Raw genomic sequence first — 224,144 nt, forward strand, 5'->3', positions numbered from 1 at the left:
GCCGAGCGCGACGACACCGCGGCCGATCCGTTCTGCGGCTTCAACGTGGGCTCCACGGTCTACCGTGCCACCGTGAAGAAGGATGCGCCGGCGCAGAAGTTCGTCTTCGAATCGCCCGTGGTGCGCCTCCTGGCCGACTTCCAGTACCAGAGCGTCTACCAGAACGGCCTCGACATCCTCGACAACGACTGGAAGCCTTCGCCCGACGAAACCGGCAAGGACGTGGACGGCATTCCGGCCGCATCGATCGTCATCTACCGCTACTACGACGGCGGCTCGGAGCTGCTGGGCGACGGCAAGTCGCGCGACGTGAAAATCTACGCGCAGGGCTTGAGCAAGCTGATCCTCCGCGTGCGCGACCTGGTGGCACTGCGCGAAGGAGCCGCTTTCTCGCCGGCCGACTTCCGCTGCTACCTGGTGGCGCACTCGATGGGCGGGCTGGTGGTGCGGGCCTTCCTGCAGAACCCGGCGCTCGGCGATGCGGCGGCGCGCGCCTGCGTCGACAAGGTGTTCACCTACGCCACGCCGCACAACGGCATCGACATGGGCGGCATCAACGTGCCGGCCTGGCTCACGGCCAACGAGATGAACACCTTCAACCGCGAGCGGATGTCGGAGTTCATGGACACGGCGCCGGTCGATGGCCGCATGGACTACCTGCCGGCCGCCGCGTTTCCGCCCGAACGCTTCTTCTGCATGGTGGGCTCCAACCGCGGCGACTACGAGGCCGCCAAGGGCCTCTCGCGCATGTTCGCGGGCCACGGCAGCGACGGGCTGGTGCGCATCGAGAACGCCTCGCTCTGGTCCATCGACGAGGCCAGGCGCAGCAAGCCGGTGGCCACCGCCTACGCCTTTCGTTCGCACTCGGGCTACTTCGGCATCGTCAATTCCGAGGAGGCCTACCAGAACCTCGTGCGCTTCCTGTTCGGCGACGTGCGCGTCGATCTCTGGTTCGAGGTCGATGGCGTAACCCTGCCGCCGGACCTGCCCAAGGACGCCGACGTCGACGCGCTCTACCAGGTCGAACTGCTGGCCGCGCCGCGCGGCAAGCGCTGGTACCTGAGCCGGCGCGTGGCCGAGGAAGACTCGCCCGCCTGCCGCACGCACAAGGAACTGACCGACCCCGAAAAGCCCGAGCGCCGCTCGATCTATCTCTCGACCGTGTTCCTTGCCAACAAGGCGCGCGTGAAGCAGGACCGGCCGACGCTGGCCTATGCCATGACGCTCGGCGTGCGCGTGCCCGACTACCAGGTGAACAAGAAGTTCTGGCTCGACGGCCACTACGAAGGCAGCTCGCTGTTCCGCGACACGCTGGTGATCGAGATCGCGCCGCCGCAGCCCGACGACCCGGCGCAGAACTGGAACGTGAAGTACGGCTGGCAGACCGACACCGCAGGGCAGGCCTCGCTGCCGATGAGCCCCAAGCAGCTGGCCGACGGCAAGCTGCAGTTCATCGTGCCGCTTTCGAGCCTGGGCGCGGCGCCGGCGGCACCCGGCATCAGCGGCAAGGTGCGGCTGGAGGTGAGCGCCTGGAGTTGAGGAGCGCGTCGTCCGGCGGGCGCCGGCGTCATACTCGGGGCGGTCCAGGGTCCTGCCTTCTCCTCCTCCCCCATGAAAACTGCCGTTCTCGTCATCGACATGCAGCGTGGCCTCTATGACGACTTGCCGCGGCCACACGAGGCCGCCGAGGTCGCGCAGCGCATCAACGATCTCACCGCGCGTGCCCGTGCCGCGGGCGTGCCGGTGGCCTTCATCCAGCACGAGAACGCCGTCGACCTCGAATTCGATTCCGAGCGCTGGCAGCTTTCGAGCGCGCTGGAAGTCGATCCGGACGACACGAAGATCCGCAAGGCCACGCCCGATTCGTTCCTGCGCACGCCGCTGCAGGCATGGCTCGCGGGGCATGCGGTGCAGTGCGTGGTGGTCTGCGGTTACTCGTCGGAGTTCTGCGTGGACACCACCGCGCGCCGCGCCGCAGCGCTCGGCTACGAGGTCGTGCTTGCGGCCGACGCGCACACCTCGCACGACAAGCCGCACGCCACCGGCGACTTCATCCGCGCCCACCATAACGCCACGCTGTCGGACATCACGAGCTTCGGCGTGCCGATCCGCGCGGTGCCCAGCGCGAAGATCGTGTTCTGACCGTTCAGTCCGCTCCGCGCCGCCACACGCGCGCGAGCGCGGCCAGCTTGCCCTTGAAGCTCAGCCGGTCGTTCGACAGCGCGTCGATGAAGTCCGACAGCCGCTGCGACTTCACCATCGTGTAGATCGTGAGCCAGGTCGTGAAGACGAACACCACGCCGAACCAGAGCGCCTTGCGCCACAGCGGCGCGTCGGCCTCGGCCAGCAGGTTCATGCCGAGGAAGCCCGTGGTCACCGTGCCGATCAGGCCGAACAGCGTGACCACCGTGAGCCGCACCACGGTGCTGGCCTGCCGGCGCAGGCTGTCGGCGTCCAGGTAGGTGTTCATGTCGGCGATGCGCGCCTTGACCTCGTCGTAGAGCGGGTCGAGCCCGAGGTGCGCGGTGCACATATGGGAGAGCGCCCGCACCTGCGCCTGCTCCGAGATCTCGTGGAACCAGTAGCGGTGCGTGAAGCGCAGGAAGCGCTCGAAGCTCGAGCGGATCGCGCGCTTGAACTGCTTCACGCTCGGCGTGCTGTGGATGTCGAGCCGCTTGAGCGCCTCGACCAGCTGGTCCGAGAACATCAGCAGCGCCGCCTTCTGGAAATGCGCGATCAGGAACAGCAGGAAGTGCTGGTGGCGGAACTGCGCGAGCACGCCGCGGTCGCGGCAGCAGAAGAATTCAGAACGTGCATCGCCCACCACGATCAGCGCATGGCCGTTGCACAGGTAGCGCGTGTTGGGCGCCGCGCCGGCATCGACCCAGAAGCGGTCGTAGCAGTAGCGGTGCTCGAAGTCGGCCAGGTGCTGCTCCGCGTAGGGCAGGTGGGCATGCTGCGCCGCGTCGGCCTCGGCCGCGCCGGTGACGAGGCCGAGCCGGATGAAGTCGTTGCGCGAGAGGCGCTTGGGATCGTCGAGCGAAAGGTAGGCCATCAGCGGCATGCGGTAGTACTCGATCTGCCGGTAGCGCAGCGCGCCGGGCTCGTCGGAATGGTCGCTCACCAGCGGCTGCATCAGGTAGGCCCAGTGGGCCGAGATGCGCGGCGCGCGGTGCTGGGCCACGTGCGAGAGAAAGGCTTCGCGCTGCTGCGCATCCGAGCGCGCGAGCACGCGGCCGTCGGCGGCCAGCCATTCGACGCTGGCCATGCAATGCAGCGCGCCGCCCTCGGCGTTCCAGCCCGCGGGATAGGCGCGGCCGAAGCGGTAGAGCAGGTCCTGCGCCTGTGCAAGGCTCAGGTGGTTGGCGCCGACCTCGAGGTTGAGCAGCACCACGTCGATGTCGAAGAAGAAGTACAGGTCGCAATGCACCACGTCGAGCGTGATCGGCGCGTCGCCGGCTTGTGCCACCACGCGCACGGCCGCAATGTCGTGGCGGCGGAAGATGCGCATCGGCGAATCGCCGTCGCTGCCGGTGTCCGCGCCGTCCTTGTTCTTCGAGCGGCCCTCGCCGTAGAGAAAGCGCTGCACATACGGCAGGAAGCTCACGAACTCGTTGTAGTGCCTCTCGTGGAAGCGGCTGCTGTCGCCGGTGTATTCGTCGATCTCCTCGCGCCAGGGCGAGGCCTCGCCCATCTCGCGCAGCACATGCCAGGGGCCGTGGTGCGTGGGCTTGGCGTCGGGCGCCGGCACCAGCCGCAGCGGCCAGAGCAGGGCTTGCCTGAAATGCTGCACGGCAGGAGGTGCAAGTACCTCTGCGGACGCGGTGGCCTCGGATGTATTCAGCATCGCGCGAGTGTAGGCAGAAGGGCTGTCAAAACACTGACCTAGGGAAATCCCTGGCTTGGCCTGAAACCGGTTTCATATAAGCTGCAAGCATTGCTTTCGAGGCATGCGCACGGCCACGCCGTGCTCGCCCCACCCATGAACTACCAGTTTCAATTCGACGCCGTCTTCGCTGCCTGGCCGCTGCTGCTCAAGGGCACCTGGATCACGATCCAGCTCTCGCTCGTGGCCACGCTGCTGGGCCTGGTGGTCGCGATTTTTTGCGCCTGGGGCAAGACCTCGGGGCCCGGTTGGCTGCGCTTTGTCGTCAACGCCTACATCGAGGTGATCCGCAACACGCCGTTCCTGGTGCAGCTGTTCTTCTTTTTCTTTGCGCTGCCGGCCATCGGGCTGCGCTGGTCGCCACAGACGGCCGCGCTGGTGGCCATGGTGGTGAACCTGGGCGCCTACGCCACGGAAATCATCCGCGCGGGCATCGAGTCGATTCCCAAGGGGCAGATCGAGGCGGGCAGGGCGCTCAACCTCAAGCCCTGGGAGATCTTCCGCTTCGTGATCATCAAGCCCGCGCTCAAGGCCATCTACCCGGCGCTCACGAGCCAGTTCATTTTGCTGATGCTGAGTTCGGCCGTGGTGTCGGTCATCTCGGCCGACGACCTGACCTCGGTGGCCGCCAACCTGCAGTCGCAGACCTTCCGCAGCTTCGAGATCTACATCGTGGTGGCCGCCATCTACCTTGCGCTGGCGCTGGCCTTCTCGGCGATGTTCAAGCTGATCTACAAGCGCACGCTCAACTACCCGGACCGCCGGTAGCAGGCCCCAGAGCGGAGCAGGAAAAAACCATGCGTACCTTCGGCTTTCCCGAATTCCTTTTCATCCTCGAAGCGGCCAAGTGGACGCTCGCGCTGTCGGCCATTGCCTTCGTGGGCGGCGCGATCTTGGGGCTCGCCATTGCGCTGATGCGAACGTCGGAGTCGCCGTGGGCACGCGGCGTGTCGACCACCTTCATCCAGATCTTCCAGGGCACGCCGCTGCTGCTGCAGCTGTTCCTGGTGTTCTTCGGCGCGCCGGTGCTGGGGCTGGACATCAACCCCTGGGTGGCGGCCGGCGTTGCGCTCATCCTGAACAGCGCCGCCTTCCTCGGCGAGATCTGGCGCGGCTGCATCGAGGCCATTCCGCGCGGCCAGTGGGAGGCGGCGCAGGCGCTCAACCTCAAGTACGCGGCGCGCATGCGCGACGTGGTGCTGCCGCAGGCGCTGAAGATCGCGCTCGCGCCCACGGTGGGCTACGTGGTGCAGATCATCAAGGGCACGTCGCTCGCCGCGATCATCGGCTTCGTCGAGGTCACGCGCGCCGGGCAGGTCGTCAACAACGCCACCTTCCAGCCGCTGGTCGTGTTCTCGGTGGTGGCCGCCATCTACTTCGCGATCTGCTGGCCGTTGTCGCTGCTCGCAGCCCGCATGGAGCGCAGGCGCGCGCGGGCGCTGGCCCGCTGATTCCTTTTCCCTTTCACATTGCTTCCTTCTTTATCCAGGAGACACTTTCCATGACCCGTACCACCACCCGCCGCGCAGCGCTGGCAGCACTTGCATCCCTGGGATTGGGCGCCGCGCTCACCGTGTTCGCACCCTTCGCCTCGGCACAGTCCGTGGCCGACATCAAGAAGAAGGGCGAGATCACCATCGGCATGCTGGTCGACTTTCCGCCCTACGGCACCACCAACGCGCAGAACCAGCCCGACGGCTACGACGCCGACGTCGCCAGGCTGCTGGCCAAGGACTGGGGCGTCAAGGCCAACATCGTGCCGGTGACCGGCCCGAACCGCATTCCCTTCCTGCTGACCAACAAGGTCGACCTGCTGGTCGCGTCGCTGGCCATCACGCCCGAGCGCGCCAAGCAGGTGCAGTTCTCGCAGCCCTACGCGGCCGCGACCATCGTGCTGTACGGCGCGACCAAGGCGCCCATCAAGGCGGCCGGCGACCTGAAGGGCCTGCGCGTTGGCGTGGCCCGTGCGTCCACGCAAGACGTGGCCGTGACCAAGGCCGCGCCCGAAGGCACCGAGATCCGCCGCTTCGACGACGACGCCTCGGCCATGCAGGCGCTGATCTCGGGCCAGGTCGATGCGATCGGCTGCTCGGTGACGGTGGCGGCGCAGATCGCCAAGCGCGTGCCCGCCGGCAGCTACGAGAACAAGTTCACGCTGGTGCAGCAGTCGATGGGCATCGCGATGCGTCCGGGCCAGGAAGAGCTGACCAAGGCGGTGAACGAATTCGTCGCCAAGAACACCGCCAACGGCGAGCTCAACAAGCTCTACCAGAAGTGGCTGCAGGCCGACCTGCCCAAGATGCAATAAGCGAAAGCGCTTGAAGGGAATCCTGGCATGACGACGGAATCGATCATCCGCATGGAAGCGGTCAACAAGTGGTACGGTGAATTCCAGGTGTTGACCGGCATCGACCTGTCGGTGCGCCAGGGCGAGCGCATCGTGATCTGCGGGCCCTCGGGCTCGGGCAAGTCCACGCTCATCCGCTGCATCAACCGGCTCGAGACGGTGCAGAAGGGCCGCATCGTGGTCGATGGCATCGACCTCACCGCCGGAGGCAAGAACGTGGACGCGGTGCGTGCCGAAGTGGGCATGGTGTTCCAGCAGTTCAACCTGTTTCCGCACCTCACCATCCTGGAGAACTGCACGCTCGCGCCGATGCGCTCGCGCGGCATGACAAAGGCGCAGGCCGAAGAGGTGGCCATGAAGTACCTCACGCGCGTGCGCATTCCCGAGCAGGCAAGCAAGTACCCCAGCCAGCTCTCGGGCGGCCAGCAGCAGCGCGTGGCGATTGCGCGGGCGCTGTGCATGTCGCCCAAGATCATGCTGTTCGACGAGCCCACCTCGGCGCTCGACCCCGAGATGGTCAAGGAAGTGCTCGACACCATGATCGGCCTGGCCGAAGACGGCATGACCATGCTGTGCGTGACGCACGAGATGGGCTTTGCCCGCAGCGTGGCCGACCGCGTGATCTTCATGGCCGACGGAAAGATCGTCGAGCAGGCGCCGCCGCAGGAGTTCTTCGGCAACCCGAAGGACGAGCGCACGCGCCAGTTCCTCGGCCAGATCCTGAGTTCGCACCAGGCCCACTGATGTCCTTCCAGGTACTTGTTTCTCTGTCGTCCTTCGGTGCGGCCGAGGTGGGCAGGCATGGCCAGCTCTGGTGCGCGCAGATGGCGTTGGAGGCCGGTGCCGATTCGGTCGAGGTGCGCGGCGAGATGCTGCGCAACGCCGACGCGGAGCTGCCTTCGCTGGCCGGCCTGGCCGCGGTGTATTCGAGCCCCGAGGGGCTCTGGGCCGAAGGCGGCTGGCTCGACAGCGCCGCGCTGGCACGCGGCATCGCGGCCGCAACCAGGCTCGGCGCCCGGCGGCTCAAGATGTCGATCGGCGACTTTCGCGCGTCTTCGCACGGCTCGCTCTGGGGCCTGAAGGTGCAGCTTGCGGAAACCCGTGTCGAACTGCTGATCGAGAACGACCAGACCGTGCGCGCCGGCACGCTGCCCGCGCTGCAGGCCTTCTTCGATGCGGCCGACCACGCCGGCGTCGAGCTCGGCATGACCTTCGACATGGGCAACTGGCACTGGCTCGGCGAGTGCCCGCTGCAGGCCGCGCAGGCGCTGGGCCGCCGCGTGCGCTACGTGCACTGCAAGGGCGCGCAGCGGCTGCCGCACAAGTGGGTGGCGGTGCCGCTGGCCGACTCCGCCGCGCCGTGGCGCGCGGTGCTGCGCGCGCTGCCTGCCGATGTGCCGCACGCCATCGAATATCCTCTGGCCGGCGACGACCTGCCGGCCGTCGTGCGCGCGCAGGTCGACTTCATCCGCGCCGCGCGAGGCTAGGGAGACACACATGACAGAACCCACCGCTTTCGACGTTGCCCTGTTCGGCGAAGCCATGCTGCTGCTCGTGGCCGACCGGCCGGGCCCGCTGGAGGACGCGCAGGCGTTCCACAAGCGCACCGCTGGCGCCGAGACCAACGTGGCCATCGGCCTCTCGCGCCTGGGGCTCAAGGTGGGCTGGGCCAGCCGCCTGGGCACCGATTCGATGGGGCGCTACCTGATCGCGGCGATGAAGGCCGAGGGCATCGACTGCTCGCACGTCATCTGCGATCCGGCGCAGCGCACCGGCTTCCAGTTCAAGGGCCGCGTCACCGACGGCAGCGATCCGCCGGTCGAATACCACCGCAAGGGCTCGGCCGCGAGCCAGATGGGCCCGGCCGACATCGATGAGGCCTGGCTGCGCTCGGCGCGCCACCTGCATGCCACGGGCGTGTTCGCGGCCATCTCCGACACGAGCCTGCAGGCTGCGCTCAAGTCCATGGACGTGATGCGCGCGGCCGGCCGCACGATCTCGTTCGACACCAACCTGCGGCCCACGCTGTGGCCGTCGACCGAGACCATGCGCCACTGGATCAACGAACTCGCCTCGCGCGCCGACTGGGTGCTGCCGGGCATCGAGGAAGGCCTGCTGCTGACCGGCCATGACAAGCCCGAAGACGTGGCGAAGTTCTACCGCCAGCGCGGCGCGAAGCTCGTGGTCGTCAAGCTCGGTGCAGCGGGCGCCTACTACGACAGCGACGTGGCGGGCACCGGGCATGTCGACGGCTTTCCGGTGAAGGAAGTGATCGACACCGTGGGCGCGGGCGACGGCTTCGCAGCCGGCGTGGTGAGCGCATTGCTCGAAGGCAGGAGCGTGCCCGAGGCCGTGCGCCGCGGCGCCTGGATCGGCGCGCGCGCGGTGCAGGTGCTGGGCGACACCGAAGGCCTGCCGACGCGCGCGCAACTCGAAGAAGCAGGACTCTGACCATGACGACGACAAAAAAGAACGTGCTGGTCTTCCGGCCCCTGCCTGAAGACCAGCTGGCACGCCTGCAGGCTGCGCACCATGTGACCGTGGCCGATCCGCGCAAGGAGCCCGAGGCCTTTGCCGCCGCGCTGCCCGGCGCACATGGACTGATCGGCGCGAGCCACACGGTCGATGCGGCGCTGCTCGACGCGGCGCCGCAGCTCCAGGTGATTTCGAGCATATCGGTCGGCGTCGACAACTACCCGTTGGCGGAACTGCACAAGCGCGGCATCGTGCTGTGCCACACGCCCGACGTGCTGACCGAGACCGTGGCCGACACGGTGTTCGCGATTTTGATGGCCACGCAGCGCCGCGTCGTCGAGCTCTCGAACCTCGTGCGCGAAGGCCGCTGGACCAAGAACATCGGCGAAGAACTTTTCGGCACCGACGTGCACGGCAAGACGCTCGGCATCCTCGGCTTTGGCCGCATCGGCCAGGCCGTGGCTCGGCGCGCCGCGCTGGGCTTTGGCATGCCGGTGCTCTACCACGCGCGCCGCCCGGTCGACCTGGCCGCGCAGGCGCCCGAGCTGCAGGGCCGCGCCACGCACACGCCGCTCGACGATCTGCTCGCGCGTTCGGACATCGTGCTGGCGATGCTGCCGCTGACCGACGCCACGCGCGGCATGATCGACGCCGCCTTCTTCGCGCGCATGAAGCCCGGTGCGGCCTTCATCAACGGCGGCCGCGGCGCCACGGTCAACGAAGAAGCGCTGCTGCACGCGCTCGACCACGGCACGCTGCGCGCGGCCGGGCTCGACGTGTTCGCGAAGGAGCCGCTGCCCGCCGATTCGCCATTGCGCACCCATCCGCGCGTGACGCCGCTGCCGCACATCGGATCGGCCACGCACGAAACGCGGCACGCCATGGCGGAGCTTGCGACGACCAACCTGCTGCAGGTGCTGGCGGGCGAGAAGCCGACGGCGCCATACGACACGGCGGCGGCGTGATCTCCCCGAGGATTTTCTCCCTCCCCTTCCGGGGGAGGGCCGGGGTGGGGGCCCGCGGCGCATCCATCGAGCGCCCTGCCTGCCCCCATCCCAACCTTCCCCCGGAAGGGGAAGGAGCCAATCCATGAACCCCAGCGGCCGCGCCACCATCGCCGACGTCGCCGAGGCGGCCGGTGTTTCCAAGGCCACGGTCTCGCGCTTTCTCAACCACCGCGAGCGCCTGCTGAGCCGCGACATCGCGGCGCGCGTGGAAGCGGCCATCGCCAAGCTGGCCTACACGCCGAGCCCGATGGCGCAGGCGCTGAGCCATGGGCGCTCGCGCCTCATCGGCCTGATCGTGGCCGACATCACCAACCCCTATTCGGTGGCCGTGCTGCGCGGTGCCGAGAAGGCCTGCCAGGATGCCGGCTACCTGGTGATGCTGTTCAACCTGGGCAACGAGAGCGAACGCGAGCGCGAGGCCATCGATGCGCTCGCGGGCTACCAGGTCGACGGCTTCATCCTCAACACCCTGGGCCGCGGCAGCAACGTGGTCGACGCGGTCACGCTGCACGGCAAGCCCGCGGTGCTGGTGGACCGCCGCCACACCGGCATGCACACCGACTTCGTCGCGCTCGACAACCATTCGGCCATGCGCGACACCTGCGGCCACCTGGTCGAGGGCGGCTACCGCGAACTGCTCTACGTGACGGAGCCGCAGAAGGGCGTGAGCTCGCGGCGCGAGCGCACGGCCGCCTTCGGTGCCTGCGTGGCCGCGCACGAGCCGCGCGTGGCGGGCGAGGTGTTCGAAAGCGTGGAGGGCGACGGCGCTGCGCTCGACGAGGCATTGCGCGCGCTGCGCCAGCGCGCCAAACGGGGGCGCCGCGCGGCCGTGGTCGCGGGCAATGCGGTGGTCACGCTGCGCATCGCGCAGTCGATGGCGCGGCTGGGCTGGCAGTTCGGGCAGGACCTGGGCTTCGTCGGCTTCGACGATCCCGAATGGGCCTCGCTGATCGGCCCCGGCCTGAGCACCGTGGCGCAGCCGACCGACGCCATCGGCCGCACGGCCGCCACCTGCCTGATCGAGCGGCTGCGCGGGCTCGATGCCGCACCGCGCCAGCTGCTGCTGCCGGGGCAGCTGGTGGTGCGGGGCTCGTCGCAGGCACAGCCGTAGCGCCGCGAGGCGGCATGGCATCATCGTGCGCTGTTTCCCACCGCCCACACATGTCCGCCGATTCCTTCGTCCGCCGCGTTCGCAGCCAGCTCGACCAGTTGCCCGCAACCGAACGCCAGCTTGCCGATTTCGTCCTGGAGTTTCCCGGCGAACTGGCCAGCTATGCGGGCAATGAACTCGCGGAACTCGCGGGCGTGTCGCCTTCCACGGTGAGCCGCTTCATCCGGCGCATCGGCTACGAGAACTATGAAGAGGCGCGGCGCCACGTGCGGGAAGAAAAGCAGACCGGCTCCCCGCTGTTCCAGAACGCCACCGAAGCCTCCAAGCGCGGCCATCTCGTGGCCACGCACTTCCAGCAGTCGCAGGCCAACCTCGCGAACACCTTCGAGCGCCTGGACGACCGGCAGATGGCCGAGATCGTGAAGGCGATCATCGGCGCGGGGCAGGTGCTGATCTTCGGCACGCGCAGCAGCCATGCGTTCGCGCTGTACCTGCGCTGGCAGATCATCCAGGTGGTGCCGCGCGTCACGGCCATCCCGGGACCGGGCGAAACGCTGGCCGAGCACCTGGCGGGGCTGGGCGAGCGCGACTGCGTGATCGTGTTCGGCCTGCGCCGGCAGACCCGCCAGCTCGACACCCTGCTGGCGGCCGCGCACCGCGCCGGCGCAAAGATCGTCTACATCAGCGACCGCGCCTCGCCTGATTTCGCGGATGCCACCTGGTCGCTGCAATGCGACTGCCGCGGCCCGGGGCTGCTGGACAACCACGCGGCCGTGATGGGCGTGTGCGACCTGATCGCCACGATGGTGGTCGAGGCCGCCGGTTCGGCCGGCCGCAAGCGGCTGGCGGCGATCGAGCTGGGGCACGAGGAAAACGGCGAGCTCTGAGGGGCTGAGCTGGCACCCGGCTGTCGAAGCCGAAAAAAACGGGCACGAAGCTTGCGCAGGCTTGTGACTGGATGAAATTTGGATTTCAATTGCACCAAGTAGGTGAAATCCATATGCCATTCAGGTGCGTTGCCGCCTACCATGCGTTCCGCGACACCGGGCTGCGACGCGCAAACGAGCACTTCAATCCTTTCTCAAGGGGTTTTCCATGGCTGGACCTGCACTCTCCTCCGGGCCCGACTCGCCCCGAGTCGCCGAGCTCGATCGCGCGCTCGACACCATCGGCGTCACGCGTTCGCACCACACGATCATCTTCCTGATCCTCATCGGCTGCCTGTTCGATGCCTTCGAGCAGAACGCGGTGGGCATCGTCGGCCCCATGCTGCGCGAGCAGTGGGGGCTGAGTGCATCAGACATCGGTTTCCTGAACACCGTCACCTTCGCCTGCGCAGCCACCGGGCGCATCGTCTCGGGCTTCATTGCCGACCGCTACGGGCGCCGCGTGATGCTGTCGATCGACCTGCTGCTGTTCACGCTCGGTGCGGGCATCTGCGCGATGGCACCGAACTTCACGGTGATGGCGCTGGGCCGCGCGGTGGTGGGCTTCGGGCTGGGCGGCGAGATCGCCATTGCCGTGACCATGCTGGCCGAGTTCTGCTCGACCAAGTTCCGCGGCACGGCCGTGGGGCTGGTGAACGTGGGCGCCGGCGGGCTCGGCAACTTTCTTGCGCCGGCTTTTGGCCTGCTGGTGTTCTGGATGTTCCCGGGCGACAACGCCTGGCGCTGGCTGTTCGCCTGCCTCATGGTGCCGGCTCTGCTTGGCGCGTTCTATCGCCGCTTCATCCCCGAGACGCCGCGCTTCCTGCTGTCGCAGGGCCGCGTCAGGGAGACGAACGCGGTGCTCTCGCGGCTGGCCTCGGGGCGGCTGTCGGGCAAGCTGGCGGCCGAGCGTGAATACATCACCGACGACCGCACGGGCGCGCAGGCCGCACGGCCGAAGGTGCGCGTGACCGAAATATTCCGCGGCGCGCTGGCGCGGCGCACCGCTGCGCTGTGCATCACGATATGGATGACCTACGGCGCGCAGATATCGGTGCTCACGCTGATGCCGACCATCCTCGTGACGCTGGGCTACAGCATGTCCAAGAGCCTGATGTTCACGATGGTGATGCAGGGCGGCAGCCTGCTGGGCGCCATTGCGGCCTCGCTGCTGGGCTTTCACTTTCCGCGCAAGCGGGTGCTGACGGCCGGCGCCGTGTGCGCCTGCCTCGCGGCGCTGGCCATCGGCTTCGTGGCGAAGAGCATCGCCGTGATCCTGGTCGCGGGCGCGGTGTTCCAGTTCTTCGTGCTGCTGCTCAACACCACCATCTGGATCTTCGCCCCCGAGCTGTATCCGACGCGCGTGCGCGCCTTCGGCACCGCTTTCATCCTGGCCACGGGCACCGCCGCGGGCGCGCTGATGCCGCTGGTGGCGGGCCGGCTGTTCGACGCCTTCGGGCTGGTGGGCGTGTTCGGCCTGGCCGCCGCGATGTACGCGGTGTTCGTTGCCAGCGTGCAGTGCGTGCCCGAGACCTATGGCCAGTCGCCCGATGCGCTGCCGCTGGCCGGCGAGGCCGAGCCTGGCGACGGGACGCCGGCAGCGTCGCTGGCGCGTTCGAACTGAGCCGCGCAACAACCGATCTCCCAAAGAAGAAAGCGTCCTTCCGCATGCCAGACATCCTGCTCATCAACCCCAACGCGTCCGTCGCGACCACCGACATGATGGTCGGGATCGCATCGGCCGAAGCCCCCGCAGGCTGCCGCGTGACGGGCCGCACGGCGACCCAGGGCCCGCCGATGATCGTCAACGAACGCGAGCTGGACGCAGCCGCGGCCGAGGTGCTCAAGGTGTGGCGCACGGCGGCGGGCGAGCGCTGGGACGGCGTGATCGTCAGCGCCTTCGGCGATCCTGGCGTGGAACTGGTGCGGCGCGACGCGTGCGTGCCCGTGGTCGGCATCGCCGAGGCGTCGATGCTCGCGGCGGGCGAGGGCGGCCGGCGCTTCGGCATCGCCACCATCACGCCCGATCTCGCGGCGCCCATCGAGGCGCGCGCCGCCGCGCTCGGGCTGCGCGCGCAGTTCAGCGGCATCCGCCTCACGCAGGGCGATCCGCGCGCGCTCGTGGCCGATGCGCGCGCGCTAGAAGAGGCGTTGGCGCAGGCCGTTCAGCGCTGCATTGCCGACGATGGTGCCGAGGCCGTGATCATCGGCGGCGGCCCGCTCGGGCAGGCGGCGCTCGCGCTGACGCCGCGGTTCAAGGTGCCGGTGATCGCGCCGATCGGCGCCGCGATGCGGCTGCTTTGTTCGAAGCTCGCGGTCACGCCCTGAGGCGGTGCGAGGCAACGAAAGAAGATCAGCCGACTTCTGCGATCAGCTCGATCTCGACGCAGGCGCCCATCGGCACCTGCGCCACGCCGAACGCGCTGCGCGCATGCGCGCCCTTCTCGGGGCCGAACACTTCGGCGAAGAATTCGCTCGCGCCATTGGTCACGAGGTGCTGTTCGGTGAACGTGCCCACGGAGTTGACCAGGCTCATGACCTTGACGATGCGCGTGACCTTGTTCAGGTCGCCCACGGCCGCATGCAGCGTGCCGAGCAGGTCGATGGCAATGGCGCGCGCGGCCTGCTTGCCTTCTTCGGTGCCGATGTTCGCGCCGAGCTGGCCGGCCCAGACCTTGCCGTCTTTTTTGGCGATGTGGCCCGAGAGAAAAACGAGGTTGCCGGTGCGCACGAAGGGCACGTAGGCCGCGGCGGGGGCAGCGACGGGGGGCAGGGTGATGCCGAGGCTGGAAAGCTTGTCGTAAACGCTCATTGAAGATCCTTTTCAGTGGGTTGCGATGGAGTCTGTGATTGTGACTGCGCTGCCTCTTCGGCCTGCGCGCGCAGCTCCTCGATGGGACGCACCGTCACGCCCACCTTGAGCGTGTGGCGCGCGCCGCCGTGCAGCACGCCGCGCATCGGCGAGACGTCGGAGTAGTCGCGGCCGATGGCGAGCGCGACGTAGTCTTCGCCGGGTTGGCGCCCGTTGGTGGGGTCGAAATCGGCCCAGCCGCCGGTGCTTTCAGGACCGTCGCCTTCGCCCGGCAGGTAGACCGACACCCACGCGTGCGAGGCATCGGCGCCCACCAGCCGCGGCTGGCCCGGCGGCGGCTGCGTGAGCAGGTAGCCGCTCACGTAGCGCGCCGGCAGGCCCATGACGCGAAAGCACGCGATCATGATGTGGGCGAAGTCCTGGCACACGCCCTTGCGCTGCGCCAGCGCCTCGGCGGCGGGCGTGTTGATCTCGGTGCTGTCGGCGTCGTAGGCGAAGTCGCGGTACATGCGCTCGGTGAGGTCCATGGCCACGTCGAAGGTGGGCCGCTCGGGTGCGAAGCTCGCGCGCGCATAGGCCGCGAAGTCGTCGTGGCGCGGCACGTAGGGCGATGGAAACACGAACTCCGAGGCCGGGTCGAAGGTGGCGTCCTTGCGGTAGCGGAAGCGTTCGCGCACGGCCTCCCAGGGCAGCTCGCGCGCAATACCGGGCGCGAGCTGCGGCGCCCCGGTCTCGACCACGCTTTCGGCCGTGACGACGAGGCTGTCGTGCGTGGCCTCGAGCGCGAAGAAGGCGCGCGTGTTGCCGTAGACGTCGGGCACTTCGCTGCGCTGCGCGGGCGGCGGCTCGATCGCGAGCTTGTGGCTCACGAGCCGCTGCGAGGCGGTGGCCAGCGGCTTCAGGTGGGCCAGGTGCTGCGCCGTTTCGACCGCGGGCGAATACTCGTAGCGGGTTTCGTGCGTGACGTGAAGGAGCATGGGGGTCCTGTGGGGTTGCAGTGCGAAGCGGCGCGGGCCGTCCCGCCTCAGGCGCCGACCGAGCGCAGCGATTCCGAGGTGAGCGTGAAATAGCGCGTGCCGATGGCGTCGGACACATGGTAGGCCGCCGTCTCGCAACTGGCCAGAAGCTGCACCAGCGCCGGGTAGTCGGCCTCGGCGCCGGCCGCGCAGAGATGCTCGAGCGTCCAGGCGGCGGGGTCGGGCAGCTCGTACGACAGCGCGGTGAGCTTGCCGGGCGCGCTGCCGGCCAGGCGCGCGATGCGTCCGCGCAGCGTCTGCGTGACCCACGCCAGCGAGCGCGGGTTCTCGGCATCGAGCACCAGCAGGTCGACCAGCGTGGCCACGTCGCGCCGCTGCTGGTAGCGGGCGTGGAAGGTGATGGTGCTGTCGAACAGCGCCACCATGGCTTCGAAGCCGCTCACTTCGTGCACGGCGCCGTTCTCGAAACCGGCCTCCAGCGCGCTCGCAAGAAAGCCCAGCCGCTCGATGTGGCGGCCGATCGACAGCAGGCGCCAGGCGTCGTCGCGCGTCATGCGGTCGGTCTGCGCGCCGGTCATGGCGGCGAGCGCGGTGCTGGCGGATTCGAGCGCGCGCAGCGCGGCGCCGGTGGCAAAGCTGCCTTCGCCGGCCTGCTCGGCCGCGCGCCGCAGGAAGTCGGCCTCGGCGCGCACGATCTGGTTCCAGGTGTCCTGCGAGAGCCGTTCGCGCACGGCGGCGGCGGCCTGCCGGATGCAGCGCAGGCTGAAGCCCACGCTGCCGCCGCGCGCCACGTCGCCGAGCTCGGCAATCAGCGCGCGTTCGAACACGCGGCGCGACTGCGGCGCGCTCGGCGCCTCGGCCGGCACCAGCGCATTGCGCAGCGCCATGCGGTGCAGCCAGTCGAGCAGCGGACGCGACGACTGGTCTTCGCTGCCCAGCAGGTTGAGCGTGAGGCGCGCGAGGCGCACGGCGTTTTCGGCGCGCTCGGTGTAGCGGCCGAGCCAGAACATGTTCTCGGCCGCGCGGCTGGTCACGGGTGCGCGGTGCCGCGCGAGCGAGGCCGGCGTGGCATGCGGCTGCAGCAGCGTGGTGCGGTCGACCTCGCCGTGCGTCTGCACCCACACGTCGGCGCTGCTGCCGCCGCGCTGCATGGAGGCGATCTGCGCATCGCGGCCCGCCAGCCGCGCCAGCCCGCCCGGCAGCACGCGCCAGGACTGCGGCCCATCGCTCACCGCGAAGACGCGCAGCAGCATGGCGCGCGGCGCGATGTGGCCGGGGCCCATGTCGTTGGCCCAGGTGGGCATCTGCGACAGCGGCAGGTAGCTCTGGACCGTGTGGGCCTCGCCCTCGCGCACGATGCGGCCGGCCCATTCGTCGAGCTCGCGCCGGCTGAGCTTGCTGCCGAGCACCGCGTCGAAGCTGGTCTGCCCGTCCGACCCGGGATAGGTGGGCTTGATGGCGCAATCGCCCAGCTGCGGCAGCACCGCCTCGAGCGCAGCGCGCTCGCCGCACCACCAGGTCGGCAGCGCCGGCAGCTTGAGCTTTTCGCCGATGAGGCGGCGCGCGAGCCCGGGCAGGAAGCCCAGCAGCGCGGGCGACTCGAGGAAGGCCGAGCCCGGCATGTTGGCCACCAGCACGTTGCCGGCGCGAATCGCCTGCAGCAGGCCCGGCACGCCCAGCGTGGAATCGGGGCGCAGCTCGAGCGGGTCGAGGAACTGGTCGTCCAGCCGCTTGATGAGGCCGTGCACCGGCCGCAGCCCCTGCAGGGTCTTGAGGTAGAGGCGCTGGTCGCGCACCGTGAGGTCGCTGCCCTCGACCAGCGTCAGGCCCAGGTAGCGCGCGAGGTACGCATGCTCGAAGTAGGTCTCGTTGTAGGGGCCGGGCGTCAGCAGCGCGATGTGCGGCGGCACGCCGGCCGGGCACATGCGCTGCAGGCCGTCCATCATGGCGCTGTAGGTGGCGGCCAGGCGCTGCACCTGCAGGGCCTCGAACGCCTGCGGAAACTGGCGCGTGATGGCCAGCCGGTTCTCGAGCAGGTAGCCCAGGCCCGAGGGCGCCTGGGTGCGCTGCGACACCACCCACCAGTTGCCGTCGGGCCCGCGGGCGAGGTCGAAGGCCGCGATGTGCAGCCATGTGTCGCCCGGCGGCTTCACGCCATGCATCGCGCGCAGGTAGCCGGGATGGCCGTGCACCAGCGCCGCCGGCAGCAGGCCTTCGGCCAGCAGCTGCTGCGGGCCGTAGACATCGGCCATGACGCGGTCGAGCACGCGCGTGCGCTGCAGCACGCCGGTCTCGATCTGGGCCCAGCTCTCGGGCGAGACGATCAGCGGGAACAGGTCGAGCGACCAGGGCCGCTGCGGACCGTCGGCGTCGGCATAGACGTTGTAGGTGACGCCGTTGTCCCGGATCTGCCGCTCGAGGCTGACCGCGCGCCGTGGCAGGTCGTTGAATCCGCCCGGGCCGAGCTGCTCGAAGAAGGCGTTCCAGGCGGGCGTGAGGGGCGGGGTGTCGCCGGGGGCGGGCTGAAGGACCTGGGTTTGAGTTTGTGTCTGTGATTGAGCCTGCGACGGACCCGGCGGCTGCGCCGCAGCGTCGTAGAGCATGGGCGGCATCGGCGCCAATGGCGCTGCCCCCGCGGCCGGCCGCGCGGGCACCGCGGGCGTGGCCTGCCCGCGCAGTTCGTCGAAGTGGCCGGGCAGGGCGGCCGGCGCGAGCGCCGACGCCAGGGCGGCTGGAAATTCCAGCGCCTGGGCATCGAACAGGGATTCGTTCAGGGGTTCCACAGGAGGTGGATTGTCACATTGCCGTCACCGGCCGGATGACGGGCGATGTGCTGAATGTCCTCTTGCGGGCTTTTCAAACCCCTGTCAGCGCCGCAAATCGAGCGTGAACGGGAATTCGCGGCTGCCCGCGAGCTCGATGGTGGCCGGCGGCGTGCGCATCAGCCCCGGCGTGTGGCCCATCTGCGTGAAGCGCGACATGCGCCGGCTTTCCGCCTCGTAGGCATTGACCGGGAAGGTGTCGTAGTTGCGCCCGCCCGGGTGGGCCACGAAGTACTGGCAGCCGCCCAGCGAGCGCTTCATCCAGGTGTCGACGATGTCGAAGGTCAGCGGCGCATGCGCGCCGATGCTCGGATGCAGCGCCGAAGGCGGGTTCCAGGCCTTGTAGCGCACGCCCGCCACGAATTCGCCGACCGTGCCCGTGGGCTGCAGCGGCAGCATCTTGCCGTTGACGGTGATGACGTGGCGGCTTTCGTTCAGGCCGGTCACGCGCACCTCGATGCGCTCGAGCGACGAATCGACGTAGCGCACCGTGCCGCCGGCCGAGCCTTCCTCGCCCATCACGTGCCACGGCTCCAGCGCATTGCGCAGCGACAGCTCCACGCCCATCGCCTGCACCTGGCCCACCAGCGGAAAGCGGAACTCCAGGTGCGGCGCGAACCAGTCGGCATCGAAGGCGAAGCCGGCCTGGCGCATCTCGCTGATCACGTCGTCGAAATCCATCTTGACGAAGGTCGGCAGCAGGAAGCGGTCGTGCAGCTCGGTGCCCCAGCGGGTGACGGGCGCCTTGTACGGCTCGTCCCAGAAGCGCGCCACCAGCGCGCGGATGAGCAGCTGCTGCGCAATGCTCATGCGCGCATGGGGCGGCATCTCGAAGGCGCGCAGCTCCAGCAGGCCGAGGCGGCCGGTGCTCGAATCGGGCGAGTAGAGCTTGTCGATGCAGAACTCGCTGCGGTGGGTGTTGCCCGACACGTCGATCAGGATGTTGCGCAGCGTGCGGTCCACCAGCCAGGCCGGCATGTTCTGGCCGTGGATCTCGCGGCTTTTCGCGATTTCCTTCAGCGCAATTTCGAGCTCGTAGACCTGGTCGTTGCGCGCCTCGTCCACGCGCGGCGCCTGGCTGGTCGGGCCGATGAACATGCCCGAGAACAGGTAGCTCAGCGAAGGGTGGTTGTGCCAGTAGAGCAAGAGGCTCGCGAGCAGCTCGGGCCGGCGCAGGAACGGGCTGTCGGCCGGCGTGGCGCCGCCCATCACGAAGTGGTTGCCGCCGCCGGTGCCGGTGTGGCGCCCGTCGGTCATGAACTTCTCGGCCGAGAGGCGGGTCTCGAACGCGGCGTTGTAGAGAAACTCGGTGTGGGCGACCAGTTCCTTCCAGTTGTGGGCCGGATGGATGTTGACTTCGATCACGCCCGGGTCGGGTGTGACGGCCAGCATCTTCAGACGCGGATCGCGCGGCGGCGGATAGCCTTCCATCACGATGCGCATGCCGAGCTGCTGCGCGGTGGCTTCGACGGCCGCGACCAGGTCCAGGTAGTCCTCCAGGCGCGCGAGCGGCGGCATGAAGACGTAAAGCACGCCCGAGGCGCTGCCCTTTTTCTCGGCCGCGGGGCCATTGGCGCGGCGCGGATCGCGCACTTCGACGCACAGCGCGGTGCGCGTGACCCAGTGGGCCGATTCGCCGCGCACCGGCTGGCGCGTGGACGGCGTGGCGGAAGAGCGGGTGGCTGCTGCTGCGTCGTCGGCTGCGGTGGCATCGCCGCTCGCGGCCGTGCCTGCGGCGGCCGTCTCGCCCGGCGCCTGCATGCGCAGGGCCGCAGGCACCACCGGCGGCGCACCGAAGGCATAGGGCACGGCGCCCAGGTCGGCGCCCGCTGCGCCGCCGGCCGGCACGGCATAGCGCGCGCGGTAGTCGGCCGAACTCGGCAGCGCGGCGCGCGGCGCGGTGGGGTCGCGCTCGACCAGGTAGGGGTAGTCGCCCTTGCTGGCCCAGGGCTGCGAATCGAGCGGCAGGCGGTAGCCCATCGGCGAATCGCCCGGGATCAGGTAGAGCCGGTCGTCGCGCAGGAACCAGGGGCCGGTCTTCCAGCCCGGGCCTTCGAGCGCGGGCGCGTCGGCATTGGCGTTGGCGGGTTCCAGCGGCAGCATGTAGCCGATGACCGCGTCGAGCTTCTGCGTGAACACGCGGCGCAGGCGGACGCGCTCGAGCTCGTCGTCGAGCTTCGATTCGAAGGGGTCGACGTTGACCGGCAGGCGGCGTTCGCGCCAGAGGTAGTAGTAGACGTCTTCGTAGCCGGGCTGGACGTAGCGCTCGGTGATGCCGAGCTTGTGCGCCAGCACGGTGGTGAAGCGGCGCGCGTCTTCGCTCGTGTAGTGCGTGGGCACGCGCTCGTCGGCGAAGAGTTCGGGGTCGTGCCAGAGCGTCTGGCCGTCGGCGCGCCAGAAGATCGACAGCGCCCAGCGCGGCAATTGCTCGCCCGGGTACCACTTGCCCTGGCCGAAGTGCAGGAAGCCGCCCTGGCCGTACTCGGCGCGCAGCTTGTGCACGAGCTCGGTGGCATAGCCGCGCTTGGTGGGGCCGAGCGCATCGGTGTTCCACTCGGGCGCGTCGCGGTCGCTGGTGGCCACGTAGGTGGGCTCGCCGCCCATCGTGAGGCGCACGTCGCCGGCTTTCAGCCGCGCATCGACTGCGTCGCCGAGCGCGAGCACCTCGGCCCATTGCTCCTCGGTGTAGGGCTTGGTCACGCGCGGCGATTCGTAGATGCGCGTGACCTTCATCTCATGGCCGAAGTCGACCTCGGCTTCGTCCACCCCCCCTTCGATGGGCGCGGCGCTCGAAGGCGTGGGCGTGCAGGCGAGCGGGATGTGGCCTTCGCCGGCCAGGAGGCCCGAGGTGGCATCCAGGCCGATCCAGCCCGCGCCGGGCAGGAAGACCTCGCACCAGGCGTGCAGGTCGGTGAAGTCGACCGTGGTGCCGCTCGGGCCGTCGAGCGCCTTGACGTCGGGCGTGAGCTGGATCAGGTAGCCCGAGACGAAGCGCGCCGCCAGGCCGCAATGGCGCAGCAGCTGCACCAGCAGCCAGCCCGAGTCGCGGCAGGAGCCGCTGCCGCTGGTGAGCGTTTCTTCCGGCGTCTGCACGCCGGGCTCCATGCGGATCAGGTAGTTGACGTCCTGCTGCACCTGCTGGTTGAGGCCGACCAGGAAGTCGATGGTGCGCTGTTCCTTGCGCTCGATCTTGTCGAGGTAGGCCGACAAGAGCGGCGTGGGTTCCTCGGTGACGAGATAGGGCGCGAGTTCCTCGGCCTGCGAGGCGGTGTACTTGAACGGGAAGTTCTCGGCCTGCGGCTCGAGGAAGAAGTCGAAAGGGTTGTAGACCGCCATCTCGACGACCAGGTCGACCGTGACCTTGAACTCGCGCGTCTTCTCGGGAAACACGAGCCGCGCCTGGTAGTTGGCGAACGGGTCCTGCATCCAGTTGACGAAGTGCTCGGCCGGCTCGACCTGCAGCGAATACGAGATGACGTTGCTGCGGCAGTGCGGCGCGGGGCGCAAGCGCACGACCTGCGGGCCCAACTGCACCAGGCGGTCGTATTTGTAGTGGGTGACGTGGTGGAGTGCGGCGTGAATGGACATGCGTTTTGTGTGCAGTACTGCGAGATTGCATCGAAAAGATGTCTCTTGTGAGACGCATACTAGCCCAGAAGCAAAGCAATTAACGCGCCACTGAGCGCGAGCATGGGGAGGGTTTGCATCATGTGTTCTGGAGTTGGCCGGTGAGGCCGGCACGTGCCGCGGCGGCGTCGTGGGCCTTTGCTGCGCTGGGCGGATCGCTGCTCGGCGCGGCCTTGCAACTGCAGCAGCCGCGGCTGTGGAGCGCGGGTGCCTATGCGGCGCTGCTCTTCGCGGGCCTTGCGGGGCTGGCGGCACTGTCGCGCCGATGGCGATGGCCGCTTCGTGCGTGGCGCATGCCGGCAGGGCTTGCGATGGCCCTTGCGCTGGCCTGCGGAGCGCTTGCCGCCGGCGGGCTCGCGGGCTGGCGCGCGGCGGCTTATGCGCAGGGCGCACTCGACCCGGCCCTCGAAGGCCGCGACCTGCAGGTGGTGGGCGTGGTCGCGCAGATGCCCCAGCGCAACGAGGGCGGCACGCGCTTCAGGCTCGATGTCGAATCGGCCCGCTGGGCCGATGAACGCCTTGGCTCCGCGCCACGCGTTCCGGCGCGCATCGCGCTCGGCTGGTACCGCGAGGACAGCTCTCTCTGGGGACGTGCGACCGAAGGCCGTGCCGCGCCCGGCGATGCGGCCGCGCTGCATGCGGGCGAGCGCTGGCGCCTCACGGTGCGGCTCAAGGCGCCGCACGGCAATCTCAATCCGCACGGCTTCGACAGCGAACTGTGGCTCTGGGAGCAGGGCGTGCATGCCAGCGGCTATGTGCGAACCGGCGCCCGCGATGCCGCGCCGGCACACCTGCAATCCACATGGCTGCATCCGATCGAGCGTGCGCGGGAGGCGGTGCGCGACGCGGTGTTCGAGCGCGTGGCCGACGCGCGGCAGGCCGGCGTCATCGCCGCACTCGTGACCGGCGACCAGGGCGCCATCGACCGCAGCGACTGGGATGTGTTCCGCGCCACCGGCGTGGCCCACCTGATGTCGATCTCGGGGCTGCACATCACCATGTTCGCCTGGCTTGCCGCGCATGCGGTGGGTGCGCTGTGGCGGCGCAGCGGCCGGCTGATGCTGCGCGTTCCCGCGCCGCAGGCCGCGCTGGCCGGCGGCGTGCTGCTGGCCGGGCTCTATGCGCTTTTCAGCGGCTGGGGCGTGCCTTCGCAGCGCACGGTGTGGATGCTCGCGACCGCGGCGCTGCTGCGGCTCACGGGGCGGCGCTGGCCATGGCCCCATGTCTGGCTGCTGATCGCGGCGGTGGTGGTGGCGGTCGACCCGTGGGCGCTGATGCAGGCCGGTTTCTGGCTCAGCTTCGTGGCGGTGGGCATCCTGTTCGCGACCGGCTTCATGCGGCCGGCCGAGGAGGCGGCGGGCCGGTCGGCCCGGCTGCTGGCCTTCTTCCGCGAGCAGTGGGTGATCACGCTGGCGCTGACGCCGCTCAGCCTGCTGCTTTTCCAGCAGGTGTCGGTGGTGGGCCTGCTGGCCAACGCGGTGGCGATCCCCTGGGTCACGCTGGTGGTCACGCCGCTGGCGATGCTGGGGGCGGTGGCGCCGCCGCGATGGGAGCTTGCCGCCTGGGCCGTGCAGGTGCTGGCCCTGCTGCTGCGGTGGCTGGCCGCACTGCCGTATGCCACGCTCTCGATGGCGGCGCCGCCCGTGTGGATGGCGGCCTGCGGCGTGGCGGGCGGCGTCCTGCTTGCGATGCGGCTGCCGTGGTCGCTGCGCACGCTGGGCCTGCCGCTCCTCTTGCCGGTGCTGCTCTGGCACGCGCCCCGGCCGGCCGCGGGGCAGTTCGAGCTGCTGGCTGCGGACATCGGGCAGGGCAACGCGATCCTCGTGCGCACCGCGACGCACAGCCTGCTGTACGACGCCGGTCCGCGCTACAGCCTCGAGAGCGACGCCGGCCACCGCGTGCTCGTGCCGCTGCTGCGCGCCTTCGACGAGCGGCTGGACATGCTGGTGCTGAGCCACCGCGACAGCGACCACACCGGCGGCGCGCCCGCGGTGCTCGCGATGCAGCCGCAGGCGGCGCTGTCGAGCTCGATCGAAGCCGCGCACCCGCTGCAGTCGGTGCGGCCGGCCCGGCGCTGCGAGGCGGGGCAGCGCTGGAGCTGGGACGGCGTGGATTTCGAGATCCTGCACCCGGCGGGGGGCGACTACCTGTCGTTCACCAAGCCCAATGCCATTTCTTGCGTGCTGCGCATCGCCAACGGCGGCGCCACGGTGCTGCTGGCCGGCGACATCGAGCGCCTGCAGGAGGCGGCGCTGGTGTCGCGCACGGCCGACCTGCGCGCCGACGTGCTGCTCGCGCCGCACCACGGCAGCAAGAGCTCGTCGAGCGCCGCGTTCCTCGAAGCGGTGCGCCCGCGCATCGCGCTGGTCCAGGCGGGCTACCGCAACCGTTTCGGCCATCCGGCCCCGGAAGTGGTCGAGCGCTATGCCGCGCAGGGCGTGAAGCTGGTCGAGAGCGTGCGTTGCGGCGCCGTGCTGTGGCGCAGCCGGGAACCGGGCGAAGTCGGCTGCGAACGGGAGCGCAATGCCCGGTATTGGCACCACCGCCTGCCGTGAAAGCGGGCGGCGGCGCGGTGTTTCGCCTCAACATAGGGCTTTCACTGGCCTCGAACTTGCTAAGCTATGGCTCAAGGAGATTGGTCGTTCCATGCACAAATTCGACGAGATGTATGAGCAGTTGCCCTATGCGGGGGCTGCAATCCGACAGCACTACAAGCGCTACGACCAATGGCTTGCGAAGCAACCCGGCGAGGTGATGCGATCGCGGCGCGAAGAGGCGGAAATGATCTTCCGCCGGGTCGGCATCACCTTTGCGGTGTACGGCGCCAAGGACGAGGACGGTTCCGGCACCGAGCGGCTCATACCGTTCGACCTGCTGCCGCGCATCATTCCGGCCCACGAGTGGGAGAGCATGGAAAAGGGGCTGGTGCAGCGCGTGACGGCGCTCAACCGCTTCCTGCATGACGTCTACCACGACCAGGAAATCATCAAGGCCGGCATCATTCCGGCCGAGCAGATCCTGAACAACGCGCAGTTCCGCCCCGAGATGATGGGCGTCAACGTGCCGCACAACGTGTACTCCAACATCTCGGGCATCGACATCGTGCGCGCCCCCGATGCCCAGGGCAACGGCGAGTACTACGTGCTCGAGGACAACCTGCGCGTGCCCAGCGGCGTGAGCTACATGCTGGAGAACCGCAAGATGATGATGCGGCTCTTCCCCGAGCTGTTCAACCAGAACCGCATCGCGCCCGTGGCGCACTACCCCGACCTGCTGCTCGAAACGCTGCGCGCCAGCGCGCCGCCCGCCACGGCCGAGCCCACGGTGGTGGTGCTCACGCCCGGCATGTACAACAGCGCCTACTTCGAGCACGCCTTCCTCGCCCAGCAGATGGGCGTGGAACTGGTCGAGGGGCAGGACCTGTTCGTGAAGGACAACTTCGTCTACATGCGCACCACGCGCGGGCCGCGGCGCGTGGACGTGATCTACCGCCGCGTCGACGACGACTTCCTCGACCCGGAGGTCTTCCGCCCCACCTCCACGCTCGGCTGCGCGGGCCTGATGCGCGCCTACCGCGAAGGCAACGTCGTCATCTGCAATGCCGTGGGCACCGGCGTGGCCGACGACAAGTCGATCTACCCCTACGTGCCCAAGATGGTCGAGTTCTACCTCGGCGAAAAGCCGATCCTGAAGAACGTGCCCACCTACATGTGCCGCAACAAGGACGAGCTGCAGTACACGCTCGACAACATGAAGGACCTCGTCGTGAAGGAGGTGCACGGCGCCGGCGGCTACGGCATGCTGATCGGCCCGGCCGCCACGCAGGCCGAGATCGAGGACTTCAAGAAGGCCGTGATCGCCAAGCCCGACGGCTACATCGCGCAGCCCACGCTGAGCCTGTCGACATCGCCGACCTTCGTCGATGCCGGCATTGCGCCGCGCCACATCGACCTGCGCCCCTTCGTGCTTTCGGGCAGCGAGGTGCAGATGGTGCCCGGCGGCCTCACGCGCGTGGCGCTCAAGGAGGGCTCGCTGGTGGTCAATTCATCGCAGGGCGGCGGCACCAAGGACACCTGGATCCTGGAAGCCGACCGCGCGCCCAGGCCCAACAAGGCGGCACAGTCGCAAAGCCAATCGTAGGAGCACAAAAGATGCTGTCACGCACCGCCGATCACCTCTACTGGATGTCCCGCTACACCGAGCGCGCGGAAAACACCGCCCGCATGCTCGACGTCAACTACCAGACCTCGCTGCTGCCCCAGTCGGCCGAAGTGGCCAAGTACGGCTGGCAGGGCGTGCTGTCCATCAGCGAGCTGCTGCCCTCGTACAACAAGAAGTACGAGCAGATCACGCCGCACGACGTGATGGAGTTCATGGTCAAGGACGAGAGCAATCCGTCTTCCATCCTTTCGTGCCTCAAGGCCGCGCGCGAGAACGCGCGGGCGGTCCGCGGCGCACTCACCACCGAAGCCTGGGAAACCCAGAACACCACCTGGCTCGAGGTCAACCGCATGCTGCGCGCCGGCGATTTCGAGCGCGACCCGGCCCAGTTCTTCGAATGGGTCAAGTTCCGCTCGCACCTGTCGCGTGGCGTCACGCTCGGCACCATGCTGCAGGACGAGGCGTTCTACTTCTCGCGCCTTGGCACCTTTCTGGAGCGCGCCGACAACACCGCGCGGCTGGTGGACGTGAAGTTCCACGCACTCAACAGCGAGTTCTTCGGCACCGCCACGGAAGAAGACCAGGAGTACGACTTCTATCACTGGAGCGCGATCCTGCGCAGCGTCTCGGCCTTCGAGGTGTACCGCAAGGTGTACCGCGACGTGATCAAGCCCGAGCGCGTGGCCGAGCTGCTCATTCTTCGCGCCGACATGCCGCGCTCGCTGCATGCGAGCCTGGTCGAAGTGGTGAACAACCTCGCCAAGGTGCAGAACGAGCAGAGCGCCGAAACCCAGCGCCGCGCCGGCAAGCTGCTGGCCGACCTGCAGTACGCGCGCGTCGATGAAATCCTTGCGACCGGCCTGCATGCCTACCTCACGCAGTTCCTCGACCGGGTGAACGAGCTCGGCGGGCGCATCAGCCAGGACTTCCTGGTTCCAGCGCACTGAGCGGGCAGCCCCGGCGGCCTTTTCGTCAGCGCGAGAACGACTCGACGGCCACCGGGATCTTCGGGGCCTGCCAGCGGTAGGCCGGGTCCAGCACGTTGCGCTCGGGCACTTGGCCGCGCCACTGGATCTTGAGCAGGTCCATCAGCGTCCAGGCCGCCCAGTCGGCGCGAAAGGGCTGCTGCTGCGCGGCGCCGTCCGGCAGCGGCTGCCGGTTGCGCCAGATCACCGCCGGAATGCGGTAGCCCGAAGCGGTCGAAGGGCTGTGGCCCGCACGGTCGCTGCCATGCCCCACTTCCTGGCCGTGGTCCGACAGGTAGATCCAGGCGCGGTAGTCATGCGGCTTGCCCGCGCTGCGCGTCTGCTGCAAAAGCTCGGACACCACGAAGTCGTGGTACAGCAGCGCGGCGTCGTACTCCTGGCGGAAGCGGCGCACCCAGGCCGACCGGCCGTTCTTCACCAGGCCGGTCTCGACCGCATCCACGTCGTCGTCGAAGGGATTGGCGTTCTCGGGAAAGCGCAGGCTGTAGTGCGGGTGCGCGCCCATCAGGTGCACCACGATGAGCTTGCGGTCGGTGCCCGCATCCTGCAGCGCCTCCTGCACGCAGTCGAGGATCTCGCCGTCCAGCGAGGCGCTGGCGCGGCCGGGCGTGCGGTTCACCATGTCCACCACATCGGCGAAGCGCGCATGCTGCTGCTCGATGGCCAGGTCGTCATGGTTGCTGATCCACCAGACCTTGTAGCCCGCGGCGCGTGCCAGCGCCAGCAGGTGCGGCGGGTTCTCGCCGTTCTCCGTGTGGGGCAAGCCGAAGTGGAACAGGTTGCGCAGCGCGGGCAGGGTGCTCGCGTCCGCCGACCACGCGTTGCGCAGCACGGCCATCTGGTCGCCGGCCTGCGCCTTGTGCGCCAGCAGGCGCGGCGTGGTGGGGCGTCCGTAGCCGTAGAGCGCCATGTTGTCGCGGTTGATGCTGTCGGTGATGACCAGCACCACCGTCGACGGGCCGGCTTCCAGCGGCACGGGCGCGATCGCCTTGGCCTGCGCCATCATGCGGTCGCGCACCTGCTGCTGGTCGGCCCATGCGGCGCGCAGCGCGTGGACCGAATGCGACCACTGGGACCAGAACAGCGCGGGATGCAGCCGGCGCCACGGCTTGCTCGCATAGGCCAGGCAGGCGAGCAGCAGCAGCGCGAGCACCAGCGATCTCAGCCAGAACGGAAGGCGCGGGCGCATGCCCGGCGCCAACGAAGCTGAAACCGCCGCCGCACCGCGCCGAACGAACATGCCCGCGAGCACCGCGGCCCCCGCCAGCGCCGCCGACCAGACGACGGCGGACCGCCAGTGCATCCTCAGGTATTCGGTGCTTTCGCGCACGCTGGTGTTGGCCGCGGCGCCCAGCACCATCGCGCCGTCGGGCGCGGCCTGGTAGGTGTCGAGCAGGTAGGCGCGCGCCACGCCGTCGAGCGCGAAGCCCATCACCCAGAGCCAGACGAGCGCCGCGCGCAGGCGCCGCAGCCGTGCGCCGCGCAGCGGCCACGCGAGCCACAGCACCATCGGCGCGGCGAGCAGCGCGAGCTGCGCGATCCGCCGGCCGTCATGGCCCAGCACGATGAATGCCAGCAGCGTGGCACCGACCGCGCCGCAGGCGAGCAGGGGGTGCGAGGCGTTCCGGACAGCGGACGCTTCGGAGTGGAGGGTGGTCAATCGTGCAAAGCGGGAGGACGAGAGGGCGGGCGCATTTTGCCCCCGCGGCGTGTGCGCTGCCTGCCAGTGTCCGGGCTGCAACGGGGTCTTTGCTGCGGCACCGCGGGATATCCCCCACGGAACTTATTGCGCCTCGCAGGCCCAGACGGGCTCGCCCGGCATCGCCGGAGATCTTCGTGAAGCCCGATAGAAAGGAACCCTCCCTCCATGTTCAGATCCAGCCGACTGCCCGCGCTGCTCCTCGCATTCGTTCTCTCGTGGGTGGCACTGCCGTCTGCATCCGCCGCCGAGCGGCAGATGGTCAGTTCCGCGGCCAACACCCTGAACATGCGCACCGGTCCCGGCCAGCACTACGAAGCGCACTGGACCGTGGGCAAGGGCTACCCATTCCGCGTCATCGGCCGCAAGGGCGATTGGCTGCGGGTCAGCGACTTCGAGAACGACAAGGCATGGGTCTACCGCCCGATGACCAGCCAGACGCCGCACCACGTGGTGAAGGCCAAGGTGGCCGTGCTGCGCAGGTCGCCGAGCACGCGCAGCCCGGTGGTGAAGCGGGCAGCCTATGGGGACGTGCTGCGCACGCTCGAGCGCCGGGGCGACTGGGTCAAGGTCCGCCACGAAGGCGGCGGCACCGGCTGGGTGGCGCGGCGCCTGGTGTGGGGCTGGTAGGCCTCAGGTCGCCGTGGCCTGCCGCACCGCGCGCTCCCAGCGCGCCATCGATTCCTCGGCCTGCGCGCGGCCCATGGTCGGCATGAAGCGCCGCTCCACCTTCCACAGCTTCGAGAGCTGCCGCGCGTCGCTGTAGACGCCGGTCGACAGGCCCGCCAGGTACGCCGCGCCGAGCGCGGTGGTCTCGATCACTTCGGGCCGCACCACGGGAATGCCCAGCAGGTCGGCCTGGAACTGCATCAGCAGGTCGTTCACGCTCGCGCCGCCGTCCACGCGCAGTTCAGCGACGGGCGTGCCGCCGGCCGCCACCGCATCGCGGCTCATGGCCTGCAGCAGCGCGGCGCTCTGGTAGGCGATGCTCTCGAGCGCGGCGCGCGCGATGTGCGCCACCGTGGTCCCGCGCGTGAGGCCGGTGATGGTGCCGCGCGCGTCGGCATCCCAGTAGGGCGCGCCCAGACCGGTGAAGGCCGGCACCATCATCACGCCGCCCGCATCGGGCACGCTTTCGGCGAGCGACTGCACTTCCGCGCTGCCCTTGATGGCCTTCAGGCCGTCGCGCAGCCACTGCACCACGGCACCGCCGACGAACACGCTGCCTTCCATCGCGTACTGCGGCGTGGCGCTGGTCTGTGCGGCGCTGGTCACGAGCAGGCCGTTGTGCGAAGGCTGGAATTCGCCGCCCGTGTGCATCAGGAGGAAGCAGCCGGTGCCGTAGGTGTTCTTGGCCATGCCGGCCGCAAAGCAGGCCTGGCCGAAGAGGGCGCTCTGCTGGTCGCCGGCCACGCCGCCGATGGGCAGCGCGCGGCCGAGCAGGGCGGCGTCGGTGTCGGCAAAGTGCGAGCTCGACGGCTGCACGCTGGGCATGAGCGCGGCGGGAATGTCGAGCGCCTTGAGCAGGTCGGCATCCCATTCATTGCGGTGCACGTTGAAGAGCATGGTGCGCGAGGCGTTGCTCACGTCGGTCACGTGCACCTTGCCGCCGGTGAGCTGCCACATGAGCCAGCTGTCGACGGTGCCGAAGGCGAGTTCGCCGCGCTCGGCCTGCGCGCGCGCGCCGGGCACGTTGTCGAGCAGCCAGCGCAGCTTGGTGCCGGAAAAATAGGCGTCGATGACGAGCCCGGTCTTCTCCTGGATGGTGGCGGCCATGCCCTGGTCGCGCAGCTGCGCGCACATCGGCTCGGCGCGCCGGTCCTGCCAGACGATGGCGTGGTGCACGGGCTGGCCGGTCTTGCGGTTCCACAGCAGGGTGGTCTCGCGCTGGTTGGTGATGCCGATGGCGTGGATGTCCGCGGGCTGGAGCTTGGCCTTGGCGAGCACGTCGCGCGCGGTGGCAAGCTGGCTGTGCCAGATCTCCATCGGGTCGTGTTCGACCCAGCCGGGCCGCGGATAGATTTGCGTGAGCTCCTTCTGCGCGATGGCGACGATGCGGCCTTCGCGGTCGAACACGATGCTGCGGGAGCTGGAGGTGCCTTGGTCGAGGGCGAGCAGGTAGGTCATGGCTTGAATGGTCCTCGTCGGGTCATGTCATTTGTTCTTGTCGCTGTTGTTCAGGGCGTGTGCACAGATCACCGGGTACTCCCCTCCGCGAATGTCCCCCGGCCTGCGGCCTCCTCCTTGATTTCGCTGCGGGGAGCACCCGATGCTCTGTGCACATGGGCGCGCTGCTGGTGTATCGCTGATCAACGACCGCTCCGCATAACGATCCCGTCGATGGGGTGCCTTGCGCAGCGAAATCAAGGGGGAGGCCGAAGGCCGGAGGACATTCGCGGAGCAAGGTACCCCGTCGGCGGGAGCACGCCCTGAAGACAGCACCCAACGCCCAAAGGGAAGGACAGAAAAGCACGCTTGCATTTTCAATCGCGTGCAATCTCGAGCCGAACCTGCGCCGCATGCAGCAGATCGGCAAAAGGCGCCGGCGGCTCCGCGTCGGTGAAGAGGCGGTCGATCTGCGACAGCGTGCCCAGCTGGATCATCGCGGGCCGGTTGAACTTGCTCGCATCCGCGGCCAGCCACACCTCGCGTGCCTGCGCGATGATGGTCTGCGCCACCTTCACCTCGCGCAGGTCGAAGTCGCGCAATGATCCATCGGGCTCGATGCTCGACACGCCGATCAGCGCGATGTCCACCTTGAACTGGCGGATGAAATCGATCGTCGCCTCGCCCACGATCGCGCGGTCGCGCGGGCGCACCGAACCGCCCGCCACGATCACCTCGCACGAGGTGTTGCCGCTCAGGATCGTCGCCACGTTCAGGTTGTTGGTGATCACGCGCAAGCCCGTGTGGCGCAGCAGCGCCTTGGCGATGGCCTCGGTTGTGGTGCCGATGTTGAGGATCAGCGAACAGTCGTTGGGCACCAGCTCGGCCACGCGCCGCGCAATGCGCGCCTTGCCTTCTGCATGCAGCGTTTCGCGCTGCTGGTAGCCGATGTTCTCGGTGGTGGAGCTCGGCACGCGCACGCCGCCGTGAAAGCGCGTGAGCAACCCCTGGTCGGCCAGCCGCTGCACGTCGCGCCGCACCGTCTGCAGCGTGACGCCCAGCATGTCGGCCAGCTGTTCGACGGTGACCGAGCCGCGCGTGCGCACGGTATCGAGAAGATTGATCTGGCGCGGATTGGAGTTCACAGAGACGTCGTGGAAAGCGTGAAGACTCTCCAGAGAGTACAGGCCGCGCCACTTTAAAACGAAAGAAAACGAATCCAACTAAGGGAAAACTCGGAGGAAAATCGCGCCAAAAGGAATCCAAATGAAAAGACGCGAAAATACAATGGCGCCCTTCCGTGACCAAAGTCATGAACCAACGGGCCCATCTTCTGTGAGCGATTTCTCCTCCAATCCGCCTTCGCCGGCAACCGATTGCGACGTGCTGATCGTCGGCGGCGGCATCAACGGCTGCGGCATTGCGCGCGACTTGGCCGGCCGGGGCTGGCGCGTGGTGCTGTGCGAGAAGGACGATCTCGCCTCACACACCTCGTCGTCCTCCACCAAGCTGATCCACGGCGGCCTGCGCTACCTCGAGTACTACGAGTTCTCGCTCGTGCGCAAGGCGCTGCAGGAGCGCGAAGTGCTGCTCAAGAGCGCGCCGCACATCATGTGGCCGCTGCGCTTCGTGATGCCGCACGACCCGTCGATGCGGCCGGCCTGGATGATCCGCATCGGCCTCTTCCTGTATGACCATCTCGCCAAACGCGAAGTGCTGCCGGGCTCGCGCAGCATCGACCTGCGCAGCCATGCGGCCGGCGCGCCGCTCAAGCCGCAGTTCAAGCGCGGCTTCGTCTATTCCGACGGCTGGGTCGACGATGCGCGGCTCGTGGTGCTCAACGCCGTCGATGCCAGGGCGCGCGGCGCCGAGGTGCTCACGCGCACCCGCTGCGTGCATGCGCAGCGCGACGCCGACGGCTGGACCGCCACGCTCGAGGCCGCGGACGGCGGCATCCGCGCGGTGCGCGCACGCGCCGTGGTCAATGCCGCGGGACCGTGGGCGGAATCGTTCCTGCGCGGCGTGGCGCAGTCGGCCAAGGGCGAGCCGCTGGCCACGCGCCACCTGCGGCTGGTCAAGGGCAGCCACATCGTGGTGCCGCGCCTGTTCGAACACGACCACGCCTACATCTTCCAGAACCCTGACAAGCGGATCATCTTCGCGATTCCCTACCAGGACGAGTTCACGCTGATCGGCACCACCGACATCGAGCTGAACGGCGACGATCCCGGCGCCGCGCGCATCGCCGAGGAAGAGATCGCCTACCTCTGCATGCAGGCGAGCCGCTATTTCGACAAGCCCGTGAAGCCGGCCGACGTGGTCTGGACCTATTCGGGCGTGCGCCCGCTGCTCGACGATGCGTCGGGCGACCCCTCGGCCGTCACGCGCGACTACATGCTCGAGTCGAACACCACCGCGGCACCGCTGCTGTCGGTCTGGGGCGGCAAGATCACCACCTTCCGCAAGCTGGCCGAGGACGCGGCCGACGAGGTCGGCAAGATGCTCGGCCAGTCGAGCGCGCAGCGTCCGCCCTGGACCGATGGCGCCTTCCTGGCCGGCGGCGATCTTTCCGCATGGATCGGCGCCGCCACTCGGCCCGACGACGATTTCGAACGCTTCGTGGCCGCGGTGCAGGCGCGCCATGCATGGCTGGACGCCAAGCTCGCGCGGAGGCTGGCACGTGCCTACGGCACGCGCGTGGCCGAGCTGCTCGGCGACGCCAAGTCCATGGAAGACATGGGCGAAGCCGTGGCACCCGGCCTCCACGAGCGCGAGCTGCGCTTCCTGCAAGAGAACGAGTGGGCCGTGAGCGCCGACGACGTGCTCTGGCGCCGCTCGAAGCTCGGCCTGCGCTACACGGCCGAGGAGCGCCGTCAGGTGGCCGCCTGGCTGCAGGCGCGCACCACCAACAACAGCTACATGATCAACGGGGAGCGCTGATGCAATTGACTCTGGAGCGCGTCACCAAGAAGGTCGGCGCGCAGACCTGGCTCTACGAACAGAGCATTGCGCCCCAAAGCGGCGCGGTCACCGTGCTGCTGGGCGCCACGCAGGCCGGCAAGACCAGCCTGATGCGCCTGATGGCGGGGCTCGACACGCCCAGCACCGGCCGCGTGCTGGTCGACGGCAAGGACGTGACCGGCATGCCGGTGCGCGAGCGCAACGTGGCCATGGTGTACCAGCAGTTCATCAACTATCCGTCGCTCACGGTGGCCGACAACATCGCCTCGCCGCTCAGGCTGCGCGGCGAGAAGAACATCGATGCGCGCGTGAAGGCGCTGGCCGACAAGCTGCACATCGGCATGTTCCTCGACCGCCTGCCGGCCGAGCTGTCGGGCGGGCAGCAGCAGCGCGTGGCGCTGGCGCGCGCGCTGGCCAAGAACGCGCCGCTGATGCTGCTCGACGAACCGCTGGTGAACCTCGACTACAAGCTGCGCGAAGGCCTGCGCGAAGAGCTCACGCAACTCTTCGCCACCGGCGATTCGACGGTGATCTACGCCACCACCGAACCCGGCGAGGCGCTGCTGCTGGGCGGCTACACGGCCGTGATGGACGAGGGCGAGCTGCTGCAATACGGCCCGACCGCCGAGGTGTTCCATGCGCCGCAATCGCTGCGCGTGGCGCGCGCCTTCAGCGATCCGCCAATGAACCTGCTGGCCGGCACCGCAACGGCCGGCCGCGTGCAGCTCGCAGGCGGACCGGCGCTGGCGCTGGCGGTGCCTGAAAGCGTTTCGGGCGCGGTCACGGTCGGCCTGCGCGCGAGTGCATTGAACGTGGGCGCGGGGGAGGGCGACATCGCCTTGCCCGGCAAGGTGGAGCTGGCCGAAATCTCGGGCTCCGACACCTTCGTGCACGTGGAGACGGCGGTTGGCGAACTGGTGGCGCAGCTCACCGGCGTGCACCGCTTCGAGCTGGGCACACCGATCACGCTGTACTTCAGCGCTTCGCAAGCCTATGTGTTCGATGCCGGCGAAAAGCTGGCGCTCGCGCCAGCCTGGCGCAAAGGAAACTAGCTATGGCACGCATCGATCTCGACCTGGCCCACGCCTACCGTCCCAACCCGAAGCAGGACAGCGACTATGCGCTGCTGCCGCTCAAGATGAGCTTCCGCGATGGCGGCGCGTACGCCTTGCTCGGCCCCTCGGGCTGCGGCAAGACGACCATGCTCAACATCATCTCGGGCCTGCTGGTGCCGTCTCAGGGCACGGTGACCTTCGATGGCCGCGACATGACGCGCGCCACGCCGCAGGAACGCAACATCGCGCAGGTGTTCCAGTTTCCGGTGATCTACGACACCATGACCGTGGCCGAGAACCTTGCGTTTCCGCTGCGCAACCGCAAGGTGCCCGAAGACCAGATCAGGAAGCGCGTGGGCGAGATTGCCGAAATGCTCGACATGAGCGGGCAGCTGAACCAGCGTGCCTCGGGCCTCGCGGCCGATGCCAAGCAGAAGATCTCGCTCGGCCGCGGCCTGGTGCGCAGCGACGTCTCGGCCGTGCTGTTCGACGAGCCGCTGACGGTGATCGATCCGCACCTCAAGTGGCAGCTGCGCCGCAAGCTCAAGCAGATCCACCGCGAGCTCAAGCTCACGCTGATCTACGTCACGCACGACCAGGTCGAGGCGCTCACCTTCGCCGAAGAGGTGGTGGTGATGACGCGCGGCAAGGCCGTGCAGGTGGGCAGCGCCGAGGCGCTGTTCGAGCGGCCCGCGCATACCTTCGTGGGCCACTTCATCGGCTCGCCGGGCATGAACTTTCTTTCGGCGAAGAGCGCGAACGGCGCGCTCGAGGTGGCGGGCACGCCGCTCGTGCCGACGCGCGAACTGCCGCAGGGCGCGCTCAAGATCGGCATCCGGCCCGAGTACCTGCGCCTGTCGAACGCGGGCGCCGCCGGCGCCGTGCCGGCCGTGGTGAAGCAGGTGCAGGACGTCGGCACGCACGCCATGCTGAGCGCCGAGGTCGACGGCGGCGTGGTCAAGGTGCGCCTGCACTCGGACGACCAGCCGCCCGCAGTGGGCGACACCGTGTGGCTGCGGGTGCTCGACACCCACACCTGCTACTACAAGGACGAGGAGCTGGTGGCATGAACACCCCGATCACAAACAGCCTGGTGCCTTTGTCTTTCTCCCTCCCCTCCCGGGGGAGGGCCGGGGTGGGGGCAAGCGGCGCCTCCATCGGGCGCTCCGTCTGCCCCCATCCCAACCTTCCCCCGCAAGGGGAAGGAGCCAAGCCATGAACGCTACCAACAAGCCCATCAACCAAAAGGCCTGGTGGCTCGTGCTGCCGGTGCTGATCTGCGTGGCCTTCTCGGCCATCGTGCCGCTGATGACGGTGGTCAACTATTCGGTGCAGGACATCATCTCGCCCGACCGGCGCGTGTTCGTCGGCACCGAGTGGTTCGCCTCGGTGATGCGCGACGACGAGCTGCACCAGGCGCTGTGGCGCCAGCTGGGCTTTTCGCTGTCGGTGCTGCTGGTGGAGATTCCGCTGGGTATCTGCCTGGCGCTGTCGATGCCGGCCAAGGGCTGGAAGTCTTCGGCAGTGCTGGTGGTGGTGGCGCTGTCGTTGCTGATCCCCTGGAACGTGGTCGGCACCATTTGGCAGATCTACGGCCGCGCCGACATCGGCCTGCTGGGCCATGCGCTGCAGAAGCTGGGCATCGACTACAACTACACGGGCAGCGCGGCGGACGCGTGGCTCACGGTGCTGGTGATGGACGTGTGGCACTGGACGCCGCTGGTGGCGCTGCTGTGCTTTGCGGGCCTGCGCTCGATTCCCGACGCCTACTACCAGGCCGCGCGCATCGACGGCGCAAGCAAGTTCGCGGTGTTCCGCTACATCCAGCTGCCGAAGATGCGCGGCGTGCTGATGATCGCGGTGCTGCTGCGCTTCATGGACAGTTTCATGATCTACACCGAGCCCTTCGTCCTGACGGGCGGCGGGCCGGGCAATGCCACCACCTTCCTGAGCCAGTACCTCACGCAGAAAGCCGTGGGGCAGTTCGACCTGGGGCCGGCGGCTGCTTTCTCGCTGATCTATTTCCTGATCATCCTGTTGTTCTGCTTCGTGCTCTACAACTGGATGCAGCGGGTCGGGACGCAGGAAGTGGAGGTCGAGAAATGACTTGTTGCTGGTCTTCCTATTCAGGGCGCGCTCCCGCCGACGGGGTACCTTGCTCCGCGAATGTCCCCCGCCTTCGGCTCCTCCTTTATTTCGCTGCGCAAGGCACCCCATCGACGGGAGCGTTGGACAGAGCAGTCGTTGATCAGCGATACATCAGCGGCGTGCCCTGGTGCACAGGACATCGGGTGCTCCCCGCAGCGAAATCAAGGAGGAGGCCGCAGGCCGGGGGACATTCGCGGAGGGGAGTACCCGGTGGCCTGTGCACGCGCCCCGAACGGCAGCGCCAAGAACAACAGCAACAAGAACAAAAACAAATGGAGCAACCGACATGAACGATAAGAGATTCCGCAAACGCAGCATCTTCCTGGTGCTGTACATCCTATTCGCGCTGCTGCCCATCTACTGGATGGTCAACATGAGCTTCAAGACGAACGAGGAAATCGTCTCGAGCTTCTCGTTCTTTCCGCACGAGCTCACCTGGGCCAACTACGCGCGCATCTTCACCGACGAGTCGTGGTACTCGGGCTACATCAACAGCCTGATCTACGTGGCCATCAACACCGTGATCTCGCTCACCGTGGCGCTGCCGGCGGCGTATGCGTTTTCGCGCTATTCGTTCCTGGGCGACAAGCACGTCTTCTTCTGGCTGCTGACCAACCGCATGACCCCGCCCGCGGTGTTCCTGCTGCCGTTCTTCCAGCTCTACAGCACCGTCGGCCTGATGGACACCCACCTGGGCGTGGCGCTCGCGCACCTGCTGTTCAACGTGCCGCTGGCGGTGTGGATTCTCGAAGGCTTCATGAGCGGCATTCCGCGCGAGATCGACGAGACGGCCTACATCGACGGCTACTCGTTCCCGCGCTTCTTCGTGAAGATTTTCCTGCCGCTCATCAAGGCCGGCGTGGGCGTGGCGGCGTTCTTCTGCTTCATGTTCAGCTGGGTCGAGCTGCTGCTCGCGCGCACGCTCACCAGCGTGAACGCCAAGCCCATCGTCGCGACCATGACCCGCACCGTGAGCGCCTCCGGCATGGACTGGGCCACGCTGGCCGCCGCGGGCGTGCTCACCATCGTGCCGGGTGCGATCGTGATCTGGTTCGTGCGCCACTACATCGCAAAAGGCTTTGCGATGGGTCGGGTCTAGGAGGAGGGCGGAAACATGTTCGATTGGATGGTCTGGACCACCCCGGTGGCCGTTTTCTTCATCTGCATCGCGCTCATGCTGGTCGGCATGACGGTGTGGGAGTTCAAGTCGCCCACCACCATGCGGCGCGGCTGGCTGCCGATTGCCACCACGCGCGGCGACCGGCTCTTCATCGGGCTGCTGGCCGCGGCCTATGTGAACCTGATCTTCATCGGCCTGGCCGGCAAGTTCCAGGAATGGATGAGCCTGGAAGCCGAGCCCTCGATCTGGATCAGCTTCGTGCTGTCGATGGGGCTGCTCGCGCTGGTGATGCGCAAAGGCTGAGCGGCCGAAGATAGCCTGCTTCGTTTTTTTCCACACAGCGTTCCGGCTCTCCGCCTCCCCGGAGCCGTGATCGGACACAACACCGGGGAAGCACCAACCGAGGAGACAATTTTCATGAAGATGCGCTACACGGCATTGGCACTGGCAGCGGCGATGTTCGCCGCGCACGGTGCGGCATCGGCGGGCGAGGCCGAAGCCAAGAAATGGATCGACAGCGAATTCCAGCCATCGACCTTGTCCAAGGACAAGCAGATGGAAGAAATGAAATGGTTCATCGAAGCCGCCAAGAAGCTTCAGGCCAAGGGCGTGAAAGAGGTGTCCGTCGTCTCCGAAACGCTGACCACCCACGAGTACGAATCGAAGACGCTGGCCAAGGCCTTCGAGGAAATTACCGGCATCAAGGTCAAGCACGACCTGATCCAGGAAGGCGACGTGGTCGAGAAGCTGCAGACCTCCATGCAGTCGGGCAAGTCGATCTACGACGGCTGGGTGTCCGACTCCGACCTGATCGGCACGCACTACCGCTACGGCAAGATCATGTCGCTGACCGAGTACATGGGCGGTGCGGGCAAGGAGTACACCAACCCCGGCCTCGACCTGAAGGACTTCATCGGCACCAGCTTCACCACCGCGCCCGACGGCCAGCTCTACCAGCTGCCCGACCAGCAGTTTGCCAACCTCTACTGGTTCCGCGCCGACCTGTTCGCGCGCAAGGACCTGCAGGACAAGTTCAAGGCCAAGTACGGCTACGACCTGGGCGTGCCGCTCAACTGGAGCGCCTACGAGGACATCGCCGAGTTCTTCAGCGTCGACGTGAAGAACATCGACGGCAAGCCGATCTACGGCCACATGGACTACGGCAAGAAGGACCCGTCGCTCGGCTGGCGCTTCACCGATGCGTGGCTCTCGATGGCGGGCGCCGCCGACAAGGGCATTCCCAACGGCATGCCGATCGACGAATGGGGCATCCGCGTGGCCGCGGACAAGTGCACGCCCACGGGCGCGGCCGTCTCGCGCGGCGGCGCCACCAACTCGCCGGCCGCCGTGTACGCGCTTACCAAGTACATCGACTGGATGAAGAAGTACGCGCCCAAGGAAGCCATGGGCATGACCTTCGGCGAATCGGGCCCGGTGCCGGCGCAGGGCCAGATCGCCCAGCAGATCTTCTGGTACACGGCCTTCACGGCCGACATGACCAAGAAGGGCCTGCCGGTCGTGAACGAAGACGGCTCGCCCAAGTGGCGCATGGCCCCCGGCCCGAACGGCCCGTACTGGAAGCAGGGCATGCAGAACGGCTACCAGGACGTGGGCTCGTGGACCTTCTTCAAGGGCCATGACGCCAACAAGACGGCGGCGGCCTGGCTCTACGCGCAGTTCATCACCGCCAAGACCACGTCGCTGAAGAAGTCGATCACCGGCCTGACCTTCATCCGCGACAGCGACATCCGTTCGGACTTCTTCACCCAGAACGCCAACAAGTACGGCGGCCTGATCGAGTTCTACCGCAGCCCGGCGCGCGTGGCCTGGACGCCCACCGGCACCAACGTGCCCGACTACCCGAAGCTCGCGCAGCTCTGGTGGAAGAACGTGGCCGAGGCCGTCACGGGCGAGAAGACCCCGCAGAAGGCCATGGACAACCTGGCCGACGAGATGGACAACGTGATGGCCCGCCTCGAGCGCGCCGGCATGGCCAAGTGCGCGCCCAAGCTCAACCCCAAGGGCGATCCGGCCAAGTACCTGAGCGACGACCATGCGCCCTGGAAGAAGCTGGCCAACGAGAAGCCCAAGGGCGAGACCATCGACTACAACAAGCTGCTGACGGCCTGGAAGGAAGGCAAGGTGCGCTGAGCGGCTGCTTTCCCGGAGACAACAGCGTTCCACGAAGGGCCGCGCCGAAGGGCGCGGCCTTTTTTTGCTCATTCGTGGGGCCGACGCGACGGCATGACCAATGGCAGATGCGCCAGTGCTACGGTTGGCTTACATTCGACGGCCCCCGCCTTGCCCCAGCACGTGAACTCAAGCATTTCCAGCCCCGCCGCGCGCATCAAGCGTGTCCTGGTGATCCACTATTCGCAGACCGGCCAGCTCGGCAGCGTCGCCGAGCAGATCGTCGCGCCGCTCAGGGCCGATCCGGGGATTTCGGTGCATGTCGAAACCCTGCGTCCGCTGGCGGATTTCCCGTTCCCCTGGCCCTTCCTGGCCTTCTTCGACGCGTTCCCGGAGTCGGCCCACATGAAGCCGCCGCCGCTGGCGCCGCTCTCGCTCACGGGTGACGAGCAGTTCGACCTGGTCATCCTGCCCTACCAGGTGTGGTTCCTGGCGCCGTCGCAGCCGGTCGTCGCCTTTCTCAAGCATCCGCTGGCCCGGCGCCTGCTCGCGGGCAAGCCGGTGGTCACGGTCATCGCCTGCCGCAACATGTGGCTGCTGGCCCACGAGAAGCTCAAGGGCCTGCTCGACGCGGTGGGCGCGCGCCTGATCGACAACGTGGTGCTCACCGATCCCGGCCCGACGCTCGCTACCTTCTTCACCACGCCGGCCTGGCTGATCTGGGGACGCAAGCGCGGTTTCTGGGGCATGCCCGACGCGGGCCTGAGCGATGCGCAGATCCGGGGCGCGGGCCGTTTCGGCCGGGCGCTGCGCGAGGCGCTGCACGGCGACCGGGAGCGCGGATCGCAGCCGCTGCTCGCGGGCCTGGGTGCGGTGCAGGCCGATGCGCGGCTTCTCGTGAGCGAAAAGGCCGGCACGCGCAGCTTTTTCCTCTGGGGCAAGCTGATCATGGCGGCGGGCCGGCCCGGCGCCTGGCAGCGCAAGCCGCTGCTGCTGCTCTACGTGGTGTTCCTGCTCGTGCTCATTGTCACGGTCGTGCCGGTGAGCTTGAGCCTGCAGGCGCTGCTGCGGCCGTTGTTCAAGGGGTGGCTGACTAAAATGACGGCGCGCTTCGAACGCCCTTCGGGCTCGGCCACGGACCGTTCTCCCCTTTATGACGACTGAAGTCTTCCTGACCCGCACCGCCGCCTTCCTGCCCTTTTCCCCGGTCAGCAACGAAGACATCGAAGACGTGCTCGGCCGGATCGGCGGCAAGGCCTCGCGCGCGCGGCGGCTGATCCTTCGCAGCAACGGCATCCAGTCGCGCCACTACGCGATCGACCGGGCCACCGGCCGGCTCGCCATGAGCAATGCGCAGCTCACGGCCGAGGCCATCCGGGCGCTCGGCGACATCGGCCCGGTGGATTGCCTCGCCACCGGCACCTCGCTGCCCGACCAGCTCATGCCCAACCACGCGGTGATGGTGCACGGCGAGCTCGGCTGGCCGCGGCTCGAAGTGGTGGCTTGCGCGGGCATCTGCCTGGCGGGCACCACGGCGCTCAAGCACGCCTGGCTCTCGGTGCGCTCGGGCGATGCGCGGCGCGCGGTGGCCACCGGCTCGGAACTGGCCTCGGCCGTGATGCGCGGCTCCAGGTTCGAAGCCGAACTCGAACACAAGCTCCAGGCGCTCGAGGAGCGGCCCGAACTCGCCTTCGAAAAGGACTTCCTGCGCTGGATGCTTTCCGACGGCGCCGGCGCGGTGCTGCTCGAGCGCGAGCCGCGCGGCCCGCTGTCGCTGCGCGTGGAATGGATCGACCTGTCTTCCGCCGCGCACGAGCTGCCGGTGTGCATGTACGCAGGCGCCGACAAGAACGCCGAAGGCGGGCTCGACGGCTGGGCCCGCACCGATCCCGAAGACTGGCGGCGCGAGTCGACCTTTGCCGTCAAGCAGGACGTGCGCCTGCTCAACGAGAACATCGTGCGCGCCACGCTGGGCGAGCCGCTGGCGGCCATCGTCGAGAAGCGCGGCCTGAAGGCGGCGGATGTCGACTGGTTCCTGCCGCACCTGTCGTCCGGCTATTTCGTCGAACCCGTGAGCCGCTGCCTTGAGGCGATGGGCTTTGCCATTCCGCGCGAGCGTTGGTTCAGCAATCTTGCGACCAAGGGCAACACCGGATCGGCTTCGCCCTACATCATGCTCGACGAGCTGTTCCGCTCGGGCCGCATCAAGCCCGGCCACAAGCTGCTGATGTTCGTGCCCGAAAGCGGCCGCTTCTCGAGCGGCTTCATCTACATGGAAGCGGTGTGACATGGATATCGACGCTGTTCCGCAAGAAGGAAACGCCACCCTCGACGGCCACGCCAAGCTCATGTACGCGCGCGACGCGCAGGGCCGCGTGGTCACCACCCGCTCGCGCGGCTGGGAGGCGGAGGAAATCGTCACCAGCCATGCGGTCGACGTGCTGGTCGAGCAGGCCCGCGAAGCGAAGGAGCGCGTGGCCCGCGGGCTTGCGTCGCCGCTCGAATACTGGATGTACGAGCGCCGCATGGACGTGGCGCTGCTCTCGCAGACCAGCGGCTTCTGGCAATGGCGCGTGCGGCGCCACCTGAAGCCAAAGCACTTCGCGGCGCTGCCCCAGAAACACCTGGCGCGCTATTCGGAGGCGCTGGGGCTTCCCGTTTCCACCTTGCAGGGCCTGCCGTGAAATTCGAACACCAGCAAGCGGCGCATTGCGAAAGCGGCGTCATCTCGAACCTCATGCGCCACCACGGCGTGCCCATGACGGAGAGCATGGCACTCGGCCTGTCGTCGGCGCTGTCCTTCGCCTACCTGCCGTTCATCAAGCTCTCGGGCCTGCCGCTCATCTCGTACCGCATGCCGCCCAAGGCCATCATCAAGGGCCTGCTGGCGCCGATGGCCGCGCGCTTTCGCTTCGAGACCTTCCGCAGCGCCGAGGCCGGCGAGCAGCGCCTCGATGCGCTGCTCGCGGGCGGGCAGATCGTGGGGCTGCAGACCTCGGTCTACTGGCTGCCGTACTTTCCGCCCAACATGCGCTTCCACTTCAACGCGCACAACCTGCTGGTGTACGGCAAGGAGGGCGACGACTACCTGATCAGCGACCCGGTGTTCGAGGAGCCGGTGCGCTGCGCCAGCGCCGATCTTTCGCGAGCGCGCTTCGCCAAGGGCGTGCTCGCGCCCAAGGGCCTCATGTACTACCCGCAGGCGATCGAGCGCAAGACGGTCGATGCGGCGTCGGTGACCAAGGCGATCCGCAAGACGGTGCGCACCATGCTCGCGCCGGTTCCGATCGTCGGCGTGCGCGGCATGCGCACGCTGGCCAGGCGCATGCAGAAGCTGTCGCCGGGCGATCCGCGCAGCGTCGACTTCATCGGCCACGTGGTGCGCATGCAGGAAGAAATCGGCACGGGCGGGGCGGGCTTCCGCTTCATCTACGCGGGCTTCCTGCAGGAGGCGGCGCAGCTGCTCGACAAGCCGCAGCTGCAGCAGATGTCCGAGCGGCTGATCGCCATCGGCGACGATTGGCGTGCGTTCGCACTCAAGGCCGCGCGCATGGTGAAGGGCCGCGAGCCGGTCGATCCCGCGGCGCTGGCCGGCAAGCTGCGCGAGCAAGCGCAGCAGGAAGAAACCTTCTTTCGCGACCTCAGGGCTGTTGTTGCTTGAGATGAAGCATTGCCTTTCTGCTTGCCGCGCTGTGGGGCATTCGGGGCGCGCTCCCGCCGACGGGGTACCTTGCTCCGCGAATGTCCCCCGCCTTCGGCTCCTCCTTGATTTCGCTGCGCAAGGCACCCCATCGACGGGAGCGTTGGACAGAGCAGTCGCTGATCAGCGATGCACCAGCAGCGTGTCCTGGTGCACAGGGCATCGGGTGCTCCCCGCAGCGAAATCAAGGAGGAGGCCGCAGGCCGGGGGACATTCGCGGAGGGGAGTACCCGGTGGCCTGTGCACGCGCCCCGAACAGGAACAGCAGCGCCCCGAACAAGAGCGGCAAGCAGCCCAATGCTGGAACTGAAGAACCTCGGCCACCGCTATCCGCACGCCGACGCGGCCGCGCTGACCGACGTCTCGCTTGCGGTGCCCCGGGGCTGTGTCATGGGCCTGCTCGGCCCCAACGGCGCGGGCAAGACCACGTTGATTTCGCATCTGTCGGGCGCGCTCGCCGTGCAGTCGGGCGAGATCCTCATCGACGGCCAGCCGCTGCAGCAGGTGCGTGCCAAGGCACCCACGCGCGTTGCGGTGGCGCCGCAGGACCAGGCCTTCTATCCGATGCTCACCGTGGCCGAGAACCTCGCATGCTTTGCCGCGGCGGGCGGCCTGGCCGGCGCGCGCAAGAAGGCACGCATCGAGGCCTGCACGCACTTTGCGCAGCTCGAACAGTTTGCCGGCGTGCGCGCCGAGCGGCTCTCGGGCGGCCTCAAGCGCCGCCTCAACCTGGCCATCGCGCTGCTGCCCGAGCCCGAGCTGATGCTGTTCGACGAGCCCACGGTGGGCGTCGATCCACAGTCGCGCGCCTTCATTCTCGATGCCATCAAGAGCCTGGCGCAGCAGGGCGCGGCGGTGATCTATGCCTCGCACTACATGGAAGAGATCGAGGCCATTGCCGATCGCGTGGCCATCCTCGACCATGGCCGCGTGCTGCGCGAAGGCTCGCTCGAGCAACTGCTGTCCAAGAGCGCCATGCTGCTCACGCTGGCCGCCGACGGGCTCGACGCGCAGAAGCTCTCGCGCTTCGGCACGGTGGAGCAGGGCGGCGTGCACTGGCGCATTCACCTGCGCGAGGGCACCGGGCCCGGCCCCGTGCTGCAGGCGCTGGAGGCCGAAGGCATCGAAGTGCGCCACGCCGAGTTCGGCCGCCACGATCTCGAACAGCTCTTCATGGCGCTCACCCATCGCTCGCTGCGCGACTGAAGAAGCACCATGCTCCTCGCGCTCATCAAGAAGGAACTGCTCGCACTCGTGCGCGACATGCACGGGCTGGCGGCGCTGTTCCTGATGCCGATGGTCTTCATCGTGCTGATGTCGCTCACGCTGAAGGACATCTACCGGCCGCCTCTGGCGGAACTGAGCTATGCGGTCGACCGGCGCGATACCGAGACGCCCGCGCAATGGCTGCAGCAGATCTGGCAGCGCAGCCACGGCGCGCCCAGGGCGCTCGATGCCGACTGGCAGGCGCAGCTGCGAAGCGGCGCGCTCAAGTACGTGATCGTGCTGGAGCCCGGCCTGTCGGCGGAACTCGAATCGGCCGCGCTGTCGACCCAGGCCCACATCCGGCTTCTGACGGAGCCGGGCATCGACGCCAACCTGTTCAACGCACTGCGGGCCGAGCTCGTCGGCGCGTCCGGCGAACTGAAGGCGCGCCTGGCGCTCGCGGTGCCCGGCACCTCGGGCCCGCCGCCGGGTGCCTCGATCCAGGCGCTGGTGAACGCCGAGCGCTTTGCCACCGCCGGCCCGCGGCCCACTTCGGTGCAGCAGAACGTGCCCGCGTGGCTGGTGTTCGGCATGTTCTTCGTGGTCGCTTCGCTCTCCAGCCTGTTCGTGCAGGAACGCAGCTCGGGTGCGCTGGGCCGGCTGCGCAGCCTGGGCGTGTCGCGCGTCATGCTGCTGATGTCGAAGGCGCTGCCGTACCTGGGCGTCAACGCGCTGCAGGCCGTGCTGATGCTGGCCGCCGGCATCTGGCTGATGCCGCTGATCGGCGGCGACGCGCTTTCGCTCGCGGGCATCCATTGGGGCGCGCTGGTGCTGGCGCTGGCGGCCGTGAGCCTGGCCGCGGTGAGCCTCTCGCTGGCACTGGCCTGCGCGGTGCGCAGCCATGCGCAGGCCGCCACCATCGGGCCGATGGTCAACGTGCTGATGGCGGCGGCGGGCGGCATCATGGTGCCCAAGTTCGTGATGCCGGGCTTCATGCAGCGGCTGGTCGAGATCTCGCCGATGAACTGGGGGCTGGAGGCGCTGCTCACCGTGCTGCTGCGCGGCGGCGGCGTGGCCGAGACGCTGCCGCAGGTCGGCCGGCTCGTGGTGTTTGCGGCGGCCATGTTCCTTCTCGCCGTCTTTCTGTTTCGCAGGCGCGCATCGTGACCACCCATTTCCATTCCGCCGAATTCATCGCCAGCCTGAAGGCCATGGTGCTCGAGGCCGTCGAAAAGGACGCGCCGCCGGGCGGCCTAGGCGACGACGAGCCGCTGTTCGGGCCCGAGGCCCGGCTCGACCTCGATTCGCTCGACGCGCTGCAGGTGTCCATGACGATCCAGCAGCGCTTCGGCGTGCGCATGCCCGACAGCAAGGAAACGCGCCGCGCGCTCACGTCCGTCGTCCACCTGGCCGACCACCTGGTGCAAGCAGGCAAGGCATGAGCGGTAAGAGCGTGTACCTTGCCGGCATGGGCCTGGCCTGCACGCTGGGCAATGATCTTCCGACCGCCGTGGCCGCCCTGGCGCGCGGCGGCGTTCGGCCTGTACCGGTCGCGGTTTCGGAAGGCGTACAGTGGCCGGTCCACATGCTGCCGCCGCAGGAAGGCGACTGGCGGCAGCGGCTCGCGCGCGTCGTGCGCGGCGTGGCCGCACAGGCGTACGAAGGAACAGAGGCAGCGCGGTCCGGGCCGCTCTTCGTCGCATCGTCCTCGCTGGACATCGGTGGCATGGAGCACACGGTGCAGGACCTGCGCCTCGGCGGCGACCTGCAGGACTTTGCGGGCCTCGTGGCCGCTGCGCTCGACTGGCAGGGGCCGGTCTTCACCATTTCCACGGCCTGCACGTCGGCGCTCAATGCGGTGCTTGCGGCCTGCGACCTGATCCGGGGCGGGCAGGCCGACGAGGCGCTGGTGATCGGCGCGGAGCTCGGCAACCGCTTCACGGTGGCCGGCTTCGGCGCGATGCAGCTGCTCTCGCCCGATGGCGCGCGGCCCTTCGGCGCCGGGCGCAACGGGCTGGTGCTCGGCGAGGCGGTGGCCGCATTGCGGCTCGGTTCGCGCGCGGCGCGCTGGCGCATTGCGGGCGGGGCCAACGTGGTCGAGGGGCGCAACCCGTCGGGCACCGAGGCCAGCGCGGTGCTTGCGATGTGCCATCAGGCGCTGGCGCAGAGCGGGCTGCGGCCGCAGGACATCGGCCTGGTCAAGGTGCAGGCCGCGGGCAGCCCGGTCAACGATGCGATCGAGGCGCTGGCCTTGAAAGAGGTCTTCGATCCGCTGCCGCCGCTGGTGTCGTTCAAGTCGGCGATCGGCCACACGCTGGGCGCCTCGGGTGCCGCCGAGCTGGCCTTGCTCGTTGCCTGCATCGAGAGTGGCGTGTGGCCGTCCGCTGGCTATGCCATCGACGATGAACTCGGCATCGCCCTGAGCACGCAGGCGCCGGCCGGGCTGCGCAACATCCTCTTCAACGTGGTTGGGTTCGGCGGCGGGCATGCCTCGCTGGTGCTGGAGGATGGCCGATGAACGCCGGTTCTGCCCCCGCATGGCGCACCGTGGCGCACTTCTCGGCCGATCCGCTGCCTGCGGACTGGCGCGACCAGCTCGCGCACCGGCTCGGCCGGCGGCCGCGGCGCGTCGGCCTCTGGACCGAGCTCGCGATGTTCGGGGCCCGGCAGTGCCTCGATGCCGCGGGCGAGGCGGCCTTGCCCGCGGGGGCCCGCCTGCGTGTATCGAGCCTGCGCGGCGCCTGGGGCGCGACGCATGCAGGCCTGGCGCAGCTCGACGCCGGCATGCTGATGCCGTTCACCTTCATGCAGGGCCAGCCCGCGCTGATGCTGGCAGAGGTCGGCCGCTGCCTCGAATGGCAGGGCGACGCGAGCTTTGCGCTGTGCCGCGATCCGCAGCAGCTGCTGCAGCTCTCGAAGCTGGGTGCCGGACGCGCCGGCTTGCTGGTCGGCGTGGTGGAAGAGGAGCGCAACGGCGAGAAGCCGCGCTCCGAATGGTGGCGGCTGGTGCCGGCCTGAAGCACCGCAAAGCCGCTCCGGAACCGGGCGATCAGGCCAGCGCCGCGATCGACCGTGCCAGGTTGGCGCGGGCCCTTGCCTCCAGCAGCGCGTGCATTCGCGGCGTGGCGTAGATCGCCTCGCGCGCAAGAAAGCGCTGCAGGATCGCGCGGCGGCGCGGCCGGCGTACCTCGTCGGGCACGAAGGCATATTCGGCATGCACCTGCCGTTCGTATTCGTCGAAGCGCGCAGGATCCGCGCCAAGGATCGACAGGTCGATGTCGACCAGCAGTTCGGCGTCGCGGCCTTCGGGCACGGCATCGTGGCGCGTGGCCATCACGAGGGCATGCACGCGTTCGGCGGCGTCGGACGGAGCACCGGCCGAGACGATGGCGCTGCGCGCCCAATCGGCGCTGCGTGCCTCGTTGTCGTGCGCATGCACGTCGTAGACCGCGTCGTGGAACCACAGCGCGAGCGCCACTTCACCGGGGTGCTCGGCCGCTTCCTTCTCGCGCTCGAACCAGGCCAGGCATTCGCCGAGGTGCTGCAGCGTGTGGTAGTGGCGCTGCGGCTCTCCGTAGCGGCGCTGCAGCTCGATGCCGAGCGCCTCGTCGGCAGCGGCCACGCCCAGCGCGCGCCAGGCAGCGTTCCAGTGGTTCCGCAGTGCCTCGGGCGCCATCGGGCTATGGCTCCATGGCGGCCTTGACCTCCTGGCCGAGGTCGAGCACCGACATCGCGTAGTAGCTGCTCCAGTTGTAGCGCGTGATCACGTAGAAGTTGCGCGTGCCGGCCACATAGGTCGGCGGCGCGTCGGCGCCGTTCTGCAGTTCGATCAGTGCGAGCAGGCCCTTGTGGCGCAGGCCCTCGCCTTCGGGCACCGCACCGGCCGCCACGAAGCTGTCGGTGCTGAAGCTCGGCAGGATGTCGGGCGCCAGCAGCAGCGCCTTCTTGAGGCGGGCCTCCTCGAAATGCACCGGGTAGGTCGCGGGCATGCCGGGCGTCCAGCCGAAGGCCTTGAAGTAGTTGGCCACCGAGCCGATCACGTCGGCGGGGTTGTCGACCAGGTCGATGCGGCCGTCGCCGTCGAAGTCGACCGCGTACTTGGCGATGCTGCTGGGCATGAACTGCGGCATGCCCATGGCGCCCGCATAGCTGCCCACGGGCAGCAGGGGGTTGTCGGCAGTGCGGCTTTCGGTGCTCAGGAAGCTCTCGAGCTCGCCGCGGAAGAAGGCTTCGCGCTCGGCCGCGCGCGGATGGGCCTGCGGAAAGTCGAACGACAGCGTGGCCAGTGCATCGATCACGCGGAAGCTGCCCATGTTGCGGCCGTAGATGGTCTCCACGCCGACGATGCCCACGATGATCTCGGCCGGCACGCCGTACATCGCCTCTGCGCGCGCGAGCGTGCCGGCGTTGTTGCGCCAGAAGCGCACGCCAGCGGCAATGCGCGTCGCATCGATGAAGCGGCTGCGGTAGGCCTGCCAGTTCTTCACCGTGCCGGCCGGGCCCGGCAGCATCAGGCGCGGCACGTTCGGCAAAAAGCGCGCGCTGCCGATGGTGGCGCGCACCCATTCGCGGTCGAGGCCGCGGCGCTCGGCCACCTCGTCGGCAAAGCGCATGGCGTCGTCGCGCGTGGCGTAGGGCGTGCTGCCGGCCACGGTTTTCACGCTGCGGGCACTGGGGGCTTTCTGGGCCTGTGCGGCCATGGACGCTGCGCAGCAGGCGGCGAGGAGGGCGACGGCGGCGGCGCGGCGCGGCGCGGGAAGAAAAAATCGCATGGCGCCGATTGTGCCGTCCGCGCGAACCCGCCTCGGCGGGACGCGTGCGGCCTCAGCGCCGCGCGGTGGGCACGGCCGGCCAGTCCAGGCGCCGGAACTCGGCCCGCAGCGCCGCGAGCGAAGCCGGCGAGGCCGGGGCGTAGCGCTGGGCTTCCAGCTTCAGCAGCCATTCGCGCACGGCCTGTGCCGCCGGGCCGAAGCGCGCCTCGGCCTGGGCGGCCATCTGGCGCGGCGGCGCGGTGTCGGGCAGCTGGAGCCCGGCCTTGGCGAGGCGCGCGCGTGCCTGGCCGAGCAGGCGCAGCCACGGGTCGTGCTGGCTGCGCTCCCACAGGGTCCATGCCGCGCCGGCAAGGCTTGCGCCCACCAGCAGGTAGAGCAGCACGTAGGCCAGGTCCTCGAGGCTCGGCGCGTTGAAGCCGATGCTCTTGAGCAGGTTGAGCTGGCGGCTTTGCGTGTAGTTGAGCACCCACTGGTTCCAGCCGTTGTTCACCGCTTCCCAGGCGGCGCGCAGGTTCTGCGCCAGCGTGGGGCTCATCGCGCCGATGGCGCCGGCGAACAGGCCCGGCTGCGGCACCAGCCGCTGCAGCTGGCCGACCCGCCCCGGCGACACCGCGCCCGTGGGATCGACGCGCACCCAGCCGGTGCCGTCTTCCCAGACCTCGGCCCAGGCATGCGCATCGCTCTGGCGCAGGACCCAGTAGTTGTCGACGCTGTTGAGTTCGCCGCCCTGGTAGCCGGTCACGATGCGCGCCGGAATGCCCGCCGCGCGCATCAGCACCACGAAGGCCGAGGCGATGTGTTCGCAAAAGCCCTCCTTGCGGTCGAACCAGAACTCGTCGGCCGTGTCGTTGCCGTAGACGCCGGGCTCCAGCGTGTAGCTGTAGCCGCCGGTGCGCAGCCGCTGCAGTGCGGCACGGATGAAGGCCTGCGTGCCGGCGTTGGCCAGCGCGGGCTGGGCGCGCATTTCGGCGGCGAGGGCGGCGGTGCGCGGGTTCGATCCGGGCGGCAGCGCGAGATAGGCCCGCAGCGCGGCCGTCTGCCGCAGCGGGCCGCTGTGGAATTGCGTGTAGCTCTCCGCGCGGTAGCGCACGAGGTCGGAGATCGGGCGGTTCACGATCCATTGCAGGTCGGGCGTGCCCGTGACCTCGAAGCCGGGCGCCTGCGGTGCGGTGGGCGCCGCATCGAGCGTGAGCAGCCAGGGGCGGTGGTTGGGCTCGAGCGTGACCTCGTAGCGCACCGGCGGGCCGCTGGTGCGCAGGTTGCCCGATGGCGGCGCGCCGCGCGCCCAGGACGGCAGCGCGCTCCACTCTCGCCCGTCGAACTGCGCGAGCACCGGACCGCGGAAATACAGCTGGCTCTGGGGCGGCGCGCGGTTGTCGTCGAACTTGATGCGCGCCGCAATGCTGTCGTCGAGCGCCAGTTCGGCAATGGTGCCCACGCGCATGGTGTTCGACAGGCCCGTGCGCCCGGCCATCGCATCGGCGGGCGTGCCCCACAGCGGCGCGAAGCGCGGGAACAGCAGGAACAGCGCGAGCATGATCGGCGCGCCCGCCACGGCCATCCAGCTGGCGGTGCGCGCAGCCTGCATCAATGGCGGCTTGCCCACCGGCATGTGCGCATTGACCAGCGCGGTGAGCAGGCCCAGCAGCGCCAGCAGCATGGCGACCGCGGTCATCAGCGACTGCGAGTAGAAGAAGTTCGTGAGCATCGCGAAGAAGCCCAGGAAGAAGATGACGAAGGCGTCGCGGCGCGCGCGCAGCTCCAGCGTCTTGAGCGCGAGCAGGATCACGATCAGCGTGACCCCGGCGTCGCGCCCCAGCAGGGTGCGGTGGGTGGCGAAGGTGGCGGCCAGCGCCAGCACCAGCAGGCCCACGCGCGCCCACTTGCCCGGCAGCGGACGGGCCTCCACGGCGAGCGTGCTGCGCCACACCAGCACCATCGCCGTGATGGCGGTGCACCACCAGGGCAGGTTCGCGGCCTGCGGCAGCACGATGAGCGCGATCACCGCAAGCAGGAACAGCGTGTCCCGGGCGTCCCGTGGCAGCGCCGAGATCTCGCGCATGAACTTGTTCATGTGCGCGGCTCCCGGCCTGGAGAAGAACGAGCGGCGTTCGGATGATTCAACATAGCGCCAGCGCCTCCAGGCAGGCTCTTCGGTGGGCTTCGCCCTGCGAGGGCTGCACCACGCGCGCGGCCACGCGGATGCCGTAGTCCACGCCCAGCCGGTCCGCCATCAGCACCCAGGCGCACAGCCGCGACACGCGGGCCTCGGTGTCGGCCAGTTGGGTGGCCTGGGCGTCGAGCCACAGTTCTTCGCGCTGCGTCTGCTGCGTGTCGCGGCTCACCAGGTCTTCCGAGCCGGTGGCTTGCGCGCGGGCCGCCTTCTTCCAGACCACGAGCTTGAGCGGATCGCCACGCCGGTAGGCACGGAGGCCGTCGTATTCGCCGGCGGCCTGCGCGCGCAGGGCGGCCGACGTGGCAGCCGGGCCCGACAGCGGCTCGCCCGGCGGCAGCGGCGGCGGATGCGCCTCGGGCGCGGGATAGACCAGCATCTTCGCGGCCGGGCGCCACACCGTCCAGACGCGGAAGGTGCCGAGCGGAAAGCGCGTTTCGGCGGTGAGCGTGGGCACTGGATGGAGCCCACGCCGCTCGGGCTTGAAGGCGATCTCGACGGTGGCGCTGCCCTCGGCCGGAACGTCGGTCCAGGCCCACTGGCCGCTGCCGCGCACGGCCATGCCGATGCCGTAGCGCACGCTGCGCCGCGTGTTGTGCAGCACCACGCGAAAGACCGCGGCGGCGCCCGCATAGTGCGCCTCCGGCGCCATCATGTGCATGGCCAGGCCGCGCAGCGTGGCGTGGCTCACGTGCATGCCCACGGCCACGCTGCCCGCAAGCAGGAAGGTCAGCAGGTAGCCGAGGTTGAGCTGGTAGTTGATCGACGCGATCAGCAGCACCAGCAGCGTGGCGCCCAGCGTCCAGCCGGCGCGCGTGGGCACGATGTAGACGTTGCGCTGCGTGAGCTCGAGCGTGTCCGAAGGCGGCCGGCGCGACAGGAACCAGCCCTCGATGCGCGAGCGTAGCGACGCGATCATCGGCGGCCGGCGGGCGTGGTCGTTTTTTTCACGGCAGCGGCACGTCCGCGATCATCGCGCGCACCTGCTCCACCGCGCCCCGGCCCGCGTCGCCCACCGGCGTGAGGCGGTGCGCAATGGTCTGCGGCAGGATCGACTGCACGTCGTCGGGCGCAACATAGTTGCGGTTGGCCAGCAGCGCCTGCGCCTTGGCGGCGCGCAGCACGGCAATGCCGGCGCGCGGCGAGAGGCCCTGCAGGAACCAGCGGCCGGAGCGCGTGGCCGCGATCAGGTCCTGCACGTAGTTCAGCAGCGGCTCGGCCGCATGCACCTGCTGCACGCGCTGCTGCAGCGCCGTGAGCTCGCCGGCTGTCAGGAGCGCGGGCAGGGTGGCCAGCATTTCGCGGCGGTCGGCGCCCGAGAGCAGCTCGCGTTCGGCGGCGCGGTCGGGGTAGCCCAGCGAGATGCGCATGAGGAAGCGGTCGAGCTGCGATTCGGGCAAGGCGAAGGTGCCGAGCTGGTCCTGCGGGTTCTGCGTGGCAATCACGAAGAAGGGCGTGGGCAGCGGCCGCGTCTCGCCCTCGATGGTGACCTGCTTTTCTTCCATGGCCTCGAGCAGCGCGCTCTGCGTCTTGGGGCTGGCGCGGTTGATCTCGTCCGCCAGCAGCACCTGCGCGAAGATCGGCCCGGGGTGGAAGACGAAGGCCTGCTGGCCCCGGTCGTAGATGGCTACGCCCGAAAGGTCGCCCGGCATCAGGTCGGCGGTGAACTGCACGCGGGAAAACTGCAGCCCGAAGGTGTGCGAAAGCGCATGGGCGAGGGTGGTCTTGCCGACCCCCGGCACATCCTCGATCAGCAGGTGCCCGCCCGCGAGCAGGCAGGCCACGCAGTCGCGCACCTGGGGCTCCTTGCCCACGATCACCGTGTTAAGCTGACTCAGCAAAGTGGCAAGCTTCGCAGCAACGTCCATATTTGTATCCATATGCAAACGATACCGTAAGACTGCGCGGCCCCATGCCGTGTGAGGTCTAGATACGACAGAGACACGGCAAACACATGGGCAAGACCGGCTACTTCACACATCGCGATTGCTGGAAGCACGACATGGGCCGGGGCCACCCCGAATGTCCCGAACGGCTCGACGCCATCGAGGACAGGCTGCTGCTCACCGGCGTGGGCGATGCCCTCGAACACCGTGACGTGCCGCTGGCCACCCTGGCCCAGATCACCCGCGCGCACAGCGAGGCGCACCTCGAACACCTCGAATCGCTGCACCAGCGCCTGGTGGCCGACGAGCCGGCCGGCGGCCCCCGCCATGCGCAGCTCGACCCCGACACCATTCTGAACCGCTTCACCCTGCTGGCTGCGCGCCGCGCCGCGGGCGCCGCCATTGCCGCCACCGATGCGGTGATGGCGGGCGAGGTCGACAACGCGTTCTGCTCGGTGCGCCCGCCCGGGCACCACGCCTGCTACGAACAGGCCATGGGCTTCTGCTTCCTCAACAACGTGGCCATTGCGGCGCGGCATGCGCTCGAGGTGCACGGGCTGGAGCGCGTGGCCATCGTCGATTTCGACGTGCACCATGGCAACGGCACCGAGAACATCCTGTCGAACGATCCGCGCGTGCTGATGGTGGGCTTCTTCCAGCATCCGTTCTATCCGTATAGCGGCACCGAGCACCCGGCCTCCAACATGCTCAACCTGCCGATCCCGGCCTACACCAGGGGCATGGACGTGCGCGAGCTGATCGAGGCCGCCTGGATGCCCCGGCTCGAGGAATTCGCGCCCGAGATGATCTTCGTGAGCGCGGGCTTCGACGCCCACCGCGAGGACGACCTGGGCCAGCTCGGCCTCACCGAGAACGACTTCGCCTGGATCACCGGCCGCGTGCGGGACGTCGCGCGGCGCCATGCGCAGGGCCGCATCGTCTCGATGCTCGAAGGGGGCTACAACCTGGACGCCCTCGCGCGCAGCGTCGAAGCCCATATCCGCGTCCTTGCCGATCTGTAGAGCCGCCGGCGCACACACCGCGCCTTGTTTTTCCAAGAGATGAATTTCAACGATTTCACACAACGCCTGGGCCAGGTCGACGCACGCGGCCTGGGCATCGAGCTGGCGGCACTGGTCGCCTGCGTGGTCCTGGCCTGGGGGGCCACCCGCTGGTTCGGGCGCGACCAGCCGAAGGATTCCATCTGGTTCGGCGAGCGCACCTTCGACGGGCTCTTGTTCCCGCTGCTGGCGCTGGTCTTCGCCGAGCTGGCCCGGCGCCTGGTGAGCGGCTACCAGCCCGTACTGGTGCTGCGCATCGGGGTGTCGGTGTTCCTGTCGCTGGCGGTCATCCGGCTGTTCGCGCGCGTGATGCGGGCGGTCTTTCCCGCCTCCAACCTGGTGCGGCTGCTGGAGCGCACGATCTCGTGGCTCGCCTGGATGGCCGCCATCCTCTGGATCGTCGGGCTGCTGCCGCCGGTGCTGGCCGAGCTCGACGGCATCACGCTGGCCTTCGGCAAGACAAGCGTCAGCCTGCAGACCATCATCCAGGGCGTGCTGTCGGCCGGGCTGGTGCTGGTGATCGCGCTGTGGATTGCCGCCACCATCGAGAAGCGCATCCTGCGCGAGGCCGTGACCGACCTGTCGATGCGCAAGGTGGCCTCGAACGCGGTGCGCGCCATCCTGCTGCTGGTGGGCCTGCTGTTCGCGCTGTCGGCGGTGGGGGTCGACCTCACGGCGCTCTCGGTGCTGGGCGGCGCGCTGGGCGTAGGCCTGGGCTTCGGGCTGCAGAAGCTGGCGGCCAACTACGTGAGCGGCTTCGTGATCTTGCTGGAGCGCTCCATCCGCATCGGCGACAACGTCAAGGTCGACACCTTCGAGGGCCGCATCACCGACATCAAGACCCGCTACACGCTCATCCGCGCGGGCAACGGGCGCGAGGCCATCGTGCCGAACGAGTCGCTCATCACCAGCCGCGTCGAGAACCTCTCGATGGCGGACCGCAAGTTCAACATCACGACCAGCATCGTGGTGGGCTACGACAGCGACGTGGCGCAGGTGCAGGCCATCCTGTGCGCGGCGGCCAAGGCCCAGGCCCGGGTGATGACCGACCCCGAGCCCGTGACCTATCTCGCCAGCTTCGCGCCCGACGGGCTGGAGTTCACGCTGAACTTCTGGGTGGCCGACCCTGACAAGGGCAAGGACAACGTGCGCTCGGCCATCAACATCGCCATTCTCGAGGGCCTGCGCAGCGCGGGCGTGGACATTCCCTATCCGCAGCGCGTGCTGCGGGTGGAGTCGCTGCCGCCGGGCGTTTCCGCCACGCGCGAGGCTGCCGTATAATCACGAAAAAGCACGGTCGTTCTTTTTTGTTGCACGGCGGTGCCAAGTCGCCATGGGCGCAGGTGCGGCAAAGGCCGGACCCTAAAATGACCGGCTGCCCTCGAAGCCCCCTTTTTGCAATCCCAATGGAGTCAAGTCAATGAAGGTTCTAGTGCCTGTCAAACGGGTCGTCGATTACAACGTCAAGGTGCGCGTGAAGAGCGACGGCACCGGAGTGGACATTGCCAACGTCAAGATGAGCATGAACCCCTTCGACGAGATCGCCGTGGAAGAAGCCGTGCGCCTGAAGGAAAAGGGCGTGGTCACCGAAGTCATCGCCGTCTCCTGCGGCGACGCCAAGTGCCAGGAAACCCTGCGCACCGCCATGGCCATCGGTGCCGACCGCGGCATCCTGGTCGAGACCACCGAAGAGCTGCAACCCCTGGCCGTCGCCAAGCTGCTCAAGGCCCTGGTCGACAAGGAACAGCCCCAGCTGATCATCCTGGGCAAGCAGGCCATCGACGACGACGCCAACCAGACCGGCCAGATGCTCGCCGCGCTGGCCGACCTGCCGCAAGCCACCTTTGCCTCCAAGGTCGAAGTGGCCGACGGCAAGGCCACCGTCACGCGCGAAGTCGACGGCGGCCTGGAAACCATCACGCTCAGCCTGCCGGCCGTCATCACGACCGACCTGCGCCTGAACGAGCCGCGCTACGTCACCTTGCCCAACATCATGAAGGCCAAGAAGAAGCAGCTCGACACCTTCAAGCCCGAAGACCTGGGCGTGGACGTGAAGCCCCGCCTGAAGACCCTCAAGGTCAGCGAGCCGCCCAAGCGCGGCGCCGGCATCAAGGTGCCTGATGTTGCAACGCTGGTGGACAAACTGAAGAACGAAGCGAAGGTAATTTGAAGGCATTGCGGGACAGACCGCAGTGGCGAAGCCGCAAGCTCTGTCCCCAACTGATCAAGATTTTTTGGAACAAAAAATGACCGCACTTGTTATTGCCGAACACGACCACGCGACCGTCAAGCCCGCGACCCTCAACACCGTGACCGCGGCGCTCGCGTGCGGCGGTGACGTCCACGTGCTCGTGGCCGGTGCCAATGCCGCCGAAGCCGGCAAGGCTGCCGCGCAGATCGTGGGCGTCAGCAAAGTCATCGTGGCCGACAGCCCGTCGCTCGCAGAAAACCTTGCGGAGAACGTCGCCGCCCAGGTGCTGGCGATCGCTTCCAACTACAGCCACATCCTGTTCCCCTCGACTGCCAACGGCAAGAACGTCGCGCCGCGCGTGGCCGCCAAGCTCGACGTGGCGCAGATCAGCGACATCACCAAAGTCGAGAGCCCCGACACCTTCGAGCGCCCGATCTACGCCGGCAACGCCATTGCCACCGTGCAGAGCGCAGACCCGATCAAGGTGATCACCGTGCGCACCACCGGCTTCGACGCCGCAGCCGCCACCGGTGGCAGCGCGAGCGTTGAAACGGCCGAAGGCGTGGCCGATTCGGGCAAGTCCAGCTTCGTGGGCCGCGAAGTCACCAAGAGCGACCGCCCTGAACTGACAGCCGCCAAGATCATCGTCTCGGGCGGCCGGGCCTTGGGCAGCGCCGAGAAGTTCACCGAAGTGATGACGCCCTTGGCCGACAAGCTCAACGCGGGCCTGGGCGCGAGCCGCGCCGCGGTCGATGCGGGCTACGCCCCCAACGACTGGCAGGTGGGCCAGACCGGCAAGATCGTCGCGCCGCAGCTGTACATCGCGGCCGGCATCTCGGGCGCGATCCAGCATCTGGCCGGCATGAAGGACTCCAAGGTGATCGTGGCGATCAACAAGGACGAAGAGGCGCCGATCTTCTCGGTGGCCGACTACGGGCTGGTGGCTGACCTGTTCACGGCGGTGCCGGAACTGGTGAAGGCGCTCTGACGCGATTGCCGCACTGAGCCGGAGGGCATCGTTCGCGATGCCCTTTTCGTATCCGCTGTATCTGGAGACAAGAGATGAGCTACACCGCCCCCCTCAAGGACATGCTGTTCGACATCGAGCACCTGGCCAACATCGGCGAGATCGCCAGGCTGCCGGGCTTCGAGGACGCCGGCCTCGAAACCGCGCAGGCCGTGCTCGAAGAATGCGCGCGCTTCAACCAGGACGTGGTTGCGCCGCTGAACATCGAGGGCGACCGCAACCCCTCGTCCTTCAAGGACGGCCAGGTCACGACCACGCCGGGCTTCAAGGAAGCCTTTGCGCAGTACGTGTCGGGTGGCTGGCAGGGCCTGCAGCATCCGGCGGATTTCGGCGGGCAAGGCCTGCCCAAGACCATCGGCGCGGCCTGCGGCGAGATGCTCAACTCGGCCAACATGAGCTTCGCGCTGTGTCCGCTCCTGAGCGACGGCGCCATCGAGGCGCTGCTCACGGCCGGCTCCGACGAGCTCAAGGCGGTGTACCTCGAGAAGCTGGTGAGCGGCCAGTGGACCGGCACCATGAACCTGACCGAGCCGCAGGCCGGCAGCGACCTTGCGCTGGTGCGCAGCCGCGCCGAACCGCAACCTGACGGCACCTACAAGGTCTTCGGCACCAAGATCTTCATCACCTACGGCGAGCACGACATGGCCGAGAACATCGTGCACCTGGTGCTCGCACGCGTGACCGGCGCGCCCGAGGGCGTGAAGGGCATCAGCCTGTTCGTGGTGCCCAAGTTCCTCGTCGGCAAGGACGGCTCGCTCGGTGCGCGCAACGACGTGCACTGCGTGAGCATCGAGCACAAGATGGGCATCAAGGCCTCGCCCACCGCCGTGCTGCAGTACGGCGACCATGGCGGTGCCGTCGGTTATCTGGTGGGCCAGGAGAACCGCGGCCTCGAGTACATGTTCATCATGATGAACTCGGCCCGCTACGCCGTGGGCATGCAGGGCATCGCGATTGCCGAGCGTGCCTACCAGCACGCCGTGACCTATGCGAAGGACCGCGTGCAGAGCCGCCCGGTCGACGGTTCGATGAACGCGAGCGCGCCCATCATCCACCACCCCGACGTCAAGCGCATGCTGATGACGATGCGCGCCTACACCGAAGGCTGCCGCGCCATGGCCTCGGTGGCTGCCGCCGCCTACGACGCCGCGCACCACCACCCCGATGCCGAGGCGCGCAAGCAGAACCAGGCCTTCTACGAATTCATGGTGCCGCTCGTGAAGGGCTACAGCACCGAGATGAGCCTGGAAGTGACCTCGCTGGGCGTGCAGGTGCATGGTGGCATGGGCTTCATCGAGGAGACCGGCGCGGCGCAGTACTACCGCGACGCCAAGATCCTCACGATCTACGAAGGCACCACTGCGATCCAGGCCAACGACCTCGTGGGCCGCAAGACCGCGCGCGACGGCGGCCAGACCGCCAAGGCCATTGCCGCGCAGATCGAGAAGACCGAGGCCGAACTGGCCAGGAGCAGCAGCCCCGCCGCGGCCGCCGTCCTCAAGCGCCTGAAGCCCGCGCGCGAGGCCTTCATCGAGGTGGTCGACTTCGTCGCGGGCCAGACCAAGGCGTCGCCCAACGCGGTGTTCGCGGGCAGCGTGCCCTACCTGATGCTCGCGGGCAACCTCGTGGCGGGCTGGCAGCTGGCACGCTCGCTGATCATTGCAGCGGACCTGGCGTCGCACAACGTCGACGTGGACTTCATGCAGGCCAAGACCGCGACCGCGCGCTTCTATGCCGAGCACATCCTGAACAAGGTACCCGGGCTGCGCGACAGCATCGTCGAGGGCGCCGAGAGCGTCACGGCATTGGCGCTCGACGCCTTCTGACCCACGGCCCCGTGTCGCCCATCTGACGGGCGATGCAGGCCTTCCTCTTATATAAAACCGAACCCCATCCCCGGAGAAGACATGTCCAAGCTGCCCCCCGTGCTCGCGAACCTGCCGCTGCCGATCATCGGCTCGCCGCTGTTCATCATCAGCAACCCCAAGCTCGTGATCGCGCAGTGCAAGGCCGGCGTGGTCGGCTCGATGCCGGCGCTCAACGCCCGCCCCGCGGCGCAGCTCGAAGACTGGCTGGCCGAGATCACCGAGGAGCTCGCGGCCTACAACAAGGCCAACCCGGACAAGCCCGCCGCGCCCTTTGCCATCAACCAGATCGTGCACAAGAGCAACGACCGGCTCGAGCACGACATGGAAATGGTCGTGAAGTACAAGGTGCCGATCGTCATCACCTCGCTGGGCGCGCGCACCGACGTGAACGATGCGGTGCACAGCTACGGCGGCGTCACGCTGCACGACATCATCAACAACAAGTTCGCGCAGAAGGCGATCGAGAAGGGCGCCGACGGCATCATTGCCGTGGCAGCCGGCGCCGGCGGCCATGCGGGCGTGAAGAGCCCGTTCGCGCTGGTGCAGGAAATCCGCCAGTGGTTCGACGGTCCCATCGCACTGTCGGGCTCCATCGCCACCGGCGGCGCGGTGCTCGCGGCGCAGGCCATGGGTGCCGACTTCGCCTACATCGGCACCGCCTTCATCGCCACCGAGGAGGCGCGCGCGAGCGAGGAATACAAGCAGGCCATCGTGGACGGCACCTCGGACGACATCGTCTATTCGAGCCTCTTCACCGGCGTGCACGGCAACTACCTGGCGCCCAGCATCGTCAAGGCCGGCATGGACCCGGCCAACCTGCCCGAAGGCGACGTCAAGACCATGAACTTCGGCGGCGGCGAGGGCAGCAAGGCCAAGGCCTGGAAGGACATCTGGGGCTCGGGCCAGGGCATCGGCGCCGTGACCGAAGTGGCCAGCGCCGCGGCCTTCATCGAGAAGCTCAAGCGCGAATACCAGCAAGCCAGGCAGCGGCTCGCACTTTGAGCGGCGCGTGCGACCCGGCGCCTGCCGGGCTGACCGCGCAGCGCGGGCGGATGCCCCTGCTCGACATCGCCAAGGGCCTGGCCTGTGCGGTGATCGTCGGGCACCACCTGTCGCGCTACGGCGCGATGCCGGTGGGTGCCTTCCTGCTGGTGCCCGGATTGCTGGGCTGGCTGGCCAGCGACGGCCGGCTCGCGGTGCAGGTCTTCCTGGTGATTGCCGGCTTTCTTGCGGCTTCCAGCCTCGCGCCCGACGGCTTGCTGCGCGTGGACCGGCCGATGGCGCGCATCCTGCAGCGGTACGGCCGGCTGGTCATGCCCTACCTGGCGGCGCTCACGGTGTCGGTGCTGGTGGCGGCCCTGGTGCGCCCCTGGATGGTGGGCGACGACGTGCCCGCTGCGCCGAGCATCGGCCAGCTGCTCGCGCACGGGTTGCTGATGCAGGACCTGCTGGGCTACGAGGCGCTGTCCACGGGCGTCTGGTACGTGGCCATCGACTTCCAGCTGTTCGTGCTGGCGCTGGCGCTCATGGGGCTTCCCGCGATGCTGCGGCGCGCGCCGGCGGGGGCTGCAGCGGCTTCGTACGAGCGCTGGATTCCCGTGGCGCTGGTGCTGGCGGTGGCCACCGCTTCGCTGCTGCTCTTCAACCGCAATGCCGATCTCGACGGCACGGCGTTCTATTTCTTCGGTGCCTACGGGCTCGGCATGCTGGCCTTCTGGATCGGACGCGCCACGCGCGCGAGCACCTGGCGCAGTGCCATCGTGCTGCTCGCGCTGACCGGCGCGGGCGCGCTCGCGGTCGACTGGCGCAGCCGCATCGCCACCGCGCTGGTGAGCGCGCTGCTGATTGCCGTTGCGCAGCGGCGGGGCTGGCTCTCGCTCGGGCGCCGGCCGGATGCGGCCATGCCCTTGCAGCGCCTGGGCCGCATGTCGTATTCGCTGTTCCTGATCCACTTTCCGGTGCTGCTGGCCACCAATGCGGCGGCGGCGCAGTTGGGGCCTCACCCCGCCTGGATCGATGCGCTGGGCCTGGCCGCCACCTTCGGGCTTTCGGTGGCCGCCGCGCAATTGCTGCACCGCAGGGTCGAGCTGCGGCCCGCGTCGTGGCGCGTGGTCGCGGCATTGTTCGCGGGCCTGCTGGTCAGCGGGATGCTCGTCTCGTTCTGACCTGAGCCGCCCGCGCCGGCAGCGCGACGCGCCGGCCGTTTTCACTGAAATGGTTGCAAGAGGGCGCCGGAGCGGTCACGCTCCCGGCTGCTTCAGGGTTTCTCCGCCTTTGATAAGATTGCGAATATTCAGTAAATACTGAAAATACAAAATATCAAGGAATGATCAAGCATCCTCCGCCACGGCGCCCGCTGCAGCTTTCTGCGCGGCCGGATGCCGCAAGCCTCGTGCAAGGCGTGGCGGCGCTCACGTGGATTCCGCAGGCGGCGCTGCTGGCCATGGCCGTGCAGGGGCTGGCGTCGGGGCAGGGGATTGCGGCGGTGCAGTGGCCGGCCTGCGGCATCCTGCTGCTGGGCGTGCTGCGGGCCGTTTGCGAGGCATGGGGCGCGCGGCGCATCTTCGGACACGCGCGGGCGCAGCTCTCGGCGCTGCGCGCCCAGACGGCCTTGGCGCTGGCGGCCGGTTCGCCGCTGGACCGCGAGCGTGCCGCATCCGGCCGCGCGGCCAGCGTGCTGGCCGAGCAGGCCGAAGCGCTGGTGCCGTATCTCGTGCGCTACCGGCCCGCGCGCTGGCGCGCGATGGTGGTTCCCATCGTCATCCTGGTGGCAGTGGCCAGCCTTTCGTGGGTGGCGGCGCTCGTGCTGCTGGTGGCCGCTCCGCTGATCCCGCTTTTCATGGCCATCGTCGGCTGGCGCGCCAAGGCCGCGAGCGAGGCGCAGATGGTCGAGATGGGCGGCATGAACGCCTTCCTGCTCGACCGCCTGCGCGGGCTGGCCACGCTGCGCGCGCTCGATGCGGTGGATGCCGCCGCCGGGCGGCTCGCGCAGGCGGCAGAGGCGCTGCGGGCGCGGACCATGGCGGTGCTGCGCATCGCTTTTCTTTCGTCGGCGGTGCTGGAGCTTTTCTCGGCGCTGGGCGTGGCGATGGTGGCAGCCTACGTCGGCTTCCACCTGCTGGGCAGCTTGGGCTTCGGTGCCTGGGGAAGCCAGCTGAGCCTGGGGGAAGGGCTGTTCATCCTGCTGCTTGCGCCGGCGTTCTTCGAGCCGCTGCGCGAACTGTCGGCGGTGTGGCACGACCGCGCGGCCGGCGAGGCGGCACTGCAGGCGCTCGATGCGCTGCAGAAGCGCGCATTGCCGCTGCCTGGTGCGCAGGCCCCGGTCGCACGTGCCGCAACAGGCGCGGCCCGCACGGGCTCCGCGCCCGCCATCGCGGTCCGCGACCTGCATTTCGCATGGCCGGGCAATGAGCGCAAGGTCTTCGATGGCCTGGACCTGCGCATCGGGGCTGGCGAGCACGTGGCGCTCACGGGTGCAAGCGGCGCGGGCAAGACGGCACTGCTGTCATTGCTGGCAGGGCTGCTGCCGGCTACGCATGGCGAAATCTCGATCGGCGGCGTGCCGCTGTCCGACCGCACCGTGGGTGCGCTGCGCCAGCCCATCGCCTGGATGGGGCAGAGGCCGCATGTGTTCGCGGGCTCGGTCGAGTCGAACGTCGCGCTCGGACGCGCAGGCGTCGGCACCCCGCAGGTTGCGGCGGCGATGCGCTTCGCGTCGCTCGAGACGGTGGCGCAGGCGCATCCGGGCGTGGCGCTGGGCGAGGGCGGCATCGGCCTGTCGGGCGGCGAGGCGGTGCGCCTCGCGCTGGCGCGCATCGCGGTCCACCCCCATGCCGACCTGCTGCTGGTGGACGAGCCCACCGCCCACCTCGACACCGAAACCGCCACCCAGGTGGCCGACGCGCTGCTGGCCCTGGCGCGCGGCAAGACCCTGGTCGTCGCCACGCACGACCCGGTGCTGGCGGCGCGCATGAACCGCTCGATCTGTCTCGATGCCGAGCCGGCCGAAGCCGCCTTGGAGCGCGCCGCATGAGCAGTTCCCAGGGCGGCTGGCGCGATCTCCGGCTGGTGCTGCGGCCGTTCCTGGCGACGCAGCCCCGCGCGCTGCTGTGGGGCGGCGTGCTGGCGGCAGCCACGGTGCTCGCGGGCATGGCCTTGCTCGGCCTGTCGGGCTGGTTCATCACCGCGACGGCACTCGCGGGCCTGCATGCGGCCACGGCCTTCACCTTCGACGTGTTCATGCCCTCGGCCGGCATCCGATTGCTGGCGCTCGGACGCACCGCGTCGCGCTACGGCGAGCGCCTGGTCACGCACGACGCAAGCTTCGGCGTGCTCGCGGCCTTGCGCGTGCGCCTGTTCCGCGGCTGGGCGCGCCCCGGCGCGGCGCACCAACTGGCGATGCGGCCGTCGCGGCTGCTGTTCCGCCTGACCTCCGACATCGATGCGCTGGAGTCGCTCTACCTGCGGCTGCTCGTGCCCGCGGCCGCGGCGCTGGGCGCGGCGCTGCTCGCGGGTGTGGTGCTCGGATTCATGCACATCGGCGTGGGGCTCGTGCTGCTGCTGTGGCTGGTGGCCGTCGGCTGGGGCCTGGTGCTGTTCATCGCGCGGCGCGCCCAGCGTCCGGCGGTGCGCCGCGCGCATGGCATCGAGGCGCTGCGGGCGCGCACCGTCGACCTCGTCGCGGGCCAGACCGACCTGGTGATGGCGGGGCGTGCCGATGCGCAGCGCGAAGCACTGATGAATGCCGATGCGCGCCTGGCCAAGGCCGACCTCGCGCTGAACAGGCTCGAGACGTCGGCCGGCGCGGCCTACGGCGTGGCCGGCACGCTGACGCTGGTGGGCGTGTTGCTGGCGGTGGGTGTGCTCGTGGGCGAGGGCGCCATCGGCGCGCCTGCCGCGGCGCTCGGGCTGCTCGTGGCGCTGACGGCCACGGAGCCGTTCGCGGCCCTGCGGCGCGGAGCGCTCGATGCCGGCCGCACCTGGCTCGCGGTCCGGCGCCTCGCGCCGCGCCTGGCGCCTGACGAAGCGCGACCGGGTGTCGCCGTCGTTGAACCCGGCGCGGCTTGGGCGGTGAGTCTGGCCCACCTGAGTGCGGCGCACTTCGGCAGCGGCATTCCCGCGCTGAACGATGTCTCGCTGGCCATCGCGCCGGGCGAACGCGTGGCGCTCGTCGGCGCGAGCGGTGCGGGCAAGTCGACATTGCTCGCGGTGATCGCCGGAGAAATCGCGCCGCTGGCCGGCAGCGTCAGCGCTGAGCCGGCCTGCCTCCTGACCCAGCGCACCGAACTTTTCCAGGACAGCCTGCGCGACAACCTCCGGCTCGCCGATCCCGCCGCGGACGACTCTCGCCTGTGGAGCGCATTGCAATCGGCCGGCCTCGCCGGCGATGTGCGCGCGTTCCCCGCCGGACTCGATACCGCGCTGGGCGAAGGGGGCCTCGGCCTTTCGGGCGGGCAGTCGCGCCGGCTCGCGCTCGCGCGGCTGCTGCTGCGCCCGGTGCCGCTCTGGCTGCTCGACGAGCCCACCGAGGCGCTGGATGCCGCCATCGCACATGACGTGCTGCAGCGCCTGGCCAAGGAAGCCGGGCCGCGCACGCTGCTGATCGCCACGCACCTGCGCCGCGAGGCCGCGCTGGCCGACCGCCTGGTGTGCATGCGCCAGGGACGCATCGTTGCCGAACTGCGGCGCGGCAGTCCCGCCTTCGAGGCCGCGCTGAACGCGCTGCGGCCCGACTGAAAAGACAGAAGCCAAAGACCAAAAACAGGGAACACAAAAAGGAAGCCACCCCATGGACCTCGACATCGTCGCGCTATCGCGCCTTCAGTTCGCCGTCACGGCGCTCTACCACTTTTTGTTCGTGCCGCTGACGCTCGGGCTGTCGATCATCCTCGCGGTCATGGAAACCGTCTACGTGATGACGGGCCGCGTGATCTGGCGCGACATGACCAAGTTCTGGGGCGTGCTGTTCGGCATCAACTTTGCGATGGGTGTGGCCACCGGCGTGGTGATGGAGTTCCAGTTCGGCATGAACTGGAGCTACTACAGCCACTACGTCGGCGACATCTTCGGCGCGCCGCTGGCCATCGAGGGGCTGATGGCCTTCTTCATGGAAGCCACCTTCGTGGGGCTGTTCTTCTTCGGCTGGGACAAGCTCTCCAAGGTGGGCCACCTGGTCGCGACCTGGGCCGTGGCCATCGGCTCCAACTTCTCGGCGCTGTGGATCCTCATTGCCAACGGCTGGATGCAGAACCCCGTGGGCGCGGCCTTCAACCCGCAGACCATGCGCATGGAGGTGACCGACTTCTTCGCGGTGCTGACCAATCCGGTGGCGCAGGCCAAGTTCGTGCACACCGTGTCGGCGGGCTATGTGTGCGCGGCGGTGTTCGTGCTTGGCGTGTCGGCCTGGTATGTGCTCAAGGGCCGCCACCTTGAATTGGCCAAGCGCTCGATGACGGTCGCGGCCTCGTTCGGCTTGGCGGCGTCGCTGTCGGTGGTGGTGCTGGGCGACGAGAGCGGCTACCTGTCGACCGAGCACCAGAAGATGAAGCTGGCCGCCATCGAGGCCATGTGGGAAACGCACCCCGCGCCGGCGGCCTTCACCGCCTTCGGCTTCCCCGACCAGGAAGCGCGCGAGACGCACTACGCCATCCACATTCCGGCGGTGATGGGGCTGATCGGCACGCGCTCGCTCGACACCGTGATCCCGGGCATCGACGAGCTCGTGAAGCGCGCCGAGGTGCGCATCCGCGAAGGCATCAAGGCCTACGACGCGCTGCAGCAGATCCGCGCCGCCGGCAGCACGCAGGCCGTGCCGCAGGGTGTGCGCGACGCCTTCGAGAACGGCGGCACCGACATGGGCTATGCGCTGCTGCTCAAGCGCTACGTCGACGACCCGCGCAACGCCACGCCCGAGCAGATCGCCAAGGCCGCATGGGACACCGTGCCGCAGGTGGCGCCGCTGTTCTGGCTGTTCCGGATCATGGTGGGCATCGGCATGCTGCTGATCGTGCTGACGGCCACCTTCTTCGTGCTTTCGGCGCGGCGCCGGCTCGACCGCCACCGCTGGCTGCTCAGGGCCGCGGTGCTGGCCATCCCGCTGCCGTGGATCGCCATCGAGTCCGGCTGGCTGGTGGCCGAGTTCGGCCGCCAGCCCTGGGTGATCGAAGGCGTGCTGCCAACGGCGGTGGCCGTGTCGAATCTGGGCGTGAAGACGCTGCTCATCACGCTTGGCGGCTTCATCGCGATCTACACCACGCTCTTCATCATCGAGATGAAGCTGCTGCTCAAGGTGATACGCAAGGGGCCGGAGGCCGAGCATGCGCCCGATGTCGGCGAAGCCCGGTCCCATGTTCCGCCAGTTCGCGCCATGGCGGCGCCAGGGAGTTCCTCATGATCCTGCATCAACTCATCGACTACGACACGCTTCGAATCATCTGGTGGGCGCTGATCGGCGTGCTGCTGGTCGGCTTTGCCGTGACTGACGGCTTCGACCTGGGAAGCGGCATCCTGCTGCCGTTTGCCGCGCGCACCGACCTCGAGCGCCGCCTGGTCATCAACAGCGTGGGCCCGGTATGGGAGGGCAACCAGGTGTGGCTGATCGTTGGCGGCGGCTCGATCTTCGCGGCCTGGCCGCAGCTGTATGCGGTGTCGTTCTCGGGCTTCTACCTGGCGATGTTCGTGATTCTCACGGCGCTCATCCTGCGGCCCGTGGCCTTCAAGTTCCGCAGCAAGCGCGGGGAGCCGGCCTGGCGCGCGCGCTGGGACGCGGTGCTGTTCTTCAGCGGCCTGGTGCCCGCGCTGATCTTCGGTGTGGCCGTGGGCAACGTGCTGCAGGGCGTGCCGTTTCGCTTTGCGACCGACATGCACATTCACTACGACGGCAGCTTCTTCGCGCAGCTCAATCCGTTCGCGCTGCTGTGCGGGCTGGTGTCGGTGGCGATGATGGTCACGCACGGCGCGGCATGGCTGCAGCTCAAGACCGCGGGCCCGGTGGCCGAGCGCGCGCGCCTCTATGGCAGCGTTGCCGCGGTGGCGGGCATCGTGCTGTATGCGCTGGCGGGCGTGTGGATGGCATCGGCCATCGGCGGCTACCGCATCACCAGCGCCGCCCAGATGACGGGGCCGTCCAATCCGCTCCTGAAGACCGTCGAGCTGCATGCGGGCGCATGGCTTGCCAACTATGCGGCCCATCCCTGGACCATGGCCGCGCCGGCGGCGGGCTTTGCCGGGCTGCTGGGTGCGCTCGCGGGCCTGCTGCTGCGCCGGCCCGTGCTGGCGCTGCTGGCGGCTGCGCTCGGCATTGCCGGCATCATCCTGAGCGTGGGCGCCTCGATGTTCCCGTTCATCCTGCCGTCGTCGATCGACCCGCGCGCGAGCCTCACGGTGTGGGACGCATCGTCGAGCCACCTCACGCTGTTCATCATGCTGGTGGTCACGGGTTTCTTCATTCCCATCATCGTGGCCTACACCACCTGGGTCTACCACGTGCTGTGGGGCAAGGTCGACGAAGAAGCCATCCGCGAAGAGAGCGGACACGCGTACTGAACGGAGCAAAAAATATGTGGTACTTCGCCTGGATCCTCGGCCTGCCGCTGGCGGCCGCCTTCGCCGTGCTCAACGCCATGTGGTACGAACTGATGGACGACGATGCCATCCGCAAGGAGAAGCTCGCATTGCCCGAAGCGCCGCAGGGGCAGGAGCGGCTCTGACGAAGCCGCTCAGCCGGCGGCCGGCTTTTTCTTCTTCTTGGGCGCGCTGCCGGTGATGCGGTCCTTGAGGCTCAGCACCTTGGTCACGGTGGCGCCCATGCCCATCAGCTGCATTGCGGTTTCGGGCGCGAGCCGCTGGACGTCGTCGAACCACTTCATGAGCCGGTCGATCAGGTCGTGCATCTCGCGCATGCGCTCCTGCGCGTGGCGCTCGGCATCGCTCGCGGGGGATTCGAGCAGCGCGCTGCGCAGCATCGAAAGCGTCGGCTCGATCTCGCGGCGGCGGCGCTCCTCGGCCAGCACGCGAAAGATCTCCCACACATCCGCCGGCGCCTCGAAATACTCGCGCCGGTCGCCGGGGTGGTGGCGCAGATGCACCAGCCGCCACGCCTGCAGTTCCTTCAGGCCCATGCTCACGTTGGAGCGCGAGAACTCCAGCAGCTCGGCAATCTCGTCGGCATTGAGCGCATGCTCGGAAATGAAGATCAGCGCATAGATCTGGCCGACGGTGCGGTTGATGCCCCACTTGCTGCCCATCTCGCCGAAGTGAGCGACGAACTGGCGGCTGAGCGGGGGAAGGGTGGCGGTGGGCATCCGCAGATTTTCGTTGCGAATTGCTGTAGCTTCAAGAAAGACTGAATCTTTCGGGGATGGGAGGCCGATCGCGTTCAGGCGGCCTGTGCCTGCGCCTGTGCTTGGGCATCGGCGAAGCGCCGCAGGTGCGCGATGAAGGTCGCGGCCGTCTCCGACAGCGGCTCGCCGATGCGCGTCAGCACGCCAAAGCCCTTCAGGTCCTTGCCGATGGGCACGGGCAGCACGCGCAGCAGCTTCGCGCGCACGTGGTCGCGCACGACGGATTCCGGCAGGGCACCCACCGCGTCGCTGGCCTGCAGCAATTGCAAGGTGGCGAAGACCGACGCGCATTCCACGAGGTTGGCCGGCGTGCTCCGTCCCACCGAGGTGAATTCCTCCTCCATCAGTTGCCGCGCCGGGCTGGTCAGCGGCTGAAGAATCCAGGGCCAGGCCGTGAGCGCCTCGAGCGTCAGGCCGCGCTGGCGTGCGCAAGGGTGCCCGCGCCGCACCACCACCTGCATGGTCTCGTTGGCCAGCGGTGCGAAGGCAAAGGTGTTGTGCTGCTTGAGCGAGGAGAAGCGCCCGACGGCGAATTCGATCTCGTGCCGCTCCAGCAGGGCGCCGACCTGATCGCTGGTCTCGCCGAGGATGCGGACGTTCAGGAGCGGGCGCTCGCGCTTGATCTCGGCCATCGCACGTGCAACGAGGTCGGGAGCCGCGCCCATGATCGCGCCGATGACCAGCTGTCCGTGGCCGCCGCGGCGCTTGATCTCCAGGCCTTCGAGGAAGCGGGACAGGCCGGCCTGTGACTGGCGCGCATAGGCGACGACTTCTTCTCCGAGCGGCGTGGGGCGCAGCCCTCGCGAGTGGCGCTCGAACAATGGAAACCGGAAGGCCGATTCGATGTCCGCCAGCATCTTGGTGGCCGAAGGCTGCGTCACGCTGATCGCGGACGCGGCCTGGGCGAGCACCGGGCTCTCGGCCAGCGCGGCGAGAAGCGCCCAGTGCTTCAGGCGCAGGCGATTGATGAGCCGGGGCGCGCTGTTCGGGCTGTCGATTCGATATTCCATTTTGGAAATGCTCATGACAAATTTTCGATTGGATCGTAATGGCGGCGGCTTCTAGAGTCCAGGCCATCGAACACCAAGGAGACAACATGAGACTGCTGCGATATGGCCCCGCGGGCCAGGAGCGACCGGGCCTGCTCGACGCCGACGGGATCCTTCGGGACCTGTCGTCCTTTGCGCCCGACATCACCGGCGAAGTGCTTTCGCCCGCGAGCCTGGCAAAGCTCGCGGCGCTCGACCCGCAAGGCTTTCCGGCCGTGCCTGGCCAGCCGCGGCTGGGTGCGCCGGTTGCGAACATCGGCAAGTTCATCGCGATCGGCCTGAACTACGCGGACCATGCGGCCGAATCGAACCTGCCGCTGCCGACCGAGCCGACCGTGTTCACCAAGGCGACGTCCTGCATCGTCGGCCCCAACGACGAAGTCACCATTCCCCGCGGATCGGCCAAGACGGACTGGGAGGTGGAGCTGGGCTTCGTGGTCGGCACGCGCGCAAGCTATGTGCCCAGGAAGCGCGCGCTGGAGCACATTGCGGGCTACGTGCTCGTCAACGACGTGTCCGAGCGCGCCTTCCAGATCGAGCGCGGCGGCACCTGGGACAAGGGCAAGGGCTGCGACACCTTCGGGCCGATCGGCCCCTGGCTCGTGACGCGCGACGAAGTGGGGGATGCGCAGCAGCTGGGCATGTGGCTCGACGTGAACGGCCAGCGCCGCCAGACCGGCAGCACCGGCACGATGGTGTTCGACTGCGCAACCATCCTGAGCTACCTGAGCGAGTTCATGACGCTGATGCCGGGCGACGTCGTCACCACCGGCACGCCGCCCGGCGTTGGCATGGGCATGAAGCCCGAGCCGGTGTACCTGAAGGCCGGCGACGTGATGACCCTGGGCATCGACAGGCTCGGCACGCAGAGGCAGACCGTGGTCGCATGGAAGGAGGCCGCATGACTGCCGCTTCCTACGCCAACCGCTTCGCCGGCCGCCGCGCCGTCGTCACCGGCGGCGCCGCCGGCATCGGCCTGACCTTTGCCACGCGCTTCGTCGCCGAAGGCGGCTCCGTGAGCCTGTGGGACATGAACCAGCAAGCGCTGGACCAGGCGTGCGCCGCGCTTGGTGCCAGGGCTTCCGCAGTCCCGGTGAACGTGGCCGACTGGGCGGAGGTCGAGGCAGCGGCCGCCGCCTCGGCCGCGCAGCTCGGCGGCGGCATCGACGTGCTCGTGGCCTGCGCGGGCATCACCGGGCCCAACGTGCCGCTGGCGGAGTACCCGGTGGACCAGTGGCGGCGGGTGGTCGACGTCAACCTGAACGGGCTCTTCTATTGCAACCGCGCGGTGCTGCCGTACATGCAGGCGGGCAACTACGGCCGCATCGTCAACGTGGCCTCGGTGGCGGGCAAGGAAGGCAATCCCAACGCCTCGGCCTACAGCGCATCGAAGGCGGCAGTGATCGGGCTGACCAAGTCGCTCGGCAAGGAGCTCGCCAAGGCCAACATCACGGTCAATGCCGTGACGCCGGCGGCAGTGAAGACCGCGATCTTCGACCAGATGTCGCCCCAGCACATCGAGTTCATGTTGTCGAAGATCCCGATGGGGCGCTTCGGCACGGTCGACGAGATCGCGGCGGTGATCGGCTGGCTCGCGAGCGAGGAGTGCTCGTTCACCACGGGCAGCGTGTTCGACGCCTCGGGAGGCCGCGCCACCTATTGAAGCCGTGCGGCCGGCATGCCGCGAACCAACAAACACAAATAACGGAGACCTCAATCATGAATTCCATCGCTACGAGCACCGCGCTCGACAAGGTGATCGCCAAGGCAATCCGCCGCCTGGTGCCCTTCTTGCTGCTGATGTACGTGCTGGCCTTTCTCGACCGTGCCAACGTCGGCTTTGCCAAGAAAGCCTTCCAGCTCGACACCGGCCTTTCGGACGCCGTGTTCGCCTTCGGCGCCGGCGTCTTCTTCATCGGCTATGCGCTGTTCGAAGTGCCGAGCAACCTGATCATGCATCGCGTCGGCGCGCGCGTCTGGATGTGCCGGATCATGGTGACCTGGGGCCTCGTCTCGGCCGCACTCATGTTCGCGCACAACGAGACCAGCTTCTATGTCCTGCGCTTTCTGCTCGGCGTTGCCGAGGCGGGCTTCTTCCCAGGCGTCATCTACTTTCTCACGCGGTGGTTCCCGGCCAAGGCGCGCACACGCGTGATCGGCATGTTCTATTTCGGCGCGCCGCTCGCGTTCATCTTCGGCAGCCCGCTCTCCGGCCTGCTGCTCGAACTGAACGGCGTGTGGGACCTGAAGGGCTGGCAGTGGCTGTTCCTGGTCGAAGGCGTGATGGCGTCGCTGGTCGGCGTGTGGGCCTACTGGTACCTGGACAACAAGCCGCTCGACGCGCGCTGGCTGTCCGCCGAAGAGCGCCAGACGCTGGAGCGCGCCATCGACGCCGAAGAAGAACAGAAGACCGCGCACGGCCCCGCCACGGTGCTGAAGGCGCTGACCAATGGCCGCGTGCTGTTTCTTTCGCTGATCTACTTCCTGATCCAGGTCAGCGTCTATGGCGTGGTGTTCTACCTGCCGACCCAGGTGGCGGCGCTGCTCGGCAAGAACGTGGGGCTGCTGGTGGGCTTCGTCACCGCCATTCCCTGGGTCTGCGCATTGGCGGCCGCGTACTTCGTGCCGCGCCTGGCCGAGCGCAGCGGCCAGCATGCGTTGATCGCGCTGGTGGTGCTGGCGGTTTCGGCGGCCGGCATCGCGGTGTCGGTCAATGCCGCCTCGCCGCTGGTGGCACTGGTCGCGCTGTGCTTTGCGGCCGCCGGCTTCATTGCGGTGCAGCCCGTGTTCTGGAGCTTCCCCACCGCCTACCTCGGCGGCGCGGCGGCGGCGGGCGGGATTGCGCTGATCAATTCGCTCGGCGCGATGGGCGGCTTTGTCGCTCCGAACGTCAAGACCTGGGCCGAGCATGCCTTCGCATCGCCCAGTGCCGGGCTCAACCTGCTGGCCGCGACCACGGTGATCGGCGCCACGCTGTTCCTGGCACTGCGCCAGACGCGCAGCGCCGCAGCAGAGGCTGCCGCGTAGCGCCGCCCTTCATCACTCTCTGCTCGACGAAAGGATTCCCCATGAGCATGCCCACGATCAAGCACGTGCGTGCCTTCACCCTCCGCGGTGGCGGCGCCGACTACCACGACCAGGCCGATGGCCACTGGATCGACGACCACATCTCCACGCCGATGAGCAAGTACCCCGAGTACCGGCAGAGCCGCCGCAGCTTCGGCCTCAACGTGCTGGGCACGCTGGTGGTGGAGATCGAGGCCAGCGACGGCACCGTCGGCTTCTCGGTGACGACCGGCGGCGATCTCGGCTGCTGGATCGTCGAGAAGCACCTGGCCCGCTTCATCGAGGGCGCCCGGGTGACCGACATCGAGAAGATCTGGGACCAGATGTACAACGCCACGCTGTTCTATGGGCGCAAGGGCATCGTGCTTAACACCATCTCGGGGGTCGACCTGGCGCTGTGGGACCTGCTGGCCAAGGTCCGCAAGGAACCGGTCCATGCGCTGCTGGGCGGCCCGGTGCGCGACGAACTGACTTTCTACGCCACCGGCGCCCGGCCGGACCTGGCGAAGGAGATGGGGTTCATCGGCGGCAAGATGCCGCTGCACCATGGGCCCGCCGAGCGCGAGGAGGGCCTCAAGAAGAACCTCGAGATGCTGGCCGACATGCGTGCCAAGGTGGGCTCCGACTTCTGGCTCATGCTGGACTGCTGGATGAGCCTGGACGTGGAATACGCCACGCGCCTGGCGACAGCCGCGCGCAACGAGTTCGGCCTCAAGTGGATCGAGGAAGCGCTGTCGCCCGACGACTACTGGGGCTACGCCGAGCTGCGCCGCAACGTACCGCGCGGCCTGCTGGTGAGCACCGGGGAGCACGAAGCCACGCGCTGGGGCTTCCGGCTGCTGCTCGAGATGGAGTGCTGCGACATCCTGCAGCCTGACGTAGGCTGGTGCGGCGGCATCACCGAGCTGATCAAGATCTCGAACCTGGCCGATGCGCACGGCAAGCTGGTGGTGCCGCACGGCTCGTCGGTCTACAGCTACCACTTCGTCATCACGCGCCACAACAGCCCGTTCGCCGAGTTCCTGATGATGGCGCCGAAGGCCGACGAGGTGGTGCCGATGTTCAACCCCCAACTGCTGGACGAGCCGGTGCCGGTCAATGGCCGCATGAAGGCCTCCGCGCTCGATGCGCCGGGATTCGGCGTGCGCTTGAACCCCGACTGCGCGCTGTACCGCCCCTTTCCCAGATGAGCGCCCCTAGACCCACGGCGTGGGCGGCGGAATCTCGCACACCGGGTCGACGTCGATGCTCTTGAAGTCGGCCGGCGAGACGATCTCCAGGTATTCCATGTCGGGCGAGTAGTCGAACAGGAAGTGCCGGATGCCCGGCCGCTGGTGCACCACGTCGCCGGCCTCGACCCGCGTTTCCTTGTCCTCGTACATGAAGCGGGCCCAGCCCTTGAGCATGATCACGATCTGGAAGTCGGCCTCGTGGCGGTGCCAGCCGGTGCCCGTTTCCGGTGCCATGTTGGCCTTGACGAGGTGCGCGATGACCTTGCCGTTGGTGGCCTCGGCAATGCCGAGGTCGCGGTAGAGAAAGAAATCGCGCAGGCCGCCCGAGACGTACGCGGTGTCGCCGGGCTTGACGTGGGAGAACTGGGTGGCGGTTCGGTCCAGCATGGGGCGCTCCTTCGCGGCAGTGGTGGTGATGGTGCGGCACGCATAAAGCGTTCCCAAAGACACCGGCCGCGAAGGGCTGATGCGGGCATCGCTTGACGCCCCCGCGGTGCGCCAGGATACTCAACCACATGGTTCACTCAGACAATGCCACGCTCGACGCCGTCTTTGCCGCGCTCTCCGACCCCACGCGCCGCACGGTGCTGGAAACCCTGGGCGAGCGCAGCCTCAGCGTGACCGAACTGGCCGAGCCGCATGGCATGTCGCTGACCGGCTTCATGAAGCACCTGCGGGTGCTGGAGGACGCCGGGCTCATCTCGCGCACGAAAGAGGGCCGCATCGTGCGCTGCGAGCTCTCGCCGCACCCCATGCAGGAGGCTGCCGTGTGGTTGTCGCGCTATGAGAAATTCTGGACCGGGCGCCTCGATGCACTGGCGCGCTTTCTCTACCACCAAGAGGAGACCGAATGGCAAAAGCTGCCGCCCCCGCCACCGAGCGACCCTCGCTCACCCTCCGCAGGCACTACCCCGTCGCCCCCGAAAAAGTCTGGCGCGCGTGGACCGACCCGCAAGCGCTGAAGGCCTGGTTCGGCCCTGAAGAAATCGTTTCCGTGCCGCTGGCCGAAGTCGACCTGCGCGTGGGCGGGCGCTTTCGGGTGGCCATGCGCGCGGCCGACGGCGAGACGCACGACGTGAGCGGCACCTACCTGGAGCTTGTGCCCAACCGCAAGCTGGTCTTCAGCTGGGCCTGGCGCAGCACGCCGGAGCGCGAGTCGCGCGTCACGGTGCGCATCGAGCCCGACGGCAATGGCTGCGAACTGGTCCTGCTGCACGAGCAGTTCTTCGACGAGGCCGCGCGCGACGGGCACAGCCATGGCTGGACCGGCGCCATGGGCAAGCTCGGGAAGTGGTTGGCAGGGCAGCATCAGGGCGCCTGAGCGGCTTTCACGCATTGCCGGCGCGCTGGCGAAGACCCATACTGGGGCCTCCACGACGAGACGATGAACGGAGCCTCCCATGAGCAACGAACTTCGCAAGAAGCTGCACGACCTGGCAGAACTGGCCGACAACACCTCGGACCCGCAGACCAAGGCCATCGTCGAGGCCATACGGCTGCAGACTGCCGTGCTGAACGAACGGCTCTTTGCCATCGAACTGCAGCTGGGCACGCTCACCAGGCGCACGGAAAACACGACGGACTGAGTGGCCGCCGCTTTGTAGGGATAATCCCCACCATGAGCGGCAACACCTTCGGAACTCTCTTCGCGGTCACCAATTTCGGCGAGTCGCATGGCCCGGCCATCGGCTGCGTCATCGACGGCTGCCCGCCGGGCATGGAACTGAGCGAGGCCGACATCCAGGGCGACCTCGACCGCCGCCGCCCCGGCACCAGCCGCCACGTCACCCAGCGCAACGAGCCCGACGCGGTGCAGATCCTTTCCGGCGTCTACGAAGGCAAGACCACCGGCACCCCGATTGCGCTGCTGATCCAGAACACCGACCAGCGCAGCAAGGACTACGGCCAGATCGCCCAGCAGTTCCGCCCCGGCCACGCCGACTTCACCTACTGGAAGAAATACGGCATCCGCGACCCGCGCGGCGGCGGGCGCTCTTCGGCGCGGCTCACGGCGCCCATGGTGGCGGCGGGCGCGGTCGCCAAGAAGTGGCTGGCCGAAAAATACGGCATGGTGTTTCGCGGCTGCATGACACAGATCGGCGAGATCGCCATTCCGTTCGAGAGCTGGGACCATGTGCCCGCCAATCCCTTCTTCGCGCCGATGGCCGACGTGAGCGAGCTCGAGGCCTACATGGACCGCTTGCGCAAGGCCGGCGACTCCTGCGGCGCGCGCATCCGCGTGACGGCCGGCAACGTGCCCATCGGTTTGGGCGAACCGCTGTTCGACAAGCTCGACGCCGAGATCGCCTACGCGATGATGGGCATCAACGCCGTGAAGGCGGTGGAGATCGGCGCCGGCTTCGAGAGCATCACGCAGCGCGGCACCACGCACGGCGATTCGATCACGCCCACCGGCTTCGTCACCAACAACGCGGGTGGCATCCTGGGCGGCATCAGCTCGGGGCAAGACCTCGAAGTGAGCATCGCGATCAAGCCCACCAGCTCGATCATCAGCCCGCGCCAGTCCATCGACATCCACAACAACCCCGTCGAGGTGGTCACCAAGGGCCGCCACGATCCGTGCGTCGGCATTCGCGCGACGCCCATCGCCGAGGCCATGCTTGCGCTCGTGGTCATGGAGCACGTGCTGCGCAACCGCGCGCAGTGCGGTGATGTGCAAACGCAAGCCGAGAAGCCGGAATCCGCCTCGCCGCAGGCGTCCTTTCTCTAGTGTCTACCGCGCCGCCTGTGGCCGCCGGGCGCGGCCACCTGCTGGCGTTCGCTGGTCTGTCGGCCAGCTATTTCGCGCACATCGGTTTCTTCAACCCGTACCTGCCGCTGTGGCTCAAGGACCTGGGGCTGCCGATCTTCACGATCAGCCTGCTGGCCTCGGTGCAGTCGATCACGCGCGTGTTCGCGCCCTATGCCTGGGGCGCGCTCAGCGACCACACGGGGCAGCGCGTGAAGCTGCTGCGCTTCAGCGCCGCGGTGGCGCTCGCCAGCTCCTTCGGGCTCTGGTGGCATGGCGGCGCCTGGTGGCTGGCGCTGGTGCTGCTGGTGATGTTCACCCACACCAGCTCGATGATGTCGCTCACCGAGGCTGCCATGGCGCAGCTGGTGGCGGGCGACTGGGGGCGCTACGGGCGCATCCGGCTCTGCGGCTCGGCCGGCTTCCTGGTGACCGTGTTCTTTGCGGGCGAGTGGTTCGAGCGCTTCGGCATGAAGCACTTTCCGGCCTGGGCCGCGGGCACGCTGGCCGTCGTGCTGATCGCGACCATGAAGCTGCCCGACATCCGCGAGCCGGTGGCGGCGCACGACGCGGCCAGGGAGCCGATCGGCCCGGTGCTGCGCATTCCTGCGGTGCGGTGGTTCTTCGCATCGCTGTTCTTCCAGGTGATGTCGCACTTCTCGGTCTATGCCTTCTTCTCGCTGTACCTCGATTCGCTGGGCTACGGCAAGAGCATCATCGGCCTGCTGTGGGCGCTGTCGGTGGTGGCCGAGATCGTCTGGTTCTTCCTGCAGGGGCGGCTCATCGGCCTCTTGCCGATGCCGCGCTGGATGCTGGTGTGCGGCATTGCCGCCGTGGCGCGGCTGGGCCTCACGGCCGGGCTGGGCGGCTCGATCGCGGCGCTCGTCGTCGCGCAATGGCTGCATGCGCTGAGCTTTGCGGCGCACCACACGACCTGTATCGCCGTGGTGTCGCGGCGCTTTCCCGGCCGGCTGCGCGGACGCGGGCAGGCGCTCTTCACCGTGATCGGCTACGGGTTCGGTGGTGTGCTGGGCGTGCTGCTCGGTGGTGCGGTGGCGCAGGAGCTGGGGTACAGGACCATGTTCGCGCTGGCGGCTGTGCTGGCGGCGGTGGGGAGCCTGTGTGCCTGGCGGGTGGTGAGGCTGGAGGGGGCGGCAACGCGCGCCGCCTAGCACTCACGCAAAAAGAAAGCCGCGTTGCACCGCAATTGCGGCACGACGCGGCGTGCGTGATGTGAACGGCACCGGCCTATGCCGGCGCCGTGCAATCAGGGCACCAGGCCGATCTGGAGGTAGCCGGTGACCGGGTTGGTGCGCGCACCCACGACGACCGACAGCGTGCCGTCCTGCATCGCGAAATAGCGGTCGGTGCCTCCACTATTGATGAGTTTCATCGCTGGGATGGATGCGCTCGCCGCACTGAGGCCATAGCTGACGTTGGAGACGGTGCCATCAGGCTTGGTCAGCGCTGCGGTATACGTCGTCGCATCGAAGCCGAGAGTGCCCCAGGTGCCATTGTTGTCTCCACCGCGCGCCGTGGTGTTGAGCCACGTCGACGAATCGACAAGGCCGATGCGGAAGATGGAGTCGTTCGGCGCAACGGAGTTGATGCCCGCCGCGACGTAGACCTTCTTTCCGTCCACCATGATGACCGCCAGAGCACCCTTGTCGCTCGCATTGGCCACGTTCACGGTGCTCCACGACCCGGCGGACGAACCCGCCGAAATGGCGTAGGTTGCGATCGAGGCAGGTGGGCAGGCTGCAATGGAGGTGATGCCAACCTCATTGCACATGAGCAGCGATGTACCGCCTCCCGTCACTTGAACCTGGCGGATCTGCGAGTCGATCACGCCCGGCCGCATATTGATGCCGAAGCGGATGTAGATCCCGTCGAGCGCACTCTGGGTCGTCACGATGGCGCGGGACCCGATGAACGGCTGGACAGCGTAGCTGCCCGGGACCTGTGCAACCTGGAACGGGAACGAGCCCACCACGGCGTCGGTGATCAGCCGGAAACGGCTGTTGTTCGTCGCCGCGGTATTGCGCGAACTCTTGAAGACATAGGTTCCGGTCTGCGCAGCATCGGCGCTGAACGAGTCCGACACGGCAAGGCCGGTCTCGTCGGTCATCACGTACGACATCGTGTCGAAATTGAGCGCGAGCGTCTGCTGGCTGCCGTTCGTCGCGTACACCTTGTAAGACAGGTTCCGGGCATCGCCTGCGGCAACATTGAAGACCGTGTCCTTGGTCAGGGCTGCATTGGCCGTCGCCTTCGCGCTGACAGTAAACATGCTGGCCGCATTGGTGTTGTTCGCGATCTGCGCAGACCACTTGGTGCTGGAAATATCCGCATTGCGCAGGCTCACGGAACCGGCAGGGTCGGAACTGCTGGTCCAGTCCGAGCCAAGGTTCGGGGTCACCGTGATCACGTCACCCGGCTTGATGGAGTACTTGCCGTCCCCATTGGCCGTCGCGGAACTGCCATTGACCTGAACCGTCACGCCCAAGGTGGCCGCGGGCAGGATCGGAAACGGCAATCCGCCGCCCCCGCCGCCACCACCACCTCCTCCACATCCCCCCAACACCCCGACCAAAGCGGCCGCGGCGGAAAAATAAAACCATTTCATTACATTTATTCCATTTTTTGATTGATGTCGCCACCCATCGGAAGACAGGCCCCTCGACTGTCAGATCGTAAATGAATACAGAGAAATGTAAGAATTTATAGGCATTCGGGATATCCCGAACGATGTCTCATCCGCGTCTCCGAGGTGCGCAGGCGGTGTCGACTTTGCCGGCAATTGGATGGGTCTTCGTATTGCCGCTTGCCATAAATCGATACTTAAAATAATTGCACACAAGGAGGCGGGCATGAAGCTCAAATTGAAAACAAAAATCTTATTTCCTGATTTGCTGGCTGTTGAAGCGCGAGGCGCCAAGCCGTCGGCGCGCGTTTGCGCAAATTGCGGGATCGCCGCTCAATACAAGAATCCGGGCAAATAAAAAACCATGACCGCCCAACAAATCATCCTCGACCACGACAAATGGCGCAAAGGCCTCGGCGGCGCGCCCGCTGGGCTGGCCGGCCAGAGCGATGCCAATGCCTACGCCGGGCTCGACCTGGAGACGGCGCAATTCGCCTCGTCGTCCTTCGCGGGCAGCAGCTTCACGGACACGGTCTTCCGGCACGCCGGCTGGACCGCCTGCCAGTTCGACGGCTGCAGCTTCACGCGCTGCAATTTCGAGCACATTGCCATGGTGGATTGCGTGTTCACGCGCTGCGCCTTCGACCAGGCGCAATTCAGCCAGAGCTCGCTTCGCGGCTGCCGCTTTGTCCAGTGCACCTGGAACGGCATGAACTTCGACGGCAGCGACTGGCGGAACGTGCAGGTGCTGGAATGCAAGGGAACGGACGTGCACGCCAGGAACCTGCGCGGCGAGCAGGTCGACTTCACGAACAGCTATTTCGAGCAGCTCGAATTCGAGGGCGCCTTGCTCAACAACAGCCGGTGAAGGGCAGGAAACGGGAGACGCGGCCGAGCCCCGCAACCCCGGGTTTTCGATAACTAAAACCACTTGATTTAGTCGCTCCCCTCATCGATAGTCTCCCTGCGTCCGGCCGCCGCTCCCTTGCACAGAGGGCACGCGGCCGGTTATCCAGCCCTGCGGGCGCGTGCCGCCCGCCAACGAACGTACGGAGACAAACCATGTTCAGCTCCCGCTCCATCCTGGCCATGGCGGCCATGTCCCTGGCTGCATCGTCCGCCGCCTTCGCCGCCGACCAGCCCGTCATCGGCCTGGTCACCAAGACCGAGACCAACCCCTTCTTCGTCAAGATGAAGGAGGGCGCGCAGGAAGAGGCCAAGAAGCTCGGCGCCAAGCTGCTCTCTGGCTCGGGCAAGGCCGACGGCGACAACGCGGGCCAGATCACCGCCATGGAAAACATGATTGCCGCGGGCGCCAAGACCATCCTGATCACACCGAGCGATGCCAAGGCCATCGTGCCGGCGATCAAGAAGGCGCGCGACAAGGGCGTGATGGTGATCGCGCTCGACAGCCCGGCCGATCCGCCGGATGCGACCGATGCACTCTTTGCCACCAACAACTACACGGCCGGCGTGCTGATCGGCGAATACGCCAAGGCCGCGATGGCCGGCAAGCCCGCCAAGATCGTCGCGCTCGACCTGCTGCCGGGCCACCCGGTGGGCGCGCAGCGGCACAACGGCTTCATGAAGGGCTTCGGCCTGCCGGCCAACGACGCCAAGTCGAACGAGCTGTCGAAGGCGCCCGAGATCGTCTGCATGGCCGACAGCTTCGGCGACCAGGCCAAGGCGCAGACCGCAATGGAAAACTGCCTGCAGAAGGCGCCCGAGGTGAACCTGGTCTACACCATCAACGAGCCCGCCGCGGCCGGTGCCTACAACGCGCTCAAGCGCGCGGGCAAGGAGAAGGGCGTGCTGATCGTCTCGGTGGACGGCGGCTGCCAGGGCATCAAGGACACCAGCGCCGGCATCATTGCCGCCACCTCGCAGCAATACCCGCTCAAGATGGCCGCCATGGGCGTGGCGGCGGGCGTGGAGTTTGCCAAGACGGGCAAGAAGGCCTCGGGCTACGTCGACACGGGCGTGACCCTGATCGCCGGCAAGAGCGTCGCGGGCGTCGACAGCAAGGACACCAAGACCGGTGCCGAGCTGTGCTGGGGCAAGAAGTAAGCATCGGAGCGTTTTGATGGCGAAATCTCCGAAGCACCACATCCCGTGGGGCGCCCTGGGGCCGTGGCTGGCTCTGCTTGGCGCATGCATCTTCTTTGCGACGCAGTCCGACCGTTTCCTGACGGGGGACAACCTCTCGCTGATCCTGCAGCAGGTGATGGTGGTCGGCGTGATCGCCATCGGCCAGACGCTGATCATTCTCACGGCGGGCATCGACCTGTCGTGCGGCATGGTGATGGCGCTGGGCGGCATCATCATGAGCAAGTTCGCGACCGAGCTCGGGCTGCCGGTGCCGGTGGCCATTCTGTGCGGCATCGGCGTGACCACGCTGTTCGGCCTGGTCAACGGCCTCTTGGTCACGCGCATCAAGCTGCCGCCCTTCATCGTGACTTTGGGCACGCTGAACATCGCCTTCGCGATCACGCAGCTGTATTCGTCCTCGCAGACCGTCACCGATCTGCCCGCCGGCCTCACGGGCCTGGGCACCACCTTCGCCGTCGGCGGCGCCGCGGTGGCCTGGGGCGCGGTGCTGATGCTGGTGCTCTATGCGCTCGCGTGGTTCGTGCTGCGCGAGACGGCCGCGGGGCGGCATATCTACGCGGTGGGCAACAACGCAGAAGCCACGCGCCTGGTCGGCATTCCCACGCAGCGCGTGCTGCTGGGCGTGTACGTGGCGGCGGGGGCGCTCTACGGCATTGCCTCGCTGCTGTCGGTGGCGCGCACCGGCGTGGGCGACCCCAACGCGGGGCAGACCGAGAACCTCGACGCCATCACGGCGGTGGTGCTCGGCGGCACCAGCCTGTTCGGCGGCCGCGGCGTGGTGCTGGGCTCGCTGATCGGCGTGCTGATCGTGGGCGTGTTCCGCAACGGGCTCACGCTGATGGGCGTGTCCTCGATCTACCAGGTGCTGGTGACGGGCGTGCTCGTGATTTTGGCGGTGGCGGCAGACCAGCTGTCGCGCCGGGGAGCCCGCTGATGAACGCCGTCGCAAACCCCAAGATCGTGATGCAGGCCCGGGGCCTGGTGAAGCGCTATGGCCAGGTCACGGCGCTCGACGGTGTCGACTTCGAGCTGCGCGAAGGAGAAATCCTCGCGGTGATCGGCGACAACGGCGCGGGCAAGTCGTCGCTGATCAAGGCGCTGTCGGGCGCCATCGTGCCGGACGAGGGCGAGATCCTGCTCGACGGCTCGCCGGTGCACTTCCGCAACCCGCTCGATGCGCGGCGCGCGGGCATCGAGACGGTCTACCAGGACCTGGCCGTGGCGCCCGCCATGACCATCTACGAGAACCTCTTTCTCGGCCGCGAGCTGCGCCGCCCGGGCTTCCTGGGCAACATGCTGCGCATGCTCGACAAGAAGAAGATGCTGCACGAAAGCGCGGCCCGCATGGCGGACCTGAAGGTCGGCATCCAGTCGATGACGCAGGCGGTGGAAACGCTCTCGGGCGGCCAGCGTCAGTGCGTGGCGGTGGCGCGCAGCGCAGCCTTCGCGCGGCACGTGGTCATCATGGACGAGCCCACCGCCGCGCTTGGCGTGAAGGAGGGCAACATGGTGCTCGAGCTGATCCGCCGCGTGCGCGACCGCGGCCTGCCGGTGGTGCTCATCAGCCACAACATGCCGCATGTGTTCGAGGTGGCCGACCGCATCCACGTGGCGCGCCTGGGCAGGCGCGCGGCGGTGCTCAACCCCAAGAACATCAGCATGAGCGACACGGTGGCCGTGATGACCGGCGCCATGACCGCCGACCAGCTGCCCGCGGAGGCGCATGCCTGATGCAGAAGCCCCTGCGCGCTCGCCCGACCTGCTGCGGCCCCGCGGGTCCAACCAGGTCGGCATGCGCCAGTTCAACGAGCGCACGGTGCTGCAGGCGCTGCGCGTCCACACCAGCCTGCCCAAGGCCGACCTCGCGCGGCTCACCGGGCTGAGCGCGCAGACCATCGGACTCATCACCGCGCGGCTCGAGGAAGACGGGCTCATCGTCAAGCAGGGGCGCGTGCGCGGCCGCATCGGGCAGCCTTCGGTGCCGCTCGCGCTCAACCCCGACGGGGCCTTTGCCATCGGCATCAAGGTGGGCCGGCGCGGCGCCGAATGGCTGCTGATCGACTTCACCGCGAAGGTGCGCGAGCGGCATGCGATCAGCTACGACTTTCCCGATGCGGACGAGCTGCTGCCCGCCATCGCGCAGCACATCCACCGGCTGCGCGAGGGCCTCGGGCCGCTGGCCGTGCGCAACGTGGGCGCGGGGCTGGCCGCGCCGTTCCAGCTGGGCGGCTGGCACCGCACGCTGGGGCTGTCGAAGGCGCAGGCCGACCTCTGGAACCAGATGGACCTGGCGGCCGAGGTGCGCGCGCGCACCGAGGTGCCCGTGAGCTTTGCGCGCGACACCGTGGCGGCCTGCGTGGCCGAGCTGGTAGGCGGGCGCGGCCATGACCTGAAGAGCTTTCTCTACATCTTCGTCGACACCTTCGTGGGCGGCGGGCTGGTCATCAACTCGCACCTGCACACCGGCGCGCACAGCAACGCGGGCGCGTTGGCTTCGTTGCCGATGCAGTCGGTGCGAGCCGATGGCGCGCTGCCGCCGCAGGTGATGGCCGAGGCCTCGCTGTGGGAGCTGGAGCAGCGCCTGCAAGGCGAAGGGCTCGATCCCGCCGCGGCCTACGACGACCGCGCGTTGCAGCCCCCGTTTGCCGCTGCAACGCAGTCATGGCTCGGCTCCGCATCGCTGGCATTGGCGCACGCCATCGTCAGCGGCACCGCAGTGCTCGATCTGGCCGACGTGGTGATGGACGGTTCCATGTCGCGCGCATTGCTCCAGGCCCTTCTGGAACAGACGCGCGCCGCGCTCGCGCAATGCAACTGGGAGGGCCTGTGGCCGCCGCAGTTGCACGGGGGCAGGGTGGGGGCGCAGGCCTGTGCGCTCGGCGGGGCGATGCTGCCGCTGCACGCCAACTTCGCGCCCGACCATGACGTGTTCCTCAAGGCTGGTTGAGAAGCCGTTGCTGCCGTCGCAACGTACCTCATGCACGCCTTGGCGGGCCGCCCCCTTCTTTGGGCGAAAGTTCAGCCTTTTACCGCCCCCGCGGTCATCCCCGTGATGATCTGCCGCGCTGCTACGAAGGTGAAGATCAGAGGCGGGATGGCGATCAGGCTGCCCATTGCCATCACCTTGCCCCAATCCACGCCCATGTCGGTGATGAACAGCGACGCAGCCACTGGCAGCGTGCGTGTCTGCCGGTCAGTCAGCACCAGCGCGAGGATGAATTCGTTCCACGCGATGCGGAAGGTGAAGATGGACGCCGCCGCGAGACCCGGCCCCATCAGCGGCAGCAGCACTTTGGTGAACACCCGCACCGGCCCACAGCCGTCGATCGCCGCGGCCTCCTCCAGTTCGACCGGCACCTGCAGTACGAAGCCATAGAGCAGCCAGATGGTGAACGGTAGATTCACCGCGACGTACAGCAGGATCAGTCCCCACAGGCTGTTCACCAGTTGCCATTGGCTCCAGATCATGAACACCGGAATCGCGAGCACGGCCAGAGGCACCGTACGCAGCAGCAAAGTGGTGTAGCCCACCGCCGAACGGCCCGGAAAGCGAAAGCGCGCCAGCCCATAGGCGGCCATGCAGCCCAGCACCAGGGTAATGGTTGTGGCGATCACGCCGACGAACAGACTGTTGCCCAGATAGCGCCCCAGGTTGTCTTCAGTGAGCACCGCGCGGTAGTTCTCCAGCGTGGGCATGAAGATGAAATTCAGCGGCTCCGCGAAGATATGCACCTGTTGGCGCAGGCTGGTCGTGAAGATCAGCGCAATGGGCGCCACGCACAGCAGGCCCAGCGCAACAAGCATCGCGTAGTGCGCCACCACCAGGAGCAAAGGCCGCTTCATGCCGACTCCTTCAGCGGGTTGGACAACCGTAGTGCGGCCCACGACAGTGCCGCCACCACGACCAGCAGCAGAACGGACACCGCAGCCGCCACGCCGAGCTGCTGTCCCACAAACGCGGTCTTGTAGATGTGCAGCGACAGTATCTCGGTGCTGTCGCCCGGCCCGCCGAAGGTCAACACGTAGATCACCTCCAGCACGCGGAAGGCGTCGATGAGCCGCATCACCAGCGTGATGGCAATGACGTTCATCACCATCGGCAGCTTGACCTTGAAGGTCATCTGCCACCAGCGCGCGCCGTCGATGCGCGAGGCCTCGATGACCGCGCCGTCGACGTTCGCCAGTGCCGCCACCATCATGATGAAGACGAAGGGCGTCCACTGCCAGACGTCGGCAATGACGATGGCAATGAAGGCCAGCGTCGGGTCGGCCAGCCAGCCCATCGGCGCCACGCCGAATATGCCCAGCAACGCGTTGAGCAGGCCGAACTGCGCATCGAAGATGTAGCGCCACGCGAGCCCCACGGCAATGGGCGCGATCATCATCGGCAGGATGAACAGCGTGCGAAACAAGGCTGTCCCGCGCACCGGGTGCTCCAGCGCCAGGGCCAGCGCAATGCCCAGCACCATCTCGGCGCTCACGCACACGGCCGCGAACATCAGCGTGGTCCACAGCGACGACCACACGCGTGGGTTGGAGAAGGCCGAGACGAAGTTGTCCAGGCCGGCCCAGCGCGCGCCAGACCAGGGCGTGCCCAGGCCCCAGTCGAAGAAGCCGAGCTGGATGGCCGAGACGACCGGATAGAGGCAAGCGGCCGCCATGACGAGCACGGCGGGGCCGACGTAGAAGACAGGAAGCCAGGCGGGTCTGCGCATCGGGGATCGTGCCGTGGCGTCAGACCGTGTAGCCGGATTCGCGCATGATCTTCTTCACCGTCGGCACCAGCTCGTTGAGCGCGGCCTCGGCTGTCTTCTTGCCGATCAGTGCTTCGGAAATGCCCACGCCAAGCGCCTGCACGTTGATCTTGTCCCAGGCCGCGATGATCGGGCGCCAGTCGGGATTGGAATACTTCAGCGCTTCGCGAAAGACGATGTACTCGGGGTACTGGCGCACCAGGTCGGCATCGGCCATCGTCGAATTGCGGATCGGCACGCCGCCCGCGCGCGCGACCGCCTTGTCCTGCGCCTTCGAAGTCAGCCACTGCATCAGCAGGAAACCGGCATCGGCGTTCTTCGCGTTCTTCGGAATCGCAAGGCCCAGCCCGCCCGATTGCGACGAACGCCGCGTCCCCGCAGGATGCAGCGCCCAGCTCACTTTGCCTGCGACGCGGCTCTTGGCGGGGTCGTTGACCAAGCCGGCCAGCAGTGTCGAGTCGAGGTACATCGAGGCCTGCCCCTGCAGGAAGGCCGTGTTGCTCTCGCCCTGCCCATAGCCCGCAATGCCCGCCGGGCCGGTGGCGACCACTTCCTGCAGGAACTTCAGCGCGGCCACGCCTACCGAATCGTTGAAGCGCGGCTCCCATCTGGCGTCGAAGATCGCACCGCCCATCGGGTTCAGGTGCAGCAGCCAGGCATGCACGCACTGGTGGCCGGCCTGTCCGCGCGAGGCCAGCGCGCCCATGCCTTCCTTGTCCTTGATCAGGCGCAGCAGCTTGCCGAACTGCTCGTAGTTCTCGGGCGGCTGCAGGTTGTGCTTGGCGAAGATGTCGCGGCGGTAGGCCAGCACCGAGGTCTCGGCGCCGTACGGCAGGCCATAGAGCTTGGCGCCTGCGCCGGGCAGATAGCCCTTGGGACCGCCGACGAGGCCGAGGTTCTCCAGGTAGATCGGAATGATGTCCTTGATGTCATAGGCCGGATCGGCGAGCGCCGCGTCCGACAGGTAAGGCTCCAGCGGGCGTACCAGGTTCTTGGCTGCGTACTCGCCCTTCCACATGACGACGTAGCTCACCAGGTCGTAGTCGCCCTGGGGCTTGGCCATTTCGAGCAGTTGCTTGTCCTTGAGGCGTGCCATCGCGAGCTTGTCGATCTCGACCTTGATGCCGGTCTCTCGCGTGAACTCGGGCAGTATCTTCGCCATTGCGTCGTAGTGCGGATGCGAAGGCACGTTGAGGGTGACTGTCTGGCCCGCGTACTTGGCGTAGCGGTTCTGCGCGAGCGCGCCACTGAATGGAAGGCCGGCGCCGAACACGGTGATTGCGGTGCGCTTGATGATGTCTCTGCGTTGCATGGAACCTCTCCTTGGGAAAAAAGCGAAAACCGTCAGGGCCGCAGCGATTGGCCGCTGGCCGTGTCGAACAGGTGCATGTCTTCAACGTGGGCGTTCAGCCCCAGCGGACCGTGCAGCAGTCCATGCGCATCGCCCTGCACCGTGGCTGTAATGCGCGCGCCACCCGGCGACGCCAGGTGACCGACGACCTGGCTCTCGGTACCGAGGTACTCGACGATGTCGACCTTGACGTTCAGCGGTGCGTAGCCGTTGGCCACGTGCAGGGCCTGCGGTCGGATGCCGAGCGTGAGTGCCTGGTCCGCCGAGCTCACTTTTTCACGCAGCCAGGCGGGCGCGGGCAGCTCGAAGCCTTCGCCGCACAACGTGCCGTGGCCCGCTGGCCGGTCGGCGAAGCGCACCGGCAGCAGGTTCATGCCCGGCATGCCGATGAATGCCGCGACGAACAGCGTCGCCGGCCGGTTGAAAACCTCCGCCGGCGTGCCGACCTGCTGGATGCGCCCCTTGTCGAAGATGACGATCCGGTCGGCCAGCGTCATCGCCTCCACCTGGTCGTGCGTGACATACACGGTGGTCTTTGCCAGGCGCTCGTGCAGCAGTGCCAACTCGGCGCGCATGTGGCCGCGCAGCTTGGCATCGAGGTTCGACAGCGGCTCGTCGAACAGGAACACCTTGGGCTCGCGCACGATGGCGCGGCCGATGGCCACGCGCTGGCGCTGCCCGCCCGACAGCTCCTTCGGCCGGCGGTTGAGCAGGTGCTCGATGTTCAACACCTTGGCCGCGACCGCCACCTTGGCGCGGATCTCCGCTGCGGGCCGGCCTGCGAGGCTGAGCGCAAAGCTCATGTTCTGCGCCACGTCCATGTGCGGGTACAGCGCATAGTTCTGGAACACCATCGCGATGTCGCGCGACATCGGAGGCAGTGCGGTCACGTCTCGCCCACCGATACGAATCTGCCCTTCGCTCACGCTCTCCAGGCCCGCCACCATGCGCAGCGTGGTGCTCTTGCCGCAGCCCGACTCGCCCAGCAGCACGACGAACTCGCCTTCATGCACCGCAAGGTCGAGCTGCTGCACGACGGTGACATCGCCGAACCGCTTGGCGACGTTGCTCAATTCCAGACCTGCCATGAACACACTCCCTTTTTTATTTCGATTCAATGAAAGGGCCGACGCACGCCCCAGCCGACCGGTGGTATTCGATTGCCAGGGTGCATGGGGTCGGGGCCCCAGATCGCCTGGTAGGTGTCGATGCAGCGCCCCCGCCGTTGCAGTGCCGAGAATGCAACCCCCAGGGCTATCCACCAGAAGCCCAGTACCAGGAGCATCCAGCGCGGCGCATCGGCCACCACCAGCCCGAGCGCGATGACGCCGACGGCCACGGCCACCGCGAGCCAGCCGACTGTTTTGTGGATGCGCTCGAAGGCCAGCCGCCACGGCGTCATGTCGTAGTGGTCGCCGCGAAGCCGGTGATCGGTCGGGCCGCCCTTGCTGCCGCGCAGAAAACCACCGGCCACCTGCGCCCACCCGGCCAGGCACAGCGCCCAACCCGCCGCCGCATGGAGGCGCACGAGCCCGCTACCCCCAGCCCCCTGGGCACCGCGCCACGCGAGCAGCGCGCCTACCGTCATCGCCAACACGCCGCTCCATTGCAGCACGCGGTGCGCACGCCACCAGAAGGGGTTGTCGAGCCGGTGCGGCCATCCCTGCGACGGCATGACCTTGCAGAAGCGGGCCACCAGTGCCCCCAGAGGCAGCAACAGGCCCCATCCCAGCACCATGAGACGTGCGTGCCAAGCGGTCCAGGATGCGATCTCGTGGGTTGTCGCACCACTCAACGGTGCCATGAGCCAGTCGAGCGGCGGCACGGCCTACTTGCCCCACACAGCCTTGTACTGCGTCCGATAGCCGTTGTCCGGATCGAACACATTCTTCGGCCCGCCGTCCTTGCCCACGTTGCCCGCCGTCACCAGGTGCACCTTGGGCACGTAGCCCGACCACTTCTCCTTGGCGAAGGCGCGGTTGAGCTCGTCGACGATCTGCCAGCCCTGCATGTTGAGCGGTTCGGGCACCGTGCCGGCCTGGTAGCGCTGCGTGCGGATGCGCTGGTAGGCGGCCTCGGAGCCGTCGCCGGCCGACACCGCCTTGGGCGATCCGTCGCCCTTCTTGCCCGCCGCGGTGAGCGAGGGGCCCATGAAGTCGAAGTACAGGTCGTTGATGGCGAGCGAGTGCGTCCACTTGTCGCCAAAGCGCTGCAGCAGCGAGGTGGTGAGCTGCGGCATGCGGGTCGAGCTTTCGGAGATCGGGCTGTCCTCGAAGCTCAGCACGGTGCAGCCGCCGCACTTCTTGATGACCGCCTCCATCGCGCGCGCCTTGTAGAGCGCAATCGCGTACTGCGAATCGGTGAAGATCACCACGCCCGCCTTGCCGCCCGAATCGGCCACCACCCACGAGGCGGCGACGTCGGCCACGTCGTCGGTCACGGTGGTCACGTTGGCGAAGAGGCCGGCCTTGTCGTTCGGGCCCGGCTGCTCGCCCGAATGCCAGCCGACCAGCGGAATGCCCGACTTGGCCGCGCCCGAGAACGCCGCCTTCTGCTCGGTGGTGTCGAAGCCGCCGACCACGATGCCCGCGGGCTTCACGGCCAGCGCCTGGTTGAGTGCCGCGGTGCGCCCGCTGACCGTGCCCTGGCCGTCGATGACGCGCACCGTCCAGCCGATGGCGCGCGCCGCTTCCTCCACGCCCTTGCTCACGCCCACGATGCCGCCGTTCTTCATGTCGCCCGCGACGAAGACGATGGTCTTGCCCGCGGCGGCCTTGGGGCCGGTGGTGGGGCCGTCCCACTTCTCCTTGGTCATGGTGGCGATCTCGACCTTCTTCTTCGCGGCATCCAGGAAGTCGTCGGCCATCGCCTTGGGCGCCAGCGCGGCGGCGCACAGCGCCAGCACGGCGGCGGCGACGGTGCGCGCGGGAACCACACTCTTCTTCTTCATGCTTGTCTCCAGTCGTTGCGGTGAACCGTCACTTCGACGGCGTTGAGGGAACCGGTTGTTGCGCATGGTCGAGCTGGCGCTCGGCGATGCGCCGCTTGATCGAGCGGTTGCGCCGCTGCTGCGCCCAGCCCGCGATGCCGATGGACACCAGCAGCGTGAGTCCGTTGAAGAGCGGCTCGACATAGAAGGCACCGCCGAACTGCTGGATGCCCGAGATGCCGATCGCCAGGATCGCCACGCCCACCAGCGTGCCCCACACGTTCACCCGTCCGGGCCGGATGGTGGTGGAGCCCAGGAAGGCGCCGACCAGCGCAGGCAGCAAAAACTCCAGCCCCACGCTGGCCTGGCCGATCTGCAGGCGCGAGGCGAGCAGCACGCCCGCAAAGCCCGAGAGCAGGCCCGATGCGACGAAGGCACCCATCACATGCTTGCGCACCGCGATGCCGTTGAGCTGCGCCGCCTTCGGGTTGGCGCCGATCACGTACAGCGCGCGCCCCAGCGGCGTGAACTCGGTAACGACCCAGAGCGTGACGCTCACCGCGAGCACGTAGAACGCGCCGACGGGCAGGCCCAGCAGGCTGCCGCCCGCGATGCCGACGAAGCCCTCGGGCAGGTCGCCCACCACCTGGCGTCCGCCGCTGTGCCACATCGCGACCGCATAGATCACGGTGCCGGTGCCCAGCGTGGCAATGAAGGAGTCGATCTGCGCAAGCTCGACCAGGAGGCCGTTGAGCACGCCGAACAAGGCCGCGCACAGCAACACGATGAGCACCGCGGCCGGCCACGGCAAGCCGAACTGCGTCTGCAGGCTGATCGCGAGGATGTGCCACAGCACGATGCCGTAGCCCACCGTGAGGTCGATCTTGCCGGTGATCATCGGGATGGTCGCGGCGAGCGCCAGCAGCGCGATCACCGACTTGTCAGCCAGGATCGCGCGCAGGTTGAACAGCGTTGGAAAGGTGTCGGGCAGCAGCAGCGAGAACAGCAGGGCGAGGCCCGCCATCAGCGCCACGAGGCCATAGACCGGCATTGCGCGGCCGATGCGCTGCGCGAAGGAAACGGCCTCGCCGTCGAGCGACTTGTCGGGCTCCAGGGCGGTGGATTTGATCGAACTGCTCATGCGGAAATTTCCTCGTGCGCCACGGCGGCGCCTGCTGCCAATGCCAAAAGTTTTTCCACCGTGATTGCATCGCCCGTCAATTTGGCGGCGATCAGCCCGTCGCGGAAGACGAGCACGCGGGTGCACACGGTCGCGATTTCCTCGAAGTCGGTGGAGACCACCACCAGCGCGGTGCCGGCCTCCGCGCGCTCGCGCAGCACGCCATAGATCTGCCGCTTGGCGCCGACATCGACGCCGGCCGTGGGCTCCTCGAGCACCACGAGCGGCTTGTCCAGGTGGAACCAGCGCGCCAGCACCACCTTCTGCTGGTTGCCGCCCGAGAGCTGCTGCACCTCGGCCGACGGCGCGGGCGGATTGATGTCGAAGCGGCGGATCAATGCGAGCGCGCTGTCGTTCTCGCGACGGGGACGGTCGAAGGCCAGGCCGCGATCGCCATGCAGCGCGGCGTTGGGGAACAGGTTCTCCAGCACCGTCATCGAGCCGGCGAGGTTTTCTTCAAGGCGTTCGCCGGCGACATAGGCCACCCCCGCGCGAATGGCATCGGCGGGGCAGGTGAAATCGCATTCCTTGCCGAGCAGCCGCATGCGGCCGGCCGACAAGGGCTCGCGCCCGAAGATCGCGCGGCTGATGGCCTCGTGCCCCGCGCCGCGCAGGCCGACGAGGCCCAGCACTTCGCCGCGGTGCACAGAGAGGCTCAGCGGGCCGGCATTGCCGCTGGCCGCGCCGTCCAGCTGCAGCACCGGCACGCTTGCTGCCGGAACGCTCGCCTTGGGCACCGAGGCCGAGAGTGCCTTGCCGACGATCAGGCCGACCAGCTCGCCTTCGTTGGTGTGCGCCGTGGTCTTCACCGCCACCAGCTTGCCGTCGCGCATCACGGCTGCGCGGTCGGAGATGGCCATCACTTCGTCGAGCCGGTGCGACACGTAGAGCATCGCCATGCCCTGCCGGCGCAGTTCGCGCAGCACGCCGAACATGCGCTCGACGTCGCTCATCGGCAGGCTGGCCGAGGGCTCGTCGAGCACCAGCAGGCGCGCCTTGACTTCGAGCGCACGGCCGATGGCGAGCAACGATTTCTCGGCCCGCGTGAGCGAGAACACGCGGCGGCCGGGATCGATGTCGCAGCCCACGCGCGCCATCACGCGGCGTGCGGTGTCGTTCGCGGCGGACCAGTCGATGAGCCCGAAGCGGCGCGGGTAGCCGGTGCCGAGGCACACGTTCTCCGCCACGGTCATCCATTCGACAAGGCCCAGGTCCTGGTGAATGAAGGCGACGGGTTGCTCGCGGCGGTCGGCGCGACGCCAGGCGGCTTGCGGCTGGCCGTCGAAAAGAATCTCGCCCTGGTCCGCGGGATAGATGCCTGCGAGCAGCTTGATGAGCGTGGATTTGCCCGCGCCGTTCTCGCCGAGCAGCGCGAGGATTTCGCCGGCGCGCACATCGAGCGTCACGTGGTCCACGGCCTGCGTGCCGCCGAAGCGTTTGCAGAGGGACTGGAATTGCAGGAGGGGCGCGTTCATGGGCAGGTCGCTCCGCGTGTGTGGAGGCGGATGCGATAGAGCGAAGTGGAGGCGCACACGTAGAGCGCGTTGCCGTCGCTGCCGCCGAACGTGAGGTTGCCCACCTTTTCCGGCACGGCGATGCGCGCCATGCGCGTGCCGTCGGGGTGGTAGACCTGCACGCTGTCGGCGCTGCTCGTGTAGAGGAACCCGTTCACGTCGATGCGAAAGCCATCGGAGAGCCCCGGGTTCACCACGGCGAACACGCGTGGGTTGGCGAGGTCCTGTCCGCCGATCACGTCGAAGGCGACGATGTGGTGGTGGCCCGAGCCGTCGGTGCGCAATGCGGCCGAGGTGTCGCTCACATAAAGGATGCTTTCGTCGGGCGAGAAGGCCAGGCCGTTCGGCTCTTCGATGAAGTCGCTCACCGCACGCAGCGCACCGGTGGCGGGGTCGAAGCGAAAGACATGGTTGCAGCCCAGTTCGCTCTCGGCCTTGTGGCCTTCATGGTCCGAGACGATGCCGTAGGGCGGATCGGTGAACCAGATGCTGCCGTCGCGCTTCACGACCACGTCGTTCGGAGAGTTGAGGCGCCGGCCCTGGTAGCGGTCGACCACGACCTCGTCGGCCAGCGGCACGAAGCCCGGGCCGAAGCGGGTGCGCACGATGGCACGCCGGCCGTGCGAGCAATGGAGCAGGGCGCCATCGGCCTCGCGCGTGTGGCCGTTGGTGAACTCCACGCCTTCGCGCCACACGCTCATGCCGGTGTCGGCGTGCCAGCGCAGCATGCGGTTGTTGGGAATGTCGCTCCAGAGCACCGCGCCGTCTTCGCGCATCCACACCGGGCCTTCGCTCCATGCCGCCCCGGTGCACAGGCGTTCGAGCGGCGGGGCGCCATGGACCACGGATGCGAAACGGGCGTCGAAGACTTCGATGGTCATGGCCGAAGTCTGGCATCGAGTGTGATACCGGTAACCTAGGCTTTTCCCGAACAGGAGTGCGGTCTGGCGTCACTCTAGAATTTCCACCATGCCGGACATCGGAAGATCCGGTCCGGATGCGAAATTTTCGTTATCGGTATCCATCGAATCCCTCGCATATCCTCAAGCCCATTCCAGAGAGAGCACTTGCCCCCGACCAAAGCCCCCGCCCCCCCGTCCCGCCCGGCAACAATGGCCGACGTGGCCGCGCGCGTCGGCGTCTCGAAGATGACGGTGTCGCGCGCGCTCAACCGCAGCGCGGGCAGCGACCGCGCGACCTCCGAGGCGCTGCGCCAGCGCATCCTGCAGGCCTGCGAGGAGATGGGCTATGTGATCGACCAGACCGCGCGCACCTTCTCGAGCAAGCGCTCGGGCTTCATTGCGGTGTTGATCCCGTCGCTCAACAACTCCAATTTTTCCGAAACCGCGCAGGGCATCACCGCGGCCGTCGAAGCGCGCGGCCTGCAGGTGCTGCTCGGCTATACCGACTACCGCGTGGAGAACGAGGAGCGCCTGCTGCGCGCCATGCTCGCGCGCCGGCCCGAAGGCGTGATCCTCACCGGCGGCTCGCACACTCCCGCCGCGCGCGCCATGCTGCAAGCGGCGGGCGTGCCGGTGGTCGAGACCTGGGACCTGCCCGCCACGCCCATCGAGCACACGGTCGGCTTCTCCAATGCGGAGGCGGCCGGCGCGATGGTGCGGCACCTGCACGGCCAGGGCTACCGGCGCATCGCCTTCATCGGCGGCACCTCGAACCGCGACACGCGCGGGGCCGACCGGCAGCGCGGCTACGCGCAGGCGATCCGCGAACTCGGCCTGCCCGACGGCCGCGTGATCAGCTTCGGCCAGCCGCCGATCTCGATGGCGCAGGGCGGCGAAGCGGTGGCGCAATTGATCCGCCAGTGGCCCGACGTGGACGCGGTGCTCTGCGTGTCCGACCTGTCGGCGTTCGGCGCCTTGATGGAATGCCAGCGCCGCGGCTGGGAGGTGCCGGGCCGCATCGCGATCGCGGGCTTCGGCGACTTCGAGGTCGCGCGCGCCTCGCACCCGCGCATCACGACCGTGGCGGTGGATTGCGTGGGCCTGGGCAAGGCGGCCGGCGAGCTGCTGCTGCGCGTGATGGACGGTGCCGTCGACGGCCATCGCCCACCGCCGGAGACGGTGCTGATCCCGTTCCAGATCACCCAGCGCGAGAGTTCCTGAGCCCGCTCCCGCGCGGGCTCAGGCGGTTGCGGCTTCCCCGGCGTCCGCAAAATCGATCAGCACCTTCATCGCCTGCTTCCGGTCGCTCGCCAGCTCGAAAGCCTCGCGCGCCTGCAGCATCGGAAAGGTGTGCGACACCACCGGCGACAGGTCGACCCGCCCTTCGTTGATGAGCCGCACCGCCAGCGCGAATTCCGCATGGAAGCGGAACGAGCCGCAAATGCTGAGCTCCTTGGCCACCACCATGTTCTGCGGAATGCTCACGTCGCCGCCCAGGCCCAGCTGCACCACCACGCCGCGCGGGCGCATCACCTCGAGCCCGTCGCGCAGCGCGCGTTCGTTGCCCGAGCATTCGAGCATCACGTCGAACGTGCCCTTGTCGGCCGAATAGCGCGACACCCAGGCCTTGTCCTGCGCGACGTTGATGGCGTGGTCGGCGCCGATGGCGCGTGCAATCGCGAGCGGTTCGTCGACCACGTCGGTCGCCACGATCTCGGCCGCGCCGTGCACGCGCGCCGCCGCAATGGCCAGCACGCCGATGGGCCCGCAGCCCGACACCAGCACGCGCTTGCCCAGCAGCGGCCCTGCGCGCGAGACGCCATGCAGCCCGACCGAGAACGGCTCGGCCAGCGCCGCCAGCCGCAGCGGCACGTGGTCCGCCACCTTCACGCATTGCGTGGCCTCGCACAGCAGCATGTTGCGGAATGCGCCCTGCACGTGCGGCATGCGCATGGCGCTGCCGTAGAAGCGCATCTCCAGGCACTGGTTGGGCAGGCCTTCGAGACAGAACTTGCAGGCGCCGCAGGGGCGGCTCGGATTGATGGCCACCTTGTCGCCGATGCGCACGCTGTCGACGCCGGGCGCCGTGGCCACCACGGTGCCGGCCACCTCGTGGCCCAGCACCATCGGCTCCTTGATGCGCACGGTGCCGAAGCCGCCGTTGTGGAAGTAGTGCAGGTCGGAGCCGCAGATGCCGCCCATGCCGACCTTCACCAGCACCTGGCCCGGGCCGATCTCGCCCGCGTCCTGTTCCTCCAGCCGCAGGTCGTCGGGGGCATGGATCACGAGGCACATACAACGCATACGCATGGAATTTCTCCTTCAGGCCACGGGGGTGATGAGAGGCAGGCCGCCGAAGTGCGCCTGCAGGTTGCGGCGCACCAGCTCGCCCATGGCGCGGCGGGTCTGCTCGGTGCCGCTGCCATGGTGCGGATGCAGCACCACATTGTCGAGCGCCGCGAAGCGCGGGTCGATGCGCGGCTCGTTCTGGAACACGTCGAGCGCCGCGCCTGCGATGCTGCGCTGCTCGAGCGCCTGCAGCAGCGCGCCCTCGTCGACCGTGGTGCCGCGCGACACGTTCACGAACCAGCCATTGGGCCCCAGCGCCTGCAGCACTTCCGCGTTGACGATGCCGCGCGTGGCCTCGCCGCCGGGCAGGATGACGATCAGCACGTCGCACCATTCGGCCATGGCCGCGAGGCTGCCGAAGTGGCGATGCGGGCTGTCCTCGCGCGCCGTGCGGCTGAAGTAGCCCAGCTCCATCTCGAAGCCCGAAAGCCGCCGCGCGATGGTGCTGCCGATGCGGCCGAAACCGGCGATGCCGATGCGCTGGCCGAAGACGCGCGTGGTCAGCGGCATGCCGCCGTTGGCCCAGGCGCCGCTGCGCACGAAGGCATCGCCCGCGGGAATGCGCCGCTGCAGCGCCAGCGTGAGCCCGACAGCGAGGTCGGCCACGTCGCCGTTGAGCACGTCGGGCGTGTTGGTCACGCGGATGCCGCGGGCGCGGCAGGCCGCAAGGTCGATGCCGTCGGTGCCCACGCCGTAGCAGGCGATCAGTTCGAGAGCGGGCAGGGCGGCGATGAGTTCGGCGTTCGCGCCCAGTTCGCCGCGCGTGGCGACCGCGCGGATGTTCGGCGCATGTTCGGCGATGAAGGCCTGCCGGTCGGGTGCCTCCCACAGGCGGTGCAGCGTGTACTGCGACCGCAGGGGTGCCATGTCCCATTCGGGGTAGGTGCCGGGCATCAGCACGTGCGGGGATGGGGTGGCAGCGGTCAAACGGTTCTCCTGCGGTAAATCGCAAACATGATATCGGTAACTCTAGAGGCCGCAAGGGAGAGATGGAATACAGGTTTCACCCATTGACGACAATTCAAGATACCGGTAACTTGAAAGGGCTGTCACACACCCATCCCGCATCCGCTTTCCTCCCCAAGGAGCTTTTCTTGAAATTGTTCGACCTGTCCGGGCGCATCGCCCTCATCACCGGCTCCAGCAAGGGCATCGGCTTCGCGCTGGCGGCGGCGCTCGGTGCGGCCGGCGCTCGCGTCGTGCTCAATGCGCGCGATGCCGCTTCGCTCACCGCGGCCCGCGATGCGCTGCGCACCCAGGGCGTGGCAGCCGAGGCCGTGTCCTTCGACGTCACCGACGCCGCGGCCGTGGAGGCCGGCGTGGCCCGCATCGAAGCGGAGATCGGCCCGATCGAGATCCTCGTCAACAACGCCGGCATGCAGCATCGCGGCCCCTTCGCAGAGTTTCCGATCGATGCCTGGCACAAGATCACCACCACCAACATCGACAGCGTGTTCCTCGTCGGCCGCTTCGTGGCGCAGCGCATGATCGAGCGCAAGCGCGGCAAGATCATCAACGTGTGCTCGGTGCAGAGCGAACTGGGGCGGCCCAACATCGCGCCCTACGCCGCCACCAAGGGCGCGGTGAAGATGCTCACCAAGGGCATGGCGATCGATCTCGGCAAGCACGGCATCCAGGTCAACGGCCTCGGCCCCGGCTACTTCAAGACCGAACTCACCGAGGCGCTGGTGAACGACGCAGCCTTCACCGCATGGCTCTCGGGCCGCACGCCGGCCGGACGATGGGGCGATGTGCAGGAGCTGGGCGGCGCGGCCATCTTCCTGGCCTCGGATGCCTCGAGCTTCGTCAACGGCCACATCCTCTACGTCGACGGCGGCATCACCGCCAGCCTCTGACCATGACATTCCACCGCCAGCGCATCGCCGTGGTCGGCGTGGGCATCATGGGCTCGGCCATTGCGCGCCGATTGCTCGAATGCGGGCACGCAGTGAGCGTGTTCGATCCCGACAAGGCCAAGGTCCAGGCGCTGCAGGCGCAGGGCGCCCACGCCGCTCCCACCGCGGCCGACGCGGCGGCCGCGAGCGACTTCGTGATCACGAGCCTCAACGCGGCCGCCGTGGTCGAGCGCGCACTGTTCGGCGAAAACGGCGTGGCCGATGCGCCGGCGGACGCGCAGCGGCTGGTGATCGACATGTCCTCCATCGATCCGCCGTCCACGCGCCGGCTCGCGCAGACATTGCGCGAACGCACGGGCATGGGCTTCGTGGATGCGCCGCTCTCGGGCGGCGCGCCCAAGGCGCTGCTCGGGCAACTGACGGTGATGGCGGGCGGCAGCGTGGAGGACGTGACGCGCGCCCGCGCCGTCATGGACAGCCTCTGCGCCAACTACACCCACATGGGCGAGAGCGGCGCCGGGCAGACCACCAAGCTGGTCAACCAGCTGCTGTGTGCCATCGGCTTCCAGGCCGTGGCCGAGGCGGTGCGAATCGCCGAAGCCGGCGGCGTCGATGCCTCGAAGCTGCCCGCGGCCCTCGCCGGCGGCCGCGCCGACAGCCAGATCCTGCGCGAGTTCGGGCCCAAGATGGCCGCGCGCGACTACACGCCGACAGGCCGCCTCGACAACATGCTCAAGGATCTCGAGGCGGTCCAGGGTTTTGCGCAAGGCCAACGGCTGCCGTTGCCGCTTGCGGGCATCGTCTCGGAGCTGCATCGCACCTTCGTGGCGGCCGGCCTCGGGCCCGAGGACACCGCGGCCATGATGCGGCAGTTCGACGGCTATGCCCGCGGCTGAACACGCGCCGATTCCCATCCTGTCGAACTCAATCAAGGAAACGAAAAATCATGTTCATCCGCTGCGCGTTTTTCAAGGGGCGGGTCAAGCCCGGCATGGAGCAGGCTTTCGACCGCCATGTGCACGAGACGCTTGTGCCGCTGTGGACCCGCTTTCCCGGCGCGCTCGAAGTGCGCGTGCTGCGCCAGCTGGAAAGCGATGTGGGCGATCCCGAGCTCGCGATGGTGCTGTCCATCCGCTACGCGACCCGCGAAGACATCGCGCGCGCTCTCGATTCACCCGTTCGCTACGAAAGCCGCGAAGCGTCCAAGGCGCTCTTCGACATGTTCGACGGGACCGTTTTCCATACGGTCTTCAGCGCCGAGGAATTCGTGCTCCCCACCGCCTGACTGCGCTCACTGGCTCGCCGACGCGTGCAGGTCGCGCGGCAGCCGCAGCGTGGTCGCGCTGGCTCCCTCGGGGCAGGGGCCGTCGGAATAGATCGCGTTGCCCTCGGGCATGACGCATTTGCTCACCACGGTGACGGCGGGTGCCGCCCTGGCGGGCTCGACGGGAGCTTCGAAGTTCGCATTCGCCGGCGATGCGCGATGGAACAACGGCATGGCCGGCTCCACCGATGAACGTTTCACCGAATCCGGCAGCCCGAGGCGGCCGGCCGATTGGATGGCCTCGACATAGGCCGGCATGACCGCAGGTGGCGTAGCCGGCGTGCGCGCCGCGTTCTCGTGCACCAGGTCTTTCAACGTCACGTAGAAGAGGGACACCGCCACCAGCGCCACCGCCAGGCACGGGGCCCAGTACCGTTCGGAGCCGCCGCGGGACGGCGAGGCCTCGCGCGGCTTGAAGGTGTCGATCCTGTGTTGCAGGCTCATGGCGCAGGCTCCGTGCTCGTGTCCAGCCGTTGTAAACGGCAGGGACCGTGCGCATCTGTAGGCCTGCGCCATGCGCCTTGACGGAATCCGTCCCGAAACCGCTACGGAGAAGATCACTGCCCCGCCCATTGGCGTGAGCGCGCCCAGGGGCCGGCCGCTGACGGGATGCGGCATCGGCCGGTGCTGCTTCGCGTGCTCAGGGCTTCCAGCGGCGCAGTCCGAGTTCGTCCGCGAGCGCCTGGTAGGTCTTGATGCGCGCCTGCACGTAGTCGTCGAGCGCGGCGCCTGTGAGCGCGAAAGGATATAGGCCGTGTCGTTCGCGCAGCGCCGCATAGCCGGGCGCGGCCGTGGCTTCGGCGAAGGCCGCGGTCCAGGCGCGCATGGCGGCATCGGGCACGTTCGCGCTCAGGTACAGGCCGCGCACGGTCGGCCAGACGATGTCCACGCCTTGCTCGCGCGCGGTCGGCACGCCGGCGAGCGCACCGCCCAACCGCGCCTGCGAGAGCACGGCCAGCAGGCGCACCGCCGCGCCGCCCGCAATGGCCTGCAGCGCTTCGGCTGCATCGCCCGGGAACACATCGACGTGCCTTCCCTGCAGCGCGCCCAGCGCATCGCCGCCGCCTTCGAAGGACACGAAGCGCATGGCCCGGTGGTCGCGGCCCGCGGCGCGCACCAGCAGTGCGGCCTTCACCCAGTCCTGGCTGCCGACCGTGCCGCCCGCGCCGAAGGCCACGCGCGAGGGCTCCTGCCGCAGGGCGGCGATCAGGTCCGGCAGGCGCTTGTAGGGGGAGTCGCGGTGAACGGCGATCACGCCGTAGTCGGTGCCGAGCGTGGCGATCCAGCGCACCGCCGTAGGCGGGTGCGGCCCGAAGCGGCCTTGCGCAAGATTGAGCAGCGAGCCGCTCGAGAACGCCACCAGCGTGCCCGGCCCGCCGAGCCGGCCGGTGGCAATGCGGTCGAAGGCCACCGCACCGATGCCGCCCGGCAGGTAGCGCTGGCCCAATGGCGGACGCCTCGGGCGCACTGCCTGCAGCGCGTCGCGCGCGAGGGCGCAGGTGAGGTCGAAGCCGCCGCCGGCCTTGGCGGGAATGATGCAGTCCGCCGCGGCCTCGGACGGATCGTTGGCCGAGGCCGCAGTGGCGCGAAGACTTCCGGGCAGCAGCAATGCCGACAGTGCGCGAAGCGCATGGCGGCGGGTAGCAGAGGAGATCGGCATGGGCTGTGTGCGCCCGGCTAGCTGGCGGCCGGCCGAGGCCACCAGATGATCGCATGCAGGCCCGTGCCTGCCTCGCGTGCCTCGAGCCGCAGCTCTCCCCGGTGCCGCTGCGCGATGGAACGTGCAATGGCCAGGCCGAGGCCGAAGCCGCCCTTGCCCGCGCGGGCGCCGCGGCGAAAGCGCTGGCCCAGCGCGGCGCGCTCTTCGCCGCTCAGGCCCGGACCGTCGTCTTCGACGTTGAGGCTCCAGCCCGCCGCATCGCCCGCCGCGAAGAGCGTGATCGTGCCTTCGGCCGGCGTGTAGGCGACGGCGTTTGCCACAAGGTTGCTCAACGCCTCGCGCAGCAGCCCGCGGTCCGCCACCGCGAAGAACTCCGGCGCGGGCGCATGGATGCCCAGGTCGATGCGCTTGGCGCGCGCGAGCGGCAGCAGGTCGACGGCCACTTCGCGCAGCAGCGCCGCAAGGTCGAATTCGGCGGGTTCCACCGCCACCGTGTCGCTGCGGCCCAGCGCAAGCAGCTGCTGCGCGCTGCGCGTCGCTCGGCCGATCTCGGTGCCGAGCGCATCGAGCGTGGCCTGCACCTGCGCCGGGTCCTGCTCGCGCTTCGCGTAGTCGGCCTGCATCTGCAGCGTGGTGAGGTGGGTGCGCAGCTGGTGGGACGCATCGTCGAGAAACCGGCGCTGCTGCGCCACCAGTTCCTGCGTGCGCGACATCTGCTGGTTGACCGCTGCGACGAGCGGGCGTACCTCGGCCGGCAGGTCGGCCTCCGCGATGCGCGTCAGGTCGTCCGGCGTGCGGGCCTGCACCTCGCGCGCCAGCCTCGACAGCGGCCGCAGCGCCGCCGCAAGCGCAAGCGCGGTGCCGCACAGCAGCATCGCCAGCACCAGCCCGTCGCGCAGCGCGGCGCTGCGGACAAAACGTGCGGTGAACTCCTGCCGGGAGCGCGTGCTTTCGCCCACCTGGATCAGCACGCTGCGTCCGGTGCTGCCGGCCGGCGCGCGGTCGAGGTCGCGCCGGTAGGCCGCCAGCCGCACGGACTCGCCGAAGTAGGTTGCGTCGTAGAAGGCCGGCACGCCCATGGCCAGCGTGGCGGGCGGCGCGGGCAGGTCGGCGCTGCCGAGTTCGACCAGCCCGTCGGAGGTCGCCACGCGAAAGAACACCTGGCCGCTGGCCGTGAGCTCGAAGAACTCGAACATCGTGTAGGGCAGCTCGACCGAGAGGCCGCCCGAGGCCGTGGAGATGTTGGCGTCGATCGACTTGAGCGCGCCGAGCAGCGAACGGTCGTAGGCCGCATTGGCGGCGGCCAGCGCGTCGTGCCGCGTCATCCACAGCTCGATGCCGGTCACCAGCAGCAGGGCAGGGAACAGCAGCAGCGCGAGCCGCTGCCACAGGCTTGCGCGCCGCAGGCGAGCCGCAATGCTCACTCGGTCTCCAGCACGTAGCCCAGGCCGCGCAGCGTCACGATGCGCACGCCGCTGCCGTCGAGCCGCTTGCGCAGCCGGTAGACCAGCACCTCGACGGCTTCCAGATGCACCTCGTCGTCGTCGGAGAACACGCGGTCGAGGATCTGCTGCTTGGACAGCGGCTCGCCGCTGCGCTGCACCAGCGCGCGCAGCACCGCCTGTTCGCGCGGCGACAGCGCCAGCGCCTCGCCGCCCAGCACGAACTGGCGGCGCGCGCCGTCGTACGCGAGCGGGCCGCAGGCCAGGCGCGGATGCTCCACGCCGCGCGCGCGGCGCACCAGCGCATGCAGCCGCGCCTCGAGCTCGGCCAGCGCAAAGGGCTTGGCGAGGAAGTCGTCGGCGCCCGCGTTGAGCGAGGCCACGCGCTCGTTCAGCGAATCGCGCGCGGTGAGGATCAGCGCGGGCAGCCGCTGGTCGCGCTCGCGCAGCCGCTGCAGCACCGTGTGGCCGTCCATGCCCGGCAGGCCGAGGTCGAGCACCAGCGCGTCGTGGTCGCGCTGCTGCAAGGCGCGGTCCGCCAGCCGGCCGTCGTCCACCCATTCGACCTGGATGCCCGCATGCTCCAGCGCCTTGCAGAGCCAGGTGCCCAGGGTGTGTTCGTCTTCGGCCAGCAGGATGCGCATGGCGCGATGCTAGGGGCTGCGCCGTCAGTCGGGCTTGATGTTTGCCCTTGCAATGACCTTCTTCCAGCGCGCCTGCTCGGCCGCGATGAACTGCGCGAACTGCTCGGGCGTGCCGCCGACGGCTTCGGCCGCATCGGCCGTGAGCCGCTGCATCGAATCGGGCGACTTCACGGCCTTCATCGTCTCGGCCGAGAGCCGGGCCAGGTTCGCGGGCTCCATGTTGGCCGGCGCGAGCATGCCGTACCACTGCGTCATCTCGAAGCCCGGAAAGCCCTGCTCGGCCACCGTGGCCACGTCGGGCAGCTGCGCCAGGCGCTTGGCCGAGCCTGTGGCGATGCAGCGCACCTTGCCGGCCTTGATGAACGGAATGATGGCCGCGGCGCCGATGGCCGAGGCGTCGAGCCGGCCCGAGAGCAGGTCGGTCACCATCGGCCCGGTGCCGCGGTAGGGCACGTGCAGCATGAACACGTCCGCGGTCATCTTCAGGTATTCGAAGGCCAGGTGGCCCGCGCTGCCGTTGCCCGCGGAGCCGTAGCTCAGCTTGCCCGGCTTCGACTTGGCGTAGGCGATGAATTCCTTGAGGTTCTTCGCGGGCACGTCGGGGTGCACCACGTAGAGGCTGGGCACCTTGGCCAGCAGGCTCACGGGCTTGAAGTCCTTGTTGGGGTCGTAGGGCAGCTTGGCGAAGATGAAGGGATTGACCGCCAGCGTGCCGATGTGGCCGAGGATGATCGTGTGCTGGTCGGTGCTGCGCGCCACCTCGCTCATTGCGATGTTGCCGGCCGCGCCCGGCTTGTTGTCGACGAACACGCTCTGGCCCAGCGTGCGCGAGAGCTCGGCGGCGGTGGAGCGCGCCACGATCTCCGAGCTGCCGCCCGGCGCAAAGGGCACGACGAAGCGCACCGACTTGCTCGGCCAGCCGGCCTGGGCCGAGGCCAGCGAAGGCAGCAGGCCGCCCAGGGCCAGGGCGCTGCCGCCTTGCAGCCATTGGCGGCGCGTGGGCTGCGGATCGTTCAGGAAGAAGTCGTCGAACATGGTGCTTGTCTCCATCGCTTGTGTGAAAGAAAGCCCGCATCCTGCCCCACGGATGCTGTCGGAAAGCTGTCGGTCAGATCAGGTTGCGCATGGCCTGCGCGGTTTCACGCAGGACCGGCAGCACGCGCGCCACCGCGTCCTCGGAGCTTTCGTGGCCCATCGGCATGGTGATGTTGAGCGCGCCCACCAGCGTGCCGTGGCGGTCGCGCAGCGGCACCGCGATGCCGCGCGAATTGAGGTCCAGCTGCTGCTCCGACAGCGCCCAGCCCTGTGCCCGGATGCGCGCGAGCTCCAGCTTCATGCGCTCCATGCTCGCGATGGTGTGCGAGGTGAACACCTGCAGCTGCCGCGTGGCGAGCCAGCCGGCCAGCTCGGCGTCGCTGCGCAGCGCGAGCATCAGCATGCCCGCGGCCGTGACCTGCGCCGGCACCCGCGCGCCCAGCACGTAGCCGGTGCTCATGCTGCGGTTGGGTCCGTTGCGCGCGATGTAGACCACCTCGTCGCCGTCCATCACGCTGAGGTAGGCGATCTCGCTGGTGCCGGCGGCCACGCGCTGCAGGAAGGGCTGGACGATGCGCGGCAGCCGGGCCGAGTCGAGGTACGACTGCCCGAGCCGCAGCACGCGCGGCGTGAGCCAGAACAATTTGCCGTCGCTCGCCACGTAGCCCATGTGCTGCAGGGTCAGCAGGTAGCGCCGCGCGGCCGTGCGCGTCATGCCGGTGCGTTCGCCGGCCTGGCTGGCGGTGAGGCGCGGATGGGCGTCGTCGAAGGCTTCGATGATGCTCACGCCGCGTTCCAGCCCGGCGATCCAGTCGCGCTTGTCGAGGCCGGCCGGGGCGGGGGAAAGATCGGTGGCATCGGTGCTCATGGCCCGAAGTGTGCCGTGCGGCAGGCGACGCGGCGGCTCGGCCGGATCAGGACAAACCCTGTTTATGTACGATCATCGAACGAACAAGGATGATTGTCGATCGATTGGGGCTTGATTCCTGAGCGAAATCCACGGAGAGGTGGCTAAAGTTCGCCTTGGCAATGGTCCTGGAGCGATTGCCGTACAAAAAAGAGGCAAGACATGACCACCTCCATCAGCGGCAGCACCCTGGCTTACCTGATTCCCGGCGACCCCGTGCGCAACGTGCGCCTGCCGCGGATGTTCAACGCCGCCTTCGAGCGCTTCGGCATCGACGCGGTGCTGGTGCCCGTGCAGGTGCCGCTGCGCGATTTCGCGGTGTTCTTCAAGTCGGCTTTTCTCGCGCGCAACGTGCGCGGCATGGTGATTGCGCCGCCGCACAAGCCGCTGGCGGTCGACCTGCTCGACGGCTGCGGCCTGTTCGGCCGCGTGGCGGGCTCGGTCAACGTGGTGCGCCGCATCGAGAACAGCGAGCTGGAGGGCGACCTGTTCGACGGCGAAGGCCTCTTGGGCGCGCTGGACCACTTCAACATTCCGTTCCGCGGCAAGCGGGTGCTGATCCTGGGCGCCGGCGTGAGCGCCGCGGCCATCGGCGTGGCGCTGGCCGAAGGCGGCACGGTCGACGGCGCCGAGCACATCGCCTTCTACGACACCTCGGCCGGCAGGGCGGCCGGCGTGGCGGCCAAGCTCGACGCCTTCTTCGACGCCAACGTGGTGGCGGTCGACAGCAATGCGCCCGAAGGCTACGACCTCGTCATCAACGCCACGCCGCTGGGCCTGGACGAGGCCGACGCGCTGCCCGTGGACGTCGCGCGCATGGACGGCCATGCCGCGCTGTTCGACATCCTGCTGCGCAACCAGCCGACGCCGCTGGTGCGCGCGGCACGCGCGCGCGGCCTCAATGCGCAGGCCGGCTTCGAGATGCTGATCCAGCAGATGCCGCACTACTTCGGGTACTTCGGCCACAAGGATGCGGCCGAAGCGCTGCGCAAGGATGCGGATTTCCTGCGCGAACTGATCTATCCACCGGCCATGGCCGCGGAGATCGCGCAGCCCCTGCGCTACCAGTCCCCGAGCGTGGCCTGACAGAGGAAACCAATTTACAAGGAGGAGACGCAATGACAAGGATTTTCGACGGCTACTGCAAGCTGCTCGACATGCTGATCGCGCTGGCGCTTGCCATCATGGTGGTGCTGGTGTTCGGCAACGTGGTGCTTCGCTATGCCTTCAACTCGGGCATCACCGTGTCGGAGGAAGTGTCGCGCTGGCTGTTCGTGTGGGTCACGTTCCTGGGGGCGGCGGTCGCGGTCAAGGAGCGCGGGCACCTGGGCACCGACTTCCTGGTGGCCCGCCTGCCGGTGCTGGGCAAGAAGGTCTGCCTGGTGGTGGGCCATCTGCTCATGCTGTATGCGACCTGGCTGCTGTTCAGCGGCAGCCTGGCGCAGGCAAAGATCAATTGGGACGTGGAGGCGCCGGTGACCGGCGCATCGGTGGCGATCTTCTACGCCTCGGGCATCGTGTTCGCGGTGTCGGCGGCGGTGTTCCTGCTGAGCGACCTGGTGCGCGCGCTCACCGGCCGGCTGGGCGAAGAGGAGCTCGTGATGGTGCAGGAGTCGGAGGACCTTGCGCAACTCGGGCGCGACGACGGCAACCCCCATGGCAAGCGCTGAGAGCCGGAGCCCCCAATGACCGTATTCATCTTCCTCGGCTCGCTGCTCGCCGCCATGGCGCTGGGCATTCCAATTGCCTATTCGCTGCTGCTTTCGGGCGTGGCACTGATGGTCCACCTCGACCTGTTCGATGCGCAGATCCTCGCGCAGAACGTGGTGAACGGCGCCGACAGCTTTCCGCTGCTTGCCGTGCCGTTCTTCATGCTGGCCGGCGAGATCATGAACGTCGGCGGCCTTTCCAAGCGCATCGTCCACCTGGCGCTGACGCTCGTCGGCCATCGCCGCGGCGGGCTCGGCTTCGTCGCCATCCTGGCGGCCTGCCTGCTGGCCGCGCTGTCGGGTTCGGCGGTGGCGGACACGGCCGCGCTCGCGGCGCTGCTGCTGCCGATGATGGTGCGTGCGGGCCATGACAAGGCGCGCGCCGGGGGGCTCATCGCTTCGGCCGGCATCATCGCGCCGGTCATCCCGCCCTCGATCGGCTTCGTGATCTTCGGCGTGGCCGCCAACGTGTCGATCAGCAAGCTGTTCCTGGCCGGCATCGTGCCCGGCATCATGCTGGGGGCGGGCATCGCCATTGCGTGGTGGTGGGTTGCCAAGCGCGAGAACGTCCAGCCTGCGCCCAAGGCCACCGGCGCCGAGCGCGCGAAGGCCTTCAAGGAGTCGCTCTGGGCGCTGTTCCTGCCGGTGATCGTGCTGGTCGGCCTCAAGATGGGCGTGTTCACGCCCACCGAGGCGGCCGTGGTCGCGGCGGTCTACGCGCTGTTCGTTGCGATGGTGGTCTACCGCGAGATGAACTTCGCGCAGCTCTACCGGGTCTTCGTGAGCGCGGCCAAGACCACGGCCGTGATCATGTTCCTGGTGGCGGCGGCCATGGTTTCGGCCTGGCTCATCACGGTGGCCGACCTGCCGAGCAAGCTCATCAGCCTGCTGGAGCCCTTCATGGGCAACCAGACCCTGTTGCTGATCGCGATCATGGTGCTCGTGATGGCGGTCGGCACGGCCATGGACATGACGCCGACCATCCTGATCCTCACGCCTGTCCTGATGCCGGTGGTCAAGGCCGCGGGCATCGACCCGGTGTACTTCGGCGTGCTGTTCATCATCAACAACGCCATCGGGCTGATCACGCCGCCGGTGGGCACGGTGCTCAACGTGGTGGCGGGCGTCGGCAAGATGAAGATGGACGAGGTGACGCGCGGCGTGCTGCCGTTCATGACGGCGCAGTTCATCGTGATGTTCCTGCTCGTATTTTTCCCTTCGCTGGTGATGGTGCCCATGCGCTGGTTCGCCGGCTGACCCCACGTTTCACGTTTCTTTTTTTGACTCAATCCCCAAGGAGACCATCCATGAAGAAGACCCTCACCCGGGCCCTTTGCCTCGGCATCGCACTGCTGCTGCCCGTGGCCGCCGCCGTTGCGCAGGACATCAAGGAGCGTTCGATCAAGTTCGCGTTCCAGAACCAGGGCGACCATCCGCAGGCCCTGGGCGCGAAGAAGTTCGGCGAACTCGTCGCGCAGAAGTCGGGCAACAAGATGCAGGTCAAGCTGTTCCCGGGCGGCACGCTCGGCGGCGACGTGCAGACCGTGTCGGCCCTCCAGGGCGGCACCATCGAGATGACCGTGCTCAACGCCGGCATCCTCTCCAACCAGGTCAAGGCCTTCGCGGTCTTCGACTTCCCGTTCCTGTTCGCCAATCCGCAGGAAGCCGATGCGGTGACCGACGGGCCTTTCGGCAAGAAGCTGTTCTCGGAACTCGCGGCCAAGAACCTCATCGGCCTGGGCTACTGGGACCTGGGTTTCCGCAACGTGACCAACAGCAAGCGCCCGATCAACAAGGTGGAAGACCTGGCGGGCCTGAAGATCCGCGTGATCCAGTCGCCGATCTACATCGATCTTTTCAATGCGCTGGGCGCCAACGCCACGCCGATGCCCTTTCCTGAGCTCTATCCGGCGCTCGAGCAGAAGGCGGTCGACGGCCAGGAGAACCCGAACACAGTCATCCGCACGTCGAAGTTCGCCGAAGTGCAGAAGCACCTCGCGCTCACGCAGCACGTCTACAACCCGCAGGCGCTGATCGTCGGCAAGAAGCTCTGGGATTCGCTCAGCGATACCGAGAAGAAAATCATGACCGAGGCGGCCGCAGAAGCCACCAGGTTCGAGCGCGAAACGTCGCGCGGGCAGGCGCAAGCCGCGCTGGAGGACCTGAAGAAAGCCGGCATGCAGGTGACCGAATTCAGCCCCGCCGAAATGCAGCGCCTGCGCGACAAGGTCAAGCCGGTGGTGGACAAGCACAGCGCCCTGGTGGGCGAGGCCGTGGTCAAGGAGCTGTACGCCGAGATCGCCAAGGTCCGCAAATAAGGGCGGGCCGATCTCCATGATTTCCGGCAAGACCACCCTCGTCGCGCACCTGGGCTTTCCCACCGAAAGCTTCAAGGCGCCGATGATCTACAACCCCTGGTTCGAGAAGCAGGGCATCGACGCCGTCGTGGTGCCGATGGGCGTGAAGCCCGAGGACTATCCGGCAACCTTCGCCGCGCTGTTCCGGCTCACCAACATCCGCGGTGCGCTGGTGACCATGCCGCACAAGATCACGACCATGGGCCTGGTCGACGAAGTCACGCCAACGGCAAAGATCGCCGGCGCCTGCAACGCGGTGCTCAAGCGCGCCGACGGCACGCTGGTGGGCGACCAGTTCGATGGCGCCGGCTTCGTGCGCGGCGTGCTGCGCAAGGGCTGCGTGCTCGAGGGCGCGCGCGTGCTGGTCTCCGGCAGCGGCGGCGTGGGCTCGGCAATTGCCGCTTCGCTGGCCGCGGCCGGCGTGGCGGAAATCGCGCTCTTCGATGCCTACGCGGCTTCGGCCGAAGCGCTGGCCGGGCGGCTGCGCACGCACTATCCGGCGTTGGCCGTGTCCACCGGCTCGAACGATCCGGCCGGCTTCGACCTCGTCGTCAATGCCACGCCGCTGGGCATGAAGGAGGGCGATCCGCTGCCCTTCGACGTGGACCGCATCGCGGCCTCGACCTTTGTCGGCGAAGTGGTCATGAAGTCCGAATACACGCCGCTGCTGCGTGCCGTCCGCGACAAGGGCTGCGCCGTGCAGGTGGGCACCGACATGCTGTTCGAGATGATTCCCGCGTACCTCGAGTTCTTCGGCTTCGGCACCGCCACGGCCGATGCGCTGCGGGCCGAGGCGAAGATCAGCTACTGAGCGAGTGCAACGCCTGCCCGCTGCCGTGCGGCGCGAGGGAAGACGCGGTGTAATGCGGTTGCGCTCGCTCGATTTTTTTGACGCAAGAACACATTCACCATGAGCATTTTCGAAGGCTTCCTTTCCACGTCCGAGACGCTTTCCGCCTTCAGCGACCACAACTTCGTCGGCGCGATGCTGCGCTTCGAGGCCGCATTGACCCGCGCGCAGGCCGCGCTCGGGCTGGTGCCGGAGGCGGCCGCGCATTCGATCGTCGGCAGCTGCAAGGTCGAGCTGTTCGACGTGGCCAAGATCGTGCGCGACAGCGGCCGCGCCGGCAGCGTCGCGATTCCGCTGGTCAAGGCCTTGAAGGAGGCCGTGGGCCTGTTCAATCCCGCCGCCGTGCCCTTCGTGCATTTCGGCAGCACCAGCCAGGACGTGATCGACACCGCAATGGCGCTGGTCACGCGCGAAGGCATCGCGCTGATCGAAGCCGATGTCGACCGCGCGATCGAGGCGCTGCTGCAGCACGCCACGCAGCATGCGGCCACGCCGATCCTTGCGCGCACGCTGATGCAGCCTGCGTCGGTCACGAGCTTCGGCCTCAAGTGCGCCGGCTGGGCCGCGCCGCTGGTGCGCAGCCGGGCCCGCCTGCGGGGCGCCGCGCGCCATGCGCTGAGCGTGCAGCTCGGCGGCGCCGTCGGCACGCTCTCGCAGATGAAGGGGCAGGGCGCGGCCGTCGTGCAGCGCGTGGCGGACGAGCTCGGCCTCGGCAACGCCGGCGCCACCTGGCACACGCAGCGCGACGAATGGGTTGCGCTCGGCTGCGAGCTGGGGCTGCTCACGGGCGGCCTCGGCAAGATCGCGCGCGACATCGCGCTCATGGGCCAGTACGAGGTCGGCGAGGTGGCAGAGCCCACCGAGCCGGGCCGCGGCGGCTCCTCCGCGATGCCGCACAAGCGCAACCCGGTGGCGGCGATGGTGGCACTGGCCGCGGCCCAGCGCGCGCCGCAGCGGGTGGCCGCACTGTTGGCCGCGATGCCGCAGGAACACGAGCGCGCACTCGGCGGCTGGCAGGCCGAACTGGCCGAATGGCCGCAGCTGCTGATGTCGGCGCACGGCAGCGCGCGTGCGCTGGCCAGTGCGCTGCCCGGCCTGCAGATCGACGCGGCGCGCATGCGCGCCAACATCGACACCCTGCGCGCGGAGCTGCCGCGCGAGGCGGCGGACGAATGGTTCGACCCCGCGCTGGCCGGCCCGGCCGGCGAAACCGCGCTGCGGCAAGTCGCGGCACTGCGCGCCCAACTGATTGCGAAAGACACCCCCTGATGACCGACGAAGCAAGCACCACGCCCCCCGACGACTACGAAGCCGGCCTGGTCAACCGCCGCCGCGTGCTCGGCGACGCCTGGGTCGACAAGTCGCTGGCCAACCGCAACGCGTTCAATGCCGAATTCCAGGAGCTCATCACCCGCCATGCCTGGAACGACATCTGGGGCCGGCCCGCGCTTGGCGACAAGACGCGCCGCTACATGGTGCTGTCGATGATGCTGGGCATCCATGCCTATGAAGAATTCGCGATGCACGTGCGCGCCGCGCTCGACGGCCCGCCCGAGTCGCGCCTCACGCCCGAGGACATCAAGGAAGTCATCATGATGGCGGCCATCTACTGCGGCGTGCCGGTGGCGAACCACGCCTTCGGCATCGCGACCGGCATCCTGCGCGAGAAGGGCTTGCTGGCCGCGGCTTCCCAGTGACCGGGCCGCGCATCCGCAAGGACCGGTTCGAACTCGGCTTCGGTTTGCTGCTGCCGCTGCTGCTGGCGGCGCAGCCCGTGGCCACCGACAGCTACCTGCCCGCGCTGCCCGCCATCGCGAAGGAACTGGGCTCGGCCAGCACCAGCCTCACGCTGTTCGTGCTGGCCTTCGGCTTTGCGCAATTGCTGTGCGGCCCGCTGGCCGACCGCTTCGGCCGCCGGCCGGTGCTGCTGGCGGGGCTCGGCTGCTACGCGGTCGCGGCCCTGGGCGGCGCGTTTGCCGGCAGCGTGGCGGTGCTCGCGGGCTGGCGCACGCTGCAGGGCTTTTCGATGGCGGCCATCCTGGTGTGCGCGCGCGCCGCGGTGCGCGACCTCTATCCCGCGCACGAAGGCCCGCACGTCATGGCGCGCGGGCTCACGGGCCTGGGCGTGGTGGGGCTGCTGGCGCCGCTCCTGGGCGCATGGCTGGTGCAGGGCGCCGGCTGGCGCTGGGTGATGGCGTCGATGGCGCTCTACGCGCTGGTGCTGCTTGCGCTCTGCTGGCGCTCGTTCGCGGAGACGCGGCGGCCGCTGGCCGGGGAACTTTCGGCGCCGCGCGGCAGCACCCGCGCCGTGTTCGCGAGCCGCAGCTTCCGGGCCTGGGCCTCGGTGGCCGCAACCACCTACGGCGGCCTCTTCTGCTTCCTGCTGCTGTCGCCGATGGTCTACATCGGCTACCTGGGCTGGTCGCCCGCGATGTACGGCTGGATCCCGGCCGGCGGCTCGCTGGTCTACATCTTCAGCACCACGATGTGCCGGCGGCTGCTGCGCCGATACGGGCCGGTGGGCACGGTGCAGTTGGGCGCCACGCTGAGCATCACGGGCGCGGCGATCCAGGCGCTGGGCTGCTGGCTCGCGCCGCTGAGCGCGCTGCCGCTGCTCGCGGGCCACGCGGTCTATTGCCTGGGCCACGGCATCCACCAGCCCTGCGGCCAGGCCGGCGCCGTGGGCGACCTGCCGCACCTCGCGGGGCGGGCCGTGTCGTGGTCGGGTTTCGGCATGATGATGGTGGCGTTCAGCGTCGGGCAGGTGGCCGCGCAGTTCGTCGACACCGATTTTTCGAACGGCGCCTGGCCGATGGTCGTTCCGATGCTGCTCGCGGGCTGCGGGTTGCTGGCCATCGCGTTCCTCTGGCTGCCGCGTCTTCAACATCCGATCAAAGAAAAGGAATCAACATGACCCGTTTGAACGTCGTCCGCGAAGGCAGCGGTCCTTTTGTCGTGCTGAGCCATGCGCTGGGCTGCGACCTGCACATGTGGGACGGCGTGGCCGAGCAGCTTGCGCGCGCCCACACCGTGATCCGCTACGACCACCGCAACCATGGCGGCTCGCAGGTGGTGCCGGGTGCGCTGCGCGTGGAGGCGCTGGCGCAGGACGCGGCCGAGCTCATCCAGCGCGAGGCCGGCGGGGAGCCGGTGCACTTCGTCGGCCTGTCGATGGGTGGCATGACCGCGCAGGCGCTGGCGGTGCGCCATCCCGAGCTGCTGCGCAGCGTGGTGATCGCGAATTCGTCGGCCCACTACCCCGACCAGTCGCCCTGGCGCGCGCGCGCCGAGACGGTCGCCGCCAAGGGCGTGGCCGCCATTGCGCCGGGCGCGGTGGCGCGCTGGCTCACGCACGGCTACGTCACCACGCAGGAGGGCAAGGCCGCGGCCGAGGCGCTGCACGACGTGCTGGTGCGCACCGATGCACAGGGCTACATCGAAAGCTGCAACGCGGTGGCCGCCATCGATTTCCGCGAGGGCAACCGCCGCATCGCCGTGCCCACGCTAGTGATCGCGGGCCTGCAGGACGAGGCCACGCCGCTGGCGATGTCCGAAGCCATCGTGGCCGCCATTCCCGGCGCGTGCCTGGCCACCATCGACGCGGCGCACCTGAGCGCGGTGGAGCGGCCGGTCGAGTTCACGCAGCTGCTGATCGATTACTGGCGCAGCCTTTGAGAAATGCGGGCTCCGAGCCCTGGGGACGGCCCTAGGTCTAACCCCTAATCCGTGCGAACAATGCACGCACGCGTTCGATGATCGAACACTGGGCACATGTGGAGCGTTGTGGGCGGCGGCGGCTGTTCCTACAGTCACCCCCATGCATCGCTCCATTGCCACCGTCTCCCTCAGCGGCACGCTTCGCCAGAAGCTCGAAGCCGTTTCGGCCGCAGGCTTCGACGGCATCGAGCTGTTCGAGGCCGACTTCGTCAACTTCAAGGGCAGCGCCGCCGAGTTGCGCCGCATCGCCTCGGACCTCGGCCTGTCGATCGACCTGTACCAGCCGTTCCGCGATTTCGAGGGCATGCCCGAGGCGCAGTTCCGCCGCAGCCTGGAGCGCGCCGAGCGCAAGTTCGACCTGATGGAGGCCATGGGCGCGCCGCTGATGCTGTGCTGCTCCAACACCTCGCCGCTCTCGGTGAACGACCCGGCGCTGGCCGCCGCGCAGCTGCACGAGCTCGCGGAGCGGGCCGCACGCCGCAATCTGCGCGTGGGCTTCGAGGCGCTGGCCTGGGGCCGCCACACCTCGCTGTACGGCCAGGCCTGGAACATCGTGAAGCAGGCCGGCCACCCGCACCTTGGCCTGATCCTCGACAGCTTCCACACGCTGTCGCTGAAGGACGATGCCACCGGCATCGCCGCCATCCCGGGCGACAAGATTTTCTTCCTGCAGATGGCCGACGCGCCGCTGCTGTCGATGGACGTGCTGCAGTGGGCGCGCCACCACCGCTCGTTCCCGGGGCAGGGCGACTTCGACGTGATCGGCTTCTTCGAGCAGGTGCTGCGCGCGGGCTACACCGGCCCGCTGTCGCTGGAAATCTTCAACGACCTGTTCCGCGAAACGCCCAACCGCCGCACCGCGGTGGACGCGATGCGCTCGCTGCTGTACCTCGAAAGCGAGGCGCGGCAGCGGCTGGCTTCCTCCGCCGATGTGCCGGCGCTGAAACCGCAGGTCGAGCTGTTCAGCCCGCCGCCGGTGCCGGCGCTGTCGGGCCTGTCGTTCATCGAGTTTGCGGCCGACGAGGCCTCGGCCAGCACGCTCGGCGCGCTGCTGGAGCAGCTCGGCTTCCGCCGCGTCGGCCGGCACCGCTCCAAGGCCGTGGCGCTGTACCGCCAGGGCGGCATCAACCTGATCGTCAACGCGCAGCCGGATTCGTTCGCGCGCAGCCGCTTCGAGGCGCACGGCACCTCGGTGTGCGCGCTGGGCGTGCGCTGCGCCGATCCGCAGGCCGCGGTCGAGCGCGCCACGGCCATGCGCTCGCAGCGCCACGACAGCCCGGTCGGCCCGAACGAATTGCGCGTGCCCGCCATCGTGGCGCCGGGCGGCAACCTGATCCACTTCGTGCCCGAGGCCCTGGGCACCAACGGCCCGTACGAGGCCGACTTCATCCTCGAGCAAGACGCCGCGGCCGATGTCCGCGGCGCCGGCCTCGCGCAGGTCGACCACGTGGCGTTCGGCCTCGCGCTCGACCAGCTCGACACCTGGGTGCTGTTCACGCGCGCCGTGCTGGGGCTGGAGCCGGGCGAAAGCCTGGAGCTGGCCGACCCCTTCGGCCTGATCCGCAGCCGCGGCGTGGCCAACGCCGATCGCAGCGTGCGGCTGGTGCTCAACGTGTCGCTGAGCCAGCGCACCCGCACCGCGCGCACGCTGAGCCTGACCGGCGGCGGTGCGGTGCACCACATCGCGCTGCGCTGCGACGACATCTTCGAGAGCGTGGCGCGGCTGCGCGCCGCGGGCACGCGCTTCGTGCCCATTTCGGACAACTACTACGACGACCTGGCCACGCGCATCGACCTGGACCCGGCGCTGCTCGCGAAGCTGCGCGCGGCGGGCGTGCTGTTCGACCGTTCGCCCGCGGGCGACTACCTGCACATCTACACCGAGAACATCGAAGGCGGACTCTTCTTCGAACTGGCACAGCGCACCGCGGGCTACGACGCCTACGGCGCGCTCAACGCACCCGCGCGCATGGCATCGCAGGCGCAGCAATAAAGATTCTTTTCGTCAACCCGGAGACAAACCATGGCAACCATCACGGCCCACGAGCCGAAAGGCAAGCACCAGTCGAAGAAAGCCACCGCGAGCGGCTGGATCGGCTCGGCACTGGAGTACTACGACTTCTTCATCTACGCCACCGCGGCGGCGCTGATCTTTCCGCAGATCTTCTTTCCCAAGGGCGACCCGCAGATCGCGATCATCGCGTCGCTCGCCACCTACGGCGTGGGCTACGTCGCACGGCCGATCGGCGCGCTGCTGCTGGGCCACTGGGGCGACACGCACGGCCGCAAGACGGTGCTGATCCTGTGCATGTTCCTGATGGGCTTTTCCACCGTCGCCGTCGGCCTGCTGCCGACCTATGACCAGGTCGGCCTGTGGGCGCCCGCGCTGCTGGTGCTGCTGCGCCTGATCCAGGGCTTTGCGGTGGCCGGCGAGATCTCGGGCGCGAGCTCGATGATCCTGGAGCATGCGCCGTTCGGACGCCGCGGCTTCTTCGCGAGCTTCACGCTGCAGGGCGTGCAGGCCGGCCAGATCATGGCGGCCGCGGTGTTCCTGCCGCTCGCGCACTACATGGACAAGGACGCCTTCAACGCCTGGGGCTGGCGCATTCCGTTCCTGCTGAGCTTCATCGTCATCGTGGCCGGCTACATCATCCGCAGGGAAGTGGAGGAGACCCCCGCCTTTGCCGAAGTCGAGAAAAGCGCGCAGGTGCCGAAGGCGCCGGTGATCCAGGCCGTGACCGAGAGCTGGGGCGACATGCTGCGCGTGCTGCTGTGCTCGCTGATGAACGTGATCCCGGTGGTCGCGACCATCTTCGGCGCCGCCTATGCAGTGCAGCCGGGCTACGGCATCAACTTCGAGAAGGACATCTATCTCTGGATTCCGGTGATGGGCAACATCCTGGCCGTGATCGTGATCCCGTACGTGGGCAACCTGTCGGACAAGGTCGGCCGCCGCCTGCCGATCGCCGTGGGTGCCATCGGTTCGGGCCTGCTGTCGTTCGGCTACCTGTACGCCATCAGCATCCACAACGTGCCGCTGGCCATCGTGATGTCGCTGCTGATGTGGGGCGTGGTCTACCAGGGCTACAACGCCGTGTTCCCAAGCTTCTACCCGGAGATGTTCCCCACGCGCACCCGCGTCTCGGGCATGGCGATCTCGCAGAACATCGGCACCGCGATCACCGCGCTGCTGCCCGCGCTGTTCGTGGCGGTCGCGCCTCCCGGCGCCGCCAACATCCCGCTGACCGTCGGCGCCATCACGCTGGCGATCTGCGCCATTGCCGCGGTCTCGGCCCTGAGCGCACGCGAAACCTACCGCGTGCACATGAACGACCTGGGCAAGCCCGATGCGGTGCCGGTCGACAAGCTCGAGTACGACCGGCTGCGCGAAGAAACGCTCGCCACCGCACGCATCGCCAAGGCCGCGGCCTGAAGACCTTGCGCGCACCAAGGGCGTCGGGGCGATGAAGAATGGCGGGCATGACCTCCCATCTCAAGATCGATTTCGTTTCCGATGTTTCCTGCCCCTGGTGCGCCGTCGGCCTGGGCTCGCTCGAGGCGGCGCTGCGGCGCGTCGCGCCCGGCATCACGGCGGAGCTGCACTTCCAGCCTTTCGAGCTGAACCCGCAGATGCCGCCCGAAGGCCAGGACACCTTCGAGCACCTGAACCAGAAATACGGCTCCACGCGCGAGCAGCAGGCAGAGTCGCGCGAGATGATCCGCCAGCGCGGGGCCGAGGTGGGCTTCGAGTTCAGCCCCGAGGGCCGGCCGCGCATCTACAACACCTTCGATGCCCACCGTCTGCTGCACTGGGCCGAGCTCGAAAGCCCGGCCAGGCAGGCAGCGCTCAAGAAGCTGCTTTTGAAGGCCTACTTCACCGACCGCCAGAACCCCTCCGACCACGAGGTGCTGGTGCGCCTGGCCGCCGAAGCCGGGCTCGATGCGGCGCGCGCCCGCGAGATTCTTGCCAGCGACGAATTCGCGCGCGAAACCCGCGAGCGCGAACGCATGTACACCGATGCCGGCATCCATTCGGTGCCTGCCATCATCATCAACGACCAGCACCTGATCTCGGGCGGCCAGCCGGTCGAGGTGTTCGAGCGCGCCTTGCGCCAGATTGCCGGCGCTGCACCCGCCAGCGTGGCGGTTGCCTGACTTAGCCGGGGCTTAGCCGCCGCCTTGCGCGGCGCTGCGAAGGTAAAGTGCGTCAACGCGGAGCGGGGCACGGCGGTTGAGGAAGCGTCCTTGAACCGCCGTCACTCCCAGGAGCTCCGAAGATGAAGAAGAAAAGCCTCATCGCCGCACTCGTTCTCATGGCCGCGGCCTCGCTGCCCGCATTGGCCGACGAATACGGCAGGCACCCGTTCTACCTGCACGCCCTGTCCGACCTGCGCACGGCCGCATGGAAAGTGGAGCACCGCCGCCCCGAAGACGGGAACGTCTCGCGCGACGAGCAGGTGGTGCTCGACGAGATCCATGCCGCCATCGGCGACCTGCAGCACGCGGCATGGCTCGACGGCAAGCCCCTCGAATGGCGCGAGCCTACCGACGCGTGGCTGCCGCGCCAGGGCCGCCTGCATGCGGCGGTCGACCTGCTGCGGAAGGTGCGCTCCGATGTGGCGCGCGAAGAAGACGATCCGCGCTCGCGGCCGTACCAGCAGCGCGGCCTGGCGCATGTCGACGTGGCGCTGGGCACCGCGCAGCACGCCATCGGCGACGTGCGCCGCCACGACCTGCGCACGGAGTGAATGCGGTGGCAGCCGCCGCTTCGCAGTGGTTGTTCCCCATGCGTCGCACGGCGATGGCGCTGGCTGCATGCGCACTGGCGCTGCTCGCGGCCTGCGCGAGCGCGCCGGGGGAGCATCGGCCGCTGGTGTCGGTTTCCCTGCCTTCTGCACCCATGAACGAAGCCGCGCGGCTGCGCTGGCTCGACCGCGTGGGCGGGGGTGCCAATGCGAGCAGCGAGGCGCAGCTGGCGCGGCGCGGCCTGCCGCTGTGGATGCGCGACCAGCTCAATCCGCGGCCCGCGCCGCTGCCGCCGGCCGCGCAGGCGCAGATCGATGCCATGGCCATTTCGCGCACGCCGCTCGACCAGCTCGTTACCGGACTCGATGCGCAGCGCAAGGCCGCCGACGCGCTGCCCGACGAAGACCAGAAGAAGGCCGCGCGCCAGGCCTACCAGCGGCAGCTCAACGAACTGGCGCGCGAGGCCCAGCAGCGCTTCGTGCTGCGCGCGCTCTATTCGCCCAACCAACTGCAGGAGCAGATGACGTGGTTCTGGATGAACCACTTCAACGTCAACCTGCGCAAGGACAACATCCGCGCGATGGTGGGCGACTACGAAGAGAACGCGATCCGCCCGCATGCGCTCGGCAGCTTCCGCGACCTGCTCGGCGCCACGCTGCACCACCCCGCGATGCTGCGCTACTTGGACAACGCGCAGAACGCCGCCAACCGCATCAACGAGAACTACGCGCGCGAGCTGATGGAGCTGCACACCATGGGCGTGGGCGGCGGCTATTCGCAAGCCGACGTGCAGGAGCTGGCGCGCGTGCTCACCGGCGTGGGCGTGAGCTACCAGCCGCTGGACGCGCCGCCGCCCAATGTGCGGCCGGCCCTGCGCGCCGACTACGTGCGCCGGGGCCTGTTCGAGTTCAACCCCAACCGGCACGACTACGGGCCGAAGACGCTGCTGGGCCAGCCGATCCAGAGCCGCGGGTTGGCCGAGGCCGACGAGGCGCTCGACCGCCTGGCGCGTGCGCCGGCCACCGCGCGCTTCATCTCGCGCAAGCTCGCCGTGTACTTCGTCTCCGACGATCCGCCGCAGGCCTTGGTCGAACGCATGGCGGCGGCCTTCACGCGCAGCGACGGCGACATCGCCCTCACGCTCAAGGCGATGTTCGAGTCGCCCGAATTCGCCGCCTCGCTCGGGCGCAAGTTCCGCGACCCGGTGCACTACGTGATCGCCGGCGTGCGGCTCGCGTACGACGACCGCGTGGTGACGAACGTGGGCCCGATGCTCGGCTGGATCAACCGCATGGGCGAGCCGCTGTACGGCCACGAGACGCCCGACGGCTATCCGCTCAACGAAGCCGCCTGGGCCAGCGCGGGGCAGATGAACACGCGCTTCGAGATCGCGCGCGCCATCGGTGCGAATGGCGCCGTGCTGTTCCGCACGGACGACAAGGCGCCGCTGGAGAAACCCGCATTCCCGCCGCTGGCCGATTCGCACGCGGTGCGCGCCATGCAGGCGGGCCTGGGCGCGGACACGCGCGAGGCGCTGGCGCAGGCGAGGAACCCGCAGGAGTGGAACACCTTCCTGCTGGCGTCGCCGGAACTGATGCGCCGCTGATGATGAAAAAAGGACACACCGCCATGCAACGCCGAGAACTGCTCAAGCTCATGGCCGCCGTTCCGTTCGCGGGCGCCTCCGGCCGGTTGATGGCCGCGCCCGCGGCCGAAGGCGCCAAGCTGCTGGTCGTGTTCCTGCGCGGCGCGTACGACTGCGCCAGCCTGCTCGTGCCCACGGGCAGCGACTTCTACTACGCCTCGCGCCCCAACATCGCCATCGCCCGGCCTGGCATGCCCGGCGGCGCGCTGCCGCTGGACGGCAGCTGGGGCCTGCACCCCGCGCTGGCACAAAGCCTGATGCCGATGTTCGAGCAGAAGCAGGCCTCCTTCATCGCCTTCGCCGGCACCGACGACCTCACGCGCAGCCACTTCGAGACGCAGGACTCGATCGAGCTGGGCCAGGCGCTCGACAAGCGCCGCGACTACGGCTCGGGCTTTCTCAACCGCCTGGCCTCCGTGCTCGGTGCCGGGCCGCTGGCCGGCGTGTCGCCCATGGCGTTCACCAACCAGCTGCCGATCGCGATGCGCGGCAGCGCCAAGGCCGCCAACATGGCGCTCGCGGGCAGCGCGCGTCCCTCGATCGATGCGCGCCAGAGCGAGGTGATTTCGGCGATGTACCGCAACACGGCGCTGGCACAGCCGGTGGCCGAGGGCTTTCAGGTGCGTGACGAAGTGGTGCGCGCCATGCAGGCCGAGATGGACGCAGCCAGCCGCAACGCCATGACGGCCAAGGGCTTCGAACTCGTCGCGCGCCGCATGGCGCGGCTCATGCGCGAGCGCTTCGACCTCGGCTTTGTCGACGTCGGCGGCTGGGACACGCATGTGGGGCAGGGTGGCGCCACCGGCTACCTTGCCAACCGCTTCGAGGAGCTGGGCCGTGGCGTGGCCGGGTTCGCAGAGGAGATGGGCGACGACGCCTGGCGCCAGACCGTGGTCGTGGTCATCAGCGAGTTCGGCCGCACCTTCCGCGAGAACGGCAACCGCGGCACCGACCACGGGCACGGCAGCGTGTACTGGGTGCTCGGCGGCGGACTCTCGGCGCAGGCCGGCGGGCGCGTCGTGGGCGAGCAGCAGGAAGTGGCGCAGGCCACGCTGTTCCAGAACCGCGACTACCCGGTGCTCAACGAATACCGCGCGGTGTTCGGCGGGCTGTTCAGGCGCATGTACGGCCTTTCGCCGGCACAGCTTGCGCGGGTGTTCGACGGGGTGGCGCCGAAGGATCTGCAACTGGTCTAGCTGTCCCGCGCACCGGCGTTCAAGAGCCGCCGAGAATCGGTGCATGCCCCATGCCGTCTCCCTCCTTCGCGCCGCGCGCCTGGCGCGCAGCGCCAAACCCTTTCTCGCCCGTGGCGGCTTCAAGCGCGAGCGCTGCGCGGGCTGCCGCCTGGTGCCCAGCCATTGCATGTGCGCCGTGCGTCCTTCGGTGGCAACGCGCGCGGGGGTGTGCCTGCTCATGGCCGACATCGAGCCGCTCAAGCCCACCAACACCGGATGGCTGGTCGCCGACGTGGTGGCCGATACTTTCGCCTTCGGCTGGGCCCGCACCGAAACCGATCCCGCGCTGCTGGCGCTGCTGGACGATCCGCAATGGCAGCCCTACGTGGTGTTCCCGGGGCAATATGCGGCGCCCGAGCGCGTGGTCCTGGCCGTTCCGGCGCCTGGAACGGACGGCAGTGGCAGCGCGAAACGCCCGCTCTTCATCCTGTTCGACGCGACATGGGCCGAGGCACGCAAGATGTTCCGCAGAAGCCCTTATCTCGACCGGCTGCCGGTGCTGAGCCTGCAGCCGGAGCGGATCACGCAATACAGGCTGCGCAACTCCGGCCGCGACGACCACTTCTGCACCAGCGAGGTGGCCGCGATGTGCATGAGCCTGGCGGGCGAGCCTGTTGCCGAAGAGACGCTGGATGCCTACCTTGCGGTGTTCACGCACCACTATCTGCATGCGAAGAACCAGCAGCCCATTGCCTGGGACGATGCGGCGCATCGGCGGCTGCGCGAGGTGGCCGGCCCGCGGCCGTCATGACTTCGTGGCGACTTCGTAGGCTGTTGTCACGGCAGAGTCGTCTTGCGCACCAAGTCCCCGCGCCGCGGTGCCGAGGAAGGCAAGGTATGCAGCATGTGCGAGCGCGGCAGGAAATCGCGATTCGCGCGTCGCGTCGAGCACCAGGGACATGTCCTTGACGAAGATATCGACGGCCGACGTAATGTCGTCGAACTTGCCCGCGATCATCCTGGGGCCCCGGTCCGCGAGCATCCAGGACCCGGCCGCTCCGCTGCAGAGAATCTCCAGCGTGAGATCCAGCGGCAGCCCCTGGCGCCTTGCGAGTGCGAGCGCTTCTCCCGCCGCAGCCAGATGGACGCCGCAGAGCAGTTGGTTGAGAATTTTCATCTGCGCACCGCAGCCAGCCGCGCCCAGGTAGTGCACGCGGGTGCCGAAGGTCTCGAGCACAGGACGCGCAAGCTCGAAGGCCTCGCGCTTTCCGGAACCCATGATTGTCAGTTGTCCGTGTTCCGCGCCGACGGCGCCCCCCGTGACCGGCGCATCGACCAGCCAGATCGAGTGCTGCGCCAGCCGCCTGTCAAGGGCACGAACATAGCCTGGATCCATGGTGCTGCAAGTGATGAACACGGTTCCGGCCGCCAGCTTCCCGACCAGGCCGTTGTCGCCAAAGAGCACGGTTTCCGTCTGCTGCGAATTGACGACTAAGCACACCACGACGCTGACCTGGCCGGCCATTTCGGCAAGCGAGCTGGCTGGAACGCCGCCTTGCGCTTGCAGCCACTCGAGTGCTTCGGGACGCACGTCGCAACCCACCACGTCGAAGCCCTTTGCAATCAGGTTGCCGACGGCGCCGCGGCCCATCGCGCCCAGCCCGATGAACCCCACCTTCTTCCTGGCAGTCATGCCTATGCAGGGGGGCTGTTCGGCCGCCGGGCTCATACCCACCCCTTGATCTGCCGGCTCATCATCTGCGCCGAGATGCCATAGCGGTCATGCAGTGTCGGCAGGGCGCCCGCGTCGAGGAACGCATCGGGCAAGCCGATCTGGCGATAGGCCGTCGAGATTCCCGAGCGCATCAGGAGGCCCGCCACCGCCTCGCCAAGGCCGCCGATCACCGAATGGTTCTCCGCCACCACGACCAGCCGGCCCAGCCGCCGGACCTCGGCAAGGATCGTCGCCTCATCCAGCGGCTTGATCGTGGGCACGTGCAGCACGGCAATATCGACGCCGTCATTCCTGAGTTGCTCGGCGACCTCGAGCGAGCGCATCGTCATGAAGCCGCTGGCGATCACCAGTACGCTTTTTCCGTCACGAATCAGCTTGGCCTTGCCGAGTTCGAACTTGTAGTCGTACTCGTCCAATACGCGCGGCACATTGCCGCGCGGCAACCGCATATAGACGGGGCCCTGATGGTCGGCCATCTGAGGTACGGCCTGCTCGATATCGAGCGCGTCGCAAGGGTCGATGATCGTCAGGCCCGGGATGCCGCGCATCAATGCCAGGTCTTCGGTGGCCTGGTGGCTCGGTCCATAGCCGGTGGTTAGCCCCGGCAGCGCGCAGCACATCTTGACGTTGAGGTTCTCTTCCGCAATCACCTGATGCACGAAGTCGTAGGCCCGGCGGGTGCCGAAGACGGCGTACGTCGTCGCAAAGGGAATGAATCCTTCCTTGGCCATGCCTCCCGCGGCCGCCATCAGCAACTGCTCGGCCATGCCCATCTGGAAGAACCGCTCGGGATACTCCTTCGCGAACAGGTGCAGGTCGGTGTACTTGGCAAGGTCGGCCGTCATCCCGACGATCTCCGGACGGCTGCGGCCCAACTCGACCAGGGCTTTGCCGAACGGCGCCGCTGTCACGCGCTGGCCTTCGCTGGCGATGGAGGCGATCATCGCGGAGGTCGTGAGCCTCGGCTTCTTTTCGGTGGTGGTACTCATCACAGGGCTCCTTCGGATTGCGCGCTGTCGACATGGGCGATGGCTTGCTGCCATTCCGGCGGGTCGACGCGGATGAAATGGTTCTTGTCCCGCGTCTCGAGGAAGGGGACGCCCCGTCCCATCAATGTGTCGAACAAGATGACGCGCGGCTTTTCTTCCTTCAGTGCGCGCGCGGCATCGAAGGCAGCCATGACGGCCGGCAGGTCGTTGCCATCGACGCGCTGCACGTGCCAGCCGAACGCTTCCCATTTGGCGGCGAGCGGCTCGAAGCCCATGATCTTTCCGGACGGGCCATCGGCCTGCTGGTTGTTGATATCGACCAGGCAGATCAGATTCGGCAGGCGGTGGTGCGCGGCGCCCATCGCAGCCTCCCAGGTCGATCCCTCGTCCAGTTCTCCGTCCGACATCGAGTTGTAGACGAAGGCCGGGTTGTTCTTCAGACGCAGCCCCAGCGCCATGCCGACGGCAATCGGGAGGCCTTGCCCGAGCGAGCCGCCGGACATTTCCATGCCCGGCGTGTAGGTGGCCATGCCGGACATCGGCAGCCGGCTGTCGTCGCTGCCATAGGTTTCGAGCTCTTCCTCGGGAATGATCCCGGCCTCGATCAGTGCGGCGTAGAAGGCAATCGCATAGTGGCCGTGGGACAGGAGGAAGCGGTCGCGGCCTTCCCACTTCGGCTCCTCGGGCCTGAACGCCAGTGCGTGCTTGTAGGCCACTGCGAGGACGTCGGCCCACCCGAGCGCCTGGCCGATATAGCCCTGTCCTTGCACTTCGCCCATGCGCAGTGCGTAGGCGCGAATGCGGCGGGCGCTTTGTCGAAGCGTCGATAAGTCAGACATGGAAATCTCCTGGAAAAAGTGTGTAGAAAAGGTGGGGCGCGGCGATCGCCAGAGGCGGCCCGGGCGGCCTGGCATGTCAGAGGAATCCGATCGAGATCCAGGGAATCGCAGCCACGGCCACCGTTCCGATGAACAAGGCGACCATGTAGCCGACGATGGGCTTCATGCCCTCGTTCGGATGGATCCGGCTGATGGCGCAGGCCGCGTAGTACCCGACGCCGAACGGCGGTGCGAAGAGGCCGATGCCCATCGCGAGGGTCACGACCATCGCGTAGTGCACTTCGTGGATACCGACCTGGCGCGCAATGGGAAACAGCAGAGGACCCAACAGCACGATGGCCGGGATGCCCTCCAGCACCGATCCGAGAATGATGAAGGCAACAACCGATACCGCCATGAAGGTGATGGCGCCGCCTGGCAGCGCCTTCATCGTGTCCGCCAGCGCGCTCGAGAATCCCGATTGGGTCAGGGCCCAGGCCATGCCGGTGGCAGCACCGATGATGAACAGGATCGAGCCGGAAAGCGACGCGGTGCTGACCAGCATCGGGTAGATGCGCTTCCAGTCGAACTGGCGGTACACAAGAAGTCCGGCGATCACCGCGTAGACGATGCCGATGGTCGACACTTCCGTCGCCGTTGCGACGCCCTCGACCACCGCTGCGCGGATGACGACGGGCAGCGCAAGGGCAGGGATCGAGATCAGGAACGACCTGGCGATCTCGCGGCCGCTCGCCTTGCGCACGCCCGACAGGTCCTCGCCCCGATAGCGCCACCACACGAGTGCGGCCAAGGTCGCGCCGACCACCACTCCGGGCAGCAGGCCGCCCGTGAAGAGGGCCGCAATCGAGACACCCGTCGCGGAACCGATCGTGATCAGCACCAGCGAGGGCGGGATCGTTTCGGTTTGCGCGCCGGTTGCGGAGAGCAATGCGACCAGATCGCCGGGCTTCGCGCCCCGCTTGCGCATCTCGGGGAAGAGTGCCGGTGCCACGGCCGCCATGTCGGCAGCCTTGGATCCCGAGATGCCGGAGACTAGATACATCGCGCCGATCAGCACATAAGAGAGCCCGCCGCGCACGTGCCCCAGCAGGCTGCCCAGGAAGCTGACCATGGCGCGCGCGATCCCGGTCATCTCGATGAGCAGGCCGAGCAGCACGAACAGCGGAACCGCGAGCAGGATGAGATGGCTCATGCCTTCGTCCATCCGGCCCACGACCACCACCGTTGGCGTGCTGGTCGTCAGCGCGATGTAGCCAAAGGTCGCCAGTCCGAACGAGAACGCGATCGGCAGGCCCAGCAGCACCATGGCACCCACGCCGAACACGAAGAAGAGGAGGAGATTCCAGTTGCCCAGCGGCACCAGCAGGGGTCCGGCCAGTGCCATTCCTCCAATGACCACGGCGACCAGGCCCAGCGCCAGGCCCGCATCCTTCCATCGGCCGATGCGCAGGATCTGGATGACGCCGACCAGCAACATCAGTCCGAGGCCGACCGGCAGCGCCGATGCCCGCCAGGAGTTGGGGATGCCCATGGCCGGCGTCGTGACGAAGACCTCGTCCTGCGCGAATTCGTAGGCGGGGTGAACCACAAATGCGAGGAAGGCAATGGCCGCAGCGATGGCGATCAGGTCCAGGAAGGCCCGCTTGCTCGAATCGAGCTTGCCCACGATCGCCGTCATGCGCATGTGCTCGCCGCGCTGGAACGCAACGATCGATCCGAGCATCGCCAGCCAGAGGAAGAGGATCGAAGCCAGTTCGTCAGACCACACCAGAGGTTCGTGGAACACGTAGCGGCTGGTCACGCCGGCAAGAAGCACGACGACCTCGGCCAGCACCAGCAGCGCGGCCGGAATTTCGACCAGCATGGCCAGAGCCTTGTTCAAGGTCTCGAGCCATGCGAGCGGCCCGCGCCGGCATGGCGCAGCCATGGTCCCGGCGGCGCCGGGCTCGTCACTAGAGATGTTCATGGTTTTCTTTCACGCGGCGGACGGCGGACGGCGGTCGATCAGCCGAGCTTGCCGGAGACTTTCTCCAGGAGATCCCATGGTGCAGCGCCGTACTTCGACTTCCATTCGCCGTAGAAGCCCGTGCTCGCCAGCTTGTTGCGGAAGTCTTCCTGCTGCACGTCGATGAAGCCGACGCCCTTGGCCTTGAGGTCGGACACCAGGCTGCTGCTGAGCTTGGCAACGTCGGCCCGCTGATCGATGGCGGACTTGTCGATCTCTCGCGTGATGACCTGCTGGACGTCGGGCGGCAGCTTCTGGAATGCGCGCTTGTTGCCAAGCACCCAGTAGCCGTCCCAGACATGGCCGGTCAGGCTGCAGGTCTTCTGGACTTCGTAGAGCCGCGCGGTCGAGATGATGGCGAGCGGATTCTCCTGGCCTTCCACCACCTTGGTCTGCAAGGCGGTGTAGACCTCGTTGAAGTTGATCGGCGATGGAGCGGCGTCCAGCGCCTTGAACAGGGAGGTCAGCGGAGGTGCGGGAGGCACCCGCACCTTGAAGCCCTTCAGGTCGGCTGCGGACTTGATCTCGCGCCCGGACGATGTGACGTGGCGGAATCCGTTGTCCCAGATCCGCGAGACGGTGAAGATGGGTGTCTTCGCGATCTCGGCTCGAATGTGGTTGCCCAGGTCGCCGTCCATCGCCTTCCAGACGTCGTCGTAGCCCTTGAAGGCAAAGCCTACGCTCGTGATGCCCGAGACAGGCACGAAGGTCGACAGGATCAGCGACGAGAGATTGAAGAACTCGACCGAGCCGTTTCGTACTTGCGCCAGCAGGTCCGTGTCGCTGCCCAATTGGTTGGCCGGGAAGAGCTTGATGTTGACCCGGCCCGAGGTGGCTTCCCGGATGCGGTCATGCGCTTCCTTGGCGCGCAAGTTGACCGGGTGGGTCGGATCCTGTCCGGTGGCGTACTTGAGTTCGAACTCGGCAGCATCCGCGCGGCGCGTGACGATCGAAAACAGGGGCAGCGCTGCGCCTGCGGCCAGCAGTTGCCGGCGTTTGAGTTTCGCAGGGGTGGGCTTGGGCTCGGTCATGGTTTTTGTCTCCTGGTTGTAGAAATGAGAAGGGGTCGCCGGCTCAGGGGCTCAATGGATCAACATGCCGCCATTCACGTCGAGCGTGATCCCCGTGCAGTACAGCGACAGATCGCTGGCAAGGAAGACGCAGGCGCCGGCGATGTCGTTGGCGCGGCCCAGCCGGCCGAGCGGAATGGTCTCGGCGATCTCGGCCTTTTTCTCTTCGGTGAGCTTGCCCTTGATGATGTCGGTGCCGATCAGGCCGGGCGTGATGCTGTTGATGCGGATGCCTTCGGGGCCGAACTCCCGCGCCATGGCGCGCGCCAGGCCAAGCACGCCGGCCTTTGCCGCCGAGTAATGCGGGCCACCCAGGATGCCCCCGCCGCGCTGCGCGGAGACCGACGAGATGCAGACGATCGATCCGCCGCCCTGTTGCTGCATGGAAGGCAGAACCGCCTGCGACATGTACAGCGTGCCCCGCAGGCTGACATCGAGGATGCGGTCATAGTCCGCACCGCTGATCTCGAGCGTCTTGGCCGGCTGCGTGATGCCTGCGTTGTTGACCAGCGTGTCGATGCGGCCGAATGCCTTCAGCACAGCCGCGGCGGCGGCATCGCACGAGGCCTTGTCGGTCACGTCGGCAACGATTCCAAGATGCTCGGGGCCGAGTTGCGCGGCCGCCGCCGCAGGAGCGGCGCGCTCCAGGTCGAGCACCGCGACACGGGCGCCATGGGCCGCCATCAGGCGCGCCGTGGCGAACCCGAGGCCGTTGATGCCGGCGCCGCCGGTAATGACGACGATCTTGTCCTTGAGCAGCATCGATTTGTCTCCAGAGTGGTGCGGTTGGCGATGGTCGTCGGACCAAGGCATGACGACAAGCGATGTGTTTTCAGCCTAAGATGACGATCTGTCATCTAACGACCGGGTTGACCCTATGTCCACACTGCCCGCCGTGACCAACCTGCAGGCCTTCGAAGCGGTGGCACGAAGAAGAAGCTTTGCCCTTGCAGCGTCGGAACTCCACCTCACTGCCTCGGCGATCAGCCATCAGGTGTCGCGCCTTGAAGCGCATCTCGGTGTGCGGTTGTTCGAGCGCAGCGCCCACGGCGTGCGGCTCAGCGCCGCGGGCGACATGTACTTGTCGAAAGTTGGCGGCGCGTTGCTGGCCATCGCATCGGCAACCGACGATCTGCGCCAAGGCGTGAGCAACAGCCTGTATGTGCACTCGGCGCCCAGCATTGCGAGCCTTTGGCTGATGTCGCGGCTGCGTGGCTTTGCGCAGGCTTACCCGGACATTTCGCTGAACCTGTCGGCCGCGCACACAACCAGCGATTTCGCCCTGGGCCAGGCCGACATCGACATCCGCTATGGAATACCGAACTGGCCCGACTTGGTGGTAGAACCCCTGTTCGAGGAGCGCATCGTGCCGCTCGCGAGTCCTGCATTCATCCGGCAGCACGGCTTGAAGCGCATCGAGCAGCTCAGCGGCGTGAAGCTGATCCAGAGCAACGTCAGCGTGGTGCAGTGGTCGGACTGGTTCGGACAGTTCAGCGACAAGCGGGCGCCCGACAGGTTTGCCATTCGTTTCGATCGGGCGCAGATGTCGCTCGATGCAGCCACCCAAGGCCTGGGCGTTGCGCTTGAAAGTGCGACGATTGCCGCAAGGCACATTGCCGAGCGCAAGCTCAGGCCCGTGTTCGGCCTTGATCAGGCTATCAAGGTCAAGGCGCACTTTGCGGTGTATCCACCACGGCACGCCAAGCGGTCATCGGTCGCGGCCTTCCTGCAATGGATCCATGCCGAAGCGGCAAGAAATTGAAAGCATTCACTTCGGCATACTCTCGATGCGCCAAGCTTTGGAGGTTCACATGCCGCCACAACCGGATATCGCCAAGACCGCACCGCAAGCCGCCTGGGGCCCCATTGCGCTCGCGCGCTTTCTGCACGGCGTGGTCGCGCTGGCCGCGGCCGGGGGAATCGGCCTCGAGTTGAGCGCGGCGATCAGTGGCGGCCCCGGCATCGCGCCCACGCATCTGGAGCGCTTCGTTCGGCTGTTCAGCTACTTCACCATCGACTCGAACCTGCTCGTCGGCGGCGTCTGCGCGCTGCTCGCCTTTCGTCCCGCGCACGACGGGCGGCTGTTCCGGGTGCTGCGGCTCACGGCGGTGCTCTGCATCGCGGTCACGGGCATCGTGTTCCACACGGTGCTCACGGGGCTGCGCGAGCTCACGCCCTCGGGGCAGCTTGCCAACTTCCTGCTGCACACGGTGACGCCGGTGTTCACGGTGCTCGGCTGGGCCCTGGTCGGACCGCGGCCGCGCACCGACCGCGGCACCATCGGGCGGGCCGTGCTGCTGCCGCTCGCATGGATCGTCTACACCTTCGTGCGCGGCGCGTTCGTGAGCTGGTACCCGTATCCGTTCATGGACGTGGGCCAACTCGGGTTTGCACGCGCAGCGCTCAATTCGGCGGCCGTCGCGGCTGTCTTCATCGCGATGGCCATCGGCCTGCGCCTGCTGGAGAAGCGGCTTCCCGCAGCGCCTGCCGGCTGAACGCAGGGCTTTGGGCTTCGCCGCAAAATAGGCGCTGGCGCGCACGGCGCATCCAGAAGGAACATCCGACATGACCACTCCCTTGCAGCAACTCCTCGGCACCGATCTGCCGCTGATCCAGGCACCCATGGCGGGCGTGCAGGGCAGCGCCATGGCCATTGCGGTCAGCAACGCCGGCGGTCTCGGCTCGCTGCCCTGCGCCATGCTGGGCCCCGACACCATGCGCAGCGAGCTCGCCGCGATCCGGGCCGGCACCGGCAAGCCCTTCAACGTCAATTTCTTCTGCCACACGCCGCCGGAGCCGAGCGCCGAGCGCGAGGCGGCATGGCGCAGCGCGCTGGCACCGTACTACGCCGAGTTCGGCATCGATGCCGCGAGCATCCCCACCGGCCCCGGGCGCAACCCGTTCAGTGCCGACGTGGCCACTGTGCTGGCGGAGTTCCGCCCGGCGGTGGTGAGCTTTCATTTCGGGCTGCCTTCGGAGGCGCTGATGGCGCAGGTGCATGGCTGGGGCGCGAAGGTGCTGGCCTCGGCCACCACGGTCGAGGAGGCGCGGTGGCTCGAAGCGCGTGGCGTGGATGCGGTCATCGCGCAAGGGCTGGAGGCCGGCGGGCATCGCGGCCATTTCCTGTCGCACGACCTGACGCGGCAGCTCGGCACCTTTGCGCTGCTGCCGCAGCTGGTGCATGCCGTGAAGGTGCCGGTGATCGCGGCCGGCGGCATTGCCGATGCAGCCGGCGTGGCCGCGGCCATGGCGCTGGGCGCTGCGGGCGTGCAGGTCGGCACCGCCTATCTGCTGGCGCCGGAGGCGACCACCAGCGCCGTGCACCGCGCGGCGCTCAAGAGCCAGGCCGCGCGCCACACGGCGCTCACCAATCTCTTCACGGGCCGCCCCGCGCGCGGCATCGTGAACCGCGTGATGCGCGAGCTGGGGCCGATCGGTGCGGCGGCGCCCGAGTTTCCGCTGGCCACCTCGGGCATTGCGCCCTTGCGCGCCAAGGCCGAGGCGCAGGGCAGCGGCGATTTTTCTCCGCTGTGGTCGGGGCAGAATGCCACCGGCTGCCGCGAGCTGCCGGCCGCCGAGATCACGCGCGCCTTGGCGCAAGGTTTTCAATCTCTTACGGCCTGACTTCATGACGCAACTCCACCTGCCTTTCAAGTTTCTCGAGCAGGCCGCAGGGCCGAACGTGCGCGAGCCCTGGCTGCTGGTGCTGATGCACGGCGTCGGCAGCAACGAGCAGGACCTGTTCGGCCTGGCGCGGCTCATGCCGCCGCAGTTCCACGTGCTGAGCCTGCGCGCGCCTTATGTGCTGTCGCCCGATGCGTACGCGTGGTTCGAGTTCGAGGTGCTGCCTGATGGCGAGCGGCGCATCAACGAGGAGCAGGAGCGCGAAAGCCGCTTCCTGGTGGGCGAGATGGTGGCCTCGGCGTCGCAGCAGCTCGGCGTGCCGCCCGAGCGCGTGGTGGTCGGCGGCTTCAGCCAGGGCGGCATCATGGCGCTGTCGCTGCTGCTGACACAGCCCGCGAAGGTTCGCGCCGCAATGGTGTGGCACGGCCGGCTGCTGCAACAGACGGCGGCGCACATCGCGGCGCCCGAGGCTTTCGAGGGCAAGGCGCTGTGGGTGAGCCACGGCAGCGCCGACAACGTGATTCCGCCAAGCGCCGCAGAGGCGTCGCGCGAACTCGCGCGCGGCCTGCCGCTGGCCTTGTCGGGGGCCGATTTTCCGGGCGGCCACGAGATCCGCCCGGCCGAGCTGCAGGGCGCACTGGCGTGGCTGCAGTCGCTCGGCTCGGCGGCGGGCGCCTCCTAGCGGGCGAACTTTCGCGCCGGGAGCGCGTCACAGGGCGTTACGGGATGACGCCGCGGCGGGGTGCCGATCTGGTGCACCATAGCCGCTCGTCTCCCATTGCAATCCTCCAAAAAAGGAAACCGCAGACATGTCCGACCGAGACATCCCCGAAATTCCCGACGTGCGCGATCCGCACGATGCGCCCGCGTACAGGCCGCGGCGCGAGACCTCGACCGGAACCATCGTCGTCATCGTGCTGCTGGCGATCGCCGCCGGATTCCTGGGCTGGCGCTGGTACCAGCAGCAGCAGCAACCGCCGCTGCCGGTCGAACCGCCGGTGGCCGCCGCCCCCAACGACGGGCTTGCGCCCGCACCGCCGCCGCCCTCGCTGCCCGAATCCCCGGAGCCGCAGAACCCGATCGACGCGATCGCGCTGCCCGCTTCGGGGCTGCCCAAGCTCGCCGATTCCGATACGCGCGTGATGAAGGCGCTGGTCGACCTGATGGGCAGCAAGAACGTGGCGGACTTCCTGCAGTTCGAAGGCATCGTGCGCCGCTTCGTGGCCACGGTCGACAACCTCGCGCGCGAGCAGTCGCCCGCGAGCACCTGGCCGGTGCAGCCGACGAAGCAGCGCTTCACCACCCAGGGCAAGGGCGAGGCGCAGACCATCGCACCCGGCAATGCCGCTCGCTACACCCCCATCGTGCAGCTTGCCGAATCGATCAATCCGGCCAAGGCGGCCAAGACCTACGCCCAGCTCTATCCGCTGTTTCAGAAAGCCTATGAGGAGCTCGGCTATCCGGGGCGCTACTTCAATGACCGGCTCATCGCCGTGATCGACCATCTGCTGCAGGCGCCCGAACCCGCCGGCCCGGTGCCGGTTCGCCTTGTCGAGGTGAAAGGCAACGTGTCTTCGCAGCGGCCATGGGTGCGCTACGAATACGCCGATCCGCAGCTCGAGTCGCTCTCGTCAGGCCAGAAGATCATGGTGCGCATGGGGCTGGAGAACGAGCGCAGGATGAAGGCCAGCCTGCGAGGCTTCCGCGAGCAGATTGCCACCGGCGAGATGCTGAAGAAGAAGCAGCAGCGCTGACCCGGTGGCGCGCCGCCGTGTAGGCGCGGGCCGATTGCATGCGGCGCGGATGCCGGGGATGATTCGCGGGATCCCCAGATTTCGAGGACACCCGTATGAACCTGATGAGCGTCGACCTCTACCAGAGTGCCACCGATCCCGAGAAATTCCTGGCGCTTCCCGCGGGCACCGACCCCGCCGAACTCATGGGACCGATGACCTTCGACCGCGATTTCGCGCATGTCAGGTGCTACAAGGAAGGCTTCGAATTCGATCCGTCCCAAAGCTACGCGGGCGTCAACGCCGCGAAGATCGCGGCGGACATCCTCACCGTGAAATGGGCGATGTACCGCCGCGAAGCCTGAGCGGCCTTTTTCAGGCCTCTTCGGTTTCCTTGTAGTCGCCCACGGGCACGCAGCTGCAGAACAGGTTGCGGTCGCCATACACGTTGTCGACGCGGCCGATCGGCGGCCAGTACTTGGCCTGCTTGAGTTCCGCCAGCGGAAACGCGCCGAGTTCGCGCGAATAGGGGTGCGGCCATTCCGCCGCCATCAGGCTGGCCGCGGTGTGCGGCGCATGCTTGAGCGGGTTGTCGTCCTTCGGCCAGACGCCTTCCTCGACGCGGCGGATCTCGCCGCGGATCGCGATCATCGCGTCGATGAAGCGGTCGAGTTCGGCCAGCGGCTCGCTTTCGGTGGGTTCCACCATCAGCGTGCCGGGCACCGGAAAGCTCAGCGTGGGCGCATGGAAGCCGTAGTCGATCAGGCGCTTGGCCACGTCCTCGGCGGTGACACCGCTGCTGTCCTTGAGCGGGCGCAGGTCGAGGATGCACTCATGCGCGACGTGGCCGTTGGGGCTCGCGTACAGCGTGGGGTAGTGGTCCTTGAGGCGCGCGCTGATGTAGTTGGCGCTCAGGATCGCGGTTTCGGTGGCCGCCTGCAGGCCCTTGGCGCCCATCATGCGGCAGTACATCCAGCTGATCGGCAGCACGGCCGCATTGCCCAGCGGCGCAGCGGAAACAGCGCCGACGCCGTTGGATGCCACGCCGGCCGTCGCATGGCCCGGCAGGTAGGGCACGAGGTCTTCGACCACGCACACCGGACCCACGCCCGGCCCGCCGCCGCCATGCGGAATGCAGAAGGTCTTGTGCAGGTTCAGGTGGCTCACGTCGCCGCCGAACTCGCCCGGCGCAGCCACGCCGACCAGCGCATTCATGTTGGCGCCATCGACGTACACGCGGCCGCCGTGCTCGTGCACCAGTTCGCAGAGTTCCTTCACGCGGGTTTCGAACACGCCATGCGTGCTCGGGTAGGTGATCATCACGGCCGCGAGCTTGTCGCTGTGCTTCTCGCAGGCGCGCTTCAGGTCGTCCATGTCGACGTTGCCCTGCGCGTCGCAGGCCGTCACCACCACCTGCAGGCCCACCATCTGTGCGCTCGCGGGGTTGGTGCCGTGCGCCGACGAAGGAATGAGGCAGATGTTGCGGTGCCCCTGGCCGTTGGCCTCATGGAAGGAGCGGATGGCCAGCAGGCCGGCGTATTCGCCCTGCGAGCCCGCGTTGGGCTGCAGGCTGATGCCCGCGTAGCCGGTGGCTTCGCAGAGCCAGGCGCGCAGCTGCGCGTCGAGCTGGGCGTAGCCCACCAGCTGCTCGGCCGGCGCAAAGGGATGGATGTTCGCGAACTCGGGCCAGGTGATCGGGATCATCTCGCTGGTCGCGTTGAGCTTCATGGTGCAGCTGCCGAGCGGGATCATGCTGCGGTCGAGCGCCAGGTCCTTGTCCGACAGCCTGCGGATGTAGCGCAGCATCGCGGTTTCGCTCTTGTGGGTGTTGAACACCGGGTGCGTGAGAAAGGCGCTGGTGCGGCGCAGGTCCTCGGGCAGGCGCGGCGCCGTGTTGGCCAGGTCGTCGAAGCGCGGCATCGGCGTGCCGGCGGGCACGAACAGCGCCCAGAGCGTTTCGATGTCGGCGCGCGTGGTGGTCTCGTCGAGCGAGATGCCCAGGTGCTGCTGCAGCCGCTGGCGCAGGTTGACGCCCGCGGCCTGGGCGCGCTCGATGATCTTGGGCGTGTCGTCGCCGGTGCGGATGGTCAGCGAATCGAAGGCAGTGCCGTTGACCGGCTCGCGGCCCATCTGCGCGAGGCCCTGCGCGAGGATGGCCGTGAGCGCAGCCACGCGCTGCGCAATGCGCGTGAGGCCGTCGGGGCCGTGGTACACGGCGTACATGCTGGCCACCACGGCCGGCAGCACCTGCGCGGTGCAGATGTTGGAGGTGGCCTTCTCGCGGCGGATGTGCTGCTCGCGCGTCTGCAGCGCGAGGCGGTAGGCCGGCTGGCCGTGGGTGTCGACGCTCACGCCCACCAGGCGGCCCGGCAGCGAGCGCTTGAACTCGTCGCGGCAGGCCAGGTAGGCCGCGTGCGGGCCGCCGTTGCACATCGGCATGCCGAAGCGCTGCGTGGTGCCGCAGACGATGTCGGCGTCCCATTCGCCGGGCGGCGCGAGCAGCGTCAGCGCGAGCAGGTCGGCGGCCACGCAGAAGGCGGCGTCGCACTGGTGCGCATGGCCCGCGAGCGGACGCAGGTCGTGCACGTGGCCGGTGGTGGCGGGGTACTGCGCGAGCACGCCGAAGAATTCGCCGCTCACCATCAGGTGCGGCAGCGTCTCGGAGACGGTGCTCACCTTCACCTCGATGCCCAGCGGCGCGGCGCGCGTCCTGATGACCTCGATGGTCTGCGGATGGCAGTCGCCCGACACCAGGAACACGTTGCTCTTGCTCTTGACGCTGCGCTTGGCGAGCGTCATGGCCTCGGCCGCGGCGGTGGCTTCGTCGAGCATCGAGGCATTGGCGATGGCCATGCCCGTGAGGTCGCACACCATGGTCTGGAAGTTGAGCAGCGCTTCCATGCGGCCTTGCGAAATCTCGGCCTGGTAGGGCGTGTAGGCCGTGTACCAGGCGGGGTTCTCGAGCACGTTGCGCAGGATGACGCCCGGCGTGTGCGTGCCGTAGTAGCCCTGGCCGATGAAGCTCTTGAAGACCTTGTTCTTTGCCGCGATCGCCTTCAGCTCGGCCAGCGCGTCGGCCTCCGTGGCCGGCGCCGGCAGCCGCATCGGCTTGGCGCGGCGGATGGCCGCGGGCACGATGCCGTCGATGAGCTCGGCGCGCGTTTCCGAACCGATCACCGGCAGCATGCGCGCCTCGTCCGCCGCATCGATGCCGATGTGGCGGGCGAGAAACTCTTCGGCGTTCTCCAGTTGTTGCAAAGAGGGAAGGGCGGGAATCGGCATGGCGGTGAAGGCTCGGGATGAGGAAAAGGCGGCTTGCGAACTCGGCGGATCAGGACTCGGCAGCGAACTTGTCGTAGCTGGCGGCGTCGAGCAGCGCGTCGAGCTGCGCGGGTTCGCTGAGCTTGACCTTGAAGAACCAGCCGGCGGCCAGCGGGTCGGTGTTGGCGAGCGAGGGATCGGCGCGCAGGGCTTCGTTCACTTCGGTGATCTCGCCCGACACGGGCATGAACACATCGGCCGCGGCCTTGACCGATTCGACGACACCGGCCACCTCGCCCTGGGCAAAGGTCTTGCCGACTTCGGGCAGGTCGACAAAGACCACGTCGCCGAGCGCGTCCTGCGCATGCACGGTGATGCCGACGGTGGCTGCGCTGCCTTCGGCCGAGACCCATTCGTGGTCCTTGGTGTACTTGATGCTCATGGTGGAAAACTCCTCGTGGAAAAAAAGATGATCGGGGGCGCAGCGCCTAGCCGCGGTAGTAGCGCGTCGGCACGAAAGGCAGCGTCGAGACTTCCATCGGCACCGGCTTGCCGCGCACGATGGCCTGCACGCGCGTGCCGGGCTCGGAATACGCGGTGGCCACGTAGCCCATGGCGATCGGTCGGTCGGCCGTCGGGCCGAGCAGGCCGCTCGTGATAAAGCCGATGTCCTTGCCTTCGAAGGACTGCAGCACGGTGCCGTCGCGCACCGGAACGCGTTCCAGCGCCACGAGGCCGACGCGCTTGCGCTTGAGCGTGTCGTGGTCGGTGTGGCCCGCGGCGCCGGCCGTGGCGGCGGCGAGCTGGGCCAGCACCCGGGCCGCGCCCGGAAAGCCGCCTTCGCGCGCGCCGCCGGTGCGGCGCACCTTCTGGATCGCCCAGTTGAGCGAGGCCTCGACCGGCGTGGTGGTGGCGTCGATGTCGTTGCCGTAGAGGCACAGCCCCGCTTCCAGCCGCAGCGAATTGCGCGCGCCCAGGCCAATGGGCTCGACCTCGGGCTGGGCCAGCAGCAGGCGGGCCAGCGCCTCGGCGTTCTGGCCAGCCACCGAGATCTCGAAGCCGTCTTCGCCGGTGTAGCCGCTGCGCGTGGCAAAGGCCGGAATGCCGCCGATCTGCACCGCGCCGCCGGTCATGAACACGAAGCGCTCGATGCCGGGCGACAGCCGCGCCAGCACCGCGGCCGCCTGCGGCCCCTGCAGCGCGAGCAGCGCGTGGTCGGGCATGGGCTGCACATCGCAGCGTGCGCCGATCTTCTGCTGGATGTGGGCGATGTCGGCCACCTTGCAGGCGCCGTTGACGATCACGAAGATCGAGCCGTGGCCTTCGTTGAAGAACATCAGGTCGTCGAGGATGCCGCCCTCGTCGTTCAGCAGCAGGCCGTAGCGCTGCTTGCCGGGCGCAAGGTCGATCACGTCGACCGGCATCAGCGTTTCGAAGGCGGCCGCGGCGTCCGGGCCGACCAGGCGCAGCTGGCCCATGTGCGAGATGTCGAACAGGCCGGCGGCTGCGCGCGTGTGCCTGTGCTCGGCCATGAGGCCGGCGGGGTACTGCACCGGCATCGAATAGCCCGCAAAGGGCACCATGCGGGCGCCAAGCTCCACGTGCAGGCCGTACAGCGGGGTCTTCAGGAGTTGTTCGGCGGAAGAGGAATCGGAGGAAGCGGCCACGGGGCACTCCAAAGGGGCAGACGAATTCCATGGCGCGAGCCATGGGCCACCCCTGCTGTCCGCTTTACCTGAGAGATTCGCCCCACGATCGGGGTTTGCTCCTTCGGTGGGCCGGCGCATCGCGTCGATGCAAGCAACAGCCTCTCTCCAGCAAGGAAGCGCCGGCATGCGCCAACGCTGTGTCAGTCCTTTTGCCTGAGCGTTCGGGAAACCCCTGCGCCTTCGGCGGCCCCGGCTGGCGGGGCTCTCTCCTGACCATGGGAGTGTAGTGGATCGCGGGCGGCCGGTCTGCGGCTCAGTGCACGGTCTCGGCCGGCGGCAGCAGCCGGTCGATGCGCTCGCGCAGCGATTCGGCCCGCTCGGCGCCGGCGGTTTTCTCGACCTCGGTGAGCATCAGCGCGGCGATGGTCAGCATCGCGCCGCGGTCGCGCGCCTCGCGCAGGGCATCGCGCATCTGCAGCGCGAACTTGGGGTCGCGCCGCACGAACATGCGCTCGCAGATGTCGAACAGGAACATGCGCGTGGTGGCCAGCGAGCGCTTGCCGTCGAAGTTGTCGGCCGAGGCGGCGAGTTGGATCGGGTCGGCCGCGGGTACCGGGGCGGGCGGCTGGGCCGCGGCCTGCGCCGCCGCGGCAGCCACCGGCTGCGCGTCCTGCAGGTAGCCCTGGCGCATCAGCGCCTGGATCGCCTGCTCGGCTTCGGTGCGGCTGGCGAACAGCGGGCTGAAATCGGTCAGCGAACGCCGGCCGTCGGCCATCAGCAGCAGGGCGCGCTCGCGCTGGCTCAACGTGCGCTGGCGGCCCTGGAGTTCGTCGCGTGCCTTGTCGGTCTTGGTGGGAAACATGGCGCCACAGCTTTTGGGGATCGAGGGCTGAAGCATCGTTGCAAGCGGTGACATCTTCATGAAACGTTTGCCTTACAGAGCCCGGCAGCGCAAAAAAAAAGCAGCCTGCGAACAGGCTGCCGTTTCTTCCTTGTTTTTCGCGCCGTTTCAGCTACTTGGCATACACCAGGTCGCGCAGCGCCAGCGATATCCACGGCACGTAGGTGATCACCAGCAGGCAGGCCAGGATCACGAGCACGAAGGGCACCAGGTACTTCACGATCCGGTCCAGCGAGATGCGCGCCACGGTGCAGGCCGCGAACAGGTTCACGCCGAAGGGCGGGGTGATCATGCCCAGGGCGAGGTTCACCACCATGATGAGCCCGAAGTGCACCGGGTCGATGCCGAAGTGCACCGCCACCGGCGCAAGAATCGGCGCGAGCACGATGATGGCCGCGCTGGTCTCGATGAACATGCCGATGATGAACAGCGCCGCGTTCACGCCCAGAAGGAACATCGCGGGCGACTTCAGCACTTCCTGCAGCCAGTGGCCGATGGCGTCGGGCACCCCCGCGCGCGTGATCAGGAACGCGAACAGGCCCGCGTTGGCGATGATGAACATGATCACCGCCGACGACAGCACCGACTTGCGCAGGATCACGTACAGGTCCTTGGGCTTGATCTCGCGGTAGATCACCACGCCCACCACCAGCGCATAGAACACCGCCACGGCCGAGGCTTCGGTCGGCGTGAAGATGCCGCCGTAGATGCCGCCCAGGATGATGACGGGCATCAGCAGCGCCCAGCCGGCCTGCCACAGCGCCTTGCCGAAAGGCATGCGGCCGTCGCCGTCGTTCTTGCCCCAGCCCTTCCACTTGCAGAAGGCCCAGACGAACAGCATGAGCGCCAGGCTGATGAGAATGCCGGGGCCGAAGCCCGCGATGAACAACTCGCCGATCGACACCTCGGCGCTCACGCCGTAGAGGATCATCGGGATCGAGGGCGGGATGATCACGCCGAGTTCGGCGCTGGTGGCCTGCAACGCGGCCGCGTAGGCCGTGGGATAGCCGTGCTTGATGAGCGCCGGAATCAGGATCGCGCCAATGGCGAAGGTGGTGGCCACCGACGAGCCCGACACCGCCGCAAAGATCATGCAGGTGAGCACGCAGGTCATCGGCAGGCCGCCCTGCACGCCGCCCACGATGCTCTTGGCAAACTCGACCAGCCGCCGCGAGATGCCGCCGGTTTCCATCAGGTTGCCGGCCAGGATGAAGAACGGAATGGCCGCCAGCGGAAACTTGTTGATCGAATTGAACATCTCCTTGACGGAGATCAGCATGTTGGCATTGGCCACCTGGATGCCCAGGATCGAGGCGAGCCCGATGGACACCGCAACAGAAACCGACAGTGCAAAACACAGCACCATCGTTGCAACCATCACGGGCGTCATTGCGCCGTCTCCAGCTCAAGCCGCTTGGGATCGAGAAAATTCCCGACGATGCCGAACAGGCAGAAAACGGAGCCGACCGGCAGCGCCAGGTACGACCACATCATCGACAGGCTTTCGAGGCCGGCCATCGACTGCACGCGGCCGCGCATCGCGTAGTCCCAGCCCCACCAGAGAATGACCAGCATCAGGATGAGCGCGGCAATGCTCACCACGGCGTCGAGCACGCGCTTGACGCGCGGCGGGCTCCAGCGGTAGAGCACGTCCACGCTCACCATGGCACCCTGGCGAAACGCCATCGGAATGCCCAGGAACACCATCCAGATCAGGCTCACGCGGATCAGGATCTCGCTCCACTCCGCGGGCTGCTCGAGCACGAAGCGCGTCACGATCTGGAACACGCCCAGGGCCGATGCAATGACCAGCATCAGGCAGGCGGCAAGCATCGAGGCGCCGGTGGTCCAGCGCTCGATGCCAAGGAATTTTTCTTTCACTTGTAGTCGCGGATCTTGTCGAGGTTGGCCTTGCCGAAGTCCTTCTCGAACTGCGCATTCACCGGTGCGAGCGCGGCCACGAACTTGGCCTTGTCGACGTTCTCGATCACGGTCATGCCCTTGGCGCGCAGGTCGGCCACGCCCTTGGCGTCGTCCTCGTCCACGCGGGCGCGGTTGGCCTTGGTGCCTTCCTTGGCGGCGTCCAGGAAGGCCTGCTTGTCGGCCGCGCTGAGCTTGTCGAACGCGGCCTTGTTCATCAGGAAGATGCAGGGCGAATAGACGTGGCCCGTGAGCGAAAGATGCTTTTGCACCTGGTCGAACTTGGCGGAGATGATCACCGGCAGCGGGTTCTCCTGGCCGTCGACCGTGCCCTGCTGCAGCGCGGTGAACACTTCGGGGAAGGCCATGGGCGTGGTGATGATGCCGAAGCCCTTGTAGGCGGCGATGTGCACCGGGTTCTCCATGGTGCGCATCTTCAGGCCCTTGAGGTCCTCGGGCGCCTTCACGTCGCGCTTGCTGTTGGTCATGTGGCGGAAGCCGTTCTCGGCCCAGGCCAGCGCCTTGAAGCCCTTGGCGTCGAACTTGGTGAGCAGGTCCTGGCCGATCGGGCCGTCGAGCACGGCGCGCGCATGGGCCTTGTCGCGGAACAGGAAGGGCACGTCGAGGATCTTGGTCTCGGGCACGAAGTTGGGCACCGGGCCGGTCGAGGAGAAAGCCAGCTCCTGCGTGCCCAGCTGCACCGCCTCGATCGATTCGCGCTCGCCGCCGAGCGAGCCGTTGTAGAAGGTCTGGACCTTGTAGCGGCCGCCCGTGCGCTTTTCGACTTCCTTGGCGAAGGTGTCGATGGCCACGCCCTGGTGCGAGTTCTGCGCGGTCGAGATGCTGATCTTCATGGTCGTCTGCGCAAAGGCCGCGCAGGCCATGCCCATGCCCAGAACCAGGCCGGCGGCCAGTCGGGTCAATTTCATTCTTCTGTCTCCTGAGATGGAAAGGGGGTGTCGCAAAGCGTCGGCTCTGCGCGCAACCGATGACTATGCCGCAATAACCAGTTTGACCGCGTCGGGATTTTCACGGACGTAGTCGCGGATCACCGCCTCGAAGCTGGCGTCGGCCGTGAGCCCGAGCTTGCCGGCGCGAACGGTCTCGATGCGCCCGGGCCAGGTCTTCACGATGCGCTGGATGGCCGGATCGGGCGTGCGGTCGAGCAGGGCGGTGGCGGCCTTGCCGGCCACGCGCTCGAGGGCTGCGGCCATGTCGCCCACAGTGGTGGAAAGCGAGGGCAGGTTGAGCGCGGTGCGCGGGCCCCATTCGCCGTCGCTGGCCTCGGCGGCGCGAAGGATGCCTTCGACCGTGCGCGCCGGCGACGCAATCGCCACCGGCGTCCCGTCGGGCACCGGGCAGGCCGCGCGGATGCCCGCGAGCGGCTCGCGGATCATGCCGCTGAAAAAGCCCGAGGCCGCACCGTTGGGCTTGCCGGGGCGCACGCTCACCGTCATGAGCCGCACGCTGCGCCCGCGGATGAAGCCCTTGCGCGTGTAGTCGGCCACCAGCTGCTCGCCGATGAATTTCTGGATGCCGTAGCTGGTCTGCGGCGTCGGCAGCGTGTGGTCCTCGATCACCGGCGGCAGCGGCTGCTCGGGCGAATCGCCGAACACCGCGAGCGAGCTGGCAAACACCAAGAGCGGCCGGGTGCCCACGGCGCGCGCCTTTTCGAGCAGCGCATGGGTGGCGGCGAAGTTGCTGCGCATGCCCAGGTCGAAATCGGCCTCGCATTCGCCGCTGACCGCGGCGGCCAGGTGAAAGATGGCGTCGGCCCCGGTCCAGAGCGAGGCGTCGGGCGAGGCCAGCTGCTCGTTCAGGTCGCCGAGTGCGGTGCCGATGCGCGGGTCGGCCGCGAGGTCGGCCGGCGGCGCGGCGCGGTCGACCAGCGTGATGCGGGAAATGGCGCGTGCCGGCGCACCGGCCAGCGAAAGCTCGCCCTGCCTGAGCAGGGTGCGGGCAAGGCGTGCGCCCAGGAAGCCGGCGCCGCCCGTGATGACGATCTGCATGGTGGTGTTGTCTCCTTCGCCAACGAGCATAGCGCAGCGGAATGCGCGGCTCAGGCGACACTCGCGCCATGAACTTGCGATTCGTCGAAGCCTTCCACTGGGCCGTGGCGCTCAAGAGCGTCACCCGTGCGGCCGAGAAGCTGCACCTCACGCAGTCGGCGCTGTCCAGCCGCATTGCCGCGCTCGAACGCGAACTGGGCGTGCTGCTGCTCGACCGGCGCGACAAGCAGTTCCGCCTCACGGTGGCAGGGCAGCGCTTCCATGCCTTCGCGCAGAAGCTGCTCGAGATGCAGATGCACATCAAGGCCGAGATGGGCTCGGGCGCGGTGCGCGAGGCGGTGCTGCGCGTGGGCGCCATCGAGTCGGTGGTGCACAGCTGGCTCACCGGCTGGCTCAAGCACATGCAGGCCACGCATCCGGACTTCGAACTGGAGCTCACCGTCGAAACCACGCCGGTGCTGGTCGACCAACTGCAGCGCGGCAAGCAGGACCTGGTGTTTGCCGCGCTGCCGGCCACCGGCGACGGCGTACGCACCCGCGCCGTGCCGCCGATGCCGATGTGCTTCGTCGGCCACCGCGAGCTGCACCTGAAGCGGCGCTACCGCCTGCCGGACCTGCTCTCGCTCGACCTCCTGACCTTCCAGCGCGGCTCGCAGCCGCACGTGGCGCTGCTCGAGCTGTTCCGCGAGGCCGGTAGCCCGCCGCCGCGCGTGCATGCGATCTCGTCGATCTCGGCGATGGCGCAGCTGGTGGAGGCGGGCTTCGGCGTGGCCGGGCTGCCGCGCGCGGTGGTCGAGCCGCTGGCGCGGCGCCTGCCGCTGCGCGTGCTGCCTTGCGACGTGACGCTGGAGCCGCTGCCCATCTATGCGAGCTACCGCGACGACCCCTCGTCGCCGCTGCCCGAGGCCGCGCTCGGCTCCGCCGTGGTGCACGCTTCGCACCGCATGGGTTCATCGAAAAAATCGATGGGTTGAGAAAGAAAATTTGCGTTGGCGTTCGTGAGCGCGGATTCCCACAATCCGGCGCATCACACCACAGCGATGCCTCGGGCATCGGAAACGCCAAATGTCGAACCGTCCATCCTTCGCAGAACAGCCCGGCGCCGGCAGCAGCGCGCTGGCCGTGCGCCAGGCCTGCCGCAGCGGCGCGCTGAACGCCCACACCAGCGGGCTCGCAAGCGCCCATGTGCAGGGCAACCTCGTGATCCTGCCGCGGGCGCACGCGGCCGACTTCCTGCGCTTCTGCCAAGCCAACCCCAAGCCCTGCCCCTTGCTCGGCGTCTCGGAAGCCGGCGACCCGGCGCTGCCGGCGCTCGGCGAGGACATCGACATCCGCACCGACCTGCCACGCTACCGCGTGTGGCGTGACGGCGTGCTGGCGGACGAACCCACCGACGTGCGCGCGCTCTGGAGCGACGACCTGGTGAGCTTCGTCATCGGCTGCTCCTTCACCTTCGAGCATGCGCTGATGGCCGAGGGCATTGCGCTGCGCCACGTGGCGCAGGGCCGCAACGTGGCGATGTACCGCACCTCGATGGCCACCGTGCCGGCCGGCGCCTTCCATGGGCCGATGGTGGTTTCGATGCGCCCGCTGCGCGCGGCCGATGCCATCCGCGCCGTGCAGATCACTTCGCGCTTTCCGGCCGTGCACGGCGCGCCGGTGCACATCGGCGACCCGGCGCTGATCGGCATCCGCTCGATCGCCGATCCCGACTACGGCGACGCGGTCGAGGTCATGCCCGGCGAGCTGCCCGTGTTCTGGGCCTGCGGCGTCACGCCCCAGGCCGCGCTGGCCGCCGCCCGGCTGCCGTTCGCCATCACGCACGCGCCGGGCTCGATGCTCGTGACCGACCTGCTGCACCGCCAGCTGGCCGCGTTCTAGACGCGGCGCTTTCGACCCATTCAAAACCCAAGGAGACAAGCACATGAAGACCACCCTCGACGCCACCCAGGCGGGCGACGCCACGCCAGCCGGAGGCAGCTGGCTGCGCACGCTCAACCCGAACGAGAAGCGCACGCTCGCCGCATCCTTCAGCGGCTATGCGGTCGACGCCTTTGACTACTACACGCTGCCGCTGGTCACGCCCATCCTGCTGTCGCTGTGGGGCATGAGCAAGACCGAGGTGGGGCTGATCGGCACCGCCACGCTGGTGGCCTCGGCCATCGGCGGCTGGGTGGCCGGCATCCTGGCCGACATGTACGGGCGGGTGCGCATCCTGCAGCTCACGATCCTGGTCTTTGCCATCTTCACCTTTGCCTGCGGCCTTTCGCGCACGCCGGAAGAGCTGCTGATCGCACGCACGCTGCAGGGCCTGGGCTTCGGCGGCGAATGGGCGGTGGGCTCGGTGCTCATTGCCGAGATGATCCGGCCTGCCTACCGGGGCAAGGCGGTGGGCCTGGTGCAGAGCAGCTGGGCCATCGGATGGGGCGCGGCGGTGCTGGTGTCGATGGCGCTGTTCTCCTTCCTGCCGCCGGAGTATTCATGGCGCGCGATGTTCCTGCTGGGGCTGCTGCCGGCGATCCTGATCGTGTTCATCCGCCGCTCGATCCGCGACCCGGAGATCTACGTGCAGAGCCGCGCCGCCGTGGCGCGCGGCGAGCGCAGCGGCAATTTCCTCGCGATCTTCAAGCCCGGCATGCTGGGCACCACGGTGCTCGCGAGCCTGCTGTTCACCGGCATGCAGGGCGGCTACTACGCGATCGGCGTCTGGCTGCCCACCTTCCTGAAGAACGAACGCCATCTCACGGTGCTGGGCTCGGGCGGCTACCAGTTCATGTTCATCATCGGCGCTTTCATCGGCTACCTGTGCGGTGCCTACCTGTCGGACCGGCTCGGACGGCGCCGCGCCTTCATCCTGTTTGCGGTGGGGGCCGGATCGCTGGTCTATGCCTACACGCTCTTGCCCATCACCGACGGCCTGATGCTGCTGCTGGGCTTTCCGCTCGGCTTCTTCATGTCGGGCATCTTCAGCGGCGCGGGCGCCTTCCTGGCCGAGCTTTTTCCCAATGAGCTGCGCGGCTCCGGGCAGGGCTTTTGCTACAACTTCGGGCGCGGCATCGGCGCCACCTTTCCGGCGCTGGTCGGCGTGCTGAGCGACCGCATGCACCTTTCGCTGGGCACGGCCATCGGCGTGTGCGCCGCGGTGGCCTACGCCATGGTGGTGATCGTGGCGCTCTGCCTGCCCGAGACGCGCGGGCGCGACCTGCGGCAGAACTGATCCGGACCTCTTTCTCCTTTTTCGCGAAGACTTCATGACCACGCATTCCCTTCTCCCGTCCCGCTGGCAGTTCTGGATCGACCGCGGCGGCACCTTCACCGACCTGGTCGGCCGCGATCCCGAGGGCGGCCTGCACACGCTCAAGCTGCTGTCGGAGAACCCCGAGCAGTACAAGGACGCCGCCGTCGAAGGCATCCGCCGCCTGCTGAAGCTCGCGCCCGGCGAGGCCGTGACCCCCGAGCGCGTCGAGTGCGTGAAGATGGGCACCACGGTGGCCACCAACGCGCTGCTGGAGCGCAAGGGCGAGCCGACGGTGCTGGTCGCCACGGCCGGCTTTCGCGATGCGCTGCGCATCGCCACGCAGGCGCGGCCGCGGCTCTTCGACCGCCGCATCGTGCTGCCCGAGCTGCTCTACCAGCGCGTGATCGAGGCCGGCGAGCGCATGGATGCGCAGGGCGGCGTCGTGCAGCCCCTCGATGAAGACGCCTTGCGCGCCGCGCTGCAGGAAGCCTTCGATGCCGGCCTGCGCGCCTGCGCCATCGTCTTCATGCACGGCTGGCGCTACGCCGCGCACGAACTCGCGGCCGAGCGCATCGCGCGCGCCATCGGCTTCACGCAGGTGTCGGTGTCGCACAAGACCAGCCCGCTCATGAAGCTGGTGCCGCGCGGCGACACCACGGTGGTCGACGCCTACCTGAGCCCGATCCTGCGGCGCTACGTGGAGCAGGTGTCGCGCCAGATGCCGGGCGTGCCGCTGTTCTTCATGCAGAGCTCGGGCGGGCTCACGCAGGCCGACCGCTTCCAGGGCAAGGACGCGATCCTTTCGGGCCCGGCCGGCGGCATCGTCGGCATGGTGCGCACCGCGCTCGATGCTGGCCACGCGCGCGTGATCGGCTTCGACATGGGCGGCACTTCCACCGACGTGTCGCACTACGCCGGCGAGTTCGAGCGCTCCTTCGAAACCCAGGTGGCGGGCGTGCGCATGCGCGCGCCGATGATGAGCATCCACACCGTGGCTGCGGGCGGCGGCTCGGTCATCGCCTTCGACGGCGCGCGGCTGCGCGTGGGACCGGAGTCGGCCGGCGCCAATCCGGGGCCGGCCAGCTACCGGCGCGGCGGTCCGCTCACCACCACCGATGCGAACGTCCTGCTCGGCAAGATCCAGCCCTCGCATTTTCCGCATGTCTTCGGACCGAACGCCGATGAAGCGCTCGACCTCACGGCCGCGCGGCGCGGCTTCGAAGCCATGGCGCGCCGCATGGCGGAAGCCACGGGCCGCACCCTGGGCGCCGAAGAAGTGGCGAGCGGTGCGCTGCGCATCGCGGTGGCCAGCATGGCCAACGCCATCAAGCGCATCTCGGTGGCGCGCGGCTACGACGTCACGCAGTACACGCTGCAGTGCTTCGGCGGCGCGGGCGGCCAGCACGCTTGCCTGGTGGCCGATGCGCTGGGCATGCGCAGCGTCTACCTGCATCCGCTGGCGGGCGTGCTCTCGGCCTTCGGCATGGGGCTGGCCGACCAGCTCGCGATGCGCGAGCTGGCGCTGGAGCGTCGGCTCGATGGGCAGGGGCTGGCCGCGGCGCGCGATGCCGCAGGCTCGCTTGCGGCGCAGGCCAAAGGAGAACTGCGCGAGCAGGGCGTGGCCGATGCGGCCATTGCCACGGTGCACCGCGTGCAGCTGCGCTACGAAGGCACCGACACTGCGCTGGCCTGCGCGCTGCCGATGGCGGGTTCGGCCGACGACGCGATCGCCGCGATGCGGGGCGAGTTCGAAGCCGGCTACCGCCGCCGCTTCGCCTTCCTGATGGCCGAGCGGGCGCTCGTGATCGAGGCCGTGACGGTCGAAGCGGTGGGCACTGGCGAGCGCGCAGCGCCCGCAGCCGCACAGGCCGATGCGGCCAGTCATGCACCCGAACCGCTCGCGGCCGTGCGCATGTACTGCGAGGCTGACGAAAAAGCCGCAGGCTGGCGCGATGCCGCGCTGTTCGACGAAGCGGCGCTCAAGCCCGGCGCTTCCATCGACGGCCCCGCCATCCTCGCGGGCCGCAACGCCACCACGGTGATCGAGCCCGGCTGGCAGGCGCGCGCCACCACGGCCGGCATCCAGCTGCACCGCGTGCGCCCGCGCGTCGCCACGCAGGCCCTGGGCACCAGCGCCGATCCGGTGATGCTCGAGGTGTTCAACAACCTCTTCATGAACATCGCCGAGCAGATGGGCCTGCGGCTGCAGAACACCGCCTATTCGGTCAACATCAAGGAGCGGCTCGACTTCTCCTGCGCGCTGTTCGACGTCGAGGGCAACCTGATCGCCAACGCGCCGCACATGCCGGTGCACCTGGGCTCGATGAGCGAGTCGATCAAGACCGTGATCGACGGCAACCCCGGCATGAAGCCCGGCGACGTCTTCGTGCTGAACGACCCCTACCACGGCGGCACGCACCTGCCCGACATCACGGTGGTCACGCCGGTGTACCTGGAGTCGGGCGACGCACGGCCGTCGTTCTACGTGGCTTCGCGCGGCCACCATGCCGACGTGGGCGGCATCACGCCGGGCTCGATGCCGCCGTTCTCGGCCACCATCGGCGACGAGGGCGTGCTGATCGACAACTTCAAGCTGGTGGAGGGCGGGCGCCTCTGCGAAGCCGAGCTGCGCGCGCTGCTCGGAAGCGGCGCCCATCCGTCGCGCAACATCGAGCAGAACCTGGCCGACCTGCGCGCGCAGATCGCCGCCAACGAGAAGGGCGTGCAGGAGCTGCAGGCCATGGTCGCGCAGTTCGGCCGCGAGACCGTGGCGGCCTACATGGGCCACGTGCAGGACAACGCCGAGGAGTCGGTGCGCCGCGTCATCACGGCGCTCCAGAACGGCGAGTTCACGCTGCCGCTGGACAACGGCGCGCAGATCCGCGTGCGGGTCACGGTCGATGCCGTCGCGCGCTCGGCCACGGTCGACTTCACGGGCACCAGCGCGCAGCTGGCCAACAACTTCAATGCACCGCGCGCGATCACCATGGCGGCCGTGCTGTACGTGTTCCGCACGCTGGTGGACGACGACATTCCGCTCAACGCGGGCTGCCTCAAGCCCATCGAGGTGATCGTGCCGGGCGGCTGCATGCTCAACCCGCTCCCGCCGGCCGCGGTGGTGGCGGGCAACGTCGAAACCTCGAGCTGCGTGACCAACGCGCTCTATGGCGCACTCGGCGTGATGGCCGCGAGCCAGTGCACGATGAACAACTTCACCTTCGGCGACGGCGAGCACCAGTACTACGAAACCATCTCGGGCGGTTCGGGCGCGGGCCCGGGCTTCGACGGCACGAGCGTGGTGCAGACCCACATGACCAACTCGCGCCTCACGGACCCCGAGGTGCTGGAGTTCCGCTACCCGGTGCGCCTTGAGAGCTACCGCCTGCGCACCGGTTCAGGGGGAGCCGGGCGCTGGCGCGGCGGCGACGGCGGCGTGCGGCGCGTGCGCTTCCTGGCGCCGATGACGGCCTCGATCCTCAGCAATGGCCGGCTCCACGGCGCGTTCGGCGGTGCCGGTGGCGAGGCCGGTGCGGTGGGCATCAACCGTGTCGAGCGGGCCGATGGGACGGTCGAGACGTTGGAACACATCGGGCAGGTGCAGATGGCGCCGGGGGACGTGTTCGTGATCGAGACGCCTGGTGGGGGCGGGTGGGGCGAAAGCGGCTCTTGAACTGTGCTGTGCATTCTGTCGGCGGGGGTGCGCTCCCGCCGGCGGGGTACCTTGCTCCGCGAATGTCCTCCGCCCTGCGGGCTCCCCCTTGATTTCGCTGCGCAAGGCACCCCATCGACGGGAGCGTGATCAGAGCAGTCGTTGATCAGCGGTACACCAGCAGCGTGCCCAAGTGCACAGGGCATCGGGTGCTCCCCGCAGCGAAATAAAGGAGGAGGCCGAAGGCCGGGGGACATTCGCGGAGGGGAGTACCCGGTGGCCTGTGCATGCGCCCTGAACAACAGCGCCCCGAACAACAGCGCCAAAAACGAGAGAGAGCTACATCCCCACGTAGTTAGGCCCGCCGCCCCCTTCAGGCGTGACCCACACGATGTTCTGCGTCGGGTCCTTGATGTCGCAGGTCTTGCAGTGCACGCAGTTCTGCGCGTTGATCTGCAGGCGCTCCTTGCCGGCGTTGGCCTCGTCGGGCACGAACTCGTACACGCCGGCCGGGCAGTAGCGGCTTTCGGGGCCCGCGAACTTCGACAGATTGATGTTCACCGGCACCGACGCATCCTTGAGCGTCAGGTGTGCAGGCTGCTGCTCCTCGTGGTTGGTGTTGCTGATGAACACGCTCGAGAGGCGGTCGAAGGTCAGCTTGCCGTCCGGCTTCGGATAGGCGATGGGCTTGCACTCCGCCGCCGGCTTGAGGTACAGGTGGTCCGGCTTGTTGCGGCGCAGGGTCCATGGAATGTGGCCCTTGAGCAGCCACTGCTCGATGCCGTTCATGAAGGTGGCAATGCCCAGCCCCTTCTTGAACCAGGCCTTGAAGTTGCGTGACTTGTTCAGCTCCGCGTGGAGCCAGCTCTTCTCGAACGCCGCCGGGTAGGCCGTGAGCTCGTCGTGCTGGCGGCCGGCCTGCACCGCGACGAAGGCCGCTTCGGCGGCCAGCATGCCGGTCTTGATGGCGGCGTGGCTGCCCTTGATGCGGCTCACGTTCAGGTAGCCGGCCTCGCAGCCGACCAGCGCGCCGCCCGGGAACACCGTCTTGGGCAGCGACGTCAGGCCGCCGGCCGTGATGGCGCGCGCGCCGTAGCCGATGCGCTTGGCCGGCTTGATGCCCTGGGCCTCGTCGCCCTCGAGGTACCAGCGGATGTTGGGGTGCAGCTTCCAGCGCTGCATTTCCTCGAACGGGCTCAGGTAGGGGTTGCTGTAGTCCAGGCCCGTGATGAAGCCCATGGAGATCTTGTTGTCTTCCATGTGATAGAGGAAGGCGCCGCCGTAGGTGTCGCTCTTCATCGGCCAGCCGGCGGTGTGCAGCACGAAGCCGGGCTGGTGGCGCTTGGGGTCGACTTCCCACACTTCCTTCACGCCCAGGCCGTAGGTCTGCGGGTCCTTGCCCTCGTCGAGCTTGAATCTGGCGATCAGCTGGCGGCCCAGGTGGCCGCGCGCGCCTTCGGCAAACACCGTGTACTTGCCCAGGAGCTCCATGCCGAGCTGGAAGTTCTCGGTGGGTTCGCCGTCCTTGCCCACGCCCATGTTGCCGGTGGCCACGCCGCGCACCGAGCCGTTCTCGTTGTAGAGCACTTCGGCCGCCGGGAAGCCCGGAAAGATCTCCACGCCCAGGTTCTCGGCCTGCTGCGCCAGCCACTTGGTGAAGGCGCCCAGGCTGATGATGTAGTTGCCGTGGTTCTGGAAGCAGGCCGGAAGGAACAGGTTGGGCGTGCGCAGGCCCGATTTTTCGCCGAGGAACACCATGGCGTCGTCGGTCACGGGCTGGTTCAGCGGGGCGCCCAGCTCCTTCCAGTCGGGCAGCAGCTCGTTGAGCGCGCGCGGGTCCATGATGGCGCCCGAGAGAATGTGCGCGCCGGGCTCGGAGCCCTTCTCGAGCACCACCACCGAGATTTCCTTGTCGTGCTGGGCCGCCAGCTGCTTGAGCCGGATGGCGGTCGAGAGGCCGGCCGGGCCGCCGCCGACGACCACCACGTCATATTCCATGGATTCGCGGGGGCCGAACTGGGCGAGGATTTCGTCGTGGGTCATGTGGGGTCTCGTCGATAATGATTTGAGGCTCGGACGCTTCGAGGGCGCGAAACATTTTATGTGGAGTGCCGGGCGTCGCCTCGGCGACTCGGCAACCGCTCAACAGGACCCCCTTCCCATGGCTTACAGCATCGATCTTTCGGGCCGCGTGGCCTTCATCACCGGCGCTTCCAGCGGGCTGGGCGCGCAGTTTGCCAAGACGCTGGCGCGTGCCGGCGCCGCGGTGGTGCTCGCGAGCCGCCGGCTCGAGAAACTGAAGGAGCTGCGCGCCCGCATCGAGGGCGAGGGCGGCGACGCGCATGCGGTCGAGCTCGACGTGACCGACATCGGCAGCATCAAGGCCGCGGTGGCGCGCGCCGAAACCGAGGTCGGCCCCATCGACATCCTGGTCAACAACTCGGGCGTGAGCACCACCCAGCGCCTTTCGGACGTCACGCCGGACGACTACGACTACATCTTCGACACCAACGTGAAGGGCTCCTTCTTCGTCGCACAGGAGGTGGGCAAGCGCATGCTGGCGCGCGCCGACGGTTCGGCGCCGGGCACCTACATCGGCGGGCGCATCATCAACATCGCCTCGGTGGCGGCGCTCAAGGTGCTGCCGCAGATCGGCACCTACTGCATGAGCAAGGCCGCGGTCGTGCAGATGACCAAAGCCATGGCGCTCGAATGGGGCCGCTTCGGCATCAACGTGAACGCGCTGTGCCCGGGCTACATCGCGACCGAGCTCAACGAGGACCACTGGGCCTCCGAAGGCGGCGCCAAGCTCGTGAGCATGCTGCCGCGCAAGCGCGTGGGCAAGCCCGAAGACCTGGACGGCCTGATCGTGCTGCTGGCCAGCGGCCAGAGCCATTTCGTGAACGGCGCGGTCATTGCGGCCGACGACGGGTTCGCGCTCTGATCCCCTCCATCAAAGCCACCGATGAGAATCGAAATCCCCGAGAAGAAAAAGTTCGTGTTCGAGATGTCCATCCCCATCCGCTGGGGCGACATGGACGCCATGGGGCACCTGAACAACGGCACCTATTTCCGCTACCTCGAAACCGCGCGCATCGACTGGATCCGCTCGCTCGGCATCGACCCCGCGCCGGGCGGCGAGGGCATGGTGATCGTCAACGCCTTCTGCAATTTCTACCGGCAGATCGAGTACCCCGGCGACGTGCTGCTCAAGATGTACGTGAGCGACCCGGCGCGCACCACCTTCGAGAGCTGGGCCACCATGGCGCGGGCCGAGGCGCCCGAGGTGATCTGCGCGGCCGGCGGGGCGACCACGATCTGGGTCGATTTTCCGAAGCAGAAGGCGCTGCCCTTGCCCGACTGGCTGCGCGCGGTGGTGAGCGAATAGGGCGCGCAGCTACGCCGGCCGCAGCACGATGCGCGCCTCGAAGCCATGGGCCGCACCCGGCGGCGGTGATGCCAGCTCGAGCCTGGCGCCGAGCTTCTCGACGATGGTGCCCACGATCGACAGCCCCAGGCCGTAGCCTGCCCGATCGGAGCTGTGGCGCACGTGGCGCTGCTGCAGCGTGGCGAGCTGTTCGGCGCTGACGCCCGCGCCGAAGTCGCGCACCGCGAGCGTGCAGGGCGCCATCACCTCGATCACCACGCGGCCGTTGCCGCCGTAGCGCAGCGCGTTTTCCACCAGGTTGCGCAGCGCGATCGCCAGCGCATCGACGTCGCCCGAGGCAATGGGCGCGGCGTCGTCGGGCACCTTGAGCGCGAGCCGCTCGCTGATCTGCGGGTCGTTCCAGAAGTCCTGCGCCACGGCGCCGGCCAGCTGCACCAGGTCGACCGGCGCGCGCGCGAGCGATGCGGCCGATTCCGCGCGCGAGAGCTGCAGCAGCTTCTCGGCGCGGTGGCTGAGCAGCTGCAGCGCATCGAGCGCCGCCTGCACGTCGTTGCGCCGCAGGTCGTGCTCGAGCGCGGTCTGCAGCCGCAGCCGCGCCGCGGCCAGCGGGGTTCTGAGCTCGTGCGCCGCGTTGGCGGCCAGCGCGCGTTCGACGTCGAGCGAATGCGACAGCCGCTCCAGCAGGCTGTTGACGTGGTCGCCGACCGAGCGCAGCTCGCGCGGCAGGCCGGGCAGCGTGATGGGGCGCAGGTCGGAGCCGCTGCGCTTCTCGATCTCGCCCGCGAGCTGCTGCAGCACGCGCAGCTCGTTGCGCGCCACCTTGCGCAGCACCAGCGCCAGCAGCGGCAGCACGGCACCGAGCGGAATGATCAGCCCGAACAGCGTGCGGTTCAGCGCCGAGCGCCGCTCGTCGAGCGGATCGGCCACCTGGAAGTAAAGGCCCAGCGTGGGATGCCGCACCGTATAGATGCGCCAGGTCTGGTTGTTGGCGAAGCCGGGAGCCAGCGGAACGTCGAAGGCGCCGTCGGGCGCCTCGGCCGAGCGCAGCAGCACGTGCTCGTGGATGTCCACCACCTGGTACATCACGGCGTCCTCGGAGAACAGCTGCTTGGGCGCGATCACCGGCGTGTCCGGCGTGGTGCCTGAATGCTGCATCTTGCCGAATTCCTGCAGCGCCATGTCGAACATGCGGTGCGAGACCTCGACCAGTTCGTTGTCGAAGTTGTGGTTGATCTCGCGGTCCACATACCAGACCACGGCCAGCACGCACAGCATCCACACGCCGCCGACCCAGAGGATCAGGGTGCGCGTCAGGCGGCCGGCCAGCGTGTCGCGGTCGTCCTTCGGGAGTGCCGCGTTCATTCGTCGTCGCCCGACGAGGTCGACAGCCGGTAGCCGAGGCCGCGCAGTGTCTGGATGTGGTTCTTGCCCAGCTTGCGCCGCAGGCGGCTGATGAACACTTCGAGCGTGTTGCTGTCGGCCTCGTCGCCGAAGCCGTAGAGCGCGTCGGCCAGGTTCTCGCGGGTGTGGATGCGCTCGGGCCGCGTGGCCATCACGCGCAGCAGGGCCCATTCCTTCTGCGTAAGGACGACCGGGTTGCCGTCCTTGCGGACCCGATCGTGCGCCAGGTCGATCTCCAGCGTGCCCAGGTGCAGCACCGGCGAGCTGCCGGCGCTGCGCCGCCGCTCCACGGCGCGCAGCCGCGCCAGCAGCTCGGCCGGGTCGTAGGGCTTGATGAGGTAGTCGTCGGCGCCGGCGTCGAGCCCGCGGATGCGGTCGGTGACCTGGTCGCGCGCCGTCAGCACGATGACGATCGGCGGCTCGCGCAGCGCGCGCACCTGGGGCAGCAGCGACAGGCCGTCGCCGTCGCCCAGGTGCAGGTCGAGTAGCACGGCGGCGTACTGCACCGAAAGCAGGGCGCCGCGCGCATCGGCGAGGCTGGGCGCCACGTCGACCACGAAAGCCTTTGCAACCAGGTAGCTGCAGACGGCGTCTGCCAACGCACTGTCATCTTCGACGAGCAATATGCGCACGCGATGGGGTCTTTCCAGAAAAAAACGCAGTCTAGCGCCGACCGTGCGGCCGGACCGCGGCCGTCAGTTCCCGTTCAGGGCCGCTTCAGGCTCGGTTCAGGCCAGGCACGTAGGCTAGAGGGGTTTCAGGCTTGCCGGCTTCTCTCCCCCTCTGTCCATGACGCGTGTCCCGAATCCTCCGAATCCCTCGAACCTTCGCCTGGGCGTGCTGACCCTCCTTGCATTGGCGCTGCTGCTCGCGTGGGACGCTACAGGCGGCGATCTCGCCCTGGCGCGCCTCGCGGGCACGCCCATGGGCTTTCCGTGGCGCGAGAACGCCTTCCTGGTGCACGTGATGCACGAGGGCGCGAAGGACCTGAGCTGGCTGTTCGTGATCGCGCTGTTCGCCGCCATCCGCTGGCCGCTCGGCATCCTGCGCCGGCTGCCGGTTCGCGCCCGGGCCCAATTGGCATTCACGGTGCTGCTCTCGGTCCTCGCCGTCAGCCTGCTCAAGCATGCGAGCCACACGAGCTGCCCCTGGGACCTGAAGGAGTTCGGCGGTGTGGCCAGCCACGTGTCGCATTGGGCATGGAAGGTCTATGACGGCGGCGCGGGCGGGTGCTTCCCGGCGGGCCATGCCTCGGCGGCCTTTGCCTACGCCGGCGGCTATTTCGTGCTGCGCCGGGTGTCGCCGCGTGCCGCGGTCCTCTGGCTTTGCGCGTCGCTGGCCGCGGGACTGCTGCTCGGCCTGTCGCAGCAGCTGCGGGGCGCGCACTACATGAGCCACACGCTCTGGACCGCCTGGATCTGCTGGGTGGCGGGCTTTGCCATCGACCTGGTCGTCGCACCCCGCGCTTCGCGGCTGGCCGCAACCGAACCTGCCGCCGTGTTGCATGCAGGGCCTTGATGTCGCCCTGTTCGCGCTGATCAACGCCAGTGCCGCGGCGCCGGCGTGGAGCATCCATTTCGCTCGCTTCGCGTCCGACGTGCTGCCGGCGCTGCTGGCCGCCGCGATCATCGGCGCCGCGGTGGTCGACCGCCGCCTGCGCTATGCCTGCTTCACCGCGCTGGTCAGCGTGCTGGCGGTCTGGATCTTCGTGAACGTGTTCCGCTCGGCCATGCCGTTCCAGCGGCCCGCCTTCTACGGGCTGGGAATCCAGTGGGCGCCGCAAGGCGCGCGGCCGGGCTTTCCGAGCCTGCATGCCGCCTGCACCTTCGCGGCAGCGTTCTCGCTGTGGTGCCTGCCGTGGCGCGCGCCCATGCTGGCGGCGCTGGCGGTGGCCGCGGTGGTCGGCTGGAGCCGCGTGTTCCTCGGGCTGCACTTTCCGTTCGACGTGGTCGCGGGGGTGATGCTGGCCGCCCTGGTGTCGATCGTGGTGGAGCGCGGCGTGAGCCGGCCGCTCAACCTGGCGCTCAGGGCCTTCATGCGGCCCCGCTTGAGGGCGAGACGGGCGCGAACCTGAACGCTGGCTGAACGCGCAATTCAGGCTGGCTTCAGTTGCGCTTTCTACAGTCGGTAGATGTCATTTTCAAGAATCGAACCCACGCCGGGACGGGACGTGGGTGCGCTGGCGGCCGGCGCCTCCTTCCTGGCACCCGCGCGCGCGCTGTGGGCGCGCATCGACCTGTGGCTCGCGCGGCCCCGCTCGGCGCAGCGCGTGGTCGTCTGGCTTGCCCTCTACCTTGCCGTGGCCGCCAACTGGCCGCTCTGGAACGAGCTCGCGCGCATCGGCGGCGCACCCAGCACCTACCTGCCCACGAGCGCCGCCATGGGGGTGCTCATGGTGTGCGCCACGGTGGCGCTGCTGTCCTTCACGGCCTGGTCGCGCTGGATGAAGCCCTTGTGGTTCGCGGTGGTGCTGCTGGCGGCCTTCGTGCAGCACTACATGATCGAGTACCGCGTGGTGATGGATCCGACCATGATCGCCAACGTGCTGCAGACCGACCCGAACGAGGCGCGCGACCTCATGAGCTGGCGCATGGCCTACCACGTGCTGCTGGTGGCGCTGCTGCCCGCGCTGGCGCTCTGGCGCGCGCGCATCATGCCGATGCGCTTTTTCTCCAAGCTCTGGCGCAACGTGGCGCTGCTGCTGCTGGCGGTGGCGCTCGCCCTGGTGGCCGCGGTGTCGATGAACCGGCAGCTCGCGCCGCTGATGCGCAACAACGTCCACCTGCGCTACATGATGAACCCGGTTGCAAGCCTCTATTCGGCCGGCTCGGTGGTCATCAAGCCGATGTTCAAGCGCAGCCGCAAGCTGATTCCCATCACGGCCGGAACGGCGCTGGGCGCGAGCTACGCGGGCCAGGCGCGGCCGCCGATGTTCGTGCTGGTGGTGGGCGAGACCGCGCGGGCCGACCACTTCGGCCTCAACGGCTATGCGCGCAACACCACACCCGAGCTGGCGGCGCGCGGCGTGCTGAGCTATCGCGATGTGCATTCGTGCGGCACCAACACGCTGGCTTCGGTGCCGTGCATGTTCTCGCCGCTGGGCAAGCAGGGCTACGAATCGCGCAGCGACGACTATGAAAACCTGGTCGACGTGCTGCAGGCCGCCGGGCTGGCGGTGCTGTGGCTCGACAACCAGGCCGGATGCAAGGACGTGTGCACGCGCATTCCCAACGCCTCCGCCTTCGACAGCCTCACGCCCGCGCAGAAGAGCGCGCTGTGCGACGGCGAGGAATGCCTGGACGACGTCATGCTCAAGGGGCTGGACGAGCGCATTGCCGCGCTGCCCGCCGAGCGCCGCGCCAAGGGCGTGGTGCTGGTCATGCACCAGATGGGCAGCCACGGGCCGGCCTACTACAAGCGCTCCGCGCCGGAGATCAAGCGCTTCCTGCCCGAGTGCAAGACCAATGCGCTGGCCGAATGCGGCCATGCGGAGCTGCAGAACGTCTACGACAACTCGATTGCGCAGACCGATCATTTCCTGGGCCAGACCATCGACTGGCTCAAGGCGCAGTCCGGCCAGTACGACCCGGCCCTGCTCTACGTGAGCGACCATGGCGAATCGCTCGGCGAATACGGCCTGTTCCTGCATGGCGTGCCCTACAGCTTCGCACCCGAGGCGCAGAAGCACGTGCCCATGGTCACCTGGTTCAGCCCCGGCATGAACGAGCGCCGCAAGCTGTCGCGCTCGTGCATGGAAGCGGGGCTCGATGCGCCGCTCACGCACGACAACCTCTACCACACGGTGCTGGGGCTGATGGACGTGAGCAATCCCACCTACAAGCCCGGCCTGGACGCGCTCGCATCCTGCCGAGGCAAGGCCTGAGGCGCTGGGCTATTTATTTCTTCTCGCGCGGCAGACGCCCCATCAGGAAGAACTCGGTGTTCGGCTGCATGCCGCTGAAGCTCGCGAGGCGGTTGCTCAGGCCGAAGAAGGCGGTGATGGAGGCGATGTCCCAGATGTCCTCGTCGTCGAAGCCGTGGGCATGCAGCGCGGCGAAGTCCGCGTCCTCGACTTCGTGCGAGCGTTCGCAGACCTTCATCGCAAAGTCGAGCATGGCGCGCTGGCGCGGCGTGATGTCGGCCTTGCGGTAATTCACCGCCACCTGGTCGGCCACCAGCGGCTTCTTCTCGTAGATGCGCAGCAGCGCGCCGTGCGCCACCACGCAGTAGAGGCAGCGGTTGGCCGCGCTGGTGGTGGTGACGATCATCTCGCGGTCGCCCTTGGTGAGCGAGCCTTCCTCCTTCAGCATCAGCGCGTCGTGGTAGGCGAAGAAGGCGCGCCACTCGGCCGGGCGGCGCGCCAGCGCGAGGAACACGTTGGGCACGAAGCCGGCTTTTTCCTGCACCGCGAGGATCGCGGTGCGGATGTCTTCCGGCAGGTCTTTCAGCTCGGCGAGGGGGTAGCGGTCTGTGGCCATATCGTCTCCGGTGCGGGTTGTCTCGATGGGCCATCATAGTTTTTACTACGATGACGTATGACCCGCGGCCCACGCGACTGGCACAGCCAAATGCCAGGAACACCGCGGAACCGGCTTCGCCGGGCCGCTGGTGTTGCCCCCGGTGAGGGGGAGGGAGAAGCGACACGAAGTGCGCGAAGCCTGGGGGTGGGCCTTATTTCAGTGCCTTGCCCTGGGCTGCGCCGAGAGGCGTGTGCAGCTGCGAAGCCACCCACTGGCCGGTGTTGTCGTCGCGGCCCTGCAGCAGGTAGCGCGTGTCGGGCTTGCCGTAGTTCTGCACCGCCATGGCCGAGAACTTGCCGATGTCGGTCTTGGGGTCGCGCAGCCGGTTCACGATCAGCACCTTCTTCGTGTCGGCGAAGTCGGCCATCATGTTCTGGTCGCCCTCGCTGTCGCCCGCAATGAAGCTCGGGCCGTAGCCGTACTTGCTGACCAGGAAGCGCTGGATGTTCTTCGTCTTGCCGGGGCCCTGCGTCTGGTCGTAGCCGCGCCGGTACTCGGGCTGGATCACGCCGTTGGCGTCGCGCTCCAGCTCCATCGCCAGCACGCGGTCGGGCGGGTTGTTGTAGCCGAAGGCGGGGTTCGACGAAATCTCCTTGATCACGTCGACGAAGGAGGCCGAGCACACCCACACGTCGAAGCCCGCGTTGCGGAAGGCGGCGTACAGCTCCTGCATCTCGGGCTGCAGCCGCAGGCCGTTCTTCCAGCTGACCGAGACCACGCCGGCCTGGCCCGGCAGCGCGGCCGGCGAGGTCCATTTCACCTTGGCCACGGGTTCCTTCAGCTGCCAGGCCACCGTGGCGGCCGTGAGCTTGCGCACCTGCGCTTCGGTCATGCCGACGAAGAGGTAGGTCACCCAGGGGTAGGCGGTGTCGTGGTCGAAGGTGTCGCCGATGGCTTCGTACAGGTAACGCACCTTGGTGGTGAAGGCGATGTAGTGCGGGCTGAGCTTCACCGCGGCCAGCGGCTGGCTGCCCTTGAGGCCGCTGTAGTTCTGGTAGAGCCAGGTGTAGCTGGCCACGATGTCGGGCACCACGCGGTCGATGCTGACCGGCTGGCCGGCCGCATTGTTGAAGGCCGGCAGGAAGTCCTTCTTCGGGATGTTCTTGCGCAGCGCCACTTCGAGCTGCGCGGGCGTGGCGCCGAACACCAGGTTCTCGAGCTGGTAGATCAGCGAGGCTTCCTCGATGTCCAGGAACACGCTGGTGTTGTCCCAGTCGAAGACCACGTAGGGCGGCCGGCCGGCGCTGTAGCCCGGGCTCGCCTTGCCGAGGCTGGCGATCAGGCCTTCGATCTGTGCCCGGTTGAAGGCGTCCCAGCGGCCGGGCGAAAGCGTGGTGGACGCAGAGGGGGCCAGGCTCGCGCAGCCCGTGGCGGCGAGTGCGGCGGCGAGCGGCGTGAGAAGAATCAGGCGGCGTTGCATGGAGTTCCTGTTGTTGTGCGGCGTTGATGGAAGGCCGAGCGTAGAGAACGCTCGTGACACTTCGACAAAGGCCTACGCATCAGCCATGCCAGCCGGGGGCCGCTTCACAGGCCCTGGGCACGGATGCGGTCGTACTGCTGTTCGATGAAGGCCGCCACGCGGCGCACGAGCTCACGGTTGCCGCCGGACGCTTCGACGCTGGCCGCGGCCTGCACCGAAACGGTTTCTTCGGTCCGGCGGATGATGCGGTCCGCCTCTGCCGCCGACAGGCCGAAGTGGGGCGCCGCGGCACGCGCCAGCGCAAGGCTCGATGCATGCTGCCCCGGCAGGATGGCAAGCTCCTGGTAGCCCGTATGGCCGCCCAGCTGCATGACAAGATCGAAGGCAGGCGCCAGGCGCCAGAGGCCGTCGCCCTGCCGCAGGGCGCCATGGTTCTTGACGTGGTCGTCGCTGTTGCCCACGGCCAGGTTGAACACCAGGCGGCGAAACAGCTCGGTCAGGTCTTCCTGCGGCCGCGCCGAGATGCGCCGCAGCAGCTGCGCGAGTTCGACATAGCTGCCGCGGCTGGATTCATAGGGCACATCGAGCAGTGCCGAGGCCGACAGGTAGTGGTGGCGCTGCTCGTCGTTCACGGGACCGCTTCGGTCGAAACGCTCCACCAGCAAGGCGTGGCCGGACGCCAGGGGCTGCAGCAGGAAGGCAGGCACGCGGATGCCGCAGGCGCTGGCCAGCCACAGGGTGGCGGCCTCGATCACCTCCACGTCGTGGTCGTCGCCGCGCGAGGAAAACTTGGCGATGTAGCGCCGTCCTTCATGCGCAAAGGCCGCCTTGGGGCGCGCGCCGCCCAGGCTGCCGCCGCGCAGCAGCAGGTGCATGTCGGGCCCGATCTCCATGCCTTCCTCGACGCGGTGCGAGGCTTCGGCAAGTTCCTCCAGCGACCAGAGCATGGAGGGCGGTTCTTCGCTCTGGATGGGCAATGACTCGGCGAACACCATCGCACCGATGCGGTCCTCGTTGGTCAGCAGCAGCGCGTCGATGTCCGACAGGGGTTTGCCGTGCCGGATCTCAAGCACCTTGCGTCCCCAGCTGTCGGGCAGGGCATCGCGCAGCGTGAGCGGCATGGCGCCGCCCTCGCGGATGCGCCGCTCCGCAAGCGCGAAAGCGGCATCGCGCAGCGGCAGGTGCTCGGGGTTGAGCGGCATGGCCGCGGGGTCTTGGAGGTAGCGCCGGCCATAGGCGAATTCGCCCGACTCCACGACGCCGCGGCGAACGAGCTTCATCAGGCCGGCAGGCTGCACCTCGCCGCCCGTGTGGCGCGCGAGCCCGACGTAGATGCGCCGCTCGTCCCCGGCCTCGTCAGAAATCACGCTCGTCCTCCGCGATCACCCCGGCGGGCCCGCGTGCGGCGGACCTGCGGACGCGGCGCCTGGCGGTCAGGCCCGCGGGTGCGGGAGCCAACACGTCGAGCGAATCGATCTCGCCGAACAGCCACAGCGCGTGGGCCAGCAAGCCGATGCTGGTCGCGGGCTTGCCCGATTCGAGCGAGCGCAGGGTGGTGGGCGAGCACAGCAGGCGCTCGGCCATTTCCGCGATCGTCCAGCCGCGATGCACCCGGTGCGCACGAAGGCGCAGGCCGAGATTCCTCAAGGGCTCAGCGGTCTGCTGGGGCAGGGCGGAAAGGCTGTTGCTGCTTCTCGGCATCAATAAAATGGCTATTAAACGGCTTAATAACCATTGTATTGACTATTTTTGATTCCCGCAAAGCCGCGGTCAGCCGGGCAAGGACGGTGCCGGTCGGCCGGGCTCGAGCACTGCAAGATCGCTCTCGTCCTTGAGCCCGACGCCGGTCAGCCCCCGGCGAAGGGATTCGCGCATCAGCCATGCGAGCTTGAGCGCCGCGGCTTCGCAGGGCAGGCCTTCGGGGCGCACGTTCGAGATGCAGTTTCGCTCGGCGTCGTGCCGGCCGCGCTTCGGCGAATGGGTCAGGTAGATGCCGAGGCTGTCCGGCGAGCTGAGCCCCGGGCGCTCGCCGATCAGCATCACCGAGAGCGCAGCGCCGAACAGCTCGCCGACCTCATCGGCCAGCGCCACGCGCGCCTGGGTGGCGATGACCACGGGAGAGAAGCGCGTCTCGGGCGGCAGCTGCGCGCGCAGCGCGGCGAGCAGCGGCGCGGCATGTCGCGCCACCGCGAGCGAGGAGAGGCCGTCGCCGATGACGAGGCACACATCGCAATCGCCTTTTGCGGCGGCCCGCAGGCGCTGCGCATCCGCGGGGTCGAGCTGCCGGCCGAGGTCGGGGCGGCGCAGGTAGGTGGTGCGGTCTTCGGCGCGGCTGCGCGCCCGCATCACTTGCCAATGCTGTTGCTGCAGCGCGGCTTCGAGTGCATCGACGTCGAGCGCCGCATGGATGGCATCGCGCGCCATCGCGTGGGCCCAGCCGAAGCGCAGCGTCTCGTCGGTCGGCATGCCGGCGCCGGCGCGGCCCAGCGCCAGGCGCGCGGGCGTGGCCGAACGCCACTGCGCCCAGGGATTCGGCGTGACGGCGTCCTTGCTCATGGCGCGAAGGCGGCCAGGCCGCTCATGTCCGCCAACAGGCGGTTGGCCGAAGGCGGCGCGAGTTGCCCCGCCGCATCGGTGATCTGCATGCGCTGCAGCCAGGCCTCGAATTCGGGCGCGCGCTTCAGGCCCAGCGTCTGGCGCAGGAACAGCGCGTCGTGGAACGAGGTGCTCTGGTAGTTGAGCATCACGTCGTCGGCGCCCGGAATGCCCATGATGAAGTTGATGCCCGCGGTGCCCAGCAGCACGAGCAGGTTGTCCATGTCGTCCTGGTCGGCCTCGGCATGGTTGGTGTAGCAGATGTCGCAGCCGATGGGCAGGCCCAGCAGCTTGCCGCAGCAATGGTCTTCGAGCCCGGCGCGGATGATCTGCTTGCCGTCGAAAAGATATTCGGGCCCGATGAAGCCGACCACCGTGTTGATGAGCAGCGGCTTGTAGCGCTGCGCCAATGCATAGGCGCGCACCTCGCAGGTCTGCTGGTCGACGCCGAAGTTGGCATTGGCCGAAAGCGCGCTGCCCTGGCCGGTCTCGAAGTACATCACGTTGTTGCCGACCGTGCCGCGGTTCAGCGCCAGCGCCGCGGCGTGTGCCTCGGCCAGCAGTTCGGGCGTGACGCCGAAGGACAGGTTCGCCTTTTCAGTGCCCGCGATCGACTGGAACACCAGGTCCACCGGCGCGCCGGCTTCCGCGAGCTTGAGCGTGTTGGTCACGTGCGTGAGCACGCAGCTCTGGGTCGGAATCTCGAAGCGCTGGATCACCTCGTCGAGCATGTGCAGCAAGCGGCCGAGCACCTGCATGCTGTCGGACACCGGGTTGAGGCCGATCACCGCATCGCCCGCGCCGTAGAGCAGGCCGTCGAGCGTGGAGGCCGCCACGCCGCGCAGGTCGTCGGTCGGATGGTTGGGCTGCAGCCGCACGGCCAGGTGGCCGGGCAGGCCGATGGTGTCGCGAAAGCGCGTGACCACGCTGCACTTCCTGGCGACCGACACCAGGTCCTGGTTGCGCATGAGCTTGGACACGGCGGCCACCATCTCGGGCGTGAGGCCCGGTGCCAGCGCCGTCAGCGCCTGGGTGGTGGCCTGCTCCGAGAGCAGCCAGTTGCGGAAGTCGCCGACCGTGAGGTGCGACACCGGCGCAAAGGCCTCTGCGTCATGGGTGTCGATGATGAGGCGCGTGATGTTGTCGCTCTCGTAGGGAATCAGCGCCTCGGTCAGGAACTGCTTGAGCGGCGTCTCGGCCAGCACGTGGCGCGCCGCCATGCGCTGCTGCGCGGTGGCCGCGCCGATCTCCGCGAGGTAGTCGCCCGAGCGCGCCGGGCTGGCCACGGCCATGACCTGCTTGAGGTCGTCGAAGGCGAAGACCTGGCCGGCGATGGTGGTGCGATAGCGCATCTTTCTCTCTTCTTGTTCACGCGATGGTGCGGGAAGACAGCATCTCGTCGGGCGCCGCCGCCTTGCGCTGCGCCGAGGTCAGCAGGAAGTAGCCGTAGGCCGCTGCCATCAGCACCAGGAACAGCACGGTCAGCATGAAGTTGAACCAGACCATGGCGCCCAGGCAGACCACGCCAAGCCCGAGCGCAATGGCCGGAAACACCGGATAGAAGGGCGCGCGGTAGGTGCGCAGCAGGCCGGGCTCGCTCCTGCGCAGCCTGAACAGCGCGGCCATCGAGATCAGGTACATCACGATGGCGCCGAGCACGGCCATGGTCACGATGTTGGCGGTGAGCGTCTGGCCGCCGAACTGCACCCACTCGTCGCTGAAGATGGCCACCACGCCGATCACGCCGCCGGCCAGCAGCGCGCGGTGCGGCGTGTCGAAGCGCGGGCTCAGGCCCGCGAAGTAGCGCGGCAGGTAGCCGGCGCGCGCCAGCGCGAAGATCTGGCGCGAGTAGCCCATGATGATCCCGTGGAACGAGGCAATCAGCCCGAAGAGGCCGATCCACACCAGCATGTGCAGCCAGCCGCTGTTGTCGCCCACCACCGCCTTCATGGCCTGCGGCAGCGGGTCGTTGATGTTGGCGAGCTTGCGCCAGTCGCCCACGCCGCCCGCGAAGATCATCACGCCGAAGGCCAGCACCACCAGCGTGACGATGCCCGTGGTGTAGGCGATGGGAATGGTGCGGTGCGGATCGCGCGCTTCCTCCGCGGCCATGGCCGCGCCCTCGATGGCCAGGAAGAACCAGATCGCGAACGGTATCGACGCGAAGATGCCCGAGATGGCCGCGCCGTTGAGCACGCTGCCGCCGGCCCAGCCGTTGGCGACGAAGTTGGCCATGGTCCAGCCCGGCGTGACCACGCCCATGAACACCAGCAGCTCGACAATGGCCAGCAGCGTCACGAACAGCTCGAAGGCCGCCGCAATGCCCACGCCGATCCAGTTGAGCGCGATGAAGATCACGTACGCACCCAGCGCGAACCACTTCGGGTTGATGCCGGGGAACTGCACGTTGAGATAGGCACCGATGGCCAGCGCGATGGCCGGCGGCGCAAAGACGAATTCGATCAGCGTGGCAAAGCCCGCCACGAAGCCGCCGGTCGGCCCGAAGGCGCGCCGCGCGTAGGCAAACGGGCCGCCCGCATGCGGAATGGCGGTGGAGAGCTCGGTGAAGCTGAAGATGAAGGTGGTGTACATCGTGGCCACCAGCACCGTGGCCACCAGGAAGCCGAGCGTGCCGGCAGTGTTCCAGCCGTAGCTCCAACCAAAGTACTCGCCCGAGATGACCAGGCCCACGGCAATGCCCCAGAGCTGGACGGGGCCGAGGACCTTCTTCAGATGGCCGGTGCCTGTGGGAACAGTGGCTGCGACCGGCGTGACTGCGGTGGGCTGCATGGGGCTTCCTCTTTTTGCGGATGTTGACAGTGCGTATCCGGCAAAGCAAGGCCCGTTCCATCGCTGGCCATAATCGTGCTTTTCAATCTCCCGAGGTGTTCAGTGAAGTCTTCCTCTTCTTCCTTGTCTCTCTTCTGTGCCGCCCTGGTCTCGCTGTGCGCGGTGTCCGCCGCCTGGGCGCAATCGGCGCCGGTCACCACGCCAAGCGGCCTGGTCTACCAGTCGCTGAAGGAAGGCACCGGCGCATCGCCCGCCGCCACCGACGTGGTCAAGGTGCACTACCGCGGCACCTTCCCCGACAGCGGCAAGGAATTCGACAGCTCCTACAGCCGCGGCGAGCCGACCGAGTTTCCGCTCAACGGCGTGATCCCCTGCTGGACCGAGGGCGTGCAGAAGATGAAGCCCGGCGGCAAGGCCAAGCTGACCTGCCCGCCATCGATTGCCTACGGTTCGCGCGGCGCGGGCGGCGTGATTCCGCCGAACGCCACGCTCAACTTCGAAGTCGAGCTGGTCTCCGTCAAGAAGCGCTGACCGGCAGATCTCGAGAACTCACCCTGGCTGGAACTGGAACAGCCAGGTTTCGGTCAGCGTCTTGTCGCCGGTCTTCAGGTAGAGCCGCATGTCGATGGGCTCGTTGCCTTCGGGCGTGAAGTCGAACTGGGCGCGCCAGTGGCCCGGCACGCCGTTGGGAACGGCCTCGGCAAAGACGTAGGAGAACTTGCCGCGCGGCGCCGTCAGCACCAGCTCGGGCTTGACGCCGAAGGGCACGGTGGTGAGCGGCTGCCCGACGAACTCCACCATGAACTTGCGCACGCCCGGCGGGCGCGGCTGGCCCGGCTGCCCGCCGCGCCCGATGCGCGTGGCCACGCAGCGCGCGAGCGGCGAGGGAAAGGGCTCCTGGTCGGTCCAGTGCAGCCGGTACTGCAGGCTGTAGCTCGCGCCCGCCTTGGCGTCGGCCTTGGGCACCCAGAAGGCGACGATGTTGTCGTGGATCTCGTCGTCGGTCGGGATCTCGATCAACTGCACCGAGCCTTCGCCCCAGTCGCCCAGCGGTTCGATCCACAGGCTCGGGCGCTTCTCGTAGTTGACGCCGTCCTGGTAGTTGTCGAACGCGCGGTCGCGCTGCAGCAGCCCGAAGCCGCGCGGCCGCGTGTCGGCAAAGGCCGAGGCGCGCGTCTGCGTCGGGTTGTTGAGCGGGCGCCAGATGCGCTCGCCCGCGCCGTTCCAGATGGCCAGGCCGTCGGAGTCGTGCACCTCGGGGCGCCAGTCGATGGCGGTGGGCTTGATGGTTTCCGAATACCAGTACATCGAGGTGAGCGGCACCAGGCCCAGTCGCGAGACGTCGCGGCGCAGGAAAACGCGCGCGTCGATGTCCATGATCACGGCCTTGCCGCGCTGCATCACGAACTTGAACACGCCCGTGACGCTCGGCCCTTCGAGCAGCGCGTAGACGGTCATCGAAGTGGTGTTGTTCGCGGCCGGCGTCTCGAAATAGAAGCGCGTGAAGGTAGGAAATTCCTCGGGCTTGTCGGGCACCGCCACGTCGAGCGCCAGGCCGCGCGCCGACAAGCCGTACTGGTAGAGCTCGCCGATCGCGCGGAAGTAGGAGGCGCCCAGAAAAGCCACCCAGTCGTTCTTCTGCCAGTCGAGCTTGCCCTGGTCGCCCAGGCGGCTTTCCTGCAGCCGAAAGCCCGCAAAGCCCGCGCCGGCCGGCAGCGCGCGCGCCGGGCTGTCGGGCGGCATCGAGAAGTACGAAGGGCTGTAGAGCACCTCGCGCGCGAAGGCATCGCCATCGGAATTCTCGAGCACGTGCATGCGCACCGGTGTCTGGAAGAAGCGGCCGAGGTGGAAGAAGGTGACGGGAAAGGCGCCCGGTCCGTCGCGGAAGAGGGCGTTGGCCGGGTCGAACTTGATCTTGCCGTGCGCGTCGTAGTCGATCTTCTCGAGCACCTCGGGTGCGAGCGGCGTGGCGGCGGCATAGGGCTGCCCGGCCAGGCGCTTGGCCTGCGCCACCAGTCGGTCGAACGAGAAGGGCGAAGGCTGGCTCAGCTTCAGGCCGTTGGCGGCCAGTGCCTCTTCGGGCAGTCCAAGGGCGGCGAGTGCGGCGGCGGCACCACCTGCGGCAAGGAAGGATCGGCGATCAAGCATGTGTTTCTTGAGGGTTGCGGTCTTGGGAGTACGTCGTGTGGAGTACGAAAAAAAAGGATGCACGGAAGGCGATGCGGCCGGAGAAACCATCCTAATGCAGCCGGCGCCGGGGATTTTCCACGCACAAGAGCAGGGAGCATGCCGCGGCCGCGGGGTTTGGCGCGTCAGCCAAGCTGCGCAGCGCGAGCCGGACAAGGCCGGGACCTGAGAAATTTGTGCGTTTATGTATCGGCGCTGTCATCAGCGCTGTCGGCCACGCCCAGCGCGTAGACCGCATAGAGCGGCACGCCGAGCAGCATCAGCACCAGCGGCGCGAACAGGGTGTAGGCCAGGCCGATGCCTTCGAACACGCGGTAGGTGGCGTCGAGGCGCAGGCGCGGATGGGGCTGCGTCAGTTCGGCGGCCCGGCGCAGCCCCCAATGAAACTGCGCCCCGGTGGCGCGCAGCGAGGGATGTTGCGCGGCGCGGCCCACGGCGAGCCAGCAGACGGCATCGAAGGCCAGCACCGAGCCCGCGGGCGCGCGCTCGCCGAAGGTCGCGAGCACGGCCTGCGCCTGCTGCGGCTGCAGGTACATCAGGACGCCTTCGGTGAAGAGGAAGACCGGCTGTGCCTGGCGTGTGCGCGGCAGCTCGAGTTCGTCCCACCAGCGCGGCGACGTGAGGTCGAGGTCGCGCGCATCGTGGCGCGGATGGGTCTCGGGAATCAGCTCGCGGCGCAGCGCCATCACCTCGGGCAGGTCGGCATCCGTCATGCGCGACCTTCCGTCGTCCAGCCATTGGAAGTAGTGGCTCAGGCCGCAGCCCATGTTCACCACGCGGCCGCCCGGGTGTTGCTTGAGGAACTCCTGCGCGAGGCTGCGAAAGCGCTGCGTGCGGCTCAGGATGCTGTAGATGGTGGCCCGGTCCTCAGGCAGCGGATGGCCTTCGTCGCGGATCTTCTCGAGGATCGACGCGGCATAGGCGTCCCGCACGGCCATCTGCGGAAACATCGCGTCGCCGGAAGCGCGCGCGGCAAGCGGGATCCGCAAGGTCGACGGCACGGCCGAAAGTTTTCGTGCGGCTCTCTTGCTTGCTGTCATGGGCGCAGGCACCGGGTCATGCGCAAGTCTGGCTGCTCCCGCGCCGCGGAGCAAGTCAGCTTTTCGTCAGCCGGGGCAGGCCGGCATGCCCCCGTGCCGGCCGTCACACCTTTTACTTGGCGGTGGGCATCACGAACTCGGCGCCCTTGCCAATGCTCTCGGGCCAGCGCTGCATGATCGACTTCTGCTTGGTGTAGAAGCGCACGCCTTCCTCGCCGTAGGCATGCATGTCGCCGAACAGCGAACGCTTCCAGCCGCCGAAGCCGTGCCATGCCATCGGCACCGGGATCGGCACGTTGATGCCGACCATGCCCACCTGGATGCGGCGGCTGAACTCGCGCGCCACGTTGCCGTCGCGCGTGAAGCAGCTCACGCCATTGCCGAATTCATGGTCGTTGACCAGGTCGACCGCGTCCTTGAAGTTGGCCACGCGCACGCAGGAGAGCACCGGGCCGAAGATCTCTTCCTTGTAGATGCGCATCTCGGGCGTGACGTGGTCGAACAGCGTGCCGCCCATCCAGAAGCCGTCGCCGCAGCCTTCGCCGGCCTGGCCGCCGTCGAACTGGCGGCCGTCGACCAGCAGCTTCGCGCCTTCCTTCTCGCCCTGGGCGATGTAGCCGGTGATGCGCTCATGCGCGGCGCGCGTGACGATCGGGCCCATCTCGGCCGCGAGGTTCTCGCCGTCGAGCACCTTGAGCGTCTTCGTCCGCTCGATGAGCTTGGGAATGATCTTGTCGGCCACGTCGCCCACCAGCACCGCCACGCTGATCGCCATGCAGCGCTCGCCGGCCGAGCCGTAGCCAGCGCCGATCAGTGCGTCCACCGTCTGGTCGATGTCGGCGTCGGGCATCACCACCATGTGGTTCTTCGCGCCGCCAAGGGCCTGCACGCGCTTGCCGTTGCGAGCGCCGGTTTCGTAGATGTAGTTGGCAATGGGCGTGGAGCCCACGAAGCTCACGGCCTTGACGTCGGGGTGCTCGAGCAGCGCGTCGACCGCCACCTTGTCGCCCTGCACCACGTTGAACACGCCGTCGGGAAGGCCCGCTTCCTTCAGCAGTTCGGCCATGCGCAGCGACGGGGTCGGGTCGGTCGGGCTCGGCTTGAGAATGAAGGTGTTGCCCGCGGCAATGGCCACCGGGAACATCCACATCGGCACCATCACCGGGAAGTTGAAGGGCGTGATGCCAGCCACCACGCCGAGCGGCTGGCGCAGCGTCCAGTTGTCGATGCCGGTGGAGACCTGGTCGGTGAAGTCGCCCTTGAGCAATTGCGGGATGCCGCAGGCGAATTCGACGATGTCGATGCCGCGCGAGACCTCGCCCTGCGCGTCGGTGAACACCTTGCCGTGCTCGGCGGTGATCATGTGCGCAAGCTCGTCCTTGTGCAGGTTGAGCAGCTCCAAAAACTTGAACATCACGCGGGCGCGGCGGATCGGCGGCGTGTCGGACCACTTGGGAAAGGCGGCCTGCGCGGCGGCCACCGCAGCATCGACGTCGGCCTGGACGGCCAGCGCCACCTTGCCCGTGACCTTGCCGGTCGCGGGGTTGGTGACGTCCTGCGTGCGGGTGGAGCTGCCGGCGGCGTGCTGGCCGCCGATGAAATGCGCGATCTGTGTGGTCATCGAGAGTCCCAGGTCAAGTGATTGCGCCAGTCTAGGAAAGGGAAGGGTCCCTGCCTAGGCGCCAGGGTTGAACTGTTTGTTCGCTATAGTGAACAATCCCACCATGGATCTGCAAAAAGCCGAATCGCTCTGGATGCACCTGCACTGGCTGATCGTGCTCGGCCAGCAGGGCAGCTACACCGCCGCCGCCGCGCGCCTCGGCGTGAGCAAGGCCGCCATGAGCCAGCGCATCGCCGAGCTGGAGCGCGCCGTGGGCGTCACGCTGGTGCGCCGCACCACCCGCAGCATGCGGCTGACCGAGGCCGGGCAGCAGCTGGTCGACCAGACGCGCGAGCCCTTCGAGCAGATCGCCCACAGCTTCCTGCAGGCGCAGGACCATGCGGGCGAGCCGCGCGGCCTGGTGCGCGTCACGGCACCGGTGGCGCTGGGCCGGCAGCAGCTCTTGCCCAGGCTCGCCGACTTTCTGCTGGCGCATCCGTCGATCCGCGTCGAAATGGAGCTTTCCGACCGGCTGAGTTCGCTGGCGACGGAGGGCTTCGACCTCGCGGTGCGGCACGCGGCTTCGCCGCCCGACACGCACGTGGCCTGGCGGCTGTGCGACACGCGCTCGGTGCTGGTCGCAAGCCGCGCCTACCTGCGCCGCAAGGGAACGCCGCTGGCGCCGCCCATGCTGACCGAGCACGACTGCCTGCACTATCCCCGCGGGCAGGAAACCAACGTGTGGTCCTTCGAGCGGCGCGGCGGCCGCGCGCGCCATGCCGAGCGCGTGACCGTGCCCATCGCCGGCCCGCTGGCGGCCAACAACAGCGAGGCACTGCGCGACGCGGCCCAGGCGGGGCTCGGCATTGCGCTCCTGCCCGACTTCAGCGCGCAGTCGGGCCTGCAGGCGGGCAAGCTGGTCGAGGTGCTGCCCGACTGGCAGCCCACGGGCGCCTTCGCCGACCAGATCTACGCCATACGGCCTTATTCGCTGCACATTCCGCGTGCGGTCAACCTGTTCGTGAGCCATCTGCGCGAGACGCTGAAGGCGGGGTTCCCGCTGCCCGAGGCCTGATGGCCGGCGGGCTTCCGGCCTCGCTTTCAGATTTCAAGTCGACGACGCCATCAGCTGCCCCACCAGCAGCTGCGCCGCCGGCGACAAGGTCTCGCCGGTCTTGGTGGCCATCAGCAGGCGGCGCACGGCCCAGGCATCCCTGAGCCGCACCACCTTGAGGCCGAGCGCGCTCACCTGCGCCTTGCAGGCTGCGAGCGGCACCACGCCGATGCCGAGGTTGGCCGCGATCATGTGGCACATCGCATCGAAGCTGCGCACCTGCACGCGCAGGCGCATCGGAATGCCAGCCTGCTCGGCCGCGCGCGAGGTGAGCTCTAGCAGCGAGCTGCTGCGGTTCAGCCCCACGAACTCGTGCGCGAGGCAGGTCTTGAAATCGGTCCGGCGCGTGCGCGCGAGCGGATGCTGCCGGGCGCACAGCACCACCAGCTCGTCGGTCTGGAACGGCGCCACGTCGAGCCCGTAGGCCGGCGTGTTCTCGGCGAACACGCCCACGTCGGCCAGGCCGTCGACCAGCGCGCGCACGATGTCGCCGCTCAGCTGCTCCTCCACTTCGACGCGGATGTCCGGATGCCGGCCGAGGAAGGCGGCCAGCGTGGCCGGCAGGAACTCGGTGAGCGCCGACATGTTGGCCCACAGCCGCACATGGCCGCGCACTCCGCTCGAATAGTCGCCGAGCTCGTTGCTGAACTGCTCGAAGCCCTGGAACAGCCGCATCGCATGCTGCATGGCCACGTGGCCGGCCGGGGTCAGCGCGATGCCTTGCGAGCTGCGCTCCAGCAGCTTCGATCCGGTGGCGGCCTCGAAGTCCGACAGCCGCCGGCTGGCGGCCGAGAGCGCCAGGTGGCAGGCCTCGGCGCCCTTGGTGATGCTGCCCGACTGGGCCACGGCGCAGAACAGGCGCAGCGTGACGAAGTCGACGCGGGCGGGGTTGATGGGGCTGGCCATGCTCGCATTCTAGAAAGCCTTCGCATTTTGCGAAGGGCTGCTGCCGTCAAAGCAATTCCGTTCGCTGCGATCCTTTTCTAGAGTTGGGGCAACCAATCAGGAGACAAGATGAACGCACTCGAAGGCCTCAAGGTGCTGGAACTCGGCCAGCTCATCGCCGGCCCGTTCGCCGGCAAGACGCTCGCCGAGTTCGGCGCGGACGTGATCAAGGTCGAGCCGGCCGGCGTCGGCGATCCGCTGCGCAAGTGGCGGCTGCTGCGCGAGGGCACTTCGGTGTGGTGGGAGGTGCAGTCGCGCAACAAGCGATCGGTGTGCCTGGACCTGCGCAGCGCCGAAGGCCAGCAGGCGGTGCGCGCGCTGGCGCTGGAGGCCGACGTGCTGATCGAGAACTTCAAGCCCGGTACGCTCGAAGGCTGGGGCCTGGGCTGGGAGCAGCTGCATGCGCTCAATCCGCGGCTCATCATGCTGCGCATCTCGGGCTACGGGCAGACCGGCCCGTACCGCGACAAGCCGGGCTTCGGCGTGCTCGGCGAATCGATGGGCGGGCTGCGCTACCTGAGCGGCGAGCCGGGCCGGGTGCCCGTGCGCGTGGGCGTTTCGCTGGGCGACACGCTGGCGGCGCTGCACGGCGTGATCGGCGTGCTCACGGCGCTGCACCACCGCACGGCCCATGGCGGAGAAGGGCAGTTCATCGACGTGGCGCTCTACGAATCGGTCTTCAACGTGATGGAAAGCCTGCTGCCCGAATACGACGCGTTCGGCGCGGTGCGCGAGCGCGCCGGCAGCGCCTTGCCGGGCATTGCGCCGACCAATGCCTACAAGTGCAGCGACGGCCACTACGTGCTGGTGGCGGGCAACGGCGACAGCATCTTCCGCCGGCTGATGCGCGCCATCGGCCGCGCGGACCTGGAGAACGATCCGCAGCTCGTGCACAACGACGGCCGCGTGCAGCGCGTGGAAGAGATCGACGCCGCCATCGAGGCCTGGACGCTGCAGCGCAGCCGCGACGAGGTGCTGGCGGTGCTCGATGCGGCCGGCGTGCCGGTCGGGCGCATCTACACGGTGGCCGACATCGCCACCGATCCGCAGTACCTGGCGCGCCAGATGATCGTCGAGGCGGCCACCGCCAATGGCGAGATGCTCAAGGTGCCCGGCGTGGTGCCCAAGCTCAGCGCCACGCCGGGCCGCATTGCGCACCCCGCGCCGCGGCTCGGCGAACACACCGCCGACCTGCAGGGGTTGGGCTGGCCGGCGCGCCGTACCGAAGAAAGCGAGGCCGTATGAAAGAAGGCAAGGGCAAGCGGCTCTTCATCAACGAAGTGGCCACGCGCGACGGCTTCCAGATGGAGAGCCGCTTCATTCCGACCGACGACAAGATCGCGCTCATCGACCGGCTCGGCACGCTGGGCTACGCCAAGATCGAGGTGACCTCGTTCACCTCCGCCAAGGCGATCCCGGCGCTGCGCGACGGCGAGGAAGTGATGCAGCGCATCGCGCGCCGGCCGGGCGTGGTCTACACCGCGCTGGTGCCGAACCTGCGCGGTGCCGAGCGCGCGCTGGAAAGCCGCATCGGCGAATTCAACGTCGTCATGTCGGTGAGCGAGACCCACAACCTCAGCAACCTGCGCATGACGCGCGAGCAGTCGTTCGCGCAGCTGGCCGAGGTCATCGCGCTGGCCAGGCAGGCGGGCGTGCCGGTGAACGTGTCGCTCTCCTGCGTGTTCGGTTGCCCGATGGAAGGCGAGGTGCCGTTGGCCGGCGTGCTGGAATGGATCGACCGCTTCGCGGTGCTGCAGGTGCAGGGCGTCACGCTGTGCGACACCACGGGCATGGCTTTTCCCACGCAGGTGCAGGCCGTCTGCGAAGCCGTGATGGCAAGGCACCCCGGCCTGCAATGGACAGCGCACTTCCACAACACGCGTGGCATGGGGCTCGCGAACACGGTGGCCGCGGTGGAGGCGGGCATCGAGCGGCTCGACATGTCGCTGGGCGGCATCGGCGGCTGCCCGTATGCGCCCGGTGCCACCGGCAACGTCGCCACCGAGGACGTGGTGCACATGCTGCAATGCATGGGCTACGACACCGGCATGGATCTGGGCGGCCTGATCGATGCCGCCTCGGAACTCGAAGCGCTGGTGCAGCACGACTTGCCGAGCCAGGTGCCGCGCGCCGGCCACCGGCTCACGCGGCATGCGCCGCCGGCGGATTTCAACGACATCGCGGCGCGTGCGCATGCGCGCCGAGCCAAGGAGCTGAACCCATGATCGACCATCTGGACCACCTGGTGCTCACCACTTCCGACGAGGGGGCCTGCACCCGCTTCTACGTCGACGTGATGGGCATGGCGCTGGAGACCTTTGGCGCCAACCGCAAGGCCTTTCGCTTCGGCAACCAGAAGATCAACCTGCATGTGAAGGGCCATGAATTCGAGCCCAAGGCGCAGCTGCCGACGCCGGGCTCGCTGGACCTGTGCTTCATCGCGAGCGTGCCGCTGGAAGAAGTGATCGCACGGCTCAAAGACAAGGGCGTGCCGATCCTCGAAGGCCCGGTGATGCGGACCGGCGCCACTTCGCGCATCCGATCGGTCTACGTGCGCGACCCCGACCTGAATCTCATCGAGATATCCGAGCTGGCGCCCTGACACGCCGGCTTCGAATGCAACCCTAAAACACCGGAGACAAAACCATGAAACCCACCCATCGCCTTCTGATCGCCGCAGGCTTTGCGCTGGCGGCCGCCGCGGCCAGCGCCGACACCTGGCCCTCGAAACCGATCACCTTCATCGTGCCCACCGCGCCCGCCGGGTCCACCGACATCATGGCGCGCATGGTGGCCGACCCGCTGCAGCGCGCGCTGGGCCAGCCCATCGTGGTCGACAACAGGCCCGGCGCCAGCGGCAACATCGGCACCGAAGCCGTGGCGCGCGCCGCGCCCGACGGCTACACGCTGCTGATGCAGTACTCGGGCTATCACGTCGGCAACCCCGCGCTCTTTCCGCAGATCAAGTGGAGCCCGACCAAGGACTTCGTGCCGGTGGCGCTGGTGATGCGCGCGCCGCACGTGGTCGCGGTGAGCGGCAAGCTGCCCGTGAACTCGATGAAGGAGCTGATCGAGTACGGCAAGAAGAAGAAAGAGGGCGGCCTGTTCTACGCCTCGTCGGGCAACGGCTCGATCCAGCACATCGCGGGTGAGCTGCTGTCGCGCCAGGCCAAGCAGCCCATGACGCACGTGCCCTACAAGGGCTCGGGTCCGGCCATCAACGACCTGATCGCGGGCAACGTCGACATGTTCATCACCACGCCGCCCTCGGTCATCGGCCATTTCGCGGGTGGGCGCATCAAGGCGCTCGCCTACACGGGCAGCAAGCGCCATCCGTCGATGCCCGATGTGCCGACCTCGGCCGAGGCGGGTCTGCCGGGCTACGAGGTGGAATCGTGGTTCGCGGTGTTCGCACCGGCCAGGACGCCGCCCGACGTTGTCAACAAGCTCAGCGCCGAGATCAGGAAGATCGTCGAGAGCGAGCCGTTCCGCAAGAAGGTGGACGAGCAGGGCGCCTTCGCCACCTACATGGACCCGGCGGCCCTGGGCAAGTTCGTCGACCAGGAACTGGCAGCCTGGGCGAAGGTGATCAAGGCGGCGGACATCAAGCCGGACTGAGCCGGCCGATGCCTCCTGCGGTACTCAGGGCTTGACGCCGAGCATCGACAGGATGATTGCCGCGAGGGTCAGCGTCACCGGCAGCCGGTGCGTGGCGATGGCGTGGGCCTGCGCCACCGACAGCCTGGTTTGCTGAAGGAGGTTCTTTTCGGAATGAAGGGCTGTGGACATGGCATCTGCTCCTGAATGAACGCGAACGATCTGTTCGCATGGCCTTGAAGATAGACCTCTGCAGGGGCAGCGGCACGGGGCTTCCGAAGACACCGCGTTTCCGTTTTTGCAACGATCAGCCCGCGATGAGCTTCTGCACCAGCTCCGCCGTGGTCGCCGCCGCGTACTTGCGCATCAGCCGCGCGCGGTGCAGTTCCACCGTGCGGTGGCTGATGCCGAGCGCCTTGCCGATCTCCTTGGACGTGAGCCCGCGCATCACCTGCGCGGCCACCTCCCGCTCGCGCGGCGTGAGCTCGGCCTTCACGGCGCGGCGCGAGCCCAGGTCCTCGAAGGTCCAGATGCCGGCCTCGTGCGGCGCGGCGCGGTTCATGGCGTGGCCGGTGACATGGCACCAGAAGGTCTCGCCGGCAATGGCGCCGTGCAGGCCGCCCAGGCGCTTCATCATGCGGTTGTCGGCGTAGCGGCCGCTGGCGTTCAGGAACGGTTCCATGCGCTTGCCGATGCGCTCGAACTCGGCCACGCTCGGGTACAGGATGCTGAATGAATGCCCGACCAAGGCACTGGGCGTTGCGCCGAAAATCTCGCACACCCGCTCGTTGCAGGCCACGATGGTGCGGTTGCTCGACACCACCATGCCGACGGGTGCCTGTTCAAAAGCCAGCCGGTAATCGATCTCGGGCATCGGGGGTCACCATTACGAAATACTACGTATGCGACTACGTAGTATCGTTCAAGGCTCTTCAAAGCTTTCGCCAACTCTCCACCATCCATCAAGGAGCCCGAGTGAACAAGATTTATCCCTCCGCAGACGCGGCACTCAAGGGGGTCGTGGCCGACGGGCAGACGCTCGCGGTCGGCGGCTTCGGCCTGTGCGGCATTCCCGAGGCGCTGATCGACGCGCTGCGCGACTCCGGCGCCAAGGACCTCACCTGCATCTCCAACAACGCGGGCGTCGACGGCTTCGGCCTCGGCAAGCTGCTCGAGACGCGCCAGATCAAGAAGATGATCGCGTCCTATGTGGGCGAGAACAAGGAGTTCGAGCGCCAGTACCTCGCGGGCGAACTGCAGCTCGAATTCACGCCCCAGGGCACGCTGGCCGAGAAGCTGCGCGCGGGCGGCGCGGGCATTCCGGCCTTCTTCACCAAGACCGGCGTCGGCACGCAAGTGGCCGAGGGCAAGGAGCTGCGCGAGTTCGACGGCGAAACCTACGTGATGGAACGCTCGCTGGTGCCCGACGTGGCGCTGGTCAAGGCCGACGTGGCCGACAAGTCGGGCAACCTGCGCTTCCGCCTCACGGCGCGCAACTTCAACCCCGCCGCCGCCATGGCCGGCAAGATCTGCATCGTCGAGGTCGAGAAGATCGTCGAGGTGGGCGAGCTGGCCCCCGACGACATCCACCTGCCGGGCATCTACGTGCACCGCATCGTGCTCAATGCCAAGCCCGAGAAGCGCATCGAGAAGCGCACCGTGAGCGCAGCCGCGCCGGCCGATGCGGCCGCCGCCAAGGTCGAAGCGCAGGCTGCCATCGCGCAGGCCGCCGCCGGCAGCGAAGTGCCTGCCCCCGTCAAGAACAACAAAGGAGCCTGAGATGCCCTGGACCCAAGACCAAATGGCCGCGCGTGCGGCGCAAGAACTCGAAGACGGCTTCTACGTGAACCTGGGCATCGGCATTCCCACGCTGGTGGCCAACTTCGTCGGCGACAAGGAAGTGTGGCTGCAAAGCGAGAACGGCATGCTCGGCATTGGCCCGTTCCCGACCGAAGACCAGGTCGACGCCGACCTGATCAACGCCGGCAAGCAGACCGTGACCACCATCCCCGGCTCGGCCATCTTCGGCAGCCATGACAGCTTCGCGATGATCCGCGGCGGCAAGATCAACCTGTCGATCCTCGGCGCGATGCAGGTCAGCGTGAAGGGCGACCTCGCCAACTGGATGATCCCCGGCAAGATGGTCAAGGGCATGGGCGGCGCCATGGACCTGGTGGCCGGCGTGAAGCGCGTGATCGTGCTGATGGAGCACGTCGCGAAGAAGAAGGACGGCACCGAGGACCTGAAGATCCTCGAGAAGTGCACGCTGCCGCTGACCGGCGTGGGCGTGGTCGACCGCATCATCACCGACCTGGCCGTGATGGACGTGGTGCCCGAGGGCCTCAAGGTGGTCGAGCTCGCGCCGGGCGTGAGCTTCGACGCGCTGCAGGCCAAGACCGGCGCCAAGCTGATCCAGTAAGGCGCCGACGCAACGACGACGAAGGGCAGGGCCGCGAGAGCGGGCCCTGCCTTTTTGCTTTGGACGTTCTGGAGAGATGAAATGAATGCGAGCGAAATCCTGAGCGGCATCTGGCAGCAGGCGGGCCTGCCGCCCGAGGCCCTGCAGCATGTGCGGCTCACGGGCGAAGACCCGGTGCTGCCCTCGTCCTTCGCGGTGGGCGCGGCTGCGCAGAGCACCATCGCGGCGGCGGCGCTCGCGGCCTGCGAGCTCGGGCATCTGCGCGGCGCCGCGCGCCAGCAAGTGGCCGTCGACATGCAACATGCGGCGCTCGACTGCACCGGCTGGTTCAGCCTCGACGGGCGCGTGCCCGATCCATGGGACAGCTTCTCCGGGCTGTACCGCTGCGCCGACGGCTGGGTGCGCATCCACGCGAACTTCGCGCATCACAGGGAGGGTGCGCTGCGGCTGATGAAGCTGGACCCGGCCGCCGCCACGCGTGCCGATGCGGAGGCGGTGATGGCCACCTGGCGCGCGCTCGATTTCGAAGACGCGGCCGCCGCGCAAGGCCTGGTGGCGACTGCACTGCGCCGCTTCGACGAATGGGATGCCATGCCGCAAGGCCAGGCGATCGCAGCGCAGCCGCTCTTCACCATCGAACGCATCGGCGACGCGCCGCCGCGCGCGCTGCCGCCGCTGCGTGAAGACCAGCGGCCGCTCACCGGCGTACGCGCGCTCGACCTGACGCGCATCCTCGCGGGCCCCGTGGGAGGCCGCGCGCTGGCGGCCTATGGCGCCGACGTGATGCTCGTCAATTCACCGCACCTGCCGAACATCGAATCCATCGCCGAAACCAGCCGCGGCAAGCTGTCGGCGCATGTGGACCTGCGCACCGAGGCGGGCCGCGCCACGCTGCGGCAGCTCGGCGCCGAGGCCCATGTCTTCGTGCAGGGCTACCGCCCCGGCGGCATCGCGGCGCTGGGCTTCGGGCCGGCGGAACTCGCGCGGCTCGCGCCCGGCATCGTGTGCGTGTCGCTCACGGCCTATGGCACGCAGGGCCCGTGGGCGCAGCGCCGCGGATTCGATTCGCTGGTGCAGACCGCCATGGGCTTCAACCATGCCGAAGGCGAAGCAGCCGGCGACGGCAAGCCCAGGCCGCTGCCGATGCAGATCCTCGACGAGGCCACGGGCTACCTGATCGCCTTCGGCGCCGCCGCGGCGCTCTGGCGGCAGCAGCAGGAAGGCGGCAGCTGGCATGTGCAGGTGTCGCTGGCGCAGACCGGCCGATGGCTGCGCGGGCTCGGCCGCGTGCCCGGCGGGCTGTCGATCGCCAGGCCCGACCTGAAGCCCTATCTGGAGACCTCGGCCTCGGGCTTCGGCGAGCTGGCCGCGCTGCGCCACAGCGCGCAGCTGTCGCGCACGCCGGCCGCATGGCCGCGCCCGTCGATGCCGCCGGGCAGCCATGCGCCGGCCTGGCCCGGCGGCCCCGGGCAGTGAGAAACTTGGCGCATGCAGACGACGAACAGATACGAAGGAAGGCCGTTGCTGCGGCTGGTGGATTGCCTGGTGCTGGACGCCATCGACCAGCTCGACGACGCCAAGCGCGCCAAGCTCGAGGCGCTGGAGCCCACGCTCGCCCAGACCTTCAGTGCGAGCGGCACCTGGCAGGAAATGGTCGGCACCCAGATGGGCTTTGCCGACGACGTACAGGACCAGATCCGGCAGTTCTGGCGCAGCTACCTCGACCGTGCAGAAGAGCAGCAGCTGCGCGCGGACCCGCAGGAGTTCGTGATCGAGTTCGTGGCGCTGAACTTTCCGGACCTGGCTCCGCCGCGGCGCTGAGCCTTCGGCGTCATGCGGGCGCGGGCAGCAGCAGCTGCCGCTGTGCCTGCACCGTCTCGCGCAGGAACTCCCACACCGCCTGCATGCGCACCAGGTGCTTGGTTTCCGCGGGCATCGACATCCAGAACGTGCGCGTGAAATTCGCCTGCCCCGGCAGCACGGGCTTGAGCGCGCCGTCGTTCTCCGCGATGAAGGCCGGCAGCACCGCGATGCCCGCGCCCGCCGCCACCGCGCGGTGCTGCGCGAGCACGCTGGTGCTGCGCAGCGCAAAGGCATCGGGGCGGTGCAGCTCGTCCAGGTACTGCAGCTCCTTGCTGAAGAGCAGGTCGTCCACGTAGCTGATGAAGGTGTGGCCGCGCAGGTCTTCGCGCGCCTTGATGGGCTTGTGCGCGGCCAGGTACTTCTTCGATGCATAGAGCCTGAGCGTGTAGTCGGTGAGCTTGCTCACGACCACCGGCCCGCGCGCCGGGCGTTCGAGCGAGATCACGATGTCGGCCTCGCGCCGCGACAGGTGCACCAGCCGCGGCATCGCGAGCAGGTCGATGGTGAGCTTGGGATGCTGCTGCGCGAAAAGCGCCAACTGCGGCGCCAGCACGACGGTGCCGAAGCCCTCGGTGGCGCCGATGCGGATCAGCCCCGACAAGCCCTCCTGCGAGGCCGGCGCGGTGCTTTCCACCGCCTGGAACGCGCTTTCCATGGCCTCGACCTGCGGCTGCAGCTTGCGGCCCGCCTCGGTGAGCCGGTGGCCGCCCGACTCGCGCGAGAAAAGCGGCGCGCCCACTTCCTTTTCGAGCGCCTGGATGCGCCGCGCCACCGTGGTGTGGTCCACCTCGAGCCGGCGCGCGGCGCTCATCAGCGTGCCCGAGCGGGCCAGCTCCAGAAAGTAGCGAAGGTTGTCCCAGTCCATGTGCTCGCGTTCCCTTGGGTTGGCTCTGCATTTTTGCAAAGCGATAGCGCATATTTGTCTATTGTCATGGCAAATCTGCAAAGCTAGGATGCGTGCTGAACCTGCCATGCAGGCCCCGTATTCACAGGAGACAAAACCCCATGGACGCCACCACCACCCCCAAGACCCAGGTCGCCACCGTCAAGCTGTTGATCGGCGGCAAGTTCGTCGAATCCAAGACCACCGAATGGCGCGACATCGTCAATCCGGCCACGCAGGAAGTGCTGGCCCGCGTGCCGTTTGCCACGCAGGCCGAACTCGACGCCGCCGTGGCCTCCGCCAAGGACGCCTTCAAGACCTGGCGCAAGACGCCCCTCGGCGCGCGCGCCCGCATCTTCCTGAAGTACCAGCAGCTCATCCGCGAGAACATGGGCGAGCTGGCCGCCATCCTCACGGCCGAGCAGGGCAAGACGCTGCCCGATGCCGAGGGCGACGTGTTCCGCGGCCTCGAAGTGGTCGAGCACGCATCGAACATCGGCAACCTGCAGCTCGGCGAACTGGCCAACAACGTGGCCAACGGCGTCGACACCTACACGCTGCTGCAGCCGCTGGGCGTGTGCGCCGGCATCACGCCGTTCAACTTCCCGGCCATGATCCCGCTGTGGATGTTCCCGATGGCCATCGTCACCGGCAACACCTTCGTGCTCAAGCCCTCGGAGCAAGACCCGATGGTCACGATGCGCCTGTGTGAGCTCGCGCTCGAAGCCGGCATTCCGCCCGGCGTGCTCAACGTGGTGCATGGCGGCGAAGCGGTGGTCAACGGCATCTGCGACCACAAGGACATCAAGGCGATCAGCTTCGTCGGCTCGACCAAGGTCGGCACGCACGTCTACAACCGCGCCACGCTGGCCGGCAAGCGCGTGCAATGCATGATGGGCGCGAAGAACCACGCCATCGTGATGCCCGACGCCAACAAGGAGCAGACGCTCAATGCACTGGCAGGCGCAAGCTTCGGCGCGGCCGGCCAGCGCTGCATGGCGGTGTCGGTGGCGGTGCTGGTGGGCGAGGCGCGCAACTGGGTGCCCGAACTGATCGCCAAGGCCAGGACGCTGAAGATCGGCGCCGGTACTGAAAAGGGCGTGGACGTGGGGCCGCTGGTGTCGTGCGCCGCCTTCGACCGCGTGAACAGCCTCATCGAACGCGGTGAAGCCGACGGCGCCAAGCTGGTGCTCGACGGCCGCAAGCCGACGGTACCCGGCTACGAGAAGGGCAACTTCGTCGGCCCGACGATCTTCACCGGCGTGAAGCCCGGCATGACGATCTATGACCAGGAAGTGTTCGGCCCGGTGCTGTGCGTGGCTGACGCCGAGAACATCGACGAGGCGATCGAGCTGATCAACAGCAATCCGAACGGCAACGGCACGGCCATCTTCACGCAGTCGGGCGCCGCGGCGCGCCGCTTCCAGGAAGACATCGACGTGGGCCAGGTCGGCATCAACGTGCCGATCCCGGTGCCGGTGCCGATGTTCTCGTTCACCGGTTCGCGCGCGTCCAAGCTCGGCGACCTGGGGCCGTACGGCAAGCAGGTCATCATGTTCTACACGCAGACCAAGACCGTGACGGCACGCTGGTTCGACGACAGCACTGTCTCGCACGGCGTCAACACCACGATCAGCCTCAAGTGAGCCGCGCGTTCCGCGCTGTCGCGTCATCGGCCGTGCTGCTGCTCGCCGCCGGCGCGCATGCGGCCGATGATGCCAACCCGCTGGACTGCAGGCCCGACGGCAACCAGCAGCAGATGACCGCCTGCGCGGTGCGCGACTTTCGCGCCGCCGACGCCGCGCTCAACATCCACTATGGCGAGGTGATGAAGACGCTCTCGCCGCAGATGCGCGTCGCGCTGCGCACCGAGCAGCGCACCTGGCTCAAGGGCCGCGACCCCTCTTGCAAGCGGGCCTCGAAAGCGAACGAAGGCGGCTCCATCTGGCCGCTGGTGTTCAATTCATGTCTGGAGAAGTCGACCCGGCAACGGACTGCCGAACTGGATCGCTGGAAGGGGCGCGAACAATGAATTTCGAATTGTCCGAAGAGCAGAACGCCTTTGCGCAGACCGCGCGCGATTTTGCACAGGCCGAGTTCGCGCCGCATGCGGCACGGTGGGACGCGGAGGCCATCTTCCCGAAGGAGGCCATCGCCAAGGCCGGCGAGCTGGGCTTCTGCGGGCTCTATGCGCCCGAGCGGATCGGCGGCCTCGGCCTGCCGCGGCTCGACTCGGCGCTGGTGTTCGAGGAGATGGCGGCGGTCGACCCTTCGACCACGGCCTTCATCACGATCCACAACATGGCGACCTGGATGCTCGGCACCTGGGCGACCGACGCGGTGGCCGCGCAATGGGGCGAAGACCTCACGAGCGGGCGCAAGCTGGCTTCCTATTGCCTCACCGAGCCGGGCGCCGGGTCTGACGCGGGCTCGCTCAAGACGCGCGCCGAACTGCAGGGCGCCGAGTACGTCATCAATGGCGGCAAGGCCTTCATCTCGGGCGCCGGGTCGACCGACGTGCTGGTGCTCATGGCGCGCACGGGCGGCGGCGGCGCGGGCGGCATCTCTGCCTTCGCGGTGCCGGCCGATGCACCGGGCGTGAGCTATGGCAAGAAGGAGCACAAGATGGGCTGGAACAGCCAGCCCACGCGCACCATCAGCTTCGACAACGTGCGCGTGCCGGCCGAAAACCTGCTGGGCAAGGAAGGCGAGGGCTTTCGCATCGCGATGAAGGGGCTCGATGGCGGCCGCATCAACATCGCGACCTGCTCGGTGGGCGCGGCGCAGGGCGCGCTCGATGCGGCGCGCCGCTACCTGCATGAACGCCAGCAGTTCGGCAAGCCGATAGCGAGCTTCCAGGCGCTGCAGTTCAAGCTGGCCGACATGGCGACGGAACTGGTTGCGGCGCGGCAGATGGTGCGGCTCGCGGCAAGCAAGCTCGATGCGGGCCATGCCGATGCCAGCACCTACTGCGCGATGGCCAAACGCTTCGCGACCGATGCGGGATTCAACGTCTGCAACGACGCGCTGCAATTGCACGGTGGCTATGGCTACCTGAGCGAATTCCCGCTCGAGCGGCTGGTGCGCGATACCCGCGTTCACCAGATCCTCGAAGGCACCAACGAGATCATGCGCGTGATCGTTGCGCGAAAATTGCTGGAAGGGGACAGCGATATCCGCTGAGGCCCCGCACCCAGAACCTCTCAAGACAATGACCGACTCCGTAGTTCTCTTCGACGAAATCAAGACCGCCGGCGGCAAGCGCTTTGCCACCGCCACGCTCAACGCACCCGCCTCGCTCAACGCGCTGTCGGTGGACATGGTGCGCCTGCTCACGCCCAAGCTGCGCGAATGGGCGAAGGACGACGGCATCGTCGGCGTGCTGCTGCAGGCGGCCGGCGAAAAGGCCTTCTGCGCCGGCGGCGACCTGCGCCAGCTGTACCAGACGCTGCTCGAATGCGGCCCCGCGCGCAACACCTACGCCGAAGACTTCTTCCGCGAGGAGTACGAGCTCGACTACCTGATCCACACCTTTCCCAAGCCCTTTCTCTGCTGGGGCCACGGCATCGTGATGGGCGGCGGCGTGGGGCTCATGTCGGGCTGTTCGCACCGCGTGGTCACGGCGCAGAGCCGCATTGCCATGCCCGAGATCAGCATCGGCCTGTACCCCGACGTGGGCGGCAGTTGGTTCCTGCGCCGCACGCCAGGCCGCACGGGCCTGTTCCTGGCGCTTACGGCCGCCAACCTCAATGCGGCCGACGCCATCTTCTGCGGCCTGGCCGACGTGCTGGTGCCGCACGAACGCAAGGGCCAGGTGCTCGAAGCGATTGCCGCCGCGCCATGGCGCGGCGAGCAAAAGGCCGACCGCGCCGAGCTCTCGCGCATCCTCGCGCGCGCGGGCGAGGGCGCCGAGATGCCGCCCTCGAAGGTGCGCGAACACTACGACACCATCAACGCGCTGATGGCCGGCGACGATCTGCTCGACATCGCCAAGCGCCTGCGCAGCCTGCAGAGCGACGATGCCTGGCTGCAGTCCGCCGCCAAGACCTTCGCCAAGGGCGCACCCAGCTCGGCCGCGCTGAGCTTCGAGCTCTGGCAGCGCGTGCACCGCATGTCGCTGGCCGAGGTGTTCCGGCTCGAATACTGGGCCTCGCTCGGCTTCTGCGCGCACAAGGACTTTGCCGAGGGCATCCGCGCGGTACTGATCGACAAGGACCGCAATCCGCGCTGGAACCCCGCCACCATCGAAGAGATCACGCCCGCCTTCATCGAGGACCACCTGCGCCCGCGCGGCCAGATGCCCGCGGAGCTGGCTGCGCTGGCCTGAGCCTCTTTCACGAATACAACGGAGACAACATCAAATGAAAATCGCATTCATCGGCCTCGGCCACATGGGCGGACCCATGGCCCTGAACCTGCGCAAGGCGGGCTTTGCGGTCAAGGCCTTCGACCTGTCGGACGAGGCCTGCAAGAAATACGCGGCCGAAGGCCTGGCCATTGCCGCATCGGCCGCTGAATCGGTGACCGATGCCGACGTGGTCATCAGCATGCTGCCGGCCAGTGCGCACGTGGAAGGCCTGTTCCTCGGCAGCGGCGGCAGCAAGCCCGGCCTGCTCGACAGCATCCGTGCCGGCACGCTCGTGATCGACAGCAGCACCATCGCCGCCGCCACCTCGCGCAAGGTGGCCGATGCGGCCGCCGCCAAGGGCATCGCGATGATTGATGCGCCGGTTTCCGGCGGCACGGGCGGCGCGATTGCGGGCACGCTGACCTTCATGGTCGGCGGCGAGGCCGACGACCTCGAACGCGCGCGCCCCGTGCTCGAGAAGATGGGCGCCAACATCTTCCACGCGGGCGGCGTGGGCGCGGGCCAGACCGCCAAGATCTGCAACAACATGCTGCTCGGCATCCTGATGATCGGCACCTCGGAGGCGCTGGCGCTGGGCGTGGCCAACGGGCTCGATCCCAAGGTGCTGTCCGAGATCATGCGGCGCAGCTCGGGCGGCAACTGGGCGCTCGAAAAGTACAACCCGATGCCCGGCGTGATGGAAACCGCGCCCGCATCGAAGAACTACGCAGGCGGCTTCGGCACCGACCTGATGCTCAAGGACCTGGGCCTGGCGCAGGAAAACGCCACCGCCGTGCGCGCCGCCACGCCGCTGGGCGGGCTGGCGCGCAGCCTCTATGCCGCGCACAGCCTGGCGGGCCATGGCGCGCTCGATTTCTCGAGCGTGCTGAAGCTGCTGCAGAAGGCTTCGACCTAGCTTTCGGGCTTCTAGCCGAACAGGGCGTCGCTGGCCCACAGAAGGCCCAGCACGCCCACGAACAGCAACAGGAACACGGCCCATGCGCGCGTGAACGCCTGCGTCTCCGTGACTTCGGCGGGAGCCGTTTCGGGCGGCTTAGGAGCGCTGGGCGTGTGTGGGTTCATTCCCGACTGTACCCCGCGCGCCCGGTTTTGACGCCGCACGCGTCCTCGACATGGCCAGCAGCACGCCGGCCGCGAGCAGATTGGCGCCGATGCCGGCGAGGATCGGCAGCAGGTAGCTGCGGCTGAGGTCGAACGCAAAGCCCGCCGCGCTCGGCCCGACCAGGGTGCCGAAGGCCACGCTGGTGTACAGCACGCCCAGGATCGCGCCGATGCTGCGGCCGCCGAAGTAGTCCATGACCAGCGCGGGCAGCAGCGCGACGAAGCCGCCGTAGAACACGCCGTAGGCAAACGCGAATGCGGCCAGCCCCCAGAACCCGCTGGACACCGCCCACACCACCAGCGAAAGCGCCATGCCGGCCGACATCAGCGGCAGAGCCAACTGCCGCCCGAGCCGGTCGGCCAGTCCGCCAAGGAAAAATCGCCCCGCGGTGCTGCCGATGCCGATGGCGCCGAGCAGCAGCACGGCCGAGCCGGCCGGCAGGCCGTGGTCGAGCGCGTAGGGCACCAGGTGGACGAAGGGAACGAACAGCCCGAACGAGCTGATCAGGCAGGCCGCATAAAGGCCGGCGAAGCGGCGCGAGCTGATCGCGTCCCGCACCGTGGAGCCTGCGGGCACGGCCGACGACGCCTGCGGCTGCAGTGGATCGCCGTCGGGCGCGAGCCCGCGATGGCGCGGATCGTCCTCGATCAGCAGCGCCATGCCGGCGCCCACCACCACGGCCAGAACGCCCAGCGCCAGGTAGGCGTGGCGCCATCCCAGCGCCTCGATGAGGAGCGACGCCAGCGGCGGCATCGCCAGCGTGCCCACGCCGATGCCGCTCACCGCCAGCCCCGAGGCGAATCCGCGCCGCCTGACGAACCAGCGCTGCACTGCGCCCAGCACCGGCACATAGGAGGCGCCGACGCCGAGCCCGACGCCCAGGCCGTAGGCCAGGCAGGCCTCGGCCAGGCTGCGCGCCTGTCCCGCGGCCGCCAGGCCCAGGCCCACCAGCACCATGCCCGCGACCGCCAGCCGCCGCGCACCCCACCGGTCCGCGAGCGGGCCGCTGACCACGCCGAGCCCGAAGTAGAGAAAGCCCGCGAGCGAGAACACCAGCGACGCCGAGCCGCGCGAGGCACCGAAGTCGCGCTGCAGCGATTCGAGGAAGGCGCTGAAGGTGTAGGCACTGCCAAAGCCCACGAGCGTGACGGCGAAGGCACCGGCCACCACGAACCAGCCGCGGAAGAGGCGTGTGCGGGGCGGCGGATGGGAGGAGAAGGAGGTCAAGGGCGGGTCTCCGGGTTTGCTCAGAATATCTAATGGCTGGAGAATGGTCTCCGGCGCGGGAGAGTGAATGCTCCTCCTTCCCGGACAGCCTCGCAAACCAGATTTTCTGAAGCGATCGGATCAGATCAGCTAAACCATGGACCACCGGCTCCCGCCGCTCAACGCGCTGCGCGCCTTCGAGGCGACAGCCCGCCATCTCTCGGTGAAGAACGCGGCCGACGAGCTGTGCGTGACCGCCGGCGCCGTGAGCCAGCTGATCAAGTCGCTGGAGTTGCACCTGGGCATTGCGCTCTTTCGCCGCGCGAACCGCGGCATCTTCCTGACCGATGCGGGCCAGGCCTACCTGCCGCCGGTGCGCCATGCCTTCCGGCAGATCAGCGATGCCACGCGCCGCATCGCCGCGCCCGCGGAAACCGGCATCCTCACGGTGAGCACCACGCCGTTCTTCGCGTCGGCCTGGCTGGTGCCACGGCTGAAGAGCTTTCACGATGCGCATCCGGACATCGACCTGCAGGTGGTGAGCAGCACCGCGCTCGCCGATTTTTCGCGCGACGGCGTGGACGTGGCGATCCGCCATGGGCTCGGCCGCTATCCCGGCTTGATCAGCCAGCGCGTGCTCACGGTGGAGATCGTTCCGGTTGCAACGCCGGCCCTGGTCAGGCAGCTCGGCATGCCTGCATCGCCGGCCGATCTCACGCGCTGGCCGCGCGTGAACGATGCCGAGCGCAAGGCGTGGCGGCTGTGGTTCGAGGCGCAGGGCCTCGACGATGCAAAGCCGGCACGCGGCCCGTCCTTCGATGATTCGGGCCTGCTGCTGAAGGCGGTGCTTGCGGGGCAGGGCGCGGGCTTGCTGCCGGCGGCGCTGGTGGCGGACGAGGTGGCCGAAGGCCGGCTGGTCCAGCTGTCGGAAGCCGCGTGGCTCGAAGACTTTGCCTACTACCTCGTGCACCCCGAAGACAGCCGCCACAGGCCGAAGGTCGCGGCCTTCCGCGAATGGATCGCTGCCGAGTCCAGCAGAAAAGCTGCCAGGCCGCCCAGGAAGACGCCTGTCAAAGCAGCTCGATCCCGGGCAGGCTCTTGAAGCAGCTCTCGCGCGTGATGCGCACGAAGTCCGCGAGCCACGGCTGCCCGGACGTGCCCTGCGTGCAGGCCATGTACAGCCGCCCCGTGAGGCCCCGGGCGCCCACGCGCCGCGCCGTGACATAGCCGCGGTCCAGGTAGTTCTGCACCGCCCACAACGGCAGCGTGGCCACGCCGCGCCCGCTGGCCACCAGCTGCAGCATCGCCACCGTGAGTTCGGTCGTGCGCCGGTGCGCGGGCGCCACGCCGGCCGGTGCCAGCACCTGGCGCACGATGTCCAGCATCTCGTCGGGCACGGGGTAGGTGATGAGCGTCTGGTCGGCAAAGTGGCGCGCCGTGAGATGCGGCTTGGCTGTCAGCGCATGGTCGTTGGCGAGCAGCGCGACGATCTCGAAGCGGAACAGCGCGTGGTAGTCCACGGTTTCGTCGGGGTCCTGCTCGGAGACGATCGCCACCTCGGCGCGGTTCTGCATCACCAGCGCGATCGGGTCGGGATGAAAGCCCGAGACGATGTCCAGCTCGATCTCGGGCCAGCGCTGGCGGAAGGCATCCATGGCCGGCATCAGCCAGTCGAAGCAGGTGTGGCACTCGACCACGATGCGCAGCTGCCCGCTGCGGCCCAGCGCCAGCCGCGCCACGTCGCGCTCGGCTTCCTCCACCAGCGGCAGCGCGGCATCGGCCAGATGCAACAGGCGCAGCCCCGTGGTGCTGAACTGCGGCGGCACCGACTTGCGCTCGAAGAGCTGCGCGCCATAGCGGTCTTCGAGCAGCTTGATCTGGTGCGACAGCGCCGACTGCGTGAGGTTCAGCAATTGCGCCGCGCGCACCAGGCTGCCGGTGTCGCGCAGCGCAACGAGCGTGCGCAGGTGGCGTATCTCGAGGATCGACTGCAACATGAATTATTTTCAAGTGAATGGGCAAAATGTTTCGTTTGAATCATAGGCCCCAAAGCCCGACCATTGCCGGTTCCCAAGATCCAGCGACCGGAATACCTGCAATGACCACCCGTACCCACATCCTCGGCTTTCCGCGCATGGGCGCGCACCGGGAACTCAAGTTCGCCCTCGAAAAGCACTGGCGCGGCGAGATCGACCACGCTGCGCTGGAAGAAGTTGGCGGCCAGCTGCGCGCGCGCCACTGGCAGGCCCAGCGCGACGCCGGACTCGACTACGTGACGGTGGGCGACTTCGCCTGCTACGACCACGTGGCCAACCACATCCAGCTCTTCGGCTGCGAGCCGGCGCGCTTCGGCTTCAAGGGCGACGAGCCCGAGCTGTCGCGCTATTTCAAGATGGCGCGCGGCGTGGAAGACCAGGCTGGCCATGTGCACGATGCCGGCTGCGACCACGGCAGCGAAGGCACCTTCGCGCTGGAGATGACCAAGTGGTTCGACACCAACTACCACTACCTCGTGCCCGAGTTCACCGCGGCCACGCAGTTCAAGCTGGCGTCGACGCGGCTCTTCGACGAGGTGGCCGAGGCGCAGCAGGCCGGCCATGCGGTCAAGGCCGTGCTGCTTGGGCCGCTGAGCTTCCTGTACCTCGGCAAGGAGAAAGAGGCGGGCTTCGACCGCCTCTCGCTGCTCGATGCGCTGCTGCCGGTGTACGAGCAGGTGCTGAACCGGCTCAAGCAGCAAGGCGTGGAGTGGGTGCAGATCGACGAACCCATCCTCGGGCTCGACCTGCCCGATGCCTGGCGCAACGCCTTCGAGCGCGCCTACTGGCAGCTGGCGCGCAGCGCGTCCAAGCTGCTGCTGGCCACCTACTTCTCGCCGCTCTCCGACAACCTGCGCCTGGCCTGCCAGCTGCCGGTGGCCGGCCTGCACGTGGACGCCGTGCGCGCGCCGCAGGAGCTGACCGGCGTGGCCGACTGGCTCGCCACGCACAAGGTGCTGTCGATCGGCATCGTCGACGGCCGCAACATCTGGCGCACCGACCTGGACGCCGCGCTCGCCACGCTGCGCCCGGTGGTCGACAAGCGGCGCGGCGAGCTCTGGATCGCACCATCGTGCTCGCTGCTGCACGTGCCGTTCAGCCTGGCCGCGGAAAAAAAGCTCGATGCGGAACTCAGGTCTTGGCTCGCCTTTGCCGTCGAAAAGCTCGGCGAACTGCGCGTGCTGCGCGCCGTGCTCGATGGCAGCGAAGACTCGGTGGCAGAAGAGCTCGAAGCCACACGCGCCGCAGTGGCCGCAAGGCGCAGCAGCCCGCGCGTGCATCGCGCGGACGTGGCGCTGCGGCTCGCGCGCAGCGTGGCCGGCGACGACCAGCGCGCATCCTCCTTCGGCCAGCGGCAGCGGGTGCAGCGCGCGCGCTTCGCATTGCCTGCGCTGCCCACCACCACCATCGGCTCGTTTCCGCAGACCCCGGAGATCCGCGCCGCGCGCGCCGCCTTCAAGCGCGGCGAGCTCGATGCCGCGGGCTACCGCGAGAAGATGCGAGCCGAGATCGCGCTGGCCGTGCGCAAGCAGGAAGAACTGGGCATCGACGTGCTGGTGCATGGCGAGGCCGAGCGCAACGACATGGTCGAGTACTTCGGCGAGCAGCTCGACGGCTTTGCCTTCACCGCCAACGGCTGGGTGCAGTCGTACGGCTCGCGCTGCGTGAAGCCGCCGGTGATCTTCGGCGACGTGGCGCGCCCCGCGCCGATGACGGTCGAGTGGACCGCCTATGCGCAGAGCCTCACCCAACTGCCGATGAAGGGCATGCTGACGGGCCCCGTCACCATCCTGCAATGGTCCTTCGTGCGCGACGATCAGCCGCGCAGCGTCACCTGCGAGCAGATCGCCTGGGCGATCCGCGACGAGGTGGTGGACCTCGAGGCGGCCGGCATCGGCATCATCCAGATCGACGAGCCCGCCATCCGCGAAGGCCTGCCGCTGCGCCGCGCCGGCTGGCCGGCCTACCTGAAGTCGGCCACGCGCGCCTTCCGCATCAGCGCCTCGGGCGTGTGCGACCAGACGCAGGTCCACACCCACATGTGCTATTCGGAGTTCAACGACATCCTGCCCGAGATCGCGGCCATGGACGCCGACGTGATCACCATCGAGACCAGCCGCTCCGACATGGAGCTGCTGCGAGGCTTCGGTGGCGAGAACAGCGCGGGCGGCTTCCGCTACCCGAACGAGATCGGCCCCGGCGTGTACGACATCCATTCGCCGCGCGTGCCCTCGGTGGGCGAGATCGTGCGCCTGATGCGCAAGGCCGCCGGCGTGGTGCCGCCCGGGAACCTGTGGATCAACCCCGACTGCGGCCTGAAGACCCGCGGCTGGCCGGAGACCGAGGCCGCGCTGTCGAACATGGTGGCGGCGGCGAAGCTGCTGCGCGCTGAGTTGGCGGCGGCCTGAGGCAGAGACGGGCAATCATGGCGGGCGCCAATAATGGCGCCATGCTTGCCTCTTCAGTCGCTTCGCGGCGCTTCTTTCGCGCGCCTTTTCTTCTGCTGCTGTCGCTGTTGTTCGCCTCAGCCATTGCCTCTGCGCAAGACCGTGCCCAGGCCCTGCTGCAATTCGAGGGCGTGCAGGCCCGCTACCAGGCGGCCTATGCGCCGGGGGCGGTGTCGCGCGATGCGCGCCAGCTGCTCGAGCCTCCTGACCAGGCCATTGCCGGCAAGGCGCTCCAGGCGCTGGACGCGGCCGCCGCGCGGTCCTTCGACGTGGCCGCATCCGTGGCCGCCATCCAGCAGGAAGTGGCGGCTGCGGGCAAGGGCGGTGCGGCGCCGGGTGCGCAGGTGCAGGCCGCGGTGGCCCGGTTCTCGAAGCTGCGTGCCGACTACGCCGCCATGGACGACGCGGGCAAGCAGGAATTCTTCAACCGTGAACGCGCCAGCCCGGCCGATCCCGCGCGCACCGAACTGCTCGAGCGCATGGCCGTGGCCGACCTGCGCGAAGTCGACTTTTCGAGCCAGCTGCTGCTGAGCTCGGTCGCCAAGCAGCTGGCGCGCGGCAACGCCGGGCAGTTCACCTCGCTGCCGGACCGCACGCTCGACATGGCCGTCGACACGCTGTGGTCGCGCGGCATCACCTCGCCGCGGCCGCGCAACCTGCTGACGGTGGCGCGCGAGTTCGAGAGGCAGGTCACGCAGGCGCTGCTCGCGGCGCTCCCCGATGCGGACGTGGCCGCCTTGCTTGCCTGGCGCAACGATGCGCAGGCCGCGGCCGAACGCGAAGCGCTGGTGGGCAGCTACCGCGCCGAGGTCAAGGGAAGCGGCGCCGTGGCGATCCGGACGCTGGTGCGCGGCTGGCCGCGTTCCTGAGCCCGCAGTGGCTGGCATGCAACATGCGTGGGCCATCTTGCGCGATACTCGCCGCCCGGCGGAGCCAGAGAAAAAAGCACACCGATTGGGACGAATTTCTTAAGCGAAGTGTGCACTTTGGCGTTCACGCCAAAAAGTTCCCCGTCATTGTTTCAGTTTCATGAACACTGCGATTCAGTTTGACTAGGGTTTTCCCTTGTCATCCTGATGCAAACTTCAGGGCATCCAAAGCCCAATCAAGAAGGAAATTGAAATGAAGACCTCGAACATCCTCGCCGCCGCCGCTCTGTCCCTGCTCGCCGCTGCCGGCGCCCATGCAGAAACCTACGAAGGCGTGCAGCCCCTGAGCTCCGGCTACAGCCGCGCCGACGTGGCTCCCCAAGCCGCCGCCGCTGCCCGCGAAGGCAATGTCTACAGCGACGCCGCTTCGGCCACCGTGGCTCCCGTGCTGGCTGCTTCGACCGACCGCGCCGCAGTCCGCAGCGAAGCTGTTGCCGCCGCCCACGCGCCCGGCCAGAACCTGCGCCGCGAAGCTTTCGCCGGCAGCGTGGTTCCCTCGCAAGCACGCAGCTTCACGCGCCAAGCCGGCCTGTAAGAAGGCGGGCACAAGAGAAGGGACGGCGGCATCGGCCGCGCGCTTTTCTCTGCAAGACAAAAGCCGGACGGCGCCCCAGGTGCCGTCCGGCTTTTTGCGTTTTCAGCGCTGCCGCGGCGCGGCGTGGTGGCAGAAGCAGTCGGGTGCGTGGTCGTCGACGATGCCGGTGGCCTGCATCCATGCATAGACGATCACCGGCCCCACGAACTTGAAGCCGCGCTTCTTCAGGGCCGCCGACATCTGTTCCGAAAGCGGCGTCTTCGTCGGCACCGCGCCGGTCCTGTTGACGATGGGCTTGCCGCCGGCCATGCCCCAGACGAATTCCGAAAAATCCTCGCCCGCGGCCTGCATCGCCAGGTAGGCGCGGGCGTTGCCGATGGTGGCCTCGATCTTGGCGCGCGAGCGCACGATGCCTGCGTCCAGCATCAGCCGGTCGACGTCGGCCGCAGTGAACCGTGCCACTTTTTCGGGCACGAAGCCCTCGAATGAAGCACGGAAGGCATCGCGCTTGCGCAGGATCGTGAGCCACGACAGGCCCGCCTGGAAGCCGTCGAGCATGAGCTTTTCCCACAGCGCGCGGCTGTCGCGCTCGGGCACGCCCCATTCGGCGTCGTGGTAGGAGGCCAGCAGCGGATCGCTCTGGGCCCAGGTGCAGCGGGGCTTGGTTTCGGAGGGCATCGGGTGGTGGGTTGGGTTCGTCTTCTACGGGGAGTGGTTCGGACTTTAACCACCGATACTCGAGCCCTCATGATCTCAGTCCATCTCCACGGCCAGCGCTTCCAGGTGCGGGCCGCCGCGGTCATTCTTCATGCGGGCCATGCGCTGCTTCACCGGGCACCAGGGGACGATTACTGGGCCTTGCCAGGCGGCAGGGTCGAAGTCGGCGAAGAGGCCTCGGCCACCATCGTGCGCGAGATGAGGGAGGAGCTTGGCGAAGAAGTCGAATGCGGCCGGCTGCTTCATGTGGCCGAGAATTTCTTTGACCTGGCGGGCCGGCGCAACCACGAGATCGGTTTCTATTTTCTTGTCTCGCTGCCCGAGGATTCGCCCCATCTCGACAAGGCGCGAAGCTACCGGGGCATCGAGAGCCACCTGGAGCTGGAATTCCGCTGGTTTCCGATCGCGCAGCTGGCGGCCGTCAATCTGCGGCCCACCTTTCTTCCGGCTTCGCTCGCGGCCGACCCGCTGGTCTTCTCGCACGCGGTCCAGCGTGAATACCCATGAGTGGCGAGCGCCACCTGTTCAATGTGTTCGGCCAGGTCATGGCCATTGAAAGAGCCGACGACCGCTGGCACGGCTACTTGATGGGGCCCGATGGCAAGCGCCGCAGGATCCAGCTGGCAATTCCATCCGACGTTTCTCGCGCCGAGCTGTCGCAGTATCTCTACGACATCTATCACGAGCAGGCGACGCCGACCAACGGCGATGTCTTCGAGATCTTCCAATGACAAGCAACCATCGATTGCACAAGTCCCGCCGCGAGACGCTGCCCTTGGCCGCGCGCGTGGCCGGCCTCTATCGCGGCGCCTTCCTGGCCGACGCCTTTGCCATCGACCTGCCGCCGGGCGCCACCCGCGATGTGATGGCGCTTGCGCGCTTTGCGTTCGAGCGTCCCGCGCCTTGGGTCAGCGCACTGTTGGCGCTGCGCGACCGCTTGGTCGGCGGCTTCGGCATCAAGACGGCCAGTGCGCTGCGCGCCGGCACGCCGGACGGTGCGCCGCGCATCGGCATCTTTCGCATCTACGAAACGCATGCCAACGAGGTGGTGCTGGGCGAGGACGACCGGCACCTGGATTTCCGCGTTTCGGTGATGCGCTCCGTGGCGGGAGATTCGCTCACGGCCGTCACGGTGGTGCACTGCCACAACCTCTTCGGCCGCAACTACATCCGGCTGATCGCGCCGTTCCACCGGCGGGTGGTGCGTTCTGCGCTCGAACGCGCGGCGCGCTCGGGCTGGCCCGCGGAAGCGGCGGGCTGAACTCGGCGGAACGCCTGGTTACCGATTGGAACGTTTGCTTGAACTTTCCCTTCCGGCAGCGGCTCTGGAGGGGGAAGGCCGAGGGGAGCCGCCGGTGTAGACTGCCAGGTTTTTCGTTCTGGCGGGTATGGCGCAAGTTTCACAGCGCACAGTTTTCAACGGCTCGGCGCTTGTTCGCTTGCTCTCTCGGCTGACCGATGCCGACGTTCGCGAACCCCGGCAGGCCACCGCGGATCGATTGAGCCAATGGTTCGGCTGGACCGACGCCATTTCGCTGTCGGCCGCGCTGGACGGCGCCGTGGCGGCCGCAGCGCCTTCGCGCGCGCGGGCTTCCGCGAGCGCCGAGGAGCGCGAATGCGTCCGTGCGCGAGCCGCATTGGCCAAGGCCGTGGCCGAGGACGGCGCTGTCGCGGCAGCCGTCGACTTCACGCCGTTTCGCCGCCGCCATCTCGCGCTGCAACAGGCCATGGAAGCGGGCATCGGCCCGTTGCGCGGCCGCTTGCGGGCGCTGCTGGCGGCCAGGTCGCCGGCCATGGCCCGGCTTGCGGCCGTGGACGTGGTGATGGAGCAGGTGCTGGCGGCGCGCGAGCACAGCCTGCTCGCGGCCGTGCCCGCGCTGCTCGAAAAGCATTTCACGCGCTTGCGCCAGGCCAGCCCGGAGACGATGGGCGAACCCGAGGGCGAGGCAGAGGCCGGCGAGTGGCTGCATGTGTTCCGCAAGGACATGAAGAACGTGCTGCTCGCCGAACTCGATTTCCGATTCCAACCGATCGAAGGGCTGCTCGAAGCCCTTCGCATGAGGCCACCAGAGTGCCATGAATAGATTCCTCCACTACGCTGTTTTTGCCGCGGGCCTGGCCGTCGTCTGCTGGGTCGGCGCCGGATACGTCGGCTCGCACACGCTGGCGCTCGCCGTCACGATGCTGGTCGGCGCGTTCTACCTGATGGGGGCGCTGGAACTGCACCGCTTCCAGCAGGCCACCGCCACCTTGTCGCATGCCGTGGCGGCTCTTTCCGACCCGCCCGCGAGCCTGGGCGCGTGGCTCGACCGGCTGCATCCCACGCTGCGCAACGCGGTGCGCCTTCGCATCGAGGGCGAGCGCGTCGGCCTGCCGGGCCCGGCGCTCACGCCCTACCTGGCCGGACTGCTGGTGCTGCTGGGCATGCTGGGCACCTTCCTTGGCATGGTGGTCACGCTGAACGGCACCGGCATGGCGCTGGAAAGCGCGACGGACCTGCCGGCCATCCGCGCCTCGCTGTCGGCGCCCGTGAAGGGCCTGGGGCTGGCGTTCGGCACTTCGGTGGCCGGCGTGGCCGCCTCCGCGATGCTGGGGCTGGCCTCGGCACTGTGCCGGCGCGAGCGGCTGCAGGCCGGGCAGATGCTCGACAGCAAGATCGCCACCACGCTGCGCGCCTATTCGCTGGCGCACCAGCGCGAGGCCTCGTTCCAGCTGCTCGAGCAGCAGGCCCACCAGATGCCGCGGCTGGTCGACCAGCTGCAGGCCATGATGGCGGCGATGGAGCGGCAGAGCCAGGCCCTGAACGAGCGCCTTGCCGCCGGGCAGGCGCAGTTCCACACCAAGGCCGAGGCCGTGTATGCCGGGCTGGCGTCCTCGGTCGACCAGTCGCTCAAGCAGAGCCTGAGCGAAAGCGCGCGCATCGCCGGCGCGACGATCCAGCCGGTGGTCGAGGCCACCATGGCGGGCATCGCGCGCGAGACGGCCTCGCTGCACGACACCGTAGCGCGCACCGTGCAGCAGCAGCTCGATGGCCTCTCGAGCCGCTTCGAGGCCACCACCGCCAGCGTGGCGGGCACCTGGCAGGCTGCGCTCGCCGATCACCAGCGCACCTCCGAGGCGCTGTCGAGCGACCTGCGCGCCTCGCATGACCGCTTTGCCGAAACCTTCGAGCAGCGCTCGGCCTCGCTGGTGGAAGGCGTCTCGGCCCGGCTGGAAAGCACCGCAGGTAGCGTGTCGGACACCTGGGGCAGCGCGCTCGCGCAGCACCAGCGCGTCAGCGAAAAGCTGTCGCAGGAGGCGCAGCAGTCGCTCGCGGCGGCGGCGGCCGGCTTCGAGCAGCACTCGGCCTCGCTGCTGCGCACCGTGCAAGAGGCGCATGCCACGCTGCAGGCCGACATCGCAGCGCGCGACGATCAGCGGCTGTCGGCCTGGACAGAGGAGCTGGCCACGGTGTCCGCATCGCTGCAGCAGGAGTGGCAGCAGGCGGGCGCGCACACGGCAAGCCAGCAGCAGCAGCTCTTCGATGCGCTCGCGCAGACCGCGCGCGACATGTCGACCCAGGCCGAGGCGCATGCGAAGAACACGGTCGGCGAGATCGCGCGGCTGCTGCAGGCCGCATCGGAAGCGCCGCGGGTGGCGGCCGAAGTGGTGGCCGAGCTGCGCCAGAAACTGTCCGACAGCATGGCGCGCGACAACGCGATGCTGGAAGAACGCAGCCGCATCATGGAAACGCTGGGAACCCTGCTCGATGCGGTGAACCACGCCTCCACCGAGCAGCGCTCGGCGGTCGATGCGCTGGTGGGTGCATCGGCGGACGTGCTGGACCGCGTGGGAAGCCGCTTCACCGAGAAGATCGACGAGGAAACCGGCAAGATGGCCGCGGTCGCCGCGCAGATCACCGGCAGTGCCGTCGAAGTGGCAAGCCTTGGCGAGGCCTTCGGCTTTGCCGTGCAGCTGTTCAGCGAATCGAACGACAAGCTGGTGGCCCATCTGCAGCGCGTCGAGGGTGCGCTGGGCAAATCGATCGCGCGCAGCGACGAGCAGCTGGCCTACTACGTGGCGCAGGCGAGGGAAGTCATCGACCTGAGCATCATGTCGCAGAAGCAGATCGTCGAAGACCTGCAGCAGATCGCGAGCCGGCAGGCCGCCGTGGGCAGCGAAGCGTGATGCGCGACGATCTCGACGCCGGCCTGGAGCCGAGCGTGCCGGTGTGGGCGGTCTTCGGCGACCTGATGTCGGGGCTGGTCGGGGCCTTCGTGCTGATCCTCGTGGGCGCGCTCGGCATGCAGCTGGACCTGGCCGCCAGGCTGCAGGCCGAGGTGCAGCAGCGCCAGGCCGAGACGCAGCGCCGCGAGGCGCTCGAGCAGGCGCTGGCCGGGCCGCTCGCGGCGGGCCGCGTCACGCTGAACAACGGGCGCATCGGCATCAGCGGCAGCGTGCTGTTTGCCTTCAACTCGGCCGACCTGCAGCCCGAGGGCCGGCAGGTGCTCAAGAGCCTGGCTGCGCCCGTGGCCAGCTACCTGCGCGCGCGCGACGAGGTGCTGATGGTGAGCGGCTTCACCGACGACCGGCAGATGCGGCAGTCGAAGGACGGCAACCGGCCGTTCGCCGACAACTGGGAGCTCTCGGCCCAGCGCGCCTTGACGGTGACGCGGGCCCTGATCGAGGAGGGCGTTCCGTCGTCGTCGGTGTTTGCCGCGGCCTTCGGTTCCGAGCAGGCGGTGGCATCCAATGCCGACGCCGAAGGGCGCGCGAAGAACCGGCGCGTCGAGATGGCGCCCACGCCGCGGCAGGCCGGCGCCGGCACCAAGTCCCGTGAATAGCGGCAGTCGCATGGACCCGGCGGCGGTGCTCGACGCCTGGCGCGCACAGGGCGGCCATCGCCGGGATCCTGTGCGCTTTCGCTTCATCGAGGCGCTTGCGAAGCGCGCGGCCGCCCATGAAGGCGATGCGCGACGCATTCTCGACGAGCGGCTGGCCGCGCTGCTGGCGGCGTATCGCGAGAAGATCGAAGAGGCCCGGTGCGTTGACGGTGCTTCGGCCAATTCAGATGCCAACGCGAAACAGGCGGCCCAGCTTCCCCGCGGTCCGCTCGCGGAACTCGTCGAGCACATGGCACGGCAGGCGCCGCTGCAAGGCGATGACGGCGCGGCGGCCGACGAAGCCGCACCCGCCACCCCCGAGCTCAAGACGCTGCGCTACTTCAGGCGCACCTGGTCGCGGCTCAGTGCCGACCGGCGGCTGACGCAGTCGCTGGCCAAGGTGCCGGAGAACGCGGGCCCGCTCAACTCGCACCACCTGGTGCACCGGTCGCTCATGCTGATGCATGAGCTGTCGCCCGAATACCTCAACCGGTTCATGTCGTACGTCGACACCTTGCTGTGGGTCGATCAGCTGAACGCCAGCACCGGCCCGGCGGCCGCCGCGAACGCGCCGCGCGCCGAAGGCCAGAAGAAGACAACGCGCGGCAAACCGGGCTGATCTGCGGCGCTTGCCCGGCGGCCGCTAGCGAAGCCCGTGCGCCCGGATCACGGCCTTGAGCCGCCGCACCTCGTGCTGCAGATCGAGGATCAGCGCAGCGGCATCGAGGCCCACGCCAAAGTCGCGCTCCAGGCGGCGCGCCTCGAGCGCGCATTGCAGGTCGGTGCTCGAGAACCGCCAGTGCTCGGGCGGCGCCTCTGCCGCGGCGATCTGCACGATGCCCACCTCGACGAGCTGCACCACCCATTCGGTGTCGGCGCCGCAGGCATGGGCCAGCTCGTTGGCCGCGAGCGGCTGCGACGCGCTGATGGCTGTGGTTGTCACGGAAACGGTCGCCATGCTCACACTCCCAGATGCTGGCGTGGGTTGAACGAAGCGGATGCCTGCGCCAGCTGCTCGTAGGCCTTGCGCGCGGCCTCGCTGTCGGCCGGGGGCAGGGCGATGTCGAGCAGCAGGTACAGGTCGCCAGGCTGCTTGCCGGCCAGCCCGCGGCCCTTGAGCCGCAGCTTGAGGCCGCTGCGCGCGTTGCGCGGCACGGTCACCTCGACCACGCCGCCGGTAGGCACGGGCACCTGGACCTGCGCACCGAGCGCGGCCTCGGTCGGCGTGACGGGCAGCGTCATGTAGAGGTCGCGTTCCTCGACGCGGTAGAGCCGGTGCGGCGCGATGCGCACCTCCAGGTACAGGTCGCCCGCGGGTTCGCCGCCATGGCCCGGCATGCCCTGGCCGGCGAGCCGGATGAACTGCCCCGGATGCACGCCCGGCGGGATCTTGACGCTGAGCGTGCGCGTCTTGAAGACGGGCCGGCCCTCTGCATCGAGCTCCTGTGCGCGCAGCGTGATCTCGCGCTCGGCGCCGTTGAGCGCGTCCTCGAGCGCGATCTCGATCGCCGCGTGGTGGTCTTCGCCGCGCGCGCGGTAGTTGCGCCTTGCGGCGCCGCGGCGCTCGGCCTCGCCGAACAGCGACGAAAAGAACTCGCTGAAGTCGGCATGGTCGGCCGGGCCCTGGTTGGGGCCGCGGTGGAACTCGAAGCCCGTGTCCCAGTCCGGCGGCGGCTGGAAGTCGCCCTGCGGGTGGCCGCCGCGCGCCACGCGGTCGGCCAGCGCGTCGTAGGCGGCGCGCTTTTCCTTGTCGCGCAGCACGTCGTTGGCTTCGTTGATGTCGCGCATGCGCTTCTCGGCGTCGGGCTCCTTGCTGACGTCGGGGTGGTACTTGCGCGCGAGCTTGCGGTAGGCCTTGCGCACGTCGTCCTCGGACGCGGTGCGGTCGATGCCCAGGGCGCTGTAGTAGTCCTTGAATTCCATGCTTTTCGGTGGTGTGGATGCCGAACGGTACGCCTGCCGGCCGCTTCAGGCCAGGCTCGAGCCGCCGTCGGCATGCCGCAGCAGCGGCGTCACGGTCCATGTGGGGCCGCTGCGCGAAAAACGCAATGGCTGCGCATTGCCGAGCAGGGCCAGGTCGATCGGCAGGCCGATCAGCGCCGCCAGCGCATAGAGCGTGCCCCCGTGCGCCACCACCAGCACCGGCGCAGGCTGCGCGAGCGCGGCGTTCAGCGCGAGCCGCTTGCGGGCCACGAACTGCGCCAGCGTTTCGCCGCCTTCGGGCTCGCAGGCCCAGTCGATCTCGGCCGACGAGGTGCCGATGAGCGCGCCGAAGTTGCGCTCGCGCAAGGCTGCCTGCGGCGTGGGCACGAGGCGCAGCACGGTGGCCACGGCATGCGCCGTGTCGTGCGCGCGGCGGGCGTCGCTGCAGACGATGGTGCGGATCGGCTCGCCAGCCAGCAGCTGGGCGGCGCGTGCAGCCTGCTGCAGGCCGAGCTCGCTCAGCGGCTCGTCCACGGCCTGGAAGATGCGCTGCGCATTGCGGCCGGTCTGGCCGTGGCGCAGGAAGTAGAAATGGTCGCAGGCCGGTGACAGCGGCTGCCCGGCGGCAATGCGCACCAGCTGGTCGAGGCCGGGGGCCGCGCCGTGGGGGAAGGGTGCCTTCGACATGGGATGGGATGTGAATGAGCGGACGGTCAAAACTTGGGAATGCGCAGCGTCTTGCTGATCATCAGCGTGCCCGAGAGCGCGAAGAGCAGCGCGAGCGGATGCAGCTGCCAGGGGCCGAGCATCCAGGCGCCGCCCCACACCCCGTCGCCGATGCGCCCCTGCCAGGCGGCCCAGGCCAGCACGCCCACCAGCACCACGCTGGTCGGGATGGGCGTGCCTTCGAAGTACTTGACCTTGTCGGCGCCCGCGGACAGCGCCTCGGCCGTGACGTTGTAGCGCGCGAGCCGGCTCACGCCGCAGCACACGAAATAGATCAGCAGCACGCAATCCCAGCCGCCGTCCAGGCCCGCGGCAAAGCCGAGCGCGGCCGGCGCCACGCCAAAGGAGATCACGTCGGCCAGCGAATCGAGTTCGCGCCCCAGCGCCGAATGCGTTTGCCGCCAGCGCGCGATGCGCCCGTCGAACACGTCGAACACGAAGGCCGCCGGCGCGAGCGCGGCGGCCCAGAGGAATTGCGCGAGCGACTGGCTCGCCATGAAGGCCATCGAAAGGAACACCGCACCCACCCCGCATGCCGCGTTGCCGAGCGTGAATGCATCGGCCAGGTGAAAGCCGCGGATCATCGAGAAATGCTTGCGGACCGGTACGGGGGAGGGGGTGGTGGCCATGGGGTGCTTCGGAGTCGGCGGATGCTCCGCACCTTAACGCAAGCGCGCTCGCTTGCCTGTAGTCGCCATCCGACTCCGGAAGGGGGCCGCTCAGCCCGGCAGGCGTTCGTCGTAGGCCTTCTCGAGCGCCGCGTGCTGGGTCCAGAAGCCCCGCGGCTTGCGGCCGTGCAGCACGTCGTCGAGCACGTCGAGGTGGGCATGCCAGCCGCTGGCGACGCTGAGCGTGTCCTTGCGATCGGGCAGGCGGCGGTGCGTGAGCACGAGGCGGGTGGTGTCGCCCTCTTGCGTGAATTCGAAGCTGACCTCGGAGGCGGTGGCGCTTTCGCTGCCCCAGCTGATGGTCAGGCGCTTCAGCGGTTCGAATTCGACGATCCGCGATTTCTGGAGGATGGGGCTGCGGCAGGCGGCGAAGCGCTCGGGGGCCACTTCGCCGGAAAGCCGGGTGTGGTCGAAGCGCAGCTCGAACACGCTGCCGGGCTCCTCGGCCATGGTGCCGCCGGCCAGCCAGGCGGCGCGCTTGCCGGGGTCGACGAAATAGGCCCACACGCGCTCGACGGGGGCGGGCAGGGTGCGCTCCATGCGCAGGGTACCGGGTTCGATCAGGGTTCCGAGGTGGCTCTTGGCCATGGCTTGCTCCTTGAAAAAGAAAGGGGACTTCACTTGCCGCGGGATGCTTCGCGCCGCAGTTCCTTCTCCAGCGCGTCCAGATGGTTGTTCCAGAAGCCTTCGTAGTAGCGCAGCCATGCGTTGGCCGATGCGAGCGCCGCCGGCTCCAGCCGGCAGACGTGCGCGCGGCCCTGCACGGTGCGGGAAACCAGCCCGGCGCGCTCCAGCGCCTTGACGTGCTTGGATGCGCCCGCAAACGACATGCGAAACGGCGCGCCCAGCTCGCCCACGCTGCATTCGCCCTGGGCCAGCAGCTGCAGCATGGTGCGGCGCGTGCTGTCGGCCAGGGCGTGGAACACGGCGTCGAGCCGTTCGTCGTCTAGTTCAACCATGAGGTTGAATATAGTCGTGCTCCGGAAACCATTCAACCGATAAGTTGAATGATTCCTGCAGTTACACCCGATACAGCCGAGACGCGGCTGCGCCTCCCAACGCTGGAGCCTGCGCGATGGCGCTCCTACGATGGCCGCCGTTCCATCCACTCGCAGAAAAAACCAATGACATCCTTCGCCAATCGCCGCACTTTCCTGCTCGCCGCCTCCGCCTTGCCCTTGGCCAGCGCCTGTACCGCCTGGTCCGCCAAGGCGCCGCAAGCCGCCACGTTTTCGAAGGCCGAAGCGCAGCTCGCGGCCCTCGAACGCTCCGTGGGCGGGCGGCTTGGCCTCGCGGCCTTCGACACCGCCACCGGCGCGCGCGTGCAGCACCGCGCCACCGAGCGCTTCCCGATGTGCAGCACCTTCAAGATGATGGTGTCCGCCGCCATCCTCGCGCGCAGCAGCCGCGAGCCCGGCCTGCTGGAGCGGCGCGTGAGCTACGCGAGGAGCGACATCCTTCCCAACTCGCCCATCACCGAGAAGAACCTGGGGCAGGGCATGGCGGTTTCCGCGCTGTGCGCCGCCACCATCCAGTACAGCGACAACGCCGCGGCCAACCTGCTGATGAAGATCCTCGGCGGCCCGCCCGCCGTGACCGAATTCGCGCGCTCCATCGGCGATGCGGTCTTCAGGCTCGACCGCTGGGAGACCGAGCTCAACAGCGCCATTCCAGGCGATCCGCGCGACACCACCTCGCCCGAGGCCATGGCCGCGAGCCTGCAGCGGCTGGTGCTGGGCGACGGGCTCGCTGCGGCGCAGCGCAGCCAGCTCGAGGCCTGGCTGCTGGGCAACACCACCGGCGCCACGCGCATCCGTGCGGGCGTGCCGGCCGACTGGAAGGTGGGCGACAAGACCGGCGCCGGCTCCTACGGCACGGTGAACGACATCGGCGTGCTGTGGCCGCCGGCCGGCGCGCCGCTGGTGATGGCGGTCTACCTGACCTTTCCCACGCCGGATGCGCCGGGCCGCAACGACGTCATCGCGTCGGCGGCGCGCATTGCGTCGGATGCGCTGCGGGGCTGAGCCGCCCCGCGTTCGCTGGGCTCACTCCTCGCTCGTCCACTCCACCTGCGCGCCCAGGCTGCGCAGGTTCTCGGCGAAGCGCGGGTGGGCTCGGCGGATCGGCGCGGCGTTGCGGATTTCGGAGCGGCCTTCGATGCTTGCCGCCACCATGAAGAGCGCGATCGCCACGCGGATGATGTAGGGGCTCTCGACCACGGCCGGCGTCAGCGGGCTGCCGCCGAAGCTGATGAGCCGGTGCGGGTCCGAGGAGAACACGTGCGCGCCGAACTTCGACAGCTCGCCGGTCCATCCCAGCGCGCCGTCGTACACCTTGTTCCAGAACATCGCGTTGCCCTGGGCGCGCACGCCCAGCGCAATGAAGATCGGAAGCAGGTCGACCGGAAAGTACGGCCACGGCGCCGCTTCCACCTTGGTGAGCACGTTGCTGGTGAAGGGCGTCTGCACCTTGAGCGGGCCGTTGCTGCTGGCGCGCGACCAGCCGTCTGCGTGCGTGACCGTCACGCCGAACTTGTCGAAGGTGCGGTCGATCAGCGGAAAGTTCTCGGGCGCGCTGTTGCGCACGACCACGTCGCCGCCCGTGATGGCGCCCAGCGCAAGGAAGGTGGTGATCTCGTGGAAGTCCTCGTCGAAGCGGAATTCCCCGCCGCCCAGCACGCCGCCGCCGTGCACCGTGAGCCGCGAGGTGCCGATGCCCTCGATGCGCACGCCCAGCATCGCCATGAAGCGGCAGAACTCCTGCACATGCGGCTCGGAGGCGGCATTGGTGAGCGTGGAGCTGCCCTTGGCTGCGGCTGCGCACAGCACGAAGTTCTCGGTGGTGGTGACGGAGGTGTAGTCGAGCCAATGCTGCGCGGGCACGAGCGGCCCGGCGCAGCGCACCAGCAGCGAGCCGCTGGCACGCTCCACCACGCCGCCGAAGCGCCGGAACACATCGACGTGCGGATCGATCTCGCGCACGCCCAGCGTGCAGCCCTTGACGTTGTCTTCGAGCCGCGCGATGCCGAAGCGCGCGAGCAGCGGCGGCACCAGCATGATCGACGAGCGCATTTCCTCGGGCAGCCGGTCGCGTGCGGCATCGAAGGCCGTGTCGCGGTGGTGCAGCTCCAGCGTGCCGGTGGCGTGGTCCATGCGCACCTGGCTGCCCAGGCTGCGGAAGATCTCGAGGATCTTGCGCACGTCGGTGATGTCGGGCACGCCGTGCAGGCGCAGCGGCTCGCGCGTGAGCAGCGTGGCGCACAGCACCGGCAGCACGGCGTTCTTGTTGGCGGAAGGCGTGATGCGCCCACGAAGCGGCGTGCCGCCGTGCACGATGAGGCTGGACATGAAGGAAGAGCGCGGCCGGCTTATCCGTTCAGCTGCTCGGCCACTTCGCGCCGGCCGAGGCCCCGCACGGCGGCCAGGCCTTCGAGCTGGGCCTTGCGCGGCCTGGCCTTGCCTTGTTCCCACTTGTAGATGGTCTGGCCCGTCACGCCCACCAGCTTGCCGTAGGCGGCGGCCGAGAGGCCGAGCTTGACGCGGTGCGCAGCCAGCCGGCTTGCGCTGAATCGCCGGTGCGGGCCCGATTCGGCGGCCTCGTCGGCATCGCCTGCGGGCGCGGCGCGCGCCACGGTTTTGGTGGCGCGGCGCAGCTCCTTTTCGAGCTTTTCAACCTGCCGGCGCAATGCGGCGATCGAGGCGCGGTGCAGCGTGGATGCTTTTCTGAGCGTTTCGATCTCCGCGCGAACTTCCTTGCGGGCGACACGGGAAATCTCGGATTTCAGGATGGAGGCGATATTTGGCATGGAGCGCATTTTGCACATCTCACGAAGCGAAAACCTGACGGGAGGTGGTAACAGGCGCTTACACCGGGAGGCTGCACGGCCGCGGCCGCGCATCACAGCACGAACCAGCCCACCGACACGAAGTGGCTTGCCGTCCCCGCCAGCACGAACAGGTGCCAGGCGCCGTGCGCATGCCGGAAGCCCCGCCGGTTGCGATAGAACACCGTGCCCACGGTGTAGAGCACGCCGCCGGCCAGCAGCCACGCAAGGCCGCCGCTGTCGAGCCGCGCGGCCAGCGGCACTGCGGCCAGCACGCCGAGCCAGCCCATCGCGATGTAGAGCGCCAGCGGCGGCTTCGAGGCCGCGCCGCCTGCCTGCAGCAGCTCGCGCCCGATGCCGAAAAGCGCAGCGCCCCACACGGCCGCCATCAGAAGCCAGCCCCAGAGCCCGTGCAGCGTGACCAGCGCGAACGGCGTGTAGGTGCCCGCGATCAAGAGGTAGATGGCGCAGTGGTCCACGCGCTCCCAGAAGCGCTTGCGCGGTCCCCGGGTGCTGTGGAACAGGGTGGAGGCCGCATACAACAGCACGGCCGAGAGCGAGAACACCAGTGCGCCGGCAATCCGCGCGGCGTCGCCGGTGGGCAGGGTCTTGGCCAGCAGCAGCGCGGTGGCCGCGAGTGCAAGCACCAGGCCCAGCAGATGGCTGTATCCGTTGAGCCGTTCGCCGGGGTACATCGCGTGGGGTGGGGTGCAGTCTGGGTGGATGGCGGCAAGGGCCTGCGGATGCTAGGCGGGCCGCGTGACTGCGCAGTGACCGCGCAATGGATGCGCCGGCTCGGCTATTTCTGTGTGCCGAACGAGTTGACGTGCACCTCGACGATGTCCACGAATTCCGGCAGCTCGAGCAGGAACTCGGGGTCGCGCGCCAGCGGCGCCACGCGCAGCGGATCGCCGCGCTGCGCGTGCATCGCATGCATGTGCTCGATCGATTGCCAGTAGGAGACGGTCCTGAATTCTGCGGTGTCGCCGTTCAGCTTGCGGAAGTACTGCACGCCCAGGCATTCGGGCTTCTTCGCGATCTCCTGGATGCCGTGCTCGAAGCTGTAGCGCAGGTATTCGTCGGCCCGCGCAATCGGCGTGCGGCCTTGCCACACGCGGCCGATCAAGGGGGTGGCGAGCAGTTTGCATTCGACGGCCATGGGTGCTCCTTTTTTTCGATGAAGACAAAAAGACGAACGGCACCCCGCGTGCCGTCGATGTCCTCGAAAAAAAGAGTGGGGCGCGCGGCAGCGCCAGCGCGTAGGAATCGGTCGCCTCCGCCTGCAAGCGAAGGCAGGAGCGGCGCTCAGGGTTCGAAGGCGCCCTGCAGCGTGCGCGCCAGATCGGCCGCGAGCGTGTCGCGCTGCGGCGCGGGGCGCCAGAAGCCGCGCGTGGCCACGCCCGCCGATTCCCATTCGGGGTGGCTGCGCGCGGGCCGCGCCGCGCGAACGGCCGCCGCCGTGGCGCGCGTCGGCGCGTCCTGCGTCGCGCTCGTTTCGGCCGCGATGCGCCCGGTGGCCGCGTGCCCGCGCTGCTCCAGTGCGCGCGTGAGCTTCAGCTGCCAGGCCACCAGCGCAAACAGCACGCCGTCTTCCACCGTGAGCTCGTGCACGTTGCGCAGCCGGTTCGCCAGCTTGCGGCCGAACGGGCCCCAGCCCTGCGACAGCGCGCCGCCAATGGCGCCGCCCACCGCCGCGCCCGTGCCCAGTGAGATGCCGGCCACCGCCAGGTCCGCGACCACGCCCACGGCCGCGCCGATGGCGGCGCCCTTGCCGAGCCGCAGGCCCGCGTCCTTCATGGCTTCGGGGCTGAAGAAGTCGAGCGTCCAGCGGCCTTCGATGAGCGGCAGCGGCGCCTCGCCCGCATCGTCCTGGCGAAAGCCGTACAGCGCGAGCAGGTCGTCGGTGCAGCGCTGCGCCTTGTCGAACACCTCCTTCTGCAAGGCCGCGACGAAGGCCTTGCGGCGCGCCGTGTCGGCGAACTCTTCGGCCGGCACCGTGCGGCGCAGCGCCGCCGCATCGACCAGCAGTTCGGCGATGCGCGCGCAGGCCGCGCGGCGGCGCTCGGCGGCTTCGGCGGCGAGCCAATCCGCCACCGCGCGCAATTGCTCGCGCCGGTCGCGCAGCAATGTCGACAGGTCGCCGTAGAGCTCGCGCTCGGCCCCCACGAAGGGCGCCGCGGCATCGAAGCGCACCTGCACGTGCAGGCCGTAGGCCGAGAGCAGTTCCTTCCAGTCGGGCTCGCGGCTGGCCGCATCGCGCACGAAGTTGAGCACCGGCAGCACCGGCCGCGCGCAGGAGTTGAGCAGCTCGATCTCGTCGCGGAACTTGGGCAGCACCGGTTCGCGCACGTCGATCACGAGGAAGGCCGCATCGATGTCCTGCATGGTGCGCAGCACCTTGGCCTCCTGCTCGAAAACGCCATGCGCCTCGGGCCCCTGCAGGAACAGGCGGATGCGCTCGGGCGGCGTGGCTTGCGCACCGTCGAGGCCGGCCAGGTGCTCGCGCAGCGCCACCGCATCTTCCAGGCCCGGCGTGTCGAAGAAGCGCACCGCGGCCTGGCCGTTCACCTCCAGGTCGACCGATTCGACATGGCGCGTGGTGCCGGGCCGCTGCGACACCTCGCCGAAATTGGCGCGCCGCGTCAGCGTGCGCAGCAGCGAGGTCTTGCCCGCGTTGGTATGGCCGACCACGGCGATGCGGATGGCTTGCGTCATGAGACGACCCCCAGGCCTTGCAATGCGTCTTCGAGCCGCGGCGTGGCCGCGACGCGCGCAAGGCCGGTGCCCTGCAGCCAGTCGATCCAGCGCTGCGATGCGTCCGCGCCGGCCGCGTCCCTGGCGGCCGGTGCCAGCCAGAGCCGGCATTCGCCGCACTGGGCCAGCACTTCGCGCAGGAAGCGTTCGGTGCCGCGGTCGGGGCTCGATGCGGCGTGGCACACCAGCAGCACGGCACGCGGGCGGGCCTCTGCCAGCCGGTCGAGCAGCGCGCGCCGCGCGGGCGCGCTGCCGTCGATGCGCTGCACCTGGGCCGGAGCGATGGCGGCGGGCAGTCCCTCGGGCGGCCACGGCGTATCCGCGGGCAGCTCGAAGCCGATGACGAACAGTTCGTCCCGCAACTGCGACGGCGCGAGGCCCGCAGGCGCCGCGCCCGGCGCCCGCCCCGGATCGGCATCGACGATGGCCGGCGGGGCGAGCGCGGCGAAGCGCGCCGCGAGCTTGCGGTAATAGGGCTCGCTCCAGTCGGGCTGCAGCGCGGCGCGGCGCCGCTGCCACACCGCCGCGCTCAGCAGCACCAGCGCCAGGCGCGGCAGCAGCCCGTACACCACGATGCAGCCGGTCAGCCACAGCGCCCAGTCGCGCTGGCCCGCGGCGCCGGGCGAAGGAGAAAGAACGGTCGCGGCATCGGGAACCGGAAAGCCGATCTGCGACGGCGCCCAACCCAGCACCTGCACGGCGTGCACGAAGAACGCCGGGTCAAGGATGGTCGTCTCCCAGCTCAGCGTGTAGCTGCGGAACGCCAACGCGAACAGCAGCGCGGCCAGCACCACCGCGAACGAGAGCGACCAGATGCCGTGGCTCACCAGCCCCAGCGCCCAGGGCAGCAGCCTGGCGCGCGCGAGCAGCCCGGTGGCCGCGCGCAGCAGCACCGGTGCCTGGCCGCGCTTGCCGCCGGCCACGCGCGCGGTGAGCGAAAGCCAGATCCAGCCGAGCGAGCTCGTGTTGAATGCGCCCAGCGGCAGCCACAGGCCGGCCAGCCACAGCAGCAGCGTAAGCGCATGCAGGCCGAGCAGGCTCGCGAGCGCCACGATCACGTTGATGTGCCGTTCGCCGCCGCCGACCACGTTGCCCGCGAGGCCCAGGCCGGCCATGACGATGAGCGCCACCAGCCCGAGCAGCACCCATGGCGCCCACTGGCGGGCGCGTGCCAGTTCGGATTGCAGCCCGATGCGTTCGCCGAGCAGGAGCGCGCGTGCCGTGATGCGTGCCGGCGCGCCGGAGCTGCGGGAGAGGGCGGCGCGCAGGACCTCGGCATCGTCGAGCAGACCTTTCTCCTCGGTCCATCGGATCGCTTCGGTAACGACCGCGTCCGTAAAGGCAGGTTCGCGCAACGCGGTGTTGGTCAACAGGGTCCCTTCGCAGCAAGTTTCCCCGCATGTGCCGGGGCGCGCGAATTATGCCCGGCGCATTCCGGCGGACCCATGAGAAACGGGGCCGCGCGGACGGCCCCGTTCTTGTTCAGCAGGCGAGTCGAAAACGCGTGCCCGGTTTCAGCGCAGGCCGAAGAACGAAAGCACCGCCACGACCACGACGACCAGACCGACGATGTAAATGATGGAATTCACGCGAGGACTCCTCGTTGTTGACGACAGCTTCAGCATCGCGCCCGGGGTGGCGGGCTGCTGTCGGCGAGTGGCGGCGCGTGCTGTAGGACTCGCCAAGGCCCGCCCGGGCGCCGGCGGTGCACGGCCGTAACGCTTGCTGACAAATCGCGGGCTGGGCTCGGCGCTCAGGCGCGCAAGGCTTCTTCTTCCTCGTCGAGATCGTCGCCCAGGAAGCCGCCGCTCTGGTGCGCCCACAGCCGCGCATAGAGCCCGCCCTGCGCCATCAGCGTGCGGTGGTCGCCTTCTTCCACCACGCGGCCTTCGTCGAGCACGATCAGCCGGTCCATGGCCGCGATGGTCGACAGCCGGTGCGCGATCGCGATCACGGTCTTGCCTTCCATCAGCCGGTAGAGGCTCTGCTGGATGGCGGCTTCCACCTCGGAATCGAGCGCGCTGGTGGCTTCGTCGAGCAGCAGGATCGGCGCGTCCTTGAGCATCACGCGCGCAATGGCCACGCGCTGGCGCTGGCCGCCCGAGAGCTTCACGCCGCGCTCGCCCACATGCGCCTCGTAGCCGCGCCGGCCGCTGGCGTCGCCCAGTGTCTGGATGAAGTCGTGCGCCTCGGCGCGCCGTGCGGCGGCCTCGATCTGGGCCGGGGTGGCATCGGGCCGGCCGTAGGCGATGTTGTCGGCCACCGAGCGGTGCATCAGCGAGGTGTCCTGCGTGACCATGCCGATGTGGCTGCGCAGCGAATCCTGCGTCACCTGCGCGATGTCGCGCCCGTCGATCAGGATGCGGCCGCTTTCCAGGTCATGGAAGCGCAGCAGCAGGTTGACCAGCGTCGACTTGCCCGCGCCCGAACGGCCGACCAGGCCGATCTTCTCGCCCGGGCGCACCACCAGGTTCAGGTCGTCGATGACGCGGCGGCCCGCATCCGCATAGCGGAAGCTCGCGTGCTCGAAGCGCACCTCGCCGCGCGGCACCTCGAGCACGCCGGCACCGGGCGCATCGAGCACGGTGCGCGGGCGCGACAGCGTCTTCATGCCGTCCTGCACGGTGCCGATGTTCTCGAACAGGCTGGTCATCTCCCACATGATCCAGTGCGACATGCCCTGCAGGCGCAGCGCCATCGCGGTGGCCGCCGCCACCGCGCCCACGCCCACCGTGCCGTTCGACCAGAGCCACAGCGCGGTGCCGGCCATGCCCGCGGTCAGGCCCATGCTGAGCGTGTGGTTGACGATCTCGAAGGCGCTCACCAGCCGCATCTGGCCGTAGCCCGTGTACATGAACTCGCGCATCGCCTCGCGCGCGAAACCGGCCTCGCGCTGGGTGTGCGAGAACAGCTTGACGGTGGCGATGTTGGTGTAGGCGTCGGTCACGCGCCCGGTCATCAGCGCGCGCGCATCGGCCTGCGCCTTGCCCACCTTGCCCAGGCGCGGCACGAAGTACATCAGCGCACCCGCATAGAGCACTAGCCAGACGATGAAGGGCAGCACCAGCTGCACGTCCAGCACGGTCACCAGCACGATGATGGTCACCACGTACACGCCCATGGCCACCACCACGTCGGCCAGCACGAACAGGGTGTCGCGCACCGCCAGCGCGGTCTGCATCACCTTGGCCGTGATGCGGCCCGCGAACTCGTCCTGGTAGAAGGCCATGCTCTGGCCCAGCATCACCCGGTGGAAGTTCCAGCGCAGGCGCATCGGCAGGTTCACCGCCAGCGTCTGGTGCTTGACGATGGTCTGCAGTGCGACCACGCCGATGCTGATCACCAGCAGCGCGGCCAGCCACGCCAGCGTGTCGCCGCGCTCGGCCCACAGCCGCGACGGCACCTGGCCGCCGAGCCAGTCGACGATGCGCCCGAGGATCGCGAACAGCAGCGCCTCGAAGCCCGAGATGGCCGCCGTGAGCGCCGCCATGACGGCCATCTTGAGGCGCAGGCCCTGGGTGCAGGCCCACAGGAATGCGAAGAAGCCCGTCGGCGGAGGCGCGGGTTCGGCCGCGGGATAGGGATGGAGCAGTTTTTCGAAGAAACGGAACAAGGCGTGCGGTCTCCAGGGGAAGCCGCGACTTTAGCCCGGGGTGGCATGTCCTTGCCCCGAAAGGGTGCGTTCCGGCGCCGTCGGAAGCGATGAAGGGGGCCTGCGGCCGCTCAATCCGCCAGGCGCGTCTGGTGCCGCGTCGGGGGTGTCGAGTGGTGCAGCAGGCGCAGCAGGTCTCCCTGCCTGGAGGTGCCGGTCTTGGAGTAGATCCTTTGCAGGTGGGTGCGGATGGTCGGTTCGCCCACGCCCAGCACGCCGGCGGCCTCCATGCCGCCCAGGCCTTGCGACAGCGCCATCAGCACGCGCAGTTCGCCGCCGGTGAGGCCATGCAGCCGTCCGAATGCCTCCCCGGGCATCAGCGGCGCCTGGACAGGGTCCTGGATGAACACCGCAACGCTCGCCGCGAACGGTGCGAGGACCCCGGCGCGCCGGCCATCGGCAATCGGCAGCAAGGTGGCGACGTAGCCCCCGCCGGTTCCACCGGGGATTCCGATCGCATGGTCCTTGGTGCGCATGTCGGCACCCTCGCGGCCTGAATCCTGGATCGCCTGCGTCAGCGCGGCACGAGCGGCCGGGTGGACCGGGGACAACCGGTTGTCGATCAGGCGCATCGCCGTGCCCGAGCGGACCTGCCGCTCGGCCGCAGTGTTCATGTAGACGACGCGGCCGTCGCGCGCCGCGAGGAACACGCCGGCCGCCAGCCCGTCAAGGGTCCTCTTCAGCACCTCTGAACTCAGCACCTGGATGTCGAGCGCATCGGAAATCGCCAGAGCGCGGCAGACATGCGGCGCAAGGAGCTCGAACAAGGCAAGGTCGCTCTGCTGGTAGTGCAGCGACTCGCCGCTGCGCGACGCGTGCAGGGACGCCATGCGCCCGCCGGTGCGCAGCGCCGGAAACCAGATGATGTCGAGCACGCCGTGTGGCTGCAGCACCTCGCGGTAGAAAGCGCTGTCATGCAAATGGAAACGCTCCATCGACAGCGCGCTCACGTCCCCGGCGTTCGAGAGCACGTCCGCCGCGGCCATCGGGCTCTCGGCGTACCGGGCGCCGAATTTCTGCAGGAACTCCGGCTCATAGCCGAAGACGTACAACTGGTCGTTCTGGATCTGCTTCAGGTCGTGCACGCAGATGCCGCCCCCGGCGCTGTCACAGCGCTGCGCGATCTTTCTGCATGTTGCAGCCCACCGCTGCGGGTCGAGGGAGCAGTCGTAGATCGCACCGATCAGCTCCGACAGCTCGGCGGCGGGAATCTGTTGCGGGGACGTCATTGCACACGGTCCCGAAACGATGCCCGAACCGCTGGCACAAGGTCCGTCGAATGCCATACGATGCGGGGCTGATCCATCGACGGATCGTAGGCAGGCGGGCTGCGTTGCGTAATAACCTAAACAGGTGATCCATTGAATGCAGGAGTTGCGTCCCCCGCCCAGCCTTCAATGCACGATGGCACCGAGCCGATCTACGCGCTGTGGGACAAGCTCGCGAACTACCCCGTCTGCGATGGCGATGAAGCACTCGAGCACCTGCTCTGCAGCCTCTGCTCGATCTTTGGCGCGCACAACGCACTCTGGTCGGTGGTCGTGCGGCTGCCGAGCCCCGCGCTGGGCGACGCCCTGAACGGCTGGCGTCCTCTCTTCGTCCGGCTCCTGCGGCCTTTGCCGCCGATGGCCGCTTCGGTCCAGGAGCAGTTCGACTCCTTGTGGTCGCCGTCCGTCGACCTCTCGCAGATCCTTGCCGTGGCCGGCGAGGAACCGTTCCGCACCCAGCTCCTGTTCGAAGCGCTGCCTCCTGAATGGTTCAGCGGTCCGCACTACCAGCGCCACTACCTGGCCATCGGACACGCGGACAGCATGTCGATGCGCTGCGCGATCAACGACGATGTGCGGGTGCACCTTTTCATTTTCCGAAGCACGGAAGCTCCCCGGTTCTCATCGGCGGACAAGAATCCTTTCGGCCTGGCGCTTCGCGGGCTGCGCTGGTTCTATCGCCAGCAATTGCTCAGCCACGGGCTCCTCATCGCGAACGCGCCGCTCACCGCCACGGAGCGCAGGGTCCTGCTGGGATTGCTCGAGGGCAAGGCGGAGAAAGCGATTGCCGCCATCCTGGGCCAAAGCCCGAATACGACGCACATCCACGTGAAGTCGATCTATGCCAAGTTTGGCGTCCACAACCGGGCGGCGCTGACCTCGCTCTGGCTCGGGCGCCTGCCCGAAGCCCGCTGACCGAACATCGATCGATGGCGCGGCCATCCCGCGCGTCATTGTTTCCGATGACTCCTTGAGCGCGCGGTCTCCCTAGGCTCGGGGCCTCACCGTTCCGCCTGGGAAGACCTCACTCGCGGTTCCAACTTGAGGAGTTCACCGTGAACATGAGCCCGATCCTCCCGCTCCCGCTGCCGGCCGACGCAGCCAAGGTGCCCAGCCCGTCCATGCACGGCACTTTCAAGCGTGCCATCTCCGCTCTTGTGCGGCGCGGCGCTGCCGAAACGGCCGACCCGCGGGAACGCTACCTCGCGCAATCGGCCAATCCTGAAGATCTCGAGAACCGCATGCGTGAATGGGAGGCGTACGAAGCCCGCCTGCGACGCCTTCCCCCCGCACTGTGAGGGGTTCCCGTCCTTCGATTCCCTGATGGGAATGCCTGCGGCTACAGTCGATGCAACGCCTTCAAGGAGCATCGGCTTGACCCACGACAACACCCTCTCGCGCCTGCCCACGTATTTCATCTCGCACGGCGGCGGTCCCTGGCCCTGGATGAAGAAGGAAATGGGCCCCACCTATGACCAGCTGGCCGCCGCGCTGGCCGACATGCCGCGCCAGATCGGCCGCACGCCGGACGCCATCCTCATGGTGTCGGCCCATTGGGAGGCGCCGGTCTTCACGGTGCAGGGCAACCCGCGGCCGCCGATGATCTACGACTACGGCGGCTTTCCCGCCCACACCTATGAAGTGCGCTACGACGCACCGGGCTCGCCCGAACTGGCCCAGCGCGTGCAGTCGCTGCTCGAGGCGGCCGGGCTGCCCGCGGCCATCGACCCGGAGCGCGGCTTCGACCACGGCATGTTCTCGCCCATGAAGGCGATGTACCCCGATGCCGGCGTGCCGGTGGTGCAGCTGTCGCTCAAGCGCGGGCTCGATCCGGCGGAGCACCTGGCGCTCGGCCGCGCGCTTGCGCCGCTGCGCGACGAGAACGTGCTCATCGTGGGCAGCGGCCTGAGCTATCACAACCTGCGCAACTTCGGCCCGCAGGCGCATGGCGTGTCCCAGGCCTTCGGCGACTGGCTCGACCACACGGCCGTGCAGTCGCCGCCGCAGGAGCGCGTGCAGCGCCTCGCGGACTGGGCTGCGGCCCCTTCGGCGCGCATGGCGCACCCGCGCGAGGAGCACCTGATCCCGCTGATGGTGGCGGTCGGCGCGGCCGAGCAGGAGCCGGGCGAGCGCGTCTATCACGAAGACGCGTTCATGGGCGGGCTGGTGGTGTCGAGCTACCGCTTCGGCGCTGGCGCCAGCTGAAAAGGCGGCGCGTTGGCAGAATCGGGTGATGCCTTCCATTCCCGATCCAGATCTCAATACAGAAGCCCGCCTCTTGATCGAACGCATCGCCGCGCGCGGCACGCGCCATGACGTGGTGCACGGCGGCGTCCGCGTTGCTTGGCGCCGCTTCGGCGATGAGAACATCCATGCGCCGCTGGTGCTGCTGCACGGCGGCCATGGCAGCTGGATGCATTGGCTGCGCAACGTCGAGGCGCTCTCGTCCGGGCGCACGCTGTGGCTGCCCGACATGCCCGGCTTCAACGATTCCGATGCGCCGCCACGCGCCGCGCCCGGCGAAGATCCGCTCGGCCCGCTGCTCGATGCGCTGGGTGGATCGCTCGACCAACTGATCGGCGCGGGCACGCCCATCGACCTGGGCGGCTTCTCCTTCGGCGGGCTCACCGCCGCGCGCTTCGCGGTGCGGCGCGGTGCCGTCCGGCGCCTCGCGCTCGTGGGCAGCGGCGGCCACGGCACGATGCGGCGCATGGCGGTGGAGATGATCAACTGGCGCGCCGCGCCCAATCGCGAGCAGGAACGCGCCGCGCTGCTGCACAACCTAGCCGCGCTCATGCTGCACGACAAGGCCGCGATCGACCCGGTGGCCTTCGAGATCCACGACATCTCCTGCCACGGCACGCGCTTTCGCAGCAAGGAGGTGTCGCAGGCGGGCGGCCTGCAGGCCGCGCTCGACACGCTGGGCGGACCTCAGCTGCTGCTCTGGGGCGAGTACGACGTCACCGCCGATCCGCGCCCGCTGGTGGCGCAGCTCACGGCCGGCCATCCGCAGCGTGAAGGCGTGGTGATCGACGGGGCCGGGCATTGGGCGCAGTACGAGCGCGCCGATGAATTCAACCGGCTGCTGCTGCGCTTCCTGGGCTGAACCGCGCGGCCTAGCTATTGCTTCGCCAGCCCCAGCTTGCGGATCATGTCGCCCCACTGCTCGTAGGTCGAACGCGTGAGCTCGGCCAGTTGCGCGGGGCTCGACGACTCGGCCTCGTAGGCGCCCTGGCGGAAGAAGTCGCGCGTGGCGGGCATCGCGAGCACCTGCGCGAGCGCGGCGTTGAGCTTGGCGACCACCGGCGCGGGCATGCGCGCGGGCCCATAGAAACCGAGCCAGCTCGGCATGTCGACCCCGCTCACGCCCTGCTCGGTCATGGTGGGCACATCGGGCAGCATCGCGCTGCGCCTGGGCGCCGCCACTGCGAGCATGCGGACCTTGCCGGTGGCGGTGTTCTGGATCGCGTTGGGCGCGGCGTCGAAGTAGTACTGCACGCGGCCCGCGAGAAAGTCCTTCGCGGCATCGGCGCCGCCCTTGTAGGGCACGTGCACCACGTCCAGCCCCGCCTGCTTCGCGAAGGCCTCGCCGTAGATGTGCGAGGAGGTGCCGGTGCCGAAGGAGGCATAGCTCATCTTGCCGGGGTTGGCCTTGATGTAGGCCACCAGCTCCTGCACCGTGCGCGCGGGCACGCTCGCATGCACCGTGAGCACCAGCGGCCCGCGCGCGCCGAGCGAGATGGGCGTCAGGTCCTTGAACGGGTCGTAGCGCACCTGCGCCAGCGTCTGCGGGTTCTGCGCCACCACGGAAGAGGGCGCGTACATCATCGTGTAGCCGTCGGGCGCGGCGCGAATCACTTCCTCGGTGGCCAGGATGAAGCTCGCGCCCGGCCGGTTCTCCACGATGACCGGCGTCTGCAGCACTTCGCCGAGCTTGTTGGCGACGAAGCGCGCCTGTGCATCCGAGGCACCGCCCGCCGCGAGGCCGAGCACGATGCGGATGCTGCGGCCCTTCTCGGGGAAGGCCGCGGGCCCGGCCGCGAGCGCGCCGCACGGCAGCGCGGCCGCACCGAGAGCGAACACCAGCCACGCGGCCACGCGCCGGCGGCCGACGAAGGAGTGCGGCCGGGCGTTCATTGCTTCGCCAGCCCGACCTGCTGCACCATCGCGCCCCAGCGCTCGTAGGTCGAGCGCGTGACGCCGGCGAACTCCTCGGGCGTGCTGGCCCCGGCCTCGTAGCCGCCGCTGCGGTAGAACTCGCGCACCTGCGGCATCGCCAGCACCTGCGTGAGCGCCGCGTTGAGCTTTGCGACCACCGGCGCGGGCATGTGGGCTGGCCCGTAGAAGCCGAGCCAGCTCGGCAGGTCGAGGCCCGCCAGGCCCTGCTCGGCGAAGGTCGGCACCTCGGGCAGCGCGGCAATGCGCTCGTTCGCGGCGATCGCAAGGATCTTCACCTTGCCGGTGCCCGAGGTGATGATGGCCGAGGAGGCCGAATCGAACATGTACTGCACGCGGCCGCCGATCAGGTCCTTGGCCGCGTCCGAACCGCCCTTGTAGGGAATGTGCACCGCGTCGAGGCCGGCTTTCTTCACGAAGGCCTCGCCGTAGATGTGCGACGAGGTGCCCGCGCCGAACGAGGCGTAGCTCACCTTGCCGGGATTCGCCTTCACGTAGGCGATGAGCTCCTTCACGTTGCGAGCCGGCACGGTGGTGCTCATGGACAGCACCAGGGGCCCACGGCCGCCCATCGAGATGGCGGTGAAGTCCTTGAACGGGTCGTAGGGCACCTGCGAGAAGGTGTGCGGGTTCTGCGCCATGGTCGAGGAGGGCGCATAGAGCAGGGTGTAGCCGTCGGGCAGCGCGCGCGCCACCTCGCTTGCGGCCAGCATGGTGCTGGCGCCGGGCTTGTTGTCGACGATCACGCCGGTGCCCAGCACCTCGCCGAGCTTCTGCGCCACGATGCGCGCCTGCGCGTCGGTGCCGCCGCCGGCCGTGAAGCCCACCACGATGCGGATCGGCTTGCCGCCGCGCACCGGAAAGTCTTGCGCCAGCGCCAGGGGCGCCACGCCCAGCAGGGCCGCCGCGCCGAGCGCCGTGCCGAATGCGCGGCGGGTGCCGCAGGGTTTCTTCATCGATGTCTCCGTTGGGAATGTTCTTCTTATATTGGTTTAGAAAACCATAAAAATCCACATCGACTAGGGAATACCCCGAAGAAATGCCATTTTCAGACTTTTGTGTTTGACAAAATGAACATTGAAATCAAAATACGATGCAACAGCCCATCCAAGACACTCATCCATGAAAACTGTCGTCCGCACCGACGAGCGCATCCTCAGCTCCGACATCTTCGACCGCGACAGCCGCGTCAAGCGGCCTGACCACGGCACCTGGTCCGAGCCCGGCAAGGACATTCCGGTCTACCACCGCTGCGGCGTGCTGGTGGTGGGCGGCGGGCCGTCGGGCACCGCGGCCGCCGCAGCCGCCGCGCGCGCCGGCGCCGACGTGGCGCTGCTCGAGCGCTACAACCACCTGGGCGGGCTTTCCACCGGCGGCCTCGTGATCTGGATCGACCGCATGACCGACTGGGAAGGCCAGCTGGTGATCCGCGGCTTTGCCGAAGAGCTGTTCGATCGCCTGCCGGCCGATGCCATTGCCGGCCCGTCGCGCGAGGACTGGGGCTCGCAGGACGCCGCCAAGGCCGCCCATTGGTCGCAGCGCACGGCCGCCTACCACGGCGTGGTCACGTGGTCGCCCACCATCGACCCGGAGCGCCTCAAGCTGCTCTCGCAGGAGATCGTGCTGGAGCGCAAGGTCAAGCTCATCTACCACTCGTGGGCCGCGATCCCCATCGTGCAGGACGGCGCGGTGAAAGGCGTGGTGTTCGAGAGCAAGGAAGGCCGCATGGCGATCATGGCCGACGTGGTGGTCGACGCCACCGGCGACGGCGACCTGTTCGCGCGCGCCGGCGCGGCCTACGTGAACGACATCGAGGAGGCCGACGTGCACCACTGCATGAACACCTCGTGGCTGTTCGGTGGCGTCGACATGAACCGCTGGATCGAGTTCAAGGCCGGCCAGCCCGAGGCGTTCAGCGCCTTCATGGCGCGCGGGCGCGAAGTGTGCGGCCTGTTCGAGCGGCCCTTCGTCTCGTGGCGCAACGACGTGGCGCTGTTCATGGGGCCGCGGCAGTCGGGCTATTCGGCGCTCGACGTGGACGACCTCACGGCCGTCGAAGTGCGCTCGCACCGCGCCATGGCCGCGCACCTGGACTACTTCAAGGCGCATGCGCCGGGCTTCGAGGAGGCCTACCTGATGCTGAGCGCGCCGCAGATCGGCGTGCGCCATGCGCGGCGCCTCTCCGGCGTGGGCGCGGTGCTGCGCAGCCAGTGGCCCGATGGCGTGGCGCTGGCCGACGAGGTGGGCGTGACGCCCGCGGTGTCGCCCAAGTTCCCGAACATCTCCATTCCCTACGGCGCGCTGGTGCCGCAGCAGCTCGACGGCCTGCTGGCCTGCGGGCGCCACATCTCGTGCGACCGCAACTCGCATGGCTTCATGCGCGAGATTCCGCAGTGCTGGATCACCGGCCAGGCCGCGGGCGTGGCGGCGGCGCTGGCGTCGCGGGGCGGCATCGAACCGCGCTTCGTCGACGTGGGTGCGCTGCAGTCGGCGCTGCTCGCGCAGGGCGTGTACCTGCGCGCCGGCGCCGGGCAGGGCGCGCAGGCGCGGGACGCGGCCGAAGCCGGGATCTGAATCGCATGAACTCGGCCGACGCGCTTTCGCCAGCCTCTACATTGCAGAGTCTTGCAAAGGGTTCCTCCATGTCCACTGACAAAAACGACAGCTCTCTTTCCGCCGCCGATGCTGCCGACACGCGCGGCGACCGCGCCGACACCGTGAGCGCATTGGAGCGCGGCATCTCGGTGCTGCGCTGCTTCAGCGAGGCGCGCCCCGTGCTGGGCCATGCCGACATCGCGCGCATGACCGGCATCCCGCGGCCGACCGTCAACCGGCTCGTCGCCACGCTGCTCTCGCTGGGCATGCTCAAGGCCGCGCAGGTGGCCGACCGCTTCATGCTCGGGCCCGGCGTGGTGTCGCTGTCGCGCGTGTTCCTCGGCAGCCTCGACGTGCGCGCCGCCGCGCGGCCCAGCATGCAGGCGATGGCCGAGGAGGTGGGCGCCTCGGTCTACCTGGCGATACGCGACGGCATGGAGATGGTGCTGATCGAGGCCTGCCGGCCGCGCTCGTCGATGCTGTCGGCGCGGCTCGACGTGGGCTCGCGCGCGCCGCTGGCCAACTCGGCGCTGGGCCGCGCCTACCTTTCGGCGCTGCCCGAGGCGCAGCGCAACCAGCTGGTCGATTCGATGCGCCTCTTGCGCGGTCCCGAGTGGGACAGCATCGCGCCCGGCATGACGCGCGCCATCGGCGAAGCCCGGCGGCTGGGCTACTGCCTTTCGCTCGGCGAGTTCCACCGCGAGATCAACTCGGTGTCGGTGCCGCTCATCGGCCCCGATGGCGAAGTGATGGCGCTCAACGGCGGCGGCGCGGCCTTCGTGTTCACCGAGGAGCGCCTGCGCAACGAACTGGCACCGCGCCTGCACGACATCGCGCTCACCATTGCGCGCGACATCGGCGGCCATGTGCCGACGCCCCTGCCGGGCTAGCCCCGGCCGACCCCTACGACATAAAAAAACGGAGACACAGGGCCATGCACCTGAGCGATGAAGAAAAAGCCATGATGGACGGCCGCGACGGACCGGCCGTGCAGAAAGCGATGGACCTCCTGATGCGCTACGGCGAAGCGCTCGGCGCCGAGCGGCTGGTGGAAACGCGCAACGTCTGCGCCACCATCACCTCGACCACGCCGTTCCAGCGCGACTTCGCGCTGGCCAAGGGCGGCGGCATGGACGCGGTGTTCTCCGAGTTCAGCCTCGACAGCCAGGAGACCGTCGAGATCCCGAAGTTCAAGGTCTTCACGAGCCACCTGCAGCTGGGCTTCGACCCCGGCCAGCCCGAGCGCATGGGCGTGAGCGAGGAGATCGTGCAGTTCTACAACAAGAGCGAGCGGCATGCGGCAGGCCTGGGCGCGCAGATCATGAACACCTGCACGCCCTACCAGGTCGGCAACATCCCGACGCGCGGCGAGCATTGCGCGTGGATGGAATCGTCGGCGGTGGTGTATTGCAATTCGGTGCTCGGTGCGCGCACCAACACCGAAGGCCGCGAGAGCACCGGCGCCGCCATGCTCACGGGGCGCATTCCGTACTGGG

General features: G+C 68.4%; 214 protein-coding genes and 2 riboswitches (2 of these 216 only partly in view). Of the genes, 129 read left to right on the forward strand and 85 right to left on the reverse strand.

Annotation, left to right across the window (positions count from 1 at the left end; genetic code table 11):
- Nucleotides 1-1,539 carry the 3' portion of an esterase/lipase family protein gene (locus tag VPA02S_RS26150; protein WP_012748519.1) on the forward strand. Its footprint begins 54 nt before the window's first position, so the window shows 1,539 of its 1,593 coding nt (coding positions 55-1,593); the start codon falls outside the window, past its left edge; its stop codon occupies nt 1,537-1,539.
- 72 nt (nt 1,540-1,611) lie between these two features.
- Nucleotides 1,612-2,142 (forward strand): cysteine hydrolase family protein, encoded by a 531-nt coding sequence (locus VPA02S_RS26155; protein WP_062366521.1) that lies wholly within the window; start codon nt 1,612-1,614, stop codon nt 2,140-2,142.
- A gap of 4 nt (nt 2,143-2,146) precedes the next feature.
- On the opposite strand, the gene VPA02S_RS26160 is transcribed toward VPA02S_RS26155, so the two are convergent.
- On the reverse strand, nt 2,147-3,847 hold the full coding sequence (locus tag VPA02S_RS26160) for a hypothetical protein (RefSeq protein WP_062366523.1): 1,701 nt from the start codon (nt 3,845-3,847) through the stop codon (nt 2,147-2,149).
- Between the two features lie 135 nt (nt 3,848-3,982).
- On the opposite strand from VPA02S_RS26160, the gene VPA02S_RS26165 reads away from it, so the two are divergent.
- The 11 genes from VPA02S_RS26165 (at nt 3,983) to VPA02S_RS26215 (ending at nt 14,080) form a co-directional block, all read left to right on the forward strand.
- Entirely contained in the window at nt 3,983-4,654 is a 672-nt protein-coding gene (locus VPA02S_RS26165; protein ID WP_012748516.1) for an amino acid ABC transporter permease, read from the forward strand.
- A 29-nt stretch (nt 4,655-4,683) separates the two neighbouring features.
- On the forward strand, nt 4,684-5,337 hold the full coding sequence (locus tag VPA02S_RS26170) for an amino acid ABC transporter permease (RefSeq protein ID WP_062366525.1): 654 nt from the start codon (nt 4,684-4,686) through the stop codon (nt 5,335-5,337).
- Nucleotides 5,338-5,387: 50 nt separating this feature from the next.
- A complete protein-coding gene (locus VPA02S_RS26175; protein WP_062366527.1) occupies nt 5,388-6,194 on the forward strand; it encodes a transporter substrate-binding domain-containing protein in 807 nt (268 codons plus the stop codon).
- Between the two features lie 27 nt (nt 6,195-6,221).
- Nucleotides 6,222-6,977, forward strand: coding sequence for an amino acid ABC transporter ATP-binding protein (locus tag VPA02S_RS26180; RefSeq protein ID WP_062366529.1), 756 nt, complete (start codon nt 6,222-6,224; stop codon nt 6,975-6,977).
- Nucleotides 6,977-7,720, forward strand: coding sequence for a sugar phosphate isomerase/epimerase family protein (locus VPA02S_RS26185; RefSeq protein WP_062366531.1), 744 nt, complete (start codon nt 6,977-6,979; stop codon nt 7,718-7,720). Before VPA02S_RS26180 ends, VPA02S_RS26185 begins: the two co-directional genes overlap by 1 nt.
- A 10-nt stretch (nt 7,721-7,730) precedes the next feature.
- Complete coding sequence (locus VPA02S_RS26190) at nt 7,731-8,684, forward strand: sugar kinase (protein ID WP_012748511.1); 954 nt, start codon at nt 7,731-7,733, stop codon at nt 8,682-8,684.
- 2 nt (nt 8,685-8,686) lie between these two features.
- Nucleotides 8,687-9,673 carry a 2-hydroxyacid dehydrogenase gene (locus tag VPA02S_RS26195; protein ID WP_062366533.1) on the forward strand — a complete coding sequence of 329 codons (987 nt, stop codon included), beginning with the start codon at nt 8,687-8,689 and terminating at the stop codon, nt 9,671-9,673.
- Nucleotides 9,674-9,797: 124 nt separating this feature from the next.
- Complete coding sequence (locus VPA02S_RS26200; protein ID WP_062366534.1) at nt 9,798-10,826, forward strand: LacI family DNA-binding transcriptional regulator; 1,029 nt, start codon at nt 9,798-9,800, stop codon at nt 10,824-10,826.
- Between the two features lie 50 nt (nt 10,827-10,876).
- Entirely contained in the window at nt 10,877-11,713 is an 837-nt protein-coding gene (locus tag VPA02S_RS26205) for a MurR/RpiR family transcriptional regulator (RefSeq protein ID WP_012748508.1), read from the forward strand.
- A gap of 208 nt (nt 11,714-11,921) precedes the next feature.
- On the forward strand, nt 11,922-13,376 hold the full coding sequence (locus VPA02S_RS26210; RefSeq protein WP_018905922.1) for an MFS transporter: 1,455 nt from the start codon (nt 11,922-11,924) through the stop codon (nt 13,374-13,376).
- Nucleotides 13,377-13,420: 44 nt separating this feature from the next.
- Nucleotides 13,421-14,080: an aspartate/glutamate racemase family protein gene (locus VPA02S_RS26215; RefSeq protein ID WP_062366536.1), complete on the forward strand. Its 660-nt coding sequence runs from the start codon at nt 13,421-13,423 to the stop codon at nt 14,078-14,080.
- A gap of 25 nt (nt 14,081-14,105) precedes the next feature.
- On the opposite strand, the gene VPA02S_RS26220 is transcribed toward VPA02S_RS26215, so the two are convergent.
- The 4 genes from VPA02S_RS26220 to VPA02S_RS26235 form a co-directional block, all read right to left on the reverse strand.
- A complete protein-coding gene (locus VPA02S_RS26220) occupies nt 14,106-14,564 on the reverse strand; it encodes a RidA family protein (RefSeq protein ID WP_012748505.1) in 459 nt (152 codons plus the stop codon).
- Complete coding sequence (locus tag VPA02S_RS26225; RefSeq protein WP_012748504.1) at nt 14,561-15,541, reverse strand: transglutaminase family protein; 981 nt, start codon at nt 15,539-15,541, stop codon at nt 14,561-14,563. Before VPA02S_RS26225 ends, VPA02S_RS26220 begins: the two co-directional genes overlap by 4 nt.
- Before the next feature lie 47 nt (nt 15,542-15,588).
- Complete coding sequence (locus VPA02S_RS26230; protein ID WP_062366538.1) at nt 15,589-18,324, reverse strand: circularly permuted type 2 ATP-grasp protein; 2,736 nt, start codon at nt 18,322-18,324, stop codon at nt 15,589-15,591.
- A gap of 84 nt (nt 18,325-18,408) precedes the next feature.
- Nucleotides 18,409-21,951: a transglutaminase family protein gene (locus VPA02S_RS26235; protein ID WP_062366539.1), complete on the reverse strand. Its 3,543-nt coding sequence runs from the start codon at nt 21,949-21,951 to the stop codon at nt 18,409-18,411.
- Between the two features lie 140 nt (nt 21,952-22,091).
- Here VPA02S_RS26235 and VPA02S_RS26240 point away from each other — a divergent pair, with 140 nt between their 5' ends.
- From VPA02S_RS26240 to VPA02S_RS26250, 3 genes are all read left to right on the forward strand, one after another.
- Complete coding sequence (locus VPA02S_RS26240; RefSeq protein ID WP_062366541.1) at nt 22,092-24,545, forward strand: DNA internalization-related competence protein ComEC/Rec2; 2,454 nt, start codon at nt 22,092-22,094, stop codon at nt 24,543-24,545.
- Between the two features lie 91 nt (nt 24,546-24,636).
- Nucleotides 24,637-26,130: a circularly permuted type 2 ATP-grasp protein gene (locus tag VPA02S_RS26245; protein ID WP_012748500.1), complete on the forward strand. Its 1,494-nt coding sequence runs from the start codon at nt 24,637-24,639 to the stop codon at nt 26,128-26,130.
- Nucleotides 26,131-26,141: 11 nt separating this feature from the next.
- Nucleotides 26,142-27,098, forward strand: coding sequence for an alpha-E domain-containing protein (locus tag VPA02S_RS26250; protein WP_012748499.1), 957 nt, complete (start codon nt 26,142-26,144; stop codon nt 27,096-27,098).
- 25 nt (nt 27,099-27,123) lie between these two features.
- Here the strand turns inward: VPA02S_RS26250 and VPA02S_RS26255 are convergent, their stop codons facing one another.
- Nucleotides 27,124-28,797: a phosphoethanolamine transferase gene (locus VPA02S_RS26255; protein ID WP_062366543.1), complete on the reverse strand. Its 1,674-nt coding sequence runs from the start codon at nt 28,795-28,797 to the stop codon at nt 27,124-27,126.
- 207 nt (nt 28,798-29,004) lie between these two features.
- Between VPA02S_RS26255 and VPA02S_RS26260 the strand changes: the two genes are divergently transcribed.
- Nucleotides 29,005-29,466, forward strand: a complete 462-nt coding sequence (locus VPA02S_RS26260) for an SH3 domain-containing protein (RefSeq protein WP_062366545.1) — start codon at nt 29,005-29,007, stop codon at nt 29,464-29,466.
- A gap of 3 nt (nt 29,467-29,469) precedes the next feature.
- Here the strand turns inward: VPA02S_RS26260 and glpK are convergent, their stop codons facing one another.
- Entirely contained in the window at nt 29,470-30,963 is a 1,494-nt protein-coding gene (gene glpK / locus VPA02S_RS26265) for a glycerol kinase GlpK (RefSeq protein WP_062366547.1), read from the reverse strand.
- 356 nt (nt 30,964-31,319) lie between these two features.
- The gene (locus tag VPA02S_RS26270) at nt 31,320-32,087 is read right to left on the reverse strand and encodes a DeoR/GlpR family DNA-binding transcription regulator (protein WP_012748495.1); all 768 of its coding nucleotides are present in this window, start codon (nt 32,085-32,087) and stop codon (nt 31,320-31,322) included.
- A gap of 121 nt (nt 32,088-32,208) precedes the next feature.
- Between VPA02S_RS26270 and glpD the strand changes: the two genes are divergently transcribed.
- The 16 genes from glpD to VPA02S_RS26350 all read left to right on the forward strand — a co-directional run bounded on the left by glpD (nt 32,209) and on the right by VPA02S_RS26350 (nt 48,280).
- On the forward strand, nt 32,209-33,882 hold the full coding sequence (glpD, locus tag VPA02S_RS26275) for a glycerol-3-phosphate dehydrogenase (protein ID WP_062366549.1): 1,674 nt from the start codon (nt 32,209-32,211) through the stop codon (nt 33,880-33,882).
- Complete coding sequence (locus VPA02S_RS26280) at nt 33,882-34,955, forward strand: ABC transporter ATP-binding protein (RefSeq protein WP_062366551.1); 1,074 nt, start codon at nt 33,882-33,884, stop codon at nt 34,953-34,955. The genes glpD and VPA02S_RS26280 overlap by 1 nt, the downstream gene beginning before the upstream one ends.
- 2 nt (nt 34,956-34,957) lie before the next feature.
- Nucleotides 34,958-36,028: an ABC transporter ATP-binding protein gene (locus tag VPA02S_RS26285; RefSeq protein WP_062366553.1), complete on the forward strand. Its 1,071-nt coding sequence runs from the start codon at nt 34,958-34,960 to the stop codon at nt 36,026-36,028.
- Nucleotides 36,029-36,173: 145 nt separating this feature from the next.
- The gene (locus VPA02S_RS26290; RefSeq protein WP_018907389.1) at nt 36,174-37,064 is read left to right on the forward strand and encodes a carbohydrate ABC transporter permease; all 891 of its coding nucleotides are present in this window, start codon (nt 36,174-36,176) and stop codon (nt 37,062-37,064) included.
- A gap of 328 nt (nt 37,065-37,392) precedes the next feature.
- Nucleotides 37,393-38,205 carry a carbohydrate ABC transporter permease gene (locus VPA02S_RS26295; protein ID WP_018907388.1) on the forward strand — a complete coding sequence of 271 codons (813 nt, stop codon included), beginning with the start codon at nt 37,393-37,395 and terminating at the stop codon, nt 38,203-38,205.
- Nucleotides 38,206-38,220: 15 nt separating this feature from the next.
- Nucleotides 38,221-38,529 (forward strand): DUF2160 domain-containing protein, encoded by a 309-nt coding sequence (locus tag VPA02S_RS26300; RefSeq protein ID WP_062366555.1) that lies wholly within the window; start codon nt 38,221-38,223, stop codon nt 38,527-38,529.
- A 114-nt stretch (nt 38,530-38,643) separates the two neighbouring features.
- Nucleotides 38,644-40,377, forward strand: coding sequence for an ABC transporter substrate-binding protein (locus VPA02S_RS26305; RefSeq protein ID WP_012748488.1), 1,734 nt, complete (start codon nt 38,644-38,646; stop codon nt 40,375-40,377).
- Nucleotides 40,378-40,539: 162 nt separating this feature from the next.
- Entirely contained in the window at nt 40,540-41,520 is a 981-nt protein-coding gene (locus VPA02S_RS26310; RefSeq protein WP_062366557.1) for a hypothetical protein, read from the forward strand.
- On the forward strand, nt 41,510-42,643 hold the full coding sequence (locus tag VPA02S_RS26315; protein ID WP_062366558.1) for a beta-ketoacyl-ACP synthase III: 1,134 nt from the start codon (nt 41,510-41,512) through the stop codon (nt 42,641-42,643). The genes VPA02S_RS26310 and VPA02S_RS26315 overlap by 11 nt, the downstream gene beginning before the upstream one ends.
- 1 nt (nt 42,644) lies before the next feature.
- Nucleotides 42,645-43,040, forward strand: a complete 396-nt coding sequence (locus VPA02S_RS26320; RefSeq protein ID WP_062366560.1) for a DarG family dialkylresorcinol biosynthesis protein — start codon at nt 42,645-42,647, stop codon at nt 43,038-43,040.
- Nucleotides 43,037-44,017, forward strand: coding sequence for a BtrH-related acyltransferase DarH (darH, locus tag VPA02S_RS26325; protein WP_062366562.1), 981 nt, complete (start codon nt 43,037-43,039; stop codon nt 44,015-44,017). Before VPA02S_RS26320 ends, darH begins: the two co-directional genes overlap by 4 nt.
- A gap of 336 nt (nt 44,018-44,353) precedes the next feature.
- Nucleotides 44,354-45,262, forward strand: coding sequence for an ABC transporter ATP-binding protein (locus VPA02S_RS26330; protein ID WP_062366563.1), 909 nt, complete (start codon nt 44,354-44,356; stop codon nt 45,260-45,262).
- Between the two features lie 9 nt (nt 45,263-45,271).
- Nucleotides 45,272-46,429 (forward strand): ABC transporter permease, encoded by a 1,158-nt coding sequence (locus VPA02S_RS26335; RefSeq protein WP_012748482.1) that lies wholly within the window; start codon nt 45,272-45,274, stop codon nt 46,427-46,429.
- On the forward strand, nt 46,426-46,704 hold the full coding sequence (locus tag VPA02S_RS26340; protein ID WP_012748481.1) for an acyl carrier protein: 279 nt from the start codon (nt 46,426-46,428) through the stop codon (nt 46,702-46,704). The genes VPA02S_RS26335 and VPA02S_RS26340 overlap by 4 nt, the downstream gene beginning before the upstream one ends.
- Nucleotides 46,701-47,780, forward strand: coding sequence for a beta-ketoacyl synthase N-terminal-like domain-containing protein (locus tag VPA02S_RS26345; protein ID WP_062366565.1), 1,080 nt, complete (start codon nt 46,701-46,703; stop codon nt 47,778-47,780). Before VPA02S_RS26340 ends, VPA02S_RS26345 begins: the two co-directional genes overlap by 4 nt.
- Entirely contained in the window at nt 47,777-48,280 is a 504-nt protein-coding gene (locus VPA02S_RS26350; protein ID WP_062366567.1) for a hypothetical protein, read from the forward strand. Before VPA02S_RS26345 ends, VPA02S_RS26350 begins: the two co-directional genes overlap by 4 nt.
- 31 nt (nt 48,281-48,311) lie before the next feature.
- Here VPA02S_RS26350 and VPA02S_RS26355 read toward each other — a convergent pair whose 3' ends face one another.
- The 5 genes from VPA02S_RS26355 to VPA02S_RS26375 are packed head-to-tail and all read right to left on the reverse strand — an operon-like array spanning nt 48,312 to nt 54,075.
- Nucleotides 48,312-48,938 carry an HD domain-containing protein gene (locus VPA02S_RS26355; protein WP_062366569.1) on the reverse strand — a complete coding sequence of 209 codons (627 nt, stop codon included), beginning with the start codon at nt 48,936-48,938 and terminating at the stop codon, nt 48,312-48,314.
- A gap of 4 nt (nt 48,939-48,942) precedes the next feature.
- Nucleotides 48,943-50,034: a lytic murein transglycosylase B gene (gene mltB, locus VPA02S_RS26360; protein WP_062366573.1), complete on the reverse strand. Its 1,092-nt coding sequence runs from the start codon at nt 50,032-50,034 to the stop codon at nt 48,943-48,945.
- A gap of 52 nt (nt 50,035-50,086) precedes the next feature.
- On the reverse strand, nt 50,087-52,108 hold the full coding sequence (locus tag VPA02S_RS26365) for a transglutaminase TgpA family protein (RefSeq protein ID WP_062366575.1): 2,022 nt from the start codon (nt 52,106-52,108) through the stop codon (nt 50,087-50,089).
- A gap of 46 nt (nt 52,109-52,154) precedes the next feature.
- Entirely contained in the window at nt 52,155-53,126 is a 972-nt protein-coding gene (locus VPA02S_RS26370) for a DUF58 domain-containing protein (RefSeq protein WP_062366577.1), read from the reverse strand.
- A 28-nt stretch (nt 53,127-53,154) separates the two neighbouring features.
- Nucleotides 53,155-54,075: an AAA family ATPase gene (locus tag VPA02S_RS26375; protein ID WP_012748474.1), complete on the reverse strand. Its 921-nt coding sequence runs from the start codon at nt 54,073-54,075 to the stop codon at nt 53,155-53,157.
- Between the two features lie 86 nt (nt 54,076-54,161).
- Here VPA02S_RS26375 and VPA02S_RS26380 point away from each other — a divergent pair, with 86 nt between their 5' ends.
- The 12 genes from VPA02S_RS26380 (at nt 54,162) to cydX (ending at nt 68,948) form a co-directional block, all read left to right on the forward strand.
- Nucleotides 54,162-55,115: a histone deacetylase family protein gene (locus VPA02S_RS26380; protein WP_012748473.1), complete on the forward strand. Its 954-nt coding sequence runs from the start codon at nt 54,162-54,164 to the stop codon at nt 55,113-55,115.
- 39 nt (nt 55,116-55,154) lie between these two features.
- A complete protein-coding gene (locus VPA02S_RS26385; protein ID WP_062366580.1) occupies nt 55,155-56,435 on the forward strand; it encodes a mechanosensitive ion channel family protein in 1,281 nt (426 codons plus the stop codon).
- Nucleotides 56,436-56,574: 139 nt separating this feature from the next.
- Complete coding sequence (locus VPA02S_RS26390; RefSeq protein ID WP_062361769.1) at nt 56,575-57,324, forward strand: electron transfer flavoprotein subunit beta/FixA family protein; 750 nt, start codon at nt 56,575-56,577, stop codon at nt 57,322-57,324.
- Between the two features lie 76 nt (nt 57,325-57,400).
- A complete protein-coding gene (locus tag VPA02S_RS26395; RefSeq protein WP_062366582.1) occupies nt 57,401-58,333 on the forward strand; it encodes an electron transfer flavoprotein subunit alpha/FixB family protein in 933 nt (310 codons plus the stop codon).
- A gap of 74 nt (nt 58,334-58,407) precedes the next feature.
- Nucleotides 58,408-60,198 carry an acyl-CoA dehydrogenase gene (locus tag VPA02S_RS26400; RefSeq protein ID WP_062366584.1) on the forward strand — a complete coding sequence of 597 codons (1,791 nt, stop codon included), beginning with the start codon at nt 58,408-58,410 and terminating at the stop codon, nt 60,196-60,198.
- Nucleotides 60,199-60,279: 81 nt separating this feature from the next.
- Nucleotides 60,280-61,242 carry an NAD(P)H-dependent flavin oxidoreductase gene (locus tag VPA02S_RS26405; protein WP_018905541.1) on the forward strand — a complete coding sequence of 321 codons (963 nt, stop codon included), beginning with the start codon at nt 60,280-60,282 and terminating at the stop codon, nt 61,240-61,242.
- A gap of 50 nt (nt 61,243-61,292) precedes the next feature.
- Nucleotides 61,293-62,405, forward strand: coding sequence for an acyltransferase family protein (locus VPA02S_RS26410; protein ID WP_062366842.1), 1,113 nt, complete (start codon nt 61,293-61,295; stop codon nt 62,403-62,405).
- 161 nt (nt 62,406-62,566) lie between these two features.
- Entirely contained in the window at nt 62,567-64,273 is a 1,707-nt protein-coding gene (cydD, locus tag VPA02S_RS26415; RefSeq protein WP_062366586.1) for a thiol reductant ABC exporter subunit CydD, read from the forward strand.
- Nucleotides 64,270-65,976: an amino acid ABC transporter ATP-binding/permease protein gene (locus VPA02S_RS26420; RefSeq protein WP_062366588.1), complete on the forward strand. Its 1,707-nt coding sequence runs from the start codon at nt 64,270-64,272 to the stop codon at nt 65,974-65,976. The genes cydD and VPA02S_RS26420 overlap by 4 nt, the downstream gene beginning before the upstream one ends.
- Before the next feature lie 52 nt (nt 65,977-66,028).
- Nucleotides 66,029-67,633, forward strand: a complete 1,605-nt coding sequence (locus VPA02S_RS26425) for a cytochrome ubiquinol oxidase subunit I (RefSeq protein WP_062366590.1) — start codon at nt 66,029-66,031, stop codon at nt 67,631-67,633.
- Nucleotides 67,630-68,784, forward strand: a complete 1,155-nt coding sequence (gene cydB, locus VPA02S_RS26430; protein ID WP_062366592.1) for a cytochrome d ubiquinol oxidase subunit II — start codon at nt 67,630-67,632, stop codon at nt 68,782-68,784. The genes VPA02S_RS26425 and cydB overlap by 4 nt, the downstream gene beginning before the upstream one ends.
- A 14-nt stretch (nt 68,785-68,798) precedes the next feature.
- Nucleotides 68,799-68,948, forward strand: coding sequence for a cytochrome bd-I oxidase subunit CydX (gene cydX, locus VPA02S_RS26435; protein ID WP_012748462.1), 150 nt, complete (start codon nt 68,799-68,801; stop codon nt 68,946-68,948).
- 9 nt (nt 68,949-68,957) lie between these two features.
- Here the strand turns inward: cydX and VPA02S_RS26440 are convergent, their stop codons facing one another.
- Together VPA02S_RS26440 and VPA02S_RS26445 are read right to left on the reverse strand one after the other, a co-directional pair.
- Entirely contained in the window at nt 68,958-69,542 is a 585-nt protein-coding gene (locus VPA02S_RS26440; protein ID WP_062366594.1) for a GbsR/MarR family transcriptional regulator, read from the reverse strand.
- A 74-nt stretch (nt 69,543-69,616) separates the two neighbouring features.
- Nucleotides 69,617-70,591, reverse strand: coding sequence for a LysR family transcriptional regulator (locus VPA02S_RS26445; protein ID WP_062366596.1), 975 nt, complete (start codon nt 70,589-70,591; stop codon nt 69,617-69,619).
- A gap of 86 nt (nt 70,592-70,677) precedes the next feature.
- Here VPA02S_RS26445 and VPA02S_RS26450 point away from each other — a divergent pair, with 86 nt between their 5' ends.
- The 4 genes from VPA02S_RS26450 to rhmD are packed head-to-tail and all read left to right on the forward strand — an operon-like array spanning nt 70,678 to nt 74,886.
- Nucleotides 70,678-71,535 carry a fumarylacetoacetate hydrolase family protein gene (locus VPA02S_RS26450; protein WP_062366598.1) on the forward strand — a complete coding sequence of 286 codons (858 nt, stop codon included), beginning with the start codon at nt 70,678-70,680 and terminating at the stop codon, nt 71,533-71,535.
- Nucleotides 71,532-72,293 carry an SDR family NAD(P)-dependent oxidoreductase gene (locus tag VPA02S_RS26455; RefSeq protein ID WP_062366600.1) on the forward strand — a complete coding sequence of 254 codons (762 nt, stop codon included), beginning with the start codon at nt 71,532-71,534 and terminating at the stop codon, nt 72,291-72,293. Before VPA02S_RS26450 ends, VPA02S_RS26455 begins: the two co-directional genes overlap by 4 nt.
- Nucleotides 72,294-72,349: 56 nt before the next feature.
- Nucleotides 72,350-73,657 carry an MFS transporter gene (locus VPA02S_RS26460; RefSeq protein WP_062366602.1) on the forward strand — a complete coding sequence of 436 codons (1,308 nt, stop codon included), beginning with the start codon at nt 72,350-72,352 and terminating at the stop codon, nt 73,655-73,657.
- A 41-nt stretch (nt 73,658-73,698) separates the two neighbouring features.
- The gene (rhmD, locus tag VPA02S_RS26465) at nt 73,699-74,886 is read left to right on the forward strand and encodes an L-rhamnonate dehydratase (RefSeq protein WP_062366604.1); all 1,188 of its coding nucleotides are present in this window, start codon (nt 73,699-73,701) and stop codon (nt 74,884-74,886) included.
- Nucleotides 74,887-74,892: 6 nt separating this feature from the next.
- Here rhmD and VPA02S_RS26470 read toward each other — a convergent pair whose 3' ends face one another.
- Nucleotides 74,893-75,315: a cupin domain-containing protein gene (locus tag VPA02S_RS26470; RefSeq protein WP_062366606.1), complete on the reverse strand. Its 423-nt coding sequence runs from the start codon at nt 75,313-75,315 to the stop codon at nt 74,893-74,895.
- 128 nt (nt 75,316-75,443) lie between these two features.
- On the opposite strand from VPA02S_RS26470, the gene VPA02S_RS26475 reads away from it, so the two are divergent.
- The 5 genes from VPA02S_RS26475 to VPA02S_RS26495 all read left to right on the forward strand — a co-directional run bounded on the left by VPA02S_RS26475 (nt 75,444) and on the right by VPA02S_RS26495 (nt 78,849).
- Entirely contained in the window at nt 75,444-75,890 is a 447-nt protein-coding gene (locus VPA02S_RS26475) for an ArsR/SmtB family transcription factor (protein ID WP_062366608.1), read from the forward strand.
- Nucleotides 75,779-76,249: an SRPBCC family protein gene (locus tag VPA02S_RS26480; protein WP_062366610.1), complete on the forward strand. Its 471-nt coding sequence runs from the start codon at nt 75,779-75,781 to the stop codon at nt 76,247-76,249. Before VPA02S_RS26475 ends, VPA02S_RS26480 begins: the two co-directional genes overlap by 112 nt.
- A 79-nt stretch (nt 76,250-76,328) precedes the next feature.
- Nucleotides 76,329-76,514, forward strand: a complete 186-nt coding sequence (locus VPA02S_RS26485; protein ID WP_062366612.1) for a hypothetical protein — start codon at nt 76,329-76,331, stop codon at nt 76,512-76,514.
- Nucleotides 76,515-76,546: 32 nt separating this feature from the next.
- Nucleotides 76,547-77,659 (forward strand): chorismate synthase, encoded by a 1,113-nt coding sequence (gene aroC, locus VPA02S_RS26490; protein ID WP_012748456.1) that lies wholly within the window; start codon nt 76,547-76,549, stop codon nt 77,657-77,659.
- On the forward strand, nt 77,659-78,849 hold the full coding sequence (locus VPA02S_RS26495; protein ID WP_062366613.1) for an MFS transporter: 1,191 nt from the start codon (nt 77,659-77,661) through the stop codon (nt 78,847-78,849). Before aroC ends, VPA02S_RS26495 begins: the two co-directional genes overlap by 1 nt.
- A gap of 95 nt (nt 78,850-78,944) precedes the next feature.
- Here VPA02S_RS26495 and VPA02S_RS26500 read toward each other — a convergent pair whose 3' ends face one another.
- Complete coding sequence (locus VPA02S_RS26500) at nt 78,945-80,303, reverse strand: hypothetical protein (RefSeq protein ID WP_155736633.1); 1,359 nt, start codon at nt 80,301-80,303, stop codon at nt 78,945-78,947.
- 244 nt (nt 80,304-80,547) lie between these two features.
- Here VPA02S_RS26500 and VPA02S_RS32320 point away from each other — a divergent pair, with 244 nt between their 5' ends.
- From VPA02S_RS32320 to VPA02S_RS26525, 6 genes are all read left to right on the forward strand, one after another.
- A complete protein-coding gene (locus VPA02S_RS32320; protein WP_259347623.1) occupies nt 80,548-80,679 on the forward strand; it encodes a hypothetical protein in 132 nt (43 codons plus the stop codon).
- 6 nt (nt 80,680-80,685) lie between these two features.
- Nucleotides 80,686-81,189, forward strand: coding sequence for a pentapeptide repeat-containing protein (locus VPA02S_RS26505; RefSeq protein ID WP_062366617.1), 504 nt, complete (start codon nt 80,686-80,688; stop codon nt 81,187-81,189).
- Between the two features lie 194 nt (nt 81,190-81,383).
- Nucleotides 81,384-82,388 (forward strand): sugar ABC transporter substrate-binding protein, encoded by a 1,005-nt coding sequence (locus VPA02S_RS26510; RefSeq protein WP_062366619.1) that lies wholly within the window; start codon nt 81,384-81,386, stop codon nt 82,386-82,388.
- Between the two features lie 16 nt (nt 82,389-82,404).
- A complete protein-coding gene (locus VPA02S_RS26515) occupies nt 82,405-83,364 on the forward strand; it encodes an ABC transporter permease (RefSeq protein WP_012748451.1) in 960 nt (319 codons plus the stop codon).
- Nucleotides 83,364-84,161: an ATP-binding cassette domain-containing protein gene (locus VPA02S_RS26520; RefSeq protein ID WP_012748450.1), complete on the forward strand. Its 798-nt coding sequence runs from the start codon at nt 83,364-83,366 to the stop codon at nt 84,159-84,161. Before VPA02S_RS26515 ends, VPA02S_RS26520 begins: the two co-directional genes overlap by 1 nt.
- Nucleotides 84,154-85,377: an ROK family transcriptional regulator gene (locus VPA02S_RS26525; RefSeq protein WP_012748449.1), complete on the forward strand. Its 1,224-nt coding sequence runs from the start codon at nt 84,154-84,156 to the stop codon at nt 85,375-85,377. Before VPA02S_RS26520 ends, VPA02S_RS26525 begins: the two co-directional genes overlap by 8 nt.
- 71 nt (nt 85,378-85,448) lie before the next feature.
- Here the strand turns inward: VPA02S_RS26525 and VPA02S_RS26530 are convergent, their stop codons facing one another.
- From VPA02S_RS26530 to VPA02S_RS26570, 9 genes are read right to left on the reverse strand one after another with little or no spacing between them, the layout of a single operon-like run.
- On the reverse strand, nt 85,449-86,273 hold the full coding sequence (locus VPA02S_RS26530) for a carbohydrate ABC transporter permease (RefSeq protein ID WP_062366621.1): 825 nt from the start codon (nt 86,271-86,273) through the stop codon (nt 85,449-85,451).
- Nucleotides 86,270-87,145: a carbohydrate ABC transporter permease gene (locus tag VPA02S_RS26535; RefSeq protein ID WP_062366623.1), complete on the reverse strand. Its 876-nt coding sequence runs from the start codon at nt 87,143-87,145 to the stop codon at nt 86,270-86,272. Before VPA02S_RS26535 ends, VPA02S_RS26530 begins: the two co-directional genes overlap by 4 nt.
- A gap of 19 nt (nt 87,146-87,164) precedes the next feature.
- Nucleotides 87,165-88,496, reverse strand: a complete 1,332-nt coding sequence (locus VPA02S_RS26540) for an extracellular solute-binding protein (protein WP_062366631.1) — start codon at nt 88,494-88,496, stop codon at nt 87,165-87,167.
- A gap of 32 nt (nt 88,497-88,528) precedes the next feature.
- Complete coding sequence (locus tag VPA02S_RS26545; protein ID WP_018905566.1) at nt 88,529-89,623, reverse strand: ABC transporter ATP-binding protein; 1,095 nt, start codon at nt 89,621-89,623, stop codon at nt 88,529-88,531.
- A 26-nt stretch (nt 89,624-89,649) separates the two neighbouring features.
- Nucleotides 89,650-90,360 (reverse strand): cytochrome b family protein, encoded by a 711-nt coding sequence (locus VPA02S_RS26550; protein ID WP_244883764.1) that lies wholly within the window; start codon nt 90,358-90,360, stop codon nt 89,650-89,652.
- A 3-nt stretch (nt 90,361-90,363) separates the two neighbouring features.
- Complete coding sequence (locus tag VPA02S_RS26555) at nt 90,364-91,485, reverse strand: ABC transporter substrate-binding protein (protein WP_062366633.1); 1,122 nt, start codon at nt 91,483-91,485, stop codon at nt 90,364-90,366.
- A 28-nt stretch (nt 91,486-91,513) separates the two neighbouring features.
- Entirely contained in the window at nt 91,514-92,605 is a 1,092-nt protein-coding gene (locus VPA02S_RS26560) for an ABC transporter permease (RefSeq protein ID WP_018905569.1), read from the reverse strand.
- Nucleotides 92,602-94,119 carry a sugar ABC transporter ATP-binding protein gene (locus VPA02S_RS26565; protein WP_062366635.1) on the reverse strand — a complete coding sequence of 506 codons (1,518 nt, stop codon included), beginning with the start codon at nt 94,117-94,119 and terminating at the stop codon, nt 92,602-92,604. Before VPA02S_RS26565 ends, VPA02S_RS26560 begins: the two co-directional genes overlap by 4 nt.
- Nucleotides 94,116-95,039, reverse strand: coding sequence for an SMP-30/gluconolactonase/LRE family protein (locus VPA02S_RS26570; protein ID WP_018905571.1), 924 nt, complete (start codon nt 95,037-95,039; stop codon nt 94,116-94,118). The genes VPA02S_RS26565 and VPA02S_RS26570 overlap by 4 nt, the downstream gene beginning before the upstream one ends.
- 231 nt (nt 95,040-95,270) lie before the next feature.
- On the opposite strand from VPA02S_RS26570, the gene VPA02S_RS26575 reads away from it, so the two are divergent.
- On the forward strand, nt 95,271-96,281 hold the full coding sequence (locus VPA02S_RS26575) for a LacI family DNA-binding transcriptional regulator (RefSeq protein WP_062366636.1): 1,011 nt from the start codon (nt 95,271-95,273) through the stop codon (nt 96,279-96,281).
- 18 nt (nt 96,282-96,299) lie between these two features.
- On the opposite strand, the gene VPA02S_RS26580 is transcribed toward VPA02S_RS26575, so the two are convergent.
- Both VPA02S_RS26580 and VPA02S_RS26585 read right to left on the reverse strand, forming a co-directional pair.
- Nucleotides 96,300-97,370: an L-idonate 5-dehydrogenase gene (locus tag VPA02S_RS26580; RefSeq protein WP_012748438.1), complete on the reverse strand. Its 1,071-nt coding sequence runs from the start codon at nt 97,368-97,370 to the stop codon at nt 96,300-96,302.
- A 12-nt stretch (nt 97,371-97,382) separates the two neighbouring features.
- Nucleotides 97,383-98,336: a 2-hydroxyacid dehydrogenase gene (locus VPA02S_RS26585; protein ID WP_018905573.1), complete on the reverse strand. Its 954-nt coding sequence runs from the start codon at nt 98,334-98,336 to the stop codon at nt 97,383-97,385.
- A 167-nt stretch (nt 98,337-98,503) separates the two neighbouring features.
- Between VPA02S_RS26585 and VPA02S_RS26590 the strand changes: the two genes are divergently transcribed.
- The 3 genes from VPA02S_RS26590 to VPA02S_RS26600 are packed head-to-tail and all read left to right on the forward strand — an operon-like array spanning nt 98,504 to nt 100,550.
- Entirely contained in the window at nt 98,504-99,265 is a 762-nt protein-coding gene (locus VPA02S_RS26590) for an SDR family oxidoreductase (RefSeq protein ID WP_062366638.1), read from the forward strand.
- Between the two features lie 2 nt (nt 99,266-99,267).
- Nucleotides 99,268-100,161 carry an NAD(P)-dependent oxidoreductase gene (locus VPA02S_RS26595; RefSeq protein ID WP_062366640.1) on the forward strand — a complete coding sequence of 298 codons (894 nt, stop codon included), beginning with the start codon at nt 99,268-99,270 and terminating at the stop codon, nt 100,159-100,161.
- Nucleotides 100,162-100,211: 50 nt separating this feature from the next.
- On the forward strand, nt 100,212-100,550 hold the full coding sequence (locus VPA02S_RS26600) for a putative antibiotic biosynthesis monooxygenase (protein ID WP_012748434.1): 339 nt from the start codon (nt 100,212-100,214) through the stop codon (nt 100,548-100,550).
- A gap of 6 nt (nt 100,551-100,556) precedes the next feature.
- Here VPA02S_RS26600 and VPA02S_RS26605 read toward each other — a convergent pair whose 3' ends face one another.
- The 6 genes from VPA02S_RS26605 to VPA02S_RS26630 all read right to left on the reverse strand — a co-directional run bounded on the left by VPA02S_RS26605 (nt 100,557) and on the right by VPA02S_RS26630 (nt 106,238).
- Nucleotides 100,557-101,033 (reverse strand): hypothetical protein, encoded by a 477-nt coding sequence (locus VPA02S_RS26605; RefSeq protein ID WP_062366642.1) that lies wholly within the window; start codon nt 101,031-101,033, stop codon nt 100,557-100,559.
- Between the two features lie 196 nt (nt 101,034-101,229).
- Nucleotides 101,230-102,249, reverse strand: coding sequence for a tripartite tricarboxylate transporter substrate-binding protein (locus VPA02S_RS26610; RefSeq protein WP_062366845.1), 1,020 nt, complete (start codon nt 102,247-102,249; stop codon nt 101,230-101,232).
- Nucleotides 102,250-102,266: 17 nt separating this feature from the next.
- On the reverse strand, nt 102,267-103,673 hold the full coding sequence (locus tag VPA02S_RS26615; protein ID WP_062366643.1) for a sensor histidine kinase: 1,407 nt from the start codon (nt 103,671-103,673) through the stop codon (nt 102,267-102,269).
- Nucleotides 103,670-104,335 (reverse strand): response regulator, encoded by a 666-nt coding sequence (locus tag VPA02S_RS26620; RefSeq protein ID WP_012748430.1) that lies wholly within the window; start codon nt 104,333-104,335, stop codon nt 103,670-103,672. The genes VPA02S_RS26615 and VPA02S_RS26620 overlap by 4 nt, the downstream gene beginning before the upstream one ends.
- A gap of 24 nt (nt 104,336-104,359) precedes the next feature.
- Nucleotides 104,360-105,370, reverse strand: coding sequence for a Bug family tripartite tricarboxylate transporter substrate binding protein (locus VPA02S_RS26625; protein WP_012748429.1), 1,011 nt, complete (start codon nt 105,368-105,370; stop codon nt 104,360-104,362).
- 73 nt (nt 105,371-105,443) lie between these two features.
- Nucleotides 105,444-106,238, reverse strand: coding sequence for an IclR family transcriptional regulator domain-containing protein (locus tag VPA02S_RS26630; protein WP_012748428.1), 795 nt, complete (start codon nt 106,236-106,238; stop codon nt 105,444-105,446).
- 201 nt (nt 106,239-106,439) lie between these two features.
- Between VPA02S_RS26630 and VPA02S_RS26635 the strand changes: the two genes are divergently transcribed.
- From VPA02S_RS26635 to VPA02S_RS26710, 16 genes are all read left to right on the forward strand, one after another.
- Nucleotides 106,440-107,363, forward strand: coding sequence for a shikimate dehydrogenase family protein (locus VPA02S_RS26635; RefSeq protein WP_062366645.1), 924 nt, complete (start codon nt 106,440-106,442; stop codon nt 107,361-107,363).
- Between the two features lie 32 nt (nt 107,364-107,395).
- Nucleotides 107,396-107,947, forward strand: a complete 552-nt coding sequence (locus VPA02S_RS26640; protein ID WP_018905577.1) for a TRAP transporter small permease — start codon at nt 107,396-107,398, stop codon at nt 107,945-107,947.
- A gap of 15 nt (nt 107,948-107,962) precedes the next feature.
- Nucleotides 107,963-109,243 carry a TRAP transporter large permease subunit gene (locus VPA02S_RS26645; protein ID WP_012748425.1) on the forward strand — a complete coding sequence of 427 codons (1,281 nt, stop codon included), beginning with the start codon at nt 107,963-107,965 and terminating at the stop codon, nt 109,241-109,243.
- A gap of 50 nt (nt 109,244-109,293) precedes the next feature.
- Nucleotides 109,294-110,304, forward strand: coding sequence for a TRAP transporter substrate-binding protein (locus VPA02S_RS26650; protein WP_012748424.1), 1,011 nt, complete (start codon nt 109,294-109,296; stop codon nt 110,302-110,304).
- Nucleotides 110,305-110,320: 16 nt separating this feature from the next.
- A complete protein-coding gene (locus tag VPA02S_RS26655; RefSeq protein ID WP_012748423.1) occupies nt 110,321-111,154 on the forward strand; it encodes a shikimate dehydrogenase family protein in 834 nt (277 codons plus the stop codon).
- Nucleotides 111,155-111,253: 99 nt separating this feature from the next.
- Entirely contained in the window at nt 111,254-112,462 is a 1,209-nt protein-coding gene (gene pcaB, locus VPA02S_RS26660) for a 3-carboxy-cis,cis-muconate cycloisomerase (protein ID WP_062366647.1), read from the forward strand.
- Entirely contained in the window at nt 112,462-112,890 is a 429-nt protein-coding gene (locus VPA02S_RS26665) for a carboxymuconolactone decarboxylase family protein (RefSeq protein ID WP_062366649.1), read from the forward strand. The genes pcaB and VPA02S_RS26665 overlap by 1 nt, the downstream gene beginning before the upstream one ends.
- On the forward strand, nt 112,887-114,107 hold the full coding sequence (locus VPA02S_RS26670; protein ID WP_062366651.1) for a Bcr/CflA family efflux MFS transporter: 1,221 nt from the start codon (nt 112,887-112,889) through the stop codon (nt 114,105-114,107). The genes VPA02S_RS26665 and VPA02S_RS26670 overlap by 4 nt, the downstream gene beginning before the upstream one ends.
- Complete coding sequence (locus VPA02S_RS26675) at nt 114,104-114,868, forward strand: alpha/beta fold hydrolase (protein WP_062366652.1); 765 nt, start codon at nt 114,104-114,106, stop codon at nt 114,866-114,868. Before VPA02S_RS26670 ends, VPA02S_RS26675 begins: the two co-directional genes overlap by 4 nt.
- A 142-nt stretch (nt 114,869-115,010) precedes the next feature.
- Nucleotides 115,011-116,903 (forward strand): bifunctional sugar phosphate isomerase/epimerase/4-hydroxyphenylpyruvate dioxygenase family protein, encoded by a 1,893-nt coding sequence (locus tag VPA02S_RS26680; protein ID WP_062366654.1) that lies wholly within the window; start codon nt 115,011-115,013, stop codon nt 116,901-116,903.
- Nucleotides 116,904-116,933: 30 nt separating this feature from the next.
- Complete coding sequence (locus tag VPA02S_RS26685) at nt 116,934-118,343, forward strand: MFS transporter (RefSeq protein WP_062366655.1); 1,410 nt, start codon at nt 116,934-116,936, stop codon at nt 118,341-118,343.
- Nucleotides 118,344-118,381: 38 nt separating this feature from the next.
- Nucleotides 118,382-119,065: a DsbA family oxidoreductase gene (locus VPA02S_RS26690; protein ID WP_062366657.1), complete on the forward strand. Its 684-nt coding sequence runs from the start codon at nt 118,382-118,384 to the stop codon at nt 119,063-119,065.
- 122 nt (nt 119,066-119,187) lie between these two features.
- On the forward strand, nt 119,188-119,658 hold the full coding sequence (locus VPA02S_RS26695) for a hypothetical protein (protein WP_062366659.1): 471 nt from the start codon (nt 119,188-119,190) through the stop codon (nt 119,656-119,658).
- A 38-nt stretch (nt 119,659-119,696) separates the two neighbouring features.
- Entirely contained in the window at nt 119,697-121,262 is a 1,566-nt protein-coding gene (locus tag VPA02S_RS26700; protein ID WP_062366661.1) for a DUF1800 domain-containing protein, read from the forward strand.
- A gap of 23 nt (nt 121,263-121,285) precedes the next feature.
- Nucleotides 121,286-122,497, forward strand: coding sequence for a DUF1501 domain-containing protein (locus VPA02S_RS26705; protein WP_062366663.1), 1,212 nt, complete (start codon nt 121,286-121,288; stop codon nt 122,495-122,497).
- Between the two features lie 43 nt (nt 122,498-122,540).
- Nucleotides 122,541-123,287 (forward strand): tRNA-uridine aminocarboxypropyltransferase, encoded by a 747-nt coding sequence (locus tag VPA02S_RS26710; RefSeq protein WP_062366665.1) that lies wholly within the window; start codon nt 122,541-122,543, stop codon nt 123,285-123,287.
- On the opposite strand, the gene VPA02S_RS26715 is transcribed toward VPA02S_RS26710, so the two are convergent.
- The 6 genes from VPA02S_RS26715 to VPA02S_RS26740 all read right to left on the reverse strand — a co-directional run bounded on the left by VPA02S_RS26715 (nt 123,282) and on the right by VPA02S_RS26740 (nt 129,876).
- Nucleotides 123,282-124,169, reverse strand: a complete 888-nt coding sequence (locus VPA02S_RS26715; RefSeq protein ID WP_244883770.1) for an NAD(P)-dependent oxidoreductase — start codon at nt 124,167-124,169, stop codon at nt 123,282-123,284. The genes VPA02S_RS26710 and VPA02S_RS26715 overlap by 6 nt on opposite strands.
- A 32-nt stretch (nt 124,170-124,201) precedes the next feature.
- Nucleotides 124,202-125,200 (reverse strand): transketolase family protein, encoded by a 999-nt coding sequence (locus VPA02S_RS26720; protein ID WP_062366669.1) that lies wholly within the window; start codon nt 125,198-125,200, stop codon nt 124,202-124,204.
- Nucleotides 125,200-126,039: a transketolase gene (locus VPA02S_RS26725; protein ID WP_062366671.1), complete on the reverse strand. Its 840-nt coding sequence runs from the start codon at nt 126,037-126,039 to the stop codon at nt 125,200-125,202. The genes VPA02S_RS26720 and VPA02S_RS26725 overlap by 1 nt, the downstream gene beginning before the upstream one ends.
- A gap of 76 nt (nt 126,040-126,115) precedes the next feature.
- Nucleotides 126,116-128,005 (reverse strand): TRAP transporter large permease, encoded by a 1,890-nt coding sequence (locus tag VPA02S_RS26730; protein WP_081247635.1) that lies wholly within the window; start codon nt 128,003-128,005, stop codon nt 126,116-126,118.
- Nucleotides 128,006-128,043: 38 nt separating this feature from the next.
- Nucleotides 128,044-129,075 (reverse strand): TRAP transporter substrate-binding protein, encoded by a 1,032-nt coding sequence (locus tag VPA02S_RS26735; protein WP_062366675.1) that lies wholly within the window; start codon nt 129,073-129,075, stop codon nt 128,044-128,046.
- 51 nt (nt 129,076-129,126) lie between these two features.
- Nucleotides 129,127-129,876 carry an SDR family NAD(P)-dependent oxidoreductase gene (locus tag VPA02S_RS26740; protein WP_062366677.1) on the reverse strand — a complete coding sequence of 250 codons (750 nt, stop codon included), beginning with the start codon at nt 129,874-129,876 and terminating at the stop codon, nt 129,127-129,129.
- 115 nt (nt 129,877-129,991) lie between these two features.
- Here VPA02S_RS26740 and VPA02S_RS26745 point away from each other — a divergent pair, with 115 nt between their 5' ends.
- From VPA02S_RS26745 to VPA02S_RS26770, 6 genes are all read left to right on the forward strand, one after another.
- The gene (locus VPA02S_RS26745) at nt 129,992-130,876 is read left to right on the forward strand and encodes a LysR substrate-binding domain-containing protein (protein ID WP_018905595.1); all 885 of its coding nucleotides are present in this window, start codon (nt 129,992-129,994) and stop codon (nt 130,874-130,876) included.
- A gap of 49 nt (nt 130,877-130,925) precedes the next feature.
- The gene (locus VPA02S_RS26750) at nt 130,926-131,609 is read left to right on the forward strand and encodes a Pr6Pr family membrane protein (RefSeq protein WP_062366680.1); all 684 of its coding nucleotides are present in this window, start codon (nt 130,926-130,928) and stop codon (nt 131,607-131,609) included.
- A gap of 70 nt (nt 131,610-131,679) precedes the next feature.
- Complete coding sequence (locus tag VPA02S_RS26755; RefSeq protein WP_062366682.1) at nt 131,680-132,738, forward strand: NAD(P)H-dependent flavin oxidoreductase; 1,059 nt, start codon at nt 131,680-131,682, stop codon at nt 132,736-132,738.
- A 4-nt stretch (nt 132,739-132,742) separates the two neighbouring features.
- Complete coding sequence (locus VPA02S_RS26760) at nt 132,743-133,420, forward strand: alpha/beta hydrolase (protein WP_062366684.1); 678 nt, start codon at nt 132,743-132,745, stop codon at nt 133,418-133,420.
- 127 nt (nt 133,421-133,547) lie between these two features.
- A complete protein-coding gene (locus VPA02S_RS26765; RefSeq protein ID WP_081247636.1) occupies nt 133,548-134,492 on the forward strand; it encodes a DUF3014 domain-containing protein in 945 nt (314 codons plus the stop codon).
- 95 nt (nt 134,493-134,587) lie between these two features.
- Complete coding sequence (locus VPA02S_RS26770) at nt 134,588-134,836, forward strand: hypothetical protein (protein WP_012748400.1); 249 nt, start codon at nt 134,588-134,590, stop codon at nt 134,834-134,836.
- 10 nt (nt 134,837-134,846) lie between these two features.
- Here VPA02S_RS26770 and gcvP read toward each other — a convergent pair whose 3' ends face one another.
- The 8 genes from gcvP to denD form a co-directional block, all read right to left on the reverse strand.
- Complete coding sequence (gcvP, locus tag VPA02S_RS26775; RefSeq protein ID WP_062366686.1) at nt 134,847-137,753, reverse strand: aminomethyl-transferring glycine dehydrogenase; 2,907 nt, start codon at nt 137,751-137,753, stop codon at nt 134,847-134,849.
- A 49-nt stretch (nt 137,754-137,802) separates the two neighbouring features.
- Nucleotides 137,803-138,174, reverse strand: a complete 372-nt coding sequence (gene gcvH, locus VPA02S_RS26780; RefSeq protein ID WP_012748398.1) for a glycine cleavage system protein GcvH — start codon at nt 138,172-138,174, stop codon at nt 137,803-137,805.
- Between the two features lie 46 nt (nt 138,175-138,220).
- The gene (gcvT, locus tag VPA02S_RS26785) at nt 138,221-139,399 is read right to left on the reverse strand and encodes a glycine cleavage system aminomethyltransferase GcvT (protein WP_062366687.1); all 1,179 of its coding nucleotides are present in this window, start codon (nt 139,397-139,399) and stop codon (nt 138,221-138,223) included.
- A gap of 45 nt (nt 139,400-139,444) precedes the next feature.
- Nucleotides 139,445-139,560: riboswitch (glycine riboswitch) on the reverse strand.
- A gap of 12 nt (nt 139,561-139,572) precedes the next feature.
- Nucleotides 139,573-139,663: riboswitch (glycine riboswitch) on the reverse strand.
- A gap of 31 nt (nt 139,664-139,694) precedes the next feature.
- Entirely contained in the window at nt 139,695-140,243 is a 549-nt protein-coding gene (locus tag VPA02S_RS26790) for a hypothetical protein (protein WP_230537859.1), read from the reverse strand.
- Between the two features lie 151 nt (nt 140,244-140,394).
- A complete protein-coding gene (locus VPA02S_RS26795) occupies nt 140,395-141,672 on the reverse strand; it encodes a TRAP transporter large permease (protein WP_012748395.1) in 1,278 nt (425 codons plus the stop codon).
- On the reverse strand, nt 141,669-142,163 hold the full coding sequence (locus VPA02S_RS26800; RefSeq protein ID WP_012748394.1) for a TRAP transporter small permease: 495 nt from the start codon (nt 142,161-142,163) through the stop codon (nt 141,669-141,671). Before VPA02S_RS26800 ends, VPA02S_RS26795 begins: the two co-directional genes overlap by 4 nt.
- A complete protein-coding gene (locus tag VPA02S_RS26805; RefSeq protein WP_062366689.1) occupies nt 142,160-143,131 on the reverse strand; it encodes a TRAP transporter substrate-binding protein in 972 nt (323 codons plus the stop codon). The genes VPA02S_RS26800 and VPA02S_RS26805 overlap by 4 nt, the downstream gene beginning before the upstream one ends.
- Before the next feature lie 63 nt (nt 143,132-143,194).
- A complete protein-coding gene (gene denD, locus VPA02S_RS26810) occupies nt 143,195-144,211 on the reverse strand; it encodes a D-erythronate dehydrogenase (protein ID WP_062366849.1) in 1,017 nt (338 codons plus the stop codon).
- A gap of 68 nt (nt 144,212-144,279) precedes the next feature.
- Between denD and VPA02S_RS26815 the strand changes: the two genes are divergently transcribed.
- From VPA02S_RS26815 to VPA02S_RS26830, 4 genes are all read left to right on the forward strand, one after another.
- Nucleotides 144,280-145,185, forward strand: a complete 906-nt coding sequence (locus VPA02S_RS26815) for a LysR family transcriptional regulator (RefSeq protein WP_062366691.1) — start codon at nt 144,280-144,282, stop codon at nt 145,183-145,185.
- A gap of 91 nt (nt 145,186-145,276) precedes the next feature.
- The gene (locus VPA02S_RS26820; protein WP_062366693.1) at nt 145,277-146,092 is read left to right on the forward strand and encodes a putative hydro-lyase; all 816 of its coding nucleotides are present in this window, start codon (nt 145,277-145,279) and stop codon (nt 146,090-146,092) included.
- Nucleotides 146,093-146,135: 43 nt separating this feature from the next.
- Nucleotides 146,136-147,428, forward strand: a complete 1,293-nt coding sequence (locus VPA02S_RS26825; RefSeq protein ID WP_018905607.1) for an MFS transporter — start codon at nt 146,136-146,138, stop codon at nt 147,426-147,428.
- Between the two features lie 34 nt (nt 147,429-147,462).
- Nucleotides 147,463-151,119: a hydantoinase B/oxoprolinase family protein gene (locus VPA02S_RS26830; protein ID WP_062366695.1), complete on the forward strand. Its 3,657-nt coding sequence runs from the start codon at nt 147,463-147,465 to the stop codon at nt 151,117-151,119.
- Nucleotides 151,120-151,437: 318 nt separating this feature from the next.
- Here the strand turns inward: VPA02S_RS26830 and VPA02S_RS26835 are convergent, their stop codons facing one another.
- Nucleotides 151,438-153,141 carry an electron transfer flavoprotein-ubiquinone oxidoreductase gene (locus VPA02S_RS26835; RefSeq protein WP_062366697.1) on the reverse strand — a complete coding sequence of 568 codons (1,704 nt, stop codon included), beginning with the start codon at nt 153,139-153,141 and terminating at the stop codon, nt 151,438-151,440.
- A 118-nt stretch (nt 153,142-153,259) separates the two neighbouring features.
- On the opposite strand from VPA02S_RS26835, the gene VPA02S_RS26840 reads away from it, so the two are divergent.
- Both VPA02S_RS26840 and VPA02S_RS26845 read left to right on the forward strand, forming a co-directional pair.
- The gene (locus VPA02S_RS26840; RefSeq protein WP_012748386.1) at nt 153,260-154,042 is read left to right on the forward strand and encodes an SDR family oxidoreductase; all 783 of its coding nucleotides are present in this window, start codon (nt 153,260-153,262) and stop codon (nt 154,040-154,042) included.
- Nucleotides 154,043-154,063: 21 nt separating this feature from the next.
- Nucleotides 154,064-154,486, forward strand: a complete 423-nt coding sequence (locus tag VPA02S_RS26845; protein WP_062366699.1) for an acyl-CoA thioesterase — start codon at nt 154,064-154,066, stop codon at nt 154,484-154,486.
- A gap of 9 nt (nt 154,487-154,495) precedes the next feature.
- Here the strand turns inward: VPA02S_RS26845 and VPA02S_RS26850 are convergent, their stop codons facing one another.
- Both VPA02S_RS26850 and VPA02S_RS26855 read right to left on the reverse strand, forming a co-directional pair.
- Nucleotides 154,496-155,848, reverse strand: coding sequence for a sensor histidine kinase (locus tag VPA02S_RS26850; protein ID WP_062366700.1), 1,353 nt, complete (start codon nt 155,846-155,848; stop codon nt 154,496-154,498).
- On the reverse strand, nt 155,845-156,519 hold the full coding sequence (locus tag VPA02S_RS26855; protein ID WP_062366702.1) for a winged helix-turn-helix domain-containing protein: 675 nt from the start codon (nt 156,517-156,519) through the stop codon (nt 155,845-155,847). Before VPA02S_RS26855 ends, VPA02S_RS26850 begins: the two co-directional genes overlap by 4 nt.
- Nucleotides 156,520-156,676: 157 nt before the next feature.
- On the opposite strand from VPA02S_RS26855, the gene VPA02S_RS26860 reads away from it, so the two are divergent.
- The 3 genes from VPA02S_RS26860 to VPA02S_RS26870 are packed head-to-tail and all read left to right on the forward strand — an operon-like array spanning nt 156,677 to nt 159,770.
- Nucleotides 156,677-157,405, forward strand: a complete 729-nt coding sequence (locus VPA02S_RS26860; RefSeq protein WP_018905611.1) for a phosphatase PAP2 family protein — start codon at nt 156,677-156,679, stop codon at nt 157,403-157,405.
- Nucleotides 157,392-157,961, forward strand: coding sequence for a phosphatase PAP2 family protein (locus tag VPA02S_RS26865; RefSeq protein ID WP_012748381.1), 570 nt, complete (start codon nt 157,392-157,394; stop codon nt 157,959-157,961). The genes VPA02S_RS26860 and VPA02S_RS26865 overlap by 14 nt, the downstream gene beginning before the upstream one ends.
- A 57-nt stretch (nt 157,962-158,018) precedes the next feature.
- Nucleotides 158,019-159,770, forward strand: a complete 1,752-nt coding sequence (locus tag VPA02S_RS26870; protein ID WP_062366704.1) for a phosphoethanolamine transferase — start codon at nt 158,019-158,021, stop codon at nt 159,768-159,770.
- A 13-nt stretch (nt 159,771-159,783) separates the two neighbouring features.
- Here the strand turns inward: VPA02S_RS26870 and VPA02S_RS26875 are convergent, their stop codons facing one another.
- The 7 genes from VPA02S_RS26875 to eat form a co-directional block, all read right to left on the reverse strand.
- Nucleotides 159,784-160,365, reverse strand: coding sequence for a peroxidase-related enzyme (locus VPA02S_RS26875; protein ID WP_062366706.1), 582 nt, complete (start codon nt 160,363-160,365; stop codon nt 159,784-159,786).
- Nucleotides 160,366-160,558: 193 nt separating this feature from the next.
- The gene (locus tag VPA02S_RS26880) at nt 160,559-161,827 is read right to left on the reverse strand and encodes an HAD family hydrolase (protein ID WP_062366708.1); all 1,269 of its coding nucleotides are present in this window, start codon (nt 161,825-161,827) and stop codon (nt 160,559-160,561) included.
- Nucleotides 161,828-161,931: 104 nt separating this feature from the next.
- Nucleotides 161,932-163,194 carry a type II toxin-antitoxin system HipA family toxin gene (locus VPA02S_RS26885; RefSeq protein ID WP_062366710.1) on the reverse strand — a complete coding sequence of 421 codons (1,263 nt, stop codon included), beginning with the start codon at nt 163,192-163,194 and terminating at the stop codon, nt 161,932-161,934.
- Nucleotides 163,184-163,474 carry a helix-turn-helix domain-containing protein gene (locus VPA02S_RS26890; protein WP_244883772.1) on the reverse strand — a complete coding sequence of 97 codons (291 nt, stop codon included), beginning with the start codon at nt 163,472-163,474 and terminating at the stop codon, nt 163,184-163,186. The genes VPA02S_RS26885 and VPA02S_RS26890 overlap by 11 nt, the downstream gene beginning before the upstream one ends.
- Nucleotides 163,475-163,597: 123 nt before the next feature.
- Complete coding sequence (gene eutC / locus VPA02S_RS26895; RefSeq protein WP_062366714.1) at nt 163,598-164,383, reverse strand: ethanolamine ammonia-lyase subunit EutC; 786 nt, start codon at nt 164,381-164,383, stop codon at nt 163,598-163,600.
- Nucleotides 164,380-165,774 (reverse strand): ethanolamine ammonia-lyase subunit EutB, encoded by a 1,395-nt coding sequence (locus VPA02S_RS26900; protein WP_062366716.1) that lies wholly within the window; start codon nt 165,772-165,774, stop codon nt 164,380-164,382. Before VPA02S_RS26900 ends, eutC begins: the two co-directional genes overlap by 4 nt.
- A gap of 16 nt (nt 165,775-165,790) precedes the next feature.
- Nucleotides 165,791-167,212 carry an ethanolamine permease gene (eat, locus tag VPA02S_RS26905; RefSeq protein WP_062366718.1) on the reverse strand — a complete coding sequence of 474 codons (1,422 nt, stop codon included), beginning with the start codon at nt 167,210-167,212 and terminating at the stop codon, nt 165,791-165,793.
- Between the two features lie 123 nt (nt 167,213-167,335).
- Between eat and VPA02S_RS26910 the strand changes: the two genes are divergently transcribed.
- Nucleotides 167,336-167,743, forward strand: coding sequence for an FKBP-type peptidyl-prolyl cis-trans isomerase (locus tag VPA02S_RS26910; protein ID WP_038107594.1), 408 nt, complete (start codon nt 167,336-167,338; stop codon nt 167,741-167,743).
- A gap of 18 nt (nt 167,744-167,761) precedes the next feature.
- On the opposite strand, the gene VPA02S_RS26915 is transcribed toward VPA02S_RS26910, so the two are convergent.
- The 3 genes from VPA02S_RS26915 to VPA02S_RS26925 form a co-directional block, all read right to left on the reverse strand.
- Nucleotides 167,762-169,360 (reverse strand): OpgD/OpgG family glucan biosynthesis protein, encoded by a 1,599-nt coding sequence (locus VPA02S_RS26915; RefSeq protein ID WP_012748371.1) that lies wholly within the window; start codon nt 169,358-169,360, stop codon nt 167,762-167,764.
- 221 nt (nt 169,361-169,581) lie between these two features.
- Complete coding sequence (locus VPA02S_RS26920) at nt 169,582-170,439, reverse strand: class I SAM-dependent methyltransferase (protein WP_062366719.1); 858 nt, start codon at nt 170,437-170,439, stop codon at nt 169,582-169,584.
- Nucleotides 170,440-170,551: 112 nt separating this feature from the next.
- Nucleotides 170,552-172,060 carry a CoA-acylating methylmalonate-semialdehyde dehydrogenase gene (locus VPA02S_RS26925; protein WP_062366722.1) on the reverse strand — a complete coding sequence of 503 codons (1,509 nt, stop codon included), beginning with the start codon at nt 172,058-172,060 and terminating at the stop codon, nt 170,552-170,554.
- A 103-nt stretch (nt 172,061-172,163) separates the two neighbouring features.
- Between VPA02S_RS26925 and VPA02S_RS26930 the strand changes: the two genes are divergently transcribed.
- Entirely contained in the window at nt 172,164-173,114 is a 951-nt protein-coding gene (locus tag VPA02S_RS26930; RefSeq protein ID WP_012748368.1) for a LysR family transcriptional regulator, read from the forward strand.
- 33 nt (nt 173,115-173,147) lie between these two features.
- Here the strand turns inward: VPA02S_RS26930 and VPA02S_RS26935 are convergent, their stop codons facing one another.
- Complete coding sequence (locus VPA02S_RS26935; protein WP_062366724.1) at nt 173,148-174,059, reverse strand: LysR family transcriptional regulator; 912 nt, start codon at nt 174,057-174,059, stop codon at nt 173,148-173,150.
- A 108-nt stretch (nt 174,060-174,167) separates the two neighbouring features.
- Between VPA02S_RS26935 and VPA02S_RS26940 the strand changes: the two genes are divergently transcribed.
- From VPA02S_RS26940 to VPA02S_RS26955, 4 genes are read left to right on the forward strand one after another with little or no spacing between them, the layout of a single operon-like run.
- Entirely contained in the window at nt 174,168-175,343 is a 1,176-nt protein-coding gene (locus VPA02S_RS26940) for a CaiB/BaiF CoA transferase family protein (protein WP_062366726.1), read from the forward strand.
- Nucleotides 175,340-176,323 carry a hydroxymethylglutaryl-CoA lyase gene (locus tag VPA02S_RS26945; RefSeq protein WP_062366728.1) on the forward strand — a complete coding sequence of 328 codons (984 nt, stop codon included), beginning with the start codon at nt 175,340-175,342 and terminating at the stop codon, nt 176,321-176,323. The genes VPA02S_RS26940 and VPA02S_RS26945 overlap by 4 nt, the downstream gene beginning before the upstream one ends.
- Nucleotides 176,320-176,700: a VOC family protein gene (locus tag VPA02S_RS26950; RefSeq protein WP_062366729.1), complete on the forward strand. Its 381-nt coding sequence runs from the start codon at nt 176,320-176,322 to the stop codon at nt 176,698-176,700. Before VPA02S_RS26945 ends, VPA02S_RS26950 begins: the two co-directional genes overlap by 4 nt.
- A gap of 44 nt (nt 176,701-176,744) precedes the next feature.
- On the forward strand, nt 176,745-177,716 hold the full coding sequence (locus VPA02S_RS26955) for a Bug family tripartite tricarboxylate transporter substrate binding protein (RefSeq protein WP_062366731.1): 972 nt from the start codon (nt 176,745-176,747) through the stop codon (nt 177,714-177,716).
- A 24-nt stretch (nt 177,717-177,740) separates the two neighbouring features.
- On the opposite strand, the gene VPA02S_RS32035 is transcribed toward VPA02S_RS26955, so the two are convergent.
- Nucleotides 177,741-177,887: a hypothetical protein gene (locus VPA02S_RS32035; protein ID WP_012748362.1), complete on the reverse strand. Its 147-nt coding sequence runs from the start codon at nt 177,885-177,887 to the stop codon at nt 177,741-177,743.
- Nucleotides 177,888-178,002: 115 nt separating this feature from the next.
- Complete coding sequence (locus VPA02S_RS26960; RefSeq protein WP_012748361.1) at nt 178,003-178,569, reverse strand: LuxR C-terminal-related transcriptional regulator; 567 nt, start codon at nt 178,567-178,569, stop codon at nt 178,003-178,005.
- A 101-nt stretch (nt 178,570-178,670) separates the two neighbouring features.
- Here VPA02S_RS26960 and VPA02S_RS26965 point away from each other — a divergent pair, with 101 nt between their 5' ends.
- The 4 genes from VPA02S_RS26965 (at nt 178,671) to VPA02S_RS26980 (ending at nt 181,935) form a co-directional block, all read left to right on the forward strand.
- Nucleotides 178,671-179,474: a CoA transferase subunit A gene (locus VPA02S_RS26965; protein ID WP_012748360.1), complete on the forward strand. Its 804-nt coding sequence runs from the start codon at nt 178,671-178,673 to the stop codon at nt 179,472-179,474.
- 1 nt (nt 179,475) lies between these two features.
- On the forward strand, nt 179,476-180,114 hold the full coding sequence (locus tag VPA02S_RS26970) for a 3-oxoacid CoA-transferase subunit B (RefSeq protein ID WP_012748359.1): 639 nt from the start codon (nt 179,476-179,478) through the stop codon (nt 180,112-180,114).
- Nucleotides 180,115-180,195: 81 nt separating this feature from the next.
- The gene (locus tag VPA02S_RS26975; protein ID WP_062366733.1) at nt 180,196-181,590 is read left to right on the forward strand and encodes a CoA transferase; all 1,395 of its coding nucleotides are present in this window, start codon (nt 180,196-180,198) and stop codon (nt 181,588-181,590) included.
- Nucleotides 181,591-181,602: 12 nt separating this feature from the next.
- The gene (locus tag VPA02S_RS26980) at nt 181,603-181,935 is read left to right on the forward strand and encodes a hypothetical protein (RefSeq protein ID WP_012748357.1); all 333 of its coding nucleotides are present in this window, start codon (nt 181,603-181,605) and stop codon (nt 181,933-181,935) included.
- Between the two features lie 10 nt (nt 181,936-181,945).
- Here the strand turns inward: VPA02S_RS26980 and VPA02S_RS26985 are convergent, their stop codons facing one another.
- Complete coding sequence (locus VPA02S_RS26985) at nt 181,946-182,842, reverse strand: LysR family transcriptional regulator (protein ID WP_062366735.1); 897 nt, start codon at nt 182,840-182,842, stop codon at nt 181,946-181,948.
- 140 nt (nt 182,843-182,982) lie between these two features.
- Here VPA02S_RS26985 and VPA02S_RS26990 point away from each other — a divergent pair, with 140 nt between their 5' ends.
- Genes VPA02S_RS26990 through mmsB form a run of 5 tightly spaced genes read left to right on the forward strand, consistent with a single transcriptional unit; the run spans nt 182,983 to nt 188,124 of the window.
- Nucleotides 182,983-184,506, forward strand: a complete 1,524-nt coding sequence (locus VPA02S_RS26990; RefSeq protein WP_062366737.1) for a CoA-acylating methylmalonate-semialdehyde dehydrogenase — start codon at nt 182,983-182,985, stop codon at nt 184,504-184,506.
- 32 nt (nt 184,507-184,538) lie between these two features.
- A complete protein-coding gene (locus tag VPA02S_RS26995; RefSeq protein ID WP_244883774.1) occupies nt 184,539-184,892 on the forward strand; it encodes a lysozyme inhibitor LprI family protein in 354 nt (117 codons plus the stop codon).
- On the forward strand, nt 184,889-186,043 hold the full coding sequence (locus VPA02S_RS27000; RefSeq protein WP_062366741.1) for an acyl-CoA dehydrogenase family protein: 1,155 nt from the start codon (nt 184,889-184,891) through the stop codon (nt 186,041-186,043). The genes VPA02S_RS26995 and VPA02S_RS27000 overlap by 4 nt, the downstream gene beginning before the upstream one ends.
- A 28-nt stretch (nt 186,044-186,071) precedes the next feature.
- Nucleotides 186,072-187,187, forward strand: a complete 1,116-nt coding sequence (locus VPA02S_RS27005; protein ID WP_062366743.1) for an enoyl-CoA hydratase/isomerase family protein — start codon at nt 186,072-186,074, stop codon at nt 187,185-187,187.
- A 34-nt stretch (nt 187,188-187,221) separates the two neighbouring features.
- Nucleotides 187,222-188,124: a 3-hydroxyisobutyrate dehydrogenase gene (gene mmsB, locus VPA02S_RS27010; RefSeq protein ID WP_062366745.1), complete on the forward strand. Its 903-nt coding sequence runs from the start codon at nt 187,222-187,224 to the stop codon at nt 188,122-188,124.
- Between the two features lie 11 nt (nt 188,125-188,135).
- Here mmsB and VPA02S_RS32040 read toward each other — a convergent pair whose 3' ends face one another.
- Both VPA02S_RS32040 and VPA02S_RS27015 read right to left on the reverse strand, forming a co-directional pair.
- Nucleotides 188,136-188,291, reverse strand: coding sequence for a hypothetical protein (locus tag VPA02S_RS32040; protein WP_169804850.1), 156 nt, complete (start codon nt 188,289-188,291; stop codon nt 188,136-188,138).
- The gene (locus VPA02S_RS27015) at nt 188,263-189,558 is read right to left on the reverse strand and encodes an MFS transporter (RefSeq protein WP_062366747.1); all 1,296 of its coding nucleotides are present in this window, start codon (nt 189,556-189,558) and stop codon (nt 188,263-188,265) included. The genes VPA02S_RS32040 and VPA02S_RS27015 overlap by 29 nt, the downstream gene beginning before the upstream one ends.
- 136 nt (nt 189,559-189,694) lie before the next feature.
- On the opposite strand from VPA02S_RS27015, the gene gcvA reads away from it, so the two are divergent.
- Nucleotides 189,695-190,639, forward strand: coding sequence for a transcriptional regulator GcvA (gcvA, locus tag VPA02S_RS27020; RefSeq protein WP_062366749.1), 945 nt, complete (start codon nt 189,695-189,697; stop codon nt 190,637-190,639).
- On the opposite strand, the gene VPA02S_RS27025 is transcribed toward gcvA, so the two are convergent.
- On the reverse strand, nt 190,608-191,534 hold the full coding sequence (locus VPA02S_RS27025; protein WP_062366751.1) for a LysR family transcriptional regulator: 927 nt from the start codon (nt 191,532-191,534) through the stop codon (nt 190,608-190,610). The genes gcvA and VPA02S_RS27025 overlap by 32 nt on opposite strands.
- Nucleotides 191,535-191,635: 101 nt before the next feature.
- Here VPA02S_RS27025 and metE point away from each other — a divergent pair, with 101 nt between their 5' ends.
- The 3 genes from metE (at nt 191,636) to VPA02S_RS27040 (ending at nt 195,484) form a co-directional block, all read left to right on the forward strand.
- Nucleotides 191,636-193,981 (forward strand): 5-methyltetrahydropteroyltriglutamate--homocysteine S-methyltransferase, encoded by a 2,346-nt coding sequence (gene metE, locus VPA02S_RS27030; RefSeq protein WP_062366753.1) that lies wholly within the window; start codon nt 191,636-191,638, stop codon nt 193,979-193,981.
- 41 nt (nt 193,982-194,022) lie between these two features.
- Nucleotides 194,023-194,889: a hypothetical protein gene (locus VPA02S_RS27035; RefSeq protein WP_244883776.1), complete on the forward strand. Its 867-nt coding sequence runs from the start codon at nt 194,023-194,025 to the stop codon at nt 194,887-194,889.
- Nucleotides 194,890-195,142: 253 nt separating this feature from the next.
- Nucleotides 195,143-195,484, forward strand: a complete 342-nt coding sequence (locus VPA02S_RS27040) for a hypothetical protein (protein ID WP_018905642.1) — start codon at nt 195,143-195,145, stop codon at nt 195,482-195,484.
- A gap of 102 nt (nt 195,485-195,586) precedes the next feature.
- On the opposite strand, the gene VPA02S_RS27045 is transcribed toward VPA02S_RS27040, so the two are convergent.
- Nucleotides 195,587-196,162: a DNA-3-methyladenine glycosylase I gene (locus VPA02S_RS27045; protein ID WP_062366757.1), complete on the reverse strand. Its 576-nt coding sequence runs from the start codon at nt 196,160-196,162 to the stop codon at nt 195,587-195,589.
- Nucleotides 196,163-196,231: 69 nt separating this feature from the next.
- On the opposite strand from VPA02S_RS27045, the gene VPA02S_RS27050 reads away from it, so the two are divergent.
- From VPA02S_RS27050 to VPA02S_RS27080, 7 genes are all read left to right on the forward strand, one after another.
- Nucleotides 196,232-196,708 carry an NUDIX hydrolase gene (locus VPA02S_RS27050; RefSeq protein ID WP_062366758.1) on the forward strand — a complete coding sequence of 159 codons (477 nt, stop codon included), beginning with the start codon at nt 196,232-196,234 and terminating at the stop codon, nt 196,706-196,708.
- On the forward strand, nt 196,705-196,932 hold the full coding sequence (locus tag VPA02S_RS27055; protein WP_062366760.1) for a DUF7661 family protein: 228 nt from the start codon (nt 196,705-196,707) through the stop codon (nt 196,930-196,932). The genes VPA02S_RS27050 and VPA02S_RS27055 overlap by 4 nt, the downstream gene beginning before the upstream one ends.
- Nucleotides 196,933-196,946: 14 nt before the next feature.
- The gene (locus VPA02S_RS27060; RefSeq protein ID WP_244883778.1) at nt 196,947-197,462 is read left to right on the forward strand and encodes a DUF2867 domain-containing protein; all 516 of its coding nucleotides are present in this window, start codon (nt 196,947-196,949) and stop codon (nt 197,460-197,462) included.
- A gap of 127 nt (nt 197,463-197,589) precedes the next feature.
- The gene (locus VPA02S_RS27065) at nt 197,590-198,285 is read left to right on the forward strand and encodes a DUF3348 domain-containing protein (protein ID WP_062366763.1); all 696 of its coding nucleotides are present in this window, start codon (nt 197,590-197,592) and stop codon (nt 198,283-198,285) included.
- Nucleotides 198,278-200,368, forward strand: a complete 2,091-nt coding sequence (locus VPA02S_RS27070; protein ID WP_062366765.1) for a DUF802 domain-containing protein — start codon at nt 198,278-198,280, stop codon at nt 200,366-200,368. Before VPA02S_RS27065 ends, VPA02S_RS27070 begins: the two co-directional genes overlap by 8 nt.
- A complete protein-coding gene (locus VPA02S_RS27075; protein WP_018905648.1) occupies nt 200,368-201,024 on the forward strand; it encodes an OmpA family protein in 657 nt (218 codons plus the stop codon). The genes VPA02S_RS27070 and VPA02S_RS27075 overlap by 1 nt, the downstream gene beginning before the upstream one ends.
- Nucleotides 201,025-201,034: 10 nt before the next feature.
- Nucleotides 201,035-201,682: a DUF2894 domain-containing protein gene (locus VPA02S_RS27080; protein ID WP_062366766.1), complete on the forward strand. Its 648-nt coding sequence runs from the start codon at nt 201,035-201,037 to the stop codon at nt 201,680-201,682.
- A gap of 24 nt (nt 201,683-201,706) precedes the next feature.
- Here VPA02S_RS27080 and VPA02S_RS27085 read toward each other — a convergent pair whose 3' ends face one another.
- The 6 genes from VPA02S_RS27085 to VPA02S_RS27110 form a co-directional block, all read right to left on the reverse strand.
- Nucleotides 201,707-202,021, reverse strand: a complete 315-nt coding sequence (locus VPA02S_RS27085; protein ID WP_026284123.1) for a chaperone modulator CbpM — start codon at nt 202,019-202,021, stop codon at nt 201,707-201,709.
- A gap of 2 nt (nt 202,022-202,023) precedes the next feature.
- Nucleotides 202,024-202,986: a DnaJ C-terminal domain-containing protein gene (locus tag VPA02S_RS27090; RefSeq protein ID WP_018905651.1), complete on the reverse strand. Its 963-nt coding sequence runs from the start codon at nt 202,984-202,986 to the stop codon at nt 202,024-202,026.
- A 45-nt stretch (nt 202,987-203,031) separates the two neighbouring features.
- Nucleotides 203,032-203,673 carry a histidine phosphatase family protein gene (locus VPA02S_RS27095; protein ID WP_062366768.1) on the reverse strand — a complete coding sequence of 214 codons (642 nt, stop codon included), beginning with the start codon at nt 203,671-203,673 and terminating at the stop codon, nt 203,032-203,034.
- Between the two features lie 26 nt (nt 203,674-203,699).
- Nucleotides 203,700-204,341 (reverse strand): CDP-alcohol phosphatidyltransferase family protein, encoded by a 642-nt coding sequence (locus tag VPA02S_RS27100; protein WP_012748332.1) that lies wholly within the window; start codon nt 204,339-204,341, stop codon nt 203,700-203,702.
- A 90-nt stretch (nt 204,342-204,431) separates the two neighbouring features.
- Complete coding sequence (locus VPA02S_RS27105; protein WP_012748331.1) at nt 204,432-204,968, reverse strand: SRPBCC family protein; 537 nt, start codon at nt 204,966-204,968, stop codon at nt 204,432-204,434.
- 29 nt (nt 204,969-204,997) lie between these two features.
- On the reverse strand, nt 204,998-205,339 hold the full coding sequence (locus VPA02S_RS27110; RefSeq protein WP_062366770.1) for an ArsR/SmtB family transcription factor: 342 nt from the start codon (nt 205,337-205,339) through the stop codon (nt 204,998-205,000).
- Between the two features lie 165 nt (nt 205,340-205,504).
- Between VPA02S_RS27110 and bla the strand changes: the two genes are divergently transcribed.
- On the forward strand, nt 205,505-206,404 hold the full coding sequence (gene bla, locus VPA02S_RS27115) for a class A beta-lactamase (protein WP_062366771.1): 900 nt from the start codon (nt 205,505-205,507) through the stop codon (nt 206,402-206,404).
- Between the two features lie 21 nt (nt 206,405-206,425).
- On the opposite strand, the gene VPA02S_RS27120 is transcribed toward bla, so the two are convergent.
- From VPA02S_RS27120 to VPA02S_RS27155, 8 genes are all read right to left on the reverse strand, one after another.
- Nucleotides 206,426-207,727: a UDP-N-acetylglucosamine 1-carboxyvinyltransferase gene (locus VPA02S_RS27120; protein ID WP_062366773.1), complete on the reverse strand. Its 1,302-nt coding sequence runs from the start codon at nt 207,725-207,727 to the stop codon at nt 206,426-206,428.
- A 20-nt stretch (nt 207,728-207,747) separates the two neighbouring features.
- Nucleotides 207,748-208,185, reverse strand: coding sequence for a helix-turn-helix domain-containing protein (locus VPA02S_RS27125; protein ID WP_026284125.1), 438 nt, complete (start codon nt 208,183-208,185; stop codon nt 207,748-207,750).
- Between the two features lie 92 nt (nt 208,186-208,277).
- Nucleotides 208,278-208,898, reverse strand: coding sequence for a PAQR family membrane homeostasis protein TrhA (gene trhA / locus VPA02S_RS27130; RefSeq protein ID WP_062366774.1), 621 nt, complete (start codon nt 208,896-208,898; stop codon nt 208,278-208,280).
- Between the two features lie 104 nt (nt 208,899-209,002).
- Nucleotides 209,003-209,362, reverse strand: a complete 360-nt coding sequence (locus VPA02S_RS27135) for a hypothetical protein (protein WP_062366775.1) — start codon at nt 209,360-209,362, stop codon at nt 209,003-209,005.
- Between the two features lie 146 nt (nt 209,363-209,508).
- On the reverse strand, nt 209,509-210,918 hold the full coding sequence (locus VPA02S_RS27140; RefSeq protein WP_062366776.1) for a GTPase/DUF3482 domain-containing protein: 1,410 nt from the start codon (nt 210,916-210,918) through the stop codon (nt 209,509-209,511).
- Complete coding sequence (locus VPA02S_RS27145; protein WP_062366777.1) at nt 210,915-212,327, reverse strand: DUF2868 domain-containing protein; 1,413 nt, start codon at nt 212,325-212,327, stop codon at nt 210,915-210,917. Before VPA02S_RS27145 ends, VPA02S_RS27140 begins: the two co-directional genes overlap by 4 nt.
- 383 nt (nt 212,328-212,710) lie before the next feature.
- Complete coding sequence (locus VPA02S_RS27150; RefSeq protein WP_062366778.1) at nt 212,711-214,570, reverse strand: ABC transporter ATP-binding protein; 1,860 nt, start codon at nt 214,568-214,570, stop codon at nt 212,711-212,713.
- Nucleotides 214,571-214,680: 110 nt separating this feature from the next.
- Nucleotides 214,681-215,838: a helix-turn-helix transcriptional regulator gene (locus tag VPA02S_RS27155; RefSeq protein WP_062366779.1), complete on the reverse strand. Its 1,158-nt coding sequence runs from the start codon at nt 215,836-215,838 to the stop codon at nt 214,681-214,683.
- A gap of 168 nt (nt 215,839-216,006) precedes the next feature.
- Between VPA02S_RS27155 and VPA02S_RS27160 the strand changes: the two genes are divergently transcribed.
- The 4 genes from VPA02S_RS27160 to VPA02S_RS27175 all read left to right on the forward strand — a co-directional run bounded on the left by VPA02S_RS27160 (nt 216,007) and on the right by VPA02S_RS27175 (nt 218,983).
- On the forward strand, nt 216,007-216,792 hold the full coding sequence (locus tag VPA02S_RS27160; protein ID WP_018905665.1) for a helix-turn-helix transcriptional regulator: 786 nt from the start codon (nt 216,007-216,009) through the stop codon (nt 216,790-216,792).
- A gap of 146 nt (nt 216,793-216,938) precedes the next feature.
- Nucleotides 216,939-217,175, forward strand: a complete 237-nt coding sequence (locus VPA02S_RS27165) for a hypothetical protein (protein WP_062366851.1) — start codon at nt 216,939-216,941, stop codon at nt 217,173-217,175.
- Nucleotides 217,176-217,251: 76 nt separating this feature from the next.
- A complete protein-coding gene (locus VPA02S_RS27170) occupies nt 217,252-218,082 on the forward strand; it encodes a DODA-type extradiol aromatic ring-opening family dioxygenase (protein WP_062366780.1) in 831 nt (276 codons plus the stop codon).
- A 28-nt stretch (nt 218,083-218,110) separates the two neighbouring features.
- Entirely contained in the window at nt 218,111-218,983 is an 873-nt protein-coding gene (locus VPA02S_RS27175; RefSeq protein ID WP_062366781.1) for an alpha/beta fold hydrolase, read from the forward strand.
- Between the two features lie 14 nt (nt 218,984-218,997).
- On the opposite strand, the gene VPA02S_RS27180 is transcribed toward VPA02S_RS27175, so the two are convergent.
- Nucleotides 218,998-220,014, reverse strand: a complete 1,017-nt coding sequence (locus tag VPA02S_RS27180; RefSeq protein ID WP_018905669.1) for a Bug family tripartite tricarboxylate transporter substrate binding protein — start codon at nt 220,012-220,014, stop codon at nt 218,998-219,000.
- Complete coding sequence (locus VPA02S_RS27185) at nt 220,011-221,009, reverse strand: Bug family tripartite tricarboxylate transporter substrate binding protein (RefSeq protein ID WP_062366783.1); 999 nt, start codon at nt 221,007-221,009, stop codon at nt 220,011-220,013. Before VPA02S_RS27185 ends, VPA02S_RS27180 begins: the two co-directional genes overlap by 4 nt.
- Nucleotides 221,010-221,175: 166 nt before the next feature.
- Between VPA02S_RS27185 and VPA02S_RS27190 the strand changes: the two genes are divergently transcribed.
- The 3 genes from VPA02S_RS27190 to VPA02S_RS27200 form a co-directional block, all read left to right on the forward strand.
- The gene (locus VPA02S_RS27190; protein ID WP_062366785.1) at nt 221,176-222,627 is read left to right on the forward strand and encodes an FAD-dependent oxidoreductase; all 1,452 of its coding nucleotides are present in this window, start codon (nt 221,176-221,178) and stop codon (nt 222,625-222,627) included.
- Between the two features lie 68 nt (nt 222,628-222,695).
- On the forward strand, nt 222,696-223,538 hold the full coding sequence (locus VPA02S_RS27195) for an IclR family transcriptional regulator (protein ID WP_062366787.1): 843 nt from the start codon (nt 222,696-222,698) through the stop codon (nt 223,536-223,538).
- A gap of 44 nt (nt 223,539-223,582) precedes the next feature.
- A protein-coding gene (locus VPA02S_RS27200) for an aconitase X (protein ID WP_062366789.1) crosses the window boundary here: on the forward strand, nt 223,583-224,144 show its 5' end (the start). 734 nt of this gene lie beyond the right edge of the window; the window shows 562 of its 1,296 coding nt (coding positions 1-562); it begins with the start codon at nt 223,583-223,585; its stop codon lies beyond the right edge, outside the window.

Origin of the sequence: Variovorax paradoxus NBRC 15149 (assembly GCF_001591365.1) — a bacterium.
Taxonomy (GTDB): domain Bacteria; phylum Pseudomonadota; class Gammaproteobacteria; order Burkholderiales; family Burkholderiaceae_C; genus Variovorax; species Variovorax paradoxus.

Coding starts and splice junctions, on each gene's coding strand:
- VPA02S_RS26190 (WP_012748511.1), top strand. CDS start 7,731: ATGACAGAACCCACCGCTTTCGACGTTGCCCTGTTCGGCGAAGCCATG.
- VPA02S_RS26370 (WP_062366577.1), bottom strand. CDS start 53,126: ATGATCGCGTCGCTACGCTCGCGCATCGAGGGCTGGTTCCTGTCGCGC.
- VPA02S_RS26390 (WP_062361769.1), top strand. CDS start 56,575: ATGAAGGTTCTAGTGCCTGTCAAACGGGTCGTCGATTACAACGTCAAG.
- VPA02S_RS26520 (WP_012748450.1), top strand. CDS start 83,364: ATGAACGCCGTCGCAAACCCCAAGATCGTGATGCAGGCCCGGGGCCTG.
- metE (WP_062366753.1), top strand. CDS start 191,636: ATGACCACCCGTACCCACATCCTCGGCTTTCCGCGCATGGGCGCGCAC.
- VPA02S_RS27040 (WP_018905642.1), top strand. CDS start 195,143: ATGAAGACCTCGAACATCCTCGCCGCCGCCGCTCTGTCCCTGCTCGCC.
- VPA02S_RS26285 (WP_062366553.1), top strand. CDS start 34,958: ATGGCACGCATCGATCTCGACCTGGCCCACGCCTACCGTCCCAACCCG.
- eutC (WP_062366714.1), bottom strand. CDS start 164,383: ATGAGCAAGGACGCCGTCACGCCGAATCCCTGGGCGCAGTGGCGTTCG.
- VPA02S_RS27000 (WP_062366741.1), top strand. CDS start 184,889: ATGAATTTCGAATTGTCCGAAGAGCAGAACGCCTTTGCGCAGACCGCG.
- VPA02S_RS26345 (WP_062366565.1), top strand. CDS start 46,701: ATGAGCGGTAAGAGCGTGTACCTTGCCGGCATGGGCCTGGCCTGCACG.
- VPA02S_RS26380 (WP_012748473.1), top strand. CDS start 54,162: ATGGGCAAGACCGGCTACTTCACACATCGCGATTGCTGGAAGCACGAC.
- VPA02S_RS26375 (WP_012748474.1), bottom strand. CDS start 54,075: ATGGACGTTGCTGCGAAGCTTGCCACTTTGCTGAGTCAGCTTAACACG.
- VPA02S_RS26260 (WP_062366545.1), top strand. CDS start 29,005: ATGTTCAGATCCAGCCGACTGCCCGCGCTGCTCCTCGCATTCGTTCTC.
- VPA02S_RS26710 (WP_062366665.1), top strand. CDS start 122,541: ATGCCCCATGCCGTCTCCCTCCTTCGCGCCGCGCGCCTGGCGCGCAGC.
- VPA02S_RS26760 (WP_062366684.1), top strand. CDS start 132,743: ATGACGCAACTCCACCTGCCTTTCAAGTTTCTCGAGCAGGCCGCAGGG.
- VPA02S_RS27035 (WP_244883776.1), top strand. CDS start 194,023: ATGCTTGCCTCTTCAGTCGCTTCGCGGCGCTTCTTTCGCGCGCCTTTT.
- denD (WP_062366849.1), bottom strand. CDS start 144,211: ATGCAGATCGTCATCACGGGCGGCGCCGGCTTCCTGGGCGCACGCCTT.
- VPA02S_RS26315 (WP_062366558.1), top strand. CDS start 41,510: ATGACGACTGAAGTCTTCCTGACCCGCACCGCCGCCTTCCTGCCCTTT.
- VPA02S_RS26300 (WP_062366555.1), top strand. CDS start 38,221: ATGTTCGATTGGATGGTCTGGACCACCCCGGTGGCCGTTTTCTTCATC.
- VPA02S_RS26985 (WP_062366735.1), bottom strand. CDS start 182,842: ATGGACTGGGACAACCTTCGCTACTTTCTGGAGCTGGCCCGCTCGGGC.
- VPA02S_RS26330 (WP_062366563.1), top strand. CDS start 44,354: ATGCTGGAACTGAAGAACCTCGGCCACCGCTATCCGCACGCCGACGCG.
- mmsB (WP_062366745.1), top strand. CDS start 187,222: ATGAAAATCGCATTCATCGGCCTCGGCCACATGGGCGGACCCATGGCC.
- VPA02S_RS26505 (WP_062366617.1), top strand. CDS start 80,686: ATGACCGCCCAACAAATCATCCTCGACCACGACAAATGGCGCAAAGGC.
- VPA02S_RS26530 (WP_062366621.1), bottom strand. CDS start 86,273: ATGAAGCGGCCTTTGCTCCTGGTGGTGGCGCACTACGCGATGCTTGTT.
- VPA02S_RS27105 (WP_012748331.1), bottom strand. CDS start 204,968: ATGGCCAAGAGCCACCTCGGAACCCTGATCGAACCCGGTACCCTGCGC.
- VPA02S_RS26180 (WP_062366529.1), top strand. CDS start 6,222: ATGACGACGGAATCGATCATCCGCATGGAAGCGGTCAACAAGTGGTAC.
- VPA02S_RS26805 (WP_062366689.1), bottom strand. CDS start 143,131: ATGAAATTGACCCGACTGGCCGCCGGCCTGGTTCTGGGCATGGGCATG.
- VPA02S_RS26355 (WP_062366569.1), bottom strand. CDS start 48,938: ATGGCGCCCGAGGCACTGCGGAACCACTGGAACGCTGCCTGGCGCGCG.
- VPA02S_RS26605 (WP_062366642.1), bottom strand. CDS start 101,033: ATGAGCCTGCAACACAGGATCGACACCTTCAAGCCGCGCGAGGCCTCG.
- VPA02S_RS26730 (WP_081247635.1), bottom strand. CDS start 128,005: ATGAACATCTCTAGTGACGAGCCCGGCGCCGCCGGGACCATGGCTGCG.
- VPA02S_RS27125 (WP_026284125.1), bottom strand. CDS start 208,185: ATGCCAAATATCGCCTCCATCCTGAAATCCGAGATTTCCCGTGTCGCC.
- VPA02S_RS26750 (WP_062366680.1), top strand. CDS start 130,926: ATGCCGCCACAACCGGATATCGCCAAGACCGCACCGCAAGCCGCCTGG.
- VPA02S_RS26305 (WP_012748488.1), top strand. CDS start 38,644: ATGAAGATGCGCTACACGGCATTGGCACTGGCAGCGGCGATGTTCGCC.
- VPA02S_RS26625 (WP_012748429.1), bottom strand. CDS start 105,370: ATGTTCGACGACTTCTTCCTGAACGATCCGCAGCCCACGCGCCGCCAA.
- VPA02S_RS26725 (WP_062366671.1), bottom strand. CDS start 126,039: ATGTCTGACTTATCGACGCTTCGACAAAGCGCCCGCCGCATTCGCGCC.
- cydX (WP_012748462.1), top strand. CDS start 68,799: ATGTGGTACTTCGCCTGGATCCTCGGCCTGCCGCTGGCGGCCGCCTTC.
- mltB (WP_062366573.1), bottom strand. CDS start 50,034: ATGCGATTTTTTCTTCCCGCGCCGCGCCGCGCCGCCGCCGTCGCCCTC.
- VPA02S_RS26510 (WP_062366619.1), top strand. CDS start 81,384: ATGTTCAGCTCCCGCTCCATCCTGGCCATGGCGGCCATGTCCCTGGCT.
- rhmD (WP_062366604.1), top strand. CDS start 73,699: ATGAGCATGCCCACGATCAAGCACGTGCGTGCCTTCACCCTCCGCGGT.
- VPA02S_RS26735 (WP_062366675.1), bottom strand. CDS start 129,075: ATGACCGAGCCCAAGCCCACCCCTGCGAAACTCAAACGCCGGCAACTG.
- VPA02S_RS27120 (WP_062366773.1), bottom strand. CDS start 207,727: ATGTCCAGCCTCATCGTGCACGGCGGCACGCCGCTTCGTGGGCGCATC.
- VPA02S_RS26165 (WP_012748516.1), top strand. CDS start 3,983: ATGAACTACCAGTTTCAATTCGACGCCGTCTTCGCTGCCTGGCCGCTG.
- bla (WP_062366771.1), top strand. CDS start 205,505: ATGACATCCTTCGCCAATCGCCGCACTTTCCTGCTCGCCGCCTCCGCC.
- VPA02S_RS26790 (WP_230537859.1), bottom strand. CDS start 140,243: ATGTTTCCCACCAAGACCGACAAGGCACGCGACGAACTCCAGGGCCGC.
- VPA02S_RS26745 (WP_018905595.1), top strand. CDS start 129,992: ATGTCCACACTGCCCGCCGTGACCAACCTGCAGGCCTTCGAAGCGGTG.
- glpD (WP_062366549.1), top strand. CDS start 32,209: ATGAAAAGACGCGAAAATACAATGGCGCCCTTCCGTGACCAAAGTCAT.
- VPA02S_RS26555 (WP_062366633.1), bottom strand. CDS start 91,485: ATGAAGAAGAAGAGTGTGGTTCCCGCGCGCACCGTCGCCGCCGCCGTG.
- VPA02S_RS26820 (WP_062366693.1), top strand. CDS start 145,277: ATGTCGAACCGTCCATCCTTCGCAGAACAGCCCGGCGCCGGCAGCAGC.
- VPA02S_RS26280 (WP_062366551.1), top strand. CDS start 33,882: ATGCAATTGACTCTGGAGCGCGTCACCAAGAAGGTCGGCGCGCAGACC.
- VPA02S_RS26595 (WP_062366640.1), top strand. CDS start 99,268: ATGACATTCCACCGCCAGCGCATCGCCGTGGTCGGCGTGGGCATCATG.
- VPA02S_RS26485 (WP_062366612.1), top strand. CDS start 76,329: ATGAGCAACGAACTTCGCAAGAAGCTGCACGACCTGGCAGAACTGGCC.
- VPA02S_RS26525 (WP_012748449.1), top strand. CDS start 84,154: ATGCCTGATGCAGAAGCCCCTGCGCGCTCGCCCGACCTGCTGCGGCCC.
- VPA02S_RS26155 (WP_062366521.1), top strand. CDS start 1,612: ATGAAAACTGCCGTTCTCGTCATCGACATGCAGCGTGGCCTCTATGAC.
- VPA02S_RS27195 (WP_062366787.1), top strand. CDS start 222,696: ATGTCCACTGACAAAAACGACAGCTCTCTTTCCGCCGCCGATGCTGCC.
- VPA02S_RS26675 (WP_062366652.1), top strand. CDS start 114,104: ATGACCCGTTTGAACGTCGTCCGCGAAGGCAGCGGTCCTTTTGTCGTG.
- VPA02S_RS26400 (WP_062366584.1), top strand. CDS start 58,408: ATGAGCTACACCGCCCCCCTCAAGGACATGCTGTTCGACATCGAGCAC.
- VPA02S_RS27045 (WP_062366757.1), bottom strand. CDS start 196,162: ATGCCCTCCGAAACCAAGCCCCGCTGCACCTGGGCCCAGAGCGATCCG.
- cydB (WP_062366592.1), top strand. CDS start 67,630: ATGATCCTGCATCAACTCATCGACTACGACACGCTTCGAATCATCTGG.
- VPA02S_RS26955 (WP_062366731.1), top strand. CDS start 176,745: ATGAAACCCACCCATCGCCTTCTGATCGCCGCAGGCTTTGCGCTGGCG.
- VPA02S_RS26350 (WP_062366567.1), top strand. CDS start 47,777: ATGAACGCCGGTTCTGCCCCCGCATGGCGCACCGTGGCGCACTTCTCG.
- VPA02S_RS26470 (WP_062366606.1), bottom strand. CDS start 75,315: ATGCTGGACCGAACCGCCACCCAGTTCTCCCACGTCAAGCCCGGCGAC.
- VPA02S_RS26970 (WP_012748359.1), top strand. CDS start 179,476: ATGCCCTGGACCCAAGACCAAATGGCCGCGCGTGCGGCGCAAGAACTC.
- VPA02S_RS26850 (WP_062366700.1), bottom strand. CDS start 155,848: ATGAACGCGGCACTCCCGAAGGACGACCGCGACACGCTGGCCGGCCGC.
- VPA02S_RS26975 (WP_062366733.1), top strand. CDS start 180,196: ATGAATGCGAGCGAAATCCTGAGCGGCATCTGGCAGCAGGCGGGCCTG.
- VPA02S_RS26455 (WP_062366600.1), top strand. CDS start 71,532: ATGACTGCCGCTTCCTACGCCAACCGCTTCGCCGGCCGCCGCGCCGTC.
- VPA02S_RS32040 (WP_169804850.1), bottom strand. CDS start 188,291: ATGAACCCACACACGCCCAGCGCTCCTAAGCCGCCCGAAACGGCTCCC.
- VPA02S_RS32035 (WP_012748362.1), bottom strand. CDS start 177,887: ATGTCCACAGCCCTTCATTCCGAAAAGAACCTCCTTCAGCAAACCAGG.
- VPA02S_RS26765 (WP_081247636.1), top strand. CDS start 133,548: ATGTCCGACCGAGACATCCCCGAAATTCCCGACGTGCGCGATCCGCAC.
- VPA02S_RS26915 (WP_012748371.1), bottom strand. CDS start 169,360: ATGCTTGATCGCCGATCCTTCCTTGCCGCAGGTGGTGCCGCCGCCGCA.
- VPA02S_RS26695 (WP_062366659.1), top strand. CDS start 119,188: ATGAAGAAGAAAAGCCTCATCGCCGCACTCGTTCTCATGGCCGCGGCC.
- VPA02S_RS26170 (WP_062366525.1), top strand. CDS start 4,684: ATGCGTACCTTCGGCTTTCCCGAATTCCTTTTCATCCTCGAAGCGGCC.
- VPA02S_RS26320 (WP_062366560.1), top strand. CDS start 42,645: ATGGATATCGACGCTGTTCCGCAAGAAGGAAACGCCACCCTCGACGGC.
- VPA02S_RS26650 (WP_012748424.1), top strand. CDS start 109,294: ATGAAGAAGACCCTCACCCGGGCCCTTTGCCTCGGCATCGCACTGCTG.
- VPA02S_RS26825 (WP_018905607.1), top strand. CDS start 146,136: ATGAAGACCACCCTCGACGCCACCCAGGCGGGCGACGCCACGCCAGCC.
- VPA02S_RS26410 (WP_062366842.1), top strand. CDS start 61,293: ATGCCCCTGCTCGACATCGCCAAGGGCCTGGCCTGTGCGGTGATCGTC.
- VPA02S_RS26990 (WP_062366737.1), top strand. CDS start 182,983: ATGGACGCCACCACCACCCCCAAGACCCAGGTCGCCACCGTCAAGCTG.
- VPA02S_RS26540 (WP_062366631.1), bottom strand. CDS start 88,496: ATGCAACGCAGAGACATCATCAAGCGCACCGCAATCACCGTGTTCGGC.
- VPA02S_RS26515 (WP_012748451.1), top strand. CDS start 82,405: ATGGCGAAATCTCCGAAGCACCACATCCCGTGGGGCGCCCTGGGGCCG.
- VPA02S_RS26250 (WP_012748499.1), top strand. CDS start 26,142: ATGCTGTCACGCACCGCCGATCACCTCTACTGGATGTCCCGCTACACC.
- VPA02S_RS26610 (WP_062366845.1), bottom strand. CDS start 102,249: ATGCCGATCTCCTCTGCTACCCGCCGCCATGCGCTTCGCGCACTGTCG.
- VPA02S_RS27175 (WP_062366781.1), top strand. CDS start 218,111: ATGCCTTCCATTCCCGATCCAGATCTCAATACAGAAGCCCGCCTCTTG.
- VPA02S_RS26580 (WP_012748438.1), bottom strand. CDS start 97,370: ATGCGTATGCGTTGTATGTGCCTCGTGATCCATGCCCCCGACGACCTG.
- VPA02S_RS26920 (WP_062366719.1), bottom strand. CDS start 170,439: ATGACAGCAAGCAAGAGAGCCGCACGAAAACTTTCGGCCGTGCCGTCG.
- gcvP (WP_062366686.1), bottom strand. CDS start 137,753: ATGCCGATTCCCGCCCTTCCCTCTTTGCAACAACTGGAGAACGCCGAA.
- trhA (WP_062366774.1), bottom strand. CDS start 208,898: ATGTACCCCGGCGAACGGCTCAACGGATACAGCCATCTGCTGGGCCTG.
- VPA02S_RS26600 (WP_012748434.1), top strand. CDS start 100,212: ATGTTCATCCGCTGCGCGTTTTTCAAGGGGCGGGTCAAGCCCGGCATG.
- VPA02S_RS26840 (WP_012748386.1), top strand. CDS start 153,260: ATGGCTTACAGCATCGATCTTTCGGGCCGCGTGGCCTTCATCACCGGC.
- VPA02S_RS26635 (WP_062366645.1), top strand. CDS start 106,440: ATGACCACCTCCATCAGCGGCAGCACCCTGGCTTACCTGATTCCCGGC.
- VPA02S_RS26925 (WP_062366722.1), bottom strand. CDS start 172,060: ATGACCACACAGATCGCGCATTTCATCGGCGGCCAGCACGCCGCCGGC.
- VPA02S_RS26690 (WP_062366657.1), top strand. CDS start 118,382: ATGGCGGGCATGACCTCCCATCTCAAGATCGATTTCGTTTCCGATGTT.
- VPA02S_RS26200 (WP_062366534.1), top strand. CDS start 9,798: ATGAACCCCAGCGGCCGCGCCACCATCGCCGACGTCGCCGAGGCGGCC.
- VPA02S_RS26680 (WP_062366654.1), top strand. CDS start 115,011: ATGCATCGCTCCATTGCCACCGTCTCCCTCAGCGGCACGCTTCGCCAG.
- VPA02S_RS26185 (WP_062366531.1), top strand. CDS start 6,977: ATGTCCTTCCAGGTACTTGTTTCTCTGTCGTCCTTCGGTGCGGCCGAG.
- VPA02S_RS26290 (WP_018907389.1), top strand. CDS start 36,174: ATGAACGCTACCAACAAGCCCATCAACCAAAAGGCCTGGTGGCTCGTG.
- gcvH (WP_012748398.1), bottom strand. CDS start 138,174: ATGAGCATCAAGTACACCAAGGACCACGAATGGGTCTCGGCCGAAGGC.
- VPA02S_RS26640 (WP_018905577.1), top strand. CDS start 107,396: ATGACAAGGATTTTCGACGGCTACTGCAAGCTGCTCGACATGCTGATC.
- VPA02S_RS26445 (WP_062366596.1), bottom strand. CDS start 70,591: ATGGAATATCGAATCGACAGCCCGAACAGCGCGCCCCGGCTCATCAAT.
- aroC (WP_012748456.1), top strand. CDS start 76,547: ATGAGCGGCAACACCTTCGGAACTCTCTTCGCGGTCACCAATTTCGGC.
- VPA02S_RS26865 (WP_012748381.1), top strand. CDS start 157,392: ATGCAGGGCCTTGATGTCGCCCTGTTCGCGCTGATCAACGCCAGTGCC.
- VPA02S_RS26950 (WP_062366729.1), top strand. CDS start 176,320: ATGATCGACCATCTGGACCACCTGGTGCTCACCACTTCCGACGAGGGG.
- VPA02S_RS26460 (WP_062366602.1), top strand. CDS start 72,350: ATGAATTCCATCGCTACGAGCACCGCGCTCGACAAGGTGATCGCCAAG.
- VPA02S_RS27090 (WP_018905651.1), bottom strand. CDS start 202,986: ATGGAATTCAAGGACTACTACAGCGCCCTGGGCATCGACCGCACCGCG.
- VPA02S_RS27065 (WP_062366763.1), top strand. CDS start 197,590: ATGGCGCAAGTTTCACAGCGCACAGTTTTCAACGGCTCGGCGCTTGTT.
- VPA02S_RS26235 (WP_062366539.1), bottom strand. CDS start 21,951: ATGTCCATTCACGCCGCACTCCACCACGTCACCCACTACAAATACGAC.
- VPA02S_RS26425 (WP_062366590.1), top strand. CDS start 66,029: ATGGACCTCGACATCGTCGCGCTATCGCGCCTTCAGTTCGCCGTCACG.
- VPA02S_RS26815 (WP_062366691.1), top strand. CDS start 144,280: ATGAACTTGCGATTCGTCGAAGCCTTCCACTGGGCCGTGGCGCTCAAG.
- VPA02S_RS26960 (WP_012748361.1), bottom strand. CDS start 178,569: ATGCCCGAGATCGATTACCGGCTGGCTTTTGAACAGGCACCCGTCGGC.
- VPA02S_RS26175 (WP_062366527.1), top strand. CDS start 5,388: ATGACCCGTACCACCACCCGCCGCGCAGCGCTGGCAGCACTTGCATCC.
- VPA02S_RS26835 (WP_062366697.1), bottom strand. CDS start 153,141: ATGACCCACGACGAAATCCTCGCCCAGTTCGGCCCCCGCGAATCCATG.
- VPA02S_RS26940 (WP_062366726.1), top strand. CDS start 174,168: ATGAACGCACTCGAAGGCCTCAAGGTGCTGGAACTCGGCCAGCTCATC.
- VPA02S_RS26665 (WP_062366649.1), top strand. CDS start 112,462: ATGACCGACGAAGCAAGCACCACGCCCCCCGACGACTACGAAGCCGGC.
- VPA02S_RS27025 (WP_062366751.1), bottom strand. CDS start 191,534: ATGTTGCAGTCGATCCTCGAGATACGCCACCTGCGCACGCTCGTTGCG.
- VPA02S_RS26385 (WP_062366580.1), top strand. CDS start 55,155: ATGAATTTCAACGATTTCACACAACGCCTGGGCCAGGTCGACGCACGC.
- VPA02S_RS26575 (WP_062366636.1), top strand. CDS start 95,271: ATGGCCGACGTGGCCGCGCGCGTCGGCGTCTCGAAGATGACGGTGTCG.
- pcaB (WP_062366647.1), top strand. CDS start 111,254: ATGAGCATTTTCGAAGGCTTCCTTTCCACGTCCGAGACGCTTTCCGCC.
- VPA02S_RS26210 (WP_018905922.1), top strand. CDS start 11,922: ATGGCTGGACCTGCACTCTCCTCCGGGCCCGACTCGCCCCGAGTCGCC.
- VPA02S_RS27110 (WP_062366770.1), bottom strand. CDS start 205,339: ATGGTTGAACTAGACGACGAACGGCTCGACGCCGTGTTCCACGCCCTG.
- VPA02S_RS26335 (WP_012748482.1), top strand. CDS start 45,272: ATGCTCCTCGCGCTCATCAAGAAGGAACTGCTCGCACTCGTGCGCGAC.
- VPA02S_RS26535 (WP_062366623.1), bottom strand. CDS start 87,145: ATGCGCAGACCCGCCTGGCTTCCTGTCTTCTACGTCGGCCCCGCCGTG.
- VPA02S_RS27080 (WP_062366766.1), top strand. CDS start 201,035: ATGGACCCGGCGGCGGTGCTCGACGCCTGGCGCGCACAGGGCGGCCAT.
- VPA02S_RS26830 (WP_062366695.1), top strand. CDS start 147,463: ATGACCACGCATTCCCTTCTCCCGTCCCGCTGGCAGTTCTGGATCGAC.
- VPA02S_RS26880 (WP_062366708.1), bottom strand. CDS start 161,827: ATGCAACGCCGCCTGATTCTTCTCACGCCGCTCGCCGCCGCACTCGCC.
- VPA02S_RS26220 (WP_012748505.1), bottom strand. CDS start 14,564: ATGAGCGTTTACGACAAGCTTTCCAGCCTCGGCATCACCCTGCCCCCC.
- VPA02S_RS26440 (WP_062366594.1), bottom strand. CDS start 69,542: ATGCCCACCGCCACCCTTCCCCCGCTCAGCCGCCAGTTCGTCGCTCAC.
- gcvA (WP_062366749.1), top strand. CDS start 189,695: ATGGACCACCGGCTCCCGCCGCTCAACGCGCTGCGCGCCTTCGAGGCG.
- VPA02S_RS26870 (WP_062366704.1), top strand. CDS start 158,019: ATGTCATTTTCAAGAATCGAACCCACGCCGGGACGGGACGTGGGTGCG.
- VPA02S_RS26365 (WP_062366575.1), bottom strand. CDS start 52,108: ATGAACAAGTTCATGCGCGAGATCTCGGCGCTGCCACGGGACGCCCGG.
- VPA02S_RS26195 (WP_062366533.1), top strand. CDS start 8,687: ATGACGACGACAAAAAAGAACGTGCTGGTCTTCCGGCCCCTGCCTGAA.
- VPA02S_RS26395 (WP_062366582.1), top strand. CDS start 57,401: ATGACCGCACTTGTTATTGCCGAACACGACCACGCGACCGTCAAGCCC.
- VPA02S_RS26545 (WP_018905566.1), bottom strand. CDS start 89,623: ATGGCAGGTCTGGAATTGAGCAACGTCGCCAAGCGGTTCGGCGATGTC.
- VPA02S_RS32320 (WP_259347623.1), top strand. CDS start 80,548: ATGAAGCTCAAATTGAAAACAAAAATCTTATTTCCTGATTTGCTGGCT.
- VPA02S_RS26655 (WP_012748423.1), top strand. CDS start 110,321: ATGATTTCCGGCAAGACCACCCTCGTCGCGCACCTGGGCTTTCCCACC.
- VPA02S_RS26860 (WP_018905611.1), top strand. CDS start 156,677: ATGACGCGTGTCCCGAATCCTCCGAATCCCTCGAACCTTCGCCTGGGC.
- VPA02S_RS27085 (WP_026284123.1), bottom strand. CDS start 202,021: ATGGCGACCGTTTCCGTGACAACCACAGCCATCAGCGCGTCGCAGCCG.
- VPA02S_RS26945 (WP_062366728.1), top strand. CDS start 175,340: ATGAAAGAAGGCAAGGGCAAGCGGCTCTTCATCAACGAAGTGGCCACG.
- VPA02S_RS26930 (WP_012748368.1), top strand. CDS start 172,164: ATGGATCTGCAAAAAGCCGAATCGCTCTGGATGCACCTGCACTGGCTG.
- VPA02S_RS27185 (WP_062366783.1), bottom strand. CDS start 221,009: ATGAAGAAACCCTGCGGCACCCGCCGCGCATTCGGCACGGCGCTCGGC.
- VPA02S_RS27075 (WP_018905648.1), top strand. CDS start 200,368: ATGCGCGACGATCTCGACGCCGGCCTGGAGCCGAGCGTGCCGGTGTGG.
- VPA02S_RS27190 (WP_062366785.1), top strand. CDS start 221,176: ATGAAAACTGTCGTCCGCACCGACGAGCGCATCCTCAGCTCCGACATC.
- VPA02S_RS27140 (WP_062366776.1), bottom strand. CDS start 210,918: ATGACGCAAGCCATCCGCATCGCCGTGGTCGGCCATACCAACGCGGGC.
- VPA02S_RS27055 (WP_062366760.1), top strand. CDS start 196,705: ATGAGTGGCGAGCGCCACCTGTTCAATGTGTTCGGCCAGGTCATGGCC.
- VPA02S_RS27095 (WP_062366768.1), bottom strand. CDS start 203,673: ATGTCGAAGGCACCCTTCCCCCACGGCGCGGCCCCCGGCCTCGACCAG.
- VPA02S_RS26740 (WP_062366677.1), bottom strand. CDS start 129,876: ATGCTGCTCAAGGACAAGATCGTCGTCATTACCGGCGGCGCCGGCATC.
- VPA02S_RS26875 (WP_062366706.1), bottom strand. CDS start 160,365: ATGGCCACAGACCGCTACCCCCTCGCCGAGCTGAAAGACCTGCCGGAA.
- VPA02S_RS26620 (WP_012748430.1), bottom strand. CDS start 104,335: ATGCGCATCCTGCTGGCCGAAGACGAACACACCCTGGGCACCTGGCTC.
- VPA02S_RS27160 (WP_018905665.1), top strand. CDS start 216,007: ATGCACGATGGCACCGAGCCGATCTACGCGCTGTGGGACAAGCTCGCG.
- VPA02S_RS26205 (WP_012748508.1), top strand. CDS start 10,877: ATGTCCGCCGATTCCTTCGTCCGCCGCGTTCGCAGCCAGCTCGACCAG.
- VPA02S_RS26705 (WP_062366663.1), top strand. CDS start 121,286: ATGCAACGCCGAGAACTGCTCAAGCTCATGGCCGCCGTTCCGTTCGCG.
- VPA02S_RS26560 (WP_018905569.1), bottom strand. CDS start 92,605: ATGAGCAGTTCGATCAAATCCACCGCCCTGGAGCCCGACAAGTCGCTC.
- VPA02S_RS26935 (WP_062366724.1), bottom strand. CDS start 174,059: ATGGCCAGCCCCATCAACCCCGCCCGCGTCGACTTCGTCACGCTGCGC.
- VPA02S_RS26900 (WP_062366716.1), bottom strand. CDS start 165,774: ATGCGCTATCGCACCACCATCGCCGGCCAGGTCTTCGCCTTCGACGAC.
- VPA02S_RS26720 (WP_062366669.1), bottom strand. CDS start 125,200: ATGAGTACCACCACCGAAAAGAAGCCGAGGCTCACGACCTCCGCGATG.
- cydD (WP_062366586.1), top strand. CDS start 62,567: ATGATCAAGCATCCTCCGCCACGGCGCCCGCTGCAGCTTTCTGCGCGG.
- VPA02S_RS26225 (WP_012748504.1), bottom strand. CDS start 15,541: ATGCTCCTTCACGTCACGCACGAAACCCGCTACGAGTATTCGCCCGCG.
- VPA02S_RS26215 (WP_062366536.1), top strand. CDS start 13,421: ATGCCAGACATCCTGCTCATCAACCCCAACGCGTCCGTCGCGACCACC.
- VPA02S_RS26295 (WP_018907388.1), top strand. CDS start 37,393: ATGAACGATAAGAGATTCCGCAAACGCAGCATCTTCCTGGTGCTGTAC.
- VPA02S_RS27070 (WP_062366765.1), top strand. CDS start 198,278: ATGAATAGATTCCTCCACTACGCTGTTTTTGCCGCGGGCCTGGCCGTC.
- glpK (WP_062366547.1), bottom strand. CDS start 30,963: ATGACCTACCTGCTCGCCCTCGACCAAGGCACCTCCAGCTCCCGCAGC.
- VPA02S_RS27050 (WP_062366758.1), top strand. CDS start 196,232: ATGATCTCAGTCCATCTCCACGGCCAGCGCTTCCAGGTGCGGGCCGCC.
- VPA02S_RS26715 (WP_244883770.1), bottom strand. CDS start 124,169: ATGACTGCCAGGAAGAAGGTGGGGTTCATCGGGCTGGGCGCGATGGGC.
- VPA02S_RS26755 (WP_062366682.1), top strand. CDS start 131,680: ATGACCACTCCCTTGCAGCAACTCCTCGGCACCGATCTGCCGCTGATC.
- VPA02S_RS26160 (WP_062366523.1), bottom strand. CDS start 3,847: ATGCTGAATACATCCGAGGCCACCGCGTCCGCAGAGGTACTTGCACCT.
- VPA02S_RS27100 (WP_012748332.1), bottom strand. CDS start 204,341: ATGGCCACCACCCCCTCCCCCGTACCGGTCCGCAAGCATTTCTCGATG.
- VPA02S_RS26700 (WP_062366661.1), top strand. CDS start 119,697: ATGCGTCGCACGGCGATGGCGCTGGCTGCATGCGCACTGGCGCTGCTC.
- VPA02S_RS26245 (WP_012748500.1), top strand. CDS start 24,637: ATGCACAAATTCGACGAGATGTATGAGCAGTTGCCCTATGCGGGGGCT.
- VPA02S_RS26685 (WP_062366655.1), top strand. CDS start 116,934: ATGGCAACCATCACGGCCCACGAGCCGAAAGGCAAGCACCAGTCGAAG.
- VPA02S_RS26845 (WP_062366699.1), top strand. CDS start 154,064: ATGAGAATCGAAATCCCCGAGAAGAAAAAGTTCGTGTTCGAGATGTCC.
- VPA02S_RS26500 (WP_155736633.1), bottom strand. CDS start 80,303: ATGAAATGGTTTTATTTTTCCGCCGCGGCCGCTTTGGTCGGGGTGTTG.
- VPA02S_RS26630 (WP_012748428.1), bottom strand. CDS start 106,238: ATGAGCACCGATGCCACCGATCTTTCCCCCGCCCCGGCCGGCCTCGAC.
- VPA02S_RS27155 (WP_062366779.1), bottom strand. CDS start 215,838: ATGACGTCCCCGCAACAGATTCCCGCCGCCGAGCTGTCGGAGCTGATC.
- VPA02S_RS26450 (WP_062366598.1), top strand. CDS start 70,678: ATGAGACTGCTGCGATATGGCCCCGCGGGCCAGGAGCGACCGGGCCTG.
- VPA02S_RS26405 (WP_018905541.1), top strand. CDS start 60,280: ATGTCCAAGCTGCCCCCCGTGCTCGCGAACCTGCCGCTGCCGATCATC.
- VPA02S_RS26480 (WP_062366610.1), top strand. CDS start 75,779: ATGGCAAAAGCTGCCGCCCCCGCCACCGAGCGACCCTCGCTCACCCTC.
- VPA02S_RS26565 (WP_062366635.1), bottom strand. CDS start 94,119: ATGAACGCGCCCCTCCTGCAATTCCAGTCCCTCTGCAAACGCTTCGGC.
- VPA02S_RS26980 (WP_012748357.1), top strand. CDS start 181,603: ATGCAGACGACGAACAGATACGAAGGAAGGCCGTTGCTGCGGCTGGTG.
- VPA02S_RS26770 (WP_012748400.1), top strand. CDS start 134,588: ATGAACCTGATGAGCGTCGACCTCTACCAGAGTGCCACCGATCCCGAG.
- VPA02S_RS27005 (WP_062366743.1), top strand. CDS start 186,072: ATGACCGACTCCGTAGTTCTCTTCGACGAAATCAAGACCGCCGGCGGC.
- VPA02S_RS26420 (WP_062366588.1), top strand. CDS start 64,270: ATGAGCAGTTCCCAGGGCGGCTGGCGCGATCTCCGGCTGGTGCTGCGG.
- VPA02S_RS26570 (WP_018905571.1), bottom strand. CDS start 95,039: ATGACCATCGAAGTCTTCGACGCCCGTTTCGCATCCGTGGTCCATGGC.
- VPA02S_RS27180 (WP_018905669.1), bottom strand. CDS start 220,014: ATGAACGCCCGGCCGCACTCCTTCGTCGGCCGCCGGCGCGTGGCCGCG.
- VPA02S_RS27135 (WP_062366775.1), bottom strand. CDS start 209,362: ATGGCCGTCGAATGCAAACTGCTCGCCACCCCCTTGATCGGCCGCGTG.
- VPA02S_RS26475 (WP_062366608.1), top strand. CDS start 75,444: ATGGTTCACTCAGACAATGCCACGCTCGACGCCGTCTTTGCCGCGCTC.
- VPA02S_RS27165 (WP_062366851.1), top strand. CDS start 216,939: ATGAGCCCGATCCTCCCGCTCCCGCTGCCGGCCGACGCAGCCAAGGTG.
- VPA02S_RS26795 (WP_012748395.1), bottom strand. CDS start 141,672: ATGACGCCCGTGATGGTTGCAACGATGGTGCTGTGTTTTGCACTGTCG.
- VPA02S_RS26645 (WP_012748425.1), top strand. CDS start 107,963: ATGACCGTATTCATCTTCCTCGGCTCGCTGCTCGCCGCCATGGCGCTG.
- eat (WP_062366718.1), bottom strand. CDS start 167,212: ATGCAGCCCACCGCAGTCACGCCGGTCGCAGCCACTGTTCCCACAGGC.